At 65.8% G+C, this 167869-nt stretch carries 168 protein-coding genes, 2 tRNA genes and 1 pseudogene (1 of these 171 running past the window's edge); 90 read left to right on the top strand and 81 right to left on the bottom strand.

Features of this window, described 5'->3' with window-relative positions; genetic code table 11:
• Position 1: 1 nt before the first annotated feature.
• A complete protein-coding gene (locus tag VF168_10400; GenBank protein HEX7004583.1) occupies positions 2 to 154 on the top strand; it encodes a hypothetical protein in 153 nt (50 codons plus the stop codon).
• A 53-nt stretch (positions 155 to 207) separates the two neighbouring features.
• Here VF168_10400 and VF168_10395 read toward each other — a convergent pair whose 3' ends face one another.
• Together VF168_10395 and VF168_10390 are read right to left on the bottom strand one after the other, a co-directional pair.
• Complete coding sequence (locus VF168_10395; protein ID HEX7004582.1) at positions 208 to 1089, bottom strand: ROK family protein; 882 nt, start codon at positions 1087 to 1089, stop codon at positions 208 to 210.
• Positions 1090 to 1091: 2 nt separating this feature from the next.
• Positions 1092 to 1925, bottom strand: a complete 834-nt coding sequence (locus tag VF168_10390; GenBank protein ID HEX7004581.1) for a MurR/RpiR family transcriptional regulator — start codon at positions 1923 to 1925, stop codon at positions 1092 to 1094.
• 173 nt (positions 1926 to 2098) lie between these two features.
• Here VF168_10390 and VF168_10385 point away from each other — a divergent pair, with 173 nt between their 5' ends.
• The 8 genes from VF168_10385 to VF168_10350 all read left to right on the top strand — a co-directional run bounded on the left by VF168_10385 (position 2099) and on the right by VF168_10350 (position 10873).
• Positions 2099 to 3178: a discoidin domain-containing protein gene (locus VF168_10385; protein ID HEX7004580.1), complete on the top strand. Its 1080-nt coding sequence runs from the start codon at positions 2099 to 2101 to the stop codon at positions 3176 to 3178.
• Positions 3179 to 4669: a DUF4434 domain-containing protein gene (locus tag VF168_10380; GenBank protein HEX7004579.1), complete on the top strand. Its 1491-nt coding sequence runs from the start codon at positions 3179 to 3181 to the stop codon at positions 4667 to 4669.
• Complete coding sequence (locus VF168_10375) at positions 4666 to 5991, top strand: ABC transporter substrate-binding protein (GenBank protein ID HEX7004578.1); 1326 nt, start codon at positions 4666 to 4668, stop codon at positions 5989 to 5991. Before VF168_10380 ends, VF168_10375 begins: the two co-directional genes overlap by 4 nt.
• Positions 5991 to 6938, top strand: a complete 948-nt coding sequence (locus VF168_10370; GenBank protein HEX7004577.1) for a sugar ABC transporter permease — start codon at positions 5991 to 5993, stop codon at positions 6936 to 6938. The genes VF168_10375 and VF168_10370 overlap by 1 nt, the downstream gene beginning before the upstream one ends.
• Positions 6938 to 7768 carry a carbohydrate ABC transporter permease gene (locus VF168_10365; protein HEX7004576.1) on the top strand — a complete coding sequence of 277 codons (831 nt, stop codon included), beginning with the start codon at positions 6938 to 6940 and terminating at the stop codon, positions 7766 to 7768. The genes VF168_10370 and VF168_10365 overlap by 1 nt, the downstream gene beginning before the upstream one ends.
• 45 nt (positions 7769 to 7813) lie before the next feature.
• A complete protein-coding gene (locus VF168_10360) occupies positions 7814 to 9400 on the top strand; it encodes a DUF4127 family protein (GenBank protein ID HEX7004575.1) in 1587 nt (528 codons plus the stop codon).
• Positions 9331 to 10149, top strand: a complete 819-nt coding sequence (locus tag VF168_10355; protein HEX7004574.1) for a putative N-acetylmannosamine-6-phosphate 2-epimerase — start codon at positions 9331 to 9333, stop codon at positions 10147 to 10149. The genes VF168_10360 and VF168_10355 overlap by 70 nt, the downstream gene beginning before the upstream one ends.
• Before the next feature lie 271 nt (positions 10150 to 10420).
• Complete coding sequence (locus VF168_10350) at positions 10421 to 10873, top strand: HNH endonuclease (GenBank protein HEX7004573.1); 453 nt, start codon at positions 10421 to 10423, stop codon at positions 10871 to 10873.
• Between the two features lie 58 nt (positions 10874 to 10931).
• Here VF168_10350 and VF168_10345 read toward each other — a convergent pair whose 3' ends face one another.
• Both VF168_10345 and VF168_10340 read right to left on the bottom strand, forming a co-directional pair.
• Positions 10932 to 11294, bottom strand: coding sequence for a phage holin family protein (locus tag VF168_10345; GenBank protein ID HEX7004572.1), 363 nt, complete (start codon positions 11292 to 11294; stop codon positions 10932 to 10934).
• 120 nt (positions 11295 to 11414) lie between these two features.
• Positions 11415 to 11810, bottom strand: a complete 396-nt coding sequence (locus VF168_10340) for a VOC family protein (protein ID HEX7004571.1) — start codon at positions 11808 to 11810, stop codon at positions 11415 to 11417.
• Between the two features lie 184 nt (positions 11811 to 11994).
• On the opposite strand from VF168_10340, the gene VF168_10335 reads away from it, so the two are divergent.
• From VF168_10335 to VF168_10305, 7 genes are all read left to right on the top strand, one after another.
• On the top strand, positions 11995 to 13191 hold the full coding sequence (locus tag VF168_10335) for an ABC transporter substrate-binding protein (GenBank protein HEX7004570.1): 1197 nt from the start codon (positions 11995 to 11997) through the stop codon (positions 13189 to 13191).
• 24 nt (positions 13192 to 13215) lie between these two features.
• Positions 13216 to 14130, top strand: coding sequence for a branched-chain amino acid ABC transporter permease (locus VF168_10330; GenBank protein ID HEX7004569.1), 915 nt, complete (start codon positions 13216 to 13218; stop codon positions 14128 to 14130).
• Between the two features lie 34 nt (positions 14131 to 14164).
• Positions 14165 to 15175: a branched-chain amino acid ABC transporter permease gene (locus tag VF168_10325; protein HEX7004568.1), complete on the top strand. Its 1011-nt coding sequence runs from the start codon at positions 14165 to 14167 to the stop codon at positions 15173 to 15175.
• The gene (locus VF168_10320; protein HEX7004567.1) at positions 15153 to 15881 is read left to right on the top strand and encodes an ABC transporter ATP-binding protein; all 729 of its coding nucleotides are present in this window, start codon (positions 15153 to 15155) and stop codon (positions 15879 to 15881) included. Before VF168_10325 ends, VF168_10320 begins: the two co-directional genes overlap by 23 nt.
• Positions 15874 to 16608, top strand: a complete 735-nt coding sequence (locus VF168_10315) for an ABC transporter ATP-binding protein (protein ID HEX7004566.1) — start codon at positions 15874 to 15876, stop codon at positions 16606 to 16608. The genes VF168_10320 and VF168_10315 overlap by 8 nt, the downstream gene beginning before the upstream one ends.
• Before the next feature lie 11 nt (positions 16609 to 16619).
• Positions 16620 to 17333 (top strand): hypothetical protein, encoded by a 714-nt coding sequence (locus VF168_10310; GenBank protein HEX7004565.1) that lies wholly within the window; start codon positions 16620 to 16622, stop codon positions 17331 to 17333.
• Between the two features lie 242 nt (positions 17334 to 17575).
• The gene (locus VF168_10305; GenBank protein ID HEX7004564.1) at positions 17576 to 17701 is read left to right on the top strand and encodes a hypothetical protein; all 126 of its coding nucleotides are present in this window, start codon (positions 17576 to 17578) and stop codon (positions 17699 to 17701) included.
• Here the strand turns inward: VF168_10305 and VF168_10300 are convergent.
• Positions 17698 to 19407, bottom strand: coding sequence for a hypothetical protein (locus VF168_10300; GenBank protein HEX7004563.1), 1710 nt, complete (start codon positions 19405 to 19407; stop codon positions 17698 to 17700). The two genes, VF168_10305 and VF168_10300, sit on opposite strands and share 4 nt — an antisense overlap.
• A 260-nt stretch (positions 19408 to 19667) precedes the next feature.
• On the opposite strand from VF168_10300, the gene VF168_10295 reads away from it, so the two are divergent.
• From VF168_10295 to VF168_10280, 4 genes are all read left to right on the top strand, one after another.
• The gene (locus VF168_10295; GenBank protein HEX7004562.1) at positions 19668 to 19967 is read left to right on the top strand and encodes a helix-turn-helix transcriptional regulator; all 300 of its coding nucleotides are present in this window, start codon (positions 19668 to 19670) and stop codon (positions 19965 to 19967) included.
• Positions 19968 to 20056: 89 nt separating this feature from the next.
• Positions 20057 to 20329, top strand: coding sequence for a PqqD family protein (locus VF168_10290; GenBank protein ID HEX7004561.1), 273 nt, complete (start codon positions 20057 to 20059; stop codon positions 20327 to 20329).
• Complete coding sequence (locus VF168_10285) at positions 20326 to 20721, top strand: lasso peptide biosynthesis B2 protein (protein HEX7004560.1); 396 nt, start codon at positions 20326 to 20328, stop codon at positions 20719 to 20721. The genes VF168_10290 and VF168_10285 overlap by 4 nt, the downstream gene beginning before the upstream one ends.
• The gene (locus VF168_10280; GenBank protein HEX7004559.1) at positions 20718 to 22511 is read left to right on the top strand and encodes an asparagine synthase-related protein; all 1794 of its coding nucleotides are present in this window, start codon (positions 20718 to 20720) and stop codon (positions 22509 to 22511) included. The genes VF168_10285 and VF168_10280 overlap by 4 nt, the downstream gene beginning before the upstream one ends.
• A 354-nt stretch (positions 22512 to 22865) precedes the next feature.
• Here the strand turns inward: VF168_10280 and VF168_10275 are convergent, their stop codons facing one another.
• Entirely contained in the window at positions 22866 to 24656 is a 1791-nt protein-coding gene (locus VF168_10275; protein ID HEX7004558.1) for an ABC transporter substrate-binding protein, read from the bottom strand.
• A 617-nt stretch (positions 24657 to 25273) separates the two neighbouring features.
• Between VF168_10275 and VF168_10270 the strand changes: the two genes are divergently transcribed.
• The 5 genes from VF168_10270 to pyrF all read left to right on the top strand — a co-directional run bounded on the left by VF168_10270 (position 25274) and on the right by pyrF (position 31135).
• The gene (locus VF168_10270; GenBank protein HEX7004557.1) at positions 25274 to 25939 is read left to right on the top strand and encodes an aquaporin; all 666 of its coding nucleotides are present in this window, start codon (positions 25274 to 25276) and stop codon (positions 25937 to 25939) included.
• A gap of 113 nt (positions 25940 to 26052) precedes the next feature.
• Positions 26053 to 26523, top strand: a complete 471-nt coding sequence (locus VF168_10265) for a hypothetical protein (GenBank protein HEX7004556.1) — start codon at positions 26053 to 26055, stop codon at positions 26521 to 26523.
• A gap of 203 nt (positions 26524 to 26726) precedes the next feature.
• Complete coding sequence (locus VF168_10260; protein HEX7004555.1) at positions 26727 to 27239, top strand: RsmD family RNA methyltransferase; 513 nt, start codon at positions 26727 to 26729, stop codon at positions 27237 to 27239.
• Positions 27240 to 27452: 213 nt separating this feature from the next.
• Positions 27453 to 30254 (top strand): preprotein translocase subunit SecA, encoded by a 2802-nt coding sequence (gene secA / locus VF168_10255; GenBank protein ID HEX7004554.1) that lies wholly within the window; start codon positions 27453 to 27455, stop codon positions 30252 to 30254.
• Positions 30251 to 31135, top strand: coding sequence for an orotidine-5'-phosphate decarboxylase (pyrF, locus tag VF168_10250; GenBank protein ID HEX7004553.1), 885 nt, complete (start codon positions 30251 to 30253; stop codon positions 31133 to 31135). Before secA ends, pyrF begins: the two co-directional genes overlap by 4 nt.
• 74 nt (positions 31136 to 31209) lie before the next feature.
• Here pyrF and VF168_10245 read toward each other — a convergent pair whose 3' ends face one another.
• From VF168_10245 to VF168_10235, 3 genes are read right to left on the bottom strand one after another with little or no spacing between them, the layout of a single operon-like run.
• Entirely contained in the window at positions 31210 to 32202 is a 993-nt protein-coding gene (locus tag VF168_10245) for an NAD-dependent epimerase/dehydratase family protein (protein HEX7004552.1), read from the bottom strand.
• Positions 32203 to 32213: 11 nt separating this feature from the next.
• Positions 32214 to 32975 carry a LytTR family DNA-binding domain-containing protein gene (locus tag VF168_10240; GenBank protein HEX7004551.1) on the bottom strand — a complete coding sequence of 254 codons (762 nt, stop codon included), beginning with the start codon at positions 32973 to 32975 and terminating at the stop codon, positions 32214 to 32216.
• Positions 32972 to 34048 carry a sensor histidine kinase gene (locus VF168_10235; GenBank protein ID HEX7004550.1) on the bottom strand — a complete coding sequence of 359 codons (1077 nt, stop codon included), beginning with the start codon at positions 34046 to 34048 and terminating at the stop codon, positions 32972 to 32974. The genes VF168_10240 and VF168_10235 overlap by 4 nt, the downstream gene beginning before the upstream one ends.
• 237 nt (positions 34049 to 34285) lie before the next feature.
• Here VF168_10235 and VF168_10230 point away from each other — a divergent pair, with 237 nt between their 5' ends.
• The 3 genes from VF168_10230 to VF168_10220 all read left to right on the top strand — a co-directional run bounded on the left by VF168_10230 (position 34286) and on the right by VF168_10220 (position 36688).
• Complete coding sequence (locus VF168_10230; protein HEX7004549.1) at positions 34286 to 34486, top strand: hypothetical protein; 201 nt, start codon at positions 34286 to 34288, stop codon at positions 34484 to 34486.
• Positions 34483 to 35844, top strand: coding sequence for a S41 family peptidase (locus VF168_10225; protein ID HEX7004548.1), 1362 nt, complete (start codon positions 34483 to 34485; stop codon positions 35842 to 35844). The genes VF168_10230 and VF168_10225 overlap by 4 nt, the downstream gene beginning before the upstream one ends.
• A gap of 154 nt (positions 35845 to 35998) precedes the next feature.
• A complete protein-coding gene (locus tag VF168_10220) occupies positions 35999 to 36688 on the top strand; it encodes a c-type cytochrome (protein HEX7004547.1) in 690 nt (229 codons plus the stop codon).
• A gap of 72 nt (positions 36689 to 36760) precedes the next feature.
• On the opposite strand, the gene VF168_10215 is transcribed toward VF168_10220, so the two are convergent.
• The 10 genes from VF168_10215 to VF168_10170 form a co-directional block, all read right to left on the bottom strand.
• Positions 36761 to 37459 (bottom strand): hypothetical protein, encoded by a 699-nt coding sequence (locus VF168_10215; protein HEX7004546.1) that lies wholly within the window; start codon positions 37457 to 37459, stop codon positions 36761 to 36763.
• Between the two features lie 237 nt (positions 37460 to 37696).
• A complete protein-coding gene (locus VF168_10210) occupies positions 37697 to 38509 on the bottom strand; it encodes a hypothetical protein (GenBank protein ID HEX7004545.1) in 813 nt (270 codons plus the stop codon).
• Positions 38510 to 38733: 224 nt separating this feature from the next.
• Complete coding sequence (locus VF168_10205) at positions 38734 to 40338, bottom strand: DAK2 domain-containing protein (GenBank protein HEX7004544.1); 1605 nt, start codon at positions 40336 to 40338, stop codon at positions 38734 to 38736.
• Complete coding sequence (locus VF168_10200; protein HEX7004543.1) at positions 40331 to 40753, bottom strand: Asp23/Gls24 family envelope stress response protein; 423 nt, start codon at positions 40751 to 40753, stop codon at positions 40331 to 40333. The genes VF168_10205 and VF168_10200 overlap by 8 nt, the downstream gene beginning before the upstream one ends.
• Positions 40754 to 40840: 87 nt before the next feature.
• Complete coding sequence (locus VF168_10195; GenBank protein ID HEX7004542.1) at positions 40841 to 41164, bottom strand: DUF503 domain-containing protein; 324 nt, start codon at positions 41162 to 41164, stop codon at positions 40841 to 40843.
• Between the two features lies 1 nt (position 41165).
• Complete coding sequence (locus tag VF168_10190) at positions 41166 to 41375, bottom strand: heavy-metal-associated domain-containing protein (GenBank protein ID HEX7004541.1); 210 nt, start codon at positions 41373 to 41375, stop codon at positions 41166 to 41168.
• Between the two features lie 34 nt (positions 41376 to 41409).
• Entirely contained in the window at positions 41410 to 41844 is a 435-nt protein-coding gene (locus VF168_10185) for a DUF1999 family protein (GenBank protein ID HEX7004540.1), read from the bottom strand.
• 7 nt (positions 41845 to 41851) lie between these two features.
• The gene (truA, locus tag VF168_10180; protein HEX7004539.1) at positions 41852 to 42661 is read right to left on the bottom strand and encodes a tRNA pseudouridine(38-40) synthase TruA; all 810 of its coding nucleotides are present in this window, start codon (positions 42659 to 42661) and stop codon (positions 41852 to 41854) included.
• The gene (locus VF168_10175; GenBank protein HEX7004538.1) at positions 42658 to 43521 is read right to left on the bottom strand and encodes a phosphatase PAP2 family protein; all 864 of its coding nucleotides are present in this window, start codon (positions 43519 to 43521) and stop codon (positions 42658 to 42660) included. Before VF168_10175 ends, truA begins: the two co-directional genes overlap by 4 nt.
• A gap of 62 nt (positions 43522 to 43583) precedes the next feature.
• Positions 43584 to 44570, bottom strand: a complete 987-nt coding sequence (locus tag VF168_10170) for a YitT family protein (GenBank protein HEX7004537.1) — start codon at positions 44568 to 44570, stop codon at positions 43584 to 43586.
• A 141-nt stretch (positions 44571 to 44711) separates the two neighbouring features.
• Between VF168_10170 and hemL the strand changes: the two genes are divergently transcribed.
• Both hemL and mnmE read left to right on the top strand, forming a co-directional pair.
• A complete protein-coding gene (gene hemL, locus VF168_10165; GenBank protein ID HEX7004536.1) occupies positions 44712 to 46004 on the top strand; it encodes a glutamate-1-semialdehyde 2,1-aminomutase in 1293 nt (430 codons plus the stop codon).
• Between the two features lie 2 nt (positions 46005 to 46006).
• A complete protein-coding gene (gene mnmE, locus VF168_10160; GenBank protein ID HEX7004535.1) occupies positions 46007 to 47350 on the top strand; it encodes a tRNA uridine-5-carboxymethylaminomethyl(34) synthesis GTPase MnmE in 1344 nt (447 codons plus the stop codon).
• 83 nt (positions 47351 to 47433) lie between these two features.
• Here the strand turns inward: mnmE and VF168_10155 are convergent, their stop codons facing one another.
• Complete coding sequence (locus tag VF168_10155; protein HEX7004534.1) at positions 47434 to 47709, bottom strand: DUF3248 domain-containing protein; 276 nt, start codon at positions 47707 to 47709, stop codon at positions 47434 to 47436.
• Between the two features lie 71 nt (positions 47710 to 47780).
• Between VF168_10155 and VF168_10150 the strand changes: the two genes are divergently transcribed.
• From VF168_10150 to lepB (VF168_10130), 5 genes are all read left to right on the top strand, one after another.
• On the top strand, positions 47781 to 48749 hold the full coding sequence (locus VF168_10150) for a DUF368 domain-containing protein (GenBank protein HEX7004533.1): 969 nt from the start codon (positions 47781 to 47783) through the stop codon (positions 48747 to 48749).
• Between the two features lie 272 nt (positions 48750 to 49021).
• Positions 49022 to 50347, top strand: coding sequence for a trypsin-like peptidase domain-containing protein (locus tag VF168_10145; protein ID HEX7004532.1), 1326 nt, complete (start codon positions 49022 to 49024; stop codon positions 50345 to 50347).
• Between the two features lie 127 nt (positions 50348 to 50474).
• Positions 50475 to 51365 (top strand): patatin-like phospholipase family protein, encoded by an 891-nt coding sequence (locus tag VF168_10140; protein HEX7004531.1) that lies wholly within the window; start codon positions 50475 to 50477, stop codon positions 51363 to 51365.
• Positions 51366 to 51401: 36 nt separating this feature from the next.
• Positions 51402 to 52331 (top strand): signal peptidase I, encoded by a 930-nt coding sequence (gene lepB, locus VF168_10135; protein HEX7004530.1) that lies wholly within the window; start codon positions 51402 to 51404, stop codon positions 52329 to 52331.
• Between the two features lie 5 nt (positions 52332 to 52336).
• Positions 52337 to 53032 carry a signal peptidase I gene (gene lepB, locus VF168_10130; GenBank protein ID HEX7004529.1) on the top strand — a complete coding sequence of 232 codons (696 nt, stop codon included), beginning with the start codon at positions 52337 to 52339 and terminating at the stop codon, positions 53030 to 53032.
• On the opposite strand, the gene VF168_10125 is transcribed toward lepB (VF168_10130), so the two are convergent.
• Positions 52945 to 53535: an HDIG domain-containing protein gene (locus VF168_10125; GenBank protein HEX7004528.1), complete on the bottom strand. Its 591-nt coding sequence runs from the start codon at positions 53533 to 53535 to the stop codon at positions 52945 to 52947. The two genes, lepB (VF168_10130) and VF168_10125, sit on opposite strands and share 88 nt — an antisense overlap.
• Positions 53536 to 53596: 61 nt before the next feature.
• Between VF168_10125 and pgl the strand changes: the two genes are divergently transcribed.
• Positions 53597 to 54292: a 6-phosphogluconolactonase gene (gene pgl, locus VF168_10120; GenBank protein ID HEX7004527.1), complete on the top strand. Its 696-nt coding sequence runs from the start codon at positions 53597 to 53599 to the stop codon at positions 54290 to 54292.
• Positions 54293 to 54810: 518 nt separating this feature from the next.
• On the opposite strand, the gene glgP is transcribed toward pgl, so the two are convergent.
• A complete protein-coding gene (glgP, locus tag VF168_10115; GenBank protein ID HEX7004526.1) occupies positions 54811 to 57345 on the bottom strand; it encodes an alpha-glucan family phosphorylase in 2535 nt (844 codons plus the stop codon).
• A gap of 112 nt (positions 57346 to 57457) precedes the next feature.
• On the opposite strand from glgP, the gene VF168_10110 reads away from it, so the two are divergent.
• Positions 57458 to 58399, top strand: coding sequence for a hypothetical protein (locus tag VF168_10110; protein ID HEX7004525.1), 942 nt, complete (start codon positions 57458 to 57460; stop codon positions 58397 to 58399).
• A gap of 46 nt (positions 58400 to 58445) precedes the next feature.
• On the opposite strand, the gene VF168_10105 is transcribed toward VF168_10110, so the two are convergent.
• Positions 58446 to 59573: a PEGA domain-containing protein gene (locus VF168_10105; GenBank protein ID HEX7004524.1), complete on the bottom strand. Its 1128-nt coding sequence runs from the start codon at positions 59571 to 59573 to the stop codon at positions 58446 to 58448.
• A gap of 63 nt (positions 59574 to 59636) precedes the next feature.
• On the opposite strand from VF168_10105, the gene VF168_10100 reads away from it, so the two are divergent.
• From VF168_10100 to VF168_10090, 3 genes are read left to right on the top strand one after another with little or no spacing between them, the layout of a single operon-like run.
• Positions 59637 to 60401: a metallophosphoesterase family protein gene (locus VF168_10100; protein HEX7004523.1), complete on the top strand. Its 765-nt coding sequence runs from the start codon at positions 59637 to 59639 to the stop codon at positions 60399 to 60401.
• 12 nt (positions 60402 to 60413) lie between these two features.
• A complete protein-coding gene (locus VF168_10095) occupies positions 60414 to 61310 on the top strand; it encodes a hypothetical protein (protein ID HEX7004522.1) in 897 nt (298 codons plus the stop codon).
• Between the two features lie 13 nt (positions 61311 to 61323).
• Positions 61324 to 62466 (top strand): diaminopropionate ammonia-lyase, encoded by a 1143-nt coding sequence (locus VF168_10090; protein HEX7004521.1) that lies wholly within the window; start codon positions 61324 to 61326, stop codon positions 62464 to 62466.
• Between the two features lie 24 nt (positions 62467 to 62490).
• Here VF168_10090 and ricT read toward each other — a convergent pair whose 3' ends face one another.
• The 3 genes from ricT to VF168_10075 form a co-directional block, all read right to left on the bottom strand.
• Complete coding sequence (ricT, locus tag VF168_10085; GenBank protein ID HEX7004520.1) at positions 62491 to 63291, bottom strand: regulatory iron-sulfur-containing complex subunit RicT; 801 nt, start codon at positions 63289 to 63291, stop codon at positions 62491 to 62493.
• A gap of 67 nt (positions 63292 to 63358) precedes the next feature.
• Entirely contained in the window at positions 63359 to 64012 is a 654-nt protein-coding gene (locus tag VF168_10080) for a ribonuclease HII (protein HEX7004519.1), read from the bottom strand.
• A 2-nt stretch (positions 64013 to 64014) separates the two neighbouring features.
• A complete protein-coding gene (locus tag VF168_10075) occupies positions 64015 to 65178 on the bottom strand; it encodes an ATP-binding protein (protein ID HEX7004518.1) in 1164 nt (387 codons plus the stop codon).
• 120 nt (positions 65179 to 65298) lie between these two features.
• Here VF168_10075 and VF168_10070 point away from each other — a divergent pair, with 120 nt between their 5' ends.
• Complete coding sequence (locus VF168_10070; protein ID HEX7004517.1) at positions 65299 to 67695, top strand: glutamine amidotransferase; 2397 nt, start codon at positions 65299 to 65301, stop codon at positions 67693 to 67695.
• Between the two features lie 32 nt (positions 67696 to 67727).
• On the opposite strand, the gene VF168_10065 is transcribed toward VF168_10070, so the two are convergent.
• From VF168_10065 to VF168_10030, 8 genes are all read right to left on the bottom strand, one after another.
• Positions 67728 to 68828 carry a tRNA pseudouridine(13) synthase TruD gene (locus VF168_10065; GenBank protein HEX7004516.1) on the bottom strand — a complete coding sequence of 367 codons (1101 nt, stop codon included), beginning with the start codon at positions 68826 to 68828 and terminating at the stop codon, positions 67728 to 67730.
• Positions 68821 to 69471, bottom strand: coding sequence for an LON peptidase substrate-binding domain-containing protein (locus VF168_10060; GenBank protein ID HEX7004515.1), 651 nt, complete (start codon positions 69469 to 69471; stop codon positions 68821 to 68823). The genes VF168_10065 and VF168_10060 overlap by 8 nt, the downstream gene beginning before the upstream one ends.
• Positions 69472 to 69581: 110 nt before the next feature.
• On the bottom strand, positions 69582 to 70592 hold the full coding sequence (locus VF168_10055) for a hypothetical protein (protein HEX7004514.1): 1011 nt from the start codon (positions 70590 to 70592) through the stop codon (positions 69582 to 69584).
• A gap of 214 nt (positions 70593 to 70806) precedes the next feature.
• A complete protein-coding gene (locus VF168_10050; protein ID HEX7004513.1) occupies positions 70807 to 72057 on the bottom strand; it encodes an ABC transporter substrate-binding protein in 1251 nt (416 codons plus the stop codon).
• A gap of 142 nt (positions 72058 to 72199) precedes the next feature.
• On the bottom strand, positions 72200 to 73018 hold the full coding sequence (locus VF168_10045) for an HAD-IIA family hydrolase (GenBank protein ID HEX7004512.1): 819 nt from the start codon (positions 73016 to 73018) through the stop codon (positions 72200 to 72202).
• A 4-nt stretch (positions 73019 to 73022) separates the two neighbouring features.
• Positions 73023 to 73832 carry a glycerophosphodiester phosphodiesterase family protein gene (locus VF168_10040; protein HEX7004511.1) on the bottom strand — a complete coding sequence of 270 codons (810 nt, stop codon included), beginning with the start codon at positions 73830 to 73832 and terminating at the stop codon, positions 73023 to 73025.
• Between the two features lie 7 nt (positions 73833 to 73839).
• On the bottom strand, positions 73840 to 74688 hold the full coding sequence (locus VF168_10035) for a carbohydrate ABC transporter permease (GenBank protein HEX7004510.1): 849 nt from the start codon (positions 74686 to 74688) through the stop codon (positions 73840 to 73842).
• Positions 74685 to 75602, bottom strand: coding sequence for a sugar ABC transporter permease (locus VF168_10030; GenBank protein HEX7004509.1), 918 nt, complete (start codon positions 75600 to 75602; stop codon positions 74685 to 74687). Before VF168_10030 ends, VF168_10035 begins: the two co-directional genes overlap by 4 nt.
• A gap of 462 nt (positions 75603 to 76064) precedes the next feature.
• Between VF168_10030 and VF168_10025 the strand changes: the two genes are divergently transcribed.
• Positions 76065 to 76952, top strand: coding sequence for a MurR/RpiR family transcriptional regulator (locus VF168_10025; protein HEX7004508.1), 888 nt, complete (start codon positions 76065 to 76067; stop codon positions 76950 to 76952).
• Between the two features lie 50 nt (positions 76953 to 77002).
• Positions 77003 to 77329 (top strand): hypothetical protein, encoded by a 327-nt coding sequence (locus VF168_10020; protein ID HEX7004507.1) that lies wholly within the window; start codon positions 77003 to 77005, stop codon positions 77327 to 77329.
• A gap of 57 nt (positions 77330 to 77386) precedes the next feature.
• Here VF168_10020 and VF168_10015 read toward each other — a convergent pair.
• The 6 genes from VF168_10015 to VF168_09990 all read right to left on the bottom strand — a co-directional run bounded on the left by VF168_10015 (position 77387) and on the right by VF168_09990 (position 82399).
• Positions 77387 to 77462 (bottom strand) — tRNA-Asp (locus tag VF168_10015).
• Between the two features lie 76 nt (positions 77463 to 77538).
• Positions 77539 to 78375, bottom strand: coding sequence for a UbiA-like polyprenyltransferase (locus tag VF168_10010; protein HEX7004506.1), 837 nt, complete (start codon positions 78373 to 78375; stop codon positions 77539 to 77541).
• Between the two features lie 128 nt (positions 78376 to 78503).
• Positions 78504 to 79880: a glucose-6-phosphate isomerase gene (locus VF168_10005; protein HEX7004505.1), complete on the bottom strand. Its 1377-nt coding sequence runs from the start codon at positions 79878 to 79880 to the stop codon at positions 78504 to 78506.
• Positions 79881 to 79908: 28 nt separating this feature from the next.
• Positions 79909 to 80313, bottom strand: a complete 405-nt coding sequence (locus VF168_10000; GenBank protein ID HEX7004504.1) for a hypothetical protein — start codon at positions 80311 to 80313, stop codon at positions 79909 to 79911.
• A 128-nt stretch (positions 80314 to 80441) separates the two neighbouring features.
• Complete coding sequence (locus VF168_09995; GenBank protein HEX7004503.1) at positions 80442 to 81833, bottom strand: DUF512 domain-containing protein; 1392 nt, start codon at positions 81831 to 81833, stop codon at positions 80442 to 80444.
• 101 nt (positions 81834 to 81934) lie between these two features.
• Entirely contained in the window at positions 81935 to 82399 is a 465-nt protein-coding gene (locus VF168_09990; protein HEX7004502.1) for a hypothetical protein, read from the bottom strand.
• A gap of 164 nt (positions 82400 to 82563) precedes the next feature.
• On the opposite strand from VF168_09990, the gene VF168_09985 reads away from it, so the two are divergent.
• Positions 82564 to 83262: a C4-type zinc ribbon domain-containing protein gene (locus tag VF168_09985; protein ID HEX7004501.1), complete on the top strand. Its 699-nt coding sequence runs from the start codon at positions 82564 to 82566 to the stop codon at positions 83260 to 83262.
• 102 nt (positions 83263 to 83364) lie between these two features.
• On the opposite strand, the gene VF168_09980 is transcribed toward VF168_09985, so the two are convergent.
• The 6 genes and pseudogenes from VF168_09980 to prfB form a co-directional block, all read right to left on the bottom strand.
• Positions 83365 to 84357, bottom strand: coding sequence for a M23 family metallopeptidase (locus tag VF168_09980; GenBank protein HEX7004500.1), 993 nt, complete (start codon positions 84355 to 84357; stop codon positions 83365 to 83367).
• A gap of 220 nt (positions 84358 to 84577) precedes the next feature.
• Positions 84578 to 85000 carry a cobalamin B12-binding domain-containing protein gene (locus tag VF168_09975; protein ID HEX7004499.1) on the bottom strand — a complete coding sequence of 141 codons (423 nt, stop codon included), beginning with the start codon at positions 84998 to 85000 and terminating at the stop codon, positions 84578 to 84580.
• A 78-nt stretch (positions 85001 to 85078) separates the two neighbouring features.
• On the bottom strand, positions 85079 to 86725 hold the full coding sequence (locus VF168_09970; GenBank protein HEX7004498.1) for a methylmalonyl-CoA mutase family protein: 1647 nt from the start codon (positions 86723 to 86725) through the stop codon (positions 85079 to 85081).
• 61 nt (positions 86726 to 86786) lie between these two features.
• Positions 86787 to 87800 (bottom strand): hypothetical protein, encoded by a 1014-nt coding sequence (locus tag VF168_09965; protein HEX7004497.1) that lies wholly within the window; start codon positions 87798 to 87800, stop codon positions 86787 to 86789.
• Positions 87801 to 87881: 81 nt separating this feature from the next.
• Complete coding sequence (locus VF168_09960; protein ID HEX7004496.1) at positions 87882 to 88529, bottom strand: metallophosphoesterase; 648 nt, start codon at positions 88527 to 88529, stop codon at positions 87882 to 87884.
• Between the two features lie 61 nt (positions 88530 to 88590).
• A pseudogene (gene prfB / locus VF168_09955) lies at positions 88591 to 89634 on the bottom strand (peptide chain release factor 2).
• Positions 89635 to 89851: 217 nt separating this feature from the next.
• Here prfB and cdaA point away from each other — a divergent pair.
• From cdaA to der, 5 genes are read left to right on the top strand one after another with little or no spacing between them, the layout of a single operon-like run.
• Positions 89852 to 90592 (top strand): diadenylate cyclase CdaA, encoded by a 741-nt coding sequence (gene cdaA / locus VF168_09950; protein HEX7004495.1) that lies wholly within the window; start codon positions 89852 to 89854, stop codon positions 90590 to 90592.
• Positions 90589 to 91515 carry a CdaR family protein gene (locus VF168_09945; protein HEX7004494.1) on the top strand — a complete coding sequence of 309 codons (927 nt, stop codon included), beginning with the start codon at positions 90589 to 90591 and terminating at the stop codon, positions 91513 to 91515. The genes cdaA and VF168_09945 overlap by 4 nt, the downstream gene beginning before the upstream one ends.
• Before the next feature lie 28 nt (positions 91516 to 91543).
• The gene (gene def, locus VF168_09940; protein HEX7004493.1) at positions 91544 to 92125 is read left to right on the top strand and encodes a peptide deformylase; all 582 of its coding nucleotides are present in this window, start codon (positions 91544 to 91546) and stop codon (positions 92123 to 92125) included.
• Positions 92122 to 93045 carry a methionyl-tRNA formyltransferase gene (gene fmt / locus VF168_09935; GenBank protein HEX7004492.1) on the top strand — a complete coding sequence of 308 codons (924 nt, stop codon included), beginning with the start codon at positions 92122 to 92124 and terminating at the stop codon, positions 93043 to 93045. The genes def and fmt overlap by 4 nt, the downstream gene beginning before the upstream one ends.
• Positions 93038 to 94357, top strand: a complete 1320-nt coding sequence (der, locus tag VF168_09930; GenBank protein HEX7004491.1) for a ribosome biogenesis GTPase Der — start codon at positions 93038 to 93040, stop codon at positions 94355 to 94357. Before fmt ends, der begins: the two co-directional genes overlap by 8 nt.
• A gap of 40 nt (positions 94358 to 94397) precedes the next feature.
• On the opposite strand, the gene VF168_09925 is transcribed toward der, so the two are convergent.
• Complete coding sequence (locus VF168_09925; GenBank protein ID HEX7004490.1) at positions 94398 to 95126, bottom strand: S4 domain-containing protein; 729 nt, start codon at positions 95124 to 95126, stop codon at positions 94398 to 94400.
• A 117-nt stretch (positions 95127 to 95243) separates the two neighbouring features.
• Between VF168_09925 and dxr the strand changes: the two genes are divergently transcribed.
• The 5 genes from dxr (at position 95244) to VF168_09900 (ending at position 99984) form a co-directional block, all read left to right on the top strand.
• Entirely contained in the window at positions 95244 to 96410 is a 1167-nt protein-coding gene (gene dxr, locus VF168_09920) for a 1-deoxy-D-xylulose-5-phosphate reductoisomerase (protein HEX7004489.1), read from the top strand.
• On the top strand, positions 96411 to 97532 hold the full coding sequence (locus VF168_09915) for a site-2 protease family protein (protein HEX7004488.1): 1122 nt from the start codon (positions 96411 to 96413) through the stop codon (positions 97530 to 97532).
• A gap of 64 nt (positions 97533 to 97596) precedes the next feature.
• Positions 97597 to 98673, top strand: coding sequence for a M50 family metallopeptidase (locus VF168_09910; protein ID HEX7004487.1), 1077 nt, complete (start codon positions 97597 to 97599; stop codon positions 98671 to 98673).
• The gene (locus VF168_09905; GenBank protein ID HEX7004486.1) at positions 98645 to 99346 is read left to right on the top strand and encodes a glycosyltransferase family 2 protein; all 702 of its coding nucleotides are present in this window, start codon (positions 98645 to 98647) and stop codon (positions 99344 to 99346) included. The genes VF168_09910 and VF168_09905 overlap by 29 nt, the downstream gene beginning before the upstream one ends.
• Complete coding sequence (locus VF168_09900; GenBank protein ID HEX7004485.1) at positions 99343 to 99984, top strand: MBL fold metallo-hydrolase; 642 nt, start codon at positions 99343 to 99345, stop codon at positions 99982 to 99984. The genes VF168_09905 and VF168_09900 overlap by 4 nt, the downstream gene beginning before the upstream one ends.
• Positions 99985 to 100052: 68 nt before the next feature.
• Here the strand turns inward: VF168_09900 and VF168_09895 are convergent, their stop codons facing one another.
• The 3 genes from VF168_09895 to VF168_09885 are packed head-to-tail and all read right to left on the bottom strand — an operon-like array spanning position 100053 to position 102117.
• Positions 100053 to 100613 (bottom strand): YdcF family protein, encoded by a 561-nt coding sequence (locus VF168_09895; GenBank protein HEX7004484.1) that lies wholly within the window; start codon positions 100611 to 100613, stop codon positions 100053 to 100055.
• Between the two features lie 27 nt (positions 100614 to 100640).
• Positions 100641 to 101921, bottom strand: coding sequence for a histidinol dehydrogenase (gene hisD, locus VF168_09890; GenBank protein ID HEX7004483.1), 1281 nt, complete (start codon positions 101919 to 101921; stop codon positions 100641 to 100643).
• A gap of 55 nt (positions 101922 to 101976) precedes the next feature.
• A complete protein-coding gene (locus tag VF168_09885; GenBank protein ID HEX7004482.1) occupies positions 101977 to 102117 on the bottom strand; it encodes a hypothetical protein in 141 nt (46 codons plus the stop codon).
• Positions 102118 to 102306: 189 nt separating this feature from the next.
• Here VF168_09885 and VF168_09880 point away from each other — a divergent pair, with 189 nt between their 5' ends.
• Both VF168_09880 and VF168_09875 read left to right on the top strand, forming a co-directional pair.
• Positions 102307 to 104058, top strand: a complete 1752-nt coding sequence (locus VF168_09880; GenBank protein ID HEX7004481.1) for an Eco57I restriction-modification methylase domain-containing protein — start codon at positions 102307 to 102309, stop codon at positions 104056 to 104058.
• Complete coding sequence (locus tag VF168_09875; GenBank protein ID HEX7004480.1) at positions 104000 to 105100, top strand: BsuBI/PstI family type II restriction endonuclease; 1101 nt, start codon at positions 104000 to 104002, stop codon at positions 105098 to 105100. The genes VF168_09880 and VF168_09875 overlap by 59 nt, the downstream gene beginning before the upstream one ends.
• A gap of 2 nt (positions 105101 to 105102) precedes the next feature.
• Here the strand turns inward: VF168_09875 and VF168_09870 are convergent, their stop codons facing one another.
• The 5 genes from VF168_09870 to infC all read right to left on the bottom strand — a co-directional run bounded on the left by VF168_09870 (position 105103) and on the right by infC (position 108250).
• A complete protein-coding gene (locus VF168_09870; GenBank protein ID HEX7004479.1) occupies positions 105103 to 106308 on the bottom strand; it encodes a LuxR C-terminal-related transcriptional regulator in 1206 nt (401 codons plus the stop codon).
• Positions 106290 to 106742 (bottom strand): response regulator, encoded by a 453-nt coding sequence (locus VF168_09865; GenBank protein HEX7004478.1) that lies wholly within the window; start codon positions 106740 to 106742, stop codon positions 106290 to 106292. The genes VF168_09870 and VF168_09865 overlap by 19 nt, the downstream gene beginning before the upstream one ends.
• Before the next feature lie 353 nt (positions 106743 to 107095).
• The gene (gene rplT, locus VF168_09860) at positions 107096 to 107446 is read right to left on the bottom strand and encodes a 50S ribosomal protein L20 (GenBank protein ID HEX7004477.1); all 351 of its coding nucleotides are present in this window, start codon (positions 107444 to 107446) and stop codon (positions 107096 to 107098) included.
• A 9-nt stretch (positions 107447 to 107455) separates the two neighbouring features.
• Positions 107456 to 107653 (bottom strand): 50S ribosomal protein L35, encoded by a 198-nt coding sequence (gene rpmI, locus VF168_09855; GenBank protein ID HEX7004476.1) that lies wholly within the window; start codon positions 107651 to 107653, stop codon positions 107456 to 107458.
• 96 nt (positions 107654 to 107749) lie between these two features.
• Positions 107750 to 108250 carry a translation initiation factor IF-3 gene (infC, locus tag VF168_09850; protein ID HEX7004475.1) on the bottom strand — a complete coding sequence of 167 codons (501 nt, stop codon included), beginning with the start codon at positions 108248 to 108250 and terminating at the stop codon, positions 107750 to 107752.
• 136 nt (positions 108251 to 108386) lie between these two features.
• Between infC and VF168_09845 the strand changes: the two genes are divergently transcribed.
• Genes VF168_09845 through VF168_09830 form a run of 4 tightly spaced genes read left to right on the top strand, consistent with a single transcriptional unit; the run spans position 108387 to position 110504 of the window.
• Positions 108387 to 108806 carry a CoA-binding protein gene (locus tag VF168_09845; GenBank protein ID HEX7004474.1) on the top strand — a complete coding sequence of 140 codons (420 nt, stop codon included), beginning with the start codon at positions 108387 to 108389 and terminating at the stop codon, positions 108804 to 108806.
• Between the two features lie 48 nt (positions 108807 to 108854).
• On the top strand, positions 108855 to 109697 hold the full coding sequence (locus tag VF168_09840; protein HEX7004473.1) for a 1,4-dihydroxy-6-naphthoate synthase: 843 nt from the start codon (positions 108855 to 108857) through the stop codon (positions 109695 to 109697).
• Positions 109694 to 110275, top strand: coding sequence for a hypothetical protein (locus tag VF168_09835; protein HEX7004472.1), 582 nt, complete (start codon positions 109694 to 109696; stop codon positions 110273 to 110275). The genes VF168_09840 and VF168_09835 overlap by 4 nt, the downstream gene beginning before the upstream one ends.
• Positions 110276 to 110318: 43 nt before the next feature.
• Entirely contained in the window at positions 110319 to 110504 is a 186-nt protein-coding gene (locus VF168_09830) for a hypothetical protein (GenBank protein ID HEX7004471.1), read from the top strand.
• Position 110505: 1 nt separating this feature from the next.
• Here the strand turns inward: VF168_09830 and VF168_09825 are convergent, their stop codons facing one another.
• From VF168_09825 to VF168_09810, 4 genes are all read right to left on the bottom strand, one after another.
• Positions 110506 to 111201 carry an FAD-dependent oxidoreductase gene (locus VF168_09825; protein ID HEX7004470.1) on the bottom strand — a complete coding sequence of 232 codons (696 nt, stop codon included), beginning with the start codon at positions 111199 to 111201 and terminating at the stop codon, positions 110506 to 110508.
• Positions 111202 to 111293: 92 nt separating this feature from the next.
• A complete protein-coding gene (locus VF168_09820; protein HEX7004469.1) occupies positions 111294 to 111887 on the bottom strand; it encodes a hypothetical protein in 594 nt (197 codons plus the stop codon).
• On the bottom strand, positions 111884 to 112606 hold the full coding sequence (gene ubiE, locus VF168_09815; protein HEX7004468.1) for a bifunctional demethylmenaquinone methyltransferase/2-methoxy-6-polyprenyl-1,4-benzoquinol methylase UbiE: 723 nt from the start codon (positions 112604 to 112606) through the stop codon (positions 111884 to 111886). The genes VF168_09820 and ubiE overlap by 4 nt, the downstream gene beginning before the upstream one ends.
• An 86-nt stretch (positions 112607 to 112692) precedes the next feature.
• Entirely contained in the window at positions 112693 to 112998 is a 306-nt protein-coding gene (locus VF168_09810) for a glutaredoxin family protein (GenBank protein HEX7004467.1), read from the bottom strand.
• 234 nt (positions 112999 to 113232) lie between these two features.
• On the opposite strand from VF168_09810, the gene typA reads away from it, so the two are divergent.
• Positions 113233 to 115035 (top strand): translational GTPase TypA, encoded by a 1803-nt coding sequence (typA, locus tag VF168_09805; protein HEX7004466.1) that lies wholly within the window; start codon positions 113233 to 113235, stop codon positions 115033 to 115035.
• A gap of 30 nt (positions 115036 to 115065) precedes the next feature.
• On the opposite strand, the gene VF168_09800 is transcribed toward typA, so the two are convergent.
• Both VF168_09800 and VF168_09795 read right to left on the bottom strand, forming a co-directional pair.
• A complete protein-coding gene (locus VF168_09800; GenBank protein HEX7004465.1) occupies positions 115066 to 115806 on the bottom strand; it encodes a hypothetical protein in 741 nt (246 codons plus the stop codon).
• Between the two features lie 83 nt (positions 115807 to 115889).
• Complete coding sequence (locus tag VF168_09795; GenBank protein ID HEX7004464.1) at positions 115890 to 116501, bottom strand: histidine phosphatase family protein; 612 nt, start codon at positions 116499 to 116501, stop codon at positions 115890 to 115892.
• A 71-nt stretch (positions 116502 to 116572) separates the two neighbouring features.
• On the opposite strand from VF168_09795, the gene VF168_09790 reads away from it, so the two are divergent.
• The 3 genes from VF168_09790 (at position 116573) to VF168_09780 (ending at position 119560) form a co-directional block, all read left to right on the top strand.
• Positions 116573 to 117292, top strand: coding sequence for an SDR family oxidoreductase (locus tag VF168_09790; protein HEX7004463.1), 720 nt, complete (start codon positions 116573 to 116575; stop codon positions 117290 to 117292).
• 34 nt (positions 117293 to 117326) lie between these two features.
• The gene (locus VF168_09785; protein ID HEX7004462.1) at positions 117327 to 118400 is read left to right on the top strand and encodes a quinone-dependent dihydroorotate dehydrogenase; all 1074 of its coding nucleotides are present in this window, start codon (positions 117327 to 117329) and stop codon (positions 118398 to 118400) included.
• 230 nt (positions 118401 to 118630) lie between these two features.
• Positions 118631 to 119560 carry a GNAT family N-acetyltransferase gene (locus VF168_09780; protein ID HEX7004461.1) on the top strand — a complete coding sequence of 310 codons (930 nt, stop codon included), beginning with the start codon at positions 118631 to 118633 and terminating at the stop codon, positions 119558 to 119560.
• 93 nt (positions 119561 to 119653) lie between these two features.
• Here VF168_09780 and VF168_09775 read toward each other — a convergent pair whose 3' ends face one another.
• Positions 119654 to 120235, bottom strand: a complete 582-nt coding sequence (locus tag VF168_09775) for a cob(I)yrinic acid a,c-diamide adenosyltransferase (GenBank protein HEX7004460.1) — start codon at positions 120233 to 120235, stop codon at positions 119654 to 119656.
• Between the two features lie 129 nt (positions 120236 to 120364).
• On the opposite strand from VF168_09775, the gene VF168_09770 reads away from it, so the two are divergent.
• Entirely contained in the window at positions 120365 to 121474 is a 1110-nt protein-coding gene (locus tag VF168_09770) for a mechanosensitive ion channel family protein (protein HEX7004459.1), read from the top strand.
• 33 nt (positions 121475 to 121507) lie between these two features.
• On the opposite strand, the gene ispG is transcribed toward VF168_09770, so the two are convergent.
• From ispG to VF168_09755, 3 genes are all read right to left on the bottom strand, one after another.
• Positions 121508 to 122749 (bottom strand): flavodoxin-dependent (E)-4-hydroxy-3-methylbut-2-enyl-diphosphate synthase, encoded by a 1242-nt coding sequence (gene ispG / locus VF168_09765; GenBank protein ID HEX7004458.1) that lies wholly within the window; start codon positions 122747 to 122749, stop codon positions 121508 to 121510.
• 50 nt (positions 122750 to 122799) lie between these two features.
• On the bottom strand, positions 122800 to 124143 hold the full coding sequence (locus tag VF168_09760) for a hypothetical protein (protein HEX7004457.1): 1344 nt from the start codon (positions 124141 to 124143) through the stop codon (positions 122800 to 122802).
• Between the two features lie 336 nt (positions 124144 to 124479).
• Positions 124480 to 125265 carry an inositol monophosphatase family protein gene (locus VF168_09755; GenBank protein HEX7004456.1) on the bottom strand — a complete coding sequence of 262 codons (786 nt, stop codon included), beginning with the start codon at positions 125263 to 125265 and terminating at the stop codon, positions 124480 to 124482.
• Between the two features lie 69 nt (positions 125266 to 125334).
• On the opposite strand from VF168_09755, the gene VF168_09750 reads away from it, so the two are divergent.
• Positions 125335 to 126483, top strand: a complete 1149-nt coding sequence (locus VF168_09750; protein ID HEX7004455.1) for a deoxyguanosinetriphosphate triphosphohydrolase — start codon at positions 125335 to 125337, stop codon at positions 126481 to 126483.
• A 109-nt stretch (positions 126484 to 126592) separates the two neighbouring features.
• On the opposite strand, the gene VF168_09745 is transcribed toward VF168_09750, so the two are convergent.
• Complete coding sequence (locus VF168_09745) at positions 126593 to 127657, bottom strand: protease complex subunit PrcB family protein (GenBank protein ID HEX7004454.1); 1065 nt, start codon at positions 127655 to 127657, stop codon at positions 126593 to 126595.
• A gap of 100 nt (positions 127658 to 127757) precedes the next feature.
• On the opposite strand from VF168_09745, the gene VF168_09740 reads away from it, so the two are divergent.
• Positions 127758 to 128909, top strand: coding sequence for a glycosyltransferase (locus VF168_09740; protein ID HEX7004453.1), 1152 nt, complete (start codon positions 127758 to 127760; stop codon positions 128907 to 128909).
• Positions 128906 to 130690, top strand: coding sequence for an FAD-dependent oxidoreductase (locus tag VF168_09735; protein ID HEX7004452.1), 1785 nt, complete (start codon positions 128906 to 128908; stop codon positions 130688 to 130690). Before VF168_09740 ends, VF168_09735 begins: the two co-directional genes overlap by 4 nt.
• Positions 130691 to 130736: 46 nt before the next feature.
• Here the strand turns inward: VF168_09735 and VF168_09730 are convergent, their stop codons facing one another.
• Both VF168_09730 and VF168_09725 read right to left on the bottom strand, forming a co-directional pair.
• Positions 130737 to 131987: an ATP-binding protein gene (locus VF168_09730; protein HEX7004451.1), complete on the bottom strand. Its 1251-nt coding sequence runs from the start codon at positions 131985 to 131987 to the stop codon at positions 130737 to 130739.
• A 43-nt stretch (positions 131988 to 132030) separates the two neighbouring features.
• Positions 132031 to 132924: a patatin-like phospholipase family protein gene (locus tag VF168_09725; protein ID HEX7004450.1), complete on the bottom strand. Its 894-nt coding sequence runs from the start codon at positions 132922 to 132924 to the stop codon at positions 132031 to 132033.
• 91 nt (positions 132925 to 133015) lie between these two features.
• On the opposite strand from VF168_09725, the gene dnaX reads away from it, so the two are divergent.
• The 8 genes from dnaX (at position 133016) to VF168_09685 (ending at position 140842) form a co-directional block, all read left to right on the top strand.
• Positions 133016 to 134632 (top strand): DNA polymerase III subunit gamma/tau, encoded by a 1617-nt coding sequence (gene dnaX / locus VF168_09720; protein HEX7004449.1) that lies wholly within the window; start codon positions 133016 to 133018, stop codon positions 134630 to 134632.
• A gap of 80 nt (positions 134633 to 134712) precedes the next feature.
• Complete coding sequence (locus VF168_09715; protein ID HEX7004448.1) at positions 134713 to 135048, top strand: hypothetical protein; 336 nt, start codon at positions 134713 to 134715, stop codon at positions 135046 to 135048.
• Between the two features lie 102 nt (positions 135049 to 135150).
• Positions 135151 to 135471: a YbaB/EbfC family nucleoid-associated protein gene (locus tag VF168_09710; GenBank protein HEX7004447.1), complete on the top strand. Its 321-nt coding sequence runs from the start codon at positions 135151 to 135153 to the stop codon at positions 135469 to 135471.
• Positions 135468 to 136064: a recombination mediator RecR gene (gene recR, locus VF168_09705; GenBank protein ID HEX7004446.1), complete on the top strand. Its 597-nt coding sequence runs from the start codon at positions 135468 to 135470 to the stop codon at positions 136062 to 136064. The genes VF168_09710 and recR overlap by 4 nt, the downstream gene beginning before the upstream one ends.
• A 141-nt stretch (positions 136065 to 136205) precedes the next feature.
• Entirely contained in the window at positions 136206 to 139169 is a 2964-nt protein-coding gene (gene topA / locus VF168_09700) for a type I DNA topoisomerase (GenBank protein ID HEX7004445.1), read from the top strand.
• Positions 139166 to 139477: a hypothetical protein gene (locus VF168_09695; GenBank protein HEX7004444.1), complete on the top strand. Its 312-nt coding sequence runs from the start codon at positions 139166 to 139168 to the stop codon at positions 139475 to 139477. The genes topA and VF168_09695 overlap by 4 nt, the downstream gene beginning before the upstream one ends.
• A gap of 32 nt (positions 139478 to 139509) precedes the next feature.
• Entirely contained in the window at positions 139510 to 140244 is a 735-nt protein-coding gene (gene recO, locus VF168_09690; protein ID HEX7004443.1) for a DNA repair protein RecO, read from the top strand.
• Entirely contained in the window at positions 140237 to 140842 is a 606-nt protein-coding gene (locus VF168_09685; GenBank protein HEX7004442.1) for a glycerol-3-phosphate acyltransferase, read from the top strand. The genes recO and VF168_09685 overlap by 8 nt, the downstream gene beginning before the upstream one ends.
• A 9-nt stretch (positions 140843 to 140851) precedes the next feature.
• On the opposite strand, the gene VF168_09680 is transcribed toward VF168_09685, so the two are convergent.
• Positions 140852 to 142129, bottom strand: coding sequence for a folylpolyglutamate synthase/dihydrofolate synthase family protein (locus tag VF168_09680; GenBank protein ID HEX7004441.1), 1278 nt, complete (start codon positions 142127 to 142129; stop codon positions 140852 to 140854).
• Complete coding sequence (locus VF168_09675; protein ID HEX7004440.1) at positions 142116 to 142616, bottom strand: HD domain-containing protein; 501 nt, start codon at positions 142614 to 142616, stop codon at positions 142116 to 142118. Before VF168_09675 ends, VF168_09680 begins: the two co-directional genes overlap by 14 nt.
• 74 nt (positions 142617 to 142690) lie before the next feature.
• Between VF168_09675 and VF168_09670 the strand changes: the two genes are divergently transcribed.
• On the top strand, positions 142691 to 143797 hold the full coding sequence (locus tag VF168_09670; protein ID HEX7004439.1) for a stage II sporulation protein M: 1107 nt from the start codon (positions 142691 to 142693) through the stop codon (positions 143795 to 143797).
• A 52-nt stretch (positions 143798 to 143849) separates the two neighbouring features.
• Here VF168_09670 and VF168_09665 read toward each other — a convergent pair whose 3' ends face one another.
• Complete coding sequence (locus tag VF168_09665; GenBank protein ID HEX7004438.1) at positions 143850 to 144758, bottom strand: hypothetical protein; 909 nt, start codon at positions 144756 to 144758, stop codon at positions 143850 to 143852.
• 37 nt (positions 144759 to 144795) lie between these two features.
• Positions 144796 to 145830 carry a tryptophan--tRNA ligase gene (trpS, locus tag VF168_09660; GenBank protein HEX7004437.1) on the bottom strand — a complete coding sequence of 345 codons (1035 nt, stop codon included), beginning with the start codon at positions 145828 to 145830 and terminating at the stop codon, positions 144796 to 144798.
• A gap of 94 nt (positions 145831 to 145924) precedes the next feature.
• Here trpS and VF168_09655 point away from each other — a divergent pair, with 94 nt between their 5' ends.
• The 9 genes from VF168_09655 to VF168_09615 all read left to right on the top strand — a co-directional run bounded on the left by VF168_09655 (position 145925) and on the right by VF168_09615 (position 155649).
• Positions 145925 to 146569 carry a beta-phosphoglucomutase family hydrolase gene (locus VF168_09655; GenBank protein ID HEX7004436.1) on the top strand — a complete coding sequence of 215 codons (645 nt, stop codon included), beginning with the start codon at positions 145925 to 145927 and terminating at the stop codon, positions 146567 to 146569.
• The gene (locus VF168_09650) at positions 146566 to 147744 is read left to right on the top strand and encodes a helix-turn-helix domain-containing protein (GenBank protein HEX7004435.1); all 1179 of its coding nucleotides are present in this window, start codon (positions 146566 to 146568) and stop codon (positions 147742 to 147744) included. Before VF168_09655 ends, VF168_09650 begins: the two co-directional genes overlap by 4 nt.
• 333 nt (positions 147745 to 148077) lie before the next feature.
• A complete protein-coding gene (locus tag VF168_09645; GenBank protein ID HEX7004434.1) occupies positions 148078 to 149055 on the top strand; it encodes a glycosyltransferase family 4 protein in 978 nt (325 codons plus the stop codon).
• A gap of 27 nt (positions 149056 to 149082) precedes the next feature.
• Positions 149083 to 150453 carry a glycosyltransferase gene (locus VF168_09640; GenBank protein ID HEX7004433.1) on the top strand — a complete coding sequence of 457 codons (1371 nt, stop codon included), beginning with the start codon at positions 149083 to 149085 and terminating at the stop codon, positions 150451 to 150453.
• Positions 150450 to 151175, top strand: a complete 726-nt coding sequence (locus VF168_09635) for an SDR family oxidoreductase (protein HEX7004432.1) — start codon at positions 150450 to 150452, stop codon at positions 151173 to 151175. Before VF168_09640 ends, VF168_09635 begins: the two co-directional genes overlap by 4 nt.
• Positions 151166 to 151795 (top strand): HAD family hydrolase, encoded by a 630-nt coding sequence (locus VF168_09630; GenBank protein ID HEX7004431.1) that lies wholly within the window; start codon positions 151166 to 151168, stop codon positions 151793 to 151795. Before VF168_09635 ends, VF168_09630 begins: the two co-directional genes overlap by 10 nt.
• A complete protein-coding gene (rfaE2, locus tag VF168_09625; protein ID HEX7004430.1) occupies positions 151771 to 153267 on the top strand; it encodes a D-glycero-beta-D-manno-heptose 1-phosphate adenylyltransferase in 1497 nt (498 codons plus the stop codon). The genes VF168_09630 and rfaE2 overlap by 25 nt, the downstream gene beginning before the upstream one ends.
• Positions 153264 to 154478: a glycosyltransferase family 9 protein gene (locus tag VF168_09620; protein HEX7004429.1), complete on the top strand. Its 1215-nt coding sequence runs from the start codon at positions 153264 to 153266 to the stop codon at positions 154476 to 154478. The genes rfaE2 and VF168_09620 overlap by 4 nt, the downstream gene beginning before the upstream one ends.
• A gap of 19 nt (positions 154479 to 154497) precedes the next feature.
• Positions 154498 to 155649, top strand: coding sequence for a glycosyltransferase family 9 protein (locus VF168_09615; GenBank protein ID HEX7004428.1), 1152 nt, complete (start codon positions 154498 to 154500; stop codon positions 155647 to 155649).
• Here VF168_09615 and VF168_09610 read toward each other — a convergent pair.
• The 4 genes from VF168_09610 to VF168_09595 all read right to left on the bottom strand — a co-directional run bounded on the left by VF168_09610 (position 155596) and on the right by VF168_09595 (position 159631).
• Positions 155596 to 156984 carry an alpha-amylase family glycosyl hydrolase gene (locus tag VF168_09610; protein ID HEX7004427.1) on the bottom strand — a complete coding sequence of 463 codons (1389 nt, stop codon included), beginning with the start codon at positions 156982 to 156984 and terminating at the stop codon, positions 155596 to 155598. The two genes, VF168_09615 and VF168_09610, sit on opposite strands and share 54 nt — an antisense overlap.
• Before the next feature lie 131 nt (positions 156985 to 157115).
• Positions 157116 to 158246, bottom strand: a complete 1131-nt coding sequence (locus VF168_09605) for a M23 family metallopeptidase (GenBank protein HEX7004426.1) — start codon at positions 158244 to 158246, stop codon at positions 157116 to 157118.
• The gene (hpt, locus tag VF168_09600) at positions 158243 to 158800 is read right to left on the bottom strand and encodes a hypoxanthine phosphoribosyltransferase (GenBank protein HEX7004425.1); all 558 of its coding nucleotides are present in this window, start codon (positions 158798 to 158800) and stop codon (positions 158243 to 158245) included. The genes VF168_09605 and hpt overlap by 4 nt, the downstream gene beginning before the upstream one ends.
• Before the next feature lie 117 nt (positions 158801 to 158917).
• Entirely contained in the window at positions 158918 to 159631 is a 714-nt protein-coding gene (locus VF168_09595; protein HEX7004424.1) for a pseudouridine synthase, read from the bottom strand.
• A gap of 74 nt (positions 159632 to 159705) precedes the next feature.
• On the opposite strand from VF168_09595, the gene VF168_09590 reads away from it, so the two are divergent.
• Positions 159706 to 160794 carry an aminopeptidase gene (locus VF168_09590; protein HEX7004423.1) on the top strand — a complete coding sequence of 363 codons (1089 nt, stop codon included), beginning with the start codon at positions 159706 to 159708 and terminating at the stop codon, positions 160792 to 160794.
• Between the two features lie 57 nt (positions 160795 to 160851).
• On the opposite strand, the gene VF168_09585 is transcribed toward VF168_09590, so the two are convergent.
• Positions 160852 to 161655, bottom strand: a complete 804-nt coding sequence (locus VF168_09585; protein HEX7004422.1) for a 3-hydroxybutyrate dehydrogenase — start codon at positions 161653 to 161655, stop codon at positions 160852 to 160854.
• A 58-nt stretch (positions 161656 to 161713) separates the two neighbouring features.
• Between VF168_09585 and VF168_09580 the strand changes: the two genes are divergently transcribed.
• The gene (locus VF168_09580; GenBank protein ID HEX7004421.1) at positions 161714 to 162184 is read left to right on the top strand and encodes a metallophosphoesterase family protein; all 471 of its coding nucleotides are present in this window, start codon (positions 161714 to 161716) and stop codon (positions 162182 to 162184) included.
• Between the two features lie 153 nt (positions 162185 to 162337).
• A tRNA-Leu gene (locus tag VF168_09575) sits at positions 162338 to 162424 on the top strand.
• Between the two features lie 124 nt (positions 162425 to 162548).
• On the opposite strand, the gene VF168_09570 is transcribed toward VF168_09575, so the two are convergent.
• The 4 genes from VF168_09570 to VF168_09555 all read right to left on the bottom strand — a co-directional run bounded on the left by VF168_09570 (position 162549) and on the right by VF168_09555 (position 166530).
• Positions 162549 to 162884: a DMT family protein gene (locus VF168_09570; GenBank protein ID HEX7004420.1), complete on the bottom strand. Its 336-nt coding sequence runs from the start codon at positions 162882 to 162884 to the stop codon at positions 162549 to 162551.
• A gap of 124 nt (positions 162885 to 163008) precedes the next feature.
• Positions 163009 to 163488: a DinB family protein gene (locus VF168_09565; GenBank protein ID HEX7004419.1), complete on the bottom strand. Its 480-nt coding sequence runs from the start codon at positions 163486 to 163488 to the stop codon at positions 163009 to 163011.
• Between the two features lie 55 nt (positions 163489 to 163543).
• Positions 163544 to 165670, bottom strand: a complete 2127-nt coding sequence (gene glyS / locus VF168_09560) for a glycine--tRNA ligase subunit beta (protein ID HEX7004418.1) — start codon at positions 165668 to 165670, stop codon at positions 163544 to 163546.
• Positions 165670 to 166530: a glycine--tRNA ligase subunit alpha gene (locus VF168_09555; GenBank protein ID HEX7004417.1), complete on the bottom strand. Its 861-nt coding sequence runs from the start codon at positions 166528 to 166530 to the stop codon at positions 165670 to 165672. Before VF168_09555 ends, glyS begins: the two co-directional genes overlap by 1 nt.
• A gap of 199 nt (positions 166531 to 166729) precedes the next feature.
• Here VF168_09555 and VF168_09550 point away from each other — a divergent pair, with 199 nt between their 5' ends.
• Positions 166730 to 167869: the 5' portion of an ATP-dependent Clp protease ATP-binding subunit gene (locus VF168_09550; protein ID HEX7004416.1), read on the top strand. It continues 1068 nt past the right edge of the window; only the first 1140 of its 2208 coding nucleotides appear in the window; the start codon lies at positions 166730 to 166732; its stop codon lies off the right edge, out of view.

The following is a 167869-nucleotide window of genomic DNA, read 5'->3' as shown; positions in this document are numbered from 1 at the left end:
TCTGGAGCAGGAGGACCGGCTGCTGCTCAACGAGATAAACACGATGCCCGGTTTCACCGTCACCTCGATGTACCCGAAACTGTGGGAGGCCGCCGGCCTGAGCTACGCCGACCTGGTGGCCCGGCTGGTCGAACTGGCGCTCGAAGACCGCTAGCTGCCGTTTCGTCCGTGACGAAGGTGCGCGAAAAAAGCTGAACCTTCTCTTGACTATTCACCCTTGAGTAGTAGTCCTGCCGGCTTTCTGCCGGCAAGGGCGGCGGCGCCAACCAGCCCAGCGTGCGACCCGAGCTTCGCCGCGACCACTTCCAACCCCAATGATCCATGATGCGAAGACAACGTCGTGTTTACGACATCCCGGAACGCTGGATTCAGTCCTACACCGCCACCAAGTACTACCACTTCTGGGTCTATAAGCAACTTCACGTCCGCCAGTACGGCTGCGAGAGCTTGCGCCGCCTGGTCCAGCAATTCCCGGGCCCATGGTTCTCCCACCTGGGCGGCGTCGATCACACGCGACGCATCCAGCGGATGCCCAGCCTCGGCCGCTCTCTTCGCCAGAGCCGTTCCCGAGGCTACCTTCTCGAGAACTCCGCCGCGCACGTGTCCAATGTGGCCCGCTAGCCCACTACTTCCCCTCCACGGCTGGTTTCCGACTACCAGACCACCGCCGACTCCTGTAGACACCGTCACGAAAAACAAGCTGCTTCGAGCGCCTCCGGACCCGTACAGCCACTCGCCGAACGCGGCGGCTTGCGCGTCGTTCAGGGCGGCAACCTGCAAGTTGAAATGCCGCTCGAGCCGCTCCACCAGCGGAAAGTCTTCCCAGCCCGGGAGCAGGTCTCGACTCATTGCACGGACACGGCCTGCTGCTACAACTCCCGCGCACGCTACGCCTATGGCTGCCGGTACTACACCGGCCTCGGAGACAAGTTGCTGGCCTGCGACCACGGTCGAGGCAAGGACAGCCTCCGGCCCATCGCTTGCCGGCGTCGCCACTCTTGAATACGAGAGGACCTTGGCACCCTTGACCAGGGCTACGGCAAGCTTTGTGCCGCCTATGTCGATAGCAAGCATCGTATCGATTGTCACGCTTACATGCTCCGCTCGGCTACCACCTGGGCAGTGCGCCTGACATGCTCCTGGAGTCGCTCGTCCCTGGTAACCATCAGGCGTGTCAGCGCCTCGAGAACGAGGAGTTGGCCGATCTTGGCAAAGACGTCCCCACCGGTGAGCGGGGACTCTGGCGGAGAAGCGAAGAGACTGCGGCTGGCAACCTTAGCGAGCGGACTCTTCAACCGGTTTGTAACAGCCACGGTGAAGGCGCCCGACTTCTTGGCGATCTTTAGAGCCTGCAGAGTGTCGAGGGTAGATCCTGAACTGGAAATCGCGATCGCTACGTCCGTTGCGCTGAGGTTTGATGCACTCATCGAAGCCAGATGCATATCCGTGTACGATTGCGCGGTGAAACCCAAGCGTATCAACTTGTACGCGAAGTACTCAGCTATGACGCCAGAAGCCCCTACTCCGTAGATGTCGACACGTCCTGCAGAAATCATGCGCTCCGCCACGTGCTCGAACGAGTCCTGTTCGTACAACAGGCCGGTCTCCGACAGGGACGTGGCCGCATGATCGACCAGTTCATTCATCAGATTGGTGTTGTTGGCAGCCACCGGCTCCGCCCCGTTTCGAGGCAGGGAGCCGGACTCGATTGCTAGCGTGAGCTTGAACTCCTGAAACCCTGAAAAGCCCAGATCCTGACAGAAGCGGATGATGCTGCCCTCACTGCTTCGAGTCGCCTCAGCCAGTTCAGTGACGCTATGGTAAAGGACCGCGTCGGGATGCTCCAGCACATACTCCGCAACCCGACTCAACACCGGGCTGAGATCGGCGAGCGACGCTCGGAGCCTGGTCAATAACCGCGACATTTGCACTTAGGATACTCCGTTCCACTTGCCTTCCTTGACAGAAGAATACTCCAGCCCTAGCATGTGAGAAGGAACCACGCTCAATCGCGTTCACTCGGCATGGAGCATTGCTCCGTCAGGCGAATGTCGCGCTGCCATTCGGCGGTTAGGCGAGCGTCCTACAGGAGGTTTAAATGAAATTCATCAACGTCAGAACCTTCCTTTTCTCGCTGGCGCCCGCCCTGTTCGCGGCGCTTGCCTTCGCTCAATCATCGGATTTCAATGTGGCGGCCGGAAAGGTAGTTACATCCAGTCGCCCACCAGCCGAAACCTACGCTGACCCTGAAGGGCTCAAGTTGACGGACGGATCCTTCGAATTCGACTGGTCGGACATGGTGGGATTCGAAGGCCCGGAGCCAGTCAGCCTAGTCGTTGACCTTGGCTCAACTCACGACGCCATAAGCTACGTTGCTCTTAAGGTAATGCGTTCTGACGGTTCTGCAGTAGCCCTCCCTCACGCAATCATCTCTGTCTCGGAGGACGGGCTCGCGTGGGAAGACCTCGGGATGGCAAGCGTGCCGGAGGGCGAAATAGCCAACGACACGGTAGGAACGCTTGTCTGGGCCGACGAAGACTGGGCAGGTTACGGGCAGTTCGTGAAGGTGGAACTGCTGCCCGGAGGTGGCGGTTGGACCATGATCGCGGAACTGCAGATCGGCGATGGGCCGATACCGGAGGAACTGCTGCCACCTCAGCAGGAGGCCGCGCCGGTCACTGCCGAGCCAGTAAACGTAGCGCTCAACAAGTCGTACACCTTCAGCCCCACGGCGTCAGAGGCTTATCCAGATGACGGTGGCGCACAACTCACGGACGGCTCATTCGAGTACGCCTGGGGAGAGATGGTCGGCGTTCCCGACGCCACAGAGAATCTCGTCTTCGTCGTCGACCTCGGGGACCATGTCGATGGCATCACGCGCGTGGCCGGACTCTTCATGCGCTCGTTCGCGTCGGCAGTAACCCTTCCCCGCAGCATGATCGTGTCCGTGTCCGACGATGGTGAAACGTACGAGATCGTCGGCCTCGCGGCCAAGACGCAGCCCGCACCCCCGATGAACGAACAGATCAATGGCGTTTACTGGGTGGATCTCGAAAACCCGGTGGATGGTCGCTTTGTGAAACTGGAAATTCGGCCGCGCAGCGGCTGGACAATGTTGGCCGAAGTTGTGGTGCAGACAGGCGCAGCTGCCCCGGTCATCGAGGAGACAGAGGAATAGATGCCCGTAGGCAGATTGGCGCGTAGTCTTACGCTAGTGGGCGTTCTCACCATGGTGAGTGCCACCGTAGCCCAAACCGAACCCGTACTGAGCGGCACGTTCGTGCAACTGAACAATCAATTGGCTAATTTGGGTGAGGATGGTTGGCTAGCCGAACTCTCCTACATGCAGGCAGTTGGTATGGATACCGTCATCGTCCAATACTCGCGCTACGGCGGAGTGAGCTACTTCCCCGCGGTTGATCCCGGGAACGATGACACGTCCGAATCGACCGAAGTTCTGCCGCCAGATGAATCGATAGCTACCCTCAGGTGGGTCGCGCCGGCTGAACTCCGGGCGCGTCACTTGAGGGTGAGCGTGGTGCCTGACAGCCGCGAGTGGACGATGATCCCCGAGATACGGGTCCTGAACGGTGAAGAAAACATCGTTGCCGGTCGCGGATATACAGTCGAGCCAGCCCCGGCGGGAAACTACCTTGATCCCGAAGCCGGGAGCGGGGGCAAGCTCACTGATGGATTAGCCAATTTCGCCTGGTCGGACATGGTCGGTTGGCAGAATCCCGGCAAACAGATAACCATCGAGTTCGACTTCGATGAGCCAACCGAGGTTGACGCAGTGGAAGTCGACTTCATGCGTTCCGATATCTCGAACGTCGACCTGCCCTCGAGCATCGCTATCGCAGCCTCGGGTGACGGCGAAAGGTTCCTCTCGCTGGGTCAGCCCGTCGTGTGGTCAGCGGGCGAACAGGATCAGAAGGTTGAACTCGACCCGCTCGGCGACCTCCTCGCCGCCGCCGAAACATTGGATATGAAGGTGTGGCTTGGCTTGAGTCTCGACCCGACCTACTGGCAAGGAGTATTCGACCCACTAGCCTCCGCGGAGACGAACATCGAGCTCATGAAAGAACTCGAAAGCCGCTACGGCTCCTCCCCCGCCCTGGCCGGCTATTACCTTCCAGAGGAGATCGACGATCGCAGTTTCATCGAGGCAAAGGCGCACGCCGCCATGGTCGAGTATCTCGCGTCGATGGCAGAAGCCGGGCATGAGATCGATCGCCCGGTCATGGTCGCGCCCTACTTCGGAATGAACCCGAATGCCGACGCTTATGCCGACTGGTGGGACGAGACGCTGGCAGCTGCTCCGATAGACGTTATTGCCATGCAGGACGGCGTGGGCACTAAACGTACCACCGTCGAAGAGGGAGTACCGGTTTACCGCGCACTCAAGGAGGTCACCGACAGACACGACGTCGCTCTTTGGTCCGACCTCGAAGTGTTCGAACAGGTTCACGGTTGGCCGGTCGATGGACTTGCTTGGCAAGCGCAAAGCGCGAACATCAACACAGTGATCGAACAACTCGAACTCGAAGCGCCATACGTCGACAAGTTCGTCGTCTTCGACTTCAGCCACTACATGAGCCCTCGTCTCGGAGGCGAGGCACTCGAGCTCTACCAAGGCTATCAGGAGTACCTGGAGGATCGGACGCCATGAGCGAGCCCGCTATTGTCCAACGTGCGATCGATGGACTTGGTCGTAGACTCGCGAAGCGCCTCACGCAGTCGCTGTTCCTGGCGCTCGCTCTCCTAGCTGCGCTGGGTACCACCGGTTTTGCCCTTGCCAAAACGGAAATTACTTTCTGGTACGCGTGGGGCGGCTCCGAGGGCGAGCAGGTCGAGGAGCTGATTGCCGAATACAACGCGAGTCAGGACGAAGTCGAGGTACGCGGCTCGTTTGTCCCAATCGGCGACGGTGAGCGAATCCTTGCTTCGCTAGCAGGCGGCGCGCCACCTGATCTGCTCACAGTATGGGATTGGATGGTGGTCCCATTGGGTGCCAGTGGTTCACTACTGGATTTGAGCGCCGAGCTTGCCGAAGCGGGTATCGGCGAAGAAGACTACCTCCCCGGAATCTGGCAATACGGCTCCTACAAGGGCGCAAAATACGGCCTCCCTACCACGCTCAACGTTTATGCCTTCATTTGGAACAAGGATGTTTTCGAGGAAGCAGGGTTGGACCCCGAGGCTCCGCCGCGAACGATCGAAGAGCTCGACGCGCTGGCAGAGAAGATGACCGTTATCGACAGACGCGGCAACCTGCGTCGTCTGGGCTTCTACCCCAACGTCACCTCGATCTACTTTTACGCTTTCGGCGGCCAGCTCTACGACCCCGAAACCTTGGAAGTCACCCTCGACCACCCACGCAACATAGCCGCCCTGGAGTGGCTTGGGGACTACTACGAGAAGTACGACATCAACCTAATCCGACGCTTTCAGGCGGGTTGGGGTAATCCTGCCAGTCCCTTCAATCCCTTCTATCGAGGGCAGATCGCGATGCAAGAGGGGGGCCAGTGGGAGGTCCGATTCACGCACGAGTACGCACCCGACCTCGACTGGGGAGTGACCACCTTCCCTGCCCCGGAAGGTGGTCGGCCAAACGTGGCCCCGGTTCAGAGCTCGTTCTGGGTGGTTCCGGCCGAGGCAGCGCACAAGAAGGAAGCACTCGAATTCCTGCTGTGGCTGACTGCGCCCGAACAGTCAGCGGGCTTCGCAGCAGAGCTAGCAAACATTCCGCCGAGGCAGGACGCGCTTGAAATGCCGGAGTTCGCTCAAACGGTCACTCCGCACATGCAGACCTTCATCGACATCCTGCTCGAGGGCTACGTCTTTACCCCTCCCGGACTGCCCGTCGGCCTGTACCTGAGCCAGCAGCTCAACCAAGCCGTCGTATCGGTACAGGAAGGCGAGGCGACCGCCAAAGAGGCGCTCGAGACGGCGCAACAGAATGTTCTGCACGAGCTGGAGAAGTACAGGTAGTGGCGAAGGCCCCAACCAAGGCCACGGTGGCGCGCCACTCGCAGCAGATCGCGGTGTCGAGCGGACTCACCAAGCGACAGCGCCGCGACACTTGGTTGGGGCTGGCGTTCGTATCGCCTTGGCTCGTCGGTTTTCTAGTCTTCACGATCTATCCGGTGATAGCTTCGCTCTACTTCTCCTTCACGGACTACAACGTCGTCTCGGACCCGCGTTGGATAGGCTTCCGTAACTACACCGACCTTTTCTCGGACCCACTCTTCGGTGAGACTCTCTACAACACCCTCTACCTCGCGGTGCTGGGTATCCCGTTCTCCCTCATCCTGAGCCTTCTGATCGCGATGCTCCTGAACAACAAGCTGAAACTCCAGGGCATGTTCCGCACTGTGTACTTCCTACCAAGTGTCGTGCCAGCGGTAGCGGCTGCGCTACTGTGGCGCTGGTTTCTGAACCCCGATTACGGGCCGATCAACGAAGTCTTATGGCAGGTTGGGATCAACGGCCCGGGCTGGTTGTCGGATCCCAGATGGGCGAAGCCGGCATTGATACTTGCCAGCCTCTGGGGCGTGGGCGGCTCGATGGTCATATATCTGGCCGGACTGCAGAACGTACCAACGCCTCTATATGAAAGCGCTCACCTTGACGGGGCGAACGCTTGGCAACGGTTCAGATTCGTGACACTCCCGATGCTCTCACCGGTAATCCTGTTCAATCTCGTCATGGGGATCATTACGTCGTTTCAGAGCTTCACGAACATCTACATAATGACTGGCGGTGGTCCCTCAAACTCGACGATGGTGTACGCGCTATACCTCTACCAGAACGCCTTTCAGTTCTTCCGCATGGGATATGCCTCGGCGATGGCGTGGGTTCTGCTGCTGATCACGGCTGTCGCCCTGATCGCGATCTTCAGGACGTCGGGCTGGGTTCACTACGAGAGTCGCAGCTGATGACCAGCGGAAGGTGGCTGCAATACCTCCTGATTTACGCCGTCCTCATCATCGGAGCGCTTTTCTTCCTCACGCCATTCGCCTGGATGGTCTCGACGTCGTTGAAGACGGGCGCCCAGGTATTCGCTATTCCGCCTCGCTGGATCCCCGCTCCAGTCATGTGGTCGAACTACTCGCGGTTGATGACCGAAATCCCTTTCCGTCGCTACCTCGGAAACACGGTACTCGTCACCGTGACTAGCGTCGTATTCTATGTAGGCTCGTCGGCCGTCGTCGCCTACGGCTTCTCACGAATAAAGTGGCCCGGCCGGGAAGTTCTCTTCTACTGCCTCCTCGCCACGATGGTGTTACCGCCACAGGTCACCCTTATCCCGCAGTTCGTCATGTTCCAGAAACTTGGATGGGTGGGAACCTTTCTGCCCTTGATCGTTCCAGCACTCACTGGCAGCGCTTTCGCGGTGTTCCTGTTACGGCAATTCTACGGATCGATCCCGGAGGAGATCTCCGACTCTGCGCGCATCGACGGGGCAAGCGAATGGCAAATTTTCATGAGGATAATCTTGCCCCTGGCGAGGCCCGCGTTGGCGACCGCGTCACTGTTCATCTTCATCTGGACCTGGACCGATTTCCTTAATCCGCTCATATACCTTACCGACGACCGCCTCTACACCCTCGCAGTCGGTCTTCAACAGCTTTCGAGCACCCGTTCCGCCGCATGGCCACTGTTGATGGCGGGTTCGCTATTGATGAGCCTTCCTATCATCCTGCTCTTCTTCTTCGCACAGAAGACCTTTATCCAAGGTGTGTCGACAAGCGGCCTCAAGGGCTGATGTCGTCACCGTCAATCCAGTAAAGGAGAGTCGCCAATAGATCGTTTGCTGCTCCTACCGCTCGACGAGCGCCCTATAAACTCACACTATCCGCGTTACCTGGCTGAGGCATTCGGCTGGAAGCTGCTATCGCCCAACAGTTTGCTGGGTCAGCGAAAGAAACCTGCCGACACCAAGGCGATCGCCGAATGGCTCAGGGCGCATGTCGGTAAGGCGGTCGGAGCAGTGCTTTCGCTTGACACTCTCGCCTGGGGCGGACTGATCCCTTCCCGGCAATCAGGTAACGATCTGACGGAAGCACTCGATCGGCTCGACGTGCTGCGCGAGCTCAAGGCGCGGCACCCGGAACTCGTGTTGCTCGCCTTCAGCAGTATCCAGCGTGTCAGTCGAGAAAATGACAATGGCGAGGAACCTGACTACTACTGCGAGCACGGGCGCGCTATCTTCGACCGCTCGCGCCTCGAGCACAGATATATCAGCGGGGTGCTGACCGCAGACGAGGCCAGCGAACTTGCACGGCTCCGCTCCGAGATACCCGAAGCCGTGTGGCAAGACCAGTTGACGATCCGGGATCGAACGATGAAGGTGAACTTAGGTGCTCTTGATCTCGTGTCCCAGGGTGTAGTCGACACCCTGGTTCTCAATCAGGACGACACAACAGTATGGGGCTTGAACGTCCTCACCCGCCTTCGGCTCGAACGAGAGGTGGCAACCCGTGGCCTCGGCGATCAAGTCCTGATCTACCCCGGGGCCGATGAAGTCGCCCAGGTCCTGATGGCACGCTTGGCTTCGAGAGTCTCCGGGCGAACCTTGCACGCGTCAACGATTTACTCCTCTCGACGAGGCGCCGACGTGCAGACGGCCTACGAGGATCGACCGCTGGGCGATCTGGTGACGGTTCACCTGCGGGCCGCCGGCGCAGTAGCCATTCCACCCGGATCGGTCGAACCCGACTTTTGGTTGGCTTTGAACAGTCCAAGTCGTGCACAAGGGCAGGGTGGAAGTTCGTATGCACTGAAATTAGCGGATAGTCCGGGTTCAAGCACGATCGAATCAGCCGAACGAGCGGCTCTCGAGGAGTCGGAAGCCACCGTCAACGGCCTCGATCGATCCCTGGAAGCCTTTCGCGACACGTTAGCGGTCATGGTGGATCATGATCGGCATGTGACACTTGCTGACGTAGCCCATGTGAACGGAGCTGACGACGTACTAATGACCGGCTTGGCCGCAGATAACCTCCTATCCCGATTGGGCGGGTATGGGGGTTGGAACACCGCCGGCAATTCGCTCGGCTCGGCAGTGGCGCTAGGTTGTATGGCGGCATTGGTTGGCGATAGCAGTGGCCTGGAGCTAGCGGTCGCCGCTCGACTGATCGACGACTGGCTCTACCAGTCCCGCGTCCGCACGAGACTCCTGCTCATGCCGGACCTGAAACCATTGGGTCTGGGCGGATTCATTCCTGAGGGCAATGTGCCGCTACCCGCTGAACGAGCGAAGTCGCTATTGAACGAGGAGCTGAGAGAGTTTTCCTTGCCTTACCGCGTCTCACGATTGGCCTTCCCATGGCGCAGGCTTTTCGAGATCGACTTCGATGTCGAGTCGGTCTCCCGTACCGTACGGAACGGCTCATGAGTTCTACCGGTCCCTCCCGGCTTCCTCTGTCCAGGTCGACGCGGTTGCTCGAGGCCTTGTGTGGCGGTGTCATAGTTTCTTGCCAAGCGCCCGAAGGCTCTCCCTTGAGGCACCCCGCCCACATGGCGGCGATGGCCGAAGCAGCCGCGATCGCGGGCGCAGTTGGAATCCGAGCGAACGGGCCCGATGACGTTTCGGCTATTCGCGCCCGCGTCACGCTCCCCATCGTCGGCATCGACAAACGCCCCGACGTCGATCCGGTCGCCTACATCACACCTAGTCTCGCGTCGGTGCAAACGTTGGTGGATGCGGGATCTGATCTCATAGCTATCGACGCCACGTTACGTCTCCGAGGCGGGAAAGGAGCTCGAAGCGCAGCGGAACTCATAGCGCAAGTGCGTTCCACCTTCGATGACCTTCCGCTGATGGCGGACGTATCCAATGTGGCGGAGGGAGTAGCTGCGGCGGCAGCGGGCGCGGATATCATTGCCACAACCTTATCGGGGTACACGGACGCTTCCGCACAGCCCGACGGTCCCGATCTCGATCTCATCGCCGAACTCGTCGCCGCACAGCCCCGGCCGATCGTTGCGGAGGGTCGGTTCTCCACTCCCGAGCAGGTACGCGCGGCATTCGCAGCGGGAGCTCACGCAGTAGTCGTCGGCACCGCGATTACCGACCCCGTAGCGCTAGCGAAGAAGTTCGTGGCCGCCGCCCCCATTGTAACGGCCGAAGCCAAGAGAGCCTGATCAGGAGGGACGCCGTTTCCTGAATGAGCGCTCGAGATCGACCAATGAACACGGGCGGGCGCTAAGCCGGATTACGACTGCCTCCGCCCGCTCGCGCTATACTCGGCCTCAATCGAAGTAGGAGGTAACGGCCGCCAGTCAGGACCTGACAAACACGAACCCGCCCCCCGCTAGATCCAACGCGGGCCGGGCAGGCGAGCCGATCCGCAACCTCAACTCGGCGCGGGTCCTGATACTCAACGCCTCTTACGAGCCACTCCATGTCTGTTCGGTGAAGAGGGCCGTGTCGCTGCTCATGCACGAGGCGGCGGAACGGGTGGAGGACAGCGACCAGGTCCTCCGGGCACCCACTTCCGTCTTCCCCGTCCCCAGCGTCATCCGCCTCAAGAGGTACATCCGGCGGCCGCACCGGCAACGGGTCGCCTTCAACCGCAAGAACGTCTTCCGCCGCGACGATCACGCCTGCCAGTACTGCGGCGCCCGGTCGAACGACCTTACCCTCGACCACGTGCTCCCGCGGAGTCGGGGCGGCGGCACCAGCTGGGAGAACGTCGTCGCCTGCTGTCGGCGCTGCAACGCCAAGAAGCGTGACCGGACCCCCGATGAAGCCGGCATGAACCTCAACCGTAAGCCGCGCGCGCCACGGTTCATCTTCTCGGCCGCCTACGGCTTGTTGCCCAACATCGACCCGATCTGGGAGAAGTACCTGCCCAACGGCGGCTAGCAGACGAGCCTGAGTTCCCGGCTTCCACCGGCGCTCAGCGGCGCCGGGCGGCGGCAGCTCACACCCAGAGGCGACGGCTCTTGCCGCCAGAGAGCCGAGCCAGAGCCCAGCTGATGATGGTGAGCACCAGTGCGCCTAGTATCGCGCCGCCGAAACCGTGAACCACCAGCGGCGTGAGGCCGGCGACCAGCATCAGAGCCAGGGCGTTGACCACAAGAAGGAAGAGTCCCATCGTCGCCAGAGTGAGCGGGAGGGTGAGGATGATCATCACCGGCCGCACGAGGGTGTTGACGAGCCCCAGGACGAGGGCGGTCAGCAGTACTTCGGCCAGGCCGGTCCGGCTGAAGCTGATGCCCAGGGCCAGTTCGGCGGTTACCCACAGGGCGACGGCGTTGAGAACCACGCGCAGGAGGAAGTTCATCGGCCCGAGTATATCGCGGGGCGCCGGCTTCTCCGCGAAGCCCGATCGGCCACATAATGGACCTGGCCCGGCCCGATCCGCGGCCTGACCGCGGCCGGCTTCCGGGCGGCTGCGACCCCGCTACGTCAGTATAGGTCCGGCCACTTCCCAGAGGTGGCCGCCGGGGTCGCGGAAGGTGGCGGTACGTATCCCCCAGGGGCGGTTCACAGGCCCGTTCGACAGGCTCACGCCCTTCCCTTCGAGCTTCGCGCACACCTCATCGACGTCGGGCACCTGGATCGTCAACTGCGCCCTGACCCCGGTTTCCAAGGGGGCGACCCGCACCGGATCGACCAGCTCGGGCGCGGCCTCTTCCGCGAGCAGGTTGATCAGGGTGTCACCGAACATGAAGACGGCCGAATGCGGGTCCTCGAAGTGGACGGGAAGCTCGAACACGTCCCCATAGAAGCGCTTCGCCGCCGCGAGGTCGGGCACGAACAGGGTGATCGCGGGGATGCCGTTTGCCCAGGAGCTCATCGTTGCCTCTCTTCCGACACGCCAAATACGACTACCGATGAGTTTACAGGCGGGCCGGGCACATCTACCCGGAGTGGACCGAGAAGTGCCCGCGAACCGTCTCCTTGACGCTCCCAGACGGCATTTGCTACGCTTCAGAAGCCTAGCAGAACAATCTGGCACGCAGCTCATTCGGGAGGAATCCATGAAGCGATTAGTGATGTTGATCGTCTTACTGCTGGCCTCGTCCGTCGCCTGGGCTCAGTCTGAAGGTCCGGTGGAGATCGGTGTCATCACCAGTCTCACCGGTCGATTCGCCGAGTTCGGCGAGCAGCACCAGGCCGGTTTCGCCGTCGCGTTGGAGGACATAAACGCCGCCGGCGGGATCAACGGCCGGGAAGTGGTCCTGAACATCCAGGACGACACCAGCGAAGTGAGCGTGGCCCTCACCGCCGCTCAGCAGCTCATCGACGCTGGTGTGCCGCTGGTTATGGGCGCTTACTCCTCCTCGATCACCAACCCGCTGGCTCAGTTCTTCACCCGCTCCGAGAGGCCGTTCCTGGTCTACACCTCCTCGGCCGACAACATCACCATGCCCGGCTCGGAGTGGGTCTTCCGCCTCAACCAGCCGGCCAACGCCTACAGCCAGGTGCTGTTCGACCTGTTCGATTACCTCAATGAACAGGGTGCCGACATCGAGAAGATCGCGGTGATAGCCGGCAACGGAAACTTCGAGCAGGCGGTGGCGACCGCTGCCGAGGAACAGGCTGCCGACCGCGGTTACGAGATCGTCGCCAACGAGAGCTACGACCGTGGCGTCACCGACTTCCGCCCGGTCCTCAACCGCTTCCGCTCTCAGGAGCCCGACGTGGTGTTCATGGTCTCGTACGCCGAGGACTCGGTGGCGATCATGCGCCAGGCCAACGAGGTCGGGCTCGACGCCGACCTCTTCGCCGGTGCCGCGGCCGGCTTCGCCCTGCCCGGCTTCATCACCGACGCGGGCCCTGCCGCCGAGTACGTGGTGACCGCGACCGCCTGGACCGAGGACGTCGTCTACGAGGGCGCCGCGGAACTGTTCGAGCGTCTCACCGAGGAGCTTGGCGGCGTCGAACCCTCCTATCACGCTGCTCAGGCCTACGCCGGCTTGATTACCGCCGTCGACGCCCTCAGCCGGGCCGAGAGCTTCTCACCTGAAGACGTTCAGGCGGCACTCGAGGCGACCAACATCGAGGAGACGCCGTACGGACCCATCCGCTTCGAGGATTTCGATGGTTACCAGAACCAGAACCCGATCCTGATGGTCGCGCAGCAGGTTCAGGACGGCCAGTTCGTGACCGTCTTCCCCGGCGAGGAGCTTGCCGAGAATCTGATCTTCCCGACGCCCGCCTGGTCAGAGCGCTGATAGTCTGAGGACTACTACCCGGGGGTGGGGCATTCGAGCCCCCTCCCGGGTTTCACCATGGACCTGACTATCTTCCTTCAGAACCTGGCAGGCGGGCTGCTAATAGGGGGCGTGTACGCGCTCGTGGGCATCGGCCTGTCGCTCATATTCGGTGTGCTCCGGATCATCAACTTCGCCCACGGCGGCTTCGTAGTGATCGGTATGTACGCCGCCATCGCACTCTACGGCGGTCTGGGGATCGATCCCTACCTTGGCGCCCTCATCGCGCTTCCCCTCGGCTTCCTCCTGGGGCTGCTGCTCGAGCGGACGATCCTGGCCAGACTCGTCGACGCTCCGCCCGAGTCCACGCTGCTGGCTACCCTCGGCCTCGCCCTGATCATCCAGAACACACTTCAGCTGATCTTCGGCGCCGAGCCGAAGTCGGTCTTCGTTCCCTACGGCACGGCCACGGTCGAGTTCGGCGGCATCACCCTGTCGGTCATCCAGCTGGCTGCCATGGCGATAATCATCGTCGTGATCGTAGCCCTCTGGCTCTTCCTCACCAGGACCGAAACTGGCCGGGCGGTTCGGGCTACCTCTCAGAATCGCCTCGGGGCCGAGCTGGTGGGCATAAACACCCTCCGCATCCACGGTCTCGTGTTCGCCACCGGCCTGGTGCTGGCGATGACGGCCGGCATCCTGCTCATCCCGCAGATCTCGGTGACGCCGGTGATCACGGGGCCGGTGTTCACCCTCAAGGCGTTCGTCGTAACGGTCCTGGGCGGACTCGGCTCTGTCTGGGGCGCCATCGGAGGGGGCCTGCTGCTGGGCGTGGTCGAGGTGTTCGGAGCCTCCTATATATCCAACGGCTACCGCGACACCTATGGCCTGATCGCTTTCCTGGCGGTACTGCTGCTGCGTCCCCAGGGGCTTTTCGGGCGGACGGTGAAGCGGGTTTGAACCTTTCGAAGGGAACCACGCCGCGAGGTGGGACTTGATCTCCGAGAAGCGAACGTCCTCGCAAGGCAGGACCGCGCCGCGCGACCGCACGACCTGGCATCTCGTGGCTCTGCTGCTCCTGCTCGTCGCCGTCGCCCTCGTCGTCCCGCGGGTCTCCGGCGCCGCGATCGTAATCGCCATCAACGTGCTCCTCTATGCCGGTTGGGCTACCTCCTGGGACCTTCTGGGAGGCTGGACCGGCCAGGTTAGCCTGGGCCACGCCGCGTTCGTGGGACTGGGCGCCTATACGGTAGCGCTGTTCGCTCAGCGGCTCGACCTTGGGCTCTGGGTGAGCGTGCCGATCGGCGCCCTCTTCTGCGCACTGCTGGCCCTGGGCTGGGGGGCCATGACCTTCCGGCTCAGAGGCTCCTATTTCGTGCTGTCGACCATCGCCGTAGCCGAGATACTGCGGCTCGTTGCTATCAACGAGACCTGGCTCACCGGGGGCGCACAGGGGATCTTCATCTTCAGCATCCCGCGGCTCCTGGGGCTCGACGTTTTCGAACGGTCCACTCAGCTCTTCATGGCGCTGTTCTTCTTCGCGCTCGTTCTCTGCGTCACCCTGTTCGTCTCACGAGGCCGGCTTGGTTACCGGATGCGGGCGGTTCGGGAGGACGAGGAGGCGGCGCAGGCCGCCGGCATCAACCCGCAACGGGTGAAGCTCACCGCTTTCGCCCTCTCGGGAGCGTTGACCGGCCTGGGTGGCGCCTTCTACGCCGTGTACCTGTCGTTCCTGGAGCCGCACGACATCTTCTTCCTGCCGCTTTCGGTGCAGATCGCGCTCACCGCGATCATCGGCGGACGTGGCACGATCTGGGGTCCGTTCGCAGGCGCGCTACTGCTGGTCCTCTCCCGCGAGATGTTCCGCGGCGTCTTCGACCAGGCGAACCTGCTCATCTACGGGGTGCTCATCCTGGTCGTGGTGCTGTTCGCTCCGCGGGGCATGCTGGGCGAACTGGCCCGAGCGGCAGTCAGGAGGCGCTATGCCGGCGATTCTCGAGGCTGAGAACGTCACGGTCCGCTTCGGAGGCAACGTCGCTGTCGACAACGTCTCTCTGAGCGTGCGATCGGGCGAGATACTCGGCCTGATCGGCCCCAACGGCGCCGGCAAGACGACCCTCTTCAACGCCCTCACCGGCTTCGTCATCCCGACCGACGGCCGTGTGAACTTCCTGGGTAAGGACGTCACCAAGGCTCCGCCCTACCTTCGCACGAGGATGGGGATGGGCCGGACCTTCCAGATAGACCGGCCTTTCGAGGAGCTTACCGTGTTCGAGAACGTCCTCATCCCCGCCTTCCTGGGCACGTCGAGGCGAAAGGATGCCGAGAGGAGCGCCTGGAACGCTCTCGACGCCGCTGGACTGTCGGACCGAGCGCTTCAACCGGCGGCCGACCTCAACCTCGCCCGAAGACGCCGGCTCGAGCTCGCCAAGGCGCTGGCCGTCCAGCCGAAGGTGTTGTTCCTCGACGAGACGATGGCCGGACTCAACCCGCCCGCCCTCGCGGCGATGATCGACTTCGTTCGCCACCTCTCGAGCACCGGCATCGCCATAGTGATGGTCGAGCACATCATGAAGGCGATCGTCGAACTGTGCGGCGAGGTGCTGGTCCTCGCCTCGGGCAACAGGATCGCGTCGGGTACCCCCGAGGCCGTCACCTCGGACCCCGAAGTGATCGAGGCGTACCTGGGAAGCGTGGAAACCGATGGCTGATCAGACCGAATCGAACACTCCCCTCTTGGAGGTGCGCAACGTCGACCTTGGCTACGACCGCCTCGAGGTCGTGCACGACGTCTCGCTGGTCGTGGGCAGTCACGAGCTGGTGGGGCTGGTGGGGGGCAACGGTTCGGGCAAGTCGACGATCCTGAGGGCGGTATCGGGGATGATCGCTCCCTGGGCTGGTGAGATCGTCTTCGACGGCCAGCAGGTGAACGGCAGGAAGCCGCACCAGATGGCAGAGCTCGGATTGGCGCACGTGCCGATGGGCAGACAACTCTTCCCCGACATGTCGGTCGAGGAGAACCTGAAGCTGGGCGCCTTCCTGCCCAGCGCCAGGGAACGGCGGGAGGAGAACCTGCGGAGGGTCTACGACCTCTTCCCCGACCTCGCCGGGAAACGCAGACAAGCCGCCGGGGCGCTCTCCGGCGGTCAGCAGCAGATGGTCGCCGTCGCCCGCGCTCTCATGCTTGGGCCCAAGATGCTGATCATGGACGAGCCCTCGCTTGGCCTCGCGCCCAGGCTCGTACAAGACGTGATGCAGGTCATCCGCACGGTTGCCGACAGCGGACTGGCCATCCTGCTGGTGGAGCAGAACGTGATGCAGGTGCTGAGGATCTCGGACCGCGCATACGTGCTGGAGAACGGCAAGCTGGTGATCCAAGGGACCTCCAGCGAACTGATGGGCAACGCCGAGGTGAAGCGGGCGTACCTGGGGATCTGAGCCTCACAGTGATGCAGCTGCTCACCTTCTCAACGGCTCTCCTCCTGGCCCTGATACACGTCTTCTCGGGTCTGCTCCGCTTCCTCGAAGGCGTTCCGCGCAACCGTTGGTTGTCCGTGGCGGGTGGCGTCTCGGTCGCCTACGTCTTCCTGCACCTCCTTCCCGAGCTGAACCGAGGCGTCGAATCGCCAGATCGATTCCTGCCGGCCGTAGAGCAACTTCTGTACCTCGTCGGGCTTGTCGGACTCGCTTTCTTCTACGGAATGAAAAAACTGGTAAGGACCAGCCGTAGCAACGAAACGACGGCTCTGAGTGGCCGGCCGGCTACCGCCTTCTGGCTTCACATCGCGTCGTTCGCGCTCTACAACCTGATCGTGGGCTATCTGCTCGTCCATCGCGAAGAGTCCGGCTTCGGAAGCCTTTTATGGTTCGTGGTGGCGATGGCCTTGCATTTCATCGTCAACGACTTCGGCCTAAGGGAAGATCACAAGACCGACTACCACACGAAGGGTCGTTGGATTCTGGCTACCGCGGTCGTGGCAGGCTGGGCGCTGGGCGAATCGATAGCGTTCCCCAAGGGGGTCGTCACGGCCCTGTTCGCTTTCCTGGCTGGAGGCATTGTGCTCAACGTGTTGAGCGAAGAACTGCCGGAGGAGCGGCACAGTCGCTTCTGGGCCTTCGCCCTTGGCGCCGGAGGCTACGCGGCCCTACTCCTCATCGCCTGAAGACGCACTGGCGTGGATGCAGGTCGGAATGAGACCAGGGGCGGTAGCAGCTCGGCCCGGCTGAACAGTAGGTCCCTCGAATTCCAGGCCACCCTCGACGTGACCAGACCAAAACGCGCTCATACTCCATCCCACCCTGCCGACACCCGCTAGTCTTTCGCCTCAAGACCCGCGGGAACTTTCAGGGTGAGGAGGCTACCGTGACGGGGCTGCGCAGCGAAACCTTCAAAGGAGATCCCGATATGAAGAAGCTGCTGTTGCTGTTACTCGTGCTGAGCCTATCCTTCGCCTTCGCCGACCCGGAGAGGGTGACCGATCCCGGCGTCAACTCCGCCGTGAGAGCCATTCCGGCACACGCCAGCCGCTAGAACTCTCGCTGCAACCTCGACACCCGGGTCCTGGCCTTCAGGATCCGGGGGTCGTTCTCATCGAGCAGGTCGGCGGCGCGTTCCCACAGCTCCAGGTCCTCCTCGAGTATTCCGGCCAGGGCGTAACACGCCTCGGCATCATCGGATTTGAGTGCTGCCTGACGCAGTTTCTCGTCGAGCTCGCTACGGATTTCCTCGATCCCGGGAGCATCCGATTCTGGCAGAAGCGGGCCGCGATAAAGCTGAACCGCTTTGCGTAACCCACCACCTTCCAGCAACCGGCCGACCTCAACGAAGTCGGCTCGCCACTCGATATCGAGCCGGTAAGGCGGCGGCGACACCGGAACGACATTACGAAGCTTGGATAGGTAGGAGTAGATTTTTTCCCTGTCTACGGTGCTCCAACCCAGCTCGGTCAGGAGCCGGTCGGCGCTCAACCCTTCCGAGTAATAGGCGAGCAGAGCGAGGATGTTCTTGAAGTTGCTTCCCACTCCCTTCCTGGCGCCCTTGACCAACACCTGCGGGTCTCCCAGGAAACGAAGTTCGAGTTCGTGATGGCGACCAGCGTAGTCAGCCCAGATGTCAGCGAAGTGGCTTTCGGGGCCCGACAACAATTTCAAGCCGGTCTTGGAAAGCTTGCGGAAGAGCGCACGGTCGCCGGCACTCGCTTCTCCGCCGGGGAGACCGGCTCGCGCCAGAGCGAGGTAGAGCCTGGCTTGCGCCATCTGAGGCGCGGGTAGGGTGAGGGTTTCGAATTGAAGCACCTTGTCGAGATGGGCGACTGCATTCGCCGGTTCCTCGAACGCCAGCGCCATCCCCAACGCCAGTACTGCCGACCTATGGTACTCCCAGGAATCGAGTCGCGTCAGAGAGTACGCTTCGCGGGCAACTTCCAGCGCCTCCTTTCTTCCGTCTCGACCCAGTTCGAAAAGGCCGCGGACGAGGCTCAGTCCCCGGATACCCTTCATCTTTCGAGGGGCCATATCGAAATTGGTGACAAGCAGGTCGAGAGCCTCTTTCACACGATCTGTTGCCATGAGGTAGTCAGCCAGGGTGGAGCGGAACATCGACTTTAGAGAGCTGAAAGCTTCGCCCAGGCGGCTCTGGGCCTCTCGAAGCAGCCCCTCGAGGCCGGCGGTCTGTCCCGTCATGATCCTGGCGTAGGCCCAGTTGTTGAGGATGTAGAGGCGGCGCTGTAGGTCGCTCAGCCCAAGTCGATCGAACTGCGCTAAAGCCCATTCGCCCCAGCGCACCGCATCCACGAACTCACCGGCGTCGATGAGGCGCGCCGTTAGGGTACCGGCCGCCCGCGTCACCTCATAGGGATGGCCCTTGCTTTCGGCCAGTTTGACGGCCTTGCCCAGTACTCGTACGCCGTCTCGCGCCCTGGGCAGGACCCGGCCGTAGAGGTAGACGGTGAGCGGAGTCCGCTCTGACCGACAGGCCCTCGTTATCTCGCTCCTGGCGGCGGCAGGCTCGAGAAAGACGGAGGCGTAGAGGGCCCTTAGGTCAGGCGCCTCGTTCTCGGCCAGATACGCCTCGACTTCGTGTCGCACCGACTGCTCGAGGTCGAGTCGCACCGACGAAGCTAGGCGCCAGAACAGGTAGTCTTCCTGCTCCGTTCCGGCCGAGTCATGCCCTTGCAGTAGGTCCCAGAGCTGCTGATGGGCTCCCCGCTCGTGGAGGTAGTGGGCGAACTCGTTCATGGGGGCAGGGTCGACTTGTCTCTAGGTGAGCCCACAACCCCACCGCAGCGACCATATAGGCGTCGGTCAACCGTGCAGACACTGTCGGTCTGGTTCTGGCGCGGTAGGTGCATGATCAGCGCGGTACGGCTACTAATCATCCTCACTCCGACGACTGTCGGGATACATTGTGGCCATTCATGTTACGCGCTTCGCTTACAGGTTGCTAGACGCCACTTCTGTCGTGGCGCGGCATAGTCCCGCCTTCCGATGATGGCGGGATGCCCCCCACCACCGCCTTCGCTCCCTACTTCGCCGTAATCAGGCTCCGGATCAGGAGGGCGCGGGAAACAGCCGGCCTTACACAGGAGGCCGCCGCGGAACGGGCTGGCGTTGCTGTCAGGGTGTGGCAGCGCTACGAAGGACGCAAGACTGACATTTCCGACCCCGGCCTCTGGACCCTACTGAGGATCGCGCAGGGGCTGGATGTCGACTTCGAAGGTCTCATCGAGATGCCGAGCAACCTGGAACTCGAGGCGGCGCGCGAGCTGGAGTACTACCCTACGCAAGATCGGAATTGAGCTTAGGCAAGGGCGAATGACGGACCCGACAGAGGGTCCGGGGGATGAACAGTTGGGTAGTTGCAGGGTGGCCTCGCTATTAATTGCCCATGGCAACAAAGTTCGGTCATTGGCGAATTCACGCAGGCGTCCACGTCGCGGTCGACGGTGAAAGCCTCCTCCTGCTCTCCCCCAAGGGCGAATACTTCGGACTGGACGACACCGCAGCGGAGATCTGGCGCGCCCTCGAACAGGGTCGACTCGAGGAAGTAGCAAGCAAACTCAGCAACAACGCCGCCGTCCCGCTCGAAACCGTCTGCACCGACATCCGCAACTTCCTCACCGACCTGAACGGCGCCGGCCTCCTGGAAAAGCAGCCATGAGAAGCTACCTCGCTCTCGTCAAAGCCGACCTCGACCTGCTGCTTCATGGCGTGAACCGGACGGCCGCGAACGTCCCACCGGCAAGTCAGCGATCCGCGAGCGAACACGAGATCGAGGAGATGCGCCGGGTTGCGGAGAACATCCAGAGAGTGGCGCTCTACTACCGCCCGGGCGCACGTTGCCTCCCTCAAGCCGTGGCTATCGCCCGTCTTCTAAGGCGGCAGGGCTACCCAGTCACACTAGTCATCGCAGTACGGCGATTTCCCTTCGCTGCCCACGCTTGGGTGGAGTGCCAGGGACAGGTCCTCACGGACCGGCAGGACGTGCGCCTGGAGTTCACCCCGATCGTGCGGAACGAGCCGGCACAGGCACAAGCGAGGGCCACAGCGTGAGCGGCATCGCAGCAGTCGTCTACCTCGATGGTCGTCCCGCCAAGGGGAGCGAGCTCACACCCATGCTCACAGAGTTGGAGCGAGTCGGGCCAGACGGCACCAGCTTCCGTGAGGTTGGTCCAGCCGCCCTGGGCTGCGCTCGCTTCGACACCCTGCCGGAAGACGGACCGCAACCGGTCACCTTCGACGGAGTGACGGTGGTAGCCGACGCCAGGCTCGACAATCGCAACGAACTCTGGCGATTGCTGGAAGCATCCCGGACCTCATCCGAAGCCGTCCTAATCGCATCTGCCATAGCCAAGTGGGGTGAGAAAGCACCTGAACACCTGGAGGGTGACTTCGCTGTAATCGCCTGGGATGGGCGGGAGCGAAAGCTGATCGCCTTTAGGGATCGCTTCGGGGTTCGTCAACTCTTCCTCGCAGAAGCACCCTGGGGACTTCTGCTGGCGACTACCATCGACGCCCTACTTGCACATCCTCTAGTGGACGGCAGATTCGACCCTGACTACTTCATCTCCTACTTCGCCACCCGCAGAGTCACCACGCCACTCACGCCATACCGATCCATCAAAAGGCTCGAACGTGCGAGTACCCTAATCGCAACGCGCCAAACGATGTGGCAGTCGAATTACTATCGTCTCGAACCCTGCCAAACAAGCGCGCGCCTGGACGAGGCGGCTGAAACGGTCCGGCATCTCCTCGAGCAGTCCGTTAAAGCCAGGCTGCGCGCGAGTGTCCCCGTATCCTGCGAAGTCTCCGGTGGCATGGACTCTACCAGTGTATTCGCCATCGCGCGAAGTCACAGTCCGGACATAGAGGCTAGAACACTCGTTTCAGAACGCCTACCCCAAGTCGACGAACGACGCTACAACCGGGAACTGATCGGCGACTCCCCCTGGCGACAGGTCTTAGTCGATGACCTACTTTCGCTAGAAGGGACACCCTGCTCCACTCTCTTTGGTGAACCCGTCCTCGAAGCCGCTCTGGGCCACGTGAGGATTTCTCTTTATCATCCATTCAGGTTGATCCGACTCACTGGACACGGCGGAGACGCTCTTATGAGCGCCGGTTATGCCCTGGTCAACAGCCTGATCAAGAGAGGAAGATTTGGTCTTGCACTTCAAAACGTGAGGGCCTGGGCCGACAGTCGTGACCGACCGATACTTCGAACGCTTCGCTACGCAACTCGTCCGGGAATGATTCCGAAATCTAGGTTCGTATGGGCGACAGAACGTGTCAAGAACCAGGCCGAGCAGTCTGTTTCAACTTTGAGGAACTCGGTCCGTGGCCATTCGCATAGACCAGAGGTCACACTTTTCAATTTGTACATTGAGAACGGGAATATCTCTCCATACCTTCCGTTGGATATTCGCCATCCCTTTCTCGACCGTCAGCTAGTCGAGTACTCTCTCGGTCTTCCAGCGGACGTGAAGTGTGAAGGTGCCGTAGAGAAGCTGACACTACGGCGAGCCACAACTGACCTCCTTCCCAGAAGGATACTTGACAGAAACACAAAGAGCTCATTCGATGCGCTCTACGCGTGGAGCGCGTATCAAAACCGGTCGCGCATCAATACTTGGCTCGACCGACCATGCCTCGCTGCTCTTGGCGTTTTGCAGGCGGACGGCATAAAGAGCCTCGCACACGCCTTGAGCGAGGGGCGGAGGGATCGGATTACCGAAGCAATGATCATTATCAGTACCGAGGCGTGGCTTCAGGGGAGAATCGATCGATCTGAACTAGGCTCGTCGCCGGCGCCAGCTGGCAATCGAGACGTTTCGCTGGCATGAGCTGAAGGGAGGTGAAACAATGAGCTACAGCGCGCCGCAATTGATTCGCTTTGGCAGCGCCATCCGCGTCACGCTTGGTGGCGGTCCACAGTCGGGCGACGCCATCAACAACCTCGAGTCGTAGGGTAGGACAAGGTAATCGTTGGGGGAAGACAATGCCTTCCCCCAACACTATTACGTCCAGTTTCCGGCAAGGTGCCGTTGATCTAGCGATTCTCCACCATTGCTAGTTTGATCTGGCTCCAGTTACCGTTTAGCTCTGGCGAGCGACCCTCGTCTACGGACAGTCCCAACATCCTCCGTTCGTGCTCCAGCCCTACTATTTCATTGGAGACGCCCCGCGTCCTTAACCCTCTACTTAATGTAAAGCACCTGCAGTAAGGGACCCATGAAGAACGAAAACAGGTAGTCGTCCGGTAACACCTGATCAAACGTGTTTCCAACTCGGCGGTCATAGGCTTGATACCTGTCGACCTGAACTATTGGAATCATTGGCAACTGTTCGGCGAATATCACGGTGCCTTCTGCAGCTGCTGCAACCTTCTTCGATTTGGGTGCTTCGGATTCAATGATCGTAGCTATTTCACTCAGCCGCATTTCCCAGGGCTGCACATCACTCGGACCTACGCCGGGTTCAGGGCCAATGCCCCAATATCGGTAGTCTCCTCCCAGGTGAAAAACTTCTGACCAGAACTCTCGGCCGTCGATGGCCGCGCTCCTGGCGTCAAACCAGAGGTCAAAGTCTAGAAATGTTTCCGACTCCCTGAGATATACAAGATCCAGCATCGCCTCGACCGTTTGGGGGCTATCGCTCACATTCAATCCACCTTCTCGTAGAGCCCGCGCTACCCACTTTGCAGGCCCGTTCAAATTGGGGCGATCGAAGTGAATGAGTTCCCATACTAGGTCAGAACCGTCGGGATACGAGTAGCAGCCACCTGGGCAGGCAGATGCCGTGGAGTCCCGACTGAGCCCGAGTCCCTCCAAAAGCTTCTGCGCCAGCTGGAGGTCATAGTCGAATCTGGGATAGGGCAGGTCCACATACCCTGGGCGGTTGTTGAAGTTATAGACGGGTTCTGCCATGTCCCCGTAGAACTCTTTCTTATAGGCAGCCCTATCAAGCAGCATCGACAGTGCTCGCCTGAAATCGGTCGATTGATTCAATTCTCGGCCCCGCGGGTCAGGATGTAGAAAGTTAGGTATTAGGAAGTCCATGGTGGACTGTGTAACTCGCACCTTAACGACTTTATGGCCGGCCTCTTGCAGATCGTCGATTAAGAGGCCATCCAGCACCTGATTCGCTAAGTCGCCTGATCCGGACAACACGACTTCGGCCTCGCCTTTGCCGCTCGTGCCATAAAAGTGCAACCGGTCGACGTATGGCAAGCTGTTACCGTATGCATCCTTAATCCAATTCTGCTCACGATTCTCGAGCAGAATCAGGCCTTCCTCCGCGTCGTAGCTCCCAAATCGCCAAGCACCAGCGCTGACGATTTCAGTTGTGCCGAGGGGGTACAGGGCTCGCACTGCCTCGATGCCACCTTCCTCGTACGCGGTACCAAATACATGGGCCGGCAGCACGGGCATTCTCGCCTGCTCCTTCCATTTCACGTCCGATATCCGCTCGGGCAGGTGCATTACGACCGTGTCTTTGTCAGTGGCCGAGTAGGTGATGAAGTCTTGACCGAGCAGCAGATACTTCCGCAAGTCAGTGAAGTTCGTGGGATCGCCGAAAATGCGTGCGCTCATTACGATGTCGCGGCTGGTGATCGGTACTCCGTCACTCCACCTCATGCCCGTCCTGAGCTCGAACGTGACGTCCATCCCATTTGCTGAGACCTGATACGACGTGCACATGTGACACTTCGGCTCAATGAGGAGCGCGTCGTTAACCATCAATCTGGGGTACAGATTTAAGAGAAGAGCCGCCGCCTGCACGTCAGCCGTTACGTTTAGTGACTTGAACGGCGCGAAGAAGTACCACGGGAACTCCAATGTTCCCCCATACTCACCCTCGGCGGCGTGGCTCTCGTCGTAGTTCTGCAGTATTTGCGATATTTCCAGCGATTGCGCCACAGCTGCAGTCGCCACGAGGGGGACCACGAGCGCCAGGCACGCGAGTGAGCGGGCTAGAAAAGAGAGCACGGTCGACCTCCAAGAGAGGTTCGGAACGCCGGCAAACCCTTTGTCTGTTCTGAACTAGACTGAGAACGACCCAGCGCGGGCGCTCGACCCGATGGCTCGCCATCACGGGATAGGTCCCGGCCCACCAGAGCAAGAGACCACAGCCGCCCGCGTTGGGCACTCCCATGCAACAAGACACGGCGCGCAGGGCAATAGAACAGATCGGCCACCAACTACATAGCCACCACCTCGCATCTCAGAAAGACGGGTAACACGATAACATAGCATCGTCCTGCGTCAACTCGGTTCCTACTCAACTGACTAGGCTTCGGCAGGCGTTACTGCAACAAAGATCTCGGACCGACAGCAGAGATGGGAAGGACACAAACGTGTACTACGCGCCAAGACGTGTTCGCTCAGGCGCCGCAATTAACCTGACCCGAGGTTCCGGCGGAGCTCTGCAGACGGCATCCAGTCGCTGGTCTTGCAGTTTCACGCGGGAGGAAATTACCCCCGCGCCAAGAAGCAGTACTGGGATCGGAGCGGTTCCGTGCCCACTCTCCTAAAGCAGAGGTGCGTCTCGCTGCCGTTTGACTGCCTCCGCTGCTAGTTACAATCTCCGGGACTTGGGAGGAACCATGAACTTGAGAGCGATGATCGCAGAAGCGATCGGGACGTTCACTCTGGTTTTCATCGGCGTCGGCGCAATCGCCAACGATGCCAGCCTGCTGGGAGTCGCCTTCGCGCACGGTCTGGCAATAGCCGTGATGGTCGCCGCGACAGCTGCCATCTCGGGAGGGCACCTGAACCCAGCGGTTACCGTCGGTCTTCTAGTCACAGGTCGGATAGGTGTCGGCGACGCTGTTTCCTATGTCGTCTCTCAACTCGTCGGCGCGACTGTCGCCGCCGGCTTGCTCCTCCTGACTCTGAAGGATCAGGTGCTGCCGATCGCGGTAGGAACACCCACTCCCGGGCCGGAGTTGGTTGCGGCCCAGGTTTTCGTCATCGAGGCCGTGCTGACGTTCCTGCTCATGTTCGTGATCTTCGGAACGGCCGCGGTGCGGGCCGAACCCGCGGTGGGCGGACTTTTCATCGGCCTGACGGTCACCCTCGACATCCTCATGGGCGGGCCGCTCACAGGCGCGGCGATGAATCCCGCCCGTCATTTCGGACCGGCATTGTTCGCCGGCCCCGAGTACCTGGCTCAGTCGTGGATCTACTGGCTGGCGCCGTTCGCGGGCTCGGTGGCCGCTTCACTGCTGTATCACCACCTACTTCACCGGCCCGAACCTACCTCCCGATAGCGGCCCATCGGACTACGGTGAGAGTCGGAGGCCGGCTGCTTGTCGGGTTGACGGTGCCGCGCTTGTCAATTCAACAGGACACGCCCAACCATCTGCTCAGAAGGAGGAGAGGCATGAGCACGCTTCAACGGATCGTCGGCGCGTTCCTACGGCCCTATACGAGGCGCCGGGCGAAGAACCTACCGCTGTCGGCTGCCATCGAGCGCCTCGAGGAGTCGAAGCAAGTTGTCGCGAAGCGCTTCGCCGACGCTAAAGACACGCCCGCAAATCGCGAGGCGATGAACCACGTAACAGGAATCGAGCGGTGGGGGCAGAGCCGCTTGCGAGTCGCCATGGGTGCTCCCCTGCAGATCGACTCGTACCGCGGTTACCGTTTGCCTGAGGACGCTTCGATCGAAGACCTCAGGCTGGCATTCCGCGAGACGCGAAACGGGACATTGGCGCTGGCCCGCGAATTACAAGACCAGGACGTGGACCTGATGACGACAGTAAGACACAACGACTTGGGCGAACTGACCGTAGTCGAGTGGCTGGCCTATCTCGACGACCACGGCATGAGAGAATCGCTTAGGATCCGCGGATGAACCGAGCTCAGCCTGAGGCAGGCATGACTTCTCTGTCGAGCCTGTCACCAAGATCGTCGCGCGCGACATCGAGATCGTAGTCCATCTGCAGACCCAATCAGAACTCCGGAGAGTTGCCGAAGTACCTGGACAGGATGCTCCTCACGGATGGACTAACCACAGAACTTGCAGCCTCCGTCGAAACCCCCGACAATGACTCCTCGATGTCCAAGCCCCGGATCATAGGCGGAAGCGCTCGCGGCCGCCCCCTCGAGACGCCCCGCCGCGGAACTCGCCCCTCCCCCAGTCGCCTCCGTGAGGCGCTGTTCGATATCCTCGCCTTCCGGGAGCCGGGGGAGTTCCTGGACCTCTTCAGCGGATCGGGTGCGATAGGACTGGAGGCGGCCAGTCGAGGCTGGAGTTCGACCTGCGTCGACCTGAGCAGAGAGGCGGCGGCCGTGATCGGCCGTAACGCCAGGGCGCTCGGGCTCGAAGTCGAAGTAGTACGCGCGGACGCCCTGAAGTTCGTTCGGGAGCGCAGCGGTTTCGACGTCGTGTTCGCGGCTCCGCCCTACCCCCTCGACCTCGTCGAGATCTTTGCGTCGATCCACGACGCCGCGCCGGCAGCCGCGGGCGGCGTCTACATATTCCAGCACCCCAGCGATCTCGACCTACCTCTCCCCGGGAAGGTCAAGCGGTACGGCTCCAACGCACTTACCCTGATCGAGGTTCCCTGAAGCGGGGAGCCAGGAAATTGGCGGCCGATCGCCTAGTCGCTACCCGAGCCGAATTGGGAGCCGTGATAGACTTACGAGATGCGTTCTGGCGCTCCCGTGTGCCGGCTTATCGGAAGTTTCGGCCTCCCCAACAGCCGACGTTAGTCCGCGGCAGCGCCGCCCGGAGACTGTCTCCCGGGCGTTCCAAGCAGGCACTTCCGAGAAAGGTCGGGAATGGTCGGATTCTTCCAGAAACTGTTCGACAACAACGATCGCGAGGTAAGACGGGTCGAACGAGAGATCGTCGCCGCGGTCAACGAGCTAGAAGCGCAGATGGAGCAGGTCGAGGACCTCAAGGCGGCTTTCGCGAAGCTCCGAGAGCGACACCTCGACGGCGGCGAGGAACTCGAGGAACTGATGCCCGAGGCGTTCGCGCTGGTACGCGAATCGGCCAAGCGCAACCTGGGCATGCGCCACTACGACGTGCAGCTCATAGGTGGAGCGGCCCTCCACTACGGCAAGATGGCCGAGATGAAGACCGGCGAGGGCAAGACGCTGGTCGCCACGCTCGCGCTGGCCCTCAATGCGATCACCGGCAAGGGAACTCACCTCGTCACGACCAACGACTATCTCGCACGCACCGGTGCCGAGTGGATGGGACCCGTCTACCGCGGCCTAGGGCTAACCGTCGGGGTGATCGAGAACACCAACACCCCGGACCAGAGGCGCGCCGCCTACCGCAGCGACATCACCTACATCACCAACAGCGAACTGGGCTTCGACTACCTGCGCGACAACATGGCGTTCCGTCCGGAACAGCTGGTGCTGCGAGAGGAGAGTCCGCTGCACTACGCCATCATCGACGAGGTGGACTCGATCCTCATCGACGAGGCCCGCACGCCGCTCATCATCTCGGGGCCGGCCGAGCTCGCGACGGACAAGTACTACACGATGGCGACGCTCGCCCGGAAACTCGAACGGGGTGAGCCGGCCGAGGACGAGAACTCCAAGCCCACGGGCGACTACACCATCGACGAGAAGACCAAGGACGTCCACCTCACCGAGCAAGGCATCGAGAGGGCCGAGAAGGAGCTGGGGATCGACGACATCTTCGGCACCAAGAACATGGAGTTCGGCCACATGCTGCGGCAGGCGCTGCGCGCCAAGGAGCACTACCACCTCGACAAGCAGTACGTGAAGGACGAGGCCGGGCAGATCGTCATCGTCGACGAGTTCACCGGCCGGCTCATGCCGGGAAGGCGCTTCGGCGAGGGTCTCCACCAGGCGATCGAGGCGAAAGAGGGCGTGAAGATCGAGCGCGAGAACCAGACCCTCGCCACCGTCACCTACCAGAACTTCTTCAAGCTCTACGACAAGATCGCCGGCATGACCGGGACTGCCAAGACCGAGGAGAAGGAGTTCCAGGAGATCTACGGTTCCGACGTGCTGGTGATCCCCACCAACAAGCCGGTGGTTCGCCAGGACTTCGAGGACATCATCTACCGCACCCTCGACGGCAAGTACGACGCGGTGATCGAAGAGATCGCTCAGGTGCACGCCACCGGCCAACCGGTACTCGTGGGCACGGTGACGATCGAAGCCTCCGAGCGGCTCTCGCGGATGCTCAAGCGCAAGGGCATCGAGCACCAGGTTCTCAACGCCAAACATCACCTCAAGGAGGCCGAGATCGTCGCCCAGGCGGGCCGCAGCGGCGCCGTCACCATCTCGACCAACATGGCCGGCCGCGGTACCGACATCGTGCTGGGCGGCAACCCCGAGATGCTCGCGCGGAAGCTGCTGGAGCGCGAGGGGTTCGAGCGCTACGACTCGGACACCGAACTGCTAATCAAGTCGGTGATGCTCCGCAAGATGGACGAGGCACGCGAGATCGCCGCTCGCATCCAGGAGCTTCCCGAGGACGTCCTGGGCAAACTCGAGCGGCTGCGCGACGAGGCCGAGGCTGATCACGCGAAGGTGGTCGCCGTCGGTGGCCTCCATATCATCGGTACCGAGCGGCACGAGTCGCGACGCATCGACAACCAGCTGCGCGGTCGCGCCGGTCGTCAGGGCGACCCTGGTTCGAGCCGCTTCTACGTCTCCTTCGAGGACGACCTGATGCGCATCTTCGCTTCGGGCCGGGTTCTCAACATGATGGATCGGCTGGGGATGGACGACAGCCAGCCGATCGAGGCGCGGATGGTTACCGGCGCCATCGAACGCGCCCAGAAGCGCGTGGAGGACCGTAACTTCGGCATCCGCAAGCAGCTGCTCGAGTACGACAACGTCATGAGCAAGCAGCGCGAGGTCATCTACGCTCAACGCCGCGAGATCCTCCTGGGGAACGACATCTCGGAGGACGTACAGGACATGATCGCCGAGTACGTCGACTCCCAGGTGCAGAGCTACCTCAACCCCGAACTGGAGCCCGAGGAGCAGGACATCGCAGCCCTGCGCGCCGGCGTGCTCGAAGCCGCCCCGGCCCTCGAGAAGTTCGACTTCGAAAGCCTTCGCGGGCTCGATCCCGACGAAGCCACCGACAAGCTGGTCCCCGAACTCGAGGCGGCCTACAAGGCCCGCGAGGAGGAATTGGGCGCCAAACTGCTGCGCCAGCTGGAACGCTTCATCGTCCTGCAGGTGGTCGATCAGCACTGGAAGGAGCAGCTCCACAACATGGACGTGCTGCGCCAGGGCATCGGCCTGCGTGGCTACGGTCAACGCAATCCGCTGCAGGAGTACGCCTTCGAGGCGTTCAACCTGTTCGAGGAGATGAAGTCGAACATCCGCCTGAACGTCGCCAAGCTGCTCTTCCGCGTCCAGGTGCAGGCCGAAGGGTCGTTGGAGCGCGGCGACGGCAAGCGCGGCCGGCTCGTCTACTCGAACCCGGCCGAAGCCGCCGGAGATGCACCGACCACCGCCTCCCCCGTTGCCGCCGCCGCTGGCTCGCAACCGGGAGCGGGCGCCGGACGGGGCCGCCAGCCGCTCAACCGGGCGCAGCGCCGCCGGCAGGAGAAGGCCAGCCGGAAGGTCAAGCGTTGAGCGAGGGGGCCTTCGCCCGTTCATTCGCCGAGCGGGTTGCCCAGCGGAGTCGGGAGCTCGAAACCCGCGTATGCCTGGGTATAGACCCGCGCCCCGAAGCCCATCCGCTCACGAACCCGCAACGGTTCGACGGCGATCCGGCCAAGACCGCCCGGGCTGTCGTCCACTACTTCCAGGGGATCATCGAAGCCACCAGCGACCTGGTCGCCTGCTACAAGCTGCAGAGCGCCTTCTTCGAGGTGCTGGGCATCCCCGGGCTCATCGCCCTCGCTCAACTCCTGGCCGACATCAAGGAAGCCGGTGTTCCCGTCATCCTCGACGCCAAACGGGGCGACATAGGCTCGACCTCCGCAGCGTACGCCCGGGCCTACCTGGCCGATGGCGTGTTCAACGCCGACGCCCTCACCGTCAATCCGTACCTCGGGTTCGACACCCTCGAACCTTTCGTGGCCCTCGCCAGTGAGAGCGGCCGTGGCGTGCTGATAGTGCTCAAGACTTCCAACCCGGGTTCCGGCGACCTGCAGGACCTGCGCCTGGAAGGGGGCGAACTTCTATGGGAGCACCTGAGCGCCAGGATCGCGCGCCTCGCTCAGGAGACGCTGGACGAAAGAGGTTACACGCCGCTGGGCGTGGTGGCCGGGGCCACCTACCCCGAGCAGCTAGCTCGCATCAGGGCGGCTCTGCCCCAGAGCCTGCTGCTCGTGCCGGGCTACGGCACCCAGGGGGGCACTGCCCAGTCGGTCGCCTCTGCCTTCGCCGACGGTGGCGCGGCCGTGGTGAGCGCCTCCCGCTCGCTCACCTATCGCAGCGTCGATGATGACTTCGCCGAGCTGTCGCGCGCCGCGACGCTGGTGATGCGGGACGAACTGAACCGCATCTGAGCGCGACGAGCGCCAACCAGGACTGCGCCGGTGTCCCGGCGCGGCTGCGGCCTCACCGATTCCCCGGGGGCCTGCTAGCTCCGCACCGACTCCCTCGCGTTCCAGGCGCTCAGCAGCTCTGCCTCCCGCTCCCTCGACATGCCCGCCCGGGGTTCGCGCGCCTCCTGCCTCCGGTGCCACTCCAGGGTCGCCCGCACGGTGTCCTCGGCGCCTCGGATGACGAGGCCCTGCTCGATCGCCCGACCGCCGTCGACCCGCGAGAAGTTGACGTGGTCCCCCGGGATCCAGAGGGGCATCTCGATGAACGGCTGCACCTCGCGCTCGAGCAGGAACTGCTCGTCCACCCAGGTGAACCGGGCGTCCGAGCCGGAGACCAGCCGGCACGTGTCGAGGGTCTGACCCAGCTCGAAACGGTCGGGTTCGCTCACCGCGTTGAAGGTACCGGAGAGCCTGCGCTCCAGGGCGAGCAGCAACCACGCCGCGAGGTCACGAACATCGATCCATTGGACCGGCAGTTCGGGTGAACCGGGAGCTAGCACCTCGCCGCCTTCGGCGACGCGCACCGGCCAGTAGGTGAAGCGGTCCGAGGGGTCATCCGGACCGACTATCAGGCCCGGGCGAACGATCAGGCACGACGAGCCGAACGCCGCCTCGACCGTCTCCTCACAGAGCTTCTTGAGGCCGCCGTAACTCTGAGCGGTGATCTCCTCGACCGTCGGGTCCTCCAGCACGATTGTCGGGGCCGACTCGTCCTGGTACGGTTTCGACTGGTCGGAGTAGACGCTGATCGTGGAGACGAAGGCGTAATGCTCTACTCGTCCGTCCAGGGCTGCCGTCATCGCCGAAGTCTGCCTCGGGAAGTAACCGCAGGTATCAAGCACCACGTCCCACTTCCCCTGCTCCAGCTCACTCAGGTCGCCGTTCCGGTCGCCCTCGATCGACACCACTCCAGGTGGCGCCGGCCTGTTGCCGCGGTTGAAGAGAGTCAGCTCGTGCCCTTTCGCCAGCGCCTGCTCCACGAAGTGCTTTCCCACGAAGTAGCTGCCACCGATGACGAGTACCTTCACTTTCTCCTCCTTCAGCCTCTGCCCTTGAGCACCCGGTCGAACGCGGGTCGGTAGGTGCGGGTAGTAGTCACCTTCTCGCCCCCTTCGAGGATCAAGATGTACTGACCCTGGAACCAGCGCTGGATCTCCCGTATTCGGTCGATGTTTATGATGGCCGACCGGCTCACGCGCACGAACCTCTGCGGGTCGAGGTTCTCCTCCAGGGCGCCGATGCTCTCCCTCGCCGCCAGCTGTCTGCTCGCCGAGTGGATCTTCACGCGCTTCCCGGCGGCCTCGATCCAGTCGATCCGCTCGACCGGGAGGAGGAAGATGCGGTCCCCTTCGTGAACCGCTATGCGAGTCTGGAAGCCCTTGGGCCGCAGTTGGGCGAGGACCTCGGCCAATTGACTGCCGCTTGGCCTTGCCTGGCTCAGGCGCGTCCGCACCCTTCCCAGTGCTGCTTCGAGGCGCTCCTCGTCGAACGGCTTGAGGAGATAGTCGACGGCGTTCACCTCGAAGGCGCGCACCGCGAACCGGTCGTAGGCGGTAACGAAGACGACGACAGGTCTTCGCGCCGGGGGCAAGCGGCCCAATACCTCGAAACCATCCAGCTCGGGCATCTGGATGTCGAGGAAGAGTACATCGGGCTGCTCCTCCTCCAGCGCCCTGAGCGCCTCGGCGCCGTTGGCGCAGTTCGCCGCCACCTCCACATCTCCCTGGCGGCGCAGCAACTCCTCGAGCAGCCGGCGCGCCAGCGGTTCGTCGTCGGCGACCACCGCACGAAGTCGGTTCACGGGCCCACCGCGCGCGGGAGACGGATCGTCACTACCGCCCCGCCTTCCGGCCGGTTGCTCGTTTCGAGCGAGTACTCGCTCCCGTAGAGGGCGTCGAGCCGGGCCCTGACGTTACTGAGGCCGAGGCCCGACCCTGCCGTACCGGCGAATCCAGGGCCGTCGTCGTCGACCCTGAGTTCGAGCGCTCCCCCTTCACAGCGGGCCCGCACCTCGAGCGAGCCCGATTCGGATCTCCTGCCGATCCCGTGCTTGATCGAGTTCTCGGCCAACGGTTGCAGGAGGAAGCGTGGCACGAGCCACTCCTCGCACCCCTCGGCTACGCCCACCGAGGTTCGCAGCCGGTCACCGAAGCGCATCCGCTGGATGGCCAGGTAGCGCTCGAGGATCTCCGCTTCGCGACAGAGGGGGATGAGCTCCTCGGCCTCCTCGATCGAAGTGCGCAGGAGGTCGCTGAGGTTCGTGAGCATCCGCCGCGCCTTGCGCCCGTCCTCCTCTATGAGGGCAGAGATGCCGTGCAGCGTGTTGAAGAGGAAGTGGGGCTGGAGCTGCATCCGAAGCGACTCCAGGCGGGCGCGGGTGAGGTTCGCCTCCAACCGCGACGTCTCGAGCTCCTGCCGGTGCAGCGCGCTCTGGAAGGCGAGCATCTGGTAGACCGCGAGCACCCCGAGGTAGAGGAGGAAGAAGGTCGCGAAGTTGAACTGAGCGCTCTGCGAGATCATCTCCGCGAAGCTCATGCTAGCGGCGGTGATATCGGGTCGCAGCGGCACCAGTTCGATGACCAGGTTGTAGAGGAGCAGGTAGAGGAAGAACACCGCCGGAGCTATGAGGAGGTGCAGCGCGACGTTCCGCGGTCGGGTGAGAGGCAGCCTCCGGGCGACGAGGAAGATCAGGGGACTGACCACCGCCCACATCGCCCAGCCCGGAAGTTCACGGCGGAACTGGGAGAACCAGGTCACCTCGTGCCCGCCAGCTCTGAGCCCCACGAAATACTGGGTGGAGAAGAGGAGCAGCAGCGCCGTCCACACGGCCACACCGATTCCGAGGCTGCGCAGGGTCCGTCCGATCCGACTCATCCGTTGGGCTTCCGCGCTCACAACGTACATCCGCCCGCCATCATGACCGGACGGGGCGACGAGGCTCGTTACTATCTCCTCAACACCTTCCCTGGGGAACGAAGGGCCGCACCGGGGAACGAACTGCTGGGACGCGGCTGACCAGCTCGGGCGGCTGAGCGGCGTTCCGTTCCGCCAAGAGTCGCTTGCTTCCCTGGGCATGGACCACCTTCCGAGCGCTCCCGTACTCTTCCTCTCATGGACCGACGCACCTTCTTCAAAACCCTCCGAGGGGCCGTAGCAATCGGACTCTGTATCGGCCTCATCTCGTCTGCGGCCTGGCTCGCCGCTCCCGAGGAGGGCAGGAACACGATATCGGGTCTCGTGGTGGGGATCGGCTTCGGTGCCGCCCTCTGCCTGGGCCTGCGCAGCCTGCGGAAGGGCCGGAATAGCTCTTGAAGGGCTCAGACGACACCGGACGGGCGCGGCCACGCCGCACGCTTCTTCTGGTCGCGCCTCTGCTGGTCGCGGCTCTGCTCACGCTGGCTCCGGCCGGGCAGGTCGCGCTTCAGGACAGTCCCGCCTGGAGGTCGCTGCAAACCGTTCGGGACGTCCTGGGGAGCAACTACCTGTGGGAGTTCGACGAGGAGTCGGCGCTCAGGGGAGCGATCACAGGATTGGTGGAGTCGCTGAACGACCCCTTCACCGAGTACATCCCGCCGCAGGAACTGAGCGTCCTTGAGGGGAGTCGCGAAGGGGCCTTCGGGGGTGTGGGGGCGGTCTTCTACAAGGTCGAAGGCGACCCGGGCGTGGTGGTGGAAACCTACCTCGGCCTGCCCGCTCACTCGGCCGGCCTGCGCCCCGGGGACCGGCTGCTCGCCGTGGACGGAATCGAGGTGCAGGAGCTGGACCTGCGAGAGTCGATCGAGTTGATCCGCGGACCGGTCGGCCAACAGGTGACGTTCCTGGTGAAGCGCCAGGACGCCGAGGAACCGCTCGAGATCGCCGTCACCAGGGACCGCATCTCGATTCCCGTTGTGAGCGGAACGACGCTCGACGGTGGGGTCGGCTACCTGCGGATCGAGACGTTCGAGAACCAACTCGTCATCCGGCAGCTGCGCGAGAGACTGGACGAACTGGAGAGGTCGGGGATCGACAGGCTCATCCTCGACCTGCGCGACAACGGCGGCGGCTACCTCTCCCAGGGCGTGGAGGTTGCGGATGAGTTCCTGTCCGCAGGGGACATCCTCTTCGTACGCAAGGGCGGGGTAACGCGGCGGGCCTTCTCTGCCGACGCTTTCGCCCGCGACCTGCCGCTGGTCGTGCTGGTAAACGGCAATTCGGCCTCTGCCTCCGAGATAGTGGCGGCGGCGTTGCAGGACCACGAGCGGGCGCTGATCGTGGGCGAACAGAGCTTCGGCAAGGGAGTGGGTCAGGACCTGCTGCCCCTTCCGGGCGGAGGAGAACTGAAGTACGTCAGCTTCGAATGGCTGCGCCCGTCGCGGGAGTCGGTACACGAAACGGGCGTCACCCCCGACCTGCTGGTCACGGACCTGCGGCCCTCCGAAGGACCGCTGGTATTCGGATCGAGCGCTACACCCGGCGCCGAGGTCGTGATCGAGATCGGCGGAGAGGTCGTGGGCACAGCGGTGGTCGGGCCCGACGGCAGCTTCACCCTGAACCCCACAGGCGAAGCGAACGTCACGGGAGTAAGCGTCCCTGGTGTAGCAACTGTCGAACCGGCTTCCGACCCGATCCTGAGGGCGGCGCTCGAACTCCTCAAGACCGGAACCGAGGTGGCCGGCCGGGCTACTTGAGCCGACAGGTCGACGGGTGCGCGGCGTGCCCCACAGATTCTGCTTCCCGGGGCCGGGCATGTGCTAGATTCTGCCTCAGCAGGACAAGTAGTTCGTTCACGGCCCTCATCCCTTGGCCGCAAAGCCGTGAACCACGTTCGCTGGGAGGTGGAAGGTGTTTCGACTGGCATGTCTCGGGTTTGCGGTCGCCGTCCTGGGCTTCGTCTCCGGATTCGCGCAAGAGGGTGGGCCACCCCCGGCACCAGAGGGTCCTCCGCCGGTACTCATGCTGCAAGGCGATGTCGAGAACGGCGAGCGGCTCGTAGGCGAGGTCTGCTCCGGTTGTCACGGAGTCGACGGGATCTCCACCACACCGGCGTTCCCCCGCATAGGCGGGCAGATCCAGGAATACCTGGCGATCCAGGCGTGGCTGTTCAAAGAAGGAATCCGGCCCAGTCCGGTCATGGGCCCCGTCGCCACGGCCCTGAGCGACCAGGAGATCGCGGACGCGGCCGCCTACCTCGCCACGGTGAGCACGACCGGAGAACCTTTCGCAGCGCAGGATCAGGCCCCCGTCGAACGCGGCGCGACGCTGTTCCACATGGGGAACGTCGAAGCAGGACTGGTAGCCTGCGCCGTGTGCCACGGAAGGAACGGCGAAGGGGTCGAAGCGACAGGCATACCTCAGATCGCGGGACAGTCGCCCAGCTACCTGGTGAGTATGCTCAATACCTTCGCGATGGTTCCCGACTTCGGTGACGCCTATCCGAACGCCATGCACATCGTCGCGAGCACTCTAAGCGAGGAAGACATGAACGCCGTCGCTGCCTTCCTGGGCAGCCAGCCCTGGAACGCCCAGCCCTAGCAGGAGAGTCAACGCTCGACGGGGGACTGCTCCTGGCGGTCCCCTTTCAGTCGGCGTTCGGGTTTGTCCCGTTCAGTTGGCGTTCGGGTTGCTAAGCAAACCCGGGATGCGGGTGGGCGGCAGGTTGGTTCGAAGGCGGGGCAGCATCGCCATGAGGGTTGTGACCGGTAGCTGCTCGCCGTCGAACGCCGCCGAGAACGACGCCCTGTCGCTCACCGCAGGGGCTTCGAAAGCGAAGAACTCCTCCTCCTGACCCTGGGGCACCAGCAGCGGCCAGGCGGGCGCCGCCGGTTCACTGCCGATGACGTACATCCTCGCGTCGTTATGGGAAAGGAAGAGCCTTCTCGCCGTCTCCTCCGGCGCGTAGATGTAGTGTTCGAACTCCACGGCACAGTTGCTCATCTCGTCGAGCAGCGCGCGGAACCCGTCCGAGAGATCCTGATCGGGATCCGGTCTCTTCACTATCAGCCGCGGATAGACGGTCCAGTTCCAGACCAGGCCCAGGAAGGCGATCCGGGAGTCGTCCTGTCGGTCGCCGGCGATCAGCACCAGCGGTCTCACGGCTTGGGAGACTTCGCCCAGGACCTGCGTCAGATCGTGGATCACCGATTCCCTCGTCGCTTCCCCCTCGAACGACACCGACTCGATGCCGTACCAGTTGACGAAGCGCGCGAGCATGGTGCCCCAGGTGGAGGCAGAGAGTTCCTCCGGCGACCATGAGTCGGGCAGGAGGCGCCGTTCGGCGAGGTACTCGACAGCGTCGTATCCCACTTCGCCAGGTTCCAGCGGGAGCGACTCTGCCCAAGCGAGCGGCGGAAGCGCGGGCTCGACGATATGAATCGCAGCCGAGAGCATCTCGGCTGCGAAGACTCCTATCGGAGCGTCGGCGGGTACAGCCCCCGCCGCCTCCCTCAACTCAGGCTCGCAACGTTGCGCGAGGGCCGCTGTAGTGGTAACGAAAAGTAGTAGCAGCGGGCCGATTGTCGCTCGAGCTAACAAACGCAATTCCTAATCCAAGGTCAAGTAGTACGCGCTATTCGCAGACACCGCGGCTTCGTCATCACCGTCGTCCCATACTTGAATTAGGTCAGTAGGGAACACGAGTGTGGGCTCATCAGGCACAATTGGAATTTCGCGACCGCTCTCATCAATGACAACGGCCCTTATGTCGATGACAACCCCTTCATTAAGACTAAAAGTAAGGTCACCCTGCACTTGTGGCCTGTAAAAGTCGACGTCTCCAATTGACTCAATCGCCCCCGATTCCTCCCCAAGAGGAATTGCAACGGGTGAGAACTGGGAGTCGTTCTCGAACTCACCCGAGTCCTGATACTGGTCGACGTAGGCGTAGAGTGTGAAGCTCGTCGTGGATCCGAATGGATTACTCACCTCTACGAAGAAGCGCGAACTGTCAGAATCGCGGATAATGCACGACCCGCGACAATTTAGCGGCGTCACGACCAACGGTTCGAAGGACGACTGAGAGGCACTCAGGATGCCGGCCTCCCCCGTGGCGAAGAAGTTGGAACTCGAGCTCGAGGCATACAAATTTCCGTTCGAGTTGTAGACATAGAGGTCGAGCGAATTCTCGAGTTCGAAGTACACCGCCTGGGTCTCTGTTACTTCACTAGTCGAAAGCCTAACCTCGAAGATTACGCTCTCACCGGGCAGCAAACTGCCGCTTGCCACGGAAGCAAAGGGATCGGTTGTCGCGCCCACCTCAGTGGCATTCGGGAACGGATCCGGCGCAGGAACTATGCGACACCCGGCCAGCAACATCAGGGACAGGGCAACGACGAGAATTGAAAGTCCACGACTCATAGCACGGCCTCCTTCCGATGAGGTTAGAACGACTTGCGACCCCGGAAGTATGCGATCCGCACCAATGCGCTCATCGTTCGTTAACCTTCTCGACGCGAGAACCGTTGGCGGGAACGCAAGGAGAGGTCGGGGCGCCGCGTCGGAGGAGTCTGGCGCGAAGCGCAATGCAGCGACGGAGACGCGGCGCCCCGACCTCGCTCACCGGCTCCCCGACCGCGCTCCGACTACTCGAGTGCCATGACGTAGGGGTAGAGATCCGGCGCTCCCGCTCGCACCTCCACCTCCAGTTCGGGGTAGGTCTCCCCTAGTTTCTCGGCCAACTCCTCCGCTTCGTCGGGCTCGATGGCAGCGCTATGGAAGAGCGTGGCGATCTCGTACTCCTCGGCGTGACGCTCGAGGAGCTGCATCAGGCACTCCACGGGATCCGAGGCAGAGACCTCGAGGCGGTCGTTGGCCAGGCCGATGAACTCGCCCTCGCTCACCTCGACGTCCTCGACGGTGACCGTGCGGCTCGCCTTGGTGACCTCGAGGGTGAGGGCCGAATCTGCCGCCTCCTGCATCGCCGGCAGGAGGTCCGACAGCGGTTGGTTCTCCTGGAACAGAACCGCCGCTGCCAGCCCCGCTCCCATCGTCCGCGTGGGCAGTATCTCGATCTCCTTGTCCTTCACGATGTCGGCGACCCTCTGCGCGGCCATGATTATGTTCTTGTTGTTCGGGAGTACCACGACCTGCTTCGCCCCTACGCTGCGCACGGCGTCGGCGATATCCTCGACGCTCGGATTGTTGGTCTGGCCACCGCCCACGACCCTCGCCCCCAGGCCCCGGAACGCCTTGCTGATGCCGTAGCCGTCGCTCACCGCCACCATCGCGCTCAGCGGCGGCTCGGCCTCGTCCATATCGACTGTCGCGAGGATCTCGGAGTGCTGCTCACTCATGTCCTCGACCTTGGAGCGGACCATCGTGCCGTACTTCGAGACCGTTGCCAGGAGCTTCTCCGGCTCCTCGGTGTGGATGTGGCCCTTGACGAACCCCTCTGCCCCCACTACCAGCAGCGAATCGCCGAAAGGCTCGACCAGCGTCTGTATCTCGCGCGTGGCTACCTTGACGTCGGAGAGCAGGAACTCGGTGCAGAAGCCGAACTCCTCCTCCTCGAACTGCTGCTGCGCCCGCTTCTCGACCTTGGGCGGGGGTGGCAGGTCGCGACCTTCGAAGAACGCGATCAGCCCCTCCAGCAGGCGGACGAAGCCGAGTCCGCCGGCATCGACCACGCCGGCCTGCTTGAGCAGCGGGAGCATCTCCGGAGTCCGTTCGAGTGCCACCTGAGCCGAGCCGTGCGCCTCCCTCAGAACGTCGAGTGGCAGAGTGGCGGGACTCTCGTCGCTACCCTCGGCGGCGCGCCTGACGACGGTCAGGATGGTCCCCTCGACCGGTTTCATCACCGCCGAGTAGGCTGTCCTCGAGGCTCCGTGGAGCGCCTTGCGAAGCCCCTCGGCATCGAGTTCCTTCAGGCGCCGGGCCTCTTCCGAGAAGCCCTTGAGTACCTGCGAGAGGATCACCCCGGAGTTGCCGCGGGCGCCCAGTAGCGAACCGTAGGCGAGCGCATGGCAGAGGCTCGTCATCGTCGTCGGGTTCTCGGCCAGTATCTGCCGCCGTACCGATTGCATGGTCAGGTGCATGTTGGTGCCGGTGTCCCCGTCGGGTACGGGGTAGACGTTCAACGCGTTGATCTCGTCCACGTAGACGCCGAGCCAGTCGGTGGCGAAGATGAAAGCGCGAGAGAGTTCCCTTGCAGGGATGGTGCGGGGTTCCTTGGGCAGAGTGTCAGCCACGGCTCACCCCGGCGATGTGCACCTTGACTTCGATCACCTGAACGCCGGCGAACTCCTTGGCCGCGTAGCGCACTCGCTCACGCACCGACTCGGCCACCACCGGTATGTTCACGCCGTAGGCGACGACGACGTGCAGTTCGATGGTGGCCTTGCGCTCGTGCTCCCCGTCGCGCTGGACCTCCACGCCTTCGTCGGCCCGGGAGGCGCCCAGCATCCTGTTGATGCCCTCACGGATCGAAGCTGGAGCCATGCCAACCACACCGGGAACCTCGTGGGCGGCCAAACCGACGATGGTGGCAAGGGCGCCATCGGTGACCACCACCTTGTCCCGCTCGGCTGTGGCGGTACTGCTCGTTTTCGATCGCTGGCCCACTTTCAGTTCCTCCTCGAGGGCGCCTCTCGCCTCCCCGCGCACCGAGTCCGCCGCCCCCGAACCCTGGCGCCGTGCATCATACTCTGCGCCAGAACCCGTTCCCCACGGCCTCGGTCGCAATCGGGGCCGCTACTCCTGCGCGGATCCGAACTCCCACGGTTCGACATCGAGTTGCGAGCGTACCACCGACACCTCGCGCGCCCCTACGAAATCGAGTACCTTGCGCAACATCCCCTCCAGCCACACCGGATCGTGACTGAGGGAGGTGATCCCGATGAGTTCCCAGTCGTGGGCGTCGAGGCCGTCGAGCCGAGCTACCGACACAGGGAAACGGGCCTTGAGCTTCTCGGTCACCGGCATCACCAGCGACCGCTTCTCCTTCAGGCTCTTCGCCCACGGCGTGCCCAGCTCGATGAGTAGGACGCCCACGTAGACGCCGCCCTGCCGGGCCACCTCACTCCATGCCGGCGAGGAAGCCGATCTGCCGCAGAGAGCGGATCAGGTCCATCACCGTCACCTCGGCGTCGTCGTACTCCACCGTCGCCTGGCCGTCCTTGTTGGCATCGACCGAGGAGACCCCCCGGACCTCGCGCAGAGTTCGCTGCACCCGCTCGGCGGCCGCCTCGTTGTCCATGCCCCTTACTCCCAGCAGTACCCGTGCCATCGTCTCCTCCAGCCCGCCCCGTTCTACGTGCGAGTCAACTGCTCCGCGACCTCGAACCCAATACCCGTGAGTAGAGCCGGGCTGGCCGGGGCGCGTAGCCGCACGCTTCGAGAGCGCGCGCCCCGGCGGGATCACCCTGCGGTTGTTCGACGACGATGTCGTAGACGCCGGCATCGTACGCGCTCTTGGTGACCGCCTCGATCAACGCCTCCACCGCTCGTTCGTCCGCCGCTACGGCTCGCCTGACCATCACGGCCGGGCGCCTCCCGTCCCAGATCGCCTGGGCGAGCAGGAACCCCGTGGGCTTGCCATCCTCCTGGGCCGTGAACGAGTGCCCGGATCGCTCGTAGAAGGAGAGGGAGGCCGAGGAGACCAACTCCTCGCAACCCGACTCGCTGGCGTAGCTCCGGTCCAGGGGCAGAAGCGGGTCGAGATCCTCGGCCGTGAGCGGCCTCACCAGCAACGACATCGGCACATTATACGTAGCCCACGTTCGCCAGCCGGCGCCGCACCAGCGACTCCGAAGCCTCCGGGTCCCACTCGGCGTAGCCGGCCTCGACGAAGTAGAGTCCGTGCGGGGGCACGTTGTGCCCGGCCCTGGTACGGTCGCGAGCCTCGATGATCGCGGGCAGATCGGCGGCCGAGAGCTTCCCCTTGCCCACCCAGAGCAGTGTTCCCACCAGGGTGCGCACCATGTTCCGCAGGAAGCCTTCGGCGGCCACGTGGAGGCGCAGCTCGGCCGACTCCTCGCGGAGCTCACACAGGTGGACGGTGCGGACCGTACTTCGCGTCTCCTGGGTGGCGAACGAGGCGAAATCGTGCCGGCCCTCGAGGTGGGTGCACGCCTCCCTCATCTCATCGACGTCGAGTGTGCGGTAGACCGAGAGGACTCGGTTTCGATCGAGCGCCATCCCTCGAGGTTCGTCGCGGACCACCCTTAGCCGATAGAGGTAGCGTCGGTAGAGGCAGTCGAATTGAGCCTGGAAGTCGTTCGGCACAGTCTGTACAGCGAGTACCGCGACGTCGCGAGGCAGATGGGCGTTGAGCGCCAGCCGCAGCTTCTCGTCGGGGATCTCGCTGCTGGTGTCGACGTGAGCCACCATCGCCAGGGCGTGCACTCCAGCGTCGGTGCGGCCTGCCGCAACCACCGACCCATGTTCGCCGGGCAGTTGAGCGAACGCCTGCTCGAGCGTGGCCTGGACCGTCCGTTCGCCGGTGCGCTGCTGGCGCTGCCAGCCGTAGAAGTCGGTGCCATCGAACTCCAGGATCAGCCTGGCGCGCCTCATCTGACAGCGCCGAAGAGCGCGCGGCCGAAGAGTGCCCGGGCGATCGCCGGCGCGATCAGGAGCCCTACGTAGGCGAGCAGCAGGTAGCGCGCGAAATCGCCGAACGGATTTCGTTTGAGCGCCTCGGGCAGGATCGCGCTCGAGCCGAACAGTCCGGTGAAGACGAGCAACAGTCCCAGGACGCCCACGAACACACGACGTCCCCAGCCTTCCGGTGGCTCGTAAGCCAGGATGAGCGGCGCGGTGAGGAAGGCGGCCAACCCGCCCAGGATGAGACCCGAGTCGGGTGTCGGCAAGAACAGGTGCAGGAGCAGCGGCAGTGCGATGCCCGCCGCGATCTGAACCGGTACCGAGGTGCTCAGGTGGAGCCTGTCCAGCAGCGGCGCCAGCGCCACGAGCAAGGCGCCCAGTGCGAGGCCGGCCACGACGTCGACGGGCAGGTGGACGCCCAGGTAGAGGCGGCTGAGCGATATGAGGGCGATGAGGAGCAGGGCGAGAACCGTGAACCAGCCGCGGCGCACGTAGAGCGCGCCGATGCCCCAGAACGTGGCAGCCCCTTGGGCGTGACCGCTCGGGAAGCCGGCACCGGGCCCGGTGAGCTCGGCGGCGTGCGAACGCAGCACCGACGGGTCGAGCAGGTAGGGGCGCGCCGTGTCGAAAGCTCCTTTGAGCAAACCGTTGAGGTAGAAGGCGATCAGCACGTAGATCCCCAGGCGTCGCCCGCGCTGCGGGTCGAGTACGAGGTAGGCGATGACCAGCAGCGCCACGTAGCTGAACTCGTGTCCAAGGTTGGTGACGGCAAGGGCGAGCGCGTCGAGAGCGGGCGAGGCGACGCTCTGCAGACTCCTTATCGTGTCCATCGGCCTCCGTAGGCTGCCCGCGGACGATTCTAGCAGGGGTGCGGGAGTGGATCCGGTCGTCTTCAGCCGGGGGCGTCGCTCCTGCCGATGGTTCCCCCCGAGGCGCTCTGCCCCTGACCCACCACCAGGAACCCGGCCGGGTCGGTCTCATGCACGATGCGCCTCAGCTCCCTCACCTCGGCCCTGTTGACCGTGCAGAAGAGGACCGTACGCTGGCTGCCCTGATACATGCCTTCCCCGGCCCAGGCAGTCACCCCGGTGCGGAGGCCCGCCTGGAGGGCGGCTGCCACGTCGCGCGGGTGCTCGGTGATTATGAACACGGTGCGCACGATGGACGGCCCCTCGATCCCGTAGTCGGTGACCAGTCCGCTCACGAACAGGGCGATCAGCGAGTAGAGGGCTCGCTCCCAGCCGAACGCCAGACCCAGCAGGACGACGATCAGGCCGTCGGTCATCAGGTAGATCTGACCGATCGGCATGCCGGTGCGCCGCTGGATCACGCGCCCCAGGATGGCGGTGCCACCCATGTTGCCGAAGGCTCGGATGATCAGCGCGTTGGCGGCCCCGCTCACCGCGCCGCCGTATAGCGCGTTGAGAAGCGCATCGTCGCTCACGCCGCCGGCCGGCAGGAGCGGCGCGCTCAGGTCTATGGAGATCGTCATCACCGCGACCACGTAGAGGGTCCGGAACATGAACGATGCTCCTCCCAGCGTGCGATAGCCCAGGTAGAGGAGCGGCACGTTGAGAACGAGCAGCAGAACGCCGTTCGGGATCTGGAACGGCAGGAACTGGTTGACCACCAGTGTCAGGCCCAGGATGCCGCCCGGCGCGACGTTGCCTGGCTCGAGGAAGAGGTTGAAGCCGAGCGCCCCGGCGATCGCGCCGAGGGTGAGCAGCAGCACGTTGAAGAGGCGCACCCGGAGTGGTGCCCTGATGCGCAGCAACGCTCGGGCTACCCGCTTGTCGGCCCGCGCCCGGGGTTCCGCCACCACGGTAGGAGGATTCTGGTCCGGGATCGGTTGCCTTTCCGTGCGCTGCTCTTGGTCCATCCCCCTCCACGGCTGGGGCCGCTCCAAGGCGGCTTCGCCCGGGTGCGATGCTAGCCGCTCGCGTCGGGCGCCGTCCAGTAGACCCCGCTCCGGGTAAGCCAGCGAGTTGCCGCTCCCCCTGCAGCATGCGAGCATGAGCGAATGGAATCGCGCGTCTCACGAGAGTTGTTCGCCCGCGCCAAAGCGCTCATTCCCGGCGGGGTGAACTCCCCGGTCCGGGCCTTCGGGGCAGTCGGCGGTACTCCGCCCTTCATCGACCGTGCCCTGGGGAGTCGACTCTGGGACGCCGACGGTAACGAGTACATAGACCTGGTTGGCTCCTGGGGGCCCATGATCCTCGGCCACAACCACCCCGCGGTGGTGGAAGCCCTCGAAGCCGCCCTGAAGGACGGCGTCTCGTTCGGCGCGCCCACCCGGCGCGAGGTCGAACTAGCCGAACTCGTCCTCTCGCTCTACCCCGCTTGCGAGCGGATCCGCTTCGTCAACTCGGGCACCGAGGCGACGATGAGCGCCCTGCGGCTCGCCCGTGGAGCTACCGGCCGCGACGGCATCATCAAGTTCGCGGGCAACTACCACGGTCACGCCGACTCGCTGCTGGTGGCGGCCGGCTCGGGTGCGCTCACTACCGGCGTGCCCTCCTCTGCCGGAGTCCCAGCGGCCACCGTGCGGCACACCCTGGTCGCTCGCTACAACGACCTCGACTCGGTACGCGAACTGTTCGAGGCCCACCCCGACGGGATCGCGGCCGTGATCCTCGAGCCGGTGGCGGGCAACATGGGCGTGGTCGCACCCACCCCGCAGTTCATCGCCGGCCTGCGCGAACTCACCCGTGAGCATGGGGCGTTGCTGGTTGTGGACGAGGTGATGACCGGCTTCCGGCTCGCACCCGGAGGGGCCGTCGAACGGTTCGGGCTCGAACCCGACCTCGTCTGCTGGGGGAAGATCATCGGCGGAGGTTTGCCGGTGGGCGCCTACGGCGGCCCCGCCCAGCTGATGGAGCAGGTCTCCCCCAGCGGGGCGGTTTATCAGGCCGGCACCCTCTCCGGCAACCCGCTGGCGATGGCGGCCGGGAAGGCCACGCTCGAGACCATACGGGCCACGCCCGACCTCTACCAGGTGCTCGAGAGCCGCGGTGAGCGGCTCGAACGGGAGCTCGCCGAGTCCGCCGCGGAAGCAGGAGTCGAGGGCCGAGTCAACCGCGTAGGCTCTATGCTCACCCTCTTCTTCACGAGCGAGCCGGTGGCCGACTTCGAGAGCGCAACGAGCAGCGACCTGGAGTCGTTCAAGCGCTTCTTCCACGGACTGCTGGAGAGGGGCGTCTACTGGCCGGCCAGCCAGTTCGAGGCGGCTTTCCTCAGCTACGCCCACAGTGGCGAGGAGATCGGGCGGGTGACCGAAGCAGCCAGGTCGGCGCTGGCCCGGCTCTCGGCCTGATCATGGCCCTGCCGCCCAGCAACGACACCATCGCCGCCATCGCCACCGCCCCGGGAGTAGGGGCCGTGGGGATAGTGAGGGTCTCGGGCCCCAACACCTGGATGCTCGCCGACCGGGTCTTCCGCCCCCTGGCCGGTCCCTCGCCCTCGAGGCTGCCGCCGGCGCGCGTCACCCTGGGGCGCATCTTCGACGACGAGAGGCTCATCGACGAGGCTCTGCTGCTCAACTTCCGCGCACCGCACTCGTACACCGGCCAGGACCTCATCGAACTGCAGACCCATGGCGGTCCGGCGGTGCTGCGGGAGGTCCTGGAGGTGTGCCTGCGCAACGGGGCGCGGCTGGCGGGACCGGGCGAATTCACACTGCGCGCCTACCTCTCTGGCCGCATCGATCTGGTGCAGGCAGAGAGCGTGCTGAGCCTGGTGAACGCCCAGTCGGAAACCGCCAGGAGGCAGGCAGCGCTGGGCCTGTCGCGAGCCTTGAGCGAGCGCCTGGACCTCATCCAGAACCAGCTGACCAGGGTGTTCGGGAACCTGCAGGCCGTCTTCGACTACCCGGACGAAGGGGTGCCGGAGAGCGAGCGCCGGGAACCGCTGGAAAGCGCGCTCGCCCAGGTCGACGAGCTCCTGGCAACCGCGCGTGCCGGCGACATGGCCGTACGGGGCGCCAGGATCGCTCTGGTTGGGCGACCGAACGCCGGCAAGTCGAGCCTGCTCAACGCCCTTCTGGGATACGAACGCTCACTAGTCAGCGACACGCCTGGCACCACTCGCGACTATCTCGAGGCGCCACTGACGCTGGCCGGGATTCCGGTGACGGCGATAGACACCGCCGGCATCCGCGACACGGGCGACGCGATCGAAGCCTCGGGCGTGTCGCGCGCCCGCGATCTCGCGGCTCAGGCCGACCTGGTCCTCTGCCTGCTCGACTCAAGCGCGCCGCTGGGCGAAGAGGAGCTCGAGCTCGCCCGCTCGCTCGACCCGCAACGAACCCTGCTCGTGGCCTCGAAGTCCGACCTCGCCGCCGCCTGGAGCGACCCGCCGGGGACGAAGCCCCTCCGGGTCTCGACGATCACCGGAGAGGGGCAGGCCGCCCTCAAGGAAGCGATCCGCGAACACCTCACGGGCGACGCCGGGTCGAGCGAGCTGTGGATAACCAGCGAACGGCACGCCCAGGCGCTGCGACTGGCGCGCGAACACGTGGAGCGGGCGCTGGATGCTCCCGACGACCTGGCCGCTCTGGACCTGGAGGAGGCGTTGCGGGCGCTCGCCACCATCACGGGCCGCGAGGGGATCGCCGAGGAGGCGCTCGAGCACATCTTCGCCAACTTCTGCGTGGGGAAGTAGGGCTGTTGGCCGGCCTCTGTTGGCATGGATGCTTGCGTACTCGAGCCGATCAGCTGCGCCAGATGCTGCTGTCTAACCTCGAGCTAACGAGCGTTCAGTTGACCAACCCATTCGACCCGTAGAGTGCCCTCCTCCACCGCGGCCTCGATCTCGGCATCCGTGGCGCTGCGGAGGCGGGGCAGGTCGGCGAACAGGGCGGCGCCACTGGCGAACCCCACCCGCACCGTCACCGGGCTGTCGTCCGAGACCCGTCCGACCCTCCAGAGGAGTTGCGAAGCGAGCGTTTCGATGTTCTCTGCGCTCACCCCCTGCTCGCTCAACGCCTGCGTCAGCGCGCGTTTTATGTCGGCTTCGCTCACGTCGCCAGACTACCTCACGAGTTGCGGAAGCCGCACCTGGCCATCGCTCTGTCGCATGGTAGTTTTGTCCGGTGCGAAGGGATACTTCGGTCGAAAGCAGCCGCACCGGCGCTGGCATAGCGGGCCTGATCCCCATCTACCTCCGCGGCGTGGCGATGGGGGCCGCAGACATCATCCCGGGAGTCTCCGGCGGAACGATGGCGTTGATCCTCGGCATCTACGAGCGTCTCATAGAGGCGTTGCGCTCGATCGCCAGGCCGCCGTTCCTGCGGGCGTTGTTCTCCGGGAAGTTCGGAAGAGCCTTCGCTATCATCGACGCCGCCTTCCTGGTGGCGCTGGTGGCGGGGATAGCCACCTCGGTGGTCACCCTGGCGCGGCTGCTCTCGCATCTGCTCGAGACGCATCCCGAGTTCGTGTTCGCCTTCTTCTTCGGCCTCGTGTTCGCCTCGGTGATCCTGGTGGCGCAGCGGATCAGGAGCGTGACGCTCTGGAGCTGGCTCCTCTTCGCCGCTGGGGCGGTCGCAGCCTTCCTGCTGGTTGGGCTCAGCCCCGCGGAGACCCCCGACGCCGCATGGTTCCTCTTCCTGAGCGGCGCAGTGGCGATAAGCGCGCTGCTGCTGCCGGGAATCTCGGGCGCTTTCGTGCTGGTGCTGCTCGGCAAGTACAGCTACGTACTTGGCGCCGTGACTCGAGGCGACATAGGTGCGCTGCTGGCCGTGGGGGCGGGAGCCGTATTCGGCGTGCTCTCCTTCACCCAGCTCCTCGGCTGGCTCTTCCGCAAGTACCACGACGCCACCCTGGCGCTCCTGTGCGGAGTGATGCTGGGTTCGCTCCGCAAGGTGTGGCCGTGGCAGGCCGAGGTCGACGGCCGACTCGTGAACCTGCTCCCCAAGGATGGGTTCTGGTCGGCCGACGGCGGCGCAGGCTGGGCGATCCTCCTCGCGCTCGTTGGCGCCCTCCTCGTCGTGGGCCTCGACTACGTCGCTGCTCAGGAGGAACGAAGAGCGGAAGCGGCGCGGCGGCCGGCAGAGGCCGACTGAACCTCAGCAGGCGGAGGTCCACGGGGGCCGACTGAACCTCAGCCGGCGGAGGCGCGCGGGGGCCGACCGAACGCCAGCCGGCGGGGGCGCGCGGGGGCCGATCAACGCGGGGGCGCGCGGGGGCAGACTGAACGCCGAGCATGGATCCCGCGTCTTAAGCGGCCTAAATTTTCCCAACTACATTTCTCATCGTCCAGGCTCCTTACCATGATGAGAGTTGCTGCGCAGGCGGTTCCCGCCTCTCCGCCAACCCACTCGAAAGGAGATACACGATGACCTCACGATTTCCACTGTTCGCATGGCTGGCGACGCTGGTACTGGTACTGACGGCTGCGTTCGTCACCGACCGCGTCACACCTGTCGCCCACGCCCAGCAGGATCAGGCGCAGCAGCAGGACACCCGCTCCACCGAGACCGAGGCGCTGCTTCAGTCGGAACAGAACACCATCCAGATCGTCGAGAGGTACGGCGACAGCGTCGTGTCGATCAATGTCGAGGTGAGCGGACAGCGGGTCGACCCGTTCGAAGGCATCCCCGACGAACAGATCCCGCCGTTCTTCCGCCAGCTTCCCCAGCAGCAGCAACCGCCCATGCGCGGCAGCGGCAGCGGCTTCGTGATCAACGAGGACGGCCAGATAGTCACCAACTTCCACGTGGTGGCCTCGGCCCTCGACGACGGCTCCACCGAGCTGCTCGACGGGGCGAGCATCACCGTGGTCTTCCCCAGCCAGACGAACATCGAGCTCGACGCCCGGGTCGTGGGCGGCAACGCCCTCTACGATCTGGCTCTGCTCGAGCTCGAAGATCCCGACCGCATGCCGGCCGAAGTGACGCCCATCCCGATCGCCGATTCCGACGAGATCCGTGTCGGGCAGAAGACGATCGCTATCGGCAACCCCTTCGGCTTCGAGTCGACCGTCACTACCGGCATCGTCTCGGCCCTGGGGCGCAATCTGCCCCTCACCGACGCGATCATCCCGCTCATCCAGACCGACGCCGCCATCAACCCGGGGAACTCGGGGGGCCCACTGCTCAACTCGAACGGCGAGCTCATCGGCATCAACACCGCCATCTATCCGGCTATCACCGCCACCGGCCAGCGTGGCTTCCTGGGCATAGGTTTCGCCGTGCCTAGCAACATCCTCCGGGCTAACCTCGATCAGCTGCAGGCCGGCGGCATCGAAGACTTGAGCACCCGGCCGCGACTGGGCATCGGTATCGAGAGCATGCGGGAGTACCCGGAAGCGGTCAGAGAACGCCTGGACCTGCCCGAACAGGGCGTAGCGGTTCTCTCCGTCGCACCCGGTTCGGCCGCCGAGGAGGCAGGCATACGCGAGCCGGAGTTCCAGGTGCAGGTGAACGGCCAGACGATCCCGGTCCCGACCGATGTGATCGTTGCGGTGAACGGCGAAGAGATCACCAGCCTGGGTCAACTGCAGTCGATGATCTTCTCCATGAACGCCGGCGACGTTGCCGAACTCACCATCCTGCGTAACGGCGAGGAGATCACCGTGCCGGTCGAGCTTCGGGTCGTTCCGAGCGAGGAGCCGGGTCAGGACCAGGAACAGGACCAGGAACAGGAGCAGGAACAGAACTAGGGTCTGCATGAGCAAGCGGAGCGGGAGGCAGGGTCACCACCCTCCCCCGCTCCTTCCCGTGCCTGACGCGCAGACTCCTGTCGTGCCGGTACCGGGGTGGTGAAAGGCGGGTGCTAGAGTCGACTCCATGAGGCAACGCCAGCGCGAGAAGCGCGTCGGTCTGGTGCTATCGGGCGGCGGAGCGCGCGGCTTCGCGCACATCGGCGTGCTTCGCGTACTCGAGGAGGCCGGCATCGAGGTGGACGTCGTCGCAGGCACCTCGATGGGCGCGATCCTGGGGGCGCTCTATGCCCACGGCTACAAGGCCGACGACCTCCACCTGCTGGCTTCTAGTCTCAAGTGGCGCGACATCGTCGACCTCTCCCTGCAAGGCGGCCTGATGAAGGGGGAGAAACTGGCGAACTGGCTCTCTGCCTACCTGCCGGATCGCTTCGAGGAGCTCGCCAGACCGTTGGCCGTGACCACTACCGATGTGGAGACCGGCGAAGAGGTGACCCTCATGAAGGGGGACCTGATAGCGGCGGTGCGGGCTTCGAGCTGCTTCCCCGGAGCCTTCGAACCGGTACAGATCGGCGGCCGCACCCTCGCCGACGGCGGCATCATCAACAACCTGCCGGTCGACGCGGCCGCCTTCCTTGGAGCGACAGCCACGATCGCCAGCGACGCCACTCCGCCCCGCCGGTCGAGCTACGACGAGGGGCAGAACGACGGTAACTGGTGGGAGCGGATGGTCGCCAACGTGAGGCTCGAGCGGCGTTCGCCGATGCTTCAGATGCTCCTTCGCTCCTCCGACATCATGCAGAGCATCCTCACGGACATCCAGTACACGATGCACCCGGCCGACCTGCTCGTGAAGCTCGACATGCCTGAGATACGGGTCGAGTCTTTCCGCGAGTACGATCGGATCGTCGCCCTGGGCGAGGAAGCGGCAAGGCGAGCCTTCACGGCCGCGGGCCTGATCGAGACGAGCGGGAATGCGGACCTGGCGACTTCCGGCCGGGAACGGCTACAGCTCTGAACCGCAGGTCACAGTCGAGAGAGTAGACTCTAGGTCATGGCAAATTCCGAGGCAAAAGCGCGCTCCGGCGGGAAGAAGAGCTTCTCCGAGCGCTTCTGGGCGGAGGTGCGGGGTTACGCGGAAGCGCTGGTCATCGCCTTTCTCGTCGTCACCTTCGTCTTCAACACCGTGGGCGTGGTCGGGTCCTCGATGCGGCCGAACCTGAACGGCGGTGTAGGCAGCGGCAACCTCCTTCAGTCGCTCCTCACCGGAGACCGGGTCTTCATCCCCAAGTACGACACGTGGCTGCGCCGCGCCGGCATCCTGGGGGAGTACAGTCGCGGAGATATCGTCGTCGTGCGTGAGCCGGCCAACTCTCCCACCGCGCAGGAGCGTACCCGCCGTCCCTTCTTCATCAAGCGGGTCATAGCCGGACCGGGAGATCACCTCTGGATCGAGGACGGCCAGGTCTATGTCAACCACCATCCCATCGACCAGAGCTACATCACGGCCACGGGCGAGATCGACCCCGATCCGATAGATTTCCCGGTCATCACCCAGCAGGGCGGTGAGATCACCGGATTCGTCGTCGAGTTCCGCCGCACCGTGAGGGGCACACCCGTGCCTCAGCTGCCCAGCGGCCGCTTCCAACCCGACCCGGTGAGCGTCGACAACCCTTGGGTACAGCTCTACTACGGCGGCACCATCGATGCCCTCGCACCCATCCCCGAGGACGCTCCAGAGGGCGAGCCGTTCGTGCACGAGTTGATCATCCCCGAGGGCTACTACTTCGTGATGGGTGACAACCGTCAGCAGTCGAAGGGCGGAAGCGAGGACTCGCGCTACTTCGGCCCGATCGAGGCGATCACGATAGCGGGCCAGGCGACGGCGGTGATTTGGCCGCCCCGACGCGATGGGGAGTGGAACTGGCGTTTGCTGCAGCCACCCGAGGCCTTCGCCGAGATCCCTCCGCCACCCGAACACTGAGCGAGGTGGAGGCCAGAGGGACCGCGGGACGAGCGCGGACGGTGGTTCGCAACGTCCTCGAGTCACTCCTGGTCGCGGCATTGATCGTCACTTTCATCGTAAGCGGAGTAGCGATATCGGGCGAGTCGATGGAGCCGACTTTGTTCGACGGGGAGCGGGCGGTGGTGCCCCGTTACGAGACCTGGCTGCACCGCCTGGGAATCGGAGCGTTCGAACGGGGCGACATCGTCTACTTCCCCAGTCCAGAGCAGGAACCGGGAGCGGTGTGTCCCTGGTTCTGCACCCATCTGATAAAGCGGGTAGTCGCGGTCGGTGGCGATACCGTCGCGCTGAGGAACGGCCAGCTGATCCTGAACGGTGTGGCGGTCGAGGAGCCGTATCTGAACGGGAGCTGGCACGGCTCTTTCACGATGTCGCAGGTCGTCGTCCCCGAGGGCAGCGTCTTCGTGCTCGGTGACAACCGCGGACCGTACGGCTCGTTCGATTCACGAGTGTTCGGACCGGTTCCGCGTCGGACGCTAGAAGGGCGAGCGGCCTGGGTCGTGTGGCCGCTCTTCCGCCGTGACGCCAGCGGCGACTGGCACTGGAACGTACGCCGGCTGAGGTCTCCCGACTACGAGTCGCTCACCGCCGCCTGGCGGCCATCGAGCTCCAGCTCGGCCGCCCGCGCCTGCATGGCCTCCAGCACGAACTGCACGTGATCCCATAGCTCAACGCCCAACTCCTGGGCACCACGTTCGACATCCTCGCGCTTCACGCCGCGGGCGAACGCCTTGTCCTTGAACTTCTTCTTGAGGCTCTTCAGAGTCTGATTGGCGATGTCCCGGTCGGGGCGCACGAGGACCGCCGCGCTTATGAGCCCGGTTATCTCGTCGCAGGCGTAGAGCGTCTTGGCGAGGAGGGTTTCGCGGGGCACGCCACTGTAGTCGGCATGGCCCATGATCGCGTCGGTCATCACCTCCGGATAGCCCAGCGAGCGCAAGTGGGCGACGCCAACGTAGGGGTGCCCCTGCTCGTTCGGTTCCGGGTGGCGTTCGTAGTCGAAGTCGTGCAGCAGCGCCGTCGCTGCCCACAGATCCTCGTCCTCGCCGAAACGCCGGGCGTAGGCAGTTACCGCCGCCTCCACGGCCAACATGTGCTTGCGGAGGCTATCCGAGGCCGTCCACTCGGTCATCAGTTCATAGGCGTCGTCGCGCATGCTCATGGTCCATCTTATCCAGCAGCCCCTCCGGCCCGCTGGAGAGGCCCGCCTTATACTCGGGACCATGGCCGTTCGCGCCATCCGAACCGTCACCTCGCCCGACCCTGCCGCTCACGCCGAGGAGATAGTGGCCGAGGCAGTGCAGCGAGCCGTCGACGAACGCGGTCGCTGCTTCGTCGCCCTCTCCGGCGGACGCACCCCACTTGCCCTCTACCGGCTGCTCGCACAGCGGCGCGGGCTCCCCTGGGGGCAGGTGGAGCTCTTCTGGGGCGACGAGAGATTCGTCCCTCACGATCACCCGGACAGCAACGCCGGCGCGTTGGAGGACGTGCTGATCAGCAAGGTTCCCATCCCTCCGGGGCAGGTGCACCGCTGGCCGATCCTGGAGAGCGCGGGCGCCTCGGCTCGAGCGTACGAGCTGACCTTACGGGAGCGTACGAGCGAAGTACCGATGTTCGACATCGATCTCCTCGGTTTGGGCAGGGACTGCCACACCGCCAGCCTCTTCCCCGAGGCGCAGGTGCTCGACTCCCCGGGACTCACCGTGGCTACTCGCGCGCCAGATGGCCAGCAGCGCCTGAGCCTCACCGTCCCCGCGCTCAGCAGCAGCCGGCTCGTACTCTTCCTGGTTACCGGCGAGGAGAAGCGGCCTGCGCTCATGCAGTTGCTGGCCGCGGAGGGGGACCGCGACATCTGCCCGGCGAGGGCGATAACCGCGCTCGAACGATTGATGGTGGTTACCGACCTCGCTGTCTCGTAGACGTTGGAGCGGGACCTCCGGGCGACTTCGACGCGTAGCTTCCTCGGGAGACGGGAGGGGGCCCTACCGGGAAGTGTACGAACGCGCGTGCATAACCTGGGTCGTATCCCCAGGTGCTCCGAACATATGCCCGGTCACCGACGGCTGGACCTCAGTCAGTCGAACCAGTCGGCCGGTCCAGCGTCGTCCGCATAGGCACTTGCCTGGACGGCTGGCGCCCTCTTGCCACCTTTGCCTAATCCTGGCCGGTTCTAGCCCGGCACGCCGAGCACCGATCGATCCGGGTCCCGCCACTTATGCACGCGCGTTCGTACGAACCGTGCAGGCGGTAGGTGGGGCCGGCCGGAACGAGGAACGCGCAAGGGACAGGTGGGACCCGGCTGAGGGAGGAACCGCGCAACCGGCGAGCGGGACCCGATCGAAGCGAGGAAGGCGCAAGGGACAGGTGGGACCCGGCCTGAGCGAGGAACCGCGCAGGCGGCGGGTAAGCCATGCCCGGATCGGCCTGAACCCAATACTCAGGCCCAGCGGATAGCCCGGGCGTCGAACGGGTTGGCCAGCAGTTCGTGGACCGGGTAGGCGCGCACCCCGTAGACCAGCGGACCGGTGAGGGTCGGACGGAACGTCGCCCGGTAGAGCCGCCCCCCGTCGGGATAGCTCTCGGCACAGTGCATTGGCACTCGCTGCAACCCCTCCCGCAGCGCGTCGTCCTCCTGGCTGTAGACGGCCTCGACCCGGATCTCGACACCTTCGAGCTCACCGGGGTGGAGCATCACTTCGAGGTTCATCTCCTCGCCCGATTTGAGCCAGGCGTCGTCCTGTGGCTTGGCACTCAGATAGATGCTGGGCCACTGCTTGGCGACCGCGGCACGCCACGCAGCTAGCTCCTTGGCGCCGGCATGACCGTCCTGGCTCATCGTTCGACCGCGCTCGGAGGCCGGCGCGTAGTAGAGGCGGACGTAGTCCTTGACCATCCGCTGAGCGTTGAAGCGCGGGGTGATGCTGGCGATGGCGGCCCGCGAACGCTCCATCCAGCTGCGCGGCACCCCGTTGGCGTCGCGACGGTAGTAGAGCGGCACGACCTCCCGCTCCAGCAGGTCGTAGAGGGCGTCGGCGTCGGCGGCATCCGCCTTGCTCGCATCCTCGTACTCGCGCTCCGATCCGAAGGCCCAGCCGTTGTCCCCGTTGTACCCCTCCGGCCACCAGCCATCGAGGATCGACAGGTTGAGGACCCCGTTCATGGCGGCCTTCTGCCCACTGGTGCCGGACGCCTCGAGCGGCCGCCGCGGATTGTTGAGCCAGACGTCCACGCCGCGGGTGAGTGCCCGGCCCACCGCCATGTCGTAATCCTCGACGAAGAGGATGCGCCCGCGGAAGCGGTCGTCGTGCGACAACCGGTGGATGTTGGCGATCAGTTCCTGGCCAGGCTTGTCCGCTGGGTGGGCCTTGCCGGCGAACACCAGTTGAACCGGACGCTGGGGGTCTGCCAGTAGCCTGGCGAGGCGGTCGAGGTCGTGGAATATCAGGGTGGCGCGCTTGTAGGTCGCGAACCGCCGCGCGAAACCGATGGTGAGGGCTTCGGGGTCGAACAGCTCGTCGGCGTCGTGATGGGCGCTCATAGTCGCCTGCTGGCGATCGAGTTGCCTCTGCAGCCGCTGTCGCAGGAAGCGGACGCTCTCGAGCTTGAGCCCCTTGCGGACCTGCCACAGTCGGGCGGTGTCCAGCTCCCCGAAGGCTCGCCACTGCTCCTCGTCGTCGATTCGATCGCGCCAACCGTCGCCCAACAGCTCGGTCGCCAGGCCGGCTATCTCGGGCGCCATCCAGGTTGCCGCGTGAACTCCGTTGGTGACCGATCCTATGGGCGTCTCCTCTATCGGCACCCCGGGCCACAGGTCGTTCCAGATGAGCCGACTGGTCTCGCCGTGCAATTCGGCCACGCCGTTGCGACCGGAGGTGAAGCGAAGCGCCAGGGCCGGCATGCTGAACACCTCGCCCCAACCGTGATCGGCCTTCGCCAGATCCATGAAGGCGGGGGCAGAGAGGCCTAGGCTCTTCCAGAAACCGCCGAAGCTGCGCTCGACGAGATCGAACGGGAAGGCGTCGTTGCCGGCGGCCACGGGGGTATGAACCGTGAAGAGGGTGTTGGCGGCGACAGCCTCTCGAGCCTGCTCGAAGGTCAGCCCCTGCGACACCAGCTCGCGACAACGCTCGAGCACCATGAAGGCGCTGTGCCCCTCGTTCATGTGCCAGGCGGTAGGCGCGATGCCGAGGGCCCGCAACATCCGAACGCCGCCGATGCCCAGCAGCATCTCCTGGGCGATCCGCGTGTTCTGATCGCCGCCGTACAGCCGCTTCAGGAGCGCGCGGTCTTCGGGGTCGTTCTGGGGGAGGTCGACGTCGAGCAGGTAGACGTTCACCGCGCCGACCTGCGCCAGCCAGGCGCGCACCTCGACCTCTCGCTCGAAGATCGTGACGCTTACCCGTGCCTCCTCGCCGTTGGCGTCCAACGCCCGGCGAAGCGGCAGCTGAGCCGGATCCTGTTCCTCGAAGACCGCCTGCTGTTCGCCGCCCTCGGCAACCCGCTGGTGGAAGTAGCCCTCGGTGTACCAGAGGCCCACGCCCACCAGCGGAACGCCCAGTTCGGATGCCGCCTTGGTGTGGTCTCCGGCCAGCACCCCGAGGCCGCCCGAGTAGAGCTGCACCGACTCGTGCCAGCCGTACTCGGCGCAGAAGTAGGCGTAGAGGTCCCCTGTGCCGTGCTCGCCTGAGTACCAGTTCCGGTGGCCTTCACCGCCCAGCGATTCCACGGCCTCGCGGTACCGGGCGAGGAACTCCCCGTCGGCCGCCGCCGCTTCGAGACGTTCCTGGTCGATCCACTGCAGCAGCAGGACGGGGTTGTGACCGGTCGCTTCCCACAACTGGGGGTCGAGGCTGGCGAAGAGGCTCTGCAATCCCGCGTTCCAGGTCCAGCTCAGGTTACGGGCGAGTTCCGACAGTCGGTCGATCTGCCTGGGGAGGTCGGGCAGTACGGTGAGGCGTCCAAGAATGTTCATGAAAACTCCGCGGTAGATGAAGACAACTGGAGCAGTCTACCACCCGCCCCCGGCCTCCCGGACCCTCGGGCGCCGCTCGCCAGTCAGTCGGGAGATGGGGCACACTATTGCCATGTCGAGGCTCGTTCTCACCTCACTGCTGCTGTCACTCCTCCCCCTGAGCCTGGCTCAGACCGCCGAGTTCGCCGTGGCCTATCCGGCACCCGAGGCGGGCAATCGCCGGGTCGAGGTCGTCTTCGCCGACGTCCCCGTAGGCGACAACTCCGCAGGCCTGCGCTTGGCCTACGGTGATGAACTAGGGCTCGGCGTAAGGATGCGGCAGGCGGGAAGCCTGGCCACCATCGGCAATCTCATAGCCTCGCTCGCGGCCGACGCCAACAGCGCCGGTCGCTTCGCGGTCGCGTTCACCGCCCGTGGGGTGCTCGGTCCGGCCGCGGTGCGCCTGCGCGCGAGCGTTTACGACGGCGGGCCGCCACTCGCTCCGCTGGCCGAAGGCGACTTCTCTGAACTGCCGCTGCTGGGGCAAGGACCGGCGGTGATGGGCCTCGAGGCCGGCGTGAGTTACCGGGTCTCGAGGGCGCTCATCGTAGACGTGGCGCCCGGTGTCTACCTGCGGTCGGGGGAACTAGGTTTGAGCCTGACCGGCGAGGCGCGCCTGGTGCGCCTGCACGGAAGCAACGACCTCTCCTTGCTCCTGAGTTCGTTCACACAGCCGGGGTTCGATCGCACGACGCTGGCGCTGGGCGCTGCCTATACCATCAACCGCCGTCGCGCTCCATCCTGGGAGCTTGCCGCGTGGCTTGGCCTGGGGCCAGACGGGCTCGCCCCAGGCGCCGTTCTGCATGGCGGGGAACGGTTCGGCGCTGGAGAACTCGACCTGCTCGCCGCCGCCGAACCGTACCGGATAGACGCCTGGCCCTACCGCCTGCAACTCGGTTACGAACGAGATGTCGGGGTCGGTGACCTGGAGGTAGGGGCGATGGCGGGGCTGGAGCCGCGGTCGGGCTGGCGGGCCGGGGGACGGCTCGCCTACCGCATCCCGTTCGAGCCGTGAGCCGCCCGCTCCTCTCCGCCGGGACTCCCAGCGCCGGCGGGCGAACCTAGCGGCTGCCCAACCTCGTCAGTTCGCCCGTCTGCAGGTTCAGCTCAAACGCGCCGTTCGCCGGCAGCACGACCTGATGCACGTACCGCTCGCGGCCCCGCCGAACCTCGACCTCGATGAGCCCGGGGACGACCGAAGGGGCGTGACCGTTCGGCTGGATGATCCCGTCGATGAGCACCAGGTACTCCGGCTCGAGCGACCAGTAGAGGAGCGGTTCCCGTTCCGGCTCCAGCTGCAGGTCGAGGCGGCTCACCCGGTAGTTCCGAACCGGGACCGTCGCGATCACCGGCTCGAAGCCGTCGCGCTCGAGCCGCACCGACTGGACGCCGGGTGGGGCCGGGATGAAGAGAGGGGTGTAGCCCTGCGACTCGCCGTCGAGGAAGACCTCGGCCGGCGGAGTGCTCACCACCTGTATCGACCCGCCGACGATCGCCGTGAGCGGCACTGTCGAGAACGTGGTCGTCCCGGAGCGGAGCTCCACGGTCCTTACCTCCGGCAGGAACCCCTCCTTGCGGATCTCCAGCTGATAGCGACCGGGGGCGAGCATGATCACATCGAGTTCCGAGGTACGGCCTACGAGAAGCCCATCTAGGTAGACGTCAGCCTCGCCGGGCTGGCTGGAGACGAACAGTCCGGCGTCGCCCGGCGGCAAGGCGAGTTCCTGCTCGGTGAAGCGTACGATCACCCGCGCCAGGCCGGCAGCCGTCATCCGCAGGCTCTCCTCGGACAGCGGTCGGCTGATCAGGTCGGTCGCCCGGTTCTGTTCGGCGTCGACCACGATCATGTTGACGACGAAAGGGCTTTGCGCCCTCTCGTCCTCGGCCACCGCGATCTCGCCTGACACCGCGTAGCGCTTGTCGTCGATGTCGGCGATGAGCTTCGCGTACTCGGGGTCCAGGCTGCCGGCGATCCCCGGGGTTATCAGTTCGGCGTTGCTGACCTCCAGGCCCGAGGCCGCAACACGAGCTCGCAGCTCGGCCGTGAAAGCGTCGATGAGGGCCGAGAGCTCCTCGCTTCGAGCCGGGTCGCCGCGGCTGCCAAGGGTTGGGATCGCAATTTGCGCAAGTGCCGCGCCAGTGCATAGCAGGATCAGGAGGGCGATGACGCGCGGCGCCGACTTTGCCATTGCCTCTCAGTATAGCCGCCGGGGGCGCCCGAACCGAAGAGGGCCGGTGGTATCTTTGGTGCCGTGCGCTACCTCCTCCTGAGCGACATCCACGGCAACGACATCGCCCTGGAGGCGGTCCTCGACGACGCTCGCCGGAGGCGCTGGGATCAAGTCCTCTTCCTCGGCGACCTCGTCGGTTACTACACCCGGCCAGAACAGGCGGCTCGGAGGCTGATGGAGCTCGAACCCGCGGTATGCCTGATGGGGAACCACGATCAACTCCTGCTCGACCTGGCAGACGGCAAGCCTGGCTCGAACATGAACATGGAGAGCGAGATAGTCACGTTCGTCATCGGCAAGCACCTCGAGGAGCTGTCGAGCGAATCGATAGAGTTCCTGCGCGGCTTCAGGTCGTCCGCCAAGGCCGAGAGATGGCAGGCGGTGCACGGAGCGCTGCTCCGGCGCTGGGACTACATCTCCTCCATGCAGAGCGCTCAGGCGAACTTCCCGCTCCTGGAGCGGCCGATCTGCTTCGTCGGTCATACCCACGTCCCCAAGGTCTTCGCGTCGGTGAACGCCGGCCGCGAGGAGCTCTGGCGCGTCTTCTCCTTCGACAACGATCGGACCACCTACCGGATCCCGCCCCGCGCCCGGCTCTTCTTCAACCCTGGCTCGATCGGCCAGCCGCGCGACGGAAGTCCGCTCGCTTCGTACGCCATCTACGACGAGGAGATGGGCACCATCGAACTTCGAAGGGTCGAGTTCGATCTGGTTGCGGTGCAGCGGTCGGTCCGCGAGAACGGCTACCCGGAACCGTTGGCCGCCCGGCTGGCGAAGGGCAGATGAGTAGATGAGCCGATGAGCCAGCTCCGCGTCCAGGGGCACGAAAGGGTTCTCGAGGCGCTGCGCGACATCCGCAGTTCCTCGTTGCTGTTCGTCGGACCGGAGGGTGTGGGCAGGCGAACCTCCGCCCGCTGGTATGCAGCATTCCTCAACTGTCAGGCGGCGGCAAAGGCGCGCCCCTGTCTCGGATGCGATTCGTGCCGACGCTTCGAGACAGGTCACCCCGACTACAGGGAGGTCTCGGCCAGAGATACCACCTCCACCGGAAGGCAGAGCCGACGCCCGGAGATCAAGATAGGTCAACTCGTCCCGCGCCCCGGGGACGACGAACCGCTCTCCAGCTGGCTCGAACAGCGGCCTTCGTTCCGGCGCCGGGTAGGCGTGATCGACGGAGCCGAGAGGCTGACGGCGGCCGCCGCGAACGCCTTCCTCAAGATGCTCGAGGAGCCGCCCTCGTACTCCTCGATTATCCTCATCGCCCCCAGTCCTCAGGCGGTGCTGCCCACCATCGGCTCGCGCTGCACGGTGCTGCGCTTCGCGCCGGTGGAAACGGAGGGCCTGGGACCGCCCGGCCACCCGGCTCATCGGTTGGGGCGACCGGGTCCGCTGCTCCTCCCCAGGGAGGGCAGCGAGTCGCTGCTGGCCCAGGTCGGGAGTTACTTCGACGCGCTCCACGGGGACCTGGAGGGCGCCCTCGCCGCCGCCGACCTGCTGGCAGAGCGGTGGCAGGAGGGGGGCTGGGGCCAGGAGATCGTGGAGTCGCTCCGCGAGAAGTTCCGGTTGCTGCCGGCTCCACTTCGACCGCAAGCCGACGACCTCCTGCTCGAGTGCGAGGAGGCGATAGCCGGTTACTCGCCGGCCACGCTGGCGGTGCGGGTCATGACGCTCGAACTACGGGCTCTCACGAACTGAGGAGCCCCGAGCTGTGTTCGAGTTCCACTTGAACAGCGGCGCCCGCGAGCGCCTCGAGGGTCTGACCACCCGAAGTGCAGCGATCGACTTCCACCGGCAACTGCCGGGCTACCGGCCCACGTCGCTGCACTCGTGCGACCGGCTGGCGGAGCGCCTGGGCCTGGCTCATCTGCTCGTCAAGGAGGAATCGTCCCGGTTCGGGCTCCCCGCCTACAAGATCCTCGGCGCCTCGTGGGCCATCTACAACCTACTCCTCGAAGTTACGGGCCTCTCGACCCTCGACGAGCTACGGACCGGGCTCGCAGACTCGGACCTGACCCTGTTGAGCGCGACCGACGGGAACCATGGCCGGGCGGTCGCGCGAGCCGCCGGCTGGTTCGGTCTTGCGGCCGAGATATTCGTCCCGGCCGACATCGGGCCCGTGAGGATCGAAGCGCTGCTGGCCGAGGGCGCTCGCGTGAGGAGGATCGCTGGCAGCTACGACGAGGCGGTACGGCAGGCTGCGGCGAGCAGCGGCAAGGACCGGTTGCTCATCCAGGACACCTCCTGGCCCGGCTACGAGCAGGTACCGAGCTGGATAGTGGAGGGGTACGGCACGATATTGGCCGAGGCAGAGGAGCAGCTGGCGGGGGCCGAGCCCATCGACCTGGTGCTCGTGCAGATCGGAGTGGGCTCCCTTGCCGCCGCCACCACGGCGCACTTCCACACGTGGGAACGACGCCCCCGGTTAGTGGGGGTGGAGCCGCTGGGAGCCGATTGCCTGCTACGGTCGGTCCGGGCCGGTCGAGCGGTCACCGTCCCCGGTCCACACCGATCGGTCATGGCCGGGCTCAACTGCGGAACCCCATCGGCCGCCGCGCTGCCGCTGCTGCTTTCCGGCATGGACGCGTTCCTGAGCGTCCCCGACGAGTACGCCTTCGAAGCGATGCGGCTGCTCGCCGCAGAGGGGATCGTCGCTGGAGAGAGCGGTGCTGCCGGCGTCGCTGGTCTGCTGGCCCTTACAGAGGATCAGGCTGTCGCCGAAGCGGTCGGTATCGACCGTGTTACCAGAGCGCTCGTGATCGTCACCGAGGCGGCAACCGATCCGGTGTCGTACGAGCAGGCGGTGGGCCGGCCACCGGGTGTCGTCAGGAGGGGCCAGTACTCGCGAGGTTAGTCTCGCGAGGTTAGTCTCGTGGGGTTAGTTCTTGCCGCGCATCCGCTCGATCTCCGAGGCCGGGAACTCCTCGATCCCGCCTTCGTCGGTCTTGAGTTCCACCGTCTGCTTGAGCGGGTTGAGTTTGACGATCCGGCCGCAACTGCCGGTGCCCGTGTGGCACGCCTTTACGCCCTTCTTGGGCATCCCCTTGAGGAGTTCGCGGTACATGTCGTGCTCGAACTGCAGACAGCACATGAGGCGGCCGCACGGGCCGCTGATCTTCTCGGGATTGAGCGGCAGCTGCTGATCGCGAGCCATGCGGATAGATACAGCGCTGAAGCTCTGCATCCAGGTCGACGAACAGGTTCCGCTACCGCATGAACCGATACCGCCCAGGATGCGGGCCTGGTCGCGGGGCCCGATGTTGTTGAACTCGACCCTGGCGCCCGTGTGGGCCAGCAACTCCTGCGCCATCAGCCGGAGCGGTGCCCCGTTCTCGGCGGTGTAGGAGACCACGAGGAGGCTCTCGTCGATGGTGAACTCGCAGTGCACGATCTTGACGTCGGCCCCCTGCTGGCGCACACGCGCCTTGAGCAACCACTTGAGTTCCTCGGCCTTCTGTGAGAGCTCGCGGTACCGCTCGACGTCGTCGGGAAGGGCGTCTCGGACGTAGTGCCCGCCGGGCTTGGGGTGGTCGCGCACGTCGGTGCGCACGATCCCCACCTCGAGTCCCCGTCTGGTCGAGACGACGCAGCGAGTTCCCACTCTGGGCGGTACGGGGGGCGCCTCCATGTAGTGGAGTTTGGGGCCGTTGTCGAACTTTACTCCGATGCACTCTGGCATGGTTCTACTCCTGGCTGTCGTGGCGGCCGGGGCAGTGGTCGCCGCCGCTGCGAAACGTGACCCCATTCTATGCAGAGGAAGCCAGAGTTCTGGTTACCGGGGCGAAGGAAGCCCGATGGACACGGCAGGGGCCTACCGCCTCGAGCGCTTGGAGGTGCGCCGGCGCCCCGTACCCCTTGTTCTGCTCGAACCCGTACTCGGGATGCTCGAGGGCGAGCGCGCGCATCAGCTCGTCACGCGTCACCTTCGCCAGTATCCCGGCAGCGGCCGCCTGATAGGAGCGGCAGTCGGCCTGAGCGACGGGCAGGACCTGGGCGCGCTCCTCCAGCCACAGGTAGTCGGTGACCAGGCCGCCGGGGGGCAGCGTGCGGCGCAGCTCGACCAGGGCCCGCCCGGCTGCAAGGTGGGTCGCCCTCAGCACGTTGAGTTCGTCGATCTCGGCCGGTTCGGCGATACCCACGGCCCAGGCCAGCGCCTCGCACCGGATGTTGGCCGCGAGCTCCTCACGCCTTTCCGGCGGCAGCGTCTTGGAGTCCCGGTACGGATGAGTACCCAGCGGGAGGATCACGGCGGCCGCCACTACCGGTCCCGCGAGAGCTCCGCGCCCCGCCTCGTCCACGCCGGCAACCGGACTGCAGCCGCGCGCCCACAGCTGAGCCTCCAGCGACCAGTCGGGTTCGACCGGCAGGGCCTGGGCTCCCTTCGGCAGGGCCTGGGCCACGCTCAGACGACGACCGCGTCGTCGATCATGCCGGAGGGCACGGACGGGATGGTGAAGAAGAAGGTGCTGCCCCGGCCCACCTTCGACTCGACCCAGATGCGGCCGCCATGCTTCTCGACCGCCAGCTTGCAGAAGGTCAACCCCATGCCCGTGTCGTACCGGTCGTGGATGGTATGCCGCGACTGTTCGAAGGCGTTGAAGATCCGCTTGTGGTCGGCCTCGGGTATCCCCTCGCCGTCGTCGCGAACCGACAGGACGAAGTCGTCTCCCTCGCGCCAGGCGCGGAAGTCCACGTAACCGCCGTTCCTGGTGTGCTTCACCGCGTTCGCGAAGAGGTTGGCGAGGATGCGGCGCAGCAGGGCGCTGTCGGCGTAGAGCCGTTCTGCGTCCTCCTTGACGAGGAAGCCGAAGCGCCGTTGCCTCTGGGAACCGCTGGCATCCCGCAACGCCTGCCTGGCGAGTTCGCCCAGGTTCTCGACCAGCTCCGGCTGGTACGGCATGTGGCCCTCTTTCATCCGCCGCACGTCGAGGATGTTGGCCGCGAGATTGAGCAGGTGCTGAGCTTCGGTGCGCGCCAGGGTGAGCAGCTCGCCTAGAGAGTCGGGCGCCTCTCCCCTGCCGATCATGTCGATGGAGTGGTCGAGGAGGCCCATCACGCTGGCGATCGGGCTCTTCAGGTCGTGAACGAGCATGTGGGTGAGGTCGTCCTTCACCCGCTCGCTCTCCTTGTAGGCCCTTTCGAACTCGCGGAGACGCTCGAGGGTGGCGCGCAGAGCGGTCTCGCTCTGCCGGCGCAGGAGCAGCCGCCGCAAGGTCGATTCGAGGACGCTCGTCTGGGCGTCCGCAAGGTAGACGTCGGCCCCTGAGTCGAGGGCTTCGACGTGCACCTTCGGGTCGTTGGGGCCGAGGTACACGATCGGCATCTCTGCCAACGGCTTGCGTCGCCGCAGCAGGGTGATCAGGTCGAGTTGGGCGACCTGCGTCACCAGGTCGTGATCGACCACCAGCGCGTCGGGAACCGACCCACGGGTGTGGAACAACAGCTCCTCGACGCTCGTCAGCAGCATGCTGCCCGTCTGGAGTTCGGACGCAACTACACTGAGCGCCCGGCCCCGCTCCTCATCCGCCGCGGCGAACAGGAGGTAACGCTGGCGCGTATCCGGCATACGGGGGGATGATACCAGAGGGTTATCGCCTCGGGGACGCGAAAATTCGCCCATCGTGAAGATGTGAAAAAACCGGCCCGGGCGCCGCTCCCGACCGTCCCTGACTGCTAGCATGGAGTGGTGATAGACGGGCTCGAGTTCACCTACCCATGGGTGCTCGCTGCTCTTCCCCTGCTTCTCCTCCTGCCACGCGCCCACGGCTGGCTCCTGCGGATCGTCGGACTAGGCGCGCTCATCGTCGCCCTTGCCGGGCCCACGGTCAACGCCAGGGGCGGTAGTGTAGCCGTGCTGGTCGACGTCTCGGAGAGCGTGGGGGACGCAGCCCGGACCATGGCCAGGGACCTGGCAGGCGCCTGGGAGCGCAACTCGCGTACCTTCTACTTCGCGGGCGAAACGAGCGAGGTAGCTGCCCTCGCCGACGCAGTGGAGCCCGAGCTGGAGCGCGGCGCAACCGACATAGCCAAAGCGGTGCAGGTGGCAGCGGCCGAGGGGGCCGACCGGATCCTGCTCCTCTCCGACGGCGCCCAGTCACGGGGTGAGGTACTGGCCGCCCTGCCCGGCGTCCCGGTCGACACGCTCTGGGTAGAACCCCGTCCCAACGCCGAGCTGGCGGATCTCCTGGTCCCCGACCAGGCGACGCCAGGAGAGACGGTCGAAGCGGTAGCGGTGGTCGAGAGCGACCGGCCCACCGTTGCGCGATTGTTGGTGTCGTATGACGGCCGCGAACCGGTGATCATCGAGCGGGAGTTGCCTGCCGGGCAGAGCGCTATCCCCCTCCGATTCAGCGTCCTCGGCGAGAACGACGTTCGTCTGAGCGCCACACTCCAGGTCGACTACCCGCAGAGCGAAGCGGACGACAGCAGAAGCGCAACGATCTCCGTCAGTGAGGAGCAACCGGTGCTGGTCATGGGTGACCCGGCCCTCGCCGAACTCCTCCGCGTGCAGGGCTTCGAGGTGGTGGAGGGGGGCGCCGCCGAGGTGGTGGCGCCTCTCCCCTACTCGGCTGTCGTCTTGCGCGAGCCCGCCTCGAGCTTCACGCCGGGGCAACTCGAACTGCTCAATGGTTACGTCGAGAACGGCGGCGGTCTGATGATGACCGGCGGGCCTGACAGCTTCGGCTTCGGCGGCTGGTACCGCACTCCGGTCGAGGAGGTCCTGCCGGTCGATACCGATCTGCGCACCGAAGTGGAGATCCCGCTCGTGGCTCTGGTCATCGTCATGGACCGCTCCCAGTCGATGGCAACCGGCAGCCCCAGCAAGATCGAACTCGCCAAGGAGGGTGCTCTGGGCGTGGTCGAGGTCGCCTACCAGGAGGATCTGCTGGGGATGATCGTCTTCAGCGACAGCCACCAGTGGGCGTTCCAGCTGCGGAAGGCGACCGACCGCGGCAAGCTGGAGATGATTTCGGCGATCCTTGCGCTCGGAACCGGGGGCGGCACGATTCTCGAACCGGCCTATCGGGAGGCGATCTCGGCGTTGAACGAGTCCGATGCTGCTCTGAAGCACATAATCATCCTCTCCGACGGCAAGCTCTACGACGGCCAGGGGCCGTTCGGGGAGGCGAACCCGCCCGACTTCTCGGCCCTCGCTTCTCAAGCGGCCGCCCGAAGCATCACCACCTCTGCGATCGCCATCGGTCGTTCCGCCGACTTCGAGGTGATGGAGGCGATAGCCCGGTCCGGCGGGGGCCGCTACCACAGCGCCCTCGACGTCTCGACCCTGCCACGCATCTTCACCAGCGAAGCGCTCACCGCGACCCGGTCGCTGCTGCGCGACGACCCGACGCAACCGGTCGCCCATCCCCACCCGCTGTCCCCCTTCGAGGGGACCCTCCCGGCGATCGACGCCTACGTCGCAACCGCTCCCAAACCGAACGCCGAGGTGATCCTCGAAGGCGTGCAGGAGGAGCCGGTGCTGGCGGTGCGGCGGCACGGCTTGGGCCGGACGGCGGCGTTCACGAGCGACCTCAACGGTTGGACCGGCACGCTAGGCGCCGGGCCGCAACTCCCCACGCTGCTAGGCACCGTCGTGCGCTGGCTGCAGGCGCAGCCCGCCTCCTACGGCGCCTCGGTCAGCCGGGAAGGGAACGAGCTACGGGTGGTGGTGGACGCCGTAGAGGACGGCCAGTACATCAACGGCGCTAGTCTCCAAGCACGGACGGCTGGCCGAACCGTGCAACTCGAACAGGTGGCGCCGGGCCGTTACGAGGGGCGGTTGCCGGTGGACAGCAGCGAAGGTTCGGTGCTGGTCATAGAAGACGGCGAAGTGGTCGCTCGAGCCGACCTCGAGACGCGACATCCGGAGTTCCAGACCGACGGGGGCCAGGCGCTGCTAAGCACGGTGAGCGAGCGGACCGGGGGCGAGCGGCTGGTTTCCCCGGAAGGTTACGACCCGCCACTGCAGCAGGCGGGTTTGGCCCTCTGGCCCTACCTGGCACTGGGCGCCCTGATCCTGTTCCTGGCCGAGCTCGGTCTTCGCCGTTTCGGCCCGCGGCGTGCTGTGGGTGAGGCGGCTTAGGCCATGTCCAGACGCGAACGGCTGCCGCGGCTTCACTCATCTTCCCCATCCACCGAATCGTCTGGTTCGTCGACCTCTACCTTCATCACCTCGCGCAAGAGGCTGGTCGCGTACGAGCCTTTGGGCAGGACGAAGTCGAGGCGGAGCACGCTCGGCGCCTCCTCGGTCACCGAGATCTCGCCGAGAGCCAGCCGCGACAGCCGGCGGTCGCCCCTCCGGCCGGTGAAATCGAGCCAGCGGAGGCCGAGCCCCTCCAGCACCCGTTGCTCCAGCTCGCCGGGCATGCCGCTGCTCTGCCGGACCTTCCTGCCGTAGAGCGGCACGGTAGCGCTGATCTCGAGCCGCTCGGCACGGAACGACTCCTTCGGATCCTCGACCAGGAAGGTGCCCCCCGTGTCGTGCTTCCGGGCCCAGTCGCCAGGTACAACGGTCTCGAACAGTCCGCGTTCGAGCCGCAGGGCGACGATGCGGTTGAAGACGAGCGATTGCAGAGCCGAGAGGAAGAACCGCTGGAGGCGATGCCCTCCCGGCACGCTCTCGCCCCGCAACAACCGCAGGCCGTCGACGGCGTTGGTGCCGAAGCGCCCGAAACGCTGCGGACCGAAGTAGTTGGGCAAGCCCCGTCGCTCGACCTCCGCCAGGATGGCGGCTGCGCGGCGAGCCGCGTCGGGAACCGCGTCTCGGATCCGGATCGAGAAACGGTTCCCGTGGAGATGCCCTATCCCCAACTTGTTGCGGTGACGTGAGCGTTCGAGGATCTCCACCCCCTCGCGCCGTTCCAGCGCTTCGAAGGCGTGGCCGTGCGCCTGGGGCACGCTCAGCCACTGCTCGGTGACGGCGTACTTGTCCTTGAGGCCCGCGACGCCGATCTGCTTCTCGGCCAGACCCGCCTCCATCAGCGTGAGCACCAGGTCGCGGGTGGTGAGCCCCTGCTTGCGGACCAGAGCGTAGGCGTGAGAGCCGCTCCCCTCAGGAAGGTAGGCGGGTATCTCACTGACCCGGAAATCATCGGCGGATACCCGGATGCGCCCCCCTGTCCCCGGCAGTCCCGGCGTCAGGGGCGGGAAATCGCTCCAGCGGAAGGTGAACTCTTCGGAGCGGAAGGCCTCAGGCTGCTCCGCGGCGTCAGCCATCCTCGGCCGGCTTGTGCCCGTCCAGTCGTTCCTGCATGAGCTTGCGGGCGAGCTGGAAGCGAGCGGTGAGCGTGGGTGCGTCGAGGAGGACCTGACGCGACGCCGACGGCACCCGGATGTTGGCGCAGATGAACGAGGCCTGGTAGACGGGATCGTCCGGCAGCGCCTCTTCGATCTGTCCCATGGCGTCGAAGGCGAAGAAGGTGGCGGCGTACGACCTGAAGGTGTCGACCGCGTCCCAGGCGACCAGTCGCTCCTGGTTGGGGTCCTCGCGTTCGAGCGGCTCCGGGCGGTCTTCGACGAAGTAGAGGGGCCGCTCTTCACCCTCCCGCTCGGGCACCTTCTCTTCCCGGGCGATCTCCAGTCGGCAGCGCTCCTGCCCGTGAGCCAGGACGTTGAAGGTGCCGTCGGCATTCTCCTCCACCTGCAGCAGGTCCACGTAACTTCCGTGCTCAGGCAGAGGAGCGCGGCGGTCGCGAATGGCATCGCCGTCGGGCGCCAACGCGATGACGAAGCGCTTCTCATCGCTGTCGACGACCTGGCGCACCAGTCGCTTGTAGCGCTCCTCGAAGATGTGCAGGGGAACGGTCATGCCCGGGAAGACGACGGTGTCGGGCAGGGGGAAGAGGGGCAGTTCGGCCATCGCCGTAAGTTATCAGGGGGCCGCCCCGGAGAGTGCACTCTGAGGTGTATTTGCCGTCCAGGAAGGGCTCCGGCGAGGCACGCCTCACCGGAGCCAGCCATCTGGTCGGGTCAGTAAGCGGGAGCGGTACCGCCCGTGCTGCTTCCGGTACCGGCCGTGGTGCCTGGATCGGTCGTTCCGGTCGTGCCGTCATCGGTCGCGCCGTCATCCGTCGTGCCGTCATCGGTCGCGCCATCGTCGGTCGTACCGTCATCGGTCGTACCGTTATCGGTCGTGCCGTCATCGGTCGTACCGTCATCGGTCGTACCGTCGTCAGTCGTACCGTCGTCAGTCGTACCGTCATCGGTCGTACCGTCATCGGTCGCGCCGTCGTCAGTCGTGCCATCGTCGGTCGTGCCGTCATCGGTCGTACCGTCATCGGTCGCGCCGTCGTCAGTCGTGCCATCGTCGGTCGCGCCGTCGTCGGTCGTGCCCTCGTCGGTCGTGCCGTCATCGGTCGGGGGGTCCCCTGACGGAGGCGGATTGGTGATCTCGGTCTCCGTCTCGGTCTCCACCTCGACTTCGGTCTTCCCGTCCACGTTGACCACACAGATGCTGTTGACGGCGTCCTCACAGAGGCCGCCCCAATCCTGGATCTCGGTCTCCTCGGTCTTCTTCTCGACTTTCACCTCGATCGGTTCATCGAATCTGATGATGCAGTCCGAACTGCAGTCGATGCCCGGTGGGCTCACGTGCACCGTGCCTCCGCCCTCTACATCCACATCGAGGAAGTAGTTGGCGAAAACAGCCTTGATCGTCATGTCATCTTCGACACGGATCGAGCAGGAGTTCTCCCCGCTGCAGTTGGCTCCGGCCCAGCCGGCGAACCCCTGGCTCCCGCTCGGAACCGCCGCCAGGTTCACCAGCGAGCCGGGCTCCACTGGAACCGTGCACACCGAAGTGCAGTTCACTCCCATCCCCGGTATCGAGATGGCTCCGGGCCCATCCGGCTGGAGCGTGAGGGTGCTCAGGCCGTCCTGCCCCTCAGGGGCGACCCTCGGGTCGGAAAGGGTGATGCAGCCCGCGAAGACGAGGCAGATCGAGGCGGTCAGAACGGATGCTGCGACGGTTCTCACTCTCATCGGCAGTCCTCCAAACGGCAATCGCTGTTGATGCCGCTGACCAGCTTGAGCGTATCGACCTCCGGCTGATATGCGCTCGACACTTGACTTCTGAACGCTGTGCTGGACGCGAATCAGCTCGATCAGGTCCGAAAGGGAGGCGTTATCGTCATACTCCTAGCGACGAAAATGCAGGACGGGCCCTGGAGCCCGTCCTGCATCAGTAGTGATCGGTCTAGCGCGAGTAGACGTCGAGGAGCCTGTTGGCCTCCTCCACTGCCGCATCGAGCGCGGCCTGCGGATCCTGACCGTCGAGCAGCACCTTCTCTGTGAGGAGGGTCAGCTGGCTGTGGACCTCACCCCAATAGGGAACGAGGGTACGCGGGTGCCCGTGGCTATCCATCTGTTCGTAGGTGATCCGGGCTTCGGGCAGCGCCTCGAAGGTCTCCTGCAGAGTGGCGGTCTCGAGAGACGACTTACGCGGCGCCATATAGCCAGTGGCAGCGGCGAACTCCGCACCCTTCTCCGTCGAGGTCAGCCAGGTGAGGAACTCCCACGCGGCCTGCTCCTCATCGGAATCACGCACGTCCATGATGTAGAAGTTGGCGCCGCCGAAGGGCACGTAGCACTCCTCGCCGCACCAGACCGGGGCCGCGCCGATGTCGAACTCGGCCCGGTCGAAGTTGCTCTGCAGCGTTGCGGTCGAGCCCGCCATCATGACCTGCTTGCCGCCGAAGAAGTCGGGCGTCTGGCTTCCCGACGGCCGCGCGGCGTCGGCCTCGATGAGGTCGAGCCAGAACTCGAGCACCTGCACGCCGTTCTCGTCGTTGAACACCCACTCGGTGCCGTCTTCGTTGAGGTAGCGGCCGCCCGCCTGCCCGAGCCAGGCGTCGAACAGCCAGCCGGGAGCCGTAGCGAGACCGAAGGCCCACTGACTCAGTTCGCCGTCCTCGCCGGTCTTGGCGAGCTTGGGACCCACCTCCATCAGTTCATCCCAGGTCGAGGGGAAGTCCTCCTCGGGGTCGAGGCCGGCCTCACGGAAGAGGTCCTTGTTGTAGTAGATGAGCGGAGTGCTGGTGTTGTAAGGCAGGCAGTAGAGCTGACCGTCGATGGTACAGCTGCGCAGGAGCGGCTTGAAGAAGTCTTCGAGATCGAACTCCGCGTCCGCCTCGATGAACGGCTCGAGGGGCAGGACCGCACCGGCGTCGACGAAACCGACGCCGCGCGTCTGCTCGAACATGATCATGTTCGGGGTGCTTCCCGCTGCGACCGCTGCCTGAGCCTTGCGCAAGGTATCGGTGTAGCCACCGGAGTAGACGACGTTGACGACGATGTCGTCCTGCAGCGAGTTGAACTCCTGGGCGAACGCCTCGAACTCGGGCGCACCGTAGTTCTCGGAGAGCGAGTACCAGACCTCGATCTCGGTCTGGGCGAAAGCCGTGACCGAGAGGCCGGCGACCAGCAGGGCGAACAGAAATCTCTTCATGAGGTTGACTCCTTCATGGGGCAAGGCTTTTCGAACTTCGACGGCTTACGGCGCAGCTCGGATTCAGGAGCGCGCCAGGGGATCGCGCACTACACGACGCTCACCCCCTCGGCTGTCGGGAGGAGTGGTCCGGGGAGGGAGCCTAGCTGCATCGCGCCAGCTCCTCTCGCCCGGTGAGATGCTCGAGCAGCGCTTCCAGTCCCGCGACCTGCAGGTCGGGTTGCTGCGCCTCTCCGGCCGGTCGGGCTTCCCCCACCAGCACGGTCTGCATCCCTGCCGCTCGGCCGCCGGCCACGTCGGTTGCAGGCGAGTCACCGACCATGACCGAGTCGTCCGCCGCTATCCCGAAACGCTGCAAAGCCTGCTCGAAGTAGAAGGCCGTAGGTTTCCCCACGATCTCGGCCTTGCAGCCGCCCGCAGCCTCGAGGGCGGCGACGATGGCGCCGGTCCCCGGGGTGAAGCCGCTCGCCGTGGGCACTCGCAGGTCGAGGTTGAGCGCCAGAAGAGAGGCGCCCCGGTCGAGAGCTCGCAGTGCCGGGGTCAGGTCGGCGAACCTCAGGTCGCCGCTGTTGCCCACCACTACGGTCTGGGCAGCATCGGCATCGCTCACGACCTCGACCCCCGCAGCCCGGAGCGCCTGGGCCACGACCGCCTTGCCGATCGCGAAAGCCCTGGCACCGTTCGCCAGGAGGGGATGCCGGTGGGCCACGCTCAGAGGCGACATCACCTCTTCCGCGGCTGCCGGGATGCCCATCTCGCTGAGCCTCTCGCTCAACGAGTCTGCCGTAGCAGCGGAGGCGTTGGTGAGGAAGAAAACGGCGTAGCCGCGAGAACGAAGCGAGGCGACGACTTCGGCGGCGCCAGGTGCCAGCCGACGACCGAACCAGAGACAGCCATCGAGGTCGAAGAGGACGTTGCCCACGTCTCCCGCTCTCCAGCCGGGCCGGCTCGCAGCTCCCACCACGCTACCTCAGGCCCCGCCGCTCCAGGAATTCGATGAGCGCGGCCGGATCGTTGGACGAGAAGCCGTCGACCCCCAGTTCGACCCACTCCAGAAGCTTGGGACCGGGGCCGGCCCCGATATGGACGAAGATGCCGGCCTCCTCGGCGCGCCGGAGCCGATCGGGTGTGGCGTACTCGGAGGTTGGCGACCAGCCGTAGAAGCCTTGAGCGACCGCCACGTCCAGCCAGTCGAACGATTCGGAGGCCTCGTCCCAGTCGATGAGGAGTACACGCAGTTCGGGATCGAGTTCCTTGACCTGCTGCAGCGCCTGGAAGTCGAACGAGGAGAAGATGACCCGGTCAGCGGCATCCTGCTCGTGAACCGTCTCGACAGCCGCCCTGATCACTTCGCTCACGTAGGAACCGCTGCGCCCGTTCACCTTGATCTCGAGGTTGAGTTCGCCGCGTCCTTCGGCCAGCTCGAGCGCTTCGATCAGAGTCGGCACCCGCTCCCCAGCGAACTCGGGGCTCTTCCACGATCCGGCGTCGAGCGCCTTGACCTGCTCGAGGGTCATGAACTGAACCGCACCCTCGCCGTCGGTGGTGCGTTCGACGGTCCGGTCGTGCATCAGCACCAGGTGGCCGTCCGAGGTCAGGGCGAGGTCGGTCTCGACACGGTCGGCGCCGACCTCGAACGCCTTGTCTATCGAGAGAAGGGTGTTCTCGGGGTAGATCTCGCTGTAACCGCGGTGCGCCTGGACCAGCACGTGCTCGCTCGCTTCCTGAGCTCCCGCCCAACCTAGAACCAAGAGACAGACCATGAGTCGTTTCATACCCCTCCTATTTGAGGCCGCTGCGGGTGATGCCCCGGATGAACGCCCGCTGCATGAACGCGAAGAGAACGACCGTGGGCAGCATGGTGAGGATGGCTGCCGCCATCAACGGTCCGTAATTGGCCGTGGCCTCGAGGTCGGTGAAGACCGACAGGGCTATCTGGATGACCCGGAGGTTCTCGCTGCTGGTCATCACCAACGGCCAAAGGAAGTCGTTGTAGTTGCCGATGAAAACGAAGATGAAGACGGTAGTGAGCGCCGGGCGGGAGAGCGGCAGGACTATCGACCAGAGGAACCGCAGCCGGCCGGCGCCATCGAGTCGAGCGGCCTCCTCCAGTTCGAACGGGATCGTCTTGAAGAACTGCCGCAAGAGGAAGATGGAGAAGCCGCTGGCGCCGTGTGGAACGATCAGAGCCCAGTAGGTATCGATCCAGTGGAGCTTCGAGAGGATCAGGAAGTTGGCGGTGAGGGTCACCGTCCCGGGGATCATCAGCGTCGCCAGGAACAGCATGAAGATGACCTCCTTGCCCGGGAAGTTCATCCGGGCGAAGGCGAAAGCGGCCAGCGTGCCGGTGGCGCACTGGAGGCAAGCCACGGCGAGCGCTACGCCCATGCTGTTGCCGAACGAGCGGAGGAAGTTCAAGCCGTCGTAGGCGTTCAGATAGTTGTCCCACACTGGGTCCTGAGGCAGGGCCCAGACGTTCGTGAAGAAGGCGTCGGCCGGCTTCAGGGAGGCGATGAGACTCCATACGAACGGGAAGAGCCAGAGGAAGGCGCCGATGCTCAGGCCCAACGCCAGCAGGAACGTGTTGCGGCGTTGCCGGCCGCTCAGCGATGGTGCGAGGCTCGCTCTCATCTGTCGTAGCTCACCCGGCTTCCGATGAAGACCCGCTGCAAGACGGTGAGGATCACCAGGAACAGGAACATCACCACCGAGATGGCCGAGGCGTAGCCGAACTCGAGGCTCTCGAACGCCCGCTGGAACAGGTAGAAGACGACGACCTCAGTTGAGCCCACGGGGCCGCCGCCGGTCATGACGTAGACCGTCGAGAACACCTGGAACGAGTTGATCATCTGCAGGATGAGGATCAGGTAGGTGGTAGGAGCGAGAAGCGGCCAGGTGATGTGCCGGAACATCGACCAGCCGCTGGCGCCGTCGATCTTGGCCGCCTCGTAGTACTGGTCGGGGATGTCCATCAGCCCTGCGAGGTAGATGACCATGTAGTAGCCGGTCCCCTTCCAGACGACCAGCAGGATAATCGCCGGCATCGCCCACTCGGAGCTGTTGAGCCAGGGGATGGCGCTGCCGCCGAAGAGTTCGATCACCTCGTTGATGAGACCGATCCTCGGGTGGTAGAGCCACTCCCAGATGACCGACACGGCGACCATCGAGGTGACCACCGGCAGGAAGAAGGTGGTGCGGAAGAAGCCCATCCCTTTCAGCTTGGTCGCCAGCGCCATCGCCAGGAGCAGGGCCAGGCCGGTCTGCAACGGAACGCTTCCCCCGACGAAGTAGAGGGTGTTCCAGACCGAGTTCCAGAAGCGCTCGTCGGAGATAAGCCGGCTGTAGTTCTCGAGTCCGATGAAGTCGCTGTACGGACGGAGCAGCAGCCGGTTGGTGAGGCTGATGCGGAAGACGTCCACGGCCGGGAGGTACTGGAAGGTGAAAAGTATCAGAGCCGCCGGCAGCAGGAACAGGTACGCGCTCAGCGCTTCGAACAGTTTCCGACGGGAGACTCCACCTGAGGAGCGGGAGTGCCGCGAGGCCACGCCGCCCTCCGATTCCGGCTTGACCTCAAGCGCCATCTGCGACCGGGCGGGCAGTGCTCCCGGCGCCGGTACCGGCGGGGAGTCGACCGTGATTAACTCTACGTGTTGGCAATTTTCGACCTCGTTGGCACAATGAATCGGCTCTATGGAGTCGTTCGAGCCCCCGTCTGTTGATCGATTGAGTCTTGACGAACTATACGGAGCCACGGCGGCCGATGTCAAGATTCTTCACTCATCGCGCCAGCATCGTTACGTTCTTACACTCCACGCTCGACCGCGAGGCGGTCTGAGTCCGGCCCGCCGATCCTCTGCCGGCATCCCCAGTCGCCCGGGCGGCCCTTCCTGGACTCTCACCGGCTCATCGCTCGCGAAGCGTCCGTCCCCGGGGCCAGGGTTCGTCCGGCCCGAGCGACTCCAGCGACAGTTGTTGACAAGTTTCCGGCCTGTTCGTAACCTGTTGACATCGCACACGTAAACGGTGGTAATAAGATTTCGCCTCGGTCGAGCGCTCCGGTAACCGCTCGCATAAGGGGCCTCCTCGGCCGCCTGACGCCCTCGGAGGAGGCGGTCGCACGCGTGGTGCTGGGCAGCGCGAACGAGGTCCTCAACATCTCCGTCGAGGCTCTCGCCGAACGTGCTCAGGTGAGCACGGCCACCGTCATGCGCCTCACCCAGGCGCTGGGATTCTCTGGCTTCAAGGAGTTCAAGATCGCCCTCGCCATGGAGCGCGGAAGTAACCCGCCCGCCGCCTTGAGCGAGGAACTGACGCCCGGCGACTCCCCGCTGGAGATAGTCCGGAAGGTGATCCGCTCCGAGGTGACCGCCCTCAACGAGACCAGCGAACTGCTGGAGGAGGAGTCGCTTCAGGCGGCCATCGATGCGCTGGCGAAAGCTCGCAACATAGACATCTACGGGATGGGCTCCAGCGCTCCGGTGGTGGTCGACGCCTACTACCGCTTCCTGCGGATCGGCCTGCGGGTCTCGACGCCGCCCGATTCGCACATGCAGGCTGTGAACGCGGCACTCTTGCGACCAGGCGACGTCGCTTTCATCGTCTCCCACACCGGGGAGACGAAGGAGGTGAACAAGACGGCAGCCAAGGCACGGGAGATGGGCGCTACGGTCATAGCACTCACCTCGTACTTCCGCTCCCCGCTACTCAAGCACGCCCACATCCATCTGGTGGCCGCTACCAGCGAAACCACTTCCAGGGTCGAGGCGATGGCCTCCCGCACGGCCCACCTCGCCATCATCGACTCCCTCTATGTGGCCCTGGCCATGCGCAACGCCGACGCTTCGGGCGAGGCCCTGTCGAAGACGCAGGCAGCCATAGACGAACAACGAAAATAACCTCGACCCGCTATCGTGCGGTGAAGACCCTCAGATGGAGGTGACCGAACGTGTCGGCGAGCGAAACGTGGTTGCTGCTGCTCACCATCGGCGCCGTTACGGCGTGTCTGGTCCTGCTGTTGAGCGATTCCCTTCGTTGGGTGGCGCTCTACGAAGCGCCGGGGCACAGGCCGGAGGCGTTGCTCGAGGTCGCTAGCGCCCTCCGCAGGGCTCACGTAGGAGCGCGGGTGAAGAACACCGTGACCGTTGGCTCCGAAGCGGCCATAGGGGCCGGCATGAGCACTACCTTGCTGGTCCTGAAACGCGATCTGCCGCGAGCGCGGCGGGTCGTGGCGGAGGCGCGCAGGATGCGAGAGGCGCGTTCTCCTACCGGCTGACGAACCCCTTACCGGCATCCATGAAGAAGGCGCCGCTACACTGGCGGCGCCTCTCGTTGGCGGAGCCGACGGGATTTGAACCCGCGACCTTCTGCGTGACAGGCAGATATGCTAACCGCTACACTACGGCTCCACGCAGATAAAGAGTCTATTCTCGGGCGCTGAGGGGTGTCAAGCAGACGGGCGACGACTACGACCCGAGCATGCGCCTACAGCAGCAGGTCGAGGACGACCCCGGCCAGTACCAGCGAGGAGACGTAGAGGTTGGCGTTGAACGCCGCCAGAGCTACTCCAGCCCCGCGAGTCCGCACCAGCAGATGCGAACGCAGAAGCACCGCCGCCACGAGAGCGACCGCGGCCAGGTAGACGACTCCCATACGGGTGAGAGGAACGAGCAGCAGCAGGGCGGCGACGGCCAGCCCGTGCATTACGCCCGAGATAGTAACTGCCCGCTTGAGGCCGAAGCGTGCAGGGATGCTCTGGATCCGGTGTTCACGGTCGAACTCGAAGTCGAGCATTCCGTAGATCACGTCGAAACCTGCGATCCACAGAGCGACGCCCAGCCACAGGCACACCGCCCCCGCGGAGAATGAGCCGGTCACGCCGATCCAGCCGCCGGCTGCGGCCGCCCCGATGGTCGCACCCAACCACAGGTGACATAGCCAGCTGATCCGCTTCGTGTACGAGTAGAGGGTGAGCGCCGCGACCGCCACCGGCAGTAGGGCGAGCGTGAGCGGATTCAGGGCCCACCCGGCCAGGGCCAGAAGGGCGAACCCGATGAAGGCGAGGACGAGGGCGTCGACACGGCCGAGGACGCCTTTCGGCAGTTCACGGCCGGCCGTACGGGGATTGAGGGCATCGAGCCGTGCGTCGATCAGCCGGTTCAAGGCCATGGCAGCCGTCCGGGCCCCCACCATCGCCACCGTGATCCAGCCGAAGGTGGCCCAGCCGGGCCAGCCACCGGCGGCGACCAGCATCCCGGCGTAGGCGAACGGCAGTGCGAACAGCGTGTGCTCGAAGCGGACCAGATCGAGGTAACTGTGCAATCGACGCCTACGGGTAGCGGACTCAGCGGTTGCTTCGGCTTCGGGCATCGCGTTCACCGCCGGAAGATAACACCTCTCGCGAAGGAACCAGGTGTGAGGCGCCTGGGCTCGATCCGGGGTTCGATCTGCTACTCCAGCCCCTGTTCCTCGAGCTCGGCCCGCACTTCGTCGTAGCCGTCGCGTCCCATCAGCGCGTAAGTGTAGACCTTGCCCAGTTCGACGCCCGGTTGGTCGTAGGTGTTGATCCCCGTCAGTTCACCCATCAGGGCCGTCTGCCACATCAGGAACTGCAGCAGTTCACCGAGCGAGGCTGCGTCGAGCCGCTCCAGCAGAAGCGTGTAGTTCGGCCTCAGGTGCTGAGCGAGCGCGTGGCCGGTCGCGGCCTGCTCGGCGTTGATCAAGCGGTTGAAGCTCTCCCCCGCCAGGTAGGCGAGCTGCTCCAACTCCGGCTCCGAGTCGGGGATGTTCAGCCGATGGTCGAACTCGGCGACCCGGACGAAGGCTATGAGCTTGTTGTTGGGACCCTCGTTGAAGAGCTGAACCTGCGAGTGCTGGTCGGTCGCGCCGACGGCGGCCAGGGGGGTACTGCCCTCGTGCACGAGGCTCCCGGTCAGGCTTTCGGCCTTGCCCAGAGACTCCGCCCAGAGTTGGACGAACCAACCGCCCAGGTTACGGAGCCGGCTGCTGTACGGCATCAGCACGCTGATCGGCTTGCCGCGGCGGTAGCAGAGGTACTGGACGAGCGCCGCCTGTCGTATCGGGTTCTCCTCGATCGGCCGTCGGACGGTGTCGTTGGCCCGAGCGGCGCCGCCCAGGAGCGCGCGAACGTCGATGCCCGCGAGCGCGATGGGCAACAGGCCCACGGCCGAGAGCACGCTGAACCGACCGCCGACCGAAGGGGGCACCGTGAAGGTGCGGTAGCCGCGACGATCGGCCAGTGGCCGCAGTATCCCGCTCTCGGGATCGGTCGTGGCCACGACCCGATCGCTGAAGCCGTCACCCAGGTCGTCTTCGAGCCACTTCTTGAACGCCAGGTAGGCGGCCATGGTCTCGGCGGTACTGCCCGACTTGCTGATGACGTTGACCAACGTGCGGCTCGGATCGAGCACCTCCATCAGCCCACTGATCGCGTCGGGGTCGACGTTGTCTACGAAGTGGAGGCGAAGCCCGTCGCCCCGTGCCTGGAGCGCCCGGTACGGGTGCTGCAGCGCGCTCGCGACCGTCAGGGCACCCAGGCTCGACCCACCGATACCCAGCACCACCAGGTCGGTCAGATCGCTCTGCCGGACCTCGCGCGCGTACGACTCGATCTCATCTACCCATGCGCCCGCCTGGGGAAGTCCGATCCAGCCGAGCATCTCCGCTGGGTCGTCTCTCCGGCTGAATATGTCGCTCACCGCTCCCTCGAGCCGGTCGGCCCAGGCGCGGTACTCCCTCTCGAGCTCGATGCCGTGCGTGACGCCGAGCCCGCCGGCCTCGACGTTCTTCAGGTCGATTCCAATCATGGGAACGAGTGTAGCCGACGTCCCTCCATCAAACGGGTCGTCCTACCTCGATGCTCTCCCTGTTGAGACGCCACGAACCGTTGACCTGGCGCCACGACTCGACAACCATGGCGAACGATACCGGTTCGTCGTAGCTGTATATCCTCTTCTCGTATCTCACCAGAATCTCGTTTCCGCTGCTGCGGCGCGCCTCGCGGCCGATTATCTCCGATCGGAGGCCAGGTATCGAAGCCGCTGATTCGGTCATTCCTTCGATCGACCCTCCGATGTCGTAAGGCTCGCTTCGATCCATCCCTGCCCGGGCGAACGAGCCGCTGAAGCCGGGCAGCAACCAGGCCAGGTAGTCGGCGACGTCTCCCCCGGAATAGACCTTCCGAATGTCCGCCAGATAGTGATCGTGAGATGCGAGGAAACGGTCGATGTTCGTGTCCATGGGCTGAAAATCTACCACCAGAGCTCGAGATGGACGGCAAGAATTCTGGGCCCTCGAGGCACGGAACGGTATGGCCTCTTGAATCGCCTGTTCGGGTCGATCGGCAGTGCGGTACGTGCTGGGTCCGGTCAGTGCTGCCTCGCGGCCTCCTTGAGGGCGTGAGTCGAGAAGCCGAACTGGGTGCCACTGGCGGCAGAGACCCCGGTGAGTACCGCTTGCGCGAGCTCCCCCAGGCTGCTGCCGCCCACCTCGACGTCCATCCGCAACTCGCTGCGGAGGTCGCCGAGGGTGCGGTCGTCGAGGAGCAGTTCGGTGCCGTACTTGAGCACGTTGGGCGAGACGAGCAGGAGGTCCGCTTCGCCTGGCTCGATCTGGGAGAGGAAGTCGCGACCCGCGAGGAGTCCGGCGACCGTCGTCATCTCGCCGAAGGTCCTGTTACGCAACGCCCGCACCTCCAGTTCGAGGCCGCGGATGCGGCGCAAAGGTTCTACCGCTCGCTCGAGCACCGGAGCGAAGAGCTTGCCGGTGCCCAGGATCACCCGTCGCGGCTGCTCAAGGCGCACCGGCAGCCGAGGCAGCGGCTCCGACAGGAAGTCCCGCACCATCCCCACGCCGTTCTCGAGCATGGTGTAGCCCTCGTACTCGTCTGCCCCCGGCAGCGGCTCCCCGGCCAGCAGGTAGAACTCGTCGCTAAGGAATACGAAGCGGGTCCCCCGCTGGGCCAACAGCCGCTTCTGGAGCGGCCGCACGCGGTTCACCACGTCACGGGCCTCGTCGGCCGTGAAGCCACGGACGTCGGGCAGGTTGCGGCGGTGCTCGGTCAGCCCCACGGGCACTACGGCACTGGCCAGGACGTTCGGTTGCTCAGCGAGGAACTCGAGAGTGTCGGTCAGGTGCTGACCGTCGTTCCTCCCAGGGAGGGTGACGATCTGCGTGTAGAGATCGATGGGCCGCAGCCGCTCCAGCATTCCGCGGATGCTGGTGCTCGACTCGTCCTGCACCTTGAGCCGCCACCACTTCATCATCTCGCGCCGCAACTCCTCGTCCGTGGTGTGAACCGAGACGTAGAGCGGGCTCAACTCCTCGTCGAGGATCCGCTGAACGTCCTCCTCGCTCAGATTGGTCAGGGTGACGAACGAACCGTAGAGGAAGCTGGTACGGAAGTCGTCGTCCATCATGTAGAGGCTCTTGCGCATGCCCCTGGGCATCTGATGCACGTAACAGAAGTCGCACTTGTTGGCGCAGCGGCGGATCCCGTCGAAGATGACCTCGTCGAACTCCAGCCCCGGGTCTTCCCAGGCGGCGCCGAACTCGCGTTCCTCGCCCTCCGGGGAGCGAACCAGCAGCTCTACCTCGCCACGCAGGAGTTCGTGACGATAGGCGAGGATGTCGGATATGACCCGGCCGTTCACCGAGACCAGTTCCCAGTCGGGTCCTACCCCGGCACGTTCAGCCGGGGATCCTGGCGCGACCGCCGAGATGCGTGCGACAGGGGTCTTGGAGTGCGGTAGCGGACTCATGAACAGTGCATCGTAGCAGACGTCGATGCCGCCCCAAGGCAGCTCCGAAACATCGTTCGAGCAGGCTGAGGAGCGGGGTTAGGAGAGCGCTCCGGCCTGATTCAGGGAGCTTCCTCTGCCGAACGCACCACGTTGCGTTTCTGCGTGGGCACCACGAAACCGTGTATCGGCGGGATCGACTCGAACGAGACCCAGGCGCCGGCGACGGCTCCATCGGGCAACGGTTCGATCACGCCCAGGACCACGGGCGCGCCCACATCCACGACCAGGAAGGGATCATCGCGGTAGATGATCTGGCCGCAGGCGCTCATCCGGCCGATGCCCGCAACCTCGACCGACATCTTGCCGCTCCCGTGCAGCTCGACGGTGCGGGCCGTGGGGTTGATGATCACGTTCGCCTCGCCCGGCTGGGCCAGGTACGGGCCGGTTCGCTCCAATACCTGGAGGATCGCCCCGCCCGCCTCCACCTCGAGGAGCGGTAGTCCCTCGGTTCGCGAGAACACCCGGGCCGCGGCGGCATGTTGCCGCCACCGCGAGATGAAGCCGTCGGGAGACTCTTCGAACATCGAATGATTCTAACGTGACACTCACATCCCTAATCACGAGGGCCGAACAGGCCGTGCTACACTCGTGGGCGTGAAGCAACCGCCCAGTAAACGGCGTATGAGGGCACTCCGTTTGACGACGATCGAGCGGAGTTTATTTTTGCCCTTCGTTCTCAGGAGGTCAGATGCTTGAAAGGCTCAGCGACGTCCAGACCAGGGATCTGGAACTGGACAACCTGCAGGAGGAGAAGGGCCAGACTCCGCCGGAGCTGATCGAGACTCGCAAACGCCGCCAGGGGCTCGAGGATCAGCTGGCCAAGCGCCGGGCGGAGCGCGAGGATCTGAGGAAGCGCGTCTCGCAGAACGAGATGGAACTGAAGGCTCTCGACGAGCGCCGCAAGGCAGCTGCCGCAGCCGGCCTGAGGGCCGACAGCGCCAAGGAGGCCTCGCAGTTCCAGAATCAGGAACTACAGTTCGCAACCCGCGTGCAGGAGCTCGAAGAGGACACGATGCCGCTGCTGGGCGAGCTCGAGGAGCTCGACGAGGTGATAGCGGGCCTTGAAGGTGAACTCGGCGAACTCGAACCGGTCCTGGCAGAGCTCAGCTCGGAGGAAGACGCCCGACTGGAGAAGCTGGACGAGCGCATCGGCTCGCTCTCGGGCGAGCGTGAGTCGCTGGCCAAGGAGATCGACCGCCAACTGCTGCGCCAGTACGAGCAGGTTCGCAAGGCCAGGCGCGGAGTGGGGCTCGTCCCGGTCGTCAGCAATCAGCAGTGCGGGGGCTGCAACGTGAAGCTCCCGATCCACGTGGTTCAGAAAGCGAAGAAGGGCGCCGGCGTCACCCGCTGTCCGTCGTGCGGCCGCATCCTCTGGGCCAAGGAGTAGCGGTTCGGCGGCCAGCTCGGCCCCGCACGTGAACGAGTCGCCACAATTAAGCTTCTCCCGTCCAGTTGGCGGGAGAAGCTCTCTTTCGTGGCTATCGGGTTCTCAGTTGAGCTGGCCGAGCGGGTCGAGGGCACGTCCCCGCTCGTGCAGTTCGAAGTGCAGGTGAGGTCCCGTGGAGATGCCGGTCGAGCCTACCAGCCCTATCGGTTCCTGCTGCCGCACGTAATCGCCCACGTTGACGAGGATTCGGCTGAAGTGGCCGTACCAGGTTTCAGCGCCGCCCATGTGACGGATCTTGACCAGGTAGCCGTAACCCTGGGAGGACCAGCCGGCGAACGACACGGTCCCGCTGCGGGCAGCGGTGACGGTCGAGCCGAACGGTGCGGCTACGTCTATGCCCCGGTGGAAGCTGGAGGTACCCATGCCCAGGTTGCGGCGGCCGAAGTAGGAGGTGATGCGGCCGTGAAGTGGCCACATGTAGGTGTTCTCGAGTTCCCGCACCTTGCGCAGTCGTTCGAGGGCGGCAACCGGCTCCACCCCGGGCAGGAAGAGCAGCATTCCGTCACTGAGGTCTGCCGGCGAGGTGAGATCGTTGGCCCTGGCGACTTCGACCGGGTCTACGTCGTACTCGGCGAGGATGTGAGCGAGTTGGGTCTCCTGCTCGAGGGTGACCACGAGGCCCTGGTAGGGGGCGATCAGCAACTCCATGCCGGCGGGGAGCCGGTCGAGCGACGAGATGTCGGGGTTGGCTCCAACGAGCGCCTCGATGGTGATGCCGTACTGGTCGACGACGTCGGTAAGGGTCTCTCCCGGCTGCAGCACGTGCTGACGGAAGCCGGGCGGAGGGGTGGGCGCCGGTTCGGCGGTACCACCGACGGCGGCCACGTAGGGAACCTTGAGGACCTGACCCGGGTGGATCGTCACCGACTCGAGTCCGTTGAACTGCATCAGAGCGCCAACCGAGAGGTTGTAGCGGTTGGCGATGGACCCCAGGCTGTCACCTGGCCTGACTGTCTTCAGGGCGTATCCGTCGGCAAGAACTATTGTGGCTGCGCTCAGAAGCAAGCTGATGGAGCAGAGACGAAGGAGCTTCAAATCGCTGACCCTTCCAGATTTGGTCTCCCCCGAGGGACGGCTCAGTCCCGAACGCGTCCCCGCGACGCGCGACTACGCCGTAGCCGAGGTCGAATGTAACATGACCCTCCTTCAGGGCAGGGTGAAAGATTCCGCGTCCCCCCTGGGAGCCCGAAAGGAAGCGGCCCGGCGCTACTCGCGCGCCCGGCCGCTTACTGAGCAGGCTTGCTTAGGCAACCGTTCAGCTGGAGCTGTCCACCCGCTCGCGCTCGGCCGTTGCTTCGCGGACGTACTCGACCACCTCGGCGGTACTGGTTCCAGGAGTGAAGATCCGCCCCACCCCCATGTCGCGGAGTTCGACCAGGTCCTGGTCAGGCACGATCCCTCCGCCGAAGACGAGTACGTCCTGCGCCCCCTGCTCCCTGAGGCCGTCGACCACTTCCCGGAAGTAGTGCATGTGGGCGCCGGAGAGGACCGACAGGCCCACGGCGTCCACGTCCTCCTGGACGGCAGCGTTGACGATCATCTCGCTCGTTTGCCGGAGACCGGTGTAGATGACTTCCATCCCCGCGTCACGCAACGCCCTGGCTATCACCTTGGCGCCACGATCGTGCCCGTCCAGTCCCGGCTTTGCGATCAGAACGCGTATCCTACGCTCTGGCATCTTTCCTCCTGTCGCGCGTGCACGGCTTGCCTCGGCACGCTGCCGCTGACCGCTCGTCGAAGCGATCGCGAGCAGTGCTCAGATCAGTACCGGCTCTTCGTAGACCCCGTATACGGCGCGCAACACGTCCATCTGCTCGCCCAGCGTGCAGTAGGCGTGAGCCGCCTCGAGGAACGCCGGCATGGTGTTGCTGCCCCGCGCCGCCGCCTCGCGCAGGCTATCCAGTGCCCTTCGGGCCCGCTCCTCGTCCCGCTCGCGCCTGACCCGCGCCAGCCTCTCGGCCTGACGTCGTTCGACTTCGGGGTCGATCCTCTCGATCGGCACCTCGGGATATTCTGCGGCATACCGATTGACCCCTACGATGATCCGCTCGCCGCTGTCGATCTCGGCCTGCTGCTCGTAGGCGGCGTCCCCGATCTCACGGGCGAAGAATCCCGCCTCGATCGCCTTCTCAACGCCACCCAGGGCGTCGATCTGATCGAAGTAGGCGAGCGCCTGACGCTCCATCTCGTTGGTCAGATTCTCGAGGTAGTAGGAGCCGGCGAGAGGATCGACGGTGCTAGCCACCCCGGTCTCGTAAGCGATCACCTGCTGCGTGCGCAGAGCGAGGGTCGCCGCCTCCTCGCTGGGGAGAGCCAGAGCCTCGTCGTAGGCATCGGTATGGAGGCTGTTGGTGCCTCCCAGCACGCCCGCCAGCGCCTGGATCGCGACCCTGGCGACATTCACGAGCGGCTGCTGAGCGGTGAGCGAAACCCCGGCTGTCTGGGCGTGCGTTCGCAACATCCATGAGCGCGGATTGCGGGCGCCGAAGACCTCCCGCATCTGCCTGGCCCAGATCCTCCGGGCGGCCCGCAGCTTCGCGATCTCTTCGAAGAAGTCGTTGTGGAGGTTGAAGAAGAAGGAGATGCGCGGAGCGAACTCGTCGACGTCGAGGCCCCGCTCGATGGCCTTGCGGACGTAGTGGATGCCGTCGGCGAGGGTGAAGGCGAGCTCCTGTACCGCCGTCGAGCCGGCCTCGCGGATGTGATAGCCGGAGACCGAGACGAAGTTCCACTTGGGCACGTTGGCCGGCCCCCACTCGAACGTGTCGATCACCAACTTCACCGACGGAGCCGGTGGGAAGATGTACTCCTTCTGCGCGATGAACTCCTTGAGGATGTCGTTCTGGATCGTTCCCCCGAGCTCGACCAGCGGCACACCCTTGTTCTCGGCCATCGCCAGATACATGGCCCAGATGGCGTTGGCAGGGGAGTTGATCGTCATCGAGGTGGTAACTGCGGCCGGATCGATGCCCTCGAAGAGGACCTCCATGTCGGCCAGGCTGGAAACCGCCACCCCGCACTTGCCCACCTCCCCCTTGGAGAAGGGGTGGTCGCTGTCGTAGCCCATGAGCGTGGGCAGGTCGAAGGCCGTGGAGAGTCCCGTCTGACCGGCGTCCAGCAGGCGCTTGAAGCGCTCGTTGGTCTGCTCGGCGCTGCCCATGCCTGCGAACATCCGCATGGTCCAGAGCTTGCCGCGGTACATCGAGGCCTGTACCCCTCTCGTGTAGGGGTAGCTGCCCGGGTAGTTCAGTTCGGTGTCGGGGTCGAACGACTCGAGGTCCTCGTGCGTGTAGACCGGATCGGCCTCGATCCCGGAGAGCGTCCGGAACGGGTAGTCGCGCTCCTCGGTCCGCTCGGTGGCCTCGGCGTACTCCTCTGCCAACCAGCGCTTCTTTTCCTTCATGGATGCATTCTAGCAGCGGCCCGGTTGGCCTCCCGTGTTTACGGGCGCCGTTTCCCTCGCCCTACGCGTTCGCGGCGGCCGCCGACTCGATCGGCACAGGAGCCGCTCTGGCACCCACGCCGCCCACCTCGAGGCGCGCATCCTCGGGCAGGTCGCTGCGCAGCACGGCCAGGGCGAGGTAGCCGAGGCGCGGATGACGCACCGTCCGGCCGAGTCTGCCCACCAGCTTGCCAGCCGACCTGATGTCACGCTCCCCGCCGGCGGGCTGGCCGTCGAGCATCAGGCAGGCGAGTTCGCGCCGCAGCTTGCCGCGCGCCTCGATGCGGGCCATTATCTCCTGACCCAGGTAGCAGCCCTTCCGGTACGAGACGAGCGGCTCGAGTCCGGCTTCCTGCGGAAGGATACCCTCGCCGCCTTCGCTGGCGGCCGCCGGTATGCGGCCCATCACCCGGCCCAGCTCGAGCGCTTCTTCACTGCCGGCAACCGCTCCTGACTCGGCGAGCGCTTCGGTCAGCGGCCCCACCAGCTCGCCGTGGGCGAGGAGGTCGAAGCCGCCCTGAGCGCTCCGTCGGGACGGCGTCACGATCACCTCTGAGCCTTCGAACCGGATCGTCCCGAACGTTCCCTCTGCCGGCACCTCGACGCCCAGAGCCGTCTCGATGATCTCTTTGGCCTTGGCTCCCTGGAGGGTCAGCGCGCTCATGTCCTCACGCCGCTCGAGTTCGACCTGATCGAATATGATGTGCCGCCGCAAGCTCTCCTCGACGACCGGCAGCGCGCCGTCATCTACCAGCACCAGCAGCTCCTCGGCGAGCCTGAACACCCGCATCTGGGCGAGTGCATGGCCGCGGTGATTGAGCAGCAGGGAGCGGTTCGTGCCGGCCGCCGGCAGGCCGCGGACGTCGTTCGACACCTGACCGTGGAGGAAGTCGATCCGGTCGGCTCCGCGGAGGATCAGAACTCCGCTGGCTTCGAGGCGCACCAGCAGAGCCGCCGCCTCGAGAGCCTCCAGCTCCGTGCGGCTCACGGTCGCCTCGTTCGGGTCGTAACGCCCTCCGTCGCCTCGCTCTTCCATCCTCCAAGCTGTATCACGTTGGCGCCCTCGACCGAGTGCCGTGCCCAACGCCCGCGTCTTCGGGTCGCGCGCGACGGCGGCTCAGCAGGATCTCGCGGGCTCGGGGATCTCGATGAGGGTGAACTCGAAGGCGTTGATCACACGTACCCCTTCGTCGGTGACGTACTCCCGGGGAGCGTTGGCACCGGTCAGATGAACGTGCCCGTGGACGTGCAGCTTGGGACGCCAGCGCCTCACGAACTCGTTGAACGCCGGGATGCCGCGGTGCGGGTAGTCGCTCCCCTCGTGCGGCCCCTTGGGCGGAGCATGGGTGAGCAGGATGTCGAGGGCCCGGCCCTTCACGGCCCTGTTCCAGGTCAGGCGCGGCGCCAGCGACCAGCAGTGCAGGGCCATCTCGAACTCGCTGTACTGTCCATCGCCCGGGCGGTAGCGAGCGCTGCCTTCGACCCCGGCGATGAGCAGGCCACCAACCTCGACTACCCGGCGGTGAGCGTTGATGCAGCCGCCCGGCAGAGTCAACTCGTCGCCGGTCCGGTCCCTAACGTAGCCGTTGCCATGGTTCCCCAACACGAAGACCGGCGGCACCTTCAGTTTGGTGGCCATGAACTCGAGCACGTGACCGGGCATATCGCCGGCCGAAAGGACCAGGTCGATCGGTCCCAGGTTCTGCGGGAAGCGTTCGGAGTAGACGACCGGCGAGACGGCGTCGGCAACCGCCAGGATCCGCATCGTCAACAGAGCGGGCAAGCGGGACCCGGGGTGTGTGCTGCCCGGTCACCGCCTTCCCGCATCAGGCCGCCTGCCTCCCGCCGGCGGCCCACTCCAGGCCGGCCCAGATCATGTCCTCGATGTCGCCGTCCAGCACGTTGTCGGGGTCGTGTCGCATGAGTCCTGTCCGGTGGTCTTTCACGTACTGCTTGTCGAGCACGTAGGAGCGGATCTGCGATCCCCACTCGATCGCCTTCTGCTCGCCGCGCGCCTTCATCTGCTCCTCCAGGCGGCGCCGTTCCTCACGCTCCCAGAGGCGGCTGCGCAGTACCGTCATCGCCTTCTCCCGGTTCTTGATCTGCGACTTGCCGTCCTGGCAGGTGACGACGATCTCCTCCGGCGTGCCGCTCCTGTAGACGACCCGCACTGCCGAGTCGGTGGTGTTGACCGACTGCCCGCCCGGGCCGGAAGAACGGTAGACGTCGACCCTGAGGTCGTTGGGGTCGATGTCGATCTCGATGTCTTCGTCGATCTCGGGCATCACCTCCACGGAGGCGAAGCTGGTGTGGCGCCGGTTCTGGGAGTCGAACGGGCTCACCCGCACCAGCCGGTGCACGCCACCCTCGACCGAGAGGAGCCCGAACGCGCGTTCACCCCGAACGATCATCTGAGCGTAGTCGATGGCCCCCGGGGCGGCCTCGTTGGCGATCAGATCGAGCAGTTCGACCTTGAAGCCGTTCCGCTCGGCGTAGCGCCGGTACATGCGGAGCAGCATGCCGGCCCAGTCCGAAGACTCGGTGCCTCCAGCGCCCGGCTTGATCGTCACGATCGCGGCCCGTTCTACATGCTCGCCCTGGAACAGGGTCTCGCGGTAGAGCTCGTCGAGGGCCCGTTCCACGCGCTGCCGCTCCTCTTCCAGCTCCTCTGCCTCGTCATCGGAGGCGATCTCGCTCAACTCCTCGAGACCTTCGAGATCGTCGACGAGCCGGCTGAAGCCGTCGACTATCCGACGCAGCCGCGCTCCCTCCTGGGTGAGCTTGCGAGCGCGCTCCGGGTCGTTCCACAAGCCGGGGTCGTTCAGCTGCGGTTCTAGCTCGTCGAGCCGGGCCTTCTTGCCGGCGACGTCAAAGATACCCCCTGAGGGTTTCGATTCGCTTGTTCATATGCTCCATGCTGGTTCCTCCGCCGACCACTCTAACCTCTCATCTGCCCGCTCCACAGCCCCGGAGGAGGCAGGAGAAGTGCCGCCGTGCATGGTATCCTCGACCAAAGTCACGAGGCGCATCCCTGCTGCCTGAACAGATCGCACACTCGCCGTGTTGCCTGCCCCCTCGGAGGGCCTCTTGTGGTTTCTTGAATCGTTCCGCCTGCTGGACCTGATCGACATCCTCATCATCGCGGTCTTCCTCTACCAGGGCTACCAACTGCTCATCGGGTCCCGAGCCTGGAACGTGTTACGTGGCCTTGCGGCGCTCATCGGCCTCTGGTTCCTCGCGACGCAGATCGGGCTGGAGGCGACCAAGTGGGTGTTCGACAGCGTCGCGCCGGTCTTCTTCATAGCGCTCGTCGTCGTCTTCCAACCCGAACTGCGCGCAGCGCTCGAGCGCGTGGGCCGGGGGCGGCTCAACAGGGCCGCTGCCGGCAATCCCGTGCAGGAGATCATGACGGCGGTCCGCGAACTCGCCGCCCAGAGGCGCGGCGCTCTCATCGCCATCGAACAACGAACCCCGCTCAAGGAGTATGGCCGCAACGGGACCGAACTCAACTCCCCTGTCACGGCCGCTCTGCTGCACACGATCTTCGCCTCGCAGGGTCCGCTTCACGACGGCGGGGTGATCATCCGGGAAGAGGTAGTTGCCTACGCCGGCGCGATATTCCCGCTCTCCGAGCGCCACGAGGGGTGGAGCGCCAAGCACGGCACCCGCCACCGGGCGGCACTCGGCCTCTCAGAGGTGACCGACGCGCTCGTCATGGTCGTGAGCGAGGAGCGGGGCACGGTGAGCCTGGCGCGCGACGGTATCCTGCGCAGTGACATGGCCCCCGCCGACGTCCTCAAGGCCCTCCGGGAGGCGTACGGCGAATGAGGCTGGTACACCGCCTCCTAAGCATCCTCCTCCACGCCTGGCCCCAGAAGCTCGGCGCCCTGGTGCTCGCGACCCTCATCTGGATGTTCGTCAACGTCAACGACACCTCGATCACCCAGCGTTCACTGTTCGTACCGATCAGCGTCGAGGGGCTCCAGTCCAACAGCGTCGCCACCGGCCTGCCCGAGTTCGTCGAGGTGACGGTCGCCGGTCCCAGCGGTCAGGTCGACCGCCTTCGGCCCGACAATTTCCAGGCGGTGCTCGACCTGGAGGGGCAGAGCGGCTCGTTCGAGGAGCCGATAACCGTGCTCTCGCCGCAAGCTGTCGAGCTCAGGAGGGTGAACCCGAGTGACGTCATCGGCACTGTCGAAGCGGTTACCGAGAAGACCGTGCCCGTGGATGTGGTCATCATCGGCAGCGGTCCCGGCGACGTGAAGGTGATCACGACGGTCGAACCGGCCGAGGTGACGGTAAGGGCACGCTCCTCCACCCTGGCGCAGGTGGCCAGGGCGCTGGCGCCGGTGCGACCCGCGCCCGGGGACCGCGCCACCACACCCTTCGCAGTGAACACAGCCGGGCTGCCCGTCTCCGGGGTGCAGATCCAGCCGAGCGAGGTGCAGGTGAGCGTCGCCGAGCAACCGGTGCTGATAACGCGTGACGTACCCGTCGACCTGCAGACGCCGGCCGTGCCAGGCTTCACGGTGACCGCCGGCTTGGAGCAGGAGCAGGTGCGTCTGGTCGGGCCGCCCAGCATCCTTGCTTCGCTCGAAAGCGTGCCGGCGACGGTCTCTCTGCAGACCGAAGAGCCGCAGGTGGGTGGGTATACTCTGCCCGTGACGCTGGAACTGCCAGAAGGCGTGCAAGCCGTAGGAACGGTCGCCGCCAACGTCCGGCTGTCGCGTCCCCCCGTTCGGCCCAACTAGGCCGCAGCGGTCTGGAGGTCGAGTCGAGTTGATCCGAACCATCCGCTACTACGGCGACCCGGTGCTGCGCCGTCCGGCCCGGCCGGTCACCCGCTTCGACGAAGAGCTGGCGCGCCTGGCGGAAGACATGATCGAAACCATGCACGACGACGAAGGGGTGGGGCTCGCCGCTCCTCAGGTCGGCGAGCCGCTGCGCCTCTTCGTGGCCAGCAGATGCCGGCGCAACGAGGATGGTGAGTTGGAGCACCTCGAGGACTTCGTCATGGTCAATCCGCAGATCACCCAGCGCAAGGGGGCCCAGGTGGTCCCCGAAGGGTGCCTCTCGATACCCGGACTCTACGTCGAGGAGCTCGAGCGCGACCTGAAGGTGCGGGTCAGCTACCAGGACCTGCAGGGCAAGGCGCAAGAGCTGGAGGCTGAGGGTCACTTCGCGCAGGTGCTGCAGCACGAATACGATCACCTCGAAGGGATACTCTTCTTCGACCGCCTGCCCGAAGAGGAGCGCCGGGCTTTCCTCGAGGAGCACCGGGCAGACCTGGCCCGGCTCCAGCGCCAGGCCAAGGCACTCCTCAAGGAGCTCCGTTCGAAGGGCGCCGAACGAAGCCGGTGAGGCTGGTCTTCTTCGGCTCGCCGGCGTTCGCTCTCCCCTCGCTCCTCGCCCTGCAGCAGCGATTCGAGGTCGTTCTGGTCGTGAGCCAACCCGACAAACCGGCCGGCAGGGGGATGAGCAGCAGCCCTCCACCGGTGGCGCGAAAGGCGCGCGAACTGGGCCTGGAGTTGGCGCAACCGGCTCGCCTGAAGGGGAACGACGAGTTCGCCCGGCGACTCGCCGAACTGGAGCCGGACGTTGCCGTCACCGCGGCCTACGGGAAGATCTTGCCGCGGTCACTGCTGGACGTACCGAGCCACGGCTTCCTCAACGTCCACGCCAGCCTGCTTCCCGCCTACCGTGGCGCGGCCCCCATCCAGTGGGCGATCATCAACGGTGAGGAGGAGACCGGGGTGAGCATCATGCAGACGGAAGCTGGGCTCGACACCGGTCCCGTCTGCCTCCAACGGCGGTGCCGGATCGGACCGGACGAGCGCGCTCCTGAGCTTTTCGACCGGCTCGCCGAACTGGGCGCGGCTGCGATCTGCGAGGCGCTCGAACGCCTGGGGCGAGGCGAACTGGAGTGCCGGCCGCAGGACGACGACGCGGCCACGCTGGCGCCGATGCTGACCAGGGCTCACGGCGAGATCGACTGGCGGCGCCCCGCGAAGGCGAGCTTCGATAGGTTCCGCGGCACCTACGGTTGGCCGGGCAGCCGCTTCGGATTCCGCGGCAAGTGGGTGCGGGTGTACGAGATGCGGCCCGCCGATGGCGCCGGTGAACCGGGCGAGGTGCTGGAGGTGAGCGGGGCCGGTCTGGTAGTCGCCTGCGGTGAGGGAGCGTTGCTGCTCGAAGTGGTGCAGGCCGAGGGCAAGGCCCGCAACCGGGCCCGCGACTGGGCGAACGGCTACGGGGTGAAGGTGGGGAGCCGGCTTGCGTAAGGTTGCGATAGTCGGACGCCCGAACGTAGGCAAGTCGGCGCTCTTCAACCGCTTGATAGGCCGTCGCGAGGCGATCGTTGCCGACCAGCCGGGGGTAACCCGTGACGTCAAGACCGCTCGCCTCGAGAGCGAGGAGACCGGCAGCCTGCTGCTGATGGACACCGGTGGTCTCTGGTCGGGAGACCGCTGGGAGAAGGACATCCGGGTGAAGGTCGAGGCCGCGCTCGAGGACGTGGACCTGGTGCTCTTCTGCGTTGACGGGCGTGATGGGCTTACGGCCGGTGACCGGCAGGTGGCCGACTGGTTGCGCGGCAGCGGTGCCGAAGTGTTGCTCATCGCCACGAAACTGGACGACCCGCAGCACGAGGAGACCGCGGAGTATTACGAGCTGTACGGGCTCGGGTTCGGCGAACCGTTCCCCACCTCGGCCGAGCACGCCAGGGGTACTTTCGAACTGCTCGAGGAGATCGCCGGGCGACTCCCGGCCGAAGACGACTGGGTCGAGGAGGAGACGGTACGGGTCGCCATCATCGGCCGGCCGAACGTGGGCAAGTCGAGCCTGCTCAACGCCATCGTGGGCGACGAACGGGTGATCGTCGCCGACGTGCCCGGCACCACCCGCGACTCGGTAGACGTCGAGTTCCACTTCGCCGGCAGGCCGTTCGTGCTGGTAGACACCGCCGGTATCCGTCGCAAGCCGGACGCCGACCTCGAGTACTACTCGAAACTCAGGTCCGAGAAAGCGCTGCAATCGGCGGACGTTGCCATCCTCGTCGTGGACCCGTTCGAACTGGGCGACCACGAACTCCGCCTCGCCAACCTCGCGCTCGAAGGCGGCAAGCCGGTAGTAGTGGCGATAAACAAGTGGGATCTCGTCAGCGACGAGAAGCTGAAGGAGTTCGAGGGGCTCGTCGACAGTCAGCTGGGCCATATCTCGTTCGCGCCCAAGGTCTACACCAGCGCCATCAACGACTACGGCCTGCACGAACTCCTGGCCACGGTGATCAGGGTCTACGACACCGCGCGCCGGCGGGTGACGACCGGGGAGTTGAACGGCTGGATCGATGTCTGGACCCAGCGCCAGACCCCGCCGAACTTCCATGGGAAGCCGCTCAAGCTGTTCTACGCCACCCAGGCCGACGTCGCCCCGCCTACGTTCGTCTTCAGCGTCAACAGCGAGCAGTTCGTCACTCGGCCTTACGAGCAGTACCTGCGCAACCGCATCCGTGAGGACCTCGGCTTCCAGGAGGTGCCGTTCCGAATGATCTTCAAGTCACGCTCGAAGGAGGGTGGCAAGCGGGTGCGGTTGTAGCCGCGGGAGTCTCTGCGCCGGCCGGTGGAGCGGCCAGGCCTCAGCCGGCCGACTCCACCTCGAGGGTGAGCTTGACGTTCCCACGGCGGGTTTCCCCGTCGACGCTCAGCAACCGCAGACGTCCGAGCCCCTCGGCGTACACCTCGTCGCCCACTTCGGCGTTGCCCGCCTTCCCTACCCGAACTCCGTTCACGCTCACCTTGCCGCCGGCGATGCCCTTCGAGAAGTAGGAACGCGAAACGCGGAACCCCTTCGCTCCCACGACGTCCACGCGCAACGACGGAACCACCACGGTGAGCGCCTTCACCTGCCCGGCTAGCGCCCTCTCCAGCGGCACCACTCGCGGCTCGACCGGGCGTCCCTTCAGCGTGGCGACGCCCAGCAGTTCCGGAGGCGGCGGGTCGAGCGTGACCACCGACGTCCCCTCCTGGTGGGCCACCAAGTCGCCCAACTGGGCTTCGTCGATGCCGGTGGCCACCAGCTCCTGGCGCAGGTCGGGATCTGCCCCGACGCCGCCGAAGTAGACGGCGGTGAGCCGCGTGCTCGCCTGGGGAACGTGTGAAGGCCGGGCCGTGACCACCCGGCGGCGGGCTCCCGGCCGCCCGCCCCAGGCCGTAGCGGGCAAGCCCCGCCGCGCCAGGTCGTGGACCAGCCTGGCGCTGGCCTCCGGTTCGATGAAGCCGCTGTGGGCGACACGCCCACCGTGGGCGGCAGAGGCGAGGCGCTCGGCCTGGGCTAGCAACTGCGTGTCGTTCCCGGCGTCGTTCATGCAGTCGAAGGTTATCACCGGCGGCTTCCCCCACGCTTCCGCTCGTCTTGCCGCATATCCCGGCGAAGCGTGCGCGCGCGATTGTCCGGCTGCGCTAGATGGGCGAGAATGCCGTTGATGAAGACCATCTCGATACTCGGCTCGACCGGGTCGATCGGCACCCAGGCTCTCGACGTCGCCCGCTGGCGCGGCTACCGGGTCAGGGGCTTGGCGGCCGGCCGCAACTGGACCAGCCTGCTCGAGCAGGTGAGGGAGTTCGGCCCGGAACTCGTCTCCTGCGACGACTCGGTCGCGGACGAGCTGCGAAGGGAGTTGCCGCCTGGGACCCGGCTCGCCAGCGGCAAGGAGGGTGCCAAGGAGGTCGCCGGCCTGGTGGTGGACAGCGTCGTCGCCGCGATCCCCGGGATGGCCGGCCTCGAACCGACCGCTCACGCCCTCGCGGTGGGCCGCCACGTCGCCCTCGCCAACAAGGAGGCGATGGTGGTGGCGGGACCCCTGATGAAGGATCTCGCCACGCGCTCGGGCGGGACCATCACCCCACTCGACTCGGAGCACTCGGCCCTCTACCAATGCCTCTTGGGCGAGGACCCGGGTGCCGTGGATGCGCTCGTACTAACCGCTTCGGGAGGGCCGTTCCGTCAAGGCCCTGCCGACCTGTCGAACGTGACGCCGGAGGAGGCGCTCGCTCACCCCAACTGGTCCATGGGGCCCAAGGTCACCGTAGATTCGGCCACCCTGTTCAACAAGGGGCTCGAGGTGCTGGAGGCCCACTTCCTCTTCGAGGTACCGCTCGAGCGCATCGAGGTCGTAATCCACCCCCAATCGCTCATCCACGGGCTCGTTCGCTACGCCGACGGATCGATAAAGGCGCAGATAGGCCCGCACGACATGCGACTTCCCATCCAGTACGGCATCGAAGGCCCCCGGCGTCCCCCCCTGCCGCTCGAGCCGCTGCCGCTCCAAGGGGAGTGGCAGCTCCTGCCGCCAGATGTGAACCGGTTCCCGTGCCTGCCGCTCGCCTACCGGGCCGGAGAGATCGGCGGACTCGCGCCCACCTACCTGAACGCTGCCGACGAGGTCGCGGTCGCTGCCTTCCTCGAAGGACGTCTCCCGTTCCCCGCCATCGCCCGGGTACTCGCAGAGGTGCTGGAGAACGCGCCCGCGGAGCCACTCAGCTGGAGCGTTCTCGAGGAGGCCGACCGGGCAGCGCGCAGGCTGGCCGGGGAGGCCTGCCGGCGGCTCGGCCGGGAGATGACCGCCAGCGACGGCGCTCAGAGTCGTTAGATGTTCGGCGGTGCTATCAGGTTGCCGATCCGGATGCTGGGCATACCGGTGCGCCTCGACACCTCGTTCCTGCTGGTGCTCCCGCTCTTCGCCTGGCTCATCGCCCATCAGCTGCCCGGCTACCTCGACCTGCTGGGTCGTGCCGGATTCGACGTCGCCGGCGGCTCCACCCTCCTCGGTGGCGTCACCCCATACCTGCTGGGGTTGATGGCCGCCATCGGCCTCTTCACCGGCGTGGTGATCCACGAGCTGGGCCACGCGGTGGTAGCGCGCCTCTACGACGTGGAGGTGAAGGAGATCACCCTCTGGTTCCTGGGTGGCGTCGCTCAGTTCGACGAGCTGCCCCGCCAGAGGGGGGCCGAGGCGCTGGTCGGCATCGCCGGACCGATCACCAGCCTGGTGCTCGCCGCTCTCTGCTGGCTCGCCTGGCAATACCTTCCCATGGGCCCCGGGGGCCTCTTCATCTTCTCCTACCTGACCCTCACCAACCTGGCGCTCGCCCTCTTCAACCTGCTGCCGGCGCTCCCGCTCGACGGCGGCCGGATCCTGCGCTCACTCCTGGCCCTCTGGATTCCATACCTGCGCGCGACCCGCATCGCCGCCGGCGTCAGCCGGGTCGTAGCGCTGCTGCTGGGCGTTTACGGCTTCTTCACCTTCCAACTGCTGCTTGTCGTCGTGGCGTTCTTCGTCTACAACGCCGTGGCGGCCGAGACCCGCTACGCCGCCATGACCGCCGCGCTGCAGGGGAAGTTCGTCTCGGACCTGATGACGCGGGACGTGATGAGCGTTACCGCCGACATGCCCCTCGGCAAGTTCCTGCAGCTGGCCAACTTCAGGCGCCACGTGGGCTACCCGGTCATCGATGATTACGACCATCTGCTAGGCTTCGCCAGGCTCGACGATGCTCGTGAGGCCGATCCGGACGAGCGGGTGGAGCGGATCGTGCGCCCGGCCGAGACGATCGTCGCGGACGCGGACGCCATGGACGCGGTGAAGCTCCTCAGCGCAGGCGAACTGGGCCGGCTGATGGTGCTCGACCGCTACGGCCGACTGGTGGGCATCCTCAGCAAGACCGACGTGGTGAGAGCGCTGCACGGGCTGGAGAAGACGGGCCGGGCCTGAACCGAGTCGAGCCGCATACCACCGCCGGGAGCCCCATCTGGCATACTTGTTGGGCGATGGAGTCATGCTCACAGCCCTGATCTTCCTCCTGATCCTCACCGTCTCGGTGTCGGTCCACGAACTCGCTCACTACCTCAACGCCCGGAGCGTCGGGGTTCCTGTTCGCGCGTTCAGCATAGGCATGGGCCCGGCGATCTGGAAGCGCCGCTGGGCGGGCACCGAGTGGCGGGTTGGGCCCTTCCCCGTCGGTGGTTACGTCGACCTGCCGGGGATGGCGCCCAAAGTCGACGAGGAGGGCAACCTCCAGCATCCGGACGAGGGGATGGCGACCAAGAGCCTGCCTCAGAAGCTGTGGGTGCTGGTGGGCGGAGTGATCGCCAACTTCGCCCTGGGCGTGCTGCTCATCGCGCTGGCGCTCACCCTCGAACCCTCCTACCGTGCCCTGACCAGCGGCGCGGTGGACGAGCAGGCGACCTATATCGAGGGCGTCATGGTCGGTTCGGCCGCCGAGGCCCTCGGCCTCCAGGCGGGGGACCGGATCGTCCTGCTCAATGGGGTAGCCGATCCATCGATCGAGCAGGTCGTGGAGATGGTACAGACTGGCGATCGGCTCGAGATCGTCGTGGTCCGGGAGGGCGAGCGCTTGACCCTGGAGAGGCCATGGCCTCCCGAAGGGACCGCCGGAATCCCGCAGTTGGGGGTCACCCTGCGGCCGTTCCAGATGGAGCCCGTCGGCTTCCCTGCCGCACTGGGCGAGTCGTTCATGTTCAGCGTCCGGGCCGTGCCGCAGGCGGTCGTCTCCTTCGTGCGAGGCTTCGGTTCGGTGCTTACCGGTAATCCGAGTGAGGACGTCGCAGGGCCGGTGGGGATGGTGAGTGCGGTCAATCAGGCGGCCCAGGTTGGCGTTGCCCCAGTGCTCATGCTCGCCGCGCTCATCAACCTGTCACTGGCCGTCTTCAACCTGCTGCCCATCCCCGGCCTCGACGGCGGGCGGATGCTGCTGGCTACGCTCGTCGCGATCCGGCGGCGGCCGTTCCGGCCTGGCCAGGAGGAGACGATCCACTTCATCGGCGTGATGGCGGTTCTGGCCCTCATCCTGCTGATCACCTTCAATGAGCTCGGCGGCATCATCCGCGGATAGCGGCGCCACCCTCGAGGGTAGCGCCGCCACCGACGCCCGCGGGATCTGCACGATCCTGATACCTGCCTACAACGAGGCGGAAACGATAGACGGAGTAGTGGAAGTCGGCCTGCGTTCGGGCGTGGGCGAGGTCCTCGTCGTCGACGACGGTTCGACCGACGGTACCGGCGAGGCGGCCCGGCGGGCCGGGGCCCGGGTCATCGGATTGCAACGCAACCTCGGCAAGGGGGGCGCCGTTGCAGCCGGGCTCAGGAGCATCGCCAGCGAGACGGTACTGCTGGTCGACGCCGACCTCGTGGGCCTCACACCCCGACACCTTCAGGATCTGGCCGCTCCGGTCATCGCCGGCGAGGTCGACATGACCCGTGGGGTCTTCACCGGCGGTCGCTGGCGAACCACAGCCGCTCAACGGCTGACTCCCCAGCTGAACGGCCAGCGGGCGGTGCGGCGCGATCTGCTCCTGAGGGTCCCGCAGCTGGAAGCGACCCGCTACGGGATCGAGGTGGCGATCACCGACGTCGCTCGCCGCGAGGGGTGGCGCTGCCGCGACATACCGCTGGAGGGGGTCTCACAGGTGATGAAGGAGGAGAAGCGCGGCTTCATCGCCGGTATGGCGATGAGGCTGCGGATGTACCGGGACATCTTCGCGACCATGCTGAGGAGCCGCCGATGAAGACCGGTCAGCTGCTGCTGGAACGCCTCACCGTGGGCCCGTTGCAGGAGAACTGCTACCTGGTCGGAGCGGCAGGCTCGGATGCGGTACTGCTGGTCGACCCGGGCGACGAAGCGGCGACGCTCGCGCAGGCTCTGCTGACGAGCGGCCGGAGGCTCGAGGCGATCCTCCTCACCCACGCCCACTTCGATCACGTCGGCGCCCTCGCAGAGCTCCTCGAGACCCACGAGGTGCCGGTCTACCTGCACCCGGCCGATGGGCCACTGCTCGAGTACGCTTCGCTCGCCGCGGCGCAGTGGGGGATCGAGATAGATCAACCGCCGCAGGCGACGGTCGAGCTTCGACACGGTCAGCGGCTGGAACTGGCAGGGCTCACATTCGACTGCCTGCATACGCCCGGCCACGCGCCCGGACATGTCGCCTTCTACGCTCCCGCGGAGCGGCTGGTACTCGCCGGTGACGCGCTCTTCAAGGGCTCGATCGGGCGCACCGACCTGCCCTTCGGCGATCACGAGCAGCTGCTCGCCAGCATCCGGCATGAACTGCTGTCGCTGCCGCCGGACACGCTGGTGCTCCCGGGCCACGGCGACACGACGACGATCGGTGTCGAAAGCCGGACCAACCCTTTCCTGGTCTGACCAGAAGCGCCTCACCACCTTCCTTCTCGAGCCGCTCGGGATCCGCGCGACGGACTCTGCCTACGGCCTCAGCGCATGTAGCCCGATTGATATGCCAGCAGGCTCAGGAGTTCGCGGGCACCGTACATCAACCTGTTCCCGCTGGTCGCTACCGTGGCAACCTCGGCGTCGAGGCCGAAGTACCGGGCCAGCCAGCGGCTCCGGTAGGCGTGCATGTCGTCGGTGACGATCAGCAACTCATCACCGTCGAGCAGCGGCAGGCTGTTGCGGATGTTCTGGTAGGAGGTGCGTGACCTCGTCTCTGCCACGAGCACAGCGTCCGGGACTCCCGCCTCGCGCAAGTACCGCAGGCCTGCCTGCCCTTCGCTGAACCTGTCTCCCCTCTGCGAGCCGCCGGTCACGATGAGCTGCCGAGCGCAGCCGGCAGCGTAGAGTTCAGCGGCCCGGTCGAGTCGCCTCCGGAAGACGGGCGAGGGTTCCCCGTCGTACTGCGCCGCTCCCATGACGAGGATGGCGTCGACAGGGCAGCGGAACGTGACGCTCTCCGGGTACCGCCAGATCTGGAGCGCGTCCTGCACCGGCAGGCGTACCAGGTCCTGGAGCAGGAACATGACTACCAGGAGCGGCACGAGGGCCAACGTTCGATGCAGGCGGCTTCACTCCCCTTCGGACCCCGTTCTCGACTCGATCGCGCGAGCGTGCGCCTCGAGCCCTTCGGCCCGCGCCATTCTAGCGGCGGGCTCGGCCAGCAGGCTCAGAAGTTCTTCACCGACCCCGACGAGCGGGATGAGCTTCTGGAAGTCGTTCAGATTGACGAACGATGAGAAGCGGGCCGTCCCTCCGGTGGGCATCACGTGACTCGGACCCAGGACATAGTCGCCCAGCGCCTCCATGCTCCGGTGGCCCAGGAACACCCCACCGGCGTTGCGGACCAGCGGCAGCAGGGCCTGCGGGTCGTCGACGAGCAGGCAGAGGTGCTCCGGCGCGTAGGCGTTGGCGACCTCCATCGCCTCCTGGAGGTCATCTACCAGAACCAGGTAGCCGCGCTCCTCGAGCGACTCTCGGGCGGCGCCGGCGGTGGGCAGCCGGGCCAACGCCTCTTCGAGCGCCCCGGGCAGCGCCTCGGCCAGCTCCCGGCTGGTCGTCACCAGCACCGGCTGGGCGCCCGCGTGCTCGGCCTGCGCCAATAGGTCCGAAGCCACGTGACGCACGGAGGCGCTCCCGTCGGCCAACACCAGCGTCTCGGTCGGCCCGGGCAGAGCCTCGATCCCCACGGCCCCGTAGACCGCCTGCTTGGCGAGCACGACCCAGCGGTTGCCCGGCCCCACTACCTTGTCGACCCGCGGGACGCTCTCGGTGCCGTAGGCCATAGCGGCGATCGCTTGGGCTCCTCCGATCCGGAACACGTTCTCCACCCCGGCCCGACGGGCCGCTACCAGTACCTCGGCCGGTACCGAGCCTCCTCTGCCCGGGGGCGTGGCCACGATCACCTCGTCGACACCCGCCACCTTCGCCGGTACGGCCGTCATTAGGAGGCTGCTGAAGAGCGGCGCGGTTCCACCGGGCACGTAACAGCCCACCCGCTCGAGCGGCCTCACGAGTTGGCCGAGGAGATCGCCGCGCTCCTCCTCGATGAACCCTTGCGCCGGCTGGTGCCGGTAATAGCTCGTTATCCTGCCAGCCGCCAGGTCGATGGCAGCGGAAAGCTCGCTGTCGATCTTCGCCTCGGCCTCGTCGAACTCCCGCTCGGGAACGCGGAACTCCTCGATCCGAACTCCGTCGAATCGCTGGCCATACTCGCGCACCGCCTCGTCGCCGCGCCGCCGAACGTCCTCGACGATCTCCCGTACCTTGCCTGCCGTGTCGTCGACGTCGCTCGTGAAGCCACGCCTCTCGAACGTCTCGATCGCCGCCCGTTTGCCGCTGATAACGCGCATGCGGCAAATGATAACCGCGAGCGGCATCTGGCCGACCGGAGCGCCAACTACTGCCCTATCCGCTTTCGACCGTGGCGAACTCCTGACCCCACGCCCTCAGGCGCCGTTCGGCCTTCTCCTGGAAACAGGCGCCGAACGAGATGGCGAACGAGTCGTCTCGTCGCTCGCCTCCGGCCCCATGGCGAGCTCCCGTCACCCTCCATATCTCCGTGCACCCCTCCCGGCATGCGCCTATTCACAGGCCAGCACGGCATACGGGTGCCTTACTATTTAAGGTAGGAGGAGCCGAAGGAGGAGACCTGCTATGCCCCGCACATCCGTTGACACACGTCCCGCACCGCCGGTGCAGCTGTTCGGCGAGCCGGTGGTACTATCGCTCCAGGCGATGTCCCTATCGAAGTACAGGCCCTCACGACTTCTGGGCGAACTCCCACTACCTACCGCCGCCCTGACGATCGAACAGGTAAGAGGGCTGATATTCGACCTGGTCCGAACGTACTGGCTGGAGCAGGGTGGTGACCTCCCTTTACGCGAACTCGCCGACTTCGGCGCAGAGGTCCAGATCGATCCTCGCCTCTCAGGAGCGCTCGAACCGTTCGGGAAGTCGCTCGCTCAGATGTCGCCCCTCGATGCGAGTTTCGTGGTGGGGAGGCTATATACGGCCCTGCTGCCCAGGGAGTACCGCTCCAGGCACGGTATCTACTTCACTCCGCCTCCACTCGCAAGGCGCCTGCTCGAGTTGACTCGAAAATGCGGTGTCGACCTTGGTACGGCGGCCGTACTGGACCCTGCCTGCGGAGGTGGAGCGTTCCTCGCTCCGGTAGCCACCGCCAAGCTTGCACAGTACAGGGCTCTCGAACCGTCCAGAAAGCTGGAGTTGCTCAGCAGGACTATAAGCGGATACGAGATAGACCGGTTCAGCGCATGGTTATCTCAAGTCTTCCTTGACACGGTGTTCCGACCGGTTGCCGAGGCGGCGGGCGAAGTACTGCCGGTGCTCATATCTGTGCGTGACGCGCTCGAGGAGATCGCCACTGAACGGTACGACCTCGTGATCGGAAACCCTCCCTACGGGCGCGTGAAGCTTGACAAGGATCGAAGGCAACTGTTCCAGCGAGGACTGTACGGCCACGCCAACAACTACGGTCTATTTACGGATCTGGCCTTGAGACTCACCCGCCAAGGCGGCGTGGTCGCCTTCGTCACGCCGACGAGTTTTCTCTCGGGCCAGTACTTCAAGAATCTTCGCCGACTCCTTGTCGCGGAAGCAAGCCCCGTGCACCTCGAGTTCATCTCCGACCGAGAGGGCGTCTTCGACGATGTGCTCCAGGAAACCATGCTTGCCACTTTCAGACGTGAGGCGTCGAGCCCAGGAGCCAGAGTCCGCCGGTTGAACGTCCAGCCGGAAGGAGACATCCTCGTTGAAGATGTCGGAGCGCTAAGGCTGCCAGGAAATCCTGAGCTGCCATGGCTGCTCCCGAGGGAGCCAGGACATTCGCGGCACGTCGATGCAGCCCGGCGGTTCCCTAACCGGTTACGAGATTTTGGCTATCGGGTCAGCACCGGCCCCTTGGTCTGGAACCGACACAAGAATCAACTGAGAAGCAGCACGGGACCGAACCGCTATCCCTTGGTTTGGGCCGAGGCCGTGAAGACAGATGGGACCTTCACGTTCAGCGCAAGACGCAGGAATCACCTCCCGTACTTCGAGGTACGACCAGTGAAGGACGACTGGCTTCTCGTTCGGTCACCCTGTATCCTCCTGCAGAGAACCACGGCCAAGGAGCAGCGGCGACGCCTCATAGCAGCCGAATTACCGCAACAGTTCCTCGACCAGCATGGTGCGGCAGTGGTCGAGAATCACCTGAACATGATCTGGTCGAACGGCGCACCAACCGTCCCGCCCCGTATCATCGCATCCCTGTTGAACAGTCAGCTCCTCGACGAGCTTTTTCGGTGTTTGAGTGGCAGCGTGGCAGTCAGCGCGTTCGAGCTGGAGGAGCTGCCACTTCCTCCACGCCCAGTCTTGGAACGATACCTGGAGTACCTCGACAGCGGTGCCCCGGTGGACGTCCTGGATGAAGTTCTGGAGAGTGCCTATCGTGATGGATTTGCCCCCACTCCTGCCCCGGGCTGAGATACGTAGGCGACTGGAAAGGATCTTTCCGGAGGGCATCGACAACAGGAACTACGTGATTCGGGAGATTGCGGCGAGTACCGTCTTCGTGATGCTCTACTTGGGAGCCGTCGAGGGAGCCGGCTATTACATCCGACCGGATCAAGTGGTGCGCATGTCGGATGAACAGGCAGCGAGAACGAATGATGATGAACGGCTGCGATGGCGCAACTCGAGTGTGAGCAAAGGCGGGTCCGGCGGCTGGTGCGCGAAGAACACGCGCGAACCGATTCGTGACGAAACCCTCAGGTACGGACTGGTTCAGCTAGGAGCAGCGGTCGAACTTACTGATGTGCCGACTACGAGTTCGAAGGGCCGGTATGCGCTGTCCGAGCCATTCGCCGACCTGTTCCGTCCCGGCCTCGCAGGTGAGGATCTGGATGAAGCCATTTCGAAGTGGCAGAGAGCGGCGCTCTCAGCCAGTGCTCAGGCGCGTCTTCGACTCCTGCAGAACGCGGCGGTCGAGACTCGCCAGGGAGTTCTGGTCAGGTTCCCGAATGGTGAAACGAGGCGCTTGCCCCCTGGTCCGTCGAGCGAGATAACCAGGGCGGTGGCAGAGGAGTTTGCACCGAGGTTCCTCTCGCATCCGGGTGTGTTGTGGGTGAGTGAAAGCAGGACGAAGGAAACTTTCCGCGACGCCCAGCTGCTGCGTGACCTAGGCATCGTGATCGCGGTAGACCGAGTGCTTCCAGACATGATCCTCGTCGATCTCGGTGAGGCCGGTGAAGGTCCACTCTTCATATTCGTCGAAGTAGTTGCAACCGACGGCCCAATCACGACGGATCGGCGCAAGCAACTGCTGACGTTGATAACGTCGGCCGGGTACGCGGAGGAGCAGGCAGCTTTCGTTACCGCTTACCTCGATCGAGACCACCAAGCTTTCAGGAAGACGATCTCTTCGTTGGCCTGGGGATCATGTGCCTGGTTCCTCAGCGAACCCGACAACCTGATCACAATGCACTCAGCCGATCGAGTCGAACGGATGAGGGATCTCCGCTTCTAGACCTACTCGTTCCCGAACCCGCGTTCGCGGGCCCAGATGACCGCCTCTGCCCTGGAGTGGACGTCGAGTTTGCCGTAGATACGGGCAACGTAGTTGCGGACGGTGGCGTAGGAGAGGCCCAGCTCCTTGGCGATCTGGTTGTTCTTCATCCCCTTCGCGATGAGCTCGATGACTTCGCGTTCCCGTTCGGTGAGGTCGCTGGCCATGATCGAGGGGGAGGTCCGGGTCGAGGAGACCTGGGTCATCTTCTCCAGCACCGACTGCGCGAACCAGGTGGCGTCGTCGATGACCTCACGGATCGCCTGCTTCAGGTGCTGCTCGGTCTGACGCCTTGCCGAGATGTTGCGGGCGATCCCGCACACCCCCATCGGCTGACCCTCACCGTCCCGCAGGCGTGCGCCGGTGAACTCGTAAGGGACGTAGGCGCCGGACTCGACGAGGAGCTGTGCCTCTACCGTGGCCGCCCCCTCCTCCAGCACCCTCATGTACCACTGCTCCATCGCCTCTCGATCGTCCTGGTGCACGAGCACGGTGAGGCGCCGGTTCTCGACCTCGTCGTCATCGAGGCCGGTCATGAGGCAGAGTTCCCGGTTCCAGCGAACGAGCCTCCTATCCGTGTCGGCTACGAAGAAGAGGTCTTTGAGGGTGTTCAGGGCCGCCTCGAGCAGGTTCGTCTGGGTTGCCAGCTCCTTCGTGCGCTCCTCGACCCGCTGTTCGAGCGACTCGTTGAGTTCGCGGAGAGCCTGCTCGCTGCGCCGCAGCGCCGCTTCGGCCTCGCGCCTCGCCCGGGAGGAGTCGGCCTCGCGCAGAGCCCGCCTCACCGCCTGCCCCAGCCGGTAGAGCTTGTCCTTGTTCACGTAGTCGACGGCGCCGCCCTGGAGCAGCTGCACGGCTGCCTCCTCCCCGATGGCGCCCGAGACGATGATGCAGGGAGTGTCGAGGGTAAGCTCCTCGAGCAGTTCGAGCACCTCGTGCGAACTGAAACCTGGTAGGGCGTGGTCGCTCAGCACCAGATCCCACTCACGACTGCGGAGCGCCTCCAGGGTGTCTTCCCTCGTCTCTACCCGGCAGGCATCCACGACGAAGCCGTTGCGTTGCAGCTCCCTCTGGTTCAGTTCCGCGTCGTCGGTCGAGTCCTCGACCAGGAGAACCCGAAGATCCTGAGCCTCGTCGACCACCGCTCGCTCCTCTACGCCTGCGATTGCCATGGCACCTCGTTGAGGATGAGCCAGTAGATCCCCAGTTGCCTAACAGCGTCGGTGAACTCGGTGAACGAGACCGGCTTCTGAACGTACGAATTGGCCCCATTGAGGTAGCTGTCGAGCACGTCCCGGTCCTGCTTCGAGGTGGTGAGCATGACGATAGGCAGGAGCTTGGTGCGCTCGTTGTTGCGCACCTGTTTGAGCACCTCGAGACCGGAGAGCTTGGGAAGGTTGATGTCGAGCAGTACCAGCTGTGGCATGTGCTCTGGGTTGCGTTCGGCGAAGGACCCGCGGCAGAAGAGGAAATCGAGTGCTTCGGCCCCGTCGCGCACGATCACCACCTCGTTCGCCAGATTGTGCATCCGGAGCGCCCGCAGGGTGAGATCGATGTCGTCCTGATTGTCCTCGACTAGCAGAATGAAGGTGGTATCACGCGTCAAGTTGCTGCCTCTTTCCGGTCGCAATTCCTGGGCGCCACAGAGAGTGGTAGAGACTTCAGCTGCCGGCGCGGCGATCGAACCTGCCCGTCATGTTATTTCGCAAGCACCCACCGACGTGACCCCCTCGAGGTTGCAGAGCACTATCGGCACGCCATTCTAACCCTTTGCGCCGGGGTGCCGACGCTTCGCCAGCCGCCGTTGCCGACGCCGGTGTCCCGCTTACATCGGGCACGCCATGATACGGGAGGCGCCTGCGGGAAACGAACATCGGGACCGAACGCATCGTTCGGTCCCGATTCGCTGTGGCCCTGCCGATATCCGGAGACCGGGCTCGGGCCGGGTGGGCTGTGTCCTCAGGCGCCCTTGGCTACCTCCACCAGGGAGCGGAACGCCTCTGGCTCGCGAACGGCGAGATCGGCGAGCACCTTGCGGTCGAGCTCCACTCCGGAACGGCGCAGGCCGCTGACGAAGCGCGAGTAGCTGAGGCCCTCCTTGCGGGCCGCGGCGTTGATGCGCGCGATCCAGAGGCGGCGGAAGACCGTCTTCTTGTCGCGCCGGTCACGATAGGAGTAGTCGGCGGCGTTCAGCAGGGTCTGCTGAGCGATGCGGAAGCTCTTGGAGCGGAGGCCCCAGAACCCCTTCGCCCGCTTGAGGATCTTCTTGTGCTTGGCGCGCCGGACGGTACCGGTCTTGGCTCTCGGCATGGCGGTTCCCTACTCGTACGGCAGCAGCGCCTTGATGCGCTCTGCGTCCGGCTTGGCTACCACCAGGTCGTTGCGTCCCTTACGGATGCGCTTACCCGACTTCTTGTAGTTCAGGTGTCGCTTCCCGGAGCGCATCGCCGTGACCTTACCTCGCCCAGTGACTTTGACACGGGCTTTGGTGCCCTTATGGGTCTTCAGTTTCGGCATCTCTAACAACTCCTCTTGCCAGGTTCCCGGCACGACTGTTCGCGGGCTTGAGCCCGCCAACAGCAGAGTCTACTACGTTCGAGGCGAAGTGCCTGATCAGTCCCTGATGGGGCGGAGAGTCATGTTCATGTCCATCCCGGCGATGGTGGGCATCTGGTCGACCGCCGCCATCTCGGAAACATCCTTGGCTACCCGATCCAGGATCTCCTGGCCCAGCTCGGGGTGGGTGCGTTCGCGCCCACGGAACATGATCACTACCCGTACTTTGTGTCCACCCTTGAGGAAGCGGCGGATGTGGTTGACCTTGGTCTCGTAGTCGTGCTCTTCGATCTTGACGCGGAACTTGATGGCCTTCATCTCCTGCTGACGCGACCGCTTGCGAGCCTCCTTCTCCTCCTGCTGCAGCTCGTAGCGATACTTGCCGTAGTCCATCAGTTTCGCGACCGGCGGTTGCGCGGCTTCTCCGACCAGGACCAGATCCAGTTCCTCTTCGCGGGCTCTGCGGATGGCCTCGCGGGTGTCGACGATGCCCTGTTGCTGGCCGTCGGACCCGATGAGCCTCACCTGCCTGGCCCGGATCTGATCATTTATCTTCATCTCTCTCGCTATGGACTCCACCTCCAAGAACACGCGCCCATGTCGGGCGCACAGCGCTCAAGTCTAGCAGATAAGGTAGGGGGCATCAACGCGTCGGCGACGTGGAACCGGGGCTCGACCGCGCTACCCTCGAGGCATGACGACCTCGTCTCGCACCTCCATACGCGACCTGCTGGAAGGCTCCAGAACCGTGGCCGTGCTCGGCGCCAGCAACCGTAGGGGCCGCCCCGCGTACTACGTTCCCGACTACCTGGCCCGCAACGGCTTCGAGGTACTGCCCGTCAACCCGAACCACTTAGGCGAAACCGAGTGGGAGAAGGAGTTCGTTGCCTCGCTCGCCGAACTCGACGAACCGGTCGACATCGTCAACGTCTTCCGCCGGCCGCAGGACATCCCGCCGCACCTCGACGACATCCTCTCGCTGGACCCGCTCCCGAGAGCCGTCTGGTTCCAGCTTGGCATCCGCAACGACGATGCGGCCCGCAAGCTGGAAGAGGCCGGCATCCAGGTGATACAGGACCGGTGCATCCTCGTCGAGCACCGCGCACTGGACTGACCGACGGACAGGAGTAACTCAGGTCTGGCCAGCTAATAGACTGACTCCATGCCAAGCGCACGCCTCACGGTCGGTTACAGCCCTTGCCCCAACGACTGCTTCATCTTCTACGCGCTCGCCCACGGCAAGATCGACTTCGAGCCGGTCGACATCTACCTGGCCGATGTCGAGGAGTTGAACCAGCTCGCCAGGCGCGGAGCGCTCGAGGTCACCAAGCTCTCCTATCACGCCTTCGGCCATCTCGCCGACCGCTACCGCATGCTGCCCTCCGGTGGCGCTCTGGGCCGGGGAGTGGGTCCTCTGATAGTGACCCGCGAACCTCTCGCCGACCTGAGCGGCCGCACGGTTGCCGTGCCAGGCGGCCTGACCACGGCCAATCTGCTCCTGCGCCTCTCCCAGAGCGACGACATCGAGTACCGGGAGATGCGCTACGACCGGATCATGCCGGCCGTCGAAGCGGGTGAGGTCGACGCCGGGCTGATCATCCACGAGAGTCGCTTCACCTACCACCAACACGGCCTGGTCAAGCATCTGGACCTGGGCGAATGGTGGGAAGGCGTGACAGGGAAACTGTTGCCGCTGGGCGGCATCGCTGCGCTCCGCTCCCTCGGCGGCGCCCGGCTCGCTGAGCTCGACCGCGCGATCCGGGCCAGCCTCGACTACGCCTACGAGCATCCCGACGAGGTGGAACCGTACGTCGCCGAGCACGCTCAGGAGATGAGCCGCGAGGTCAGGCAGCAGCACATAGACCTCTACGTGAACCGTTACAGCAGGGAGCTGGGGGCCGAGGGGCGAGCTGCCGTCGCCGAGTTCTTCAGGAGGGGGCGGGAACGACGACTCCTACCGGCTGTCGCGGAAGATGCCATCTTCGGTTACGTGACGGCAGAGTGAAGGAGAACTACCTGCAGTGGCTGTGGCTGGGTGTGTCGCGGCCCCGCGACTTCTTCGCGGGCTTCCCGTCGGAGCCGCGTCTGGCGCTGGCGCTCAAGCCCGCTCTCGTCGCCGTCCTGCTGGGCGCCACCATGTTCGGCTGGGCTATCGCGCGGGGCACCTCCAGCGATTCGGTGATCGCGGTGATGCTGCTCGTGTTGCCGGGCGCGCTCCTCTACGCGGCCACGCTCTGGCTACTGGGCGGAATGGCGTTGGCCCGTACCGCTCGGATCGGCGAGCATGGTTGGGAGATCGCAGCGTGGGCCTGGGTGCCCGCGGGATACCTGGCGCTCATCCTGCTGCCGGTGGTGGCCGTCTTTCCGGTCACCAGTCTCGCCACCGGCATGTTGGGCCTCCCCTTCTGGCACCTCTACGTGGTGCATGCAGGGCTCGGTCGTTTCGCGCCGGCTCGGGCCAGGCGGGCCCTTGTCGTCTACGTCGTGGTGGTACTCGCCGTTCCGCTGACGCTCCTGGCGACGTTGGCCGGGCTCATCCTCTGGAGCGAGGCGAGCGTGGTGACCTTCGTCCCTCCCCGCTGAGCTCGCGGAAGGGTTAGGCTTGCGCCCATGAGCAGGTTCGACGTTGGGGAAGAGGTTTCTCTACGATGGCGAGGTTTACGTCGTCTCGGCCAGGACCGAAGACGACCCTGCCCGTTACCGGCTGCTTGCGAGCCGCACCGGCGGCGCCCGTTTCGTCTGGGCCCACGAGAGTCAGTTGTCGCCGATGGAGTCGTACCTCGAACCTGACGACGACACGGCCCGCTACTGATTCAGGCAGCCAGGTCGTGCACCAGGGCCCGCGCCAGCGCCAGGCCCTGTTGAGCGCTCTCCTCGTAGCTCTGGGCCCCCGCGGCGCAGACGCCCGCCGCGTAGAGCCGCTCGATGCGAGCGATCCGGAAGCCGTCCAGGTGGCTCCTGGCGATGGTGCGACAGCTGACCTCGTACGGGGGACCTTCGTCCTGCCCGCTCAGCTCAAGTGTCAGCGGCTCGAAAACAACTCCCCGGGCCCGCAAGTCGTCGTGCAGTTCGTCGTAGGCCATCTCACCCAATCTGCCCGCGGCCTCGCGCAGCTGACCCTGCACCAGTCGCGCCTGGAGGAACGATCCCACGCAGAGGGCTACCGCTCGGGCGGAACGTTCGACCCCCTCCCAGGTGAGCACTCCTTCTACCCGCTCCCCCTGGACGATCAGTCCGGTCACATTAGATTGCAGCAGGTGGATCCCTGTCTGCGCCTCCAGCGCGTACTTCGCCCGGCGGTGCAGCGACCAGCGTTCGGCCTCGTTGTCTCCCGCCTGTTCCAGTAGCCGCGCCATCAGGCTTCCGGCCGGCGCAAGCAGGCGGTGATGCGAGTGCGCGAGCATGTAGACGGTGTCCAGGCTGGTTGTGACGAGCAGAACGTCGAGGCCGGCACGAGCTGCAGCGATCGCCGCTTCGCTGCCGGCGATGCCTGCCCCGACCAGGGCCACGTCGTAACGGTGGCCGCGGCCCGGGAAGGTCCGCGGTTCACCAGCTGTCAGGGAGGTTACTACGGGTTCCCTCCGTTCCTGGGGCCGGCTCGCTACTCCAGCGCTTCGCGGAAGCCCAGGTAGGGTTGGCGCCGGCCGGGGGCGCGGAGCAGCAGGTGTCTTCCGTCACGGGTTCGTTGGTAGATGAGCACTCCCTTGCCACCGTCGAGGAGGTCGGTGTCGCTGGGTCCGTCGATCATGACCCGCAGATGCAGGGGGAGTTGCGCCCTGGCCCTGCCCAACTCGTACCTCCGCTTGCCTCCGCTGCGGTATCCGAAGAAGATGTCGGCGGGATCGCCGTCGCGGTACAGGACGGTCAAGGCCTGCGCCTCGCCGTTCCGGTAGAGGGCGACCGCCTCCCAGGTGGCGACCCGGGCCTCGTCCTCGGTCACGAACTCCACCTTGGGAGGGATGGTGTCGCCGTAGAAGGCAGCCGGGAAACGCTTCGGCTGAACGTAGTAGCCGCCGGGGCCCACCCGCAGGCGGATGGCATCGTTGTCGTACGACTTCCCCTTCACCAGGCTCTTCACGTGCGAGATCGCCAGCCCGAAGCGCTTGTCGTGCTCGGTGGCGAACTCGTCCCAGTCGGGATCTACCAGCGCGATGTCGGTATTGACTTCGAATCCGTTGAGATCGGTGGTGATCATGATGTCTTCACTCCTGTGAATATCGCCGACACCCCGTAACTCTGCAGGCGATAACGCACGGCGCCGAATCCGACGCTCTGCATCAGGCCGGCAAGCTCCGGGGGCCGGGGGAAGGCGAGTACCGAGGAGGGGAGGTAGTCGTATGCCTGACGACTTCCGGAGATCAGTCCGCCGACGAGTGGCAGCACGTTGAGGAAGTAGAAGCGGAAAGCCTGGCCGAGGACTCCTTCCGGCGGCGGTGGGAACTCGAGGATGACGAGTCTGCCTCCTGGTCGTAGCACCCGCCTGAGTTCGCTCAGGCCGGCCGACCAGTCGCTCAGGTTGCGGAGGCCGTAGGCGATGGTCACGGAGTCGAAGCTGTCGTCCTCGAACGGGAGCTGCATCACGTCACCCTGGATGAGCTGCAGGTCGAGCCCTCTGTCACTTGCCTTGCGGCCGGCGAGCTCGAGCATGGGTTCGGCGAAGTCGAGACCGACCACGGCGGCGTCCGGAGCGAGGCGCTTCATCGTGAGCGCCAGCGCACCCGTTCCGGTAGCGGCATCGAGGATCGTTGTCGCCCCGTCCTCGAGCGCGACCTCGGCCGCCTCTCGCCTCCATATGCCGTCGATCCCCAATGAGAGGAGGGTGTTGAGGAGGTCGTAGCGGCCGGCGATCCGGGAGAACATCTCCCGAACCCTGGCGCCCTTGCCACCCGGTCCCGAGGCCAACGGCGCAGACACCTGCGGCCTCTGCTGGGAGGCGGTCATCATCGGGCCCGGCCTGGGGGGACGCGGCTCATGCTCGACGCCGGCCCTTTCACGGTTGGTTACGCCGTCCTCGCCAGGAGCTGGTGCTTCTGGAGGAAGGCATCGAGTTTGGCTCTGCTGAAGTTGGAGAGGCTGGTCGCTTCGTCGCCGTAAACGACCGTCGGGACGCTTCGCCGTCCGCCGTTCACCTGCATGACGTACTCGGCCGCCTGCGGATCGTTCTCGATGTCGATCTCCTGGTACGGGATTCCGAATCTGTCGAGATAGGTCTTGGTTATCTGGCAGTCCCCACACCACCGGGTCGTGTAGACCTTGATATGCATCGCACCTCCGACTGCCGCTGCCCCGATAAATGAGGCTACCACGTACTCTATTGCCCCCTGTCGTGCCTCTTTCACAAGCTGGCCGAAGGGCGGATTTCACATGCGTAGTTCGATGACAGAGGGTGCGGGGCGACATGAGTATAATTTTCCGTTACGCCTTCTGGCCGACGCCGGCCCAGAGCCAGTGACGGGTGGAAAAGGTGGCTCGAGCCGACGACGTCGTCCGGGCCCGCACCAGAAAGCGGGGCCCGAGCGGCCACGACAGTGAGGAACCCGATGACTTACCGGAACATAGCGATAATCGCCCACGTCGACCATGGGAAGACGACCCTCGTAGACGGCCTGCTGCGGCAGTCCCACATCTTCCGCGAGAACCAGGTCGTCGAGGAGCGGGTGATGGACTCGAACGCCATCGAGCGCGAGCGCGGCATCACCATCCTGGCCAAGAACACCGCCGTCGAGTGGAACGGCGTAAAGATCAACATCGTCGACACTCCGGGCCACGCCGACTTCGGCGGCGAGGTGGAGCGCGCCCTCGGCATGGTCGACGGCGTTCTGCTGCTGGTCGACGCGGCGGAAGGACCGATGCCGCAGACCCGGTTCGTGCTCAAGAAGGCGTTGGCGCGCGGCCTCAAGCCGATCGTCGTGGTCAACAAGATCGACCGCAAGGACGCTCGCCCGGACGCCGTCATCGACCTCACCTTCGACCTGATGGTCGAACTTGGCGCGAACGACGAGCAGCTCGACTTCCCGATCCTCTACGCCATCGCCCGGGACGGCAAGGCGTGGACCGAACTCGAGAGCCCCGGGGAGGACCTCTCTCCCCTGTTCGAGGCGATACTCGAGCACACCCCCGCCCCGGATGCACAGGTGGACGCGCCCTTCCAGCTCCAGGTCGCCAACCTCGACTACTCCGACTACCTCGGCCGGATAGCGGTAGGCCGGGTGCGCCGTGGCCGCGCCGGTACCGGCGACACCGTCGCACGCGTCGCCGCCAACGGCAGCGTGGTCCGGGCGCGCCTCACCAAGGTGTACAGCCACCTGGGGCTCCAGCGCGTCGAGGTGGAGGAAGCGTTCGCCGGCGACATCGTTGCGATCTCGGGTCTGGAGGATGTACAGATCGGCGACACGCTCTGCGACCCCGATCGGATAGAGCCGCTGCCGGTAGTGGAAGTCGATCAGCCCACGGTCGCCGTCACCTTCAGCCCCAACACCAGCCCGTTCGCCGGGAAGGAGGGCCGCTTCGTGACGAGCCGCCATATCGGCGACCGGCTCAAGCGGGAGTTGCTCACCAACGTCGCGCTGCGTGTCGAGGAGTTGGGCGGCGAACTCTACCGGGTCGCGGGTCGCGGTGAGCTGCACCTGGCCATCCTCATCGAGCAGATGCGCCGCGAGGGGTACGAGTTCTCGGTATCCCGGCCGGAGGTGATAATGCGGGAGGTGGACGGCGTCAAGCACGAGCCGTTCGAGCACGTGGTCGCCGACGTGCCGGTCGAGGCGATGGGCGCCGTCATGGAGTCGCTGTCGAGCCGCCGCGGCACGCTCCTCAACATGGAGCAGGGCGAGAGCCGGGCCCGCCTCGAGTTCAGCATGCCCAGCCGCGCCCTGTTCGGTTACCGCACGCAGTTCCTCTCCATGACTCAGGGCGAGGGGTTGCTCTCGCACGTGTTCGACGGCTACGAGCCGCTTGCCGGTGAGATCCGTACCAGGCAGGGCGGGTCGCTGGTGGCGATGGAGCCGGGCGAGGCGTTCGCCTACAGCATCTTCAAGCTGCAGGACCGCGGCACCTTCTTCATCGACCCGGGAACGGAGGTTTACGTGGGCATGATCGTGGGAGCGAACGCCCGCGGAGGCGACCTGAACATCAACGTCAGCAAGAACAAGAAGCTCACCAACGTGCGTGCGGCCGGCAGCGACGAGAACATCACTCTGGTTCCACCGAAGCGCCTCACCCTCGAGGAGGCGCTCGAGTACATCGCCGACGACGAGCTCGTCGAGGTAACCCCCAAGAACATCAGGCTGCGCAAGCGGGTGCTCGAGCCGAACATGCGGAAGAAGGAGAGCAAGTCCGCGGTCTGACTACTGCTTCGCGGGTCGCCTCGGTGGCCCTCAGGCGACCTCCGCGGCCTCGACCTCGTTCAGCTGCAGTTCGATCTCGCCGTACGGCTCCTGCTGGTGCGCGGTGATCCTTCCCTCCCGAACGAGCTCCAGCATGCCGGCGAAGTAAACGGTCAACTGAGACCACGTGGGCCTCTCGACCGCCTCGGTCAGAAGGGCCCTTCCCCAGCGCCTGAGGTTGCCCAAGAGGCCCTTCATCGCGCCGCTCATCGTCAACCGTTCCACCGAGAGCTCGAAGTAGCTGCCGGGGCTGTAGCGGGCCGCGAAGGTCGCCAACTGGTCGATGCCCGTCGTGATCTTGCGTAACGGTCTGGGGTACTCGGGCCGTGGCGTGCGCGCCGGCAGCACTATGCGCCGCTGATCGCGGCGTTGCCTCAGGAAGTCGATCGCGCCGTCCAGCTCCTCTAGCATGGCGACCGCCTCGAGGGCCTCCTCCAGCTCCTCTTCCTCCTCCTCGTCGACCTCTCTTGGAGGTCGCGGCAGGAGAAGGCGGAGTTTCAGTTCGATAACCTGGGCGACGTTGGGCAGTGCCAGGCTGGCCAGATCGAGGTTGCTGGCGGCCACCTTCCGGAAATGTTCGAGGAACGATTGGACGAGGTCGAGCAGGTCGATGGCTGAGGGGGCGACCGTTCCTCGCCGCAAGGCGTGGGCGAGTTCGCCGAGGGTGCCTTCGAAACCGGCCTGCCGAACGAGAAAGGCCGGTGCGTCAGCTTCACTGCTCAGAATGGTCACCGGTCACAATCACCACCGCCGGAGTCTAACACGGCCCCCCTGCGCCGGGCGGCCGCTGTTCGAAAGTCGACCTCTTCGTTCCGTCAGTCGAGGAAGGGATCGAAGTCGCTCTTCAGGTGCCGGGTGTCGTTCACCCGCTCGATGAGGACCTGGTCCTCACGGAACAGCAGTCGGGTCAGCGAGGTGTGCCGCAGGAAGATACGCTTGCGCCAACGGGGATGCTGGACGCCCATCACGTGTGCGATGAGCATCTGGATCGGCCCGGAGTGGGTGACGGCGACCACGTGTGGCACCTTCGGCAACTCCCCCAGCCAGGCGACCACCCGAGCCATCAGGTCGCTGTACGACTCCCCGTCCGGAACACGGCGCGAGAACGGGTCCTCGAGCCACCAGTCCCAGGCCTCGTTATCCCTGTTCTCTTCCGGGGACTTCCCCTGGAAGACGCCGAAGTCGAGTTCCATGAGCCTTGGGTCGGTCACCACCTCGGCCGCCGGGAAGGCGAGCCTCGCGGTATCGACCGCCCGCTTGAGCGGGCTCGAGTAGAGGAGGTCGATCTCGCTCGAGCCGACCCGCCTCGCCAGCGCACGCGCTTGAGTCACGCCCTCCTCCGACAGTGGGCAGTCCAGGTGACCCTGAAGCTTGCCCGTCGAGTTCCAGTCGGTGAGCGCGTGACGGATGAGTGTTAATCGTCGCATCGACCGCTTGCGAGTCTACCAGTATGCCGGGACGGCGGCGGCCTCCGGGAACGCCGTGCTAGCCTGCCGGCATGACGGATCTGACTGGCAAGACGGCTCTGGTCACCGGAGGTTCGAAAGGGATCGGCCTTGGTATCGCCCGAGAGATGGTGCGAGCCGGCCTCAACGTAGGGATCACTGCGCGCAACGCCCAGGAGGTCGAGGCGGCTGCACGGCAGCTGAGCGAAGAAGGCCCTGGGCGGGCGATCGGCATCCGCTGCGACGTTCGCGACCTGCAGCAGCAGGAGGAGGCGGTGCGCCGGCTCGTCGACGAGTTCGGCGGAGTGTACGCCGTCATCGCCAACGCCGGCGTCGGCGCGTTCGGGCCGATCGACGAGTTCCCCGTAGAGGAGTGGCACAAGATCATCGACACCAACCTCACCGGCGTCTTCTACACGGTGAAGGCGAGCGTCGCCGAGTTGAAGCGCAGCAACGGCTATCTCATCACGATCGGCTCCCTGGCAGGGGTCAACTTCAACGCCGGAAGCGCTGCCTACAACGCGAGCAAGTGGGGGATCACCGGCTTCAGCCAGGCGATAATGCTCGACCTGCGCAAGCACGGGATAAAGGTTTCGACGATCATGCCCGGTTCCGTCTCGACCTACTTCCGCGACAACGTGCCCTCGGAAGCCGATACCTGGAAGATCCAACCCGAGGACATCGGGGAGATGGTCATGTACCTGCTCCGCGCGCCCCAGCGCACCTTGCCGTCGAAGGTCGAAGTGCGGCCCAGTCGTCCGCCCTCGTCCTGAACTCCCGTTCAGCGAACGCGGATAGAGTCGTGGCGTGTACGACCTCCTGCGACCACTCCTCTTCGCCGTCGACCCCGAGCTCGTCCACCGGTCCACGCTTCGACTGCTCGGGGCCGGCGGAAGCAACCGTGCAGCGCTGCGCCTCCTCGCTTCCCGCTACCGAGTGACAGACCCACGGCTGGGCGTGGAGCGGTTCGGCTTGCGCTTCCCCAACCCAGTGGGACTGGCGGCGGGCATGGACAAGGACGGCGTGGCGTTGCCGGCCTGGGAGGCCCTCGGTTTCGGCTTCAGCGAAGCGGGCAGCGTGACAGCCGAGGCGCAGGAGGGCAACGAGGGCAAGAGGCTCTTCCGGCTGCCTCGAGACGGGGCGATCATCAACCGGATGGGCTTCAACAACGCCGGGGCTGCACAGCTCGCCCTGCGGCTCGAGCGGCTACGCGGTCGCGGCCTGCTAGCTTCACCCGTCTTCGTCAACGTGGGCAAATCCCGAAGCGCCTCGCTGGAAGCGGCTGCCGCCGACTACCAGAAGGCCCTCGAACCGGTCTGGCCGCAGGCCGACGGGATCGTCGTCAACGTGAGCTCCCCGAACACGTTGGGTCTGCGAACACTTCAGGAACCGGAGGCGTTGGCACGGCTGCTCGAGGTGTTCGACGAGCGCCAGGCCGAGAGGGAGCTCCCCGTCCTCCTCAAGCTCGCTCCCGATCTCGGTGACGAACAGCTCCGGGAGATCGCAGCGGTCGCGGCTCAGCACCGGGTGGCGGGCCTGGTGGCGGTAAATACGACGGTCTCCCGTCCGGGGCTCAGCCAGCGAACCCATGCCGGGGGTGGACTCTCTGGACGACCGCTGGCTCCCCGCGCCCTCGAGGTGCTGCGGCTCTTGGCGCGTACGACCGACCTGCCTCTGGTCTCCGTCGGGGGCGTCTTCGACTCGGCCGACGTGGTGAGGCGCCTCCGTGCCGGGGCCAGTCTGGTCGAGCTCTACACCGGCTTCGTCTACGGCGGTCCAGGAACCGTCCGCCGGATCCTCGAAGGACTGCTGCTCCATCTCGAAGAGGAGGGGATCCCCGACGTCGAGTCGTTGATCGGCATCGACCGGCAGTGGGTGTAGAAATCCTTTCGGTGTTCCGGCCAAACCTGTTCCGGCTCCCCCGGTAGGCAGTCCGAGCCTGGCCTCCTTCTGCTGGCCCGCGAACGCGCGCCCGGATAGTCTCGTTCTGGAACTGTTACAGTCGGTACGACTCCATAACGAAGGATGGTGAGGCCGAATGGTCGGCGTCAGCGTTTGCCCCGAACATCCGAATCGGCACTTCCGAATCGCTCATGCCATGGGAGAAAACCTTGCAGATCACCATCCGAAGGACGGAGCCGGAGGATTACCCGGCCCTGATCCGCATCTTCAATGACCAGAACGAACCGCACCACCACCTGACCGAAGAGGAACTGAGGCGAGGGCACGAACGGGGCCGCGCGAAGGGCAACCATCAGCTGGCTGCCCTGGAGGGGACACGAGTCGTGGGTCTGGGACAGTTCGGCGTCCGCGCCGACGACCCTTCGCCCGGCAAGTACTGGGGCTGGTTCTTCGTTCACCGCGACTACCGGAACAGGGGTGTCGACACCGCACTCTGGGACGAAGCCGTGTCGCTGCTCGTCCGGCCAGTCAGCATCTGGACCTGCGTCCGCGAGGACTTCGTTGCTACTGCCGGCTACCTTCGGGAGCGGGAGTACCGGGAGCAGTTCCGCTCCTGGGGGGCGAACCTTGATCTGGCCGGTTTCGATGTGCGTCGGGCGAGCGGGCTCGAAGAGGCCCTTAAGGTGCGCGGCATCCGGCTCCGCAGCTACCCGGAACTCTCCTCGGACCCGCTGCGAGACGAGAAGTTGCTGGAACTCCAGGCGAGATTGGAGGAGGAGGCTCCCCATCACGAGCCGATCATCCCCAAACGCCACCCGACGATCCGGGACGAAGAGACGCTGATCGAGAGCCTGGTGGTGGCGGTGAGCGGGGACGAGTACGTCGGCCTGGCAAGCCTGCTCGATGGGGGCCTCTTCTCGGAGGCGGCCGGGTCGGGCTTCACCGGCGTGAAGGCCGCGTACCGTAACCTCGGCGTGGCCACCGCCATGAAGGCCAGGACCGGAAGCTGGGCCAAGGCGCGAGGCTACCGCGCGGTGAACGCCGGCGGCTCCGGCGACAACGCCGCGATCCTGAGCGTCAACAGGCGGATCGGCTTCGAGGTCGAACCGGACTGGATTACCTTCGCCAGGCACCTCTGACCAGGCGAGCCGGACCGGCGAGAACGGGGAGGTGCGAGCGAGCGGGTTCGATAAACGAGTCCGACCTTCGTCGGGGCCTTCTACTCGAGCCTGCTATCTGCGTACCGAACGTCGTTGGCGTGAGCGACCACGCACCTTGAGCCTCGTCTCGCTAACTCCCGACCGCATGTTGGCGACTCGCGCGAGGGTGAAGAGCAGGTCGGAGACCCGGTTCAGGTAGGAGCGCAGGTTGGCGTCCACCTCGACCTCCTGCGCCAGCGCGGTCACCTCCCGCTCGGCCCGCCTCACCGCCGCGCGCGCTACATGGAGCGCCGCTCCGCCCGGATTCCCGCCGGGCAGTATGAACGACGACAACGGTTCCAACTCATCTGAGAAGTGATCGATCACCCCTTCGACCCAGGTCACATCTTCAACCGAGATCGGAGTCAGATGCTGCCTCTGGGCGGCATCGGCCGGGGTGGCCAGGTCTGCGCCCACGTCGAACAGGGCGTTCTGTATCTCGATCAGGGCCCTGTCGATGTCTGGTTCGCCGACGAACGAACGGGCCAAACCGATCGCGCTGTTCGCCTCGTCGACGCTGCCGTAGGCCGCGACTCGAAGATGGTTCTTGGCGACACGCTCACCGCCGTAAAGGCCGGTAGTGCCGTTGTCGCCGGTTCGCGTGTAGATCTTCATGCGGCAAGCATAGCCGAGGCGCGACCGGTTCGCGGGCGCTGCCGAGCGGCGGTTACTATGGGTCCGTCGCGTGCCGGCAGCTCGTCCGTTCTCAGGTCGCGCCTCGCGGAACGCGCCGCCGGAGGTTCGATGTCCCTGCCCCCCTTCCTGACGCAAACCGTGATCCTGGGCAACGAGTTGTGGCGCTGGCTCGCCGCCCTCGGACTGGCCTTGCTCGCCCTGCTCATCCTCCAGGCGGTTCGCAACTCGCTGCGGACCCGCCTGGCCTCGAGAGCCGAGCCGCGCGCGTTCCGGTTCGACGACCTCCTGTTCACACTGCTCGGGGCGACACGCAACTGGGCCCTCCTGGCAGCAGCGATCTTCGTCGCGGTTCTGCTCCTGGCCTTGGACCCGGTCACCTCGCTGCGGCTGCGCCAGGTATTGGGCGTCTTCCTGCTCATCCAACTGGCCATCTGGGGGAACGCCGCGATCGTCTACTTCGCCGAGGTCTACCGCCGGAACGAGACGCTCGACGGCGGCCGACGCACCTCACTGGCAGCCCTTACCTTCGTCGGCCGACTGGTGCTCTTCTCGCTGCTGTTGCTGATGCTCCTCGACAACCTGGGGCTGGACGTGACCACCCTGATCGCCGGCCTCGGAGTGGGCTCGATAGCCGTGGCGCTGGCGGTCCAGGGGATCCTGAGCGACCTCTTCGCCTCGCTCTCCATCGTCTTCGACAAGCCGTTCGAGATCGGTGACTTCATCATCGTCGACGACATGCAGGGGAACGTCGAACACATCGGCCTCAGAACGACGCGCATCCGCAGTCTCTCGGGCGAGCAGCTGGTCTTCGCCAACAAGGACCTGCTCGACAGCCGCATCCGCAACTACAAGAGGATGGCCGAGAGACGGATCGTCTTCGCGCTCGGGGTCGAGTTCGGAACCCCCCGCGAACTGCTCGAGAGGATCCCGCTGCTGCTCCGGGGACTGATCGAGGAGTTTCCCGACACCCGATTCGACCGCTCGCACTTCCGCGGTTTCGGCGAGTACTCGCTCGATTTCGAGACCGTGTACTACGTGCTGACCGCCGACTACAACCGCTACATGGACATCCAGCAGTCGCTCAACCTTCAGATCTACGACCGCTTCTCGCAGCTGGGCATCGACTTCGCGCTGCCTGTGGAGAGGCTGGAGATGAGGACCGCCAGGAGCGGCGGTCGCGACCGGCTTAGAGAAGCCGCGACGAGCGGGGACTCCTGACCTGCCTGCCCTGGCGGTCTCGCCGCGAGCAGTTCAGCTGTCGCTGGCCGCGGCTGCCCGTTCGCCGTACCGCTCGCGGACGTACTCTTCGACCATCGCATTGAACTCTGCGGCAATGTCGTCGCCCTGGAGCGTCTTCACCAGCTTCCCGTCCCGGTAGACGGGCGCCCTGGGAGACTCTCCCGTGCCAGGCAGGGAGATCCCGATGTCGGCGTGACGGGATTCGCCCGGGCCGTTCACCACACACCCCATCACGGCCACTCGCATCTCCTCGACGCCGGGATAGCGGCTTCGCCAGGTGGGCATCTGCGCCTTCAGGTAGGCCTGGATGTCCCGGGCCATCTCCTGGAAGAGGGTCGAGGTCGTGCGGCCGCAGCCTGGGCAGGCTGTCACGGTGGGAGCGAACGACCTGAGCTCCAGTGCCTGGAGAATCTCCTGCGCGATCTCCACCTCGCGCTCCCGAGGTGCTCCTGGATCGGGGGTGAGCGAGACCCGGATGGTGTCTCCGATCCCTTCGGCCAGCAGGACAGAGAGGGCGGCGCTGCTCGCCACCGCGCCCTTGGTGCCCATCCCCGCCTCAGTGAGCCCCAGATGCAGCGGATAGTCGCAGCGGGTAGCCAGCTCCCGATAGACCCGCCACAGTTCCGGCACTCGGCTCACTTTCGCCGAGAGGACGATCCTGTCGTGCCCCAGCCCTCGAGACTCGGCCAGCTCGGCCGAGAGCAGTGCCGACCTGACCATCGCCTCGACCATGACCTCACCGGCCTCGCGCGGTTGGGCCAGAGCGGCATTCTCATCCATCAGCCGGGTCAGCAGCGAGCTGTCGAGCGAGCCCCAGTTCACGCCGATGCGTACGGGCCGGTCGAACTCACGGGCGACGTCGATGATGGTGAGGAAGTTCTCGTCGTGCCGCTTGCCCACACCCACGTTCCCGGGGTTGATGCGGTACTTCGCTAGAGCCGCCGCCATCCCGGGGAAACTCGTGAGGAGCTGGTGGCCGTTGTAGTGGAAGTCGCCCACCAGCGGCACCGAGACACCCTGGTCGTCGAGGCGGTTCCGTATCTCTGGTACCGCCTGCGCGGCAGCCGGCGTGTTGACGGTGATGCGAACCAGCTCGCTGCCCGCCGCCGCGAGCTCCGCTACCTGCCTCGCTGTCGCCGCTGCATCGGCCGTGTCGGTATTGGTCATCGACTGGACGACCACAGGGTGGCCGCTACCTACCGGCACTCCGCCGATCCGTACCGTGACCGTCTCTCGCCGCGGGTATTCGCTCATCGGGTCCAGTCTATCCACTCACCCGCCGGCCCTCGTCCGCCCGTGCAACGTCATCCTGAGCCGATCCGGCCGCATGCCGCGATCCGGACGAAACCACCGGTCGCCCTCTGGATCGTCACGTTGTACGCGCTGCTCAGGAGTTCTTCGTACCCGAGGCTCAGGAGGCTGGTGCTGAACGCCTGATCTCCAGGGATGGGCTCGAGGTCGACCAGCCGTGGGCCAGCGGCGCCGCATGCCCCCTGCCTGAGGGAGGCTGCGTAGGTGACCGCGGGGTCGGGATTCTCCAGGAACACCGTCACCACGGTGACGCCGCCTCCGTAATCGGAGAGGAGGACGCTGCCCCTCAGGCCACCAGGGAAGTTCGGGACCAGCGCGAAGCGGGCGCGCCTGGGCTCGTCCAGCGTGACGCTCGGCGTCTCCTCCCGCGGCGGTTCGGCAGCGGGCTGCTGCGCCATCCTCTGCCCTTCCCCCTCGACGGGACCTGGCCAGACGGAGGGTGCCTCGTAGGCCGGGGCCGGCGGGATGATCGGATCGGGATCAACAGGCTCGACCTCGACTTCGGGCACCGCCTGCTCCTCCGCAGGTTCCCGTGCCCGCTCAGGCTGCGGCTCGGATTCAGGCGCCTCCTGCCGCGCCTCCTCGGCGTCGCCGGGCGGCAGCTGTTCGGGCTGGATAGGCTCCTCGGCCTCCTGGGGCGTGGCCGGTTCCGGTTGGGCCGGGCGGGCGGGTTCCTGAGCATCCTCAGCCTGAGCGGGCTGCTCACGCTCATCGGCCTGGGCGGGTTCCTGACGCTCATCGGCCTGGGCGGGTTCCGGTCCGGCTCCCTCTGCGCCGCCGCCCAACGAGATGAGCAGCCTGGGCGCCAACTGCGGGTTGCTGTCGTAGGCGTGGGCCGACCGAAGGCCGTCGCCCCCGGACGGGCTGAAGAGCAGGACCACCGAACCCCCGGCCTCCCACCCGTCCTTGTCTACTACCCCTTGCAGCAGTCCGGAGATGTCGGGGGTCGTATAGCTTTCGCCCGCGGTCCACGCCTCCGGACTCCAGACCTGGCCCTCCGCGGAGGCCGCTCTGCCGGTCAGGTCGAAGCTACCCTGACCGTCCCGGTCCTGGATGAACGGTTCGGTCTCCACCGCATCCTGGGCTCGCACCGTCACGGTCACGGCACCCGAGTTGGCGGCGTCAGCCGTGAATTCCACGACCGCGCGTTCGATCTGCGCTCCGGGCGGTATTGCGAGGTCGGTGAACCTGAGTCCCACGATCTGGGCTGCATGCGCAGCGTCGCGGCCAAGCTCCAGGTCGCTGCTCTCGGCATAGCTGAAACCTTCCGGCCAGCGCATGGGATCTTCGCTCGAGGCGGCGAGGAACTCCTCGGAGTCGCCTGCTGACGAAGCCACCCGTGAGCTCCAGTCCCAGTCGGCCTCCTGGCCGAGAGCAGGGGGGTGAATCAGAAGGATCACGAGCGGGAACAGCAGGAGTAGTTTGGGGCGTCGCATCGGTGTCGTCCCTCCTGTCTCGCTCGCGCAGCGATCGGTTGGCGGCTCGACCGCGCACCCTCTCCGCTGCACGAGTAGGCGTTCGAGTTCTTCCAGTATAGGCGCGCGGCCGGTTTTCCCCAGGTTCAACCCGCACCGCCTTCGGGCGCTACCGCCTCAGTAGAACAGGTGCGTTTCGAACGCCAGGTCGTGCCGACTGCGCAAGCGAGGTCGTCGCCGAGAACGAATTGGAGCGCGTCATCCTTGGGCCTGTGACGCCTCATCGATCTGAGCGAGGACCTCCGCGAGGAGCAGCGAGGTGGTCGACAGCGCCTCGCCACCATAGATGGTGCGTTCGCCGGACCAGTTGCCGAAGTACCCACCGGCCTCCTCGAGGAGGACCGGGAACGGGCCGCAGTCCCAAGGGTTCATCACCGGGTCGAGCATGAGTTCGAGGCGTCCGCTGGCGACGAGAGCATGGCCGTAGGCGTCCGACCAGCCTGCCTGGTACGAAGTCAGCCTCTGGAACCGCTGCCAGACCTCTTCCCTGCCGTGCCGCGCGAACGAGGCGGCTCCCGTGAAAGCCACCACCGATTCGCGGAGCGATCCCGTGTCGCGCACCCGGCAGCGGCGTCCGTTCCAGTAGCAGCCCTCGCCCCGTGCCGCCCAGAGAGTCTCCCCCAGGGCCGGGAAGTCCGCCACCCCGACCTCCACCCGGCCATCCACCTCGAGGGCCAACAACACCGCGTAGAGGGGTACGCCCCGAACGAACGCCCGCGTGCCGTCGATGGGGTCGATCAACCAACGATGCGAAGCGCCGGCAGACGATTCACCGAACTCCTCGCCCACCATGCCGTGTCCCGGGTAGCGCGACTCGATCCGGAGGCGTATGCGCTCCTCCGCCTTCCTGTCGGCGATGGTGACAGGTGACAGGTCCTCCTTGAACTCCGTCGCCAGGTCAGCCTGGAAGTATCCGAGAGTGAGCCGGCCGGCCTCCTGGGCGGTGGCGATGGCGAAGTCGAGTTGGTCGCGCAGGTCCGGCATCGGGATCCTTTCGTCTGGCACGCCGCTTCCCCGGGAAGGCGGGGGACGAAGTGTTAGGATAGCGCTCCTATGCTGTTCACGCGAGAGAAACTCGAGCAGAACGAGCGGAAGACGCTTGCGCCCTACGCCTGTTTCGCCGACGGATCTCGCGGCCGCGTGCACCCGGAGGAGGAAAGCCTCTACCGCACCGCTTTCCAGAAGGACCGTGACCGGGTCATCCACACCAGTGCGTTCCGACGACTCGAGTACAAGACGCAGGTCTTCGTCAACTACGAGGGCGACTACTACCGGACCCGTCTGACCCATACCCTCGAAGTGGCGCAGGTGGCGAAGGCTGTCTCCCGGGCGCTGGGCCTCAACGAGGACCTGGCCGAGACGATCGCCCTCGCTCACGACCTCGGGCACCCCCCGTTCGGGCACGCCGGGGAGAGCAGCCTCGACCGACTCGCCCAGGATGCCGGAGGCTTCGACCACAACAAGCAGAGCCTGCGGATCGTCACCCAGATCGAACAGCGGTACCCCGACTTCCCCGGACTCAATCTGACCTGGGAGACGCTCGAGGGGATCATGAAGCACGAGACCGAGTACGACCTGCCGGACAGCGACTGGGAGCCCGACAAACAACCGAGCCTCGAAGCGCAGGTGGTGAACATCGCCGATGAACTCGCCTACAACGCGCACGATCTGGATGACGGCCTGCGTTCGGGACACCTGACCCCGCAGCAGATAGCCGAGGTGCCGGTGGTTGGCCGTCTGATGGCGAAACTGGGGTTGAACGCCGCTTCGTTCAACCGCTTCGGCCGCTACACCCTGATCCGGGAGCTGCTGGGGCTGATGATCGAAGACGCCATACGGCACACCGACGAGACCCTGCAGGCTGCAGGCGTCACTACTCTGGAGGACGTCCGTGACGCTCCCACCAAGCTCGTCTCCAACAGCCCGGGTCTGAAGAGCGAACTGGCGGAACTCAAAGGGTTCCTCTACGATAACTTCTACTTCCACTTCCGTCTTATAAGGATGACCAGGAAGGCCGACCATATCCTGGAGCGGATCTTCGAAGCGTACGTGGAGACGCCTGACATGCTCCCGGAGGAGATCCGGGCCACCGTCGAGAAGCGCGGCCTGGTCCGTTCGGTAACCGATTACCTGGCCGGCATGACCGACCGCTATGCCGGCGAGGAGTACGGGCGGCTCTTCGATCCGCATTCGCTCACCTGAGCCCAAGGCAGGCGCCGGTGAGGAGATGCAGCGGCGGCTGGCGGACGGAGAGGACGGTGAACGCGCCACCCGGCAGTAGCCGGTCCCCGAGGCGACAGCCGGCGTTCGCCTAGAGGGAGGGAACGGCCGCGCCTATCAGCCTCTCGCTTCCCGCCTCCCGAATCCAGGCCGTGTCTATGCCGCCCCTCAGTATCCGCACCATCACCCAGGGGCTGGTGATGGCCTGCGTGGTGATGGCACCGGCCCCGGGCTCACGTATCGCGACGTCGATGAACAGGTCGCCGTCGACCAGCGATACTCTCTCGACCTCGATGGCGTAGCCGCCCGTGGGCTTGGTGCCCAGGAACAGGGCGACCACGGTTTCGCGCGAGAAATCAGCATCGGGTACGGGTGGCACCTGGAGTTGTGAACCGTGCGCCCTGTTCCAGAGGCTGAGCAGGGTCGCCTGATCGCGGACGAGGAAGAAGCTCTGCTGCTCGAAGCCGACGGCCTGGTTCCCCTGGGCCATCACTTCCCACACCACCTCCTGCCGCTGGCGTCGAGGTTGGGAGGCGGTGCTGACGTCGAAGTCCGTCTGGAGGAAGAGTCCGGTCCGCAGATACTCCTCGACCCCGTCGGCGCTCCGTCGCCTGGCAGGGATCTGGTCAAGCAGGGTCACGGCGACGGGTCCCTTCTCCTCCAGGTAGGCGCTGAGCGCGTCGGCCTCGGCGCGGGTCAGGTCGCCGACCCCTCTCAGTGCGCCGATACGGGGGCGCGGAACGACCCTGGTGTTCATGCCCTCACGACCATCCCCCAGCAGGGTGAACCACATCCGCCCGTCGTAGTAGACGATCGGGCCGGTGTCCTCGAACACCCGGACCAGCAGGTCGCTGCTCCTCGCGAGCGGGCTCACCTGAGTAGGCGGCGCCCCCAGAGGCGCTACCGCTTCACGAAGGTACGGCTCCCCGTCGATGGCGAGCGCTTCGGCGAGAGCGAGCGGGTCCGCCGACTCGGCGGAACCACGCTCCAGCGCTATCTCCCTTTCTCCCAGCATCAAGCTTGTGGGGGCACCGTAGAGGTAGCTGATGCGCGCGTTCTCGGCACCGTAGAGGACGATCTCATGGAGTCTCGGCTGCCCTTCGGGGACGCAGGCGGCCAAGAGGAGAAGTGGAATCAGCGCCATCAGGACGCGCATCGGGACCTCCTTAGTCGCGCCATGCTACCACCGCCCAGATATGACCTCCATGAGGCATTCTCGCTCCTGAAGGTGAAGTCCTGGCTGATAGACTTCCACCGTGCCTGGCCCCCCTGATCGTGTGCTGATCACCTCCGCATCCATCGGAGGCGGGCACGTCGCAGCAGGACGGGCGCTCGAAGCTGCCTTCGCGGCACGCCACACCGAAACGCTCCACGTCGACCTCCTCGACTACACCACCGTTCCCTTCCGACGCCTCTACCGGCAGGCGTACTTCGATCTCGTTCGCACCGCCCCCGATCTGGTCGACTGGCTCGGGAAGCGGCTCGACCGCGGTCCGCAACGGACCCGCCTGCGGCATCTGCGGTTGCGTTCGCGGCTGACCCGGCTCATCTCCTATCACCTGCCTCGCACCATCGCCGGCTACAAGCCCGATCTGCTGGTCCATACCCATTTCCTGCCGGCAGAGATCCTCAGCACTCTGGGGCACAAGCTTCCCGGGCCGCAGGCGGTGGTCGTCACCGACTTCGCCGCTCACCGGCTCTGGTTGCAGGCCGAGGTGAACCGCTACTTCGTCGCCGCCGACGAAGTGCGGGCGCATCTGGTGTCGCTGGGCGTGAAGTCCGAACGAGTGAGGGTAACCGGGATACCCATCGACAGTCGCTTCCGCTCGCTCGAGAGCAAGGAGGAGGCGCGGCGGAGGCTGGCTCTCCAGCTGGACCGCGACCTGGTCCTGGTGATGGCGGGCGGCATGGGAGCGCAGGTCCTCGGCAACATGCTCGAGCGGCTCCGCGGCCTGCGCTGCCACCTGCACGCGATCATCGTCTGCGGACGCACCCCGGAACTGCTGCAGCGCGCCCGCAAGGCGGTTGCCGACGCTCAGGGGCTGGTGTCGTTCGAGGTGGTGGGCTACTCAGAGGAGATCCCCCGCCTGATGGCCGCCGCCGACCTGATCATCGGCAAGCCGGGTGGACTCACAACCAGCGAAGCGCTCGCCGCAGGCCTCCCGTTCGCCGTGGTGGATCCCTACCCCTTGCAGGAGGAGGCGAACGCGAACTATCTGCTGGAGCATGGCGCCGGCATGCGGCTCGACCCGCTCAGCACCCTCGAGCTGAAGCTCGGTCGCTTCTTCGGGGATGCCGAGAGGCGTCGGGCGATGAGCGAAGCGGCCCGCAGGTTAGGCCGCCCGGACGCAGCGCCGAGGATCGTGACCGAGCTGCTCGAGGGCGTCCCCGTCGGGGGCAGCCGGTGAGGGCCGCAATTGTCGCGTTGCTGCTGGCGCTTCTGGCCGGGGCCGCTCTCGCTCAGGCGACCATGCAGGAGCTGGGCGGCTACGACGTAATCGTGGTGGGTTCCGAACCGGAGGCGATCGCGGCAGCGGTCGCGGCGGCCGAGGCGGGAGCCGAGACGCTGCTGCTCAGCGAGGACGAGCGCCTGGGCGGCCTGTTCGTCCTGGGACAGTTGAACGTCCTCGACCTGCGCACTCAGCCCGTCAACCTGCAGCAGGGGCTGTTCGCGCGCTGGTGGGAGCTGGTCGGGGGCGGCCACTCGTTCGACGTCGAGCGGGCCGAGGCGGCCTTCGCCCGGCTCCTCACGGACGCCGGGGTGAAAGTGAGGCTGGACGCCGAGCCGATCACGCCCGTGGTCGCCGCCGGAACGGTCACCGGTGTCGCCAGCGGCGGGGTCGCCTACCCGGCCGCTCAGGTCGTGGACGGCACCGCCGAGATGGAGTTCGCCGCCGCGGCTGGCGCACCCTTCAGCGTCGGCTTCTCCTCTATCGGGCTGGATGAACGGATGGTGGACACGCTCGTCTTCCGCATCGACGGAGTCGATTGGCAGGCGCTGTCCGAAGCGGTACGCGCCCGCGGAAGGTCGTACGCCAGCATCGACGATCGCGTAGCGTGGGGGCACTTCGGCGGTTACCCTGCCGCCTATCAGCCGAGAACCTGGGGTTTGCGCCTGCGTGGTCTCAATCTTGGCCTGCAGGATGACGGCACCGTTCTCGTCAACGCCCTCCTCATCCACGGCATCGACCCCTTCGATCCGCAGAGCATCGCCAACGGCAGGGCTCGGGCCGAAGCGGAGGCCCCACGGATCGTCGAGTACCTCGCTGAGGAGTTGCCGGGCTTCGAGGACGCCACCTACGCCGGCGCCGCGCCCCGGCTGTACATCCGCGAGAGCCGTCACCTCGAGGCCCGCTGCATCCTGAGCGTGGACGACGTGCTGGACAACCGTGTGACCGATCAGGCGATCGCCGCGGGCGGTTACCCGCTCGACGTCCAGGTTCTGACGCAGTTCGATTCCGGCTACGTCTTCGGCGCGCCCGACGTGTACGGCGTGCGACTCTGCGTCGCGGTGCCGCTGCGCCCCGACGGCCTCTGGGTCGTTGGCAAGAGCGCCGGCTACGACCCGATCGCCGCCTCCAGCGCACGGGTCGTTCCCTTCGGCATGAACGTAGCTGAAGCGGTCGGACTGGCAGCTGCGATCGCTGCCGATCATGGCCTGTCGCCCGCCGAGGTAGCCTCCGACCCGCGGATCGTCGCCGGGTTGCGCGACCTGCTGCTGGCGCGCGGGGCCTATCTCCCGCCGCTAGTGGAACGGGAACCCGTCGGGCCCAGCCGACACCCGCACTACCGGGCCTACCGGCTCATGCTGAGTCGCGGACTGGCTGTCGGTGGCTACGACAACGACCCGAACCTGGACGAACCGGTGACACAGCTCAGCTACCTCTACCTGCTCAGCAACGTACTCGACAGGTTCTTCGGTGATCCTCTGGGCGGCCAGCAGCTGGTCGCCAAGGTCGGCCTGCCCGAAGGGGGCCTCAGCCACGGTGAAGCGCTAGAGCTCACCCGGCTGGCGGCCTGCCACCTGGGCCGATGCGCGGAAGCCGGCCTCGCTGCCATCGGAAACGGCCTGCAGGTGGGCAACGACGAGCAGCTGACGCGAGGCGAGGCGTACGCTCTGGCCGCGGAGCTGGTCCGCAGCAGCGAGGTCGCCGAGCTGACGGGACCGGTCCAAGCCGGAGATCGATGAACTACCGGCGCGGTCGCACCGGGAGATCGATGAACCGAGGTCGGGATCACACCAAAGTATCGATGAACTGGCGCGCGGTTCGCCCTGAATAGCCGTTCCCCCACTCGGCGAACCTGATCGCGGCCTCGTCGAGCTGCCCCTCGGGCAACCGTACGCCGCTGATCCTCGCAAGCTCTCGCACCATGGTCAGGTACTTCCGCTGGTCAGCGGCGGGGAAGGTGATGGTGAGGCCGAAGCGGTCCGCCAGCGCCAACCGTTCGTTGGTCGTGTCCCAGCCGTGCACGTCGTCCGACTCGGGCATCGGCCTGTCGCTAAGGCTCTCCCTCACCAGGTGCCGACGATTGCTGGTAGCGAGCAGCAGGACATTACCCGGTCGCTCGCTCAGGCTCCCCTCGAGAAGCGTCTTGAGCGGCTGGTAGCCGCCGTCGCCGCTCTCGAAGGAGAGGTCGTCGACATAGAGCACGAACCGGTGCGCCGCCTGGCCGAGCCGCGCGGCAAGCCGGGGGAGGGAGGCGAGGCTGTCGCGAGGAACCTCGACGAGGCGGAGGCCGCGGTCGGCGTAGCGGCCCAGCAGGCCCCTCACGGCCGTCGACTTGCCGCTGCCCCGCGGCCCGTAGAGAAGAGTATGGAGCGCCGGCCGGCCCGACAGGAAACGCTCGATGTTGGCCGTCAGCCGCTCGAGTTGCGGCTCCAGTGCGACCAGCTCCTCGTGCCGGTCGCGAGCGGGTCGGGCGATCCCCTCGAGTTCGTCGCCGCGCCAGTGGAACGCCAGGTAGCCGGCGAAAATTCCGGTTCCTGCCCGGCGGTACCGCTCTACCAGTGCGGGCAGCAGCTCCTCCGGCGTCTCTTCACCGATCCTGCGAGCCCAGGTCTCGACTTCGCTCGCGCTGGGCAGGGAGCCGGGAGGCGGTGCACCGGCGAGCCCGCAGAGGGGCGGGAGTTCCTCTCCGGAGCGTGCCTCGGCCCGGTCCTGCCACGGTTCCTCGATGAGATCCCGGACGAGCTCCAGGTCGAGGAGCGCAGCGGCCCGCAACCCTGTGGGAAGACCGACCGAGCCGTTGGCCAGGAGCTGTTCGCCCTCCAGGAGGGCCCGTGCGGCGGCATGAGCCAGGGAGGCGTGTCCCCCCGAGATGAGGGCAGAGACGAGGTCGACGTAACGGCCCTCGACCCTCCGGGCGACCCGGGAGGCGGGCGATGGTCCCCGCTGCCGGCCCACCTCCAACGACTTCTCGAGAGCCGTAAGGGCTCGCCACCACGGCTGTACAGCGAGGTTGCGGAAGACGTAGATCCGGCTCACCCTGGCCTTCCGACGGGCATGCCGACCCGTGCGCTGCTGCCGCTCATGCCTTCGGTTGGCGCGTGGCGGAAGCGCTTAGTGGCCACTTCTCGAGCGCTCGTCTCATCGCCGCTTCACCGGCAGCAATCGCTTCCGGGGACCTGTGGAAGTCCCACCAGCTGAGCGGGGGATCGGCGCGTACGAGCATCGCTCCGGGCGGGACCCTCTGCTCGCACGAGTAGGAGGCCAGGGCGCAGGAGATGCCGCGGGCGAGGCTTCGTAGCGAGGTGGTCGGGACCAGGCCGTCGGTCATCCGTGCCCAGGCGACTCCGACCCGTGAGGCCGCGAGGCGGCGCAGCATCCGAACCAGGGCCGAACTCTCCGGATCGACGCCGGCGTGGATGCCTATGACCGTTCGAGGATTCAGGGTCTGCAGGGCGCGGAAAGGTACCGCTTCGACGAAACCGCCGTCTATGAGCACGCGGCCGTCTATCACGACCGGTGCGAAGATGGCGGGCAGGGCCGAGGACGCTACCACGGCCTTGGCCAGCGACCCCTCGCGGAGAACATGCAGTTCGCCGGTAGCGACGTCGGTGCAGGCGACTGCGAGCGGCATCATGCAGTCGGCGAACGTGGCGCCGAAGAAGACTTTCCGGTCGAGCCACCGTTCGAGTCGCCGGCCGTGGATGAAGCTGCCACGGTGCAGTCCGAAGTCGAGGCCGGTCGACCAGAGTTCGAGGATGTTCTGGCGGCGAACGAGGTCTTCGAGCTCCACGGCCGGCATGCCGATGGCGTAGAGCGCAGCGATCACCGCGCCGTACGAGGTGCCGGCGATGACATCGGGCGCCAGGCCCTTCGACTCGAGCACCTTCAACGCACCCACGTGCGCCAAGCCCCTGGCCGTGCCCCCGCCCAGAGCGAGTCCCAGCGGGGAGTGGGCGGAAGATTCGGCCGCCATGGTCAATGTTACCCGGAATCCCGTCGACTGCGGCATCTCATGGCCGTCCACAAGCCCGGAGCAAGAATTTCCTGGTGGTACGATTGGCCGGATGGCAGCCCTCTATCAACGCGCGCGCCCCGCTACCTTCGCCGAAGTAGTGGGCCAGGAGCACGTGAAGGACGTGCTGCTGGCTGCCCTGGAGCGCGGCAGCCCCAGTCACGCCTACCTGTTCTCCGGCCCCCGGGGAGTGGGCAAGACGACCACCGCGAGGCTGCTGGCGATGGCGCTCAACTGTGAAGCCGAGGCGACCTCGCCCAAGCCGTGCGGCAAGTGCGACGGGTGCCGGATGGTGCGGGAGGGCCACCATCCAGACGTGATAGAACTCGACGCCGCGTCGAACAATTCGGTAGATGACGTTCGCGATCTGCGTGAGAAGACCAGTCTCGCCTCGATGAGGGGCGGGACCAGGGTCTGGATCCTCGACGAAGCGCATATGCTCAGCAAGGCGGCGGCCAACGCTCTGCTCAAGACGCTCGAAGAGCCACCGCCCGGCCTGGTATTCGTGCTTGCCACGACGGAACCGGAGAAGCTGCCTCCGACGGTGCTGTCTCGCTGCCAGCACTTCCGCTTCAGGCGGCATACCGAAGCGGAGATCCTCGGCAAGCTCGAGCGGCTCTGCACAGAGGCGGGGAACGGGATCGAGGCCGAACCGGAGGCGTTGGCGCTCCTCGCGCGTGCGGCCGATGGCGCGATGCGTGACGCCGAATCGCTTCTCGAGCGGCTCCTCACTCCGGGAGCCACGATCACCCTTGCGGCGGCAGAGGAGGCGCTGGGACTGCCTCCCGTCCACCGCATGCAGCAGCTCGCGGCCGCGTTGGCCCAAGGCGACCTGGAAGCAGTGATGACGCAGGCCGAGTCCCTCTACCGGGACGGCTTCGCCCCCCGCAGCCTGGCCGACAACCTGGGCACCGTCCTTCGCGACGCCTTGCGGGCCGACCTCGGCGTCGACGATCCCACTCCTGCCGGCGAGTTCCGCCTTCCCCTGGAGAGGTCCGCGCTGCTGCGACTCATCCACGCCCTCGACGACGAGCAGGACCGGTTCATCCGCCGCGATGACCTCTACAGCCTCGAGGTGGCGCTTCTGAAGGGCTACAACGCGATTACCGGAAACGTCGCGGCTACGGCTGCCCAAGCAGCAGTCGCGGGAGCAGCCACAGGGGCGCGGCATACTTCCTCGACACCCCCGACTCCGGACGACCGGGCGCCAGCGAAGCATGCCGGTGCGGGTGCGACCGCGACCGGGAACGCCCGCTCCGCGAAGACTGAGGTCGCATCCGGGAACTCGCCCACGTCGAATGAGGAGGAGGGCCTCCCCTCCTTCGACCCGACCGGCCGCGGCCCGACGCCGAAGGCCGGAGGCAGAAAGGCGGGCGCCCCGGCATCGTCGGACAAATCCGACGAGAGCGCCGGCCGAGCGGGCGGCAGGTTCGACTGGCACGCCGTCAGGAGCGCTGCCGGACCCCAGCTCAAGGCGTTCCTCATGCCCGCCCGGGAGAGCGTCGAGGGCAACGAGGTAGTGATCCGCTACTCTGAGACGCACAAGTTCCACTACACGGAGCTCAAGAAGCGCGAAGAGGAGCTGGCCAGCCTCATCGAGGAGGTGGCGGGCCCCGGCTACCGGCTTTCGATCGAGGGCCCCGGAGGCGCGCACCCAAAAAAGTCGTAGCGGGACGCCCCCAAGGGAACGTCCCGAACGAAGCCGAACAGAAAGAGGACGAGGATGAGCCGGATGCCAGCCGACCGGCGATGGACGAGTCCAGTGAACGGTTCGTCGAGGAGGAACTCCCCCCGGGGTTCTGGGAGGAGGCGCAGGAGCCGCACCCGCCCTCGCGGGGCCAGCAGCGGCAGGTGAGGCGCCAACCCGACCGGCCTCCACGCGAGGAGGTCTCCGCCGCTCCGGATGAGGCGAGGCTCCCGAAAGACGACACGTCGGAACCGGGCATCGACGAGCCTGCCTTCGAGGTGGTGCAGGCCCTGTTCCCCGGCCGCATAGTTTCGATCGAGGAGATCAACGAGCCCGGCGACGAAGACGACATCGCGGCGACGGCCGAGGCCCCGGCAGAAGACGAGGAGGACTCGTAGGGCAGGACGTGTTGGCGAGGGTGCCGGGCCCCGTGAGGCGACGGATCGGCGCTCCGGCGAAGAACTCGGAACGGCCGGAACGCGATGTAGACTGGCGGCGATATGAACATCCAGAAGCTGATGAAGGAAGCTCAGAAGGCCCAGCAGAAGATGCAGGAGGCGCAGCAGAAGCTGGCCGGGATGAGCGTGGAGGGGAGCGCGGGCGGCGGGATGGTGGTCGCCACGGCCAACGGCGAGGGCACCGTGACCGCCGTCAAGATAGACCCGAGCGTCATCGATCCAGAAGATGCGGACATGCTCGAGGACCTGGTTACGGCTGCCGTGGCCGACGCCCAGCGCAAGGCGAAGGAGCTCCAGGAGAGCGAGATGGGTCAGGCGATGGGCGGCATGGGTGGCCTCGGCGGCCTGGGAGGCATGTTCTGAAGTTCCCGCCGACGCTGATCAATCTGATCCGAGAGCTCGGCAGGCTACCTGGAATTGGACCGAAAAGCGCGCAGCGACTTGCCTTCTACCTCTTCAACCGTCCGGAGGAAGAGGTGCTCGCTCTCGCCAGCGCGATCTCAGAAGCGAAACTGACACTCGACCGCTGCCCGGAGTGCTTCAACGTCATGACCCGCGGGGACGAGCGCTGCTCGGTGTGCAGCGACCCGTCGCGCGACCGTGCCCTCCTCTGTGTGGTCGAGCAGCCGGCCGATCTGCTGGCGATCGAGCGGAGCGGCGAGTACAGCGGCCTCTATCACGTACTCCATGGGGCACTCTCCCCGATGAACGGGGTCGGCCCCGACCAGTTGACGATCGGCCGGCTCTTCGAGCGCCTGGCCGCTTCGCCGGAGGTGATCCTGGCGACCTCGACGACCGTCGAAGGAGAGGCGACCGCGATGTACCTCGCCAGAGCGCTGGTCGAGAAGGGAATCAGCGTCTCCCGTATCGCCTACGGCCTGCCGATGGGCGGCGACCTCGAATACGCCGACGAGGTTACCCTCGGCAGGGCGATAAGCCACCGCCGGCCGGTCTAGATCGACGTCCGGGGCACGTCCACCCGTGGTCCTGCCCGGTCACTTCGGTCCGAGCCGGGTGGCAATTTTCTCTGTCGCGCGATTCTTGACATGGTCGGATGCGTCCTTATAATGGCCCGGCGTTTTCCGAGGGGATGCTAAGTGAGCAAGGCAACACCGAAGAAGCTAGTCATCGTCGAATCGCCCACCAAGGCACGAACGATTCGGCGTTTCCTGCCTGGCGAGTACCAGGTCGAAGCCAGCATGGGTCACGTTCGCGACCTCCCGGCCAACGCCGCGGAGATACCTGAGGAGCTCAAGAGCAAGCCGTGGGCCAGGCTGGGCGTGAGGATCGACGACGGCTTCGAGCCGCTCTACGTCGTCTCGCCGCGCAAGAAGCAGGTCGTGAGCCAGCTCAAGAAGGCGCTCAAGGACGCCAGCGAACTCTACATCGCGACTGACGAGGATCGCGAGGGCGAATCGATAGGCTGGCACCTCGTCGAACTGCTCGACCCCAAGGTCCCGGTGAAGCGGATGGTCTTCCACGAGATCACCGCCGACGCCATACTCAACGCGCTCGAAGAGACCCGCAACATCGACCGCCACCTCGTAGATGCCCAGGAGACCCGGAGAGTCCTCGACCGCCTCGTCGGTTACTCGATCTCCCCACTCCTCTGGAAGAAGATCGCTCCCAAGCTCTCGGCCGGCCGCGTGCAGAGCGTCGCAGTGAGGCTGATGGTCCTGCGCGAGCAGGAGCGCCTTCGCTTCGTCCCAGCCAGCTACTGGGACCTGAAGGCGGCCCTCGCGCCCGCCGCCGCGACACCGGCGGTAACCAGCGGTCAGGTCAACTCCAGGTTCGACGCCGTCCTCACCCACCACGACGGCGTGAGGATCGCCAGCGGACGGGACTTCGATCCCGAGAGCGGCAAGCTGAAAGACGGTCTGCAGGCGGGTCGCGACGTGCTGCTCCTGGCCGAGGACAGGGCCCGGCAGATCGCAGCTCGAGCGAAGGACGCGCCGTTCACCGTCGGCAAGGTCGAAGAGCGGTCGGCCAAGCGCTCCCCTGCTCCGCCATTCACCACCTCGACACTGCAGCAGGAGGCCAGCCGCAAGCTGGGCCTCTCGGCTCGCGACACCATGCGCATCGCCCAGGGCCTCTACGAGAACGGCTACATAACATACATGCGCACCGACTCGACCAACCTCTCACGGGAGGCGATCACAGGGAGTCGCCGGGCGATCGAGTCGCTCTACGGCAAGGAGTACCTGAGCGATCAGCCCCGGCAGTACTCCACCAAGTCGAAGAGCGCGCAGGAGGCCCACGAGGCCATCCGCCCCGCCGGTGGCGAGATGCGCACCGCCGATGCGCTCCAGCTGTCGGGCCGCGACAAGCAGCTCTACGAACTCATCTGGAAACGCACCGTCGCCTGCCAGATGGCAGAAGCCCGCCTCAAGTTCGTCACCGCCACCATCGAAGCCCAACTGTCAGGCGGCGAGACCGCGACCTTCAGGGCGAGCGGCCGCACCACCGTCTTCCCCGGTTTCTTCCGCGCCTACGTCGAGGGTAGCGACGATCCCGACGCCGCCCTCGAGGAGCGCGAGCAGCCGCTTCCGCCACTGTCGGAAGGCGACGACCTCGACTGCTTCGGCGTGGAAGCCACGGGCCACGAGACCAAGCCTCCCGCCAGGTTCACCGAGGCGTCACTGGTGAAACTGCTCGAGAGCGAGGGGATCGGCCGTCCCTCCACCTACGCCTCCATCATCGACACCGTCATCAACCGCGGCTACGCGCGCAAGGGCGGCAGTCAACTGATTCCCACCTTCACGGCGTTCGCCACCAACAACCTGCTCGAGCACCAGTTCCGTCAACTGGTAGACACCGAGTTCACAGCGAACATGGAACAGGCTCTGGACGACATCGCGGCGGGCCTGATAGACGCCACCCCCTACCTGAAGGACTTCTACCAGGGCGAGGAGGGTATCGAGTCGCGGGTCCAGGGCGGCCTCGAGAAGATCGACGCTCGCGAGATCTCCACCATCCGCTCGGAGAAGTGGGACCCTTACGTGGTGCGGGTGGGACGCTTCGGGCCCTACGTCGAGGGCGAGATCGAAGGCGAGCGGGCGACCGCGTCGATACCTGAAGACGTGGCCCCCGCCGACCTGACCCGGGACGACCTCGAGCGCATGCTGGTCGAGGGGAACAAAGGGGACCTGGTTCTGGGCGAGTTCCCGGGCACCGATACCCCGATGCTGCTCAAGCGCGGGCGCTACGGACCCTACCTCCAGTTGGGCGAGGAGGCCCCGGACGGCGGGAAGCCGAAGCGGATCTCGATCCCACGTGGCGTCGACCCAGGCGAGGTGGGTCCTGAACTGGCAGCCAGGCTCCTCTCGCTGCCGCGCGAGGTGGGCACCCACCCCGAAACGGGTGAACCCATCGAAGCGAGCATCGGCCCCTACGGACCGTACGTGAAGCACGGCCGTAAATTCGCCTCGCTGAGGCCCGAGGACGACGTGCTCGAGGTGGGCCTCGACCGGGCCCTGGAGCTGCTGGCGAAGAAACGCGGGCGCAACGAACCGCTCAAGGTGTTGGGCAAGCACCCGGAGACGGGTGAGGAGGTCGGCCTCTACTCGGGCCGTTACGGCCCCTACGTGAAGCATGGCAAGACCAACGCCTCGCTGAGCAAGGGTCAGGACCCCGAAGGCCTTACCCTCGACGAAGCGCTCGAACTGCTGGCCGCGCGTGAAGCCAAGCTGGCCCAGGAGGGCGGCGGGAAGAAGCGGGGCGGCCGTTCGAAGAGCGCTGGCGGCAAGAAGAAGACGGGTGGCAGGAAAGGCGCCAGCAAGAGCGCCAAGAAGTCGAGCGGGCCGAAGGCCACGCCGGCCGAACTGAAGAGGCACCTGGACGAGCTAGAGGCCGACACGGCCCAGGTGGTCCGGCGGCTCGAGGGGATGGACGGACCCGAGCAGGAGGTGGCAGAGGTCGCCGATACCCTCGGCCTGTCGGAGGAGGACGTCAGGGCGCTGCACAAGAAGGGCATGTTCAAACTCAGGATGGCCTTCGGCCGTGCCCGCAAGGCGGCGGAGGACGCGGGGAACGAGCGGGGCGAGCCGGTCGGCGCCCGGTGAGCCGCTCCGACCCCTCTCGACGGGTCGAGAAGCCTCTGAACCTGCCCGGTCTGGCCCGTACCGGCGCCGGGGCGCCCCAGTCGGTACCGGGAACACGCTTCGAGGTGTCGCTGCTCGAAACGCGGACCAGCTCCACGCTCGCCGAAGGCCGCTGGCTACTGCTGCTTGCCGGAGAACTCATCGTCGATCTGCCCCACGGCGACTTCCGGATACTCGCCGAAGGCGACGCCCTGCGGCTCCCGGCGGGTCTGGAGGTCGCCTGCCAGCCGGTGCGCCCCTCGGTCCTGCTGTGGGCGCCGGCGGACTGAGCCAGAGCAAGGCACGGCCGTACAATGAACGGGTGAGCACTCGCTACCGGCTAGGTCACGGCATCGTCATCCGCCGTCAGGCCCTCCCCTCCGGCGACGTGGTGGTCACCCTGCTGGCCGAGGAAGGGAAGTGGCGGGGCATCGCCCGCAAGGGGAAGCTGCCCGGAGGCAACGTCGGGCGCCTCAGCCTCTTCCACGACGTAACCGTGCAGTACTACCGGCGCCGTGAGGAGGACCTCGCTCTGCTCACCCAGGTGCGCCTGAACGGCGCCCTCTCCAGGCTCTCCGATCCGGCTGTCTACCCCTTCGCGCACATCCTGGCCGAGCTAGCCGACGCTCTCACGGTCGACGTCAATATCGGCGAACCGCTCTACCACTACCTCGCTTCCGGCTTGCGCGGTCTCAACCGCCACCCCGACCCGGAACGAGTGGCCCTGCTCTACGCCTGGCGCTTGTTGGGCCAGGCTGGGCTGGCGCCACGCTGCAGCCCGTGCGGCGGCTGTGGGCGCGAACTCCCCCTCGATCGGCTGGACGTGGGAACCGGCGCGCTCCTCTGCAGCGAGTGCGGGGCAGGCTTCGAACTGGGCCGGGTCGCTGGCGCAGAACTGGCCGGGTTGGTCGAGGGGGACATGCACGCGGCCCTCGAGCTGCCGCTCTGCGACCGGCGGACACACTGGCTCGCGCTCTCGCGCTACCTCTCCTATCACGTCGGCGAGCTGCGGAGTCTAGCCGACCGGCCCCGGCCGGAGGCAGCGGCCGGTGTTTGACCTGTTCGCGGGCCTGGGCCTCGGCTACATCTTCGGGTCCTTCCCCAGCGCCGTGGTCGTAGCGAGGCTCTCCGGGCGCAACATATTCGAGGTGGGTTCCGGGAACATGGGCGCGATGAATACCGCCCGCAACATCGGCTGGCTGCCGGGCGTTGTCGTTTTCCTGCTGGACATCGCCAAGGGGGCCGCACCGGTGGTCATCGCCCAACTCCTCACGACCGACTCGAGCGACGCTACGCGCCTGGTCATGCCCTTGGCCGCAGGGTCCGGCGCCGTCGCAGGGCACGCCTGGTCGGCTTTCGCAGGGCTACGGGGCGGGAAGGCGTTGGCCACGACCCTGGGCGTCGCGTTGCCCGTCTACCCGGTTGCCGCGCTCTACACTCTGCTGCTGCTGATCGCGCTGGTGCTGATCACCAGGCGCACTACGCTCTCGGCGCTGGTAGCCATAGCCGCCTATCCAGCCGTGGTGATGGCGGTGCTGTTGCCCAGCGGAGTGGACCAGGACCGCGCCTTCGCCATCCTCACGAGCGTGCTCGTCATCGCCGGGATCGTGGTCTACAAGCACCTCAGTTCGCCGCGAAGTCGGCGGACCAGCTGATCGGCCGGACTACTGCCACCGCTCGGCCGTCTCGAGCCCCTCACCCGTGACGTGCGGCCGCAGTTCACCCACGAGGTAGAGGCTTCCCGCCACCACCACCGTCCCCCCTACTCTCGTCGCGGCCACGGCTCTGTCGAGAGCCTCGACCGGGTCGTCGACGGGCAGGGCGTCCCCGCCGAACGCCTCGGCGACATCTCGAGGCGGCCGCGCGCGGGGGCTCTGGCGGGCCCCGGTAGCGAAAACCGTGCCGGCCAACGGCGCCAGTGCCGTCACCAGGGCCGCGATGTCCTTATCCGAGCCCATGCCGGCGACCAGCGTGAACGGTTCCTCCTCCAGGCGGGCCAGGCTCTTCGCCAGGACCGCCGCGGCCTCGGCGTTGTGGGCCCCGTCGAAGACGACCCAGCGGCCACGCCACCGGATCCTCTCGAGCCGCCCCGGCCAGCGAGCCCGCGCCAACCCCTGCTCCACCGCGTCCCGGCGGACTCCCAGCCTCAAGGCCGCGACCGCAGCCAGCGCCAGATTCGGCTGCTGGTGCTCCCCCACGAGCGGAGAAACGGCCTCGACGCTGCCTGCCGGACAGGTGACGGCGATCCTCTGCCCCTGCCAGCCAAGCTGCTCGCCCCTCACCACGATCTCTTCGCCCAACACCCATAGAGGCGCGCCAGAGACGGCGGCCGCGTCGCGGAGGGCGACCAGAGCGTCGCCGCTGGCGCCGGTCAGTGCCGGCCGGCCCTGTCGCAGTATCCCCGCCTTCTCCCGGGCTATCAGGGCGACCGTCTCCCCCAGCAGGTCGGTATGGTCCAGGGCGACTCCGGTGACGACCGATAGCTCGGGGTCGAGCGCGTTGGTCGCGTCGAACCGTCCGCCCAAACCGACCTCCATGACCGCCCAGCCCACGCGCTCCCTGGCGAACAGCAGGCAGGCCGCTGCGGTCACGACCTCGAAGAAGCTCGCCTCGATCTCGTCGGCGATCGGCCGCAGACTGCCGACCGCCTCGGCAACGTCCTCCCTGCCCAGTTCCGTCCCGTCGACCACGAAGCGCTCGCCGATCCGGCTGAGGTGCGGCGAGGTGTAGAGGCCCACCCGCTCGCAAGATCGCGTGAGGCACTCGGCCAGGACCTTGGCGGTACTCCCCTTGCCGTTGGTTCCGCCTACCAGCACCGACCGGAAAGTCCGCTGAGGGTCGCCCGCCGCAGCGAGCAGCGCCAAGATCCGTTCTAGTCCCAGTGTCACGCCCAGCCGCTGGCGGCGGTAGAGCCAGTCGAGGTGCTCCTCAGGTCTCATCATCTAGGGATTTGATCAGTGACGCACCGGCGTCGCCGCCGGGCTCGTGGTGGCGCTCGACCAACCTCGCGACCTCGTCGCAGCCGCCCGCTTCACGGATGAGCCTGGCTCCATAACGGCTGTGGTGGCGTTTGACCTGCCATGCGCCCCGCAATCCCTCCAGGGCCGGAGCCTCCGGCACGTCGCTGGGTGCGTAGAGGTGCACCAGGATCCGGTAGAGCGGATTGTAGGGGCGCACCGACTTCCCCACGTCATGCAGGAGCGCGGCGCGCACCAGTACGTCGGACGCCTGGGGCATCCGCTGGAGCAGTTGCCGAGCGACCAGGCAGGCGTGCTGCCGGTCGCGAGGATCCATGGACAGGTAGAGCCGATACTCAGCGGGCTCGAGGTAGCCCTGGGCGAACCGGTCATCAGGCCGGGCCAACGCGGGCAGCAGGGCCACCAGGGTGCGGCGAGCGGCGTTCACGACCCAGCTGCGATTCAGCTCCACGGCGGTCAGTCTAACGTCAGTAGGCGCCTGGGCCGCGTCCGTTGTGAAGCGGGGCCTACGGTATGCTCTAACGGATGAGTCGTTCAGAACCTGCCTTCCGCGCTCTCTTCGTCGCGCTGCTGTTCACTCTCGTTGCGACCCTCCTCTCATGGGCCGGCGCGCAGTACGCGCGCGGGGCCGATCCCGCTGTCACGGCCAACCGCGCGGTCGAGACCTGGCTCGAGCAGGAACCTCCTGAACTGGCGCAGCTGAGCGGGTTGTCCCCCGCGCAGCTGTGTGAGACCCTGCCGGGGCTCATCACCAATCCGGCCCCGGAGCCGGGAACGCGGGTCAACCTCGACGACCGGCAACAGTTGCCGGCCCAGGAGGAGGGAACCCGCATCTACTCCTACAGCGCGGTGAGGCCCGGCGGACAGCTAGAGGTGGTCCAGGTAACGCTCGAGCGAGAAGGAGAAGAGTGGGTCGCTAGGACGGTGGGTTACCGGCTGAGCAACGACGGTCGGGAGTGGCTGCAGCAACCCGAGACGGCCTGGATCTTCGGGGCGTTCACCATCCTCGTGCTCTACCTGCTCTTCACTCCTTCGTTCCTTCGCGGCTGGCTGGTCCGCGGGCTCCAGGTACTGCGTGAGCACCGTGGCGTAGTGCTGTTCACCATGATCCTGCTCTACGGTGTCTTCGCCCTGGGCGTGGTCACGGGCAGCCAGCTGCCCGAAGAGTGCGAGGAGGCCGCCCTGACCGTCGTGAACCAGGCGATCACCGCGGTCGGTGCGAGCGAGGCGTACGGCAGCGGCAACGTGTCGCGCGCAGCCGCGGTGACCTTCTATCAGAACTTCGTGGTGGTTACCCTCTCGGTCACCTTCAGCCTGGCACTGCTGTTCGGCATCCCCGCCTACCTGCTGTCGGTCGTGTCGTTCTACGTCCAGGCGATTCCCTTCGGCCTGGTCGGGGCTTTCGGCAGTTCTCAGGTGCTCTTCGTGGCGGTCCTCATCCTGCTCGAACTGACCGCCTACTTCCTGGTGGTGGCCGGAGGTGGCATCCTGCTTCGGACTCTGTTGAAGAACGGCTTCTCGGCCCTCCCGCTGGCGGTGAGCCGACTGGCGTTGATGTTGCCGATCGCCATGCTCCTGCTGCTGATAGGCGCGTGGTACGAAGCAGGGATCCTGCTCCTAGGCACGCCCTGAACATGCGACAAGGCTTCTCGAGCCAGTGACGAGCGCTCCCGGCACGGGTTGCTCAAGCGCCCCCGGTCGGTAGGCCCAGGACACGACCCACCGCTGGCGCGACGTCGACGAGGGAAGCGCATTCCGAGAACTCCTCCCGCCGCGGTCCCAGGGCGATGAGCGGCACCCTGGCTCGAGTGTGCCCGCGAGTCCCCTTGTCCTCCAGGTTCCCGTGGTCCGAGGTGATGAGCAGCGTCACATCTTCCAACGCGCCGACCACGCCTTCGATGAACGAGTCGAGCCGCTCGACCAGCTGCACCGCCTCGTCGAAGGGCGCCCGGTGGCCGGCCCTGTCGCTCGGCCAGTAGTCGAAGAAGGTGAACTCGCGGCCGAGGGCCAGCCGTGCGAGGAGTTCGCCCGACTCGGCTGGCCGGTGCACCGGAAGTCTCGCATCGACGCTGACGAAGTACTCGCCTGTGAGGTCAGCCGCCACGGCCTCCCCTCGCGCGTAGTCGCTCAGGTCGGGCAGGGCCAGACCGGCAGCGAGCGCGGCGTGAACGGGGACGTTGGTGCGCGCTCGACCGTTCTCGATAGCCGCGAAGTAGCCCGGAGGGTAAGCGTTGACGAGCAGCGCGTCGCCCCCTCCCGCCAACACCTCGCTGAAGAGGGTCGACCTGTCGAGCAGCTTGCGCAGAGTCGGCCCGGGCCAGGGGCCGTAATGTCTGCCCATGATCGCAGCGCAGTTCGTACCGGTCAGCAGCGTTGCCTGGCCGGTAGCTGACTGAGGGAGGCCAGGCTGTCCCAGCGTCGCGTCGAGCCCGCGGACGACAACCTGGGCGTTGCTCGCGCTCACGCCCTCGCGGAGCGAACCACCCAGCAGGTTCCGGAGGAAGGGGGAGCGCGCAGCGGCGAACGGGTTCGCCTGCGGATCGTCGGTCCCTAGACCGACGCCATCCAGGAAGAGGAAGAGCAGGTGGGCCATCACCCGGTCCCGCTTCGCCTGGCCATCGTGGAAGCTATCAGCCGACGCCGACCGCCGCCTTCACCCGCTCCAGTGTCGGTGCGGCGATCGCGCGGGCCCTGTTCGCCCCAGCTTCGAGGATCTCGTCGAGCGCCTGCGGCTGCGCCATCAGCTCTTCGTAGCGTTCGCGTATCGGTCGGATGGTGTCCAGTACCGCCTCGAGCACCGCCTTCTTCAGGTCGCCGTAGCCGCTCCCTTCGAACGTCCGCTCAACCTCTTCGGGGCTCACCTCGCGCAGTGTCTGGTAGAGCGAAAGCAGGTTCCTGACTCCGGGAGAAGCCTGCTCGAAGCGGGTCTCGCGCCCCGAGTCGGTGACCGCCGACATGACCGTCTTCCTGATCGTCCTGTCGTCATCGAGCAGGTGTACGGCGTGGCCCCCGCGGTGCGCCAGCGACTTGCTCATCTTCACCTCGGGATCGTCGAAGCCCATCACGCGCGCGCCGTACTGGGGGACTACCGCCTTGGGCAGCACGAAGACGTCTCCGAAGAGGTGGTTGAAGCGGGTCGCGATGTCGCGGGTGAGTTCGATGTGCTGTACCTGGTCCTCGCCTACCGGCACGAGCTCGGCATCGTAGAGCAGGATATCGGCAGCCTGCAGGACCGGGTAGACGAGCAGGCCGCTGCCCACGCTCTGCGAACCCTTCCCCTTCGACTTGAACTGGGTCATCCGCTGCAGCCAGCCCAGCGGTGTCATGCACTCGAGGATCCAGGTGAGCTCGGTGTGTTCGTGCAGGTGTGACTGAACGAAGAGCAGGCTCTTCGTGGGATCGATGCCAGCCGCCAGGTAGAGGGCGGCGACGCGGCGCGAGTTGCGCTTCAGCTCACGCGGATCTACCGACTCGGGGATGGTCAGGGCGTGCAGGTCGACGATGCAGAAGATGTTGTCCCGTTCGTCCTGCTTCTCGACCCACTGCTTGAGGGCCCCCAGATAGTTGCCCAGGTGGAGGTTACCGGTGGGCTGCATGCCCGAGAAGACTCTCGGTTTCACGCCCTGCGCAGGCGGGTCGACGGTGGCGGTCCGGCTCTCTGTCATCGCCGTCGAGTATAGCCCCGGGGCGTGCGGGCGGGCCCTTCCAGCGTGTGACCGCCCATTTTCTCCGGAACCTTCACGGCCTACCCTTCCCGGTGTGCAGCGTGGGCTGATCTTCGATCTGGATGGCGTACTCAGCGACACGGCCGAACTCCACTACCGCTCCTGGCGGCGACTAGCCCGGGAGTTGGGACTGGAGTTCGATCGCGCCGCCAACGAAGCCCTGCTGGGTCGCTCCCGTGAGGAAGCGCTCGAGCTGTTCCTGGCCGGCCGCCCGACGGATGAGGATCGCGAAGAACTGCTGCGGCGCAAGAACGGCTACTTCCTCGAGTCGTTGGCCGAGTTCGGCACGGGAGACCTCGCCCCGGGCGTGCTGGAGCTGCTGGATGCGGCGAGCCTCAGAGGCTTGTCCTTGGGGCTCGCTTCCTCGAGCCGCAATGCGAAGTTGGTGTGCCAGAAGCTGGGCATACTCGACCGGTTCGAGGCGGTGGCCGACGGTTGCAGCGGCCTCAGGCCCAAGCCGGAGCCCGATATCTTCCTCTGGGTGGCCGGGGCGCTCGGTTTGCCGCCCGCCTGTTGCACGGTCATAGAAGACGCGCGTGCGGGCGTGGAGGCGGCGCGGAGAGGCGGCTTCCGGGTCGTGGGAGTGGGCCCTGCCGAGCGGGTCGGGGAGGCCGATCTGGTGGTCGGCGGGCTCGCCGGCCTGGACCTCGATCGACTGCTGGGGGCGGGCAGCCGATGATCGCTACCGAACTCCGCTTCAAGGACATCGCCGAAGCTCTGAGCAGCCAGGCTGCCCACCTGCTCGGCGCACCCACCTATGTGGTCGATGGCGATCACAGAGTAGTGGCCGCCAGCCGGCCCGGCTGGGTGGGACGGTTCGTACGCGCCAGCCAGCGCGAGCAGAGCCTCGAGGTGCCGGTCGAGATCGCAGGCGAGGACGGTTGGGTGGTGGTGGGCCCGCCCCTGGATGGAGGCACGGTTCCCGCCCATCTCGCCCAGGCGCTGGTGAACCTTCTCGTCGATCAGGCCGCGATCGTTGGCACCCTCCCCCACGGCGCAGAACTCAAAAACAAGATCATCCACGACCTGCTGCACGGGTCGGGGGAGAACGAGGCGACTCTCGTTCGACAGGCGCGCCTCCTGGGCATGGACATCGAGCCACCTCGGGCGGTCATCCTCATCGACGCCGGCCGCTACCTCTTCGATGGCCGCAACGACGAGAACTCGCGGGACGATGTAGCCCGTCGCTCCCAGACGCTGATCGACGAGATCGTTTCATTCTTCCAGCTCCCCAACGACACCATCTGCGCCTACATAGGCGACGGCGAAGTCGCGGTGCTGAAGGCGAGCGACACCCGCAATCTGCGCCACTGGGCCGACGAGGAGGACGTGGCCAACTCCTCCTCCTGGGCGAACCTGGCGGCGCTCAAACGGGCCGGTCGCGCCCTTCTGGCCCGCCTGCAGTCGAAGACGGGAGTGCCGCTCGGGATCGGGATCGGCCGTTACCACCGGGGCCCGGGAGGCCTCGCTCGTTCCTATGGCGACGCCAGGGCGGCACTGGGCCTGGGGCAGCGATTGAGCGGTGTGAACAGGGTGCACTCGCTCGACACCCTCGGGGTGGCCGCGTTCGTTGGGGTGGCGGACGAACGAACGAAAGTCGAGCTGGCCAGGCACCTGCTCAGTCCGCTCGACGCCGATCCAGAACTCATAAACACGCTGCAGGTCTACTTCCGCGAGAACTGCCACCCCACGAGTGCCGCCGAGAGCCTGGGTGTCCACCGCAACACCCTCAACTACCGGCTCGATAAGGTAGCTCTCATCACCGGCCTCGATCCCCGCACGTTCGACCATGCGGTCCAGATCAGGCTGGCGCTGGTACTGAGGTCGCTGGAGAAGGAGTCGACCGCAGCCTAGTTCGCGTCGAGAGGCTTCAATAGTTCCTCAACTCCCCTTCTGGACGTCGATTACGCCCATCTGTCACGACCTACTCATCTGCAATTAAGGTTCCGTTCAGGTTCGACTTCTGCTGTCCTGCACCGGGAAAAGGGCTGGTGATGTTGCGTCTGCCCAAGGGAAGCGCGGAACGGAGAAGTAGAAGTTGTGCAGCCGCACGATGAACTCCCCTTCCGCTCCCCCCTATCCTCGTGCGGGAAAGCGGGGGATGATGCAGAAACTTACGATGACAATCGGGCTTTTCGGAACATTCGGAGTCTTCGCCGAAACTGCTCTCGGGTCGGGGTGGCGCCGGTGAGGCGCCCGCGCGTTCTCACCTGGCACGTCCACGGCGCCTACCTCTACTACCTGACTCAGACCGACGCCGAGTTCATCCTGCCGGTGCGGGAGGATCGCTCGGACGGCTACGGCGGTCGAGTGGGCGACCACCCCTGGGGAGCGAACGTGCGCGAGGTGGCGTGGGACCGGATCCGCTCGGAGCAGATCGACGTGGTCCTCTGCCAGTCGCGTCGCAACTACGAGGTAGACCGCTTCGACATCCTCTCCGATGAACAGTTGGAGCTACCGCTCGTCTACGTCGAGCACGATCCACCCAGAGAGCACCCGACCGACACGCGCCACCCGTTGGACGATCCGAACGCGCTTCTGGTTCACGTCACCCATTTCAACGACCTGATGTGGGACTCGAACCGCACCCCGACTCGGGTCATCGAGCACGGGGTGGTGGTCCCGTACGGGGTCGAGTACAGCGGTGAGCTGGAGCGTGGCCTCGTCGTCATCAACCAGCTCGAGAAGCGCGGTCGAAGGCTGGGCGCCGACATCTTCCTGCGCGCCCGGGAGGAGTTGCCGATCGACCTGATCGGGATGGAGGCGCGTTCGCTCGGCGGTCTGGGCGAGGTGCCGCACTCACAGGTGCCCGCCTTCGCATCGCGCTACCGCCTCTTCTTCAACCCGATCCGCTACACCAGCCTGGGCCTCGCCGTGTGCGAGGCGATGGCAGCGGGGATACCGATCGTGGCCCTGGCGACGACGGAGATGGCCACGGTCATCGAGAACGACGTGAACGGCTACGCCGACACCGACACGGAGGGCCTCATCGGGCGGATGAGGATGTTGCTGGAGGACCCGCAGCTGGCGCGACGCCTGGGCGAGGGCTCCAGAGCGACCGCTCGCGAGCGCTTCGGCATAGATCGATTCGCCCGCGAATGGGGGGCGGCCTTGCGGGAGGTCGCCGCCAACCGAGCGGGACGACTGGTAGAAGCGGCGTCCTAGACGCCGCTCGACAGATGAGGGGGGAACATGAACATCGCGATGATAAGCGAGCACGCCTCGCCGTTGGCAGCCCTTGGAGGGGCCGACAGCGGCGGGCAGAACGTCTACGTAGCGCAGGTTGCAAGCGAACTGGGACGCCGCGGCAACAGGGTGGTGGTCTTCACCCGGCGCGACGATCCCGGCCTGCCTGACGAACTCGACTGCGGCGACAACGTCCGCCTGGTGCATGTGGAGGCGGGACCGCCCCGGCCGGTACGCAAGGAGGAACTCCTCCCGTTCATGGCCGAGTTCAGGCGGAACGTCTCGGCCTGGCTCGACGGATCGCCGATCGACTTCGATCTGGTGCACGCCCACTTCTTCATGTCGGGGCTGGTCGCCGACGAGCTTCGTGAAGCGCGCGGGCTGCCGTACGTGATCACATTCCATGCACTCGGCAAGGTGAGGCGGCGCCACCAAGGAACGGCCGACACCTTCCCCGACGAACGTTTCGAGATCGAGGAGCGGGTCGCTCGGAATGCCGCTGCCGTGATCGCAGAGTGCGATCAGGACTTCCACGACCTGCAGGGGCTCTACGGGGCCCCGGCCGAGCGGATAAGGACGGTACCGTGCGGTTTCTCGACCCGCGAGTTCGGTCCTCTGCCCCAGGCCCAGGCGCGGCAGCGCCTTTCGCTGCCGACGGACGAGCCGGTGATACTGCAACTGGGCCGGATGGTGCGGCGCAAGGGCGTGGAAGAGGTCATCCGGGGCCTCTCGCGGCTGGTACACGATTACCGTCAACGAGCCTTGCTGGTAGTAGTCGGCGGCGAAAGCCCGGAGCCGGACCCGGTGCGGACGCCGGAGCTAGGAAGGCTGATGGGCATAGCTCGCGAGGAGGGGGTCGAGGAGCTGGTCCGCTTCGAGGGCCAGAGGGACAGGCGCCACCTTCGTGACTACTACTGCGCCGCCGACGTCTTCGTGAGCACTCCCTGGTACGAGCCGTTCGGGATCACTCCGCTCGAGGCGATGGCCTGCGGGGTGCCGGTCCTGGGTTCGGCCGTGGGCGGGTTGAAGAGCACGGTGGTCGACGGCGAGACAGGCTTCCTGGTCCCGCCACGCAACCCCGAAGCGATCGCCGAGCGACTCGCCGTCATGCTGCGCGAGCCGAAGATACTGGCGCGCATGCGCGAACGGGCGCTGGCGCGCGCCGGGGAGTACACCTGGCAGCGCGTCACGGACCTGCTCGAGGACGTCTACGAGGAGGCGCTCGGGAGGTCCGCTCTCCCGGTACCGGCGATCGTGGCCTCCAGGGACCGCGTCCCCGGAGGAACATTCCGGGCGGCGGCCAGCCCCACGATCGCTGCGACGATCCCGGTCACCAGCTCGCGCGACGCTTCGGAGCCCGAGGGGGGCAGCCGATGAACGGAATCGAAGGAAGGAGCGCCCTCGTCACCGGGGGCGGAAGCGGCCTGGGCGCCGAGACCAGCCGAGTACTCGCAGCGTCGGGCGCCCACGTGCTGGTGGCCGACCTCGACCCGCAGGCGGCCGAGAAGGTGGCGGCTTCTCTGCGTGACTGCCCAGGTGAAGCCGCAGCTATCCGACTCGACGTGAGCGACCCTGAGTCGGCCCGCGAGGCGGTCGAGGCAGCCGAGGAGCGCTTCGGGTCCCTCGACATCCTGGTGAACAATGCCGGTACCGACCGGACAGTCGCTTTCGACGAACTCACCATCGAGGAGTGGCAGAGGGTGATCGGCGTGAACCTGCACGGCGCCTACCTGATGTCCCACTTCGCCTTCCCCGGGATGAAGCGACGCGGCAGGGGCCACATCGTCAACATCGCTTCCACCGCGGCCCGCCGAACCTGGGCGAACGCCGCCGCATATCACGCCTCCAAGTGGGGTCTCCTGGGACTCAGCCACTCGCTCCACGTCGAAGGGCGCGAGGTCGGGGTGGCGGTGACCGCGCTCATCGCCGGCGGGATGCGCACCCCGTTCATCATGGAGCGTTTCCCCGACACCGATCCCGGACTGCTGCAGGAACCGCGCAACGTTGCCGAGGCGATCCGGTTCGTGCTCCAGCAACCGCCCGGCACGGTGATCCCGGAGCTTATGGTCCTGCCGATGCGGGAGACCTCGTGGCCGTAACCGCAGCCGAACCGCGTCCGGCTGTCTTCCTCGACAAGGACGGTACCCTGGTTGCGAACGTCCCTTACAACGTCGAGCCGGACAGGATGGAGTTGCTGCCGGGAGCCGGAAGGGCGCTGCGGCGGCTGCAGGACGCCGGCTACGCTCTCGTCGTCGTGACCAACCAGTCCGGAGTGGCGCGCGGATACTTCCCGCCCACCGCGCTGAGAGCGGTCCGCTGGCGCCTCGAGTCGTTGCTCGATCCGTTCGGCGTTCGGCTCGACGACTTCCGGGCCTGCGTGCACCACCCAAAGGGGGTGGTGGCGCCCTACGCCCGTGAATGCGACTGCCGGAAGCCCAAGCCGGGGCTGCTCCTGGGCGCCGCCGTGGCGAACGGTATCGACCTGAGCAGGTCGTGGATGGTAGGCGACATCCTCGATGACGTCGAGGCCGGTTGCCGCGCCGGGTGCCGAACTGTGCTCCTCGACGGACCTGGAGTGGGCGGCGAAACCGAATGGCTCCCGGGCGAGTGCCGGGACCCCGACTGCACGGCAGGTGACCTGGAGGCAGCGGCGGAAGCCATACTCGCGACCCCCGTACGACCTAAGGAGGCGCGATGCAACGCGACCTACTCCAACTGATCCGAGGATTCAGCGGACTCGACGTGCTCGTCATTGGTGAGGCGATGCTCGACGCCTACCTGAACGGTTCCGCCGACAGACTGTGCCGCGAGGCGCCGGTACCCGTGGTGGGCCTGAGCGAACGCAGCGACAGGCCGGGGGGCGCCGCGAACGCCGCGATGAACGTAGCCGGCCTGGGGGCGCACGTCTCCTACCTGGGAGTGGTGGGGCCCGACGATGACGGTCTCCGGCTCAGGAACGAGCTCGAGGCGGGCGGCATCGACCCGGGCGACCTGGTCGTGAGCGAAGCGCGCCAGACCCTCAGCAAGTGCCGCGTCTTCGCCGCCGGTCAGATGCTCATGCGGCTCGATCAGGGAAGCTACGAACCGCTGGACAGGGCAGCCGAGGCGGAGTTGATCGGTCGTTTGAGCGAGTCGTTCGAGCGAGCCGACCTGATCATCGTCTCGGACTACGGCTACGGGGTGGTGACGCCGCAGGTGATCGAAGCCCTGGAGCGGCTGATGCGGCGCAACCCGCGGCCGCTGGTTGTGGACGCCAAATATCCGGAACGCTACCGGCGACTGCCGGTGACCGCGGTCAAGCCGAACTACGGGGAGGTCGCCCGGCTCCTGGGGCTGAGCCGGAAGTCGCAGGGTCGGATCGAGCAGCTCGAACCGTTCGAAGACCAGCTGCTGGAAGCGACCGGGGCCAGGATCGTCGCCGCCACCCTCGACGAGGAAGGGGCTCTCGTCTTCGAGCGGAGCGCTCCTCCCTACCGCACCTACTCCCGACCGATGCCGCACAGCAACGCGACTGGCGCCGGCGACACCTATACCGCCGCTCTTGCCCTGGCTCTCGCCGCCGGGGCCGACACTCCTGGCGCGGCGGAGTGCGCATCGGCGGCTGCCCGCCTGGTGGTCTCGAAGGACGGCACCACCGTTTGCAGGCGCGAGGAGCTGCTCGCCTGGCTCGGTGCCGGCGAGAAGATCCTCCACGGTCGGGGCGACGTGGCGACCCACGTCGAGGCGCTGCGCAAGGAGGGGCGCCGCATCGTCTTCACCAACGGCTGCTTCGACATCCTCCACCGCGGCCACGTCACCTGCCTCAGTCGCGCCAAGGCCCTGGGCGACGTCCTCATCGTCGGGATCAACGGCGACGCCGGAGTTCGCGCCCTCAAGGGCCCCGAACGGCCGATCAACCCGCTCGAGGACAGGGTCCAGGTGCTCTCTGCCCTCTCCTGCGTGGATCACATCGTGCCGTTCGACGAACCGACTCCGGCGGAGCTGCTGAAGCTGGTAAGGCCGGACGTGTTCGTGAAGGGGGGCGACTACAGCGAGGAATCGTTGCCCGAAGCGTCGCTGGTCAAACGTCTGGGCGGACGAGTAGAACTCCTCCCCTACCTCGACGGGCGCTCGACGACCGGGATCATCGAACGGGTGCGAGGAAGCGACGCCGAGGCGCCCAGGAGAGCGGCCGGGGGTGGCCCGGCGTGACCGGGGAACCGGATCCGGGGCACCTCGGCGAGGGTGGAGCTGTGGGACACCAGGGCGCGCTCCGGCAGCGGTCACGATCCGGCGCGTGGCAGGCGGCGCGGAGGATCCTCTGCGTCCGCCTCGACGGTCTGGGCGACCTGGTGATGACCGGCCCGGCCATCCGTGCCCTGGCCGAATCGGGAGCGCGCCGGCGGATCACCCTCCTCACGTCGAAGGCCGGCGCACGCGCGGCCTCGCTCCTGCCCGGCATCGACGAGGTCATCGCCTACGAGGCGCCATGGATGAAGGCGACTCCGGCCGGCAGGGGCAGCGAGCCGGACGGACGGATGATCTCGCGACTGAGGGCCGCCACGTTCGACGCTGCCGTGATATTCACGGTCTACAGCCAGAGTCCGCTTCCGGCCGCTCTGCTCCTCCACCTCGCGGACGTGCCGTTGCGACTGGCCTTCTGCCGCGAGAACCCGTACCACCTGCTCAGCGACTGGGCGGAGGAGACCGAACCGCAGGAGACGATCCGGCACGAGGTAAGGCGGCACCTCGACCTCGTGGCCCAGGTGGGCGCCCGGCCGACCGATGAGCGACTGCGGGTGGAGCCGCGCCGGCAGGCGCGGGAGAAGGTAGTGGACCTCCTCGGGCGGCACGGCCTCGTGGGCGCCCGGGACTGGTACGCCGTTCACCCGGGAGCAAGTGCCGCATCGAGGCGCTACCCACCCGAGTCGTTCGCCCGGGCGATCAGCTCGCTCTGGCGTCGCCAGCGGCTCATCCCTGTACTCACCGGAAGCGGGGAGGAGGCTGCGCTTACCGCCGCGATTGTCGACGCGGCAGGCGTCCCCGCGGTGAACCTCGCCGGGCGACTCGACCTGCACGAGTTGACGGCGCTCCTCGAGCAGGCACCGTTACTGCTGTCGAACAACACCGGACCCGCCCATCTTGCCGCCGGTGTCGGCACGCCCGTGGTTGACCTCTACGCTCTGACCAACCCTCAGCACACGCCCTGGCAGGTCCCCGCCCGCGTCCTCTACCGAGACGTGCCCTGCCGGTTCTGCTACCGCTCCGTTTGCCCGCAGGGGCATCATGCCTGCCTGCGGGGGGTGCCGCCGGATGAGGTTGCGGAGGCAGTGGCAGAGCTGCTGGCCCGGACTGAAGACCGCTCCGCCGCGGCTCCTGCGGGCGAGTGCGGGGATCGCACGGCATTGGCAGGTGTTCCGTGAACGGCGGGAGGCCGGTCCGGTGCCGTTGAGCCCTGGGGTCGAGCGGATCGCCGTACTTCGCTCTAACGGCATCGGCGACCTCGTCTTCGCCCTGCCGGCCCTCGCCGCCTTGCGGTCCGCGTACCCGCGCGCCCGCATTACCCTCCTGGGCCGCAGCTGGCACGAGGAGCTGCTCGCCGGCAGGCCGGGGCCGGTGGACGAGGTGGTGACCGTGCCCCCTTGGCGGGGAGTAGGGGACGACCGCGAGGACCCGGATGCCGTAGAGGCGTTCTTCGAGGCGATGAGGGAGCGGGAGTTCGATCTCGCCCTGCAGCTCCACGGCGGTGGAGCCAACTCGAACCCGTTCGTTTCGCGCCTCGGCGCCCGGCTTACGGTAGGCATGAGGGCGCCGGGCGCTCCCGCTCTCGACCTGACCTTCCCCTACATTTACTACCAGCAGGAGGTCATGCGCCTGCTGGAAGTGGTGTCGCTGGTTGGCGCCACCCCTGTCGAATTGGAGCCACGGATCGCCGTTACGGAGCGGGACAGGGAGGAGGCGCGAGCCTTCCTGTCACGGATGGGCGGGACAGCTGAGGATGCTCCGATAGCTGCTCTGAACGCCGGCGCGGGCGACACCCGGCGACGCTGGCCCACCGAGAAGTTCGCGCAGGTCGGCGACGCTCTGATGAGGGAGGGCTGCCGGGTAGTGGTCACCGGCAGCAGCGCCGACCGGCCCCTCGCCGCGGCGATCGAGGGTTCGATGCGGAGCACGCCGCTGATCGCTGCCGGCGAGCTGAGCCTGGGTGGGGTCCTGGGGCTCTTCGAACGAAGCCGGGTCGTGGTCTCGAACGACTCGGGACCGCTTCACCTGGCGGCGGCGGTGGCCGCCCCTACCGTAGGGATCTTCTGGTGCGGGAACCTGATCAACGCCGGCCCGCTGTTCCGGTCGCGCCGTCGGCCGCAGATCTCGTGGCGTCTCGACTGCCCCGTCTGCGGCGTGGACTGCACCCGGGGGAGCTGCGAGCACGGTGAGTCGTTCGTCGCCGACGTCGCGGTGGATGAGGTGACCGAAGCGGCCATCGACCTGTTCCACTCGGCGCGAGCGGGTAGCGAGGGCCCGACCTCGCCACAGGCTCTTTCACCGCTCGGGGAGCCGGAGCAGCAGGGCCGAGGTGGCGGGCAGGAGGGCTGATTCCCCCAACTGCTGGCCGCTCAGCAGATCCGTCGCGCTCGCGGCTCCGAGAGAGCGGAGGTCGAGCACGGCGCCGCGGTTGGCGAAGTTCGCCACGACCAGCACCGTCTCCTCGGGATGGGTGCGGCGCAGAACGAGGATGCTCCGTTCGGGGGGATCGAGCACCTCGAGAGTGCCGCCTGCGAGCGCCGGGCTGGCCTGGCGAACGGCTATCAGGCGCCGGTACCAGTTGAGCAGCGAGGCCTCGTCCTCACGCTGAGAATCCACAGAGATGGTGGGGTCCTCGGTGCTGAAAGGGATCCAGGGGCGGGAGTCGCTGAAACCAGCCCCCGCTCCCGCGCGCCAGCGCATCGGCGTGCGCTTCATCCGATCGTCGTCGCCTTCGCCGTTGGGCATGCCCAGCTCTTCGCCGTAGTAGACGATCGGCACCCCCGGCGCGCTCAACAACAGGGCAGCGGCCAGCCGCGACCGTTCGGGATCGGGGCGCAGGAAGCCGAAGAGGGTGGCGGGGCGGACCTGGTCGTGGTTCGAGATGAAGGGGGCCCGGACGCTTCCCGGTGGATAGAGCCGAAGGTCCTGCTCGAGAACGGTAGCCAGATTGGCCGGGCTGCGACTCTGCACCGACGAGAGGATCGCCTCCCAGAGGGGATAGTTGGTCGAGAGATGCAAGCCGGCGTCGCGGTGGTAGCGAGCGATCAGAGGGGTCGCCGTCCATGTCTCGCCCAGCAGGTAGGCGCCAGGCGCGACGCTCTCGATGAACTCGACGAACTTCGCTACCCAGCGGAAGTTGGCCTCGCTGTTGCTGATCGCGCCATCCTCGCCTTCGACTATGTGTTGGATGGCGTCGACACGGAAGCCCGCCACCCCCCGTTCGAGCCAGAAGCGCACCGCCTCCTCCAGCTCCCGTTCGACGAGGGGATTGCGGTGGTTCAGATCCGGCTGGTTGCCGCTGAACAGCGCAAGGTAGTAGCTCCCGCCCGAAGGGTGCCAGGGGGAACCGCTCCCCAGTCCTCTCCAGTCCGGCGGCTCGTCCCGCCAGAGGTAGTAGTCGCGGTACTCCTCAGCGCCCGCCGCTGCCGCCTGGAACCATGGGTGCTGGTCGCTGGTGTGGTTGACGACGAGGTCGAGAATCACGCGGATCCCACGCGCCCGGGCCTGAGCCAGCAGGTCATCGAAGTCCGCCATCGTTCCGTACTCCGGAGCGATCGAGGTGTAGTCGGTGGGGTCGTATCCGTGGTAGCTGGGGCTGGGACCGATGGGCATGAGCCAGATGTCGGTCACCCCCAGCCAATCGAGGTAGTCGAGTCTCTCGGCGACTCCCCTGAGATCCCCGATGCCGTCACCGTTGCTGTCCTGGAACGAGCGTACGAATATCTCGTAGATGACCGAGCCGGGCGGCGGCTGGGCCGCGGCGGTCCCGATCGAGGCGCTCAGCAGCAGGAGGAGCAGCGCCGCCCGCAGACGCCTCAGGGCCAGATCCTGTCTACCCAGGCCAGCGGGTTGGTGGGGGTGCGGGCGACCCGCATCTCCCAGTGGAGGTGGGGGCCGGTGGAGAGGCCGGTCGTGCCCACCTCGCCGATCACCTGACCGCGACTGACGCGGTCGCCAGATTCGACGAGGATGGTGCTCTGATGGAAGTAGAGGCTGCTCACCCCGGCCCCGTGGTCGATGAGCGTCAGGCCGCCCTTGATCGGGTAGAAGTCCGCCACCCGGACGATACCGTCGTTGGTTGCGTGGATTGGGGTGCCGGCGGGAGCACCGATGTCCGCTCCCTCGTGATACGACACGGGACCGCCCGGAGCGTAGCGGCGGGGCAGCCCGAATCCGCTCGTCGAGAGACCCTCGATGGGCATGAGGAAGGGGCTGCTCCACTGCGGGGTCGGTAACGGCTGGGCGTAGGCGGCGGCGAACGCCTCGCGCTCGAGCTCCCTGCCGGCCGGCGTTATCACGCTGAGGGTGGTTGGGGAGATATTCAGTTCCTGCACCGGCTGGGTGCTCGCAGCGATCCTCAGCTGGGCGCTGGAGGTGCTCACCCGGCCGAACTCGTCGACGAGAGTGAGTTCGACCGGCCACTCCCCGGCGGTGCTGCCGAGCGGTATGGCGGCGACCCGGATCAGTGCGTTCGAGCGCTCGAGCGTCGTTCCTGGGGCCGCGGCGAACTGGAGGACGGCCTCCTCTACCGCCGCCTCCCCTTCCCAGCGAGCGGTTATGGTGACCGGGTCCCCGGCCATCGCCGCGTCGGGCACCTCCAGGGTCGCCACCACCGGCGGCACGCCGGTCACCCGAAGGGTCGCCGACGCCTCGTTGCCCGCTGCGTCGGAAGCCGAGACCTCTACGTCATGCTCGCCAGACAGCGCCAGGAGCGAGACGGTCAGGTCCTGCGAGACCCGCTCCAGTTCGAGGTCGCCATATTCGACGAGGTAGGTCACGGGCTCGTTCGCGCTCAGGAACAGGTCGAACGGCTCCTCGGAAGCTACCCTCCCGGGCATCTCCAGGTAGAGCTCAGGCGGTTGGTCGTCACGACGGGCGCTCGAGAGTCCGACCGCCAGCAGGAGTGTAAGGGCCAGCATGCCAAGGCGGAGGGGCGTCAACTTCACCTCTCCTGCTCTATCGCCGCTGGGTCGCTGGTCACGAACGGCACGTTCCGGTAGCGGTGGGCTACGTCCAGGCCGTAGCCGTAGACGAAGGCATCCTCTATCTCGAAGCCCAGGTAGTCGATGTCGACCTCCACCACGCGGCGGGAGGGTTTGGAGAGGAGGCTGGCCACCTTGACCGAGAGGGGTCCTCTGCCCTCGAGGTAGCCCTTGAGGTACTGCATGGTGAGGCCCGTGTCGACGATGTCCTCGACCAGCAACACGTGGCGCCCCTTGAGGCTCAGGTCGAGGTCCTTCACGAGCCTGACCTCGCCGCTCGACTCGGTACGGGACCCGTAGCTCGAGACCGACAGGAAGTCTACGGTGAGCGGCAGATCTATCGCCCTCACCAGGTCGGCCATGAATACGAAGGCACCGTTGAGCACGCACACGAGGTGAAGCGGCAGGCCCTTGTAATCGTTGCGGATCTGTTCGCCGAGTTCCTGCACCCGGCGCTGGATCTGGTCACGGTCCAGCTGCACGGAACCGCTTCCGCGCCGGAATATCGTCTCTGTCATCTCGCCTCGTTCAGTCACCGGTACCGGTCGCAATTTCCGCCCCGACCCTGGGCCCGAGTATACCGGCTCGAACGGCCGCCCCTTTTCCGGCGCAGCTTTGGCCCGCTCGTCCCACTCCTACTGCCGGTCCCCGCTGGCGAGGGCGGCACGGATCTCCTCCTCGCTCAACAGCCGATAGCTTCCTGGCTCGAGGTTCCCGAGTTCGAGTTCACCGACCCGGGTGCGTTGGAGGCGGCTGACCTCGAAGCCTACCGCGGCGAGCATCCGGCGCACCTGTCTCTTGCGCCCCTCGCCCAGAACCAGCAGACAGCCATCCGGCAGCGGAACAGCCTCCAGCGCCCGGGCCCTGCCGTCTTCCAGTTCGACGCCGCGCCGGAGCAGCTCGAGCGCGCCTGTGGGTACCGTTCCCTGGCGGCACCAGACGCGGTAGGTCTTGCGGTGCCCGTACCTGGGGTGGGTTAGTCGGAGGGTCAGCTCACCGTCGGTGGTGAGGAGCAGCAGCCCCTCCGACTCCTTGTCGAGGCGACCGACCGGATGGAGGCCCGGCGTGGGCGGCAGGAGGTCGATGACGGTGCGGCGTCCCCGCTCGTCACTAGCGGTCGAGAGGATGCCCCGCGGCTTGTTGAGCATGTAGGTCACGCGCCTCGCTTCACCGGTCACCAGTCGTCCGTCGACACGGACCTCCTCGGCGCCGCTAAGCCGCATGCCCAGCTGCGCGGGCTCGCCATCCACCACGACCCTGCCCTGGCGGATGAGATCCTCGACGCCGCGCCGGCTGGCGACCCCCAGCCGGGCCAGCACCTTCTGCAACCTCTCCCCCTCGTCAGCCATGCGCTCCCATCGTCGGAGTCTAACTCCGCTGCTCGCGACCACCCGCTGCCGCGCGCCTTGTTACTCTTTCCCTCATGGTCAACCCGATGGACGAGAAGTTCGCGCGTTTGCTGGTCCGCTACTCGTGTGACGTGAAACCCGGCGAGAACGTTTCGCTCAACATCCACTCGCCCGCCACCGACCTGGCCCGGGCGCTGGTCCGCGAGGTGTTCGAGGCGGGCGCCAAGCCTGTGTTGCGGATGGAGTACCCGGAGTTCGAGCACGACGTGCTCACTTTCGCTCCCGATTCATATTTCGATACCGAACCGGACGTCGAGTTGAACGAGATCCGCCAGATCCAGTCGTGGATCAGGGTGCGTGCGCCGCTCAATACCCGGTCCCTGCAGAACGTCGACAAGAGTCGCTACTCGCGCCGGCTCAAGCGGCTGCGGCCGGTTCAGGACCACCGTCTCGACCACACCAAATGGGTGGGGACTATGTACCCCACCGACGCGCTCGCGCAGGACGCCGGCATGAGCAAGGACGAGTACGAGAAGTTCCTGTACGACTCGATGTTCCTGTTCGACGAGGACCCGGTGGCCCGCTGGCAGGAGCAGGAGAACTACCAGAAGAAGCTGGTGGATCGCCTGGCGCAAGCCAAGGAGGTGCGGATCGAAGCGGAGGACACCGACCTCACCCTCACCACCGGCGGCCGCACCTGGGTCAACTCGGCCGGCCGCCACAACATGCCGTGCGGCGAGATCTTCACCGGCCCTGTCGAATCGAGCGCCAACGGCGTCATCACCTACAAGGTGCCCTCCTCCGTCAACGGGGTCGAGGTGGAGAACATCCGCCTGCGCTTCGAAGAGGGCAAGGTCGTCGAGGCGAAGGCGGAGCGCGGTGACGACCTGCTGCAGTCGCAGCTCGCCAGCGACGACGGCGCCCGCTACCTGGGCGAACTGGGTATCGGCACCAACTACCGCATCCAGCACCCCACGAAGCAGATCCTTTTCGACGAGAAGATCGGCGGCACGGTCCACCTGGCGTTGGGCAGCTCCTATACCGATACGGGCGGGCTCAACAAGAGCGCCATCCACTGGGACATGGTCTGCGACCTACGCCAGGGCGGAGCGATCTACCTCGACGGCGAGCTGTTCCAGGAGAACGGTCAGTTCGTGATCTGAGGCCGCGAGCCGACCGACTTTCGCCCGCCGCGCCGCAAGCCGGTCGGCGGGCGAACTTCAGCGGGCGGTCCAGCCGAGGTCGATCGCCTGCACGCTCCCCGTTATGCCCCACGAATCCTTCGAAGCGAGGAAGAGCACGTAGCGAGCGACATCGACCGGCTCGAGAAGCCGCTTCACCGCGACGTTCTCGAGGAATACTCTGCTCTCGACCTCCTCGATCGATATCCCTCTGGTTCGCGCCTGGTCGGCCAGTTGTCGTTCTACCAGCGGCGTTCTGACGTAGGCAGGGCAGACCGTGTTGCAGGTTATGCCCAGCTCACCACCCTCTAGGCTCGCCACCTTCATGAGGCCCAGTAGGCCGTGCTTCGCGGTGACGTAGGCGGCCTTGAACGGACTGGCCGTGAGGCTGTGGGCGCTGCCGATGTTGATGATGCGGCCGTGCCCGCTACGCCCCAGGTACTCCCAGGCGTACTTGGTGAGCAGGAAGGGGGCGGTGAGCATCAGCGCGATCATGCGCTCCCAGGTCTCCACCGGGAAGTCCGGCAGCGGGTCGATGTGTTGGAAGCCGGCGTTGTTGACCAGCACGTCGAGCGCGCCGAAACGCTCGACCGTCGAGTCGACCGCCTTGCGGCACTCCTCCGGTCGGGTGAGGTCCGCCGGCACGAAGTGACCGCCCAGGTCCCGTGCCAGGAGGCTCCCCTCGCGTTCGTCCAGATCGACGACCGAGACCCGGTAGCCGGCGGCGGCGAGCGCCCGGGCACAGGCACGGCCTATGCCACTGGCACCTCCCGTGACCAGCGCCACCCGGCCGCTTCCGGCTGCGGGAGACGGTTCGGCTTGCGGCTCCGTGACGACACCCATCTCGCCTCCAAACACGATGTTGGTGGCACTATAACTTCCGTGTCCTATCCTGAAAGAAATGCTCGAGGTCGGCATCATCTCCGATACCCACGGACTCCTTCGCCCCGAGGCCCTCGAGGCGCTGGCGGGCTGCGAGTTGATCCTCCACGCCGGCGACGTCGGCTCGCCCGATATCCTCGAGCGGCTGGCCGCGCTGGCGCCGGTCGAAACGGTGCGGGGGAACGTCGACAGAGGCGAATGGGCAGAAGCTTTGCCGAGCAAGCTCGAGATCCCCCTCGGATCTCTCGTCCTCTACCTCCACCATGGTCACCTGGCGGTGGCCGAAGAGGAGCTTGGCGGCTTCGGAGTCGTTGTCCAGGGGCACAGCCATCGTCCGGTGGTGCTGGAGCGGAACGGGACCCTCTACATGAACCCGGGAAGTGCCGGGCCAAGGCGCTTCCGCCTCCCGGTTACCCTGGCCAGGCTACGGGTCGACGGCCGGAACGCCCAGGCGGAGCTGATCGACCTCCTCGGTGAGCGCCGCCGCTGACGGTCCGCCGGCGCTGCCGGGAGCCCGCACGAGCGGTCGATAACTGCTTGCACCGCTGTCGAAACAGGTGGTAGAGTTCTTACTCGGTCGCGGCCCGATGGCCGGCGACCGGCGGCATCGAACCGACCTCAAAGTCGGTGGCGCCCCGCCCTTGCCGAAGTGGCGGAATTGGTAGACGCGCACGATTCAGGGTCGTGTGGCCGCGAGGCTGTGTGGGTTCAAGTCCCACCTTCGGCACCAGAGAAGCGCACTCTCCACTCGGAGAGTGCGCTCGCTTTTTCCTGTGCGGCGTACCGCCCCTTGGTGCCGCGACTCGACTTCCACTTGCGAGGCGACGACCGACGGCACGGCGGAAGTTAAGCCCTTAACGCCTCACTGCCAGGAACGCCGCGGCGGCTATCAGCAGGAACGCGAGTCCGTGATTCCAGCGGGGACGTTCGCCCAGCACGAACAGCGCGAACGCGATGAATACCGAGATCGAAATGACCTCCTGGAAGATCTTCAGCTGAGTGGCGCTGAAGGCTCGATAGCCGATCCGGTTCGCCGGCACCTGGAAGCAGTACTCGAAGAAAGCGATCCCCCAGCTCAGGACGATGACAGCCAATAGCGGGAAGCGTCCTTCCGGCATGAACCGAAGGTGGCCGTACCAGGCGAGGGTCATGAAGATGTTCGAGACGACCAGCAACGAGATGGCGACCACTCGGGCCTCCGAGGAACCTCGCCCCCTCGGGGGCGAAGGTGATGCGGCTCGGATCATACGACCATCGCCGCGGGCAGCATCGGAAATCTCCCTCGCGTCGTAGTCCTGGTCAGGCGATCGGAGGCTACGGGAACGGCGGAACGAGGTCGGTGTCCGGTCGCCCCGGGTGCGGGAAACCGAGTACCCGGGCGAGGGCCAGAGACTGCCCCTTGTGGTGGAACTCGTGAGTGATCGGATGCGCGATCAACCAACGGCCTGACAGCACCTCTTCGTAACCCTCCGGTGAAGTCCACCGGATCGGTTCGTCGGGGTCGGTGAACAAGGCGAGAGCCTCGACCACCACCTCGTCGACGATCGCGAACGCCGACCGGAGGGCAGGGACGCTGCCTCCCTCGAGCCAGCGGCGCTCCCTGCCCAAGCCCACGTTCTCGACCCAGTGGAGGTAGCAGTCGGCGATATGGGTGTAGATCCCGTCGAGGCTGCCGAAAGCGAAGTCGTACCGTTCCCGGGTCAAGACCCCGGAGGGAAGCGAATCGAGCCAGTCGAGGACGCCAGCTCGAGTGCGCCGCACCAAACCGTATAGGGTCTTCAGGTCGTCGTTCATCTCGCCACCTCGGTCGAGAAGCCGGTAAGCTCCTGCGCTCGGACTCCTGCTCCGCTCAGATCCCTTCCAGCTCCTCGAGCCGGCCCAGCGCCCGCAGAGCGTCCCGCACCTCCCGCAGCAGCGCCAGGCGGTTGTTGCGCACGTCCTCCTGGTCGACCATCACCAGCACGTCGTCGAGGAACGCGTCGAGAGGGTCCTTGACCTGCAGCACCTTGGCGATCGCCGCGTCGAGTGGCGGCAGCCCACTCTCGGGACCACCCCCCAGGTCCCACGGGTCCAATGACCGCCCCAGGTCGAGCAGCTCCTCGATCCCTTTTCTGGCTCCCGCCAGGGCGTCGTTCAGCGGCGCCTCTTCGGCGACCTCGAAGAGGCCGGGATCGACGTCTACTCCTGCCGGCGCCTTCTCAGCGAGGTTGGCGGCCCGCTTGTAGAGCGTCATGAAAGCTGGAAACGCCTCCTCTGCACTCATCGCCTGGAGCAGATGGGCGCGCCGCGCGGCTGTGATGACCGGCGGTTGGTCGCCGGTAGCGGCCCGAACGAGATGGACCCCGATCCCTTCGTCGGCCAGGAGCGTGGCGACCCTGTCCCAGATGAACCGTTCGACTTCGGCTATCACCCGCTCGTCCACCACTACCTCGTTCGACGCGTAGGCCTGTGCGGCGGTCTCGAGGAGGGGGCGTGGCGGGACCTCCCACCCTCTCGAAGCAAGGATCCGAACGAGGCCCAGCGCGTCCCGGCGCAGACCGAACGGGTCCGCCGATCCGCTGCCGCGCTTGCCCACCGCGAAGAAGCCGAGCAGCTTGTCGAGCCGGTCGGCGGCCGAGAGCAGGGCGCCGGCCTGCTCCTGCGGCAGTGAGTCTTCGGGCCCTTTCGGCTTGACCCCCTCCTCCAGGGCCCTCCCGACGAGCGGGTCGAGTCCTTCGGCGACGGCGTAGGCCCTGGCCATCACGCCTTCGAGTTCAGGGAACTCGAAGATCATCGAGGTAGCGAGGTCGGCGCGGTAGATGGGAAGCGCCTGCTCCAGCGTCTTCTCTTCCGCCTCGTCCAGGCCCACTAGCGGAGCCAGGCGCCTGGCCGTCTCCCCCACCCGGGAGACCTTCTCGGCCATGGTGCCGAGACTGCCGTGGAACTGGATGCCCGAGAGTCCCCAGGCGTGCTGCGAAAGGCTCTTGGTCCGGTCGGCGTCCCAGAAGAAGCGGGCGTCGTAGAGCCGCCCGGCCAGCACCCGCTCGTAGCCCTCACGGATCAACGAGACGTCCGGCACGCGATTGTTGGAGACGCTCACGAATCCCGCCGCCAGGGCGCCCCTCTTCGAACGCACCGGGAAGTAGCGCTGGTGGTGGATCATCACCGTCGCGAGGAGTTCGTCCGGCAGCTCCAGGTACCGCTCGTCGAACTCGCCGAGCACGGCGAAGGGCGCTTCGACGAGACTGGTGACCTCGTCCAGGAGACCCTCATCCTCGAGCGGTTCGAGTCCTTCTGCCGTCGCGGCCGTGCAGACCGACTCCCAGGTAGCCCGGCGACGCTCCTCGACGTCGGCGATGACGTAGGCGTCGCGCAGCCTGTCGACATAGTCGGCGGGCCTCTGTATCTCGAGCGCCTCCGGCGCGAGGAAACGGTGACCACGGGTGCAGCGGCCAGCGGTCACTCCAGCAGCCTCCAGCTCGATCGGCTCTCCACCGAGCAGGGCGAGGAGCCACGACACCGGTCTGACGAACGCGGTCTCGACCTCTGCCCAGCGCATCTTCCGGGGGGCCGGCAGGTTCTCGACGAGGCCGGAGAGTATGGCGGGTAGCAGCCGGGCTGCTGGCTCTCCGCCCACCTCCTTTACCGCGAAGAGGTACTCCCCCTTCCCTGTCTCCTCGACTGTCAGCTCGGACGGCTCCACCCCGTTCGCCTGTGCGAACCCCAGCGCGGCTCGTGTGAGGCTGCCGTCGGGGCCTATCCCGGCCGAAGCCGGCGGTCCGCGGCGCTTCTCGCTCCGGCGTTCGCTCTCCTCGGTCAGACCCTTCACCAGCACCGCCAGGCGCCGCGGGGTGGCGTAGCCGACCACCTCGCCGTGCCCTAGCCGCGCCTCCGACAATGCTTCGGAGATCCCCTGCACGAGGGCGTCACGTCCCTGCAGCACGTACCAGCTCGGCAGTTCCTCGGTCCCGATCTCGAAAAGGAGGTCGTTGGGCATCAGGCGGCCTCGGTCGTCGGCCGGGTGGAAGCGAGGTAGTGGCGGGCGGTCGACTCGCTCAGCCGCCGCAGCCGCTGGACGTAGTCCTGCCGCTCGGTCTGCGAGAGGACGCCACGGGCATCGAGCAGGTTGAAGGCGTGCGACGCCTTCATGACGAACTCGTACGCCGGATAGATGAGCTCCAGTTCGAGGAGTCGCCTCGCCTCGCTCTCGAAGGCATCGAACAGCTTGCGTTGGAGTTCCGGATCGCTCTGCTCGAAGTTGTAGGTGGAGTGCTCGAACTCGAACTGCCGCCTCAGGTCGCCCATCGTCACTCCGGGCGCCGCCTCGACGTCGAAGCCGTGGCGCGCGCCCTGGAGGTACATGGCGATGCGTTCCAGTCCGTAGGTGAGTTCGACCGGGACCGGCTTGCAGTCGATACCGCCGACCTGCTGGAAGTAGGTGAACTGGGTGATCTCCATCCCGTCCATCCACACTTCCCAACCCAGTCCCCAGGCGCCGAGGGTGGGCGACTCCCAGTTGTCCTCGACGAAGCGGATGTCGTGGCTGCTGGGGTCGATACCCAGCTGGTAGAGCGACTCGAGGTAGGTCTGCTGCACGTCGAGCGGTGAGGGCTTGAGCACTACCTGGTACTGGAAGAAGTACTGGAAGCGGTAGGGGTTGTCGCCGTAGCGCCCGTCGGCCGGCCGGCGGCTGGGGGCCACGCCGGCAACCTTCCACGGTTCCGGTCCCAGTGAACGGAGGAATGTCGTGGGATAGAACGTGCCCGCGCCGACCTCGGTATCGTAGGGCGTGGCTATCACGCAGCCCTGGTCGGCCCAGAAGCGGTCTAGAGAAAGGATGAGGTCCTGGAATCGCATTGTTTCTCCCGGCGTTGCTCCCGGAGCGGTAGACGAGCTCGCATCTATTGGGAAACGGTGAAGCCCGATGAGTATCAATCGTAACGAATACCCTTTCAGGCTTTATTTCGAGCGCGTAGTATAGCACCATGAGTCAACGTCGAAGCGTGACCCGCATCGGGCCTGGTGCCCGGTGCAGCGACGGGTTTGGAGGAAGGCCGTGAACAGGTACGACGACAGAGCCAGGCTGGTCTTCCACTTCGCACGGGAGGAGGGGTCGAAACTCGGTCATGCGATGATCGGCCCGGAACACCTCCTGCTGGGTCTGATGCGAGAAGGGGGCACCGCCAGCCGTGTGCTGAGCGAGTTCGGCGCGACTCTTGAAGGGTTCCGTCGGCAGGTCGAAGAGATGGTTGGCCGTGGTGACGGCCTCCCTCGCAACGAAACAGCCGCTATCACCCCCCGGGCCAGGAGGGTCATGGAGCTGGCAGGCTCCGAGGCCCGCAGCCTGGGCTCCAACGTGATCGCCACCGAGCACATCCTGCTAGGGATCATCCGTGAAGGCGACGGCGTCGCCTACCGCATACTCCAGCAACTCACGCGCGACGTGGACACGGTCCGCTGGCGCATCCTGGCGGCCGCCGATCCAAAGAACCAGGCCGAGGCCGTCAACACACCGTTCCTGGACGAGTACGCCCGCGACCTCACCAAGGAGGCGCGCGAAGGGAAGCTCGACCCGGTCATCGGCCGGACCGAGGAGATCCGTAGGGTCATCCAGATCCTCTCGCGGCGAACCAAGAACAACCCGGTACTGATAGGCGAACCGGGCGTTGGCAAGACCGCGATCGTCGAGGGTCTCGCCCAGGCGATAAACGAGGGACGGGTCCCGCCCAACCTGATGTCGGTACGGGTCCTCTCCATCGACCTTTCCAACATCGTCGCCGGCACCAAGTACCGCGGCGAGTTCGAGGAGCGGCTGCGGCAGGTGATCGAGGAGCTCCGCAGCGCCAAGGTGGTCGCCTTCATCGACGAGCTGCATACGCTGGTGGGCGCAGGTGGAGCTGAGGGTACGCTCGACGCCGCGAATATCCTGAAGCCCCCGCTTTCTCGTGGCGAGGTGCAGGTCATCGGCGCCACCACCACCGGCGAGTACCACCGCTACATCGAGAAGGATGCCGCGCTCGAGCGCCGCTTCCAGCCGGTTATCGTACTCGAACCCTCCCCCGAGGAGTCGCTCGAGATCCTCCGTGGCCTGCGCGAGAAGTACGAGACGCACCACGGAGTGGTCATCCCCACCAACATCCTCGAACTCTCGGTGCGCTACGGCGAGCGGAGCCTGCCCGGGCGCAACTTCCCCGAC

This window comes from Trueperaceae bacterium (assembly GCA_036381595.1).
Classification (GTDB): Bacteria; Deinococcota; Deinococci; order Deinococcales; family Trueperaceae; genus DASVCN01.
Note: the sequence above shows the minus strand (reverse complement) of the source record. Positions and strands in the feature narration are given on the sequence as shown.

Bases quoted from the DNA above. Each gene is read 5' to 3' on its own strand.
- VF168_09715 (HEX7004448.1), top strand. From the start codon at position 134,713: ATGGACGAGTCCAGTGAACGGTTCGTCGAGGAGGAACTCCCCCCGGGG.
- VF168_10095 (HEX7004522.1), top strand. From the start codon at position 60,414: ATGAGCCAGCTCCGCGTCCAGGGGCACGAAAGGGTTCTCGAGGCGCTG.
- VF168_09925 (HEX7004490.1), bottom strand. From the start codon at position 95,126: ATGAACGACGCCGGGAACGACACGCAGTTGCTAGCCCAGGCCGAGCGC.
- typA (HEX7004466.1), top strand. From the start codon at position 113,233: ATGACTTACCGGAACATAGCGATAATCGCCCACGTCGACCATGGGAAG.
- VF168_10170 (HEX7004537.1), bottom strand. From the start codon at position 44,570: ATGGACCAAGAGCAGCGCACGGAAAGGCAACCGATCCCGGACCAGAAT.
- VF168_09580 (HEX7004421.1), top strand. From the start codon at position 161,714: ATGCTCGAGGTCGGCATCATCTCCGATACCCACGGACTCCTTCGCCCC.
- VF168_09755 (HEX7004456.1), bottom strand. From the start codon at position 125,265: ATGCCGGACCTGCGCGACCAACTCGACTTCGCCATCGCCACCGCCCAG.
- VF168_09590 (HEX7004423.1), top strand. From the start codon at position 159,706: ATGGTCAACCCGATGGACGAGAAGTTCGCGCGTTTGCTGGTCCGCTAC.
- VF168_09965 (HEX7004497.1), bottom strand. From the start codon at position 87,800: ATGGAAGAGCGAGGCGACGGAGGGCGTTACGACCCGAACGAGGCGACC.
- VF168_10380 (HEX7004579.1), top strand. From the start codon at position 3,179: ATGCCCGTAGGCAGATTGGCGCGTAGTCTTACGCTAGTGGGCGTTCTC.
- infC (HEX7004475.1), bottom strand. From the start codon at position 108,250: ATGAAGATAAATGATCAGATCCGGGCCAGGCAGGTGAGGCTCATCGGG.
- ispG (HEX7004458.1), bottom strand. From the start codon at position 122,749: ATGAGCGAATACCCGCGGCGAGAGACGGTCACGGTACGGATCGGCGGA.
- VF168_09970 (HEX7004498.1), bottom strand. From the start codon at position 86,725: ATGAAGGAAAAGAAGCGCTGGTTGGCAGAGGAGTACGCCGAGGCCACC.
- ricT (HEX7004520.1), bottom strand. From the start codon at position 63,291: ATGCCAGAGTGCATCGGAGTAAAGTTCGACAACGGCCCCAAACTCCAC.
- VF168_09945 (HEX7004494.1), top strand. From the start codon at position 90,589: ATGAGGCTGGTACACCGCCTCCTAAGCATCCTCCTCCACGCCTGGCCC.
- VF168_10385 (HEX7004580.1), top strand. From the start codon at position 2,099: ATGAAATTCATCAACGTCAGAACCTTCCTTTTCTCGCTGGCGCCCGCC.
- VF168_10305 (HEX7004564.1), top strand. From the start codon at position 17,576: ATGAAGAAGCTGCTGTTGCTGTTACTCGTGCTGAGCCTATCCTTCGCC.
- VF168_09995 (HEX7004503.1), bottom strand. From the start codon at position 81,833: ATGAGTCCGCTACCGCACTCCAAGACCCCTGTCGCACGCATCTCGGCG.
- truA (HEX7004539.1), bottom strand. From the start codon at position 42,661: ATGAGGCGCGCCAGGCTGATCCTGGAGTTCGATGGCACCGACTTCTAC.
- VF168_10265 (HEX7004556.1), top strand. From the start codon at position 26,053: ATGAGCACGCTTCAACGGATCGTCGGCGCGTTCCTACGGCCCTATACG.
- VF168_10270 (HEX7004557.1), top strand. From the start codon at position 25,274: ATGAACTTGAGAGCGATGATCGCAGAAGCGATCGGGACGTTCACTCTG.
- VF168_10355 (HEX7004574.1), top strand. From the start codon at position 9,331: ATGGCGCAGGCTTTTCGAGATCGACTTCGATGTCGAGTCGGTCTCCCG.
- VF168_10035 (HEX7004510.1), bottom strand. From the start codon at position 74,688: ATGAGAGCGAGCCTCGCACCATCGCTGAGCGGCCGGCAACGCCGCAAC.
- VF168_10310 (HEX7004565.1), top strand. From the start codon at position 16,620: ATGCAGCTGCTCACCTTCTCAACGGCTCTCCTCCTGGCCCTGATACAC.
- VF168_09990 (HEX7004502.1), bottom strand. From the start codon at position 82,399: ATGTTCGAAGAGTCTCCCGACGGCTTCATCTCGCGGTGGCGGCAACAT.
- VF168_09635 (HEX7004432.1), top strand. From the start codon at position 150,450: ATGAACGGAATCGAAGGAAGGAGCGCCCTCGTCACCGGGGGCGGAAGC.
- VF168_09750 (HEX7004455.1), top strand. From the start codon at position 125,335: ATGCTGTTCACGCGAGAGAAACTCGAGCAGAACGAGCGGAAGACGCTT.
- VF168_09905 (HEX7004486.1), top strand. From the start codon at position 98,645: ATGAGCTCGGCGGCATCATCCGCGGATAGCGGCGCCACCCTCGAGGGT.
- VF168_09975 (HEX7004499.1), bottom strand. From the start codon at position 85,000: ATGCCAGAGCGTAGGATACGCGTTCTGATCGCAAAGCCGGGACTGGAC.
- VF168_10260 (HEX7004555.1), top strand. From the start codon at position 26,727: ATGTCCAAGCCCCGGATCATAGGCGGAAGCGCTCGCGGCCGCCCCCTC.
- hisD (HEX7004483.1), bottom strand. From the start codon at position 101,921: ATGCGCGTTATCAGCGGCAAACGGGCGGCGATCGAGACGTTCGAGAGG.
- VF168_09710 (HEX7004447.1), top strand. From the start codon at position 135,151: ATGAACATCCAGAAGCTGATGAAGGAAGCTCAGAAGGCCCAGCAGAAG.
- VF168_09555 (HEX7004417.1), bottom strand. From the start codon at position 166,530: ATGCGATTCCAGGACCTCATCCTTTCTCTAGACCGCTTCTGGGCCGAC.
- VF168_10230 (HEX7004549.1), top strand. From the start codon at position 34,286: ATGGACCGACGCACCTTCTTCAAAACCCTCCGAGGGGCCGTAGCAATC.
- VF168_09915 (HEX7004488.1), top strand. From the start codon at position 96,411: ATGTTCGGCGGTGCTATCAGGTTGCCGATCCGGATGCTGGGCATACCG.
- VF168_09960 (HEX7004496.1), bottom strand. From the start codon at position 88,529: ATGCGGATCCTGGCGGTTGCCGACGCCGTCTCGCCGGTCGTCTACTCC.
- hpt (HEX7004425.1), bottom strand. From the start codon at position 158,800: ATGACAGAGACGATATTCCGGCGCGGAAGCGGTTCCGTGCAGCTGGAC.
- VF168_10105 (HEX7004524.1), bottom strand. From the start codon at position 59,573: ATGGCAAAGTCGGCGCCGCGCGTCATCGCCCTCCTGATCCTGCTATGC.
- VF168_10335 (HEX7004570.1), top strand. From the start codon at position 11,995: ATGAAGCGATTAGTGATGTTGATCGTCTTACTGCTGGCCTCGTCCGTC.
- VF168_10040 (HEX7004511.1), bottom strand. From the start codon at position 73,832: ATGAAACGACTCATGGTCTGTCTCTTGGTTCTAGGTTGGGCGGGAGCT.
- VF168_09665 (HEX7004438.1), bottom strand. From the start codon at position 144,758: ATGGCCCACCTGCTCTTCCTCTTCCTGGATGGCGTCGGTCTAGGGACC.
- dxr (HEX7004489.1), top strand. From the start codon at position 95,244: ATGAAGACCATCTCGATACTCGGCTCGACCGGGTCGATCGGCACCCAG.
- VF168_10185 (HEX7004540.1), bottom strand. From the start codon at position 41,844: ATGTCGTTGCTGGTGAGGCCGCTCACGGCCGAGGATCTCGACCCGCTT.
- rpmI (HEX7004476.1), bottom strand. From the start codon at position 107,653: ATGCCGAAACTGAAGACCCATAAGGGCACCAAAGCCCGTGTCAAAGTC.
- VF168_09820 (HEX7004469.1), bottom strand. From the start codon at position 111,887: ATGATCACCACCGATCTCAACGGATTCGAAGTCAATACCGACATCGCG.
- VF168_09845 (HEX7004474.1), top strand. From the start codon at position 108,387: ATGACGACCTCGTCTCGCACCTCCATACGCGACCTGCTGGAAGGCTCC.
- VF168_10175 (HEX7004538.1), bottom strand. From the start codon at position 43,521: ATGGACACGATAAGGAGTCTGCAGAGCGTCGCCTCGCCCGCTCTCGAC.
- VF168_09840 (HEX7004473.1), top strand. From the start codon at position 108,855: ATGCCAAGCGCACGCCTCACGGTCGGTTACAGCCCTTGCCCCAACGAC.
- hemL (HEX7004536.1), top strand. From the start codon at position 44,712: ATGGAATCGCGCGTCTCACGAGAGTTGTTCGCCCGCGCCAAAGCGCTC.
- VF168_10295 (HEX7004562.1), top strand. From the start codon at position 19,668: ATGCCCCCCACCACCGCCTTCGCTCCCTACTTCGCCGTAATCAGGCTC.
- VF168_09910 (HEX7004487.1), top strand. From the start codon at position 97,597: ATGCTCACAGCCCTGATCTTCCTCCTGATCCTCACCGTCTCGGTGTCG.
- VF168_10050 (HEX7004513.1), bottom strand. From the start codon at position 72,057: ATGAAGAGATTTCTGTTCGCCCTGCTGGTCGCCGGCCTCTCGGTCACG.
- pgl (HEX7004527.1), top strand. From the start codon at position 53,597: ATGGCCGTTCGCGCCATCCGAACCGTCACCTCGCCCGACCCTGCCGCT.
- VF168_09680 (HEX7004441.1), bottom strand. From the start codon at position 142,129: ATGATGAGACCTGAGGAGCACCTCGACTGGCTCTACCGCCGCCAGCGG.
- rfaE2 (HEX7004430.1), top strand. From the start codon at position 151,771: ATGCAACGCGACCTACTCCAACTGATCCGAGGATTCAGCGGACTCGAC.
- VF168_09565 (HEX7004419.1), bottom strand. From the start codon at position 163,488: ATGAACGACGACCTGAAGACCCTATACGGTTTGGTGCGGCGCACTCGA.
- VF168_10390 (HEX7004581.1), bottom strand. From the start codon at position 1,925: ATGTCGCGGTTATTGACCAGGCTCCGAGCGTCGCTCGCCGATCTCAGC.
- glgP (HEX7004526.1), bottom strand. From the start codon at position 57,345: ATGAACATTCTTGGACGCCTCACCGTACTGCCCGACCTCCCCAGGCAG.
- VF168_10005 (HEX7004505.1), bottom strand. From the start codon at position 79,880: ATGATTGGAATCGACCTGAAGAACGTCGAGGCCGGCGGGCTCGGCGTC.
- VF168_09745 (HEX7004454.1), bottom strand. From the start codon at position 127,657: ATGCGCGTCCTGATGGCGCTGATTCCACTTCTCCTCTTGGCCGCCTGC.
- glyS (HEX7004418.1), bottom strand. From the start codon at position 165,670: ATGCCCAACGACCTCCTTTTCGAGATCGGGACCGAGGAACTGCCGAGC.
- VF168_10340 (HEX7004571.1), bottom strand. From the start codon at position 11,810: ATGAGCTCCTGGGCAAACGGCATCCCCGCGATCACCCTGTTCGTGCCC.
- VF168_09640 (HEX7004433.1), top strand. From the start codon at position 149,083: ATGAACATCGCGATGATAAGCGAGCACGCCTCGCCGTTGGCAGCCCTT.
- VF168_10140 (HEX7004531.1), top strand. From the start codon at position 50,475: ATGAGGCAACGCCAGCGCGAGAAGCGCGTCGGTCTGGTGCTATCGGGC.
- VF168_10375 (HEX7004578.1), top strand. From the start codon at position 4,666: ATGAGCGAGCCCGCTATTGTCCAACGTGCGATCGATGGACTTGGTCGT.
- VF168_10125 (HEX7004528.1), bottom strand. From the start codon at position 53,535: ATGAGCATGCGCGACGACGCCTATGAACTGATGACCGAGTGGACGGCC.
- VF168_10210 (HEX7004545.1), bottom strand. From the start codon at position 38,509: ATGAGTCGTGGACTTTCAATTCTCGTCGTTGCCCTGTCCCTGATGTTG.
- VF168_09875 (HEX7004480.1), top strand. From the start codon at position 104,000: ATGAAGTTCTGGAGAGTGCCTATCGTGATGGATTTGCCCCCACTCCTG.
- VF168_09795 (HEX7004464.1), bottom strand. From the start codon at position 116,501: ATGCGACGATTAACACTCATCCGTCACGCGCTCACCGACTGGAACTCG.
- VF168_10285 (HEX7004560.1), top strand. From the start codon at position 20,326: ATGAGAAGCTACCTCGCTCTCGTCAAAGCCGACCTCGACCTGCTGCTT.
- VF168_09870 (HEX7004479.1), bottom strand. From the start codon at position 106,308: ATGGCAATCGCAGGCGTAGAGGAGCGAGCGGTGGTCGACGAGGCTCAG.
- VF168_09595 (HEX7004424.1), bottom strand. From the start codon at position 159,631: ATGGCTGACGAGGGGGAGAGGTTGCAGAAGGTGCTGGCCCGGCTGGGG.
- secA (HEX7004554.1), top strand. From the start codon at position 27,453: ATGGTCGGATTCTTCCAGAAACTGTTCGACAACAACGATCGCGAGGTA.
- VF168_09790 (HEX7004463.1), top strand. From the start codon at position 116,573: ATGACGGATCTGACTGGCAAGACGGCTCTGGTCACCGGAGGTTCGAAA.
- VF168_10000 (HEX7004504.1), bottom strand. From the start codon at position 80,313: ATGGACACGAACATCGACCGTTTCCTCGCATCTCACGATCACTATCTG.
- VF168_10110 (HEX7004525.1), top strand. From the start codon at position 57,458: ATGTCGAGGCTCGTTCTCACCTCACTGCTGCTGTCACTCCTCCCCCTG.
- VF168_09985 (HEX7004501.1), top strand. From the start codon at position 82,564: ATGCTTGAAAGGCTCAGCGACGTCCAGACCAGGGATCTGGAACTGGAC.
- VF168_09880 (HEX7004481.1), top strand. From the start codon at position 102,307: ATGTCCCTATCGAAGTACAGGCCCTCACGACTTCTGGGCGAACTCCCA.
- VF168_10365 (HEX7004576.1), top strand. From the start codon at position 6,938: ATGACCAGCGGAAGGTGGCTGCAATACCTCCTGATTTACGCCGTCCTC.
- VF168_09670 (HEX7004439.1), top strand. From the start codon at position 142,691: ATGAGTCGTTCAGAACCTGCCTTCCGCGCTCTCTTCGTCGCGCTGCTG.
- VF168_09725 (HEX7004450.1), bottom strand. From the start codon at position 132,924: ATGGCGGCCGAATCTTCCGCCCACTCCCCGCTGGGACTCGCTCTGGGC.
- VF168_09770 (HEX7004459.1), top strand. From the start codon at position 120,365: ATGTCCCTGCCCCCCTTCCTGACGCAAACCGTGATCCTGGGCAACGAG.
- VF168_09650 (HEX7004435.1), top strand. From the start codon at position 146,566: ATGATCGCTACCGAACTCCGCTTCAAGGACATCGCCGAAGCTCTGAGC.
- trpS (HEX7004437.1), bottom strand. From the start codon at position 145,830: ATGACAGAGAGCCGGACCGCCACCGTCGACCCGCCTGCGCAGGGCGTG.
- VF168_10290 (HEX7004561.1), top strand. From the start codon at position 20,057: ATGGCAACAAAGTTCGGTCATTGGCGAATTCACGCAGGCGTCCACGTC.
- VF168_10235 (HEX7004550.1), bottom strand. From the start codon at position 34,048: ATGAGTCGGATCGGACGGACCCTGCGCAGCCTCGGAATCGGTGTGGCC.
- VF168_10345 (HEX7004572.1), bottom strand. From the start codon at position 11,294: ATGAACTTCCTCCTGCGCGTGGTTCTCAACGCCGTCGCCCTGTGGGTA.
- rplT (HEX7004477.1), bottom strand. From the start codon at position 107,446: ATGCCGAGAGCCAAGACCGGTACCGTCCGGCGCGCCAAGCACAAGAAG.
- VF168_10190 (HEX7004541.1), bottom strand. From the start codon at position 41,375: ATGGCACGGGTACTGCTGGGAGTAAGGGGCATGGACAACGAGGCGGCC.
- VF168_10060 (HEX7004515.1), bottom strand. From the start codon at position 69,471: ATGGCCGAACTGCCCCTCTTCCCCCTGCCCGACACCGTCGTCTTCCCG.
- lepB (HEX7004530.1), top strand. From the start codon at position 51,402: ATGGCAAATTCCGAGGCAAAAGCGCGCTCCGGCGGGAAGAAGAGCTTC.
- VF168_09900 (HEX7004485.1), top strand. From the start codon at position 99,343: ATGAAGACCGGTCAGCTGCTGCTGGAACGCCTCACCGTGGGCCCGTTG.
- VF168_09585 (HEX7004422.1), bottom strand. From the start codon at position 161,655: ATGGGTGTCGTCACGGAGCCGCAAGCCGAACCGTCTCCCGCAGCCGGA.
- VF168_10320 (HEX7004567.1), top strand. From the start codon at position 15,153: ATGCCGGCGATTCTCGAGGCTGAGAACGTCACGGTCCGCTTCGGAGGC.
- VF168_10065 (HEX7004516.1), bottom strand. From the start codon at position 68,828: ATGGCTGACGCCGCGGAGCAGCCTGAGGCCTTCCGCTCCGAAGAGTTC.
- VF168_10145 (HEX7004532.1), top strand. From the start codon at position 49,022: ATGACCTCACGATTTCCACTGTTCGCATGGCTGGCGACGCTGGTACTG.
- VF168_10315 (HEX7004566.1), top strand. From the start codon at position 15,874: ATGGCTGATCAGACCGAATCGAACACTCCCCTCTTGGAGGTGCGCAAC.
- VF168_09775 (HEX7004460.1), bottom strand. From the start codon at position 120,235: ATGAAGATCTACACGCGAACCGGCGACAACGGCACTACCGGCCTTTAC.
- dnaX (HEX7004449.1), top strand. From the start codon at position 133,016: ATGGCAGCCCTCTATCAACGCGCGCGCCCCGCTACCTTCGCCGAAGTA.
- VF168_10300 (HEX7004563.1), bottom strand. From the start codon at position 19,407: ATGAACGAGTTCGCCCACTACCTCCACGAGCGGGGAGCCCATCAGCAG.
- VF168_10075 (HEX7004518.1), bottom strand. From the start codon at position 65,178: ATGCCGGATACGCGCCAGCGTTACCTCCTGTTCGCCGCGGCGGATGAG.
- mnmE (HEX7004535.1), top strand. From the start codon at position 46,007: ATGGCCCTGCCGCCCAGCAACGACACCATCGCCGCCATCGCCACCGCC.
- VF168_10055 (HEX7004514.1), bottom strand. From the start codon at position 70,592: ATGAGAGTGAGAACCGTCGCAGCATCCGTTCTGACCGCCTCGATCTGC.